The sequence below is a fragment of the Adhaeribacter swui genome, from assembly GCF_014217805.1.
GTDB classification, from domain to species: domain Bacteria; phylum Bacteroidota; class Bacteroidia; order Cytophagales; family Hymenobacteraceae; genus Adhaeribacter; species Adhaeribacter swui.
In genome coordinates this window covers 2,537,541-2,768,226 of sequence record NZ_CP055156.1, presented here as the reverse complement: position 1 = coordinate 2,768,226, position 230,686 = coordinate 2,537,541, and the positions used below count along the sequence as shown (strand labels likewise).

General features: G+C 43.7%; 188 protein-coding genes, 1 tRNA gene and 1 pseudogene (1 of these 190 running past the window's edge). 89 read left to right on the top strand and 101 right to left on the bottom strand.

Annotation, left to right across the window (positions count from 1 at the left end):
- Positions 1 to 104, bottom strand: the beginning of a protein-coding gene (locus tag HUW51_RS11945; protein WP_185274249.1) for a sodium:solute symporter family protein. Its footprint begins 1,777 nt before the window's first position; the window shows 104 of its 1,881 coding nt (coding positions 1-104); it begins with the start codon at positions 102 to 104; its stop codon lies off the left edge, out of view.
- Between the two features lie 676 nt (positions 105 to 780).
- On the opposite strand from HUW51_RS11945, the gene HUW51_RS11940 reads away from it, so the two are divergent.
- The 4 genes from HUW51_RS11940 to HUW51_RS11925 all read left to right on the top strand — a co-directional run bounded on the left by HUW51_RS11940 (position 781) and on the right by HUW51_RS11925 (position 5,735).
- Positions 781 to 1,692 carry an AraC family transcriptional regulator gene (locus HUW51_RS11940; protein WP_228467018.1) on the top strand — a complete coding sequence of 304 codons (912 nt, stop codon included), beginning with the start codon at positions 781 to 783 and terminating at the stop codon, positions 1,690 to 1,692.
- Between the two features lie 102 nt (positions 1,693 to 1,794).
- The gene (locus HUW51_RS11935) at positions 1,795 to 3,375 is read left to right on the top strand and encodes a TolB family protein (protein WP_185274248.1); all 1,581 of its coding nucleotides are present in this window, start codon (positions 1,795 to 1,797) and stop codon (positions 3,373 to 3,375) included.
- A gap of 102 nt (positions 3,376 to 3,477) precedes the next feature.
- Positions 3,478 to 4,020 carry a gluconate 2-dehydrogenase subunit 3 family protein gene (locus HUW51_RS11930; RefSeq protein ID WP_185274247.1) on the top strand — a complete coding sequence of 181 codons (543 nt, stop codon included), beginning with the start codon at positions 3,478 to 3,480 and terminating at the stop codon, positions 4,018 to 4,020.
- Positions 4,020 to 5,735, top strand: coding sequence for a GMC oxidoreductase (locus HUW51_RS11925; RefSeq protein ID WP_185274246.1), 1,716 nt, complete (start codon positions 4,020 to 4,022; stop codon positions 5,733 to 5,735). The genes HUW51_RS11930 and HUW51_RS11925 overlap by 1 nt, the downstream gene beginning before the upstream one ends.
- A gap of 923 nt (positions 5,736 to 6,658) precedes the next feature.
- On the opposite strand, the gene HUW51_RS11920 is transcribed toward HUW51_RS11925, so the two are convergent.
- The 7 genes from HUW51_RS11920 to upp form a co-directional block, all read right to left on the bottom strand.
- The gene (locus tag HUW51_RS11920; protein WP_185274245.1) at positions 6,659 to 7,522 is read right to left on the bottom strand and encodes a sugar phosphate isomerase/epimerase family protein; all 864 of its coding nucleotides are present in this window, start codon (positions 7,520 to 7,522) and stop codon (positions 6,659 to 6,661) included.
- A gap of 132 nt (positions 7,523 to 7,654) precedes the next feature.
- On the bottom strand, positions 7,655 to 9,292 hold the full coding sequence (locus tag HUW51_RS11915; protein ID WP_185274244.1) for an AGE family epimerase/isomerase: 1,638 nt from the start codon (positions 9,290 to 9,292) through the stop codon (positions 7,655 to 7,657).
- 153 nt (positions 9,293 to 9,445) lie between these two features.
- The gene (locus tag HUW51_RS11910) at positions 9,446 to 12,973 is read right to left on the bottom strand and encodes a VCBS repeat-containing protein (RefSeq protein WP_185274243.1); all 3,528 of its coding nucleotides are present in this window, start codon (positions 12,971 to 12,973) and stop codon (positions 9,446 to 9,448) included.
- Positions 12,974 to 13,176: 203 nt separating this feature from the next.
- Positions 13,177 to 14,742, bottom strand: a complete 1,566-nt coding sequence (locus HUW51_RS11905) for a RagB/SusD family nutrient uptake outer membrane protein (protein WP_185274242.1) — start codon at positions 14,740 to 14,742, stop codon at positions 13,177 to 13,179.
- A 23-nt stretch (positions 14,743 to 14,765) separates the two neighbouring features.
- Positions 14,766 to 17,990, bottom strand: coding sequence for a SusC/RagA family TonB-linked outer membrane protein (locus tag HUW51_RS11900; protein ID WP_185274241.1), 3,225 nt, complete (start codon positions 17,988 to 17,990; stop codon positions 14,766 to 14,768).
- A 701-nt stretch (positions 17,991 to 18,691) separates the two neighbouring features.
- Positions 18,692 to 19,150, bottom strand: a complete 459-nt coding sequence (locus HUW51_RS11895) for a hypothetical protein (protein WP_185274240.1) — start codon at positions 19,148 to 19,150, stop codon at positions 18,692 to 18,694.
- A gap of 132 nt (positions 19,151 to 19,282) precedes the next feature.
- Positions 19,283 to 19,939: a uracil phosphoribosyltransferase gene (upp, locus tag HUW51_RS11890; RefSeq protein WP_185274239.1), complete on the bottom strand. Its 657-nt coding sequence runs from the start codon at positions 19,937 to 19,939 to the stop codon at positions 19,283 to 19,285.
- 284 nt (positions 19,940 to 20,223) lie between these two features.
- On the opposite strand from upp, the gene HUW51_RS11885 reads away from it, so the two are divergent.
- The 6 genes from HUW51_RS11885 to HUW51_RS11860 all read left to right on the top strand — a co-directional run bounded on the left by HUW51_RS11885 (position 20,224) and on the right by HUW51_RS11860 (position 27,650).
- Entirely contained in the window at positions 20,224 to 21,900 is a 1,677-nt protein-coding gene (locus tag HUW51_RS11885; protein WP_185274238.1) for a hypothetical protein, read from the top strand.
- A gap of 492 nt (positions 21,901 to 22,392) precedes the next feature.
- A complete protein-coding gene (locus HUW51_RS11880) occupies positions 22,393 to 24,243 on the top strand; it encodes an ABC transporter ATP-binding protein (RefSeq protein ID WP_185274513.1) in 1,851 nt (616 codons plus the stop codon).
- 137 nt (positions 24,244 to 24,380) lie between these two features.
- Positions 24,381 to 24,806: a hypothetical protein gene (locus HUW51_RS11875; protein ID WP_185274237.1), complete on the top strand. Its 426-nt coding sequence runs from the start codon at positions 24,381 to 24,383 to the stop codon at positions 24,804 to 24,806.
- A 3-nt stretch (positions 24,807 to 24,809) separates the two neighbouring features.
- Positions 24,810 to 25,397, top strand: coding sequence for a D-sedoheptulose 7-phosphate isomerase (lpcA, locus tag HUW51_RS11870; protein ID WP_185274236.1), 588 nt, complete (start codon positions 24,810 to 24,812; stop codon positions 25,395 to 25,397).
- Between the two features lie 102 nt (positions 25,398 to 25,499).
- A complete protein-coding gene (locus HUW51_RS11865) occupies positions 25,500 to 25,982 on the top strand; it encodes a hypothetical protein (protein WP_185274235.1) in 483 nt (160 codons plus the stop codon).
- A 129-nt stretch (positions 25,983 to 26,111) separates the two neighbouring features.
- Positions 26,112 to 27,650: a YifB family Mg chelatase-like AAA ATPase gene (locus HUW51_RS11860; RefSeq protein ID WP_185274234.1), complete on the top strand. Its 1,539-nt coding sequence runs from the start codon at positions 26,112 to 26,114 to the stop codon at positions 27,648 to 27,650.
- Positions 27,651 to 27,893: 243 nt separating this feature from the next.
- On the opposite strand, the gene HUW51_RS11855 is transcribed toward HUW51_RS11860, so the two are convergent.
- From HUW51_RS11855 to HUW51_RS11820, 8 genes are all read right to left on the bottom strand, one after another.
- Positions 27,894 to 28,148 carry a hypothetical protein gene (locus HUW51_RS11855; protein ID WP_185274233.1) on the bottom strand — a complete coding sequence of 85 codons (255 nt, stop codon included), beginning with the start codon at positions 28,146 to 28,148 and terminating at the stop codon, positions 27,894 to 27,896.
- Between the two features lie 106 nt (positions 28,149 to 28,254).
- Entirely contained in the window at positions 28,255 to 30,429 is a 2,175-nt protein-coding gene (locus HUW51_RS11850) for a carbohydrate binding family 9 domain-containing protein (RefSeq protein WP_185274232.1), read from the bottom strand.
- Between the two features lie 649 nt (positions 30,430 to 31,078).
- Positions 31,079 to 34,507, bottom strand: coding sequence for a family 16 glycoside hydrolase (locus HUW51_RS11845; protein ID WP_185274231.1), 3,429 nt, complete (start codon positions 34,505 to 34,507; stop codon positions 31,079 to 31,081).
- A 309-nt stretch (positions 34,508 to 34,816) separates the two neighbouring features.
- Positions 34,817 to 36,013 carry a Gfo/Idh/MocA family oxidoreductase gene (locus HUW51_RS11840; RefSeq protein WP_228467017.1) on the bottom strand — a complete coding sequence of 399 codons (1,197 nt, stop codon included), beginning with the start codon at positions 36,011 to 36,013 and terminating at the stop codon, positions 34,817 to 34,819.
- Positions 36,014 to 36,652: 639 nt separating this feature from the next.
- A complete protein-coding gene (locus tag HUW51_RS11835; RefSeq protein ID WP_185274229.1) occupies positions 36,653 to 38,512 on the bottom strand; it encodes a beta-N-acetylhexosaminidase in 1,860 nt (619 codons plus the stop codon).
- Between the two features lie 290 nt (positions 38,513 to 38,802).
- A complete protein-coding gene (locus tag HUW51_RS11830; protein WP_185274228.1) occupies positions 38,803 to 40,467 on the bottom strand; it encodes a RagB/SusD family nutrient uptake outer membrane protein in 1,665 nt (554 codons plus the stop codon).
- A 41-nt stretch (positions 40,468 to 40,508) separates the two neighbouring features.
- Entirely contained in the window at positions 40,509 to 43,739 is a 3,231-nt protein-coding gene (locus tag HUW51_RS11825) for a SusC/RagA family TonB-linked outer membrane protein (protein ID WP_185274227.1), read from the bottom strand.
- Positions 43,740 to 44,107: 368 nt separating this feature from the next.
- A complete protein-coding gene (locus HUW51_RS11820; protein ID WP_185274226.1) occupies positions 44,108 to 45,118 on the bottom strand; it encodes a LacI family DNA-binding transcriptional regulator in 1,011 nt (336 codons plus the stop codon).
- Between the two features lie 155 nt (positions 45,119 to 45,273).
- Here HUW51_RS11820 and HUW51_RS11815 point away from each other — a divergent pair, with 155 nt between their 5' ends.
- The 7 genes from HUW51_RS11815 to HUW51_RS11785 all read left to right on the top strand — a co-directional run bounded on the left by HUW51_RS11815 (position 45,274) and on the right by HUW51_RS11785 (position 51,546).
- Entirely contained in the window at positions 45,274 to 46,152 is an 879-nt protein-coding gene (locus HUW51_RS11815; protein WP_185274225.1) for an inositol oxygenase family protein, read from the top strand.
- 244 nt (positions 46,153 to 46,396) lie between these two features.
- The gene (locus HUW51_RS11810; protein WP_185274224.1) at positions 46,397 to 46,837 is read left to right on the top strand and encodes a hypothetical protein; all 441 of its coding nucleotides are present in this window, start codon (positions 46,397 to 46,399) and stop codon (positions 46,835 to 46,837) included.
- 135 nt (positions 46,838 to 46,972) lie between these two features.
- Positions 46,973 to 47,209: an antitoxin gene (locus HUW51_RS11805; protein WP_185274223.1), complete on the top strand. Its 237-nt coding sequence runs from the start codon at positions 46,973 to 46,975 to the stop codon at positions 47,207 to 47,209.
- 4 nt (positions 47,210 to 47,213) lie between these two features.
- Entirely contained in the window at positions 47,214 to 47,570 is a 357-nt protein-coding gene (locus tag HUW51_RS24915) for a PIN domain-containing protein (RefSeq protein WP_394353949.1), read from the top strand.
- Positions 47,571 to 47,752: 182 nt separating this feature from the next.
- Positions 47,753 to 48,148, top strand: a complete 396-nt coding sequence (locus HUW51_RS11795; protein WP_185274222.1) for a YdeI/OmpD-associated family protein — start codon at positions 47,753 to 47,755, stop codon at positions 48,146 to 48,148.
- A 235-nt stretch (positions 48,149 to 48,383) separates the two neighbouring features.
- The gene (locus tag HUW51_RS11790; RefSeq protein ID WP_228467016.1) at positions 48,384 to 50,411 is read left to right on the top strand and encodes a tetratricopeptide repeat-containing sensor histidine kinase; all 2,028 of its coding nucleotides are present in this window, start codon (positions 48,384 to 48,386) and stop codon (positions 50,409 to 50,411) included.
- Positions 50,412 to 50,595: 184 nt separating this feature from the next.
- Positions 50,596 to 51,546 (top strand): aldo/keto reductase, encoded by a 951-nt coding sequence (locus tag HUW51_RS11785; protein ID WP_185274220.1) that lies wholly within the window; start codon positions 50,596 to 50,598, stop codon positions 51,544 to 51,546.
- 89 nt (positions 51,547 to 51,635) lie between these two features.
- Here HUW51_RS11785 and uvsE read toward each other — a convergent pair whose 3' ends face one another.
- The 4 genes from uvsE to HUW51_RS11765 all read right to left on the bottom strand — a co-directional run bounded on the left by uvsE (position 51,636) and on the right by HUW51_RS11765 (position 55,681).
- Entirely contained in the window at positions 51,636 to 52,496 is an 861-nt protein-coding gene (gene uvsE, locus HUW51_RS11780; protein WP_228467015.1) for a UV DNA damage repair endonuclease UvsE, read from the bottom strand.
- Positions 52,497 to 52,626: 130 nt separating this feature from the next.
- Entirely contained in the window at positions 52,627 to 53,295 is a 669-nt protein-coding gene (locus HUW51_RS11775) for a carboxypeptidase-like regulatory domain-containing protein (RefSeq protein WP_185274218.1), read from the bottom strand.
- Positions 53,296 to 53,646: 351 nt separating this feature from the next.
- Complete coding sequence (locus tag HUW51_RS11770) at positions 53,647 to 54,054, bottom strand: hypothetical protein (protein ID WP_185274217.1); 408 nt, start codon at positions 54,052 to 54,054, stop codon at positions 53,647 to 53,649.
- A 376-nt stretch (positions 54,055 to 54,430) separates the two neighbouring features.
- Positions 54,431 to 55,681 carry a metallophosphoesterase gene (locus HUW51_RS11765; protein ID WP_185274216.1) on the bottom strand — a complete coding sequence of 417 codons (1,251 nt, stop codon included), beginning with the start codon at positions 55,679 to 55,681 and terminating at the stop codon, positions 54,431 to 54,433.
- Positions 55,682 to 55,811: 130 nt separating this feature from the next.
- On the opposite strand from HUW51_RS11765, the gene radC reads away from it, so the two are divergent.
- From radC to HUW51_RS11730, 7 genes are all read left to right on the top strand, one after another.
- Positions 55,812 to 56,537: a RadC family protein gene (radC, locus tag HUW51_RS11760; protein ID WP_185274215.1), complete on the top strand. Its 726-nt coding sequence runs from the start codon at positions 55,812 to 55,814 to the stop codon at positions 56,535 to 56,537.
- Between the two features lie 782 nt (positions 56,538 to 57,319).
- On the top strand, positions 57,320 to 57,937 hold the full coding sequence (locus HUW51_RS11755; RefSeq protein ID WP_185274214.1) for a DUF1684 domain-containing protein: 618 nt from the start codon (positions 57,320 to 57,322) through the stop codon (positions 57,935 to 57,937).
- Between the two features lie 113 nt (positions 57,938 to 58,050).
- Positions 58,051 to 60,465: a phenylalanine--tRNA ligase subunit beta gene (gene pheT / locus HUW51_RS11750; protein WP_185274213.1), complete on the top strand. Its 2,415-nt coding sequence runs from the start codon at positions 58,051 to 58,053 to the stop codon at positions 60,463 to 60,465.
- Positions 60,466 to 60,629: 164 nt separating this feature from the next.
- A complete protein-coding gene (locus HUW51_RS11745) occupies positions 60,630 to 60,926 on the top strand; it encodes a hypothetical protein (RefSeq protein WP_185274212.1) in 297 nt (98 codons plus the stop codon).
- 142 nt (positions 60,927 to 61,068) lie between these two features.
- A complete protein-coding gene (locus tag HUW51_RS11740; protein WP_185274211.1) occupies positions 61,069 to 61,359 on the top strand; it encodes a cell division protein ZapA in 291 nt (96 codons plus the stop codon).
- Between the two features lie 94 nt (positions 61,360 to 61,453).
- A complete protein-coding gene (rny, locus tag HUW51_RS11735) occupies positions 61,454 to 63,019 on the top strand; it encodes a ribonuclease Y (protein WP_185274210.1) in 1,566 nt (521 codons plus the stop codon).
- 283 nt (positions 63,020 to 63,302) lie between these two features.
- A complete protein-coding gene (locus tag HUW51_RS11730; RefSeq protein WP_185274209.1) occupies positions 63,303 to 64,055 on the top strand; it encodes a hypothetical protein in 753 nt (250 codons plus the stop codon).
- 151 nt (positions 64,056 to 64,206) lie between these two features.
- Here HUW51_RS11730 and HUW51_RS11725 read toward each other — a convergent pair whose 3' ends face one another.
- The 3 genes from HUW51_RS11725 to HUW51_RS11715 form a co-directional block, all read right to left on the bottom strand.
- Positions 64,207 to 64,758 (bottom strand): dihydrofolate reductase family protein, encoded by a 552-nt coding sequence (locus HUW51_RS11725; protein WP_185274208.1) that lies wholly within the window; start codon positions 64,756 to 64,758, stop codon positions 64,207 to 64,209.
- Between the two features lie 231 nt (positions 64,759 to 64,989).
- Positions 64,990 to 66,537, bottom strand: a complete 1,548-nt coding sequence (locus tag HUW51_RS11720) for a M61 family metallopeptidase (protein ID WP_185274207.1) — start codon at positions 66,535 to 66,537, stop codon at positions 64,990 to 64,992.
- Between the two features lie 164 nt (positions 66,538 to 66,701).
- Positions 66,702 to 67,568 (bottom strand): DUF7003 family protein, encoded by an 867-nt coding sequence (locus HUW51_RS11715; RefSeq protein WP_185274206.1) that lies wholly within the window; start codon positions 67,566 to 67,568, stop codon positions 66,702 to 66,704.
- 234 nt (positions 67,569 to 67,802) lie between these two features.
- Here HUW51_RS11715 and HUW51_RS11710 point away from each other — a divergent pair, with 234 nt between their 5' ends.
- The 3 genes from HUW51_RS11710 (at position 67,803) to HUW51_RS11700 (ending at position 71,510) form a co-directional block, all read left to right on the top strand.
- Positions 67,803 to 68,666 carry a chromate resistance protein ChrB domain-containing protein gene (locus HUW51_RS11710; RefSeq protein WP_185274205.1) on the top strand — a complete coding sequence of 288 codons (864 nt, stop codon included), beginning with the start codon at positions 67,803 to 67,805 and terminating at the stop codon, positions 68,664 to 68,666.
- A 71-nt stretch (positions 68,667 to 68,737) separates the two neighbouring features.
- On the top strand, positions 68,738 to 70,087 hold the full coding sequence (gene chrA / locus HUW51_RS11705) for a chromate efflux transporter (RefSeq protein ID WP_228467014.1): 1,350 nt from the start codon (positions 68,738 to 68,740) through the stop codon (positions 70,085 to 70,087).
- An 853-nt stretch (positions 70,088 to 70,940) separates the two neighbouring features.
- Positions 70,941 to 71,510: a hypothetical protein gene (locus HUW51_RS11700; RefSeq protein ID WP_228467013.1), complete on the top strand. Its 570-nt coding sequence runs from the start codon at positions 70,941 to 70,943 to the stop codon at positions 71,508 to 71,510.
- A 73-nt stretch (positions 71,511 to 71,583) separates the two neighbouring features.
- Here HUW51_RS11700 and HUW51_RS11695 read toward each other — a convergent pair whose 3' ends face one another.
- The 8 genes from HUW51_RS11695 to HUW51_RS11660 all read right to left on the bottom strand — a co-directional run bounded on the left by HUW51_RS11695 (position 71,584) and on the right by HUW51_RS11660 (position 83,757).
- A complete protein-coding gene (locus HUW51_RS11695; protein ID WP_185274204.1) occupies positions 71,584 to 72,891 on the bottom strand; it encodes a porin in 1,308 nt (435 codons plus the stop codon).
- 535 nt (positions 72,892 to 73,426) lie between these two features.
- Positions 73,427 to 74,329, bottom strand: coding sequence for a TIGR01777 family oxidoreductase (locus tag HUW51_RS11690; protein ID WP_185274203.1), 903 nt, complete (start codon positions 74,327 to 74,329; stop codon positions 73,427 to 73,429).
- A 445-nt stretch (positions 74,330 to 74,774) separates the two neighbouring features.
- The gene (locus tag HUW51_RS11685) at positions 74,775 to 76,292 is read right to left on the bottom strand and encodes a hypothetical protein (RefSeq protein ID WP_185274202.1); all 1,518 of its coding nucleotides are present in this window, start codon (positions 76,290 to 76,292) and stop codon (positions 74,775 to 74,777) included.
- Positions 76,293 to 76,328: 36 nt separating this feature from the next.
- Complete coding sequence (locus tag HUW51_RS11680) at positions 76,329 to 77,744, bottom strand: DoxX family protein (RefSeq protein WP_228467012.1); 1,416 nt, start codon at positions 77,742 to 77,744, stop codon at positions 76,329 to 76,331.
- Between the two features lie 292 nt (positions 77,745 to 78,036).
- Entirely contained in the window at positions 78,037 to 79,350 is a 1,314-nt protein-coding gene (locus HUW51_RS11675; RefSeq protein WP_185274201.1) for a RagB/SusD family nutrient uptake outer membrane protein, read from the bottom strand.
- A gap of 11 nt (positions 79,351 to 79,361) precedes the next feature.
- Positions 79,362 to 82,514 carry a SusC/RagA family TonB-linked outer membrane protein gene (locus tag HUW51_RS11670; RefSeq protein ID WP_185274200.1) on the bottom strand — a complete coding sequence of 1,051 codons (3,153 nt, stop codon included), beginning with the start codon at positions 82,512 to 82,514 and terminating at the stop codon, positions 79,362 to 79,364.
- A 505-nt stretch (positions 82,515 to 83,019) separates the two neighbouring features.
- Positions 83,020 to 83,655 carry a peroxiredoxin gene (locus HUW51_RS11665; RefSeq protein WP_185274199.1) on the bottom strand — a complete coding sequence of 212 codons (636 nt, stop codon included), beginning with the start codon at positions 83,653 to 83,655 and terminating at the stop codon, positions 83,020 to 83,022.
- A 31-nt stretch (positions 83,656 to 83,686) separates the two neighbouring features.
- A tRNA-Gly gene (locus tag HUW51_RS11660) sits at positions 83,687 to 83,757 on the bottom strand.
- A gap of 401 nt (positions 83,758 to 84,158) precedes the next feature.
- Between HUW51_RS11660 and HUW51_RS11655 the strand changes: the two genes are divergently transcribed.
- Entirely contained in the window at positions 84,159 to 84,437 is a 279-nt protein-coding gene (locus HUW51_RS11655) for a c-type cytochrome (RefSeq protein ID WP_185274198.1), read from the top strand.
- Positions 84,438 to 84,807: 370 nt separating this feature from the next.
- Complete coding sequence (locus tag HUW51_RS11650) at positions 84,808 to 85,374, top strand: HD domain-containing protein (RefSeq protein ID WP_185274197.1); 567 nt, start codon at positions 84,808 to 84,810, stop codon at positions 85,372 to 85,374.
- A gap of 302 nt (positions 85,375 to 85,676) precedes the next feature.
- Here HUW51_RS11650 and bshB1 read toward each other — a convergent pair whose 3' ends face one another.
- The 3 genes from bshB1 to HUW51_RS11635 form a co-directional block, all read right to left on the bottom strand.
- Positions 85,677 to 86,396, bottom strand: a complete 720-nt coding sequence (gene bshB1 / locus HUW51_RS11645; protein WP_185274196.1) for a bacillithiol biosynthesis deacetylase BshB1 — start codon at positions 86,394 to 86,396, stop codon at positions 85,677 to 85,679.
- Between the two features lie 39 nt (positions 86,397 to 86,435).
- Positions 86,436 to 87,686 carry a sulfite dehydrogenase gene (gene soxC, locus HUW51_RS11640; protein WP_185274195.1) on the bottom strand — a complete coding sequence of 417 codons (1,251 nt, stop codon included), beginning with the start codon at positions 87,684 to 87,686 and terminating at the stop codon, positions 86,436 to 86,438.
- A gap of 61 nt (positions 87,687 to 87,747) precedes the next feature.
- Positions 87,748 to 88,395 carry a c-type cytochrome gene (locus tag HUW51_RS11635; protein ID WP_185274194.1) on the bottom strand — a complete coding sequence of 216 codons (648 nt, stop codon included), beginning with the start codon at positions 88,393 to 88,395 and terminating at the stop codon, positions 87,748 to 87,750.
- A 264-nt stretch (positions 88,396 to 88,659) separates the two neighbouring features.
- Here HUW51_RS11635 and HUW51_RS11630 point away from each other — a divergent pair, with 264 nt between their 5' ends.
- Entirely contained in the window at positions 88,660 to 88,833 is a 174-nt protein-coding gene (locus HUW51_RS11630) for a hypothetical protein (protein WP_185274193.1), read from the top strand.
- A 265-nt stretch (positions 88,834 to 89,098) separates the two neighbouring features.
- Here HUW51_RS11630 and HUW51_RS11625 read toward each other — a convergent pair whose 3' ends face one another.
- The 8 genes from HUW51_RS11625 to HUW51_RS24755 all read right to left on the bottom strand — a co-directional run bounded on the left by HUW51_RS11625 (position 89,099) and on the right by HUW51_RS24755 (position 100,974).
- Positions 89,099 to 90,388, bottom strand: a complete 1,290-nt coding sequence (locus tag HUW51_RS11625) for a YeiH family protein (protein ID WP_185274192.1) — start codon at positions 90,386 to 90,388, stop codon at positions 89,099 to 89,101.
- Between the two features lie 402 nt (positions 90,389 to 90,790).
- Entirely contained in the window at positions 90,791 to 92,233 is a 1,443-nt protein-coding gene (locus HUW51_RS11620; RefSeq protein ID WP_185274191.1) for a phytoene desaturase family protein, read from the bottom strand.
- A gap of 463 nt (positions 92,234 to 92,696) precedes the next feature.
- Positions 92,697 to 94,355 carry a hypothetical protein gene (locus tag HUW51_RS11615; protein ID WP_228467011.1) on the bottom strand — a complete coding sequence of 553 codons (1,659 nt, stop codon included), beginning with the start codon at positions 94,353 to 94,355 and terminating at the stop codon, positions 92,697 to 92,699.
- 36 nt (positions 94,356 to 94,391) lie between these two features.
- Entirely contained in the window at positions 94,392 to 95,819 is a 1,428-nt protein-coding gene (locus HUW51_RS11610) for a DoxX family protein (protein WP_228467010.1), read from the bottom strand.
- Positions 95,820 to 96,029: 210 nt separating this feature from the next.
- A complete protein-coding gene (locus tag HUW51_RS11605; RefSeq protein ID WP_185274190.1) occupies positions 96,030 to 97,379 on the bottom strand; it encodes a RagB/SusD family nutrient uptake outer membrane protein in 1,350 nt (449 codons plus the stop codon).
- A 12-nt stretch (positions 97,380 to 97,391) separates the two neighbouring features.
- Complete coding sequence (locus tag HUW51_RS11600) at positions 97,392 to 100,502, bottom strand: SusC/RagA family TonB-linked outer membrane protein (RefSeq protein ID WP_185274189.1); 3,111 nt, start codon at positions 100,500 to 100,502, stop codon at positions 97,392 to 97,394.
- A gap of 128 nt (positions 100,503 to 100,630) precedes the next feature.
- Positions 100,631 to 100,792, bottom strand: a complete 162-nt coding sequence (locus tag HUW51_RS11595; protein ID WP_185274188.1) for a hypothetical protein — start codon at positions 100,790 to 100,792, stop codon at positions 100,631 to 100,633.
- A gap of 47 nt (positions 100,793 to 100,839) precedes the next feature.
- Complete coding sequence (locus tag HUW51_RS24755) at positions 100,840 to 100,974, bottom strand: hypothetical protein (protein WP_262891330.1); 135 nt, start codon at positions 100,972 to 100,974, stop codon at positions 100,840 to 100,842.
- 108 nt (positions 100,975 to 101,082) lie between these two features.
- Between HUW51_RS24755 and HUW51_RS11590 the strand changes: the two are divergent.
- From HUW51_RS11590 to HUW51_RS11565, 6 genes and pseudogenes are all read left to right on the top strand, one after another.
- Positions 101,083 to 101,240 (top strand): annotated as a pseudogene (locus HUW51_RS11590) (tyrosine-type recombinase/integrase); the annotation flags it as partial.
- Between the two features lie 149 nt (positions 101,241 to 101,389).
- Positions 101,390 to 101,842 (top strand): hypothetical protein, encoded by a 453-nt coding sequence (locus HUW51_RS11585; RefSeq protein ID WP_185274187.1) that lies wholly within the window; start codon positions 101,390 to 101,392, stop codon positions 101,840 to 101,842.
- 171 nt (positions 101,843 to 102,013) lie between these two features.
- Positions 102,014 to 102,583: a Crp/Fnr family transcriptional regulator gene (locus HUW51_RS11580; protein ID WP_185274186.1), complete on the top strand. Its 570-nt coding sequence runs from the start codon at positions 102,014 to 102,016 to the stop codon at positions 102,581 to 102,583.
- A gap of 15 nt (positions 102,584 to 102,598) precedes the next feature.
- A complete protein-coding gene (locus HUW51_RS11575; protein ID WP_228467009.1) occupies positions 102,599 to 103,435 on the top strand; it encodes an SDR family oxidoreductase in 837 nt (278 codons plus the stop codon).
- Between the two features lie 419 nt (positions 103,436 to 103,854).
- Positions 103,855 to 104,781, top strand: a complete 927-nt coding sequence (locus HUW51_RS11570) for an ABC transporter ATP-binding protein (RefSeq protein WP_185274185.1) — start codon at positions 103,855 to 103,857, stop codon at positions 104,779 to 104,781.
- Positions 104,781 to 106,352 (top strand): ABC transporter permease/substrate-binding protein, encoded by a 1,572-nt coding sequence (locus HUW51_RS11565; RefSeq protein ID WP_185274184.1) that lies wholly within the window; start codon positions 104,781 to 104,783, stop codon positions 106,350 to 106,352. The genes HUW51_RS11570 and HUW51_RS11565 overlap by 1 nt, the downstream gene beginning before the upstream one ends.
- 635 nt (positions 106,353 to 106,987) lie before the next feature.
- Here the strand turns inward: HUW51_RS11565 and HUW51_RS11560 are convergent.
- Together HUW51_RS11560 and HUW51_RS11555 are read right to left on the bottom strand one after the other, a co-directional pair.
- On the bottom strand, positions 106,988 to 107,725 hold the full coding sequence (locus HUW51_RS11560) for a LytR/AlgR family response regulator transcription factor (RefSeq protein WP_185274506.1): 738 nt from the start codon (positions 107,723 to 107,725) through the stop codon (positions 106,988 to 106,990).
- Positions 107,722 to 108,792, bottom strand: coding sequence for a sensor histidine kinase (locus HUW51_RS11555; protein WP_185274183.1), 1,071 nt, complete (start codon positions 108,790 to 108,792; stop codon positions 107,722 to 107,724). Before HUW51_RS11555 ends, HUW51_RS11560 begins: the two co-directional genes overlap by 4 nt.
- Positions 108,793 to 109,135: 343 nt before the next feature.
- On the opposite strand from HUW51_RS11555, the gene HUW51_RS11550 reads away from it, so the two are divergent.
- The 3 genes from HUW51_RS11550 to HUW51_RS11540 all read left to right on the top strand — a co-directional run bounded on the left by HUW51_RS11550 (position 109,136) and on the right by HUW51_RS11540 (position 113,499).
- Entirely contained in the window at positions 109,136 to 111,700 is a 2,565-nt protein-coding gene (locus HUW51_RS11550) for a TonB-dependent receptor domain-containing protein (protein WP_185274182.1), read from the top strand.
- Between the two features lie 411 nt (positions 111,701 to 112,111).
- Positions 112,112 to 112,711, top strand: coding sequence for a dioxygenase family protein (locus HUW51_RS11545; protein ID WP_185274181.1), 600 nt, complete (start codon positions 112,112 to 112,114; stop codon positions 112,709 to 112,711).
- A 119-nt stretch (positions 112,712 to 112,830) separates the two neighbouring features.
- Positions 112,831 to 113,499, top strand: coding sequence for a YceI family protein (locus HUW51_RS11540; protein WP_185274180.1), 669 nt, complete (start codon positions 112,831 to 112,833; stop codon positions 113,497 to 113,499).
- 121 nt (positions 113,500 to 113,620) lie between these two features.
- Here HUW51_RS11540 and HUW51_RS11535 read toward each other — a convergent pair whose 3' ends face one another.
- From HUW51_RS11535 to porX, 4 genes are all read right to left on the bottom strand, one after another.
- A complete protein-coding gene (locus HUW51_RS11535) occupies positions 113,621 to 114,040 on the bottom strand; it encodes an OsmC family protein (RefSeq protein WP_185274179.1) in 420 nt (139 codons plus the stop codon).
- Between the two features lie 346 nt (positions 114,041 to 114,386).
- Positions 114,387 to 115,616, bottom strand: coding sequence for an alanine dehydrogenase (locus tag HUW51_RS11530; protein ID WP_185274178.1), 1,230 nt, complete (start codon positions 115,614 to 115,616; stop codon positions 114,387 to 114,389).
- A gap of 6 nt (positions 115,617 to 115,622) precedes the next feature.
- On the bottom strand, positions 115,623 to 116,063 hold the full coding sequence (gene tsaE / locus HUW51_RS11525; RefSeq protein ID WP_185274177.1) for a tRNA (adenosine(37)-N6)-threonylcarbamoyltransferase complex ATPase subunit type 1 TsaE: 441 nt from the start codon (positions 116,061 to 116,063) through the stop codon (positions 115,623 to 115,625).
- Complete coding sequence (porX, locus tag HUW51_RS11520; RefSeq protein ID WP_185274176.1) at positions 116,056 to 117,618, bottom strand: T9SS response regulator signal transducer PorX; 1,563 nt, start codon at positions 117,616 to 117,618, stop codon at positions 116,056 to 116,058. The genes tsaE and porX overlap by 8 nt, the downstream gene beginning before the upstream one ends.
- A 189-nt stretch (positions 117,619 to 117,807) precedes the next feature.
- Between porX and HUW51_RS11515 the strand changes: the two genes are divergently transcribed.
- A complete protein-coding gene (locus HUW51_RS11515; RefSeq protein WP_185274175.1) occupies positions 117,808 to 119,040 on the top strand; it encodes an HD domain-containing protein in 1,233 nt (410 codons plus the stop codon).
- 37 nt (positions 119,041 to 119,077) lie between these two features.
- On the opposite strand, the gene HUW51_RS11510 is transcribed toward HUW51_RS11515, so the two are convergent.
- Positions 119,078 to 119,602 (bottom strand): hypothetical protein, encoded by a 525-nt coding sequence (locus HUW51_RS11510; RefSeq protein WP_185274174.1) that lies wholly within the window; start codon positions 119,600 to 119,602, stop codon positions 119,078 to 119,080.
- Positions 119,603 to 119,807: 205 nt separating this feature from the next.
- A complete protein-coding gene (gene gldB, locus HUW51_RS11505) occupies positions 119,808 to 120,806 on the bottom strand; it encodes a gliding motility lipoprotein GldB (RefSeq protein WP_185274173.1) in 999 nt (332 codons plus the stop codon).
- 73 nt (positions 120,807 to 120,879) lie between these two features.
- Here gldB and HUW51_RS11500 point away from each other — a divergent pair, with 73 nt between their 5' ends.
- Positions 120,880 to 121,530, top strand: coding sequence for a porin family protein (locus tag HUW51_RS11500; RefSeq protein ID WP_185274172.1), 651 nt, complete (start codon positions 120,880 to 120,882; stop codon positions 121,528 to 121,530).
- An 82-nt stretch (positions 121,531 to 121,612) separates the two neighbouring features.
- Here the strand turns inward: HUW51_RS11500 and HUW51_RS11495 are convergent, their stop codons facing one another.
- The 3 genes from HUW51_RS11495 to HUW51_RS11485 form a co-directional block, all read right to left on the bottom strand.
- Positions 121,613 to 123,226, bottom strand: a complete 1,614-nt coding sequence (locus HUW51_RS11495; protein WP_185274171.1) for an Rne/Rng family ribonuclease — start codon at positions 123,224 to 123,226, stop codon at positions 121,613 to 121,615.
- Between the two features lie 242 nt (positions 123,227 to 123,468).
- Positions 123,469 to 124,365 (bottom strand): tetratricopeptide repeat protein, encoded by an 897-nt coding sequence (locus HUW51_RS11490; protein ID WP_228467008.1) that lies wholly within the window; start codon positions 124,363 to 124,365, stop codon positions 123,469 to 123,471.
- A gap of 48 nt (positions 124,366 to 124,413) precedes the next feature.
- Positions 124,414 to 124,719, bottom strand: coding sequence for an HU family DNA-binding protein (locus tag HUW51_RS11485; RefSeq protein ID WP_185274170.1), 306 nt, complete (start codon positions 124,717 to 124,719; stop codon positions 124,414 to 124,416).
- A gap of 201 nt (positions 124,720 to 124,920) precedes the next feature.
- On the opposite strand from HUW51_RS11485, the gene mutY reads away from it, so the two are divergent.
- The 5 genes from mutY (at position 124,921) to recG (ending at position 130,693) form a co-directional block, all read left to right on the top strand.
- Positions 124,921 to 126,003: an A/G-specific adenine glycosylase gene (gene mutY, locus HUW51_RS11480; RefSeq protein WP_185274169.1), complete on the top strand. Its 1,083-nt coding sequence runs from the start codon at positions 124,921 to 124,923 to the stop codon at positions 126,001 to 126,003.
- 48 nt (positions 126,004 to 126,051) lie between these two features.
- The gene (locus tag HUW51_RS11475) at positions 126,052 to 126,498 is read left to right on the top strand and encodes a single-stranded DNA-binding protein (protein WP_185274168.1); all 447 of its coding nucleotides are present in this window, start codon (positions 126,052 to 126,054) and stop codon (positions 126,496 to 126,498) included.
- Between the two features lie 36 nt (positions 126,499 to 126,534).
- Positions 126,535 to 127,902 carry a gliding motility-associated protein GldE gene (gldE, locus tag HUW51_RS11470; RefSeq protein ID WP_228467045.1) on the top strand — a complete coding sequence of 456 codons (1,368 nt, stop codon included), beginning with the start codon at positions 126,535 to 126,537 and terminating at the stop codon, positions 127,900 to 127,902.
- Positions 127,883 to 128,482 carry a gliding motility lipoprotein GldD gene (gene gldD, locus HUW51_RS11465; protein ID WP_185274503.1) on the top strand — a complete coding sequence of 200 codons (600 nt, stop codon included), beginning with the start codon at positions 127,883 to 127,885 and terminating at the stop codon, positions 128,480 to 128,482. Before gldE ends, gldD begins: the two co-directional genes overlap by 20 nt.
- Before the next feature lie 117 nt (positions 128,483 to 128,599).
- Complete coding sequence (recG, locus tag HUW51_RS11460; RefSeq protein WP_185274167.1) at positions 128,600 to 130,693, top strand: ATP-dependent DNA helicase RecG; 2,094 nt, start codon at positions 128,600 to 128,602, stop codon at positions 130,691 to 130,693.
- Positions 130,694 to 130,703: 10 nt separating this feature from the next.
- Here the strand turns inward: recG and HUW51_RS11455 are convergent, their stop codons facing one another.
- From HUW51_RS11455 to HUW51_RS11425, 7 genes are all read right to left on the bottom strand, one after another.
- Positions 130,704 to 130,889: a hypothetical protein gene (locus HUW51_RS11455; RefSeq protein WP_185274166.1), complete on the bottom strand. Its 186-nt coding sequence runs from the start codon at positions 130,887 to 130,889 to the stop codon at positions 130,704 to 130,706.
- Between the two features lie 659 nt (positions 130,890 to 131,548).
- Positions 131,549 to 133,333, bottom strand: coding sequence for an acyl-CoA dehydrogenase family protein (locus tag HUW51_RS11450; protein ID WP_185274165.1), 1,785 nt, complete (start codon positions 133,331 to 133,333; stop codon positions 131,549 to 131,551).
- A 40-nt stretch (positions 133,334 to 133,373) separates the two neighbouring features.
- Positions 133,374 to 133,736 carry a four helix bundle protein gene (locus tag HUW51_RS11445; protein ID WP_185274164.1) on the bottom strand — a complete coding sequence of 121 codons (363 nt, stop codon included), beginning with the start codon at positions 133,734 to 133,736 and terminating at the stop codon, positions 133,374 to 133,376.
- A gap of 30 nt (positions 133,737 to 133,766) precedes the next feature.
- A complete protein-coding gene (locus tag HUW51_RS11440; RefSeq protein ID WP_185274163.1) occupies positions 133,767 to 134,945 on the bottom strand; it encodes a thiolase family protein in 1,179 nt (392 codons plus the stop codon).
- Between the two features lie 174 nt (positions 134,946 to 135,119).
- Positions 135,120 to 137,522: a 3-hydroxyacyl-CoA dehydrogenase/enoyl-CoA hydratase family protein gene (locus tag HUW51_RS11435; protein WP_185274162.1), complete on the bottom strand. Its 2,403-nt coding sequence runs from the start codon at positions 137,520 to 137,522 to the stop codon at positions 135,120 to 135,122.
- 77 nt (positions 137,523 to 137,599) lie between these two features.
- The gene (locus HUW51_RS11430; protein WP_185274161.1) at positions 137,600 to 138,037 is read right to left on the bottom strand and encodes a MarR family winged helix-turn-helix transcriptional regulator; all 438 of its coding nucleotides are present in this window, start codon (positions 138,035 to 138,037) and stop codon (positions 137,600 to 137,602) included.
- A gap of 1,346 nt (positions 138,038 to 139,383) precedes the next feature.
- Positions 139,384 to 141,144 carry an AMP-dependent synthetase/ligase gene (locus tag HUW51_RS11425; protein ID WP_317175625.1) on the bottom strand — a complete coding sequence of 587 codons (1,761 nt, stop codon included), beginning with the start codon at positions 141,142 to 141,144 and terminating at the stop codon, positions 139,384 to 139,386.
- Positions 141,145 to 141,353: 209 nt separating this feature from the next.
- Here HUW51_RS11425 and HUW51_RS11420 point away from each other — a divergent pair, with 209 nt between their 5' ends.
- A complete protein-coding gene (locus tag HUW51_RS11420) occupies positions 141,354 to 142,505 on the top strand; it encodes a formimidoylglutamase (protein ID WP_185274160.1) in 1,152 nt (383 codons plus the stop codon).
- A gap of 58 nt (positions 142,506 to 142,563) precedes the next feature.
- Here the strand turns inward: HUW51_RS11420 and HUW51_RS11415 are convergent, their stop codons facing one another.
- Positions 142,564 to 143,271 (bottom strand): hypothetical protein, encoded by a 708-nt coding sequence (locus tag HUW51_RS11415; RefSeq protein WP_185274159.1) that lies wholly within the window; start codon positions 143,269 to 143,271, stop codon positions 142,564 to 142,566.
- A 314-nt stretch (positions 143,272 to 143,585) separates the two neighbouring features.
- Here HUW51_RS11415 and HUW51_RS11410 point away from each other — a divergent pair, with 314 nt between their 5' ends.
- The 3 genes from HUW51_RS11410 to HUW51_RS11400 all read left to right on the top strand — a co-directional run bounded on the left by HUW51_RS11410 (position 143,586) and on the right by HUW51_RS11400 (position 145,169).
- Positions 143,586 to 143,831: a cytochrome b5 domain-containing protein gene (locus HUW51_RS11410; RefSeq protein WP_185274158.1), complete on the top strand. Its 246-nt coding sequence runs from the start codon at positions 143,586 to 143,588 to the stop codon at positions 143,829 to 143,831.
- 70 nt (positions 143,832 to 143,901) lie between these two features.
- Positions 143,902 to 144,705 carry an N-acetylmuramic acid 6-phosphate etherase gene (gene murQ, locus HUW51_RS11405; protein ID WP_185274157.1) on the top strand — a complete coding sequence of 268 codons (804 nt, stop codon included), beginning with the start codon at positions 143,902 to 143,904 and terminating at the stop codon, positions 144,703 to 144,705.
- Positions 144,706 to 144,803: 98 nt separating this feature from the next.
- Positions 144,804 to 145,169 (top strand): VOC family protein, encoded by a 366-nt coding sequence (locus HUW51_RS11400; protein ID WP_185274156.1) that lies wholly within the window; start codon positions 144,804 to 144,806, stop codon positions 145,167 to 145,169.
- Between the two features lie 68 nt (positions 145,170 to 145,237).
- On the opposite strand, the gene HUW51_RS24750 is transcribed toward HUW51_RS11400, so the two are convergent.
- Positions 145,238 to 145,363: a hypothetical protein gene (locus HUW51_RS24750; RefSeq protein ID WP_262891329.1), complete on the bottom strand. Its 126-nt coding sequence runs from the start codon at positions 145,361 to 145,363 to the stop codon at positions 145,238 to 145,240.
- A 185-nt stretch (positions 145,364 to 145,548) separates the two neighbouring features.
- On the opposite strand from HUW51_RS24750, the gene HUW51_RS11395 reads away from it, so the two are divergent.
- A complete protein-coding gene (locus tag HUW51_RS11395; RefSeq protein WP_185274155.1) occupies positions 145,549 to 146,115 on the top strand; it encodes a hypothetical protein in 567 nt (188 codons plus the stop codon).
- Between the two features lie 75 nt (positions 146,116 to 146,190).
- Here HUW51_RS11395 and HUW51_RS11390 read toward each other — a convergent pair whose 3' ends face one another.
- The 9 genes from HUW51_RS11390 to HUW51_RS11350 all read right to left on the bottom strand — a co-directional run bounded on the left by HUW51_RS11390 (position 146,191) and on the right by HUW51_RS11350 (position 154,220).
- Positions 146,191 to 146,391: an entericidin gene (locus HUW51_RS11390; RefSeq protein ID WP_185274154.1), complete on the bottom strand. Its 201-nt coding sequence runs from the start codon at positions 146,389 to 146,391 to the stop codon at positions 146,191 to 146,193.
- A 274-nt stretch (positions 146,392 to 146,665) separates the two neighbouring features.
- Positions 146,666 to 147,883, bottom strand: coding sequence for an MFS transporter (locus tag HUW51_RS11385; RefSeq protein ID WP_185274153.1), 1,218 nt, complete (start codon positions 147,881 to 147,883; stop codon positions 146,666 to 146,668).
- 346 nt (positions 147,884 to 148,229) lie between these two features.
- Complete coding sequence (locus HUW51_RS11380) at positions 148,230 to 149,093, bottom strand: alpha/beta hydrolase (protein ID WP_185274152.1); 864 nt, start codon at positions 149,091 to 149,093, stop codon at positions 148,230 to 148,232.
- A 32-nt stretch (positions 149,094 to 149,125) separates the two neighbouring features.
- Positions 149,126 to 149,545 (bottom strand): inner membrane protein YiaA, encoded by a 420-nt coding sequence (gene yiaA, locus HUW51_RS11375; protein WP_185274151.1) that lies wholly within the window; start codon positions 149,543 to 149,545, stop codon positions 149,126 to 149,128.
- An 82-nt stretch (positions 149,546 to 149,627) separates the two neighbouring features.
- Complete coding sequence (locus HUW51_RS11370) at positions 149,628 to 150,191, bottom strand: Crp/Fnr family transcriptional regulator (RefSeq protein ID WP_185274150.1); 564 nt, start codon at positions 150,189 to 150,191, stop codon at positions 149,628 to 149,630.
- A gap of 119 nt (positions 150,192 to 150,310) precedes the next feature.
- Positions 150,311 to 151,069 carry a hypothetical protein gene (locus HUW51_RS11365; protein WP_185274149.1) on the bottom strand — a complete coding sequence of 253 codons (759 nt, stop codon included), beginning with the start codon at positions 151,067 to 151,069 and terminating at the stop codon, positions 150,311 to 150,313.
- An 83-nt stretch (positions 151,070 to 151,152) separates the two neighbouring features.
- A complete protein-coding gene (locus HUW51_RS11360; RefSeq protein WP_185274148.1) occupies positions 151,153 to 151,518 on the bottom strand; it encodes a hypothetical protein in 366 nt (121 codons plus the stop codon).
- 156 nt (positions 151,519 to 151,674) lie between these two features.
- Positions 151,675 to 153,021 (bottom strand): FAD-binding protein, encoded by a 1,347-nt coding sequence (locus HUW51_RS11355; RefSeq protein WP_185274147.1) that lies wholly within the window; start codon positions 153,019 to 153,021, stop codon positions 151,675 to 151,677.
- Between the two features lie 563 nt (positions 153,022 to 153,584).
- Positions 153,585 to 154,220 carry a CGNR zinc finger domain-containing protein gene (locus HUW51_RS11350; protein ID WP_185274146.1) on the bottom strand — a complete coding sequence of 212 codons (636 nt, stop codon included), beginning with the start codon at positions 154,218 to 154,220 and terminating at the stop codon, positions 153,585 to 153,587.
- Positions 154,221 to 154,448: 228 nt separating this feature from the next.
- Here HUW51_RS11350 and HUW51_RS11345 point away from each other — a divergent pair, with 228 nt between their 5' ends.
- The gene (locus HUW51_RS11345) at positions 154,449 to 155,387 is read left to right on the top strand and encodes an EamA family transporter (protein ID WP_185274145.1); all 939 of its coding nucleotides are present in this window, start codon (positions 154,449 to 154,451) and stop codon (positions 155,385 to 155,387) included.
- A 119-nt stretch (positions 155,388 to 155,506) separates the two neighbouring features.
- Positions 155,507 to 156,259 (top strand): Mut7-C RNAse domain-containing protein, encoded by a 753-nt coding sequence (locus HUW51_RS11340; protein WP_185274144.1) that lies wholly within the window; start codon positions 155,507 to 155,509, stop codon positions 156,257 to 156,259.
- A 214-nt stretch (positions 156,260 to 156,473) separates the two neighbouring features.
- Here HUW51_RS11340 and HUW51_RS11335 read toward each other — a convergent pair whose 3' ends face one another.
- Positions 156,474 to 157,355, bottom strand: coding sequence for a glycoside hydrolase family 16 protein (locus HUW51_RS11335; protein WP_185274143.1), 882 nt, complete (start codon positions 157,353 to 157,355; stop codon positions 156,474 to 156,476).
- Between the two features lie 96 nt (positions 157,356 to 157,451).
- On the opposite strand from HUW51_RS11335, the gene HUW51_RS11330 reads away from it, so the two are divergent.
- Positions 157,452 to 157,754 carry a DUF3817 domain-containing protein gene (locus tag HUW51_RS11330; RefSeq protein WP_185274142.1) on the top strand — a complete coding sequence of 101 codons (303 nt, stop codon included), beginning with the start codon at positions 157,452 to 157,454 and terminating at the stop codon, positions 157,752 to 157,754.
- Positions 157,755 to 158,444: 690 nt separating this feature from the next.
- Here HUW51_RS11330 and HUW51_RS11325 read toward each other — a convergent pair.
- The 4 genes from HUW51_RS11325 to HUW51_RS11310 form a co-directional block, all read right to left on the bottom strand.
- Positions 158,445 to 159,074 (bottom strand): nucleotidyltransferase family protein, encoded by a 630-nt coding sequence (locus tag HUW51_RS11325; RefSeq protein ID WP_185274141.1) that lies wholly within the window; start codon positions 159,072 to 159,074, stop codon positions 158,445 to 158,447.
- 13 nt (positions 159,075 to 159,087) lie between these two features.
- Positions 159,088 to 160,272 carry an XdhC family protein gene (locus tag HUW51_RS11320; protein ID WP_185274140.1) on the bottom strand — a complete coding sequence of 395 codons (1,185 nt, stop codon included), beginning with the start codon at positions 160,270 to 160,272 and terminating at the stop codon, positions 159,088 to 159,090.
- A 187-nt stretch (positions 160,273 to 160,459) separates the two neighbouring features.
- Positions 160,460 to 161,248, bottom strand: a complete 789-nt coding sequence (locus HUW51_RS11315) for a metallophosphoesterase family protein (RefSeq protein WP_185274139.1) — start codon at positions 161,246 to 161,248, stop codon at positions 160,460 to 160,462.
- A gap of 2 nt (positions 161,249 to 161,250) precedes the next feature.
- On the bottom strand, positions 161,251 to 161,991 hold the full coding sequence (locus tag HUW51_RS11310; RefSeq protein WP_185274138.1) for a nucleotidyltransferase: 741 nt from the start codon (positions 161,989 to 161,991) through the stop codon (positions 161,251 to 161,253).
- A gap of 299 nt (positions 161,992 to 162,290) precedes the next feature.
- Between HUW51_RS11310 and HUW51_RS11305 the strand changes: the two genes are divergently transcribed.
- On the top strand, positions 162,291 to 162,824 hold the full coding sequence (locus HUW51_RS11305; protein WP_185274137.1) for a 5' nucleotidase, NT5C type: 534 nt from the start codon (positions 162,291 to 162,293) through the stop codon (positions 162,822 to 162,824).
- Between the two features lie 782 nt (positions 162,825 to 163,606).
- On the opposite strand, the gene der is transcribed toward HUW51_RS11305, so the two are convergent.
- Together der and era are read right to left on the bottom strand one after the other, a co-directional pair.
- Positions 163,607 to 164,917 (bottom strand): ribosome biogenesis GTPase Der, encoded by a 1,311-nt coding sequence (gene der / locus HUW51_RS11300; RefSeq protein WP_185274136.1) that lies wholly within the window; start codon positions 164,915 to 164,917, stop codon positions 163,607 to 163,609.
- A 174-nt stretch (positions 164,918 to 165,091) separates the two neighbouring features.
- A complete protein-coding gene (gene era, locus HUW51_RS11295; RefSeq protein ID WP_185274135.1) occupies positions 165,092 to 165,982 on the bottom strand; it encodes a GTPase Era in 891 nt (296 codons plus the stop codon).
- A 367-nt stretch (positions 165,983 to 166,349) separates the two neighbouring features.
- Between era and hemH the strand changes: the two genes are divergently transcribed.
- Positions 166,350 to 167,378, top strand: a complete 1,029-nt coding sequence (hemH, locus tag HUW51_RS11290; RefSeq protein WP_185274134.1) for a ferrochelatase — start codon at positions 166,350 to 166,352, stop codon at positions 167,376 to 167,378.
- Between the two features lie 54 nt (positions 167,379 to 167,432).
- On the opposite strand, the gene HUW51_RS11285 is transcribed toward hemH, so the two are convergent.
- The 4 genes from HUW51_RS11285 to glmM form a co-directional block, all read right to left on the bottom strand.
- Positions 167,433 to 168,014: an LOG family protein gene (locus HUW51_RS11285; RefSeq protein WP_185274133.1), complete on the bottom strand. Its 582-nt coding sequence runs from the start codon at positions 168,012 to 168,014 to the stop codon at positions 167,433 to 167,435.
- Between the two features lie 21 nt (positions 168,015 to 168,035).
- Entirely contained in the window at positions 168,036 to 168,992 is a 957-nt protein-coding gene (locus HUW51_RS11280; protein WP_185274132.1) for an L-threonylcarbamoyladenylate synthase, read from the bottom strand.
- 153 nt (positions 168,993 to 169,145) lie between these two features.
- Entirely contained in the window at positions 169,146 to 170,288 is a 1,143-nt protein-coding gene (locus HUW51_RS11275; protein ID WP_185274131.1) for a cysteine desulfurase family protein, read from the bottom strand.
- Between the two features lie 153 nt (positions 170,289 to 170,441).
- A complete protein-coding gene (gene glmM, locus HUW51_RS11270; protein ID WP_185274130.1) occupies positions 170,442 to 171,833 on the bottom strand; it encodes a phosphoglucosamine mutase in 1,392 nt (463 codons plus the stop codon).
- Between the two features lie 297 nt (positions 171,834 to 172,130).
- Here glmM and mazG point away from each other — a divergent pair, with 297 nt between their 5' ends.
- The 8 genes from mazG (at position 172,131) to HUW51_RS11230 (ending at position 179,594) form a co-directional block, all read left to right on the top strand.
- The gene (gene mazG, locus HUW51_RS11265) at positions 172,131 to 172,931 is read left to right on the top strand and encodes a nucleoside triphosphate pyrophosphohydrolase (protein WP_185274501.1); all 801 of its coding nucleotides are present in this window, start codon (positions 172,131 to 172,133) and stop codon (positions 172,929 to 172,931) included.
- A 614-nt stretch (positions 172,932 to 173,545) separates the two neighbouring features.
- A complete protein-coding gene (locus HUW51_RS11260; RefSeq protein WP_185274129.1) occupies positions 173,546 to 174,463 on the top strand; it encodes a MotA/TolQ/ExbB proton channel family protein in 918 nt (305 codons plus the stop codon).
- A gap of 20 nt (positions 174,464 to 174,483) precedes the next feature.
- Positions 174,484 to 175,089, top strand: a complete 606-nt coding sequence (locus tag HUW51_RS11255) for an ExbD/TolR family protein (RefSeq protein ID WP_185274128.1) — start codon at positions 174,484 to 174,486, stop codon at positions 175,087 to 175,089.
- Positions 175,090 to 175,101: 12 nt separating this feature from the next.
- Positions 175,102 to 175,626: an ExbD/TolR family protein gene (locus HUW51_RS11250; RefSeq protein WP_185274127.1), complete on the top strand. Its 525-nt coding sequence runs from the start codon at positions 175,102 to 175,104 to the stop codon at positions 175,624 to 175,626.
- Positions 175,627 to 175,639: 13 nt separating this feature from the next.
- Entirely contained in the window at positions 175,640 to 176,452 is an 813-nt protein-coding gene (locus HUW51_RS11245) for an energy transducer TonB (RefSeq protein ID WP_185274126.1), read from the top strand.
- A 144-nt stretch (positions 176,453 to 176,596) separates the two neighbouring features.
- Positions 176,597 to 176,842, top strand: a complete 246-nt coding sequence (locus HUW51_RS11240) for a hypothetical protein (protein WP_185274125.1) — start codon at positions 176,597 to 176,599, stop codon at positions 176,840 to 176,842.
- A 119-nt stretch (positions 176,843 to 176,961) separates the two neighbouring features.
- Positions 176,962 to 177,918: a PstS family phosphate ABC transporter substrate-binding protein gene (locus tag HUW51_RS11235; protein ID WP_185274124.1), complete on the top strand. Its 957-nt coding sequence runs from the start codon at positions 176,962 to 176,964 to the stop codon at positions 177,916 to 177,918.
- A 47-nt stretch (positions 177,919 to 177,965) separates the two neighbouring features.
- Complete coding sequence (locus HUW51_RS11230; RefSeq protein WP_185274123.1) at positions 177,966 to 179,594, top strand: tetratricopeptide repeat protein; 1,629 nt, start codon at positions 177,966 to 177,968, stop codon at positions 179,592 to 179,594.
- 337 nt (positions 179,595 to 179,931) lie between these two features.
- On the opposite strand, the gene HUW51_RS11225 is transcribed toward HUW51_RS11230, so the two are convergent.
- The 14 genes from HUW51_RS11225 to HUW51_RS11160 all read right to left on the bottom strand — a co-directional run bounded on the left by HUW51_RS11225 (position 179,932) and on the right by HUW51_RS11160 (position 193,590).
- Positions 179,932 to 180,969, bottom strand: a complete 1,038-nt coding sequence (locus HUW51_RS11225) for an RluA family pseudouridine synthase (protein ID WP_185274122.1) — start codon at positions 180,967 to 180,969, stop codon at positions 179,932 to 179,934.
- Between the two features lie 173 nt (positions 180,970 to 181,142).
- Positions 181,143 to 181,781 carry an OmpH family outer membrane protein gene (locus HUW51_RS11220; protein WP_185274121.1) on the bottom strand — a complete coding sequence of 213 codons (639 nt, stop codon included), beginning with the start codon at positions 181,779 to 181,781 and terminating at the stop codon, positions 181,143 to 181,145.
- A 26-nt stretch (positions 181,782 to 181,807) separates the two neighbouring features.
- Complete coding sequence (locus tag HUW51_RS11215; RefSeq protein WP_185274120.1) at positions 181,808 to 182,512, bottom strand: OmpH family outer membrane protein; 705 nt, start codon at positions 182,510 to 182,512, stop codon at positions 181,808 to 181,810.
- Between the two features lie 133 nt (positions 182,513 to 182,645).
- Positions 182,646 to 185,129 (bottom strand): outer membrane protein assembly factor BamA, encoded by a 2,484-nt coding sequence (gene bamA, locus HUW51_RS11210; RefSeq protein WP_185274119.1) that lies wholly within the window; start codon positions 185,127 to 185,129, stop codon positions 182,646 to 182,648.
- Positions 185,129 to 185,884: an isoprenyl transferase gene (locus tag HUW51_RS11205; RefSeq protein ID WP_185274118.1), complete on the bottom strand. Its 756-nt coding sequence runs from the start codon at positions 185,882 to 185,884 to the stop codon at positions 185,129 to 185,131. The genes bamA and HUW51_RS11205 overlap by 1 nt, the downstream gene beginning before the upstream one ends.
- Before the next feature lie 279 nt (positions 185,885 to 186,163).
- Positions 186,164 to 186,901, bottom strand: a complete 738-nt coding sequence (porG, locus tag HUW51_RS11200; protein ID WP_185274117.1) for a type IX secretion system protein PorG — start codon at positions 186,899 to 186,901, stop codon at positions 186,164 to 186,166.
- A 43-nt stretch (positions 186,902 to 186,944) separates the two neighbouring features.
- Positions 186,945 to 187,985, bottom strand: coding sequence for a DUF6089 family protein (locus tag HUW51_RS11195; protein WP_185274116.1), 1,041 nt, complete (start codon positions 187,983 to 187,985; stop codon positions 186,945 to 186,947).
- 120 nt (positions 187,986 to 188,105) lie between these two features.
- The gene (locus tag HUW51_RS11190; protein ID WP_185274115.1) at positions 188,106 to 188,987 is read right to left on the bottom strand and encodes an NAD kinase; all 882 of its coding nucleotides are present in this window, start codon (positions 188,985 to 188,987) and stop codon (positions 188,106 to 188,108) included.
- Positions 188,988 to 188,995: 8 nt separating this feature from the next.
- Positions 188,996 to 190,441, bottom strand: a complete 1,446-nt coding sequence (locus HUW51_RS11185) for a BamA/TamA family outer membrane protein (RefSeq protein WP_185274114.1) — start codon at positions 190,439 to 190,441, stop codon at positions 188,996 to 188,998.
- A 3-nt stretch (positions 190,442 to 190,444) separates the two neighbouring features.
- Positions 190,445 to 191,110, bottom strand: a complete 666-nt coding sequence (locus HUW51_RS11180) for a CBS domain-containing protein (protein WP_185274113.1) — start codon at positions 191,108 to 191,110, stop codon at positions 190,445 to 190,447.
- Between the two features lie 79 nt (positions 191,111 to 191,189).
- The gene (locus HUW51_RS11175; RefSeq protein ID WP_185274112.1) at positions 191,190 to 191,948 is read right to left on the bottom strand and encodes an alpha/beta fold hydrolase; all 759 of its coding nucleotides are present in this window, start codon (positions 191,946 to 191,948) and stop codon (positions 191,190 to 191,192) included.
- 32 nt (positions 191,949 to 191,980) lie between these two features.
- Positions 191,981 to 192,550, bottom strand: a complete 570-nt coding sequence (locus tag HUW51_RS11170) for an anthranilate synthase component II (RefSeq protein ID WP_185274111.1) — start codon at positions 192,548 to 192,550, stop codon at positions 191,981 to 191,983.
- 50 nt (positions 192,551 to 192,600) lie between these two features.
- The gene (locus HUW51_RS11165; protein WP_185274110.1) at positions 192,601 to 193,119 is read right to left on the bottom strand and encodes a CvpA family protein; all 519 of its coding nucleotides are present in this window, start codon (positions 193,117 to 193,119) and stop codon (positions 192,601 to 192,603) included.
- A 9-nt stretch (positions 193,120 to 193,128) separates the two neighbouring features.
- On the bottom strand, positions 193,129 to 193,590 hold the full coding sequence (locus HUW51_RS11160) for a GatB/YqeY domain-containing protein (RefSeq protein ID WP_185274109.1): 462 nt from the start codon (positions 193,588 to 193,590) through the stop codon (positions 193,129 to 193,131).
- A gap of 262 nt (positions 193,591 to 193,852) precedes the next feature.
- On the opposite strand from HUW51_RS11160, the gene HUW51_RS11155 reads away from it, so the two are divergent.
- From HUW51_RS11155 to HUW51_RS11115, 9 genes are all read left to right on the top strand, one after another.
- Positions 193,853 to 194,566: a pyridoxine 5'-phosphate synthase gene (locus HUW51_RS11155; protein ID WP_185274108.1), complete on the top strand. Its 714-nt coding sequence runs from the start codon at positions 193,853 to 193,855 to the stop codon at positions 194,564 to 194,566.
- 10 nt (positions 194,567 to 194,576) lie between these two features.
- The gene (gene mnmH / locus HUW51_RS11150; protein WP_185274107.1) at positions 194,577 to 195,623 is read left to right on the top strand and encodes a tRNA 2-selenouridine(34) synthase MnmH; all 1,047 of its coding nucleotides are present in this window, start codon (positions 194,577 to 194,579) and stop codon (positions 195,621 to 195,623) included.
- Positions 195,624 to 195,790: 167 nt separating this feature from the next.
- A complete protein-coding gene (gene selD, locus HUW51_RS11145; protein ID WP_185274106.1) occupies positions 195,791 to 196,828 on the top strand; it encodes a selenide, water dikinase SelD in 1,038 nt (345 codons plus the stop codon).
- A gap of 50 nt (positions 196,829 to 196,878) precedes the next feature.
- Entirely contained in the window at positions 196,879 to 197,466 is a 588-nt protein-coding gene (locus HUW51_RS11140; RefSeq protein ID WP_185274105.1) for a hypothetical protein, read from the top strand.
- A gap of 693 nt (positions 197,467 to 198,159) precedes the next feature.
- Positions 198,160 to 198,921 (top strand): alpha/beta fold hydrolase, encoded by a 762-nt coding sequence (locus HUW51_RS11135; protein WP_185274104.1) that lies wholly within the window; start codon positions 198,160 to 198,162, stop codon positions 198,919 to 198,921.
- Between the two features lie 4 nt (positions 198,922 to 198,925).
- Positions 198,926 to 199,639, top strand: coding sequence for an SAM-dependent methyltransferase (locus HUW51_RS11130; protein WP_185274103.1), 714 nt, complete (start codon positions 198,926 to 198,928; stop codon positions 199,637 to 199,639).
- A gap of 16 nt (positions 199,640 to 199,655) precedes the next feature.
- Positions 199,656 to 200,702, top strand: coding sequence for an FAD:protein FMN transferase (locus HUW51_RS11125; RefSeq protein WP_185274102.1), 1,047 nt, complete (start codon positions 199,656 to 199,658; stop codon positions 200,700 to 200,702).
- A gap of 88 nt (positions 200,703 to 200,790) precedes the next feature.
- A complete protein-coding gene (locus HUW51_RS11120; protein WP_185274101.1) occupies positions 200,791 to 202,434 on the top strand; it encodes an ABC-F family ATP-binding cassette domain-containing protein in 1,644 nt (547 codons plus the stop codon).
- Positions 202,435 to 202,867: 433 nt separating this feature from the next.
- Positions 202,868 to 203,824, top strand: a complete 957-nt coding sequence (locus HUW51_RS11115) for an alpha/beta hydrolase (RefSeq protein ID WP_228467006.1) — start codon at positions 202,868 to 202,870, stop codon at positions 203,822 to 203,824.
- A gap of 613 nt (positions 203,825 to 204,437) precedes the next feature.
- Here HUW51_RS11115 and HUW51_RS11110 read toward each other — a convergent pair.
- Together HUW51_RS11110 and HUW51_RS11105 are read right to left on the bottom strand one after the other, a co-directional pair.
- Positions 204,438 to 205,787: a Gfo/Idh/MocA family protein gene (locus HUW51_RS11110; RefSeq protein ID WP_185274100.1), complete on the bottom strand. Its 1,350-nt coding sequence runs from the start codon at positions 205,785 to 205,787 to the stop codon at positions 204,438 to 204,440.
- A gap of 63 nt (positions 205,788 to 205,850) precedes the next feature.
- Complete coding sequence (locus HUW51_RS11105) at positions 205,851 to 206,888, bottom strand: formylglycine-generating enzyme family protein (protein WP_185274099.1); 1,038 nt, start codon at positions 206,886 to 206,888, stop codon at positions 205,851 to 205,853.
- A 423-nt stretch (positions 206,889 to 207,311) separates the two neighbouring features.
- Here HUW51_RS11105 and HUW51_RS11100 point away from each other — a divergent pair, with 423 nt between their 5' ends.
- On the top strand, positions 207,312 to 208,154 hold the full coding sequence (locus HUW51_RS11100; protein WP_185274098.1) for a sugar phosphate isomerase/epimerase family protein: 843 nt from the start codon (positions 207,312 to 207,314) through the stop codon (positions 208,152 to 208,154).
- Between the two features lie 790 nt (positions 208,155 to 208,944).
- Here the strand turns inward: HUW51_RS11100 and HUW51_RS11095 are convergent.
- Both HUW51_RS11095 and HUW51_RS11090 read right to left on the bottom strand, forming a co-directional pair.
- A complete protein-coding gene (locus HUW51_RS11095) occupies positions 208,945 to 212,088 on the bottom strand; it encodes a PQQ-dependent sugar dehydrogenase (protein ID WP_185274097.1) in 3,144 nt (1,047 codons plus the stop codon).
- A 420-nt stretch (positions 212,089 to 212,508) separates the two neighbouring features.
- Positions 212,509 to 212,928, bottom strand: a complete 420-nt coding sequence (locus tag HUW51_RS11090) for a hypothetical protein (protein ID WP_185274096.1) — start codon at positions 212,926 to 212,928, stop codon at positions 212,509 to 212,511.
- Positions 212,929 to 213,243: 315 nt separating this feature from the next.
- Here HUW51_RS11090 and HUW51_RS11085 point away from each other — a divergent pair, with 315 nt between their 5' ends.
- A complete protein-coding gene (locus tag HUW51_RS11085; protein WP_185274095.1) occupies positions 213,244 to 214,305 on the top strand; it encodes an LLM class flavin-dependent oxidoreductase in 1,062 nt (353 codons plus the stop codon).
- 24 nt (positions 214,306 to 214,329) lie between these two features.
- On the opposite strand, the gene HUW51_RS11080 is transcribed toward HUW51_RS11085, so the two are convergent.
- Positions 214,330 to 214,980: a 3-keto-disaccharide hydrolase gene (locus HUW51_RS11080; protein WP_185274094.1), complete on the bottom strand. Its 651-nt coding sequence runs from the start codon at positions 214,978 to 214,980 to the stop codon at positions 214,330 to 214,332.
- A gap of 928 nt (positions 214,981 to 215,908) precedes the next feature.
- Here HUW51_RS11080 and HUW51_RS11075 point away from each other — a divergent pair.
- The 14 genes from HUW51_RS11075 (at position 215,909) to HUW51_RS11010 (ending at position 230,477) form a co-directional block, all read left to right on the top strand.
- Positions 215,909 to 217,378, top strand: coding sequence for a nicotinate phosphoribosyltransferase (locus HUW51_RS11075; protein ID WP_185274093.1), 1,470 nt, complete (start codon positions 215,909 to 215,911; stop codon positions 217,376 to 217,378).
- Positions 217,379 to 217,926: 548 nt separating this feature from the next.
- Positions 217,927 to 218,406: a 2-C-methyl-D-erythritol 2,4-cyclodiphosphate synthase gene (gene ispF / locus HUW51_RS11070; RefSeq protein ID WP_185274092.1), complete on the top strand. Its 480-nt coding sequence runs from the start codon at positions 217,927 to 217,929 to the stop codon at positions 218,404 to 218,406.
- 161 nt (positions 218,407 to 218,567) lie between these two features.
- Positions 218,568 to 220,214 carry a M28 family peptidase gene (locus HUW51_RS11065; RefSeq protein WP_185274091.1) on the top strand — a complete coding sequence of 549 codons (1,647 nt, stop codon included), beginning with the start codon at positions 218,568 to 218,570 and terminating at the stop codon, positions 220,212 to 220,214.
- 140 nt (positions 220,215 to 220,354) lie between these two features.
- Positions 220,355 to 220,699 carry a hypothetical protein gene (locus HUW51_RS11060; protein WP_185274090.1) on the top strand — a complete coding sequence of 115 codons (345 nt, stop codon included), beginning with the start codon at positions 220,355 to 220,357 and terminating at the stop codon, positions 220,697 to 220,699.
- Between the two features lie 106 nt (positions 220,700 to 220,805).
- Positions 220,806 to 221,765, top strand: a complete 960-nt coding sequence (locus tag HUW51_RS11055; protein WP_185274089.1) for a DKNYY domain-containing protein — start codon at positions 220,806 to 220,808, stop codon at positions 221,763 to 221,765.
- A 97-nt stretch (positions 221,766 to 221,862) separates the two neighbouring features.
- Positions 221,863 to 222,216 carry a nuclear transport factor 2 family protein gene (locus HUW51_RS11050; RefSeq protein ID WP_185274088.1) on the top strand — a complete coding sequence of 118 codons (354 nt, stop codon included), beginning with the start codon at positions 221,863 to 221,865 and terminating at the stop codon, positions 222,214 to 222,216.
- A gap of 46 nt (positions 222,217 to 222,262) precedes the next feature.
- Entirely contained in the window at positions 222,263 to 222,793 is a 531-nt protein-coding gene (locus HUW51_RS11045) for a YdcF family protein (RefSeq protein WP_185274087.1), read from the top strand.
- A 168-nt stretch (positions 222,794 to 222,961) separates the two neighbouring features.
- Positions 222,962 to 223,303 (top strand): YciI family protein, encoded by a 342-nt coding sequence (locus HUW51_RS11040; RefSeq protein ID WP_185274086.1) that lies wholly within the window; start codon positions 222,962 to 222,964, stop codon positions 223,301 to 223,303.
- A gap of 39 nt (positions 223,304 to 223,342) precedes the next feature.
- Positions 223,343 to 224,596, top strand: a complete 1,254-nt coding sequence (locus HUW51_RS11035; protein WP_185274085.1) for an RNA polymerase sigma factor — start codon at positions 223,343 to 223,345, stop codon at positions 224,594 to 224,596.
- A gap of 550 nt (positions 224,597 to 225,146) precedes the next feature.
- A complete protein-coding gene (locus HUW51_RS11030) occupies positions 225,147 to 226,526 on the top strand; it encodes a LutB/LldF family L-lactate oxidation iron-sulfur protein (RefSeq protein WP_185274084.1) in 1,380 nt (459 codons plus the stop codon).
- Between the two features lie 408 nt (positions 226,527 to 226,934).
- A complete protein-coding gene (locus HUW51_RS11025) occupies positions 226,935 to 227,669 on the top strand; it encodes a glycerophosphodiester phosphodiesterase (protein WP_185274083.1) in 735 nt (244 codons plus the stop codon).
- Positions 227,670 to 227,775: 106 nt separating this feature from the next.
- Positions 227,776 to 228,720, top strand: coding sequence for a DUF1835 domain-containing protein (locus HUW51_RS11020; RefSeq protein WP_185274082.1), 945 nt, complete (start codon positions 227,776 to 227,778; stop codon positions 228,718 to 228,720).
- A gap of 325 nt (positions 228,721 to 229,045) precedes the next feature.
- Positions 229,046 to 229,831: a hypothetical protein gene (locus tag HUW51_RS11015; protein ID WP_185274081.1), complete on the top strand. Its 786-nt coding sequence runs from the start codon at positions 229,046 to 229,048 to the stop codon at positions 229,829 to 229,831.
- A 43-nt stretch (positions 229,832 to 229,874) separates the two neighbouring features.
- Entirely contained in the window at positions 229,875 to 230,477 is a 603-nt protein-coding gene (locus HUW51_RS11010; RefSeq protein WP_185274080.1) for a hypothetical protein, read from the top strand.
- Positions 230,478 to 230,686 lie beyond the last annotated feature (209 nt).

Here is a 230,686-nt window from a genome sequence, read left to right as displayed (position 1 = left end):
GCTTCTTTGTTTTTAGCTGCTCTTTTCTTCAGTACCAGCCCCAGAACTACTACCGCTAACAGGTAAACCAGAATTATACAAATATCAACAGTAGTTAATTTCATTCAAAAATTGGTATTCCGGGTAATCTGATTTTTAAATAAATCAGGAAAATGGGCTTTGTTTCGTTGTCAGCTTAATTTTAGAAATGGGAAATAACCATAGAATACGGCAAAACTTATGACCTTGCAGTTAGAGCCTACTGGTATAATCCGGCAAAAATAATTACTTAAACGCCAAATCTGGTAAATAGTCGCACAAGTTCTGCATTAAAATAGACACTCCTAAAGTTTGTTGTAACATCCATATTAAACGCTGAGGTAGTAATACCCATTTAGATAACTAACGACTTTAATAAACAAATATGCGGGGGCTGGATAAACAATTTCTTCTTCCGTAATACCCTTCCGCTTTCTCCCCCACTTCTACTGGATTGCCTTATTTTAAGGGTTTGCGGCTACCTAATACAATTTTATCAAAAAATTGCCTGAATCGGCATTAAGCTTGGGAATCTAAAAATTAAGACTTAAATTTTGAGGTAGATTTATTTTTAAATTATACTTAACAGCTTCTTCAGAAAAGGTAATTTAGTTACTTTATGTGATCTGATTGTTTTTAATAATTGTTATTACCCTCTAAGTCTGCCTTATTTTTTAAAAAATCAAAAATTAACGGTGGTTAAGTACAGAATAGAACTACTTACCACTCACTAATATTATTTTAGCAGTTAAAATTTAAAAATTGAAACTGTTTAAAGAATTTAATCTGATTACGCCTTTAATGAATACCATTTACCGGGAAATCACCCCACTTACGCAAAACGATTGTTTTACTATTTTACACCGGGTTAAGTCGGAGTTTGACTTTCCGTTGCATTACCACGACGAATTTGAATTAAACTTTATTGCTAACGGGGCTGGCACCAAGCGCGTTATTGGCGACCACGTAGAAGTAATTGATGATTTAGAATTGGTGTTGGTGGGTAGCAATTTACCGCACGCCTGGTTTACGCACCAATGCCAGAGCAAAGAGATTTTTGAAATTACCCTGCAATTCCACTCCGATTTGTTCGACAACAAATTTTTGCAGCGTAACCAGTTAAGTTTTATTCGCAACTTGCTCGACCGGTCCAGCAAAGGAATTTTGTTTTCGCGTGAAACAACTGAAGCTTTCCGGCCGCGCCTGGAAAAATTAACCCATCAAACAGGATTCGATTCGGTTTTAGAATTACTTTCTTTATTGCACGATTTATCGGTAGCGCCCAATATGCGCACTTTATCGAACACTTCTTTTACCTCCGAGCAGTTTACGTACCACAGCCGCCGCATCGAAAAAGCGTTTGATTTTATGCAGGCCCAGTACAACAAAGATATTTCGCTGGCCGATGTGGCCGGTGTGGTAAACATGCCGGAAGTTTCGTTTAGTCGCTTTATTAAAAAACGAACCGGTAAAACTTTTATCGAAAGTTTAAACCAAATCAGGTTGGGTCATGCATCGCGCTTGTTAATTGACACCACGCAAACCATTGCCGAAATTTCTTACAACTGCGGCTTTAATAACTTGTCTTATTTCAACCGGATTTTCCGCAAGAAAAATAATTGTACGCCCAAAGAATTCCGGCAGAACTACTCGGGCAGCCGCATTTACATTTAAGTTTTCTGCTCCTAAAAAAGTAAAAAATTTAAAAAATTGAAGCTACGCAACGATTAACCGCTTACCAGATAATATTTAAAACTTGTTAATTTAAAAATTACGATGCAAAAGATTTACTCGGTTATTCTGCTTTTACTTTTCCATGCCCCGGCCTGGGCCCAAAACAATCCGGTAGGTATTTTTCAAAACCACACCGATATTGGTAACCCCAAAATGAAAGGCGGCGCTACTTACGACGCGGCTACCCAAACCTACCAGATAAAAGGAGGCGGCAGCAATATTTGGTTTAACCGTGACGAGTTTCACTATTTGTACAATAAAATTCAGGGTGATTTTATCTTAACCGCCAACTTTGCCTTTGTGGGCGAAAAAGGCGATCCGCACCGCAAGATTGGCTGGATGGTGCGGGAATCGGCGGATGAAGCAGCGGCCAGCATGAACGCCGTGGTACACGGCGACGGCTTAACCGTATTGCAATGGCGACCTTTGCGCGGCGCCTACATGCGCGACCCGCAGGACGAAATTTTCTACCCCAAGAAAACCGTTTTTCAAATAGTTCAGTTGGAGCGCAGCGGTAAAAAAATGATTATGCGGGTGGCTAACTGGGGCGAACCACTGCAAGAAGTAGGCTCTCACGACATGCCCGATTTGCCGGATGCGGTGTTGGCCGGTTTATTTATTTCGTCGCATAACCCCGACGATGTGCAGGAAGCCAAAGTCTGGAATGTGCGCATCGATAAACCCGTCGCCAGCATTTACCATCCCAATCCACAAATCCAGAAAACCTTACCCAAAACGCAGGACGTTTTAGGCTGCCGCCTGGAAACCATGACCATTGCGGATGGCAAACGCAAAGTAATTCTGGACTCGCCTACCAAACTGGAGGCCCCCAACTGGATGTTGGACGGCAAAAAATTGTTGTACAATGCCGGCGGGTTTATCTATACCATCCCGGCCAACGGCGGCACTCCGGAAAAACTAAATACCGGTTCGGTTTCCCGGATCAACAACGACCACGGCATTGCCTTCGATAACAAACAACTGGCCATTAGTGGCGGCAAAGAAGGCACTACCGGCGGTTCGTACGTGTACGTTTTGCCTTTAGCCGGGGGCACCCCTAAACTGGTAACTCAGGAATCGCCCTCATATTGGCACGGTTGGGCTACCAACCACAAAGAAGTAGTACTGGTGGGCCAGCGAAATGGGAGCAAAATTTACAACATCTACCGGGCTAACGTAAGCACCGGCAAAGAAGTAGCATTAACCCAAAATACCACCGGACACGTTGACGGGCCGGAGTATTCGCCGGACGGGAAGTATATTTATTACAACGCCAACCCCACGGGCACCATGCAAATCTGGCGCATGAAACCGGATGGTTCGGGTAAAGAACAAATGACCTTCGACGAAAACCACAACTGGTTCCCACACATTTCTCCTGATGGCAAATGGATTGCTTATATTTCTTTCCCGACGGATATTGATCCGAACTCGCACCCCAGTTACCAGCGCGTAACGCTACGCTTGATGCCCACGGCTGGCGGCGCGCCTCGGGTAATAGCCTACCTCTACGGTGGGCAGGGAACCATTAACGTGAACTCCTGGTCGCCAGATAGCAAATCCATTTCGTTCGTGAGTAATTCCGAAAAAGCCGAAGCTCCCGTGGCGGAGAAGTCGAAGTAAGGCAAATTTTTAAAAATTTAGCTTTTCCAGGCTTCCAAAAGGCAGTAAATTAACTTTCAAGAAGATTAATCACCCAACCGCAACAATTTTTAAATTTTATAAATGAAAAGAAGAGTAGCCCTGAAGAACCTGGCCCTGTCATTCGGGGGGCTGATGGCTTTACCGACCTGGGCAGAAAACTGGAGCGAGCAGTCCCTTGTAGCAGTACAAGCATATTTAACGCCGGACCAGGAAGCCTTGCTGGCCGAAATTACTGAAACCATTCTACCCACCACCGATACGCCCGGGGCGAAAGATTTAAAAATTCACCTGTTCGTGCACAAAATGATCTCGGATTGCTACGAGCCTGAGGTGCAGGCCAACGTGGTAAAAGGACTGGAAACCGCCGAACAACTAGCCAAGCAAACCTACGCCAAAACGTTTGCCACCTGCGACACCAAGCAACGGGAAGAAATCTTAACCACTATGGAAATTTCCATCGATCCAAACTGGGCCTCGTTTTACAAACTGGTTAAAGACTTAACCCTGCAAGGCTATCTTACTTCCGAATATTACTTAACCAATCACACCAATTACAAAATGATTCCGGGGCATTTTTACGGCTGCGTGCCAGCACCCACTCCCCAAGCTCAGCTACAGAAATAATGGCAAACTTAACGATAGACGCAGTAAAAGAAATGACCTTCGACGCCATTGTAATTGGCTCGGGCATTAGCGGCGGTTGGGCCGCCAAAGAATTAACCGGCAAAGGTTTAAGAACCCTGGTGCTGGAACGTGGGCGCGACGTAAAACACGTAGTGGATTACCCTACGGCCAATTTAAACCCCTGGGAGTTTGAGCACCGCGGCCAGGTGCCCTTGGAAATCCGGAAGCAAAACCCAATCGAAAGCCAGAAACGCGGTTTGTTTAACGAAGCCACCATGCATTTTGTGGTGAAAGATGGCGAACAACCTTACATTGAAGATAAACCGTTTAATTGGACGCGCGGCTACCACGTGGGCGGCAAATCATTGCTCTGGGCGCGCCAAACCCAGCGCTGGAGCGATTTCGACTTTGAAGGCCCCGCTCGCGACGGCTTTGCCGTAGACTGGCCCATCCGCTACAAAGACCTAGCTCCTTGGTACAGCTACGTCGAGAAATTTGCCGGTATCTCGGGCAACAAAGATGGCTTGCCGCACTTACCCGATGGCGAGTTTTTACCGGCTACCGAAATGAGTTGCGTGGATGCTTACTTTAAAGACCAAATCGCGAAGCATTACCAAGACCGGCAAATGATTCAGGGCCGTTGCGCCCACTTAACTCAACCGAAAGAAGTGCATTACCAGCAAGGCCGGGCCAAGTGCCAGCACCGGGCTTTGTGCGTGCGGGGTTGTCCGTTTGGCGGTTATTTCAGCAGCAACGCCTCTACTTTGCCCTGGGCGGCTAAAACTGGCAAAATGACGTTACGGCCGCACTCCGTGGTACACTCTATTATTTACGACGATAAAAAAGGCCGGGCCACGGGTGTGCGGGTAGTAGATGCCAACACCAAAGAAATGCTGGAGTACTACGCCAAAATCATTTTCGTGAATGCTTCGGCCTTAAATACCAATTTAATTTTGCTAAACTCTACTTCGTCCCGCTTTGAAAACGGTTTAGGTAACGACAGCGGTGTGTTGGGCAAATACGTGGCGTTCCATAATTACCGGGCCCGCATTTCGGCGCAGTTTGAAAGCTTAATGGACAAAACTACCGACGGTAAAACGCCAAACCATTCCTACATTCCCCGTTTCCGGAATGTACACAAACAGGAAACAGATTTTCTGCGGGGTTACGCGGCCGGATTTGGCGGCGGCCGTGGTATGATTAAAAACAAAGAAGGTATTGGCGCTACCTTAAAAGAGCAATTGTTGAACCCGGTTTTAGGTCCCTGGAATGTTAGCTCCTGGATGATGGGCGAGACCATTCCGAAGGAAAGCAATTTTGTGACCCTGGATAAAACTCTAAAAGATCCGTATGGCATTCCGCAAATGCGCTTCTCGGTCGCCTTTGATGACAACGACGAAAAAATGATACAGGATTACCTGGAACAATTCACTGAAATGTTTACCAAAGCCGGTTTTACCAACATTAAACCGGTAGATTCCAAAAGTGCCCCTGGCTCCGATATTCACGAAATGGGTGGCGTGCGCATGGGCAAAGACCCGAAAACGTCTATCCTGAACAAATGGAACCAGATGCACGCCTGTAAAAATGTATTCGTAACCGATGGCGCCTGTATGACGTCTACGGCCACCCAGAATCCATCGCTGACGTACATGGCTTTTACGGCTCGCGCTGCGGATTTTGCCGTGAAGGAAATGAAGAAGGGGAATATTTAAAATGGTAGATGCCTCTAGGTATTTTAGATAGTAGGAGTAGTTCTTTGGAGCCGGTTCCTGTCTCCATGCCAAGGTTCCATCGTATTTGAAATAGCTGAGTTTGCCTCATGGCCGGCGGGCCTCGTTTGGCTCTTTCGGGCGGTTTAGCGAATCTTTCCTCGCTCCGCTGCGGAATGTGGCTGCGCCACACCGAATCGCTAAAAGGCTCTCAATAGCCAAACTGGTGTCAGTCGCGTTTAGCACACTGCTCCACAGAATTAAAGGTAATAGAGCTTATTGATTCGTTTTATCCATTCCATGATGGCACAAAAAGCCTTCTCTTTTCAGAGAAGGCTTTTTTATAATTTTTAATTTCTGAGGTCATCCCGAGCCTGTCGAGGGAACCATTACTTACCGATTCGGTAAACTTTAGATCCTTCGCCAAGCTCAGGATGACGTTATGCAATACGCACTTTTCTAATTCGAAACATTTTAGTTCGTATTCACAATTTTCGCTTCGCATAAATACTTATTGGCTATTGGTTGAGAATAACAGAACGTTATAAAAAGGTCCCTATTACTGAATCTGTTCTGCTACGTAGCCAAATAGGTTCCTCCTGAATGACTCTCTTTTTTACCTAAGCTTTAGCATTTTTAATTTTTTAATATTTTGCTTGCCAGCTATGCAACAGATAGCCGTTCCAGGTGCAAGAGATGACGCTAAACTGTTCGAGCGTTCAGCGAGTTTTTAGCGTCTTGACTTTCGTTGGTTCTTTTTGTGTCAAGACAAAAAGAACAAATACCTAAACTATAAAACAGCTCCACTTAGAAACAAAAGCTACAACAGTAGCTATGCGAACGAGAATTTTTAGCAGTAAGGCACGGAAGTAAATCCGCGCCATAGTAATGATATTAAGAAATAATCGTCGCTATTCCTTTAAAAACTATTCTTTCAAACTCTTCAAATACGCCATAGTCTTCGGAACTTGCTTGCTCCAGCGGGGGCTTTCGTCTTCGATGAAGTAATGTTTGATTCCTACTTTTTTGGCAGCTAACAAAATGGCGGGTACATCTAACTGGCCGGTGCCCAGAACTACATCGTTTTCGGTGGAGGTATTACCAGTTAAATCGCCTTTTACGCCTTTGCGCAAATCTTTTAAGTGCATCAGTTTCCAGCGGCTGCCGTACTTGTTTAGCAATTTAACCGGGTCCTGGCCGCCGTGGTAAGCCCACAACATGTCCATTTCAAACGAAACGTATTTGGGATCAGTGTTTTCGGCCAGGTAATCGAACAAGGTGCCGTTTTGGTACGGTTGAAACTCGTAGCCGTGATTGTGGTAACACAAGGTAACGCCTTGTTCCTGCAATACTTTACCGGCCTGGTTAAAATCGGCCGCAGCTTTTTTGGCATCTTCCAGGGTAAATTCTTTTTTATGCGGAATCCAGGCTACCATCACGTATTTGGCACCCAAAACCTTAGCTTTACGCGCCACTTCGGCAGGGTCTTTTACTAAATCTTCGTAGCCGGCGCCAATGGCCGGCACAGTTAAGCCGCGTTCGTCGAGCATTTTGCGGAAAGCTTCCGGGGTTAAGCCATTCGGATTAGGGCTGCTTTCCAGTTCGGTAATGCCTAAGGCTTTGATAGAATCCAGGGTAGCAGGGATGTCTTTCTTAAAACTTTCGCGGTAGGTGTAAGCTTCCATACCGGGTGCCTGCGGGAAAATGGGCGTGCCTTTTTGAGCAAAAGTGTCGGTAGCGCCTAAACCTAGCAGCGCCGCGAAACTCAATGAGCAAATAATTTTCTTCATAATTAGGTAATTGGATTTAAAGTAATTTTTAAATTTTCTAAAAATGGCCGGTCTAAAGAGAGTAGTTTAGTTATTTCTCCTCTCCTTACTCCTCCAAAGGGGAACATTTTGCAAGGTTTTGCGAAATCCTGCTTAAAGTGTAATAGCCGTACTATTCGCTGATTGGTTGCCTTGGTAATCAATGGCTTTAATCGTGATTTTACTGCCTTTTAATTTGGCGGCATTGGCCAAAGCAAAGCTGGTGAGTGGCGTAAAACCAATGCGTTTGTTGTTTTGGTACAGATTGTAACCGATCACCCGCCGGTTATCAGTGGCTTTATCCCAGTTTAAAACCAACGTACCGGTGCCACTCTTTTTTAAATTTTTAGGTGCCGCAGGAGCGGTTTTATCAGGGCGCAAGCGTTGCACAATGTTGGATAAGGCCCGGAACTGGTGGTAAGAAGCTTTCCAGATCTGGCCTTTTTGGGCCGTTTTCATATCCGGTTCTTTATCGATGCCGCCCATGTACCATTCGCCGTGCTCGTGATCAATAATATACGTATTTATGTATTTCCACTCTTTCTGAAACAAGCTGAAGTAGTTCAGCGAATCTTTCGGGAAATGATCGGCCATGAGCAACAAGGTATTTAAACCTTCGGCCTGGGCCCACCAGTTTTTGGTGTCTTTAATTATGGTAATATCCGTTTTATCTTTAAAATAATACCCGGCATCGTAGAACCCACCCACTTTGTTATCAAACCCGTTACGGATGGTATGATCAGTTAATTTTTTGGCGACGGCCATGGTTTTGGTGTCGTTGTGCAAGCCTAAAATGTGCGAAGCTTCCAGTAACAAATAAGCCGTTTCAATGTCGTGGCCGAAAGAAACCTCGTCCAGGGTATGGTGTTTATCAATATCGGCTTCGGAAGAATCCCGGAAGCTGATGGGCTTCCAATCCGGTGTAAAAAATAAGGTTAAATAGCCTTTCTCATTTACCAAAGTATCGCGGATAAGAACCAGCATTTCCTGCAAACGCTCGCGCACCAAAGGATCGGGCCACACCAAATACAATTCCGATAAAGCTTCGAGTAAGTGAATGGAACTGTTCTGGTCTTTGTAACCCACATCAGATGTAGAAGGAACATCGCTGGTGCGCTGGATGGGCGTACCATCATCGGCCAGGGTTTGGTAGTAGCCTTTATTTACCGGGTCGTGGCTGTGTTTTTCGAGCCAGCGAAACGTTTTCTTAGCTAAGTTTAACGCGCTGGTATCGCCGGAAGCCTGGTAGTAAGCCGCTAAAGCGTAAATGGCAAAAGCATTGCCGTAAGCATTTTTACCGCCACCCGCGTAGCCACCTTCTTGTTTTTTTACGTTGCCCTGGCGGTCTACTAAAGTAAAAAAGCCGCCGTTGGTTTTGTCCCACATTTTGTCGCGCAGAAAAGCTACGCCGTGTTTCGCGCTGGGTAAATAATAATCTGCTTCGGGGTAAAGCTGCGAGGCTTTAGAATTAGACCAAATGTGCCGGGCCTGGGTTACAATCATCTTGTCCTGCTCGCCCACGGGTTTCCAGTCGTAAGAAAACGTACTCAGAAATCCACCTGCTTCTTTATCTACCGCCTGCGGATACCACTTATTCAGCATCTCGGTTTTAATGGATTTTTCGATTACCGTGGCTAACCGGGCTCTTTCGGTAGGGTCATCGGCGGGTTTAAAGGAGGTTAGGTAAAAGCCAACCAAACCCAATACAGTAATGGCCAACGGCAGTTTAAAGCATTGTTTTTTAAAAATCATATCGAAATCAAACAATAGTAAACGAAGTAATTTAGCGTATTTTGGTTTTAAAACCGTGCACTCTATTTAATAATTACCTAATTTTCTGATAAGTCTAAAGTTGAGAACTAATTAGACGAAGCAGCAACGGTGTTTTTTTAAATTTTTAAAATTCTATTTCCTGGTTTGGAGCGTTAGTTCTTTCGGATCAAAGTTAATTTGCCGCTGCTTGCCCTTAAAATCCGTAATTGTAACTTTTGATAAATCCTGGCTGATTAACGTCCGGCTGGATTGGGATAAATAGCCCGTACCGTAATTAAATTCTTCCCGCCGTTTTTTCCCATTTTTGAAATATAAATCGGCATAGGCATCGGTGGGCTGCAGTTTAATGATTTGATTATTTTGTATTTGAGTTGGCCTAAATGCTTTTAAACTATCGGCATTTTGGCTTACCAGCATTAAAGGTGTATCGCCGGTAGTTAGTAACTGAGCCATAGCTTTGGCATCACCGCTCACGTTAAAACCCGTTGTTTTCGGCGCAATCATTTTAAAAGTACCTTTCCCCGTTCCGGCCAATGCAGTACCCACCGAAGCATCGTAATACCCCACGGCGGTTTCGGTGGCGTAAGAATTACCCACTAAAAGCAAATCCAGGTTGCCGTCGTGATTGAAATCGGTAGCTAACATGCCATACACCGGCGCAACCTGGGCTGGCATGGGTAAGGGTTTGATCGTGAATTTGCCATTGCCTTGGTTTTGAATGTAGCTGCTGCTGAAGGTATAGCTTTTCGCCTGGTAAGCACCTTGTAATTCCTCGGGCGTGAACAATTGATCAAAGGTAGCATCACCGTAATCGGAGTAGCGCGGAAACTTCTTGCGCATCGAAACTAATTGGTCCGTCAGCGCATCACGGGGTGAGGTTGGGTAATTTTTTCCTTGGATATAATAACCCATCACGGGATCGATGTTGCCGTTTTTATCGAAATCTTTGGCTATCAAACTTACCGGCTGATTTACCGAGGCTTTGTACCGGGAGTTTAAGCCCAGGTTACCGGCCACGTAATCCAGGTCGCCGTCGTTGTCAAAATCACCGGCCGTTAAGCTATTCCACCAGCCTTCGGTGTGGGTTAAACCGGTTTGATTCGTCACGTTTTTAAAAATTCCTTGCTCATTTTTAAAAAAAAGCAAAGGCATCCATTCGCCCGTAACAATTAAGTCAATCTGGTTATCCTGGTCAAAGTCCGTCCAGAGGGCGGCCGTAACCATACCAACTGATTCCAGTTCTTTACACAAGCTGGAAGTTACATTCCGGAAAGTACCTTTATTGTTTTGCAACAAGCAACTTTGGCCCGGCATGGGGTATTTTTTAGGGCTGTTGCGGCCACCCACAAATAAGTCTAAATCGCCGTCCCGGTCATAATCAGCGGCCGTTACAACGGAGCCACTCACCATAATTTGCGGTAGCGCCTGTGGTTCTAAATTAAAATTGCCTTTCCCGTCGTTTTTGTACAAGCGGTGCAAATAAGCTTCTGGGTCCAGGTTTTCGTTGCCGCCGGTAGCCACGTATAAATCCAAATCGTTATCGTTATCGGCATCAAAAAGCAAAGCGCCGGTATCGTCTTCGGTATTGGGAGTAGTACTTAAAGGTTTACTTGTGAATTTGCCGTTTTTATCCTGGTAGAAGATGGTCCCGGTTTTTCGGGCGGAGCCGCCCACAAAAAAATCATCCAGCCCGTCGTTATTTACATCGCCTACCGCCAAACCCGGTCCGTTTTGCGATAGTTTGTGCGGCATCAAGGGCTGATTTTTAAAATCAATGTAATCTTCTTCGGTGTGTTTAAATGCAATGGTGTGTTCCGCAGCAACTTCCTGAAACAATGGTTCCGGACTGGGTTTAACCATTGGTTTTTCTGAAGTGGCATTTTGGTAAGAGACCGTTAAAATTTGGTTGGCTTTTACTTTCGTGAGGAGCTGATACTTCCCGTCGGGCCAGGTAATTTCCAGGCTATCAATTACCAGAGCTTTGCCTAAACCAAAATGAGCCACCGGATCCACAGACGACTTAAAACCCCGCGTGAGATAATGCTCGTAGTATTGTTGCTGGCCTTTTGTTTTTAACCGGATAGTTGTGCCAATACCTTCCTGGTTGGGAGCAGCGCCATTTAGCTTAATTTTTAAAAAATTATTTTTTTCCAGCTTCTCGGCGTTGTTCTGGTAAATAAAAGCTTCGGCGTTGATGTTATTGACCACCAAGTCTAAGTCGCCATCATTATCCAGGTCGGCGTAAACGGCTCCGTTGGAGTTAGAAGCTTCTTCTAAGCCCCAGGCTTTGGTTTTGTCGGCAAAGGTTAAATTGCGGCGGTTCTTGTAGATGTAATTCGGGATTTTAACTTTGGGTACCTGGCTAAAAGCTTCTTTTTCTTTTTCGGCCACTGCATTTTCGTCGCCAAACTGCAAAGAAGTCTGGCGGTAATGGATGTAATCTAAATCGGTAATATCGCGCACGTACCCGTTCGTCACAAATAAATCTCGCCAGCCATCGTTGTCGTAATCAGCCAGCAAAGGTCCCCAGCTCCAATCAGTAGCGTACACGCCGGCTAGCTGGCCCACTTCGCTGAAAGTGTTGTTGCCGTTATTGAGTTGCAAACTGTTGCGCACGTACTGGATTTCGTAACCCATGCGCTTGTTTATCTCGAAGCGGTCGTAGTTTTGCACGTCCATGGTGGTTTTCTGGCGCTTGTTATCTTCGGGTAGCATGTCCAGAACCATAATATCCACCAAGCCGTCGTTGTTGTAGTCGGCAATATCGGTACCCATGGCGTTGTAGCTCTGGTGCTTTAAATATTCGCCGATTTTGTTCGTGAAGGTGCCGTTTTTATTGTTAATCCAGAGTAAATCGTTGCTGATAAAGTCGTTGGCTACGTAAATATCGGGCCAGCCGTCCTGGTTAATATCACTGATTCCTACCCCCAGGCCCCAGCCTTCTATCTGAATGCCAGCTTCTTGAGATACATTGGTAAAAGTGTTATTGCCGTTGTTGCGATATAACCGGTCGGTGTTGGGGTTCTGGCCCTTGGTAAGTTTGTAATTTGGGTTGTTGCGGTTGGTTTTATCGGAGGCGTTGGTGAGCAAATACATATCCAGGTCGCCGTCGCGGTCGTAATCAAAAAATGCCGATTGGGTGCTATAACCCGTATCGGCTAAGCCGTAAGCCTGAGCTTCTTCTTTAAAAATGGGTTTACCATTGGCATCCTGGCCTTGGTTAATAAACAATAAATTAGGTACTCCCTTAGTAGAAAGAGGTTTAACCGTGCACAGGTAAATATCCAGGCGACCATCCTGGTTAATATCAATCATGCTGACTCCGGTGGCCCACAGTTTAGTGGTCACACCCGCCGGCAGGGTTATATCTTCAAATTTAAAATTTCCTTTGTTTAAGTACAGTTTACTCGAAACTATGTTGCCGCCAAAATACAGGTCAGGGAGGCCATCCTGGTTTACATCGCCGGCCGCTACGCCCGCACCATTGTAGAGGTACACAAAATTTAAAATATTCAGGGAATCATCTTCGGTAATGGTGTTGGCAAAAGTTACCCCGGTGGCGGAGGGTTTAAGTAAGGTGTACAGCGTAGGCTGCTGAAAAAAGTGGCACTGCGTCAGGAGGAAGCAACTTAGTAAAAAAACAAAAATTTTAAATTTCATTAATGGCAAGATATTGAAAAAGCTAAGGTAACAGCTCTTTTTGTAAATGAATGGTTAGGCGTAAGGTAGAGAAAGAACGTATTGGAGTAAAAGTAATTACAAATTTACTTTCTATAATAGAACGAATAGTTGTGGGTAGTTATATAACAAAGGCTTTGTATTGCTACAAAGCCTTTGAGTTAATTAAATTTACAAATCAAAGATTATAAATAACCCGGATTTTGTACGATGGTAGAGTTATTCAGAATGGCTTCCTGCGGAATAGGCAGCAAATCTTTACCGGTTGGAATGGTAATGCCAAATTCTTTTTTCACGTAGTTAATGTGCTCCCCATTTCTTCTTAACAAATACCACAACGACATTTCGCCGGTTAATTCATGACGGTATTCGTTAATAATGACATCATTAAATGATAACGATGGGTCTACTGGTCCTAAACCAGCCCGTTTCCGGATGATGTTGTTTACGATATCCCGCGCGGCAGCTTCGTTGCCGGATTTAGCCAAGGCTTCAGCTTTGCTCAGTAACACTTCGCCTAAACGCATCATGATTACGTTCTGGCCATTAAAGATATACTCTTTGCCGCCTGGTTCGCTGGTGCTACCGGTCACGTTCGGGTCGCGCCAGGTTTTTACGCTGTAATAACCGGAACGCAGCGTATCGGAACCGCGCCACCAGCCGCTCTTATCTCTTGGGTTATTCGGGTTAAGCGTACCTAAAGTGTTAATGCCCTTAAACTGCGCTTTAACTTTCGGGTAATTTTTAATTTCAATGGCCGGACTCGCGTGCTCATCGCCAGGTCCAATTACTGTAGCCGCTTTCCGTTTATCGCCGGGCTCAAATGAATTATATAATTTTTGATCGGCGTATGAGTAACCGAAGTTAGAGGCTTCCTCGGGCATGTGGAACGACGTAAACCAAATGGTTTCGTTCGCGTGCCCCCAGGACTGATCCGCGCCAGCTAAAAACTGCACTTCAAAGATCGACTCCTGGTTGTTTTGCTTATCAAACTCGTGGATATCAATAAAATTTTCCATTAACTGGTAACGGCCATCGAGTAAATTAAAAGTAGCCACCGCTTCGTCGTACTTCTTAATCCACATCAGCGCGGAGCCTTTGTAGGCGATCGCCGCGCCTTTAGTTGCCCGACCTAAATCGTCGTTCGAAAGCTCTTCTTTCCAAGGCAACAAATCAGCAGCCGTTTGCATATCCGCGGCAACGGATGCAAAAACTTCGTCCTGGGTATTTCTTGGGTGACGGCCTTCGTCGGTAACGGTTTGTAACTCTAATGGTACGCCGCCAAAGCTCGATGCTAGGTAATAATAAAATACACCTCTTAAAAAGTAAGCTTCCCCAGTTAAACGGTTTGCCAATTCTTGACTCAAAACGCCATCTTCTTTCATTTTGGCAATAATCGGAATAGCCGAGTTTGCCCGGGCAATGCCTTGGTAAGAACGACGCCAGGCAATATTCAAAGGCTGGAAAGTAGAAGGGATCTCGTAAGTTTCAAAAAAAGAGTCCGCCCCGTAGTTATGAAAATCCTGCGACAAAAAGTTAGCGCCGTACCATAACGATTTGTTCATAAAGTCACCGTCGTGGAAAGTATCGTAAATGGCGTTTACCAGGTTAATACCATCGGCTGGTTTTTTAAATAATGATTCTTCCGAAATTCTCCGAGTATCGGTTTCATTTAAAAAATCCTTACAACTAAGCGGCAATAAGCTGGCTAGTCCTAAGGTAAGCAAGTATATATTCTTATTAAATTTCATAAATTTTAAAATTGATACTTTAATTAAAATGTCACGTTTAAGCCTGCGCCAAAGAATTTAGAGTTAGGGTAAGTTCCCACATCAATACCAGATCTTGTAACATTTCGGGTTCCGCCATTATCCGGATCGCCCACCTGGCCAATTTCTGGATCTAAACCGGAGTATTTTGTAATGGTGAACAAGTTTTGCGCACTTACAAATACCCGTACTTTATTCATGGCAATTTTTTGCAGCAGCGCTGATGGGAAGGTATAGCCGATTTGCAAGTTTCTTAACCGTAAGTAGCTACCATCTTCAATGTAAGCATCCGATGGGCGGTTATTGCCATTTAAATCAGCGCGGGTTACGCGGGGATATTCGTTCGAGGGATTGGTTGGAGTCCAACGATTGTTGTAGTAATCTACCCCAATGTTTTTAATTCCTAACCCACCCGGATTACCGAAGGTTTCGAGTAATCTTTTAGAATAATTAAAAATTTCGTTACCCACAGAAGCATACAAAAATAAGTTAATGTCGAAGTTTTTGTAGCTGGCATCCAGGTTTAAACCGGCAAAATAATCCGGAATCGGGCTACCCAGTACTTCCCGGTCTCCGGCATCCGTAATACGACCATCGCCATTTAAATCTTTAAATTTACGATCTCCGGGTACGGTGGTAGATTGCTGATAGGCGTTACCCGGACCATATTTCTCAGCCGCAATGCGGTTTAAGGCATCAATTTCGGTTTGGGTTTGAAAAATTCCTTCGCTTCTGAAGCCGTAAAAAGCACCGGCTTCGCCACCTACTTGTGATAAACCAAACTGCACCCAGTTATTACCGCCAATGCTCGGGAAACCTAAACCACCAATGTTACCAATAGCATCCAGACCGTCGTACAGGCTTAACACCTTGTTATTAACGGTAGTAATATTAAATCCTATACCGTATTTAAAAGCATTAGCCGATTCGCGGTATTCAATGCCTAATTCTAAACCGCTATTACGGATACTACCTACGTTACGGGCGGCAGTACTAAAACCAGTTTGCGAAGGAACCGGAATATCTAATAAAAAGTCACGGGATTCTTTAATGTAGTAATCAGCCGTTAAGGTTAAGCGGTTGTTTAGGAAAGCCGCATCTAAACCAAAATCTGATTGCACCGAGGTTTCCCATTTCAGATTTGGGTTAGGCAACGCCGTTAAAACCAAACCTTCCTGGTATTTTTTGTTGAATGGGTAACCGTTGTTGTTTATAGACAAGGAGTTACCACCAGTACCGTATAAACCTAAGTAGCTAAAAGGCTGAATACCAAACTGATTACCTACCCGGCCATAACTAGCCCGTAATTTTAAATCAGCGATGGCATTTACATCAGCCAAGAAAGGCTCATTTTTAATTCTCCAGGCTACGGAACCCGATGGAAATACCCCGTACTGGTTGTCTTTAGCGAATTTAGAAGAACCATCGCGCCGTACGGTAGCTGTAAATAAGTACTTATCCTGGAAATTATAACTTACTCTACCAAACTGCGAAGCTAAAGAATTTGAAACCTGGTCGCCGTAGATACTGGTAATGGTTTGCACGTTTCCTAAATTCCGCAGGCGATCACTGATCAGGCCGTTACCACCGCCGCCAATAGAACGAACGGTGTTATCCTGGAAAGAAATACCACCTACAAAATCAACCGTGTGGTCGCCAAAGGTTTTGTTGTAAGCAATAGTGTTTTCCCACAAATATTCCGAAGAGTTGGTTGCGCTTTGCGAGTAGTTAGCGGGAATTTCGGTTAAACGACGCGTGTTAACCGGCGTAAAATAATAACCGGAATAATCGCTGATGTTTACCCCCAGGTTCGTTTTTAAGCGTAAACCTTTGGCAATAGTAGCCTCCAAAGACCCTGACGCTAACAAAAAGTTATTTTGATTTTTCTGGTCTTGGGTTTCAATTACCGCCCGTAAGTTATCCTGGTAACTAACGGCATTATTAACCTTATCGTAATAACCGTAATTACCATTGGCATCTTTTACTTCGTCCGTAACCGGGTTACCGGTCATGGTAGGAATTTGATTAGATAAGGAGGCAATACCAGTACCGGCATTCTGTCCGCCTGTACCTAAAGCCGTCTTGTTATCGCTGCGGCTGTATTTAATACTGGTAGATGCTTTTAACCATTTTGTAGCATTGTAATCTACGTTAACGCTGGCGTTGTAACGGCGGTAGTTAGAACCCAATACCACCCCTTTTTGGTCAACCATACCTAACGAAAAAGCCGATTGCACCTTTTCGCTACCACCCCGCAGGGCTACGTTGTAATTCTGGCGCAAGCCGGTGCGGTAAATTTCGTCCTGCCAGTCAATGGTGCGTAAAGAAGAAGGATCGTTCCACTCGGGCAAAGGGTTAATACCATCTTCGGCGGCTCTTTCCTTGGCCAGGGTGGCAAATTGCTGCGCGTTTAACACGTCAAACATTTTGGGCTGCGTCTGAAAAGAAGTTAATGCATCGAAGGAAATCTGCATTTCGCCGGCTTTACCGCGCTTGGTGGTAATAATTACTACCCCGTTAGCCGCCCGGTTACCGTAAATAGCCGTAGCCGAAGCATCTTTTAAAATGTCCATGGAAGCAATATCCGATGGGTTTAAGGTATTGATCCCCCCGGTAATCGGATAGCCGTCCACTACGTACAAAGGATCGTTGTTACCAAAACCGCCCACACCTCTAATTTGCACCTGAATTCCGGCGCCGGGTGCGGCATCGTTATTGGTAACCTGTACCCCGGCTGAACGGCCTTGTAAAGCTTGGTCTAAGGTAGTAACAGGTGTTTTTTCGATTTGAGCTGCACTTACCGAGCTGATAGCACCGGTTACGTCCTCCCGCTTCTGGGTACCATAACCCACTACCACTACTTCCTGCAGAGCTTTGGTATCGTCGGATAAAGTAATGTTTAAAGTGCCTGGTCCGGAATAAGGTTGTTCTTTGGTAGTATAACCAATATACGATGCCACTAAAGTACCCGCTGCTTCGGGCACGTTAATTGAAAAGGTACCATCTAATCCAGTAGTAGTTCCATTGGTAGTACCTTTTACTAAGATAGTTACACCCGGTAAGGCTTCGCCAGCGGGCGATACAACTTTACCACTGATGGGCCACTCCACGGTCCGGATCACCGCTTTATGGTAGGCTAGTGCTGCTTTGGTTTCAATCGCCCCGCTAAAGGCGAGCAGCATTAGTAAAACGCAACTTTTACGTTGCCAGGAATGAGTAGATTTTTTCATGGGCACTGTTAAATTGGGTGATAGTAGTAATGTGGAATAACTCTAAATTCAATCGCCCAAGATAACCCAAAGCACCGCTTCAGAAGTAATACTATTTTATCATTTTATTAATCAAATTTTCCTTTATCGGGTTAAATAAGTCTTTAAAGGACTATAACTATAGGGCCAATTTTATCTTTCTTTATTGGCTTTGTAAGGTATTTTTTAAATTTTTATCAAAATCAGGCTACAAACCTGGGATTAAACATTTAAAGTAATAAAAACCTATGCCATTGAAAAAGCGGCATACTTCCGGTACTTTATTAGCAGTAATTTAAAACATTAATCAAGAAGTTGAAATTTAATCAACATACCAGCTATATTCTTTTAAAATAATTAATTTAACTGGTCAGTTTGTTATTAAAAAAAATTTAATGAAGCACAATTACACGCCTTTTCATTCCCAATAGCCCTAGTTGAAAAAAGTCAAAATTTTAAGGAATTGATTTCCTAAGAAAAGAGTAATCTTTGAATTATTATAAAAAGTAAAGTAACATCAACCAAGGAAACACCTTTAAACCGGAAAGCCTCTTAGATGTTCTCCAAGAGGCTTTCTAGTTTAAAAATATGTTAGGTTAACCTAGTTAGGTATTAAAGATTTTTGAATGGTAATTACATTATCCATACTCTTTAGAAGCTTAATAGTACTCCTAAACTTATAGCTACTTATGAAAAATGGCCAGATCTAAATGACGTAATTCGTGTAGGGCGAAAGTAAAAGCTATGCCCCAGAAAATAGCGCTCCATAGCATATGAAATAAGATGTGGCGCTGACTGGCTCCCAACACCGTAGCCATTATAGTACCGATTACCGGGCTAAATAGTACTGGTGTTAAAAACGCAATTCCTTTTATACCAAACCTTTGCCAGATCTTTACGATTTTCCGGCTTTTTTTACTGAAGATTGGTTTATTCTGCGCCCGGTGCCGGGCAACATACCACCGCGAAACCATCATCCCTACCTGCGAAAAGATGAATACACTAGTCATCATACCGGTAACACTTAGCAATAAAGTCATCCCGAAAGACAAGCCCATGGAGATTCCGGCCAGCGGTCCGCCAAAAAATTTTACCATGCTGAGCAGGTAAACAGAAAGGTATTTTACTATTTCGGATGCCACGGTATGCACTGTTTTTTACTGAAATTAAAAGTTGGTTTTTATATAACGTATGAGATACGGGTAAAAATTGCGGTTTGGTTTTAAATACAAGAAAAGTACCAGAGTTTTTAAAAAATAAAAATATTCCAATTTTTAAATTTTAGTCCCATAAGCTAAATCCCCGGCATCGCCTAAACCCGGCACAATGTAAGCCCGCTCGTTTAAGTGGTCGTCCAGGGCACCCAGCCAAATAATGGCCTGCGGCAACTGCTCCTGAATGTGCTTTAATCCTTCGGGGCTGGCAATAGCTGCGGCAATATGTACCTCCCGTGGGTTTCCGAACCGCAGCATGGCTTTATAAGTAAGCGCCAACGAAGAACCAGTAGCCAGCATGGGATCTACCAGCAATAACACCCGACCTTCCAGCGATGGCCCGGTGAGGTAATCTACGTTTACGGAAATTTCGGAGGTAGCTTCCCGGCGGTAAGCCGCTACAAACGCACTCGGCGACTGATCGAAATAATTTAAAAAACCTTGATGAAACGGTAAGCCGGCCCGTAATACGGTAGCCAGCACCGGGTATTCCATAAGTTGCTGTTGTTCGCAAATAGCCAATGGCGTTTGAATTTGCTGCGGCGCGTAAGTTAAACGGGTAGATATTTTATACGCCAGCACTTCGCCTAAACGTTCCAGGTTGCGCCGGAAACGCATACTATCGCGCTGCACCTGCACGTTACGCAATTCAGAAATAAACTGGCTGGCAATCGATGGCTCTTCGGTAAGAATATAAACCGGGTTAGATCGTGTCATAAACTTTAAGGTTAGAAGCTCTCATGAGAAATTTTTAAAAAATTAATTTTGCGGCCGCAAGTTACTAGCTTTAGGGCGGCTACCCTAATGCCCGCCCGCGGACTTTAACCCAGTAGCGCTTTTAACAGTATATTTAAACTTTAGTTACAAACCTGGCTTTTACTTAATTTATTGTAAATAAACCAGATAGCCATTGCAGGCACAATACGTAGTTACTCTTATTCGTAACTAAAACCTTCGCTCAGAGCCAGGTTGTTTAAACATTCACCTTTTTTACCGTTTTTATGCGTTTATTATTTACGGCAGTTTTTTTAAATTTTTTCGTTTTTACCGCCCTGGCCCAAAGTACGTACGTGCCACTCGACCCGGATACGTATCATAAAATAGAACGTTTTCAGATTAAATTTCCGGACCGGGCCCCCAACCTGCATACCGGCATTAAACCTTACTTCCGGAAAGAAGTAGCCGAACTGGCCCAGGAAGTGTTTCGCGACAGCGACTCGCTTTCGCCCGCCGATCAGTTTAACGCGGCTTATTTATTAAACGACAACTGGAATTACACCGACCGCGTGAACCAAACCCATTACTCCAAACCTTTTCTGAAATACTTTTTCCGGGAGCCCGCTGATTTTTACTCCGTAGATATTCCGGATTTTACGTTGCGCGTAAACCCGATTTTTCATTTCGAAGCCGGCCACGACACCCGGGTAGATGGTTTGCGCTACGTTAATACTCGCGGCATTCAGGTAGAAGGGCAACTAGATAAAAAATTAGGTTTTTACACGTTTATCGCCGAAAACCAGGCCCGGTTTCCGGATTACGTGAACGATCGCATTGTGCGCGATACCATTCTGCCCCACGAAGGCTATTTTAAACCTTTCCGGAGTGTAGGTTACAACCCGGAGGCCGGTTACGATTTTACCACTGCCCGCGGTTATATCAACTACGCTGCCTCTAAACACCTGAGTCTGCAATTAGGCCACGACCGCAATTTTATTGGTAACGGTTACCGCTCTTTGGTGCTCTCGGATTACGCGCCGGCTTACTTTTTTTTAAAATTTAACGTGAATGTCTGGAAGCTGCAGTACACCAACCTGTTTACCGAAATGAACGCCGATTACGAGTTCCGGGACCAGCTACTGCCGAAAAAGTATTTTGCCTACCACCACCTGGGTGTTAATATTACCCCTAACATAAACGTAGGCGTTTTTGAATCGGTGATTTACGCCCGCGACAAAGGTCATTTTGAACTGGAATACCTTAACCCGATTATTTTTTACCGTAGCATCGAGCTAATGCTGGGCAGCAACGACAACGCTCTGCTGGGCCTGGATTTTAAAGCTAATGTTTTCGGAACGGCCCAGGTATATGGCCAATTAATGCTGGATGAATTTTCGTTGCCGAACGTACGCGCCCGTAACGGTTGGTGGGGTAACAAACAATCTTTCCAGCTTGGAGCTAAGTACATCGATGTGGCCCGAATCAATAACCTCGATGCGCAGGTGGAATTTAATTTTATCCGGCCTTATACCTACCAGCACGAAAATAAATTTACCAATTACCAGCATTATCAGCAACCCCTCGCCCACCCCATGGGCGCTAACCTCTACGAGTGGATTGGCATTGTGCGTTATCAACCTATCGGCCGCTTAAATTTAACTGCTAAAGCTTTTTACACCCATTACGGCACCGATACCGACACTATTAATTACGGCAACAACGTGTTACTTTCTTACAACACCCGGGCGCAGGAGTACAACAACAAAGTAGGGCAAGGCATTACCACCGACCAACTGCACGTAGATTTAACCGCGTCGTGGCAATTGCGGCACAACATGTTTCTGGATGTAAAGCAAATTTTAAGGAAAGTAGATAGCCAGGTAGCGGCACGTTCTTATAATTCGGCCTACACTACCGTTGCCTTCCGCTGGAACATTCCGCAACGGCTCCACGAATTTTAAATTTTTAAAAATTTTTGTTACCAACTTCTGTAGGGCTGCCGCAAAAAGTGGAAAGTTGTTTGTGCAGACACAAACAATGGCAACAACACAACAACATCCGCCCATAAGCACTGCTCTTATAACATCGCAGGATTAACCCGCACCAGAAACTTTTTCGCACGTCCTGCTTCAAGATTAACGCAGTGTATCTTGGAGCTACTGATGGCAGCCAGTTTTCAACTGGCAGGAAGTTGAAAACTTCCTCTTATAATTACCCACCAGCTACAAGCTGGCGGGAGATACTGGGTCAAAGCTGGTATTTACGCTAATAATACCAAACTTTCACAAGCTTCTGCTAAAGCAAAAATTTAAAAATTTTAAATTTCTTCTAATCGTCAATGTAATTTTGATAAGGTAGTATTATATGCCATCTATCTTAACCTACCGTTCATCAACTGGGGCCTATCGACTATGGTCCGTGGACTATCGACTAAATCTATTACCTTTGCGGGCATGAAAACTTATTGGCGCATATTGCAGTTTGCCCGGCCTTTTGGCGGGTTTGTGCCGCAGTATTTTATTTTTACCTTTCTGGGCATTGTTTTCGGCTTGTTTAACTTTGCCTTACTCATTCCTTTACTCGAAGTTCTTTTTGGTACCGTTGATACTTCCAAAGCCCAGGCTGTTATTCAAAAACCTGAGTTTAGCTTAAGCCTCGATTTCGCGAAGGAATACTTTAATTATTACTTCGGACAGATTATTTCGGAAAACGGCAAAAGCGGCGCGCTGCAGTTTGTTTGTATCTTAATTCTGGTTTCGAACTTACTGGCCAATTTATTCCGGTACTTAAGTTTGCGGCTCGACGGGGCTATTAGGGCCAAAGTAGTGCGCAATTTACGTTTGGCGGTTTACGAACGCATTACGCAATTGCAACTCGGCTTTTTTTCAAATGAGCGCAAAGGCGACATCATGACCCGCCTGACTACCGACGTGCAAGAAATTGAAAATTCGGTAATTAGTACCTTAAACGTAGTATCACGCGAGCCGCTGACCATTGTGGGTTTGTTTGTGATGCTTTTTACCATGTCGGTTAAGTTGACGCTTTTTACAGTGTTGGTGATGCCTATTTCGGGTTACATTATCTCTACCATTTCTAAAAAATTAAAACAACGCGCTGTTGAAGGGCACGAATCCCTAGGTACTATCCTGAGCATTATCGACGAGACTTTGGGCGGCATGCGGGTAATTAAAGCATTTAATGCCCAGGAATACGTAATTAATAAATTTGGCCAGCAGAACAACCGTTACGCGCGCATTATTACTTCTATTACTAACAAGCGCAGCTTGGCTTCCCCTATTTCGGAATTTATGGGCGTAGCCGCCGTAGCAGGCATTTTATTTTACGGCGGCACGCTGGTGCTTAATAAACAATCTGATTTATCGGCGAGTGAGTTTATTACCTACATTGTGCTTTTCTCGCAGGTGTTGGTACCGGCCAAAGCTATTTCAACGGCGTTCAGCAACATTCAACGAGGTTTGGTTTCGGGCGATAAAATTCTGGCGATTATTGACACCCAGCCGCAAATCCGGGATTTACCTACCGCTAAAACGTTGCCCGCTTTTTCGGATTCTATTACTTTTAACGATGTATCTTTTGCTTACGGCAGCGAACCAGTTTTGCAGCACATTGATCTAACCATCCCGAAAGGAAAAACTATTGCCTTGGTTGGTCCATCGGGGGGTGGCAAATCTACGCTGGCCGATTTGCTTCCTCGGTTTTACGACCCAACCAGCGGCGTAATTACCATTGATGGCATCGATATTAAAACCTGCACCTTGCACTCGCTGCGCGAACAAATGGGCGTAGTAACCCAGGAATCTATTTTATTCAACGATACCATTTTTAACAACATCGCCTTTAACAAAACTAACGCTACCGAAGCCGAAGTTATAGCGGCCGCTAAAATTGCCAATGCCCACGATTTTATCATGCAAACCCCCGACGGGTATCAAACCACCATTGGCGACCGGGGCGGCAAATTATCGGGTGGGCAGCGCCAGCGCATCAGCATTGCCCGAGCCATTTTAAAAAATCCGCCTATTTTAATTATGGACGAAGCTACATCGGCGCTGGATACCGAATCGGAAAAATTAGTGCAGGAAGCTTTAATCAACCTCATGCGCAACCGCACGTCGCTGGTTATTGCCCACCGCCTGAGCACCATTCAGCACGCCGACGAGATTATTGTGCTGCAAAAAGGCACCATCCGGGAACGCGGCACCCACGAAGAATTGCTACGGCAAAATGGCTTGTACGCCCGGCTTAATCAAATGCAAATTACTACAGGCGTGGCTTCTTTGTAGCTCATTTTCAGGAACTCGGGTTAAAGCAAACGTCAATTTGTATCACCTAGAGGTTTATTTTTCTTTAAAGCCCAAAGGATTATCTAAGACAGCGCATTTACGTACTATTAACAAATCGCACTTTTAAATCTATACCTATGGAAGCTATAAAGAAATTTGTAAATGTAGTCGTGTTATTGTACCTGGTGGCGGCTACCCTCATTTACCTGGATGTTTTAAAAGTAGGCCAGGATACCAACCCGAACTTTAACACTACTTTTTATATTATCGGCGGCGTAGTTTTACTGCTCGAACTGCTGGTAGAAAACTTGTATATTGCCACCTTAAAACGCGAACATACGCATAAGGACCGCAAAGTAAATGAGCTAAAAGCGTTGTTGTACGACCAGAAACAAGAAATGCAGCAATATAAAAGCAGCGCTGCTTCTACTGTTTCTCCGGGAACTACACCTTTAAACTCAACGGTGCCGTATTACGATCGCAACACCATTATTGTAAAACCCGGTTTTTCATCGGGCCAGGACTCCAACCAGTCTGCGCCCCGAAATTCTGATTCTATCTAAAGCATGTCTAGTACTTCTGATCTTATTCTGGCCGAACTAACCGAGGCCCAAACTGTATTAACTAATTTTTTAAAAAATCCGGAAAATATAGCTCAAATAGAGGCTGCCGCCGAGCTCATGAGCAATGCCCTAAAAAACGGCAGTAAAATACTATCCTGCGGCAACGGTGGCTCTATGTGCGATGCTATGCATTTCGCCGAAGAATTATCGGGCCGGTACCGCCACGATCGCCGGGCTTTACCGGCCATTTCTATTTCGGACCCCAGTCATTTAAGCTGCGTGAGCAACGATTACGGCTACGAATTTGTTTTTTCGCGCTACCTCGAAGCTTTAGGAAATCCCGGTGATGTTTTATTAGCCATCAGTACCAGCGGCAACTCTGGCAATGTTTTAAAAGCCGCTGAAACTGCGCGCGAAAAAGGCATGAAAATAGTGAGCCTCACGGGCAAAGACGGTGGTAAACTAGCCGCCCTCAGCGACGTCGAAATTCGGGTGCCCCACTTTGGCTACGCCGACCGTATCCAGGAAATTCACATTAAGGTTATCCATATCCTGATTTTGCTGATTGAGCAAAAGGTAGTTGGTGCTTAGTTCAATTGGATATTAGATGTTGGATGTTAAATAGAAATTTTTAAAATTTAATATTTTTAGTTTTTGTCCACCAATAGGCTCCTTGGATATAAAAGAATGGTATTGAAAGAGAATTTATCCAATCATTTTAAAGCCTTACTTTCCTTTTTCATTATAACGGCTTTAAGCTTTATTATTCTTGTTTGGGCAAATTTTGATGAAGATTTTGTATTTATTTTTTCTATTGGCTACTGTATTGATGTTTTACCTGCCTTATACTTACATATTGAGTATTATATTCGAAATCTAGGTGAAGAATATAGAGTAAGCGAGAATGAATTAGTACACTATAAAGATTCTACAGCAAAGCGATGCAAAAACAGCGATATAGAACGAATAATAGTGTATATGTCACCAAGCATTTATAAAGGAAGTAATCTTCACTTTTTAGCCATTGAAAGCTATTATTATGCAAGAATACTTACTAAAGCAGGAGAAGAACTCATTATTACTTGTTTATTAACTCCAAATCTAGAATTAGCCTTAAAACGATTACAGGGTGTTCAATTTGAAAGAAGAAAAGGGCTCTTTAATTCAATTGCTTAGAACATTTTGTAAAAGTTAAAACTGAAAACTTCTTCTCTTAATTTAAAAATCTGGAATTTATTTCGGCCGGTTCCTGTTGCGCTTCCAACTATACCTAATTCTCTATATTTAAATTTACGGACAGAATTCATGCTCATAAAAACGTTCGGCAGCGCGGTGCAAGGCGTAAACGCTTATACCATTACCATGGAAGTAAATGTAACGCCGGGTACCAAATATTACATGGTGGGTTTACCCGATAACGCCATTAAAGAAAGTGAGCAACGCATCGAATCGGCTTTAAAATACAATGGCTACCGCATGCCCCGGCAAAAAGTAGTCATTAACATGGCGCCCGCGGGCATTCGCAAAGAAGGCTCGGCCTACGATTTACCCATTGCTTTAGGTATTTTGGCGGCTTCCGATCAAATGCGCGGCGAACGCTTGGGTGAGTACATTATAATGGGCGAACTTTCTCTGGATGGCACCTTGCGCCCGGTAAAAGGTATTTTGCCCATTGCCATACAAGCCCGCAAAGAAGGTTTTAAAGGATTTGTTTTGCCAATACAAAACGCCAACGAAGCCGCTATCGTGAATAAACTCGATATTATTGGGGTTGAAAATATAAAACAAGCCATTGATTTCTTTGATGGTAAAACAGACATTGCGCCTCTGGTAATCGATACCCGTGATATTTTTCAGGCTACAGTTAACCAGTACGAAGCCGATTTTGCCCACGTACAAGGCCAAGAAAATATAAAACGCGCCCTGGAAATTGCGGCGGCTGGCGGGCATAATGCGATCATGATTGGGCCTCCGGGGGCGGGTAAAACCATGCTGGCGAAACGCTTACCGTCTATTTTACCCCCGCTTACCATGCAGGAAGCCTTGGAAACTACCAAAATTCATTCAGTAGCAGGTAAACTCGGCGAGTCGGCTTCTTTGCTTTCCACCAGGCCGTTCCGGGCGCCGCATCATACCATTTCGGATGTAGCTTTGGTGGGTGGCGGTGGCGTACCGCAGCCCGGCGAAATATCCCTCTCGCACAACGGCGTGTTGTTCATGGACGAATTACCTGAGTTTAAACGTACCGTACTGGAAGTAATGCGCCAACCGCTCGAAGAACGACGTGTGTCGATTTCCCGGGCCAAAATGACCATTGATTTTCCGGCTAATTTTATGCTGATCGCTAGCATGAACCCGTGCCCCTGTGGCTACTACAACCACCCCGAGAAAGATTGTGTGTGCGGGCCAGGAGTAGTGCAACGGTATTTAAATAAAGTAAGCGGGCCGTTGCTGGACCGCATTGATTTGCACGTGGAAGTAACGCCGGTAACTTTTGACCAAATGACTGAGTCGCGGAAAACGGAGAGTAGCGAGGCTATCCGGGAACGGGTGGTAAAAGCGCGGCAAATTCAGGAAGAACGGTTTAAAGATTTTCCCAATATTCATTCCAATGCCATGATGCCCTCGCAGATGGTGAAAGAAGTTTGCGAGATAAACGCCGGTGGCAAAGCATTGCTCAAAACTGCCATGGAACGTTTGGGCTTGTCGGCTCGCGCTTACGACCGCATTTTAAAAGTAAGCCGCACCATTGCCGATTTGGCGGGAACCAATGAAATTAGAATTGAGCATTTAGCCGAAGCCATCCAGTACCGCAGCCTCGACCGCGAAGGCTGGGCCGGTTAGTTTTAACCTTACGGTTTACCAGATTGTAATTTTTAAATTTTTCTAATTTTCGGGAATTCAAACTACCTGCTGTTATGCGTAGAGTTAGCCTAGCGCTCTAAGTACAACTTCAGAAAAAATAAATTTTTAAAATCTTCTGATTTCATCAGCCTTAAAATCAAGATAAATAAAAAGTGCCGGCTACTCTTAATTAAGAATAGCCGGCACTTTTTATTTTATAAACTATCCAGAAACTGGTTTAGCTTACCACAATTCCGTACTTAATGAGTAAGGAGAATTACCTTGATTTAAAGTATCGGTAATTATGTTCGCAATTGAAACCGCTACTGTACCAGTAAATTTATCGGCTTCTACGCCATTGGAATAATGAATGTGCAGGGATTTTACGTCGCCGTTTTGCTCAAACAAAATCCGGGAAATCGCATTTAAGTTTATTAAATAAGTTTGTTTTCTATCTAGCTCGTGGTAAGTAAAAACAAGCACGTTTGGTTTTTCCATAGTAAATGTAAGTTCGGTTAGTTCGTGAAGTAGTCTGTACGAAGTTGCATGGTTCTCCGTTCGGCAATTCCGAAACATCCTGCTTATATCTCCAAAATTTTAAAATTTACAGATTCCACCAATAGGTAAACTTCACCACCAAAGCTCGGCTTTTTACTGTTAAGTGCGTGGGCAAGTAATTATCGGTGTACACGATAAACAAATCCGAAGCGGGTTTGTAGCGCCATTGCAGACGGGCATTTAAATTTACGTTTTTAATTTGCTCGTTGTACTGCACAAAAGTGGTTAAATACAAGGTGTTGGTCATGGTTACATCCAGACGCGGACCAATCAGCCAGAACTTATTTCTTCCCCAAGGTTCGGGTAATTTAATGTCGTTGTAATTAGCCGCCACGGCTAAACTCACGAACGGTTGAAAACGATACCCTAAGCTACCAGTCAGGTTCAGGCGCGTGCCATCAGCGTAATAGCCACCGTAGCGGGTAGTAAACGAATATGTAAAAATACTCTGCGGTTTAGACACAAACTCCGTTCCCCAGGATTTCCAGGAATGGTTAGAGCGGCGCGCCAGCGTATCGCCCTGGAAGTTGGTTGGGTCGAAAGGTGATAGTAATTTAACAAAATCGTAAGCGGTCCAGATGTTAAAAGTACTTCGGCTCCGGAAAGTGAACCCGTACGAAACCAGACTGGTATTGTCGGTAGTTTTTATTTTTTCGTCGGTAATGTGGTTGGTACTTACGGTTGGTCCGTGGTTTAAGATGGGACCTTTCTTCGGGAAGAACGAGTAACTTACCTTGGGGCTAGCCTGAATAAAGCCTTGACGCGGCACGTATCCTACTTCGGCGGTATAATTCTGGCCGACGTACTGGTGTTGCCAGTTAATCAGCCAGGCCCGGCTGGCGTACTGCAAATTAGCGGCGTGTACCCAATCACGACCCGATTTGCCTGGGCTAAACGATTTTAAAACCATGGCTTTCCCGGTCCAGACGTTGTTTGCCGAAGCCAGATTGTACTCAAACCCGATGTTCCGGTTATAGCGCGAGTAAACGGGTTTGGTGGGTTCCGCACCCGGATTGTAGTTTAAAGATTCCTTATTAATAAACAGCACGCCAATATACGAACGGGCAAAAACCCGTCTTTGCAACGAAGCCACCGCAAAATTCTGAGCCGGTAACCCGAGCTCGTCTACTTCGCCGGTTTGCATATCCATTACGCCTAAGCGCCAATTTTTACTTAATCGGCCGCTCAACCGGGCGCCAAATTTAATGGGCACGCCTAAGCCAATGCGGCGGGAGAAAAAAGGTCGGATGTTAGTATAGCCATAGTTGGTAAATAAATCGCCGTTTTCAAGGAAAAACTGCCGCCTTTCCGGGAAAAATAATTCAAAACGGTCCAGGTTAGTTACCTGCTGGTCTACATCTACCTGCGAAAAATCGGGGTTTACGGTTAAATCTAAGTTGAGCGAAGAGGTAATGGCCACTTTAGCATCGATACCTACTTCTTTGCGGTACTCCGTTTTTTGCCCGCCGGCAATATTCCGGAATAGCCCACCTAAGGCGTAAGGAATTAATGAAATGTTGGTACCGGCTTCGGGTGGTGGTTGGTCCCAGGCCAGGGTACCGGTATATGCCAAAGCCGCGCTCGGAAACTGCCGGGGCACCGGCGCCCACGCCGACTTTTCGGTACTTTTTAAATCTTGCCGGCCAAAGTTAATGCCCCAGTTGGTAATGCCTTTTTTGTACCGGATGGTTTTAAAAGGAATAGCGGCTTCAAAAATCCATTTATCGTCGTAATTTTTTACCGCTGACACCCACTTATTATCCCAGCTTAAATCTACTTTACTGCCTTCGTACATAATGCCATCCCACTGCGCTCCGGCGGCATTGGCACCAAAAGCAAAACCATTGGTTTGGTCGTCGAAAGGATCGATAAAGAAAATAAAATTATCATTTTTTAAAAAAGACCAATCCCGGCGCAACGACTCTACCATGTACGGACCGGGTATTGTAACATAGTTGGTTGCTATGATGTAGATGTTGTTTTTATCGTAGGTCATGCGTACTTCCGTAGGCACCTGGGCATAGCTGGTGTCCATGGGCAGCATCATGTAAAAATCTTTGGCTACGGCGGCTTCCTGCCAGGCTAGTTCATCTAGCACGCCATCAATTTTAATTTCACTAGAAGCCTCTTTTATGGGTAACTGGTAAGCGGCGTTCTTTTTTTGGGCGAATAATGGTAAACTAAGTAAAAGCGAGAAAAGCGCGAGTAAAGGTATTCTCATACAGGATTATTGTGATTCCGGTTTAAGGAATTTTTTAAAAATTTGCTATTGGTAATTAATTTTAATCAAGAAGTATTCGTTTATAATAAACTCTACATTGGCCAAATTATTAGGTATTTCTCTTTGGATGCAACTGCCCTGCCCAAGACATTTACTAGCTCAACTTCTGGCGCAAGTTTCCAAAACTTGTGCCTTCTTATAAAGTAAAGTCTGTGACTTTACTCCGGCAAAAGCCGGAACCCTGATCTGCTTTGGCAAGCTGCTAAAATATGGGTTTAGTAGTTTCATCCTTTAGCCAAAGCGTATTCTTCTGTACTTCCTTGGAGCCTTTTCAAGTCTCCAGGCTGCGGTGCTATCTAGTTTGACAAGGCTGAGTTTGCCTCATGGCCGGCAGGCCTCGTTTGGCTTTTTCGGGCTGGTCTAAGCTTCCTTTCCTCCTGCGTCGGAATTCTGCTTCGCAGAACCTGAACCTTAGAAGGCCCTCAATAGCCAAACTGGTGTCAGTCGCGCTTAGCTGCTGCTTTTGGGGCTCCTAAGAATACCTTATATAAAATTTTAAAATAAATAAAAAATCCTTCAGGCAGAATCTTTGGCTGGATGGCGCTTTTTAGTTTCTACCTGAAGGATGATTTTTTAAATTTTCAATTTTTTACTTAGCGGCTACTTTCTTGCTTAAATCTTTAATCCGGATGTTGCGGAAAGCTAGCGTTGAACCGTGGCCCAGGAAACCGATATAACCGGAGTTGCGGTGAATGCCCGGGTGATCTTTATGATCCAGGGTGCCGTTTTTTCGGGCTTCAGTTAAGTCGCCGTCCAGGATGGTAGTACCGTTTAGGATTACTTTGATTTTAGGACCTTGTACGATTACTTCCTGGTAGTTCCATTCGCCAACTGGTTTCAAGTAACCGCGTTTAGCTGGTAAAATGCCGTAAGCCGAGCCGTGATACTGGTATTTTTCCAGCGATTTGTAAATATCAGCGCCGTCATCCAGAATTTGTAACTCAATGCCGTTATAAGCGTTATCGCCTTCCATAGGAGCCCGGATGCCCAAGCCATTGTTCGCACCGGGCGTTAATTGAAACTCGAAACGGAAGATAAAATCGCTGTACTGGTCTTTGGTGTATAAATTACCGCGGCTACCAGGCTTCGGCGAAACGGCCAAAGTACCTTTCTCGATGGTGTAATCGGTGGTATTTCCTTGCCATTCGTGCATGTTGGTACCATCAAACAACACTTTAAAACCGGCTTTCTTTTCGGCGGCGCTTAGTTCAAAAGGCTTCGGACGGGGAATTTCGCGGATGTACAGGTTGCGGTAACCTACCGGCGAACCATGGGCCTGCAGTTCTATTTGTTCTTCGGGGAAGATTGGTAATTTAGAATCCCAGTAGTTTTCCAGGATGACGTTATCGGTTACCAGTTCGCCGTTCAGGTACACGGTTACGCGGTCGCCTTTCATTAAAATCCGAAAGTTATTCCACTCGCCCAATTTGTTATCCGCTACTTTTAAAGGCTTGCTGGGGTTTACTCTGTTGTTGTACAAACCACCAGAACCAACCTGGGCGCCATCTTTCACGCGGGCAGTATCCCACATTTGTACTTGCGGCGTGCCACGTAAATAAATACCGGCGTCGCCTTCTTTTTTACCATCGTCGTAGATTTTCCAATCTACCAGCATTTCAAAATCGCCGTATTTTTTAACGGTAGTCAGGTTATCGTAGCCTTTACCCACAAAAACGATTTCGCCGTTTTTCACTTGCCAGTCCTGACGCATTTGCTCGTCAGCTTTTTGCTGGGCAGCGGCTAACGTTTTCGCATCCATTTTTGATCGTTTAATCGGGTCAGCCACTAAGCCTTTCCAGCCGGTTAAATCTTTGCCGTTAAACATCGAAACAAAGCCTGCTTCTTTCGGCATCTCGTCGATTAACTTGCGGACGTTGGCTTTGGTATATTCTACTTCGGCACCTTGCATGGCACCCATGGCTTTGTTCAACAAATCGCGTACATCTTGTCCGTAAATATCTTTATTACCCAAAGCAATGCTGGTAACGGCATCAGCGGCTACTTGTTTTAAAGCGGCATCGTCGAGGTATTTACCGGCAAGTTGTAAGGCCAGATAGGTTGGGCTTTTGCCTACTTCATGCAGAATAACGCTTTTTTGTTCGGTAGTTTTGGCAATGTCCATCACTTTGGTTAAAAGCAACAGCTTTTGCTCCGCCGGGAATTTAGCGCTACTTACCTGCTTCACATAACCGCGCAAAGCCTGGTCGAAGTAAGGTGAATTTGGATCGGCTTGGGCAATATTAAATAATTCGTTCGCTGCACTGAAATCGGACCAGGTACCTAAAGCCGCAAAAGCTGCTTTCTTGGTTGCTTCATCGCCGGATTTAAAATCAGCCACTACGGTTTGTAAAGCTTTTTTATCACCAATTTTAGCCAGCACCGCATAGTACAATGGTTTTTTATCCGCGGGAGCCTGCGCCATTTGCTGCAAAATGGTTTCGGTTTGCTTGGCTTTTTCGCTTTCTCCTTTTACGGCGTTGTAGATCGCCTCTTGCATGACCGTTACTTCTTCCGGGCGATCAGCGGCTAATAATAAGGGATACAAAGAAGAAAGATTCTCCTGAGTCGCCATGTCTTTTAAAGCGGTTAAAGCAGCCAACTCCACTTTCGGATTTTTGCTTTTGGCTTCATCCAACACCACGTTAATTTGCTCGTTCGCTTTGCGGGCACCCAGTACTTCGAGCAAAGCGGCTTGGGCCGTTTCGTTCATTTTGGGTAATGCCTGGCTTACCTGCGGAACTACGTTGGTACCTTTCATGGTAAGGATAGCCGTTTGAGCAGCTTTTACCACAGTAGAATCGCCTTTGCGGGTAGCTTTTAAAATAGCGGGCAAAGCGCCATCCTGCCCGATTTTACCAGCGGCGGTAATGGCGGCTACTTTAATGCCTTCGTTTTTATTTTTAGTAGCTTTTAAAATAGCCGGTAAAGCTGCCGCATCGCCTTTCCGGCCCAACATGTTAATAATATCGGCTTTGGCAGCCGGATCAGCTTTTTTCAAAGCAGTTAACCATTGTGCGGTACCAGCATTTTTAAATTCTACAGCCCGGGTTAATGCGGCTACCCGGTAAGCTTGGTTTTTATCTTTTACCGCGTCTAACAAAGTAGGTAAACTTTGCTCGCCCTGCACATCCACTAAATAATTTAAAGCGGCAATACGGGTGGGTACCTGGCTTTCCTGAGTGGCTTTGCTGATTAAGGTTTGTGCCATTTTTTCTACCGGTGCTTTGTTACCGGCAGCCAGCATGGATTTAGCCCAGCGCAGGTAAGCGGCGGTAGCATTGGCATTCTGGTAAGCATAACCTGCTTTTTCGGCTTCGGCAGCTAACACGGGTTCAGCAGCGGGGTCGCCAATGTTTGCCAAAGCAAACAGCGCTACTTTCTTCGTTTTGGGGTCGCTGGCGCTACTGGCTATTTTACTGATGGCTGATACGGCGGCGGCATCTTTCGAATCGCCTAAGGCTTCTACCAACGATAATTGGCAGGTACCTTGGGCTTGGGATAAAGCCGTTAATAATGCCGACTTAGCACTGGCGGTATTGATTTTAACTAAAGCCCGCGCAGCCGGTCCGCAAACTTGGTCGTTGCTCAAATTTTTAACTAAAGCTGCCACTGCTTCGTCTTTGCCGACCATTTGCAACTGAAAAATTAAAAAAGTTTTGTTTACCGGATCAGTTACCTGATCCAAGGCTTTCACGTAGGCATTAGCCGCCATGGTGCGCAGATTTTCGCGGTTACCCTGGGCTACATAATACGAAAAACCGCCTAAAGCATATTGCACTTTGGTATTGTCGCCTTTTCCGGGGGGCACCAGCATTTTGGCCAAATCTACTAAGCCAGCTTCGCCCAAAGCGCCTACCTCGTTCATGTTGGTAGCTAGCTGCTGGGCATCCTGCGCCGGAAACATAGCCAGCACATCGGCAATCCGGGTAGAAGTTGTCCGGTTATCGACCTTAGTCTGAGCCTGGACACTGCCCGTTAATAGCAGGGAGGAAAGTAATAATACGGGTAATTTTTTCATGAATAACGGTATATTGATTCAAGGATGAGTCTTATAGTTAGCTAAATAGCTCCAAAATCTATTTGAGTTGTTTCATTGCTCAAGTCTTTTACCCTTCCGCCCTCCGGCCACCTTCCCTAAAAACAGGGAAGGAGATGGGGCTATTCCGTAAAACGAAATCAGCAGGTTTTGCACTTGGCCGAGGCTACTTATTCCATAGCTCTAGAAACAAATAAAAACTTAACTCAAAAACTCCCCTCCTAAGCTTAGGAGGGGTAGAGGTGGTTGAATTTTTAAATTTTCAGTAAAATGAATTCGTAAAACAATCAACTATATCACAAACGGGGCGCGCATGGGTTGATCTATGAGGCGGTTGGCAGCATCGTCGTCGATGAAAACTTGTTTTACCGGATCGAACTTAAGCGATCGCCCTAATTTTAGAGCGGCTAATCCCATGTTTACAATGGTGCAAGACCGGTGGCCGTTTTCTTCGTTCAAGGCAAACTTTTTGCGGTTTTTAACAGCATCCACAAAGTCGGTAACCTGAGGCTCCGGATCCGGGAAAGCGGCTAATTTTTTCTCTAAGTCCGGAATGTCGGATTTAAAACCAGGATATAATTTACCTTTTGGTCCTTCGATGTAAGCGGCATTCGTGTCTTTGCCTTCGCCATCCAGAATAATCTGACAACCATCGGCGTAAGTGTAAGTAATCCGGCGCCAGGTACCCACGGCCTCGGGGTGTTGCTGCGGCGCATCTACCTCCACGGAAACCGGGCTGGTATCGTCTTTACCCAGGAAATACTGTACCGGGTCTAAATAATGCTGGCCCATGTCGCCCAAGCCGCCACCATCGTAATCCCAGTAACCCCGGAAAGTTTGGTGCACCCGGTGCGGGTTGTATGGTTTATAAGGAGCAGGCCCTAACCAGGCATCGTAATCCAGGGTAGCTGGTACTGGCATGGGGTCGAGGTTGGTTTTACCTACCCAGTAGAATTTCCAGTCGTAGCCGGTAGTAGCGCCTACGGTTACTTTTAACGGCCAACCTAATAAGCCACTTTCTACTAATTTTTTAATGGGTTTAACCGGCGTACGCATGCCGTAGAACATATCTTCGAAGCGGAACCAGGTGTTTAACCGGAAAATACGGCCATGTTGCTGTACCGCTTCTACTACGCGTTTACCTTCGCCAATGGTACGGGTCATGGGTTTTTCGCACCAAACATCTTTACCAGCCCGGGCGGCATCGGCCGCCATAATGCCGTGCCAATGCGGCGGAGTAGCCACGTGCACAATATCTACTTCGGGTAACTGAATCAGTTCGCGGTAATCCGAAAAAGTTTTAACGGTGCTGCCAATTTTATCCAGCGCCAATTTTATATGGTTTTGTTCTACATCGCAAATAGCTACTACCTTGGTACCCGCGTAAGGAATGTGGCCCCTACCCATGGAACCAACGCCAATGATACCTTTGGTTAAGTGATCGCTGGGGGCCAGGTAACCTTTGCCGCCTAAAACGTGGCGTGGCACAATGGTAATTCCCGCGAGAGCCGCGATTGAAGTTTTAAGGAACTTCCTCCTTCCATTTGCATTGTCTAGAGTCATGATTAGATTAGGATTACTATTATATTTTTAAAATACTTAAATTCTACTCAATTTAACTAACTAAATAATACCTACTTAGATAAAAATCATCTATCCTGCTTCAGCTTAGCGCCCACCACCAGCAGTTTATCATTTTTAAAGCGATTGGCCGATGCAGGAAACCAAGGCAAGCTTAGTTTTATGAAGCTTATCTAAATTCTCCAATTAATTTTTCATTTCCTATAAAGACACCTTCATCCATGAAGTTGGTGACATTCATTTTTTAAATTTTTGCTTTGCGCCAATTAGCTTGTTTTATTACCGCTAATTTTTCTGCTTACTCCTCTCCTATCTGCTTTTACCTTTGCTCCAAAATTGGCTGTGAAGACACAGCCAAAGGCAGAGGATTTAAAAGCTAAAGTGTCGCTACTTATTTTGGTAGCCCCTTCCCCAGTGCCATTGGTTGTGTCTCCACAAACGATTTTCCGTTTATCTGTAAGCAGATTTCTTTTTTAAAATTATCTTAAAAAACTCTGGTCACTTCCGGAGTGCGCTAGTATTTGCACTGATTCCCAATATCCTGTTTTAAGGAATAACAACCTCAGCCGGCACACTCAAGCGGCCTTTTGGCGTAACCGTAATCGCCCGGATTTTTAAGTTACGATTAACCGGTAGAGCCAAAGGTTTGGTGTACAAGTCGGCGGTTTCGTTGGGCATGGTACCATCCAAGGTGTAGCGGATTTGTGCATCCGGTACAATAGAGGTTAGCGTAAGTGTGGCTTTATCACCTTGTTTTACAATTTTAGTAGAATCTAATCCGGCGGGTTCCGGCACCCGGTACTTAATGTTTTTGGCATCGAGGCGCGGGAATTGTTGGCCTAAGCGCTGCTGGAAATCTGCATAATTTTTCTTGGCGGAAGGCGTCCAGGCTACTTCTGCTAAAGCCATAATCCGGGGAAACAACATGTACTCCACTTTTTCGGGAGTCGGGATGTACTCGGTCCACAAATTAGCCTGCACGCCCAGAATATATTTATGCTGAGCCGGCGTTAACTCACTCGAAAGCGGATTGTAGCTATACACTTTTTCGAGGGGCAAATAACCACCAATCATTAAAGGTTCAACGGGACTGTGCGGCACCGGATTTTGACCGTAGTCCAGGTACAAATGCGAAGCCGGCGACATGACTACTTCGTTGCCGTGACGGGCTGCTTCAATGCCACCTTTTTCGCCGCGCCAGCTCATGATCGTAGATTTCGGCGAAATACCGCCTTCCAGAATTTCGTCCCAGCCGATTAGTTTTTTGCCTTTGGCCAGTAAAAACTTCTCGATGCGGTTGTTAAACCAACCCTGCACTTTTTCTACATCTTTGATTTTTTCCTTTTTCATGATGCCTTTTACCAAATTGCTTTCGCGCCAGCGGTCTTTAGGAGCTTCGTCGCCGCCAATGTGCACGTATTTACCCGGGAATAAAGGAATCACTTCGGCTAACACGTTTTCAAAAAACTGAAAGGTTTCTTCGGAAGGGCAAACAATATCATCAGAAATCCCCCATAAAGTGCGGGTTTGGTACGGACCGGGTTTGCAAGCTAATTCGGGGTAAGCCGCCAGAATGGCTACGGAGTGGCCAGGCATTTCAATTTCCGGCACAACGGTAATATAGCGTTTTTGGGCGTAGGCTACCACGTCTTTAATTTCTTCCTGGGTGTAAAAGCCACCATGAGGGATGCCGTCGTATTTATAATCTTCGGGCTTTTTCATGAGCTGCTGCGCGCCTACTAAACTTTCGTTCCGGAAAGCACTAATTTGCGTAAGTTTGGGATATTTTTTAATTTCTACGCGCCAGCCCTGGTCGTCGGTGAGGTGCCAGTGAAAAGTATTTATCTTATAAGCGGCTAAGTAATCGATGTATTTTTTAACGAAGGCTACCGGAAAGAAATGCCGGGCTACATCCAACATATTGCCGCGCCATTTAAAAGCGGGCTCATCGGTAATACGCACGTACGGCACCGCAATGGTTTCCTGAGCTGTGGGCGGTAAAAGCTGCATCAAGGTTTGGGCGCCGTAAAATAAACCAGGTCCAGCGGAGGCAGTTATACTGGCTCCGGATTGGTCTACAGTGAGCTGATACGCTTCGGGATTTTTACTGGTAAGAGCACCGATTTTTAATTTTACCGTTGCCTGGTTGGCATCCGGGGTTACTGTGGCTACTTTGCCCAATACGGTAAAATAATCTTTTAAAAAGCCCGCTACGTTTTGTTCGTCGGCGGTTTTAGCAGCAATTACTATTTTGGCAGGTAAGGTAAATTTTCCGTCGTAAGCTTTTACTTCTAAAGGCAACGGAACTAAGCCAAGATTACTGGCCGGAATTTCTTGGGTTTGTGCACGCGTGGGTAATAAACTGATCCAGGAAAGAACCAGCAACAGGTAAGCTTTTTTTCTCATGAATAAGGTAAAATAAATAAATGCAGTGCTCCTGGCACCCAACAAATTTAATGATACTTTGATGGAATTAAAATTTAATAAGCCGAAGTTTAAACAACTTTTTTTAAATTTTTCATAAATGTTAACGAACACACTATTTTAAAAAAGCAAAAAATTTAAAATTCGGGCGTTTTTGCTAATTAGCTTTGGAAACCGGAACAGGTTAAAACGAAAGAGCAAGCCCACCAGGTGGGCTTGCTCTTTCGGATTTAAATAGGTGGCTGCTTGTAAAACAAAAGCAACCCTAGTTTTTAAAGCGGATTTTGTTTTAACAGGTTAGCACCTACAATATCAATCTGCGTTTGCGGAATCGGGAAATATTCATCTTTGCCTTTTTCGAAAGTGGCGCCGTTTAAGTAAGTTCTTTTCTGGCTTTCTTTGGCTAAGTAAGCATTCAGCACTTCGGCGGCATTGCCCCAACGTACCAAATCAAAGAAGCGGTGGCCTTCCATCGCAAATTCCAGACGGCGCTCAAACTGTACCGCTTTGCGGGCGTATTCCTGGCTCGGGAAAGAAGGATATAAACCTACTTTGTAATTAGCCGCCGGCGAACCATCGGGCATGGTTACGACCACATTATCGGCCCGGTCCCGGATTTGATTCACAATGGTTAAAGCCGTAGCTAAATCATTTTCTTCCACGGCTACTTCGGCGCGCATTAACAAAACATCGGCAAACCGTACTGCCCGGTAATTGTTGGCGTTGGCCGTATTAGATTCTGCACCGGCATTTTCGCCTTGGTAAAAGGTATACTTTTTAGAGGTATAAGGTCCGGCAAAAGCCTGGTCACGAATCCAGGTACGACCGGGATGCAAGCCCCAGTTTAAAAATGGAATACCTCGACGGCCAACGGTCCAATCTAAACGCGGATCAAGACTACCAGCGTAGGGGGTAAAAGGATCGGTAGCCGCCAAGCCTTGATCGCTGGTTACATCGGTTTCGTTAAACGTATCTAATAAAGGCAAACCGTTTTCGTCGGTTTTAAAGGCGTTCACTAAATTCTGCGACGGCTGAAAGAAACCGCAGCAGCCCCCGGGGCCCGCATTATACGGGAAGTTTAAGTTATCGCCATTGTTTCCATTCTGGCCGCTACCGCCATCGGCTACAGAGTTCTGTACTTCCAGAATCGACTCGCTGTTGTTTTCAGTAGCAATTCTAAAATTATCGTGGTAGCTGTTTACTAAGGCAAAAGGACCATTATCAATAATATCGTCCAGCAACGGTTTAGCAGCAGTGTAATCTTGCTGAAACATGTGCGCTTTGGCCAGTACGGCTTTGGCGGTCCAGCTGCTGGCCCGGCCAGGTTGCGATTTTACGGCGGCTAAGTTAGCGGCAGCAAATTCTAAATCGGCTTCGATCATGGGCCAGATGTCCTTATCGTTCGCTACATTATAATCTGTAACTGTTTCGTCTACGTAAGGCACCATGTTCCACATTTTTTTAGCCTCCAGGTGGTACCAGCCTCTTAAGAAACGGGCTTCCGCAGTAATCTGCGTTTTTTCGGCATCTTTTACATCCGTGGCTTTAGCTAATAATTTTAACACGTCGTTAGACCGCGACACGCCATCGTACAAAGCTACCCAACGGTCGTTAAAAGCGCCGATATCGGCCTGCCCCTGGTAACGCTCAATGGTGGTAATTTGCGCCTGATCTCCTACGTCGCTGCCTTTGTAAGCATTATCAGAAGCTACTTCGCCGTAAATCCAGTTACTACCCGCTGAGGTAAAATTAGGTCCGGAGCCCACGCCATCCAGCAAACTGTAAGCGGCAATTAAGGCGGCATTTACTCCGGCCGCATTGCTCAAAGTAGCCTCATTGGCAACTCCTAGGGGGGTTCTTTCCAGAAAATCATCGCCGCAGGAACTGGTAAGTCCCAAAGAAACAAAGGCGGCTACTATTACTATTTTATTTTTCATGTGTTGATGCTTGCTAAAATTTAAAAATTTTAAAAAATCCCTTACAAACCGATGTTAATACCAATCTGGTACATTTTGGATTGCGGATAAGTACCTTGATCCACGCCCAGAATGGTAGAACCTGGCGTAGAACCAACCGATGTAATTTCCGGATCGATGCCGCTGTATTTGGTAATGGTGAATAGGTTTTGCGCTTGCAGGTAAACGCGTACGCTTTCTAAACCAATTTTGCTTAAGGTAGTAGTTGGTAAAGTATAACCTAAGGTCAGGTTTTTCATTCTCAGGTAAGAGCCATCTTCTACGAAGTAGCTCGATGGTTGCTGGCTCCGGCTATCGGTAGAGTTTAAGATAGGCAATACGGCATTCGGATTTTGCGGCGTCCAGGACTCGTTGAGCATACGCAAGCTGCGGTTACCAGCCTGGTTATTAAAATCAGTCCAGCGTTTTACCATGTTTAATACTTCATTGCCTTGTACCCCCTGGAAGAAAGCCGATAAATCGAAATTCTTATAGCCTACATTCAAATTCACGCCATAAGTAAAGTCCGGATGCGGATTACCGATAAAAGTACGGTCGTTGTCGTTAATAATACCGTTGCCATCTACATCGCGGTATTTAAATTTACCTACTGCCGAGTAACCCGGATAATTAGGGCTGCTGTTAACTTCGGCTTCGTTTTGGTAAATGCCATCAATTACATGGCCGTAGAAAGAATACAAAGGTTGACCAACTACGGAACGGGTCCAGGTGTAGCTACGGATGGATGGGCCAAGTAATACGGCGGTGGCGCTGTTATTTAATTTTAAAACTTCGTTGCGGTACGTCGAAAAGTTAACGCTTACACCGTAGGTTAAGTCACCATTCAGAGCCTGGTTATTAAAGTCCAAACCTAAATCTACGCCGCGGTTACGCATTTCGCCTACGTTTACAAACGGTATGGTGGCCGTTCCCTGGGTAGCAGGCAAACTAACCTGATACAGCATATCGGAGGTTAAGCGGTTATACCAATCGAAGGTAATCCCAAATTTGCCTTTCAGAATGGTAGCATCTAAACCCACGTTGGTTTGGGTGGTAGTTTCCCATTTGGCATCGGGGTTACCAAACGCTTGGGTATCAAAACCCGCTACTACCGCATTGTTAGAACCGGTAATGGCGTAAGACGATTGGTTTAGGGTAGAACGATACGTGTTGAAGCCGTTGTAGTTACCAATTTCCTGGTTACCGGTTTGGCCCCAGCCGGCGCGTAATTTTAAATCATCAAAGAAATTTAAACCCGACAGGAATTCTTCTTCGGATAAACGCCAGCCCGCACTAAACGCCGGGAACGTACCATAACGGTTGTTGGCTCCAAACCGCGAAGAACCATCGCGACGTACGGTAGCTTCTAATAAATAGCGATCTTTTAAGGCATAGTTTACTTTTCCGAATAAAGAGAATAAAGCCCATTCGTAACCACCACCGGCATTGTTAATTCCCGAGGCTCCGGCACTTAAAAACATGTACTGGGGATCTTCGGAGAAAAAAGTAGTGCGGTTCGCCGAAAAATCACGGCCGGTTCCTTCAATGGCTTCGGCTCCTACTAAAACGCCCAGGCTGTGAATATCATTAAAGGTTTTCTTATAATTTAAGGTGTTCGACCAGGTCCAGGTGATATCGTAGGCGTTGGCGTTAGTTAAAGCATTTGCGGTTTCAATTTCGGCTTCTTCTAAATCCAGCAGGTTGTAGTCCTGGCGGTAAGCGTTGATGTAGTCGATGCCAATGCTGGTTTTGGCGGTTAAATCCTTTAAAATATCTAACTCGGCATAGGCATTACCAAATGTCCGGAACTGGGTAGTTTTATCGTTTTTGTTACGATCCAGCTGCGCTACGGGGTTAGTAGCGGGTCCTAAACCGGCCGCCCGGGTAGCCGCATACCGGCCATTGATGTCGTAGATGGGGATGATGGAAGGAATCCGGTAAGCATTACCTACGGGGTTACCGTCCTGGTTGTTGGCGCCACTGGCCGTGCCGTTGTTGTTGTAATAGCCTTTATTTTGGGCATAACTTACTTCCAGGTTTTGACCTATCCGGAACCGGTTTTTTAAACTAAATTCGGTATTGGAACGCACCGAATACCGGTCGAAGGAAGTGTTTAACAACACCCCATCTTGTTTAAAATAGTTTAAAGAAAGCGCGTAGCGGCCATTTTCGCTACCACCCGAAGCACCCAGGTTATACTCCTGAATAGCTGCCGGACGTAAAATTTCGTTTAACCAATCGGTACCTTCTTTATTAGCTTTTACAATTTGGTAATAGCCGTTGCGGTTGTAATTCACCAACGAAGGATCTACCCGTGGGTCGCCTTCAAACAAACCGTAGCTGCTACCGGCTAAGATATAATCCGGTACTACCGGCGTAGGACCGTTGCCGAACTGCGGATGCGAGGGATTGCCATTGGTTAAAATACCGGCATTGCGCAACTGCTGCCACAATAATTCGCCGTGCTGCTGCGGGTTCACGATCATGCCCAGTTCTATTTTACCGTATTGTACGCCGGCCCGGCTGTTAAAAGAAAATTTAGGTACGCCCGCTTTGCCTTTTTTAGTGGTAATAATAATTACCCCGTTAGCTGCCCGCGAACCGTAAACAGAAGCGGCCGATGCATCTTTTAACACCTGCATCGACTCAATGTTGTTCGGGTTAATGTTGTTCAGGCCGCCTTTGGTAGGTACACCATCAATCACGTAAAGTGGGTCGTTGTTGTTAATGGTACCAAATCCCCGGATACGCACGGTAGCTTCGCCGCCGGGCGTGTTGTTGGTAGTTACCGTAACGCCGGGTGCCCGGCCTTGTAACTGCTGGGCCACGTTGGGAGCCGCTACTTTGGTTAGCTCTTCCGCATCCACAACCGCTACGGAACCGGTAATATCCCGCTTAGATTGCGTAGAATAACCCGTTACCACTACTTCCTGCAACGCTTTGGCATCGGTGCCCAAACTCACATTAATGGTAGCCTGGTTACCTACCGTTACTTCTTTGGAAGCATAACCAATAAAAGAAAACACCAAAACGCTTTGGCTGTTGGGCACCGAAATTTTAAAATTTCCATCGGTATCGGTTACGGTACCTTGGGAAGTTCCTTTTACCACTATACTAACTCCGGGTAAAGATTCGCCCGTGTCGGCCCCGGTTACTTTTCCGGTTATACTTACTCCCTGGGCAAAGCTGCTGCTCCAGGTAATAATGCACAGCGCAAGTACAAAAATGTACCTGAATGTTGTAGAATTTTGCATGCAATAAATTTTAAAAGTTAGTAGATGATTTTTGCGGCCTAAGCCAGACTGTTTTTACGGCTGCCAAGATTAGAATTACATGTTTTAATTCCAAGAAATTAAAGAATGAATTTTTTAAAATTTTTGCTTAATTTTTAATAAAATAAGGTAAAACCATTAAAAATTTTTCATTTTATATAAACAATCCAATAAATTTTAAAATTTTTTGGTTAGCCGATTTTTTGCGTTCCTGTTACCTTAAGCATAAATTTAAAAATGTAGGTTTTTAAAGTCGGTTGATTTTAGTTTACCCGAAGGTGTATGACAAGGATAAAATAAAGGCCGGAATAAGAATGTGAACAGACCTGCCAAATTAGGTAAATGACCAGTTAGCAGGTAGATTTACGAACATGTAAAACCGAAGGTAAAACCTGGGTATCGTGGCTGATTGGTTGGTTTTTTCTTTTTAGCGCTTTGCACAAACTAGTAGCGGCGGCTTTGCCCATATCAAAAGCGGGCTGGGTAATGGTGGTAAGGGATGGATTAAGGAAAGAAGCCGATTGCAAATTAGAAAAGGCAAGCACTTTAACTTCTTGAGGTATATTTAAATGTAATTCCTGGCAAACCTGGTAAACAGTGGTAGCTTGCTTTTCGACGGTGGCAATAATTCCATCGGGCCGCTGCGGGTCGCTTAGTAAGTTTTTAATTAAAAAATAAGTATCCGCTTCTGACTGGGCGCAGGTAATTACAGTAGCCCCCTGGAAACTACTCTCTTGCTCCTCCAGTGCTTTTTTATATCCTTCTAAGCGGTTCGCGCTCATTACTAAGCTGCTGGAAGCAGATAACAAAGCAATCTGCTTACAGCCGCCATCTATTAAATGCCGGGTTGCCCAATAGCTGCTTTCATAATCGTTGGTGGTAATTTTAGGGGCGGCAATATCATTGCAAACCCGGTCGAACAGAACCAAGGGCATGCCCCGGCCTAGTAACTCCCGGATGTGCTGGTTATGCGCAGTTTCGGCGGTAATGGAAAGTAAAACCCCATCTACCCGGCCATTTTGAAATTCTTTTAAAATAGCCTGTTCTTTTAAAAAACTTTCGTGGGTTAAATAAATGAGCACGTGCAATCCGTGTTCCTGCGCTACTGCTTCAATGCCGTTAATGGCTTGGGCAAAATAACTGTCGGCCACTTCCGGAATTACCACCGCAATGGTTTTACTCGTTTTTTTGCGGAGGCCGCTGGCATGGTAGTTTGGCACAAAGTTACGTACCGTGGCCAGTTCCAGTACTTTTTGTTTGGTTTCCGGGCTTATCTGGTGGCTATCCTGCAAAGCCCGCGAAATAGTAGAAGCCGAAAGGTTAAGTTCTTTCGCTAATTGCTTAATGGTTACTTTCTCCATCTTATTCCAAAACTCAGCCGGGTTGCTGCTTTTGATTTAGGCAAACGATTGCGTAAATAATCCCGGTTTTACATAACATAGAGGCCGCATTTTTTAGTAAATTAGTAAAATCAAGAAGACGCACGCTTATTTTTTGAAAATATACTATTAAAAATATGAACGCAACGGAAAAAACAACTTTAAACCCGCTGGAAAGCCTGGAAGAGTGGGAAGAAAACTTACTCGAACGTTACCCCGACCCGGAAGATATTGCCCAAGGCAAAGCCACCGAAGCTTATCGTAATTACGACACCCCGGTGCGGGACACCGTACGCGAGTTTTACCGGCTCAACCACCGCTACCAATCGTATGATTTTGTGCTGGAAAAAGAAAAAGACTTCCTGAAGTTCGACAAAAAAGAAATGCCCGTGTGGGATGCGTTTCAGTTTCTGAACCAGTTGGTAGATGATTCGGACCCCGACACCGACCTGGACCAGATGCAACACTTACTGCAAACTTCCGAAGCTATCCGCGCCGACGGTCACCCGGACTGGATGGTAATGGTAGGCCTGATGCACGACATGGGCAAGGTGCTTTGCTTATTCGGTGAACCGCAATGGGCTGTAGTGGGCGATACGTTTCCGGTAGGTTGCGCTTTCTCGGATAAAATTGTGTACCCCGAGTATTTTAAAGATAACCCCGACATGAACGACCCGCGGTTTAATACTAAATATGGTGTTTACGAACCTAACTGCGGTTTGCGCAACGTGCACTTATCCTGGGGCCACGACGAATACGTGTACCACATGATGAAAGATTATTTGCCTGAACCGGCTTTATACATGCTGCGCTACCACTCGTTTTACCCACAACATCGCGAAAACGCCTACGACCATTTAATGGATGCGCATGACCACGAAATGTTTAAATGGGTAAAACTGTTTAACCCTTACGATTTATATTCTAAAAACCCAACGCCTCCCAACTGGACCGAGTTACGGCCTTATTACGAAGATTTAGTAGCCAAATATTTACCCGCTACACTCAAGTTTTAAGTAGCATTTTTAACAAAAAGCCCCTTCTTTCAGCAGAGAAGGGGCTTTTCTGTTTTATAATATTTATTAAATTTAAAAAATGCATATATTACTTACCTGTAGCTGAACTGGAACAGAGTAACAGCACACAAATAGTTAACTTTCAAATAATTACCTTGATTATTTAAAACAACTGAATACTTTATTCCATCCATTATGCCGATACGCGTATGTTGTTCCTTTTTAGTAGTTAGCCAAAACTTTAATGATAAGAATAAAAGCATTTTGGGTTACAAGCATTCTGCTGCTACTTAGTTTAACATTATTTGGTCAAGCCACAAGGAAAAACCTTGTTGGTGAATGGACGACTAATAACAAGGATAGCTTATATTTTAAAAATGACACTGTTCAGTTGTACCAGGATGTTAACTACCGGTACGGTTTGGAAACGTGCAGTTTGATTGAATGGAAATTTGAGCCCAAAAAGTTTAGAGTACTACATCTCTTTACCTGTAGCGAACCAGGTACAGTGAACTATTCTTCTCCTAGAGAAAAGTTAAAATTAAAAAAAAGGGGCAGGCAGCAGATTCTGGAGATTAAGAAAGGCGGACTTGTACTTGATACTTTTCTGATTTTAGAATTTAAAGAATACAAAGTTCAGAGATATCCGCATGAAATAAAGGCGTTAAAACTAAAAAGAATTTAAAAACAGTAATGGCTAACGGACTTGGATTCAAGGTAGCTACGCCACCGCATAGCCAATACCGTTAGCGCCCATTGATAAAAACGAGAAATTAAAATAATTCGTTAATTTTAAGAATAAACCCAAAGAAGTAACAAAATGGCCTTCGAGACAATCACTATACAGAACGAATCAGGCGCACAGGCAATACGGATTCCCGAAAGCCACAAGATAAACGACGACAAAGTTTATGTTAAAAAGCTTGGGAACGCCCTTTACCTTATCCCATACCATAACCCATGGCAGAACCTCTTTGAAAGCCTTGGCAAGTTCACACCCGACTTCATGGAGGAGAGAAGCCAGCCGACGGAGCAGAAAAGAGAGGCGTTTGACTAATGGAATGCCTTCTGGACACAAACATCTGCATCTACATTATAAAAAGGAAACCAGAGATAATGTTAGAGAGGTTCAGAGAACTAACACTTGGGAACGTGGGAATTTCAGCAATAACCCGGATAGAAACACGGAGGCCCTGAACCAATTCCTTGTACCGCTGGATGTAAAAGACTTTGATTATAATGCTACTGTAGAATACGGTAGAATCAGAGCTAGCCTAGAAAGATCTGGAACCCCAATAGGACCACTAGATACCCTAATTGCCGCACATGCCCTTAGCTTAAATTCCACACTAGTAACAAATAACGAGAAAGAATTCAATAGAGTGGCCGGTTTAAAGATTGAGAACTGGACAAAGTAAAAAACGTGCGCCAACAATGAGCCTAAGCCATGCTACCGCCAACAGCCTCGGACGCCTCATGTACGAGGGCATTATTCGAAATAATTAAAAAAATTATAGAAGATTGTTGTAATTCTGACCACTAAGTGCTTATATCATTCTAGAAGCCGGCAAAAAAGAAAAAATTTAAAAAATTGCGCGATATGGAAACGAACAAAGGTGTAGCAACTTTTTACGCCCCTACCAGGCAGCAATGGCGCGCGTGGCTGGCCCAGAATTATCAAACTGCAAAAGAAATTTACCTGATTATTTACCATATAAAAAGTCCAACCCCATGCCTTACCTATAGCGAAGCAGTAGAAGAAGCGCTTTGTTATGGCTGGATTGATTCTGTTAAAAATAAACGTGACCCCGAGAGTGCGTATCAACGGTTCTCGCCCCGCAAACCCAAAAGCACCTGGAGCAAACTAAACCGCGAACGGGTAGAAAAATTAGTAAATGCCGGTTTAATGACCGAAGCCGGTCAAAAAATGGTTGATCTGGCGAAACAAACCGGTACCTGGGAGCCGGTGGCTGTTCCCCTTTCGCAAAACAGCTAAATAAAACCAAGCTGTTAAAGCTATCGCCAATACGCCATCTTAAAATTTCGGCATTTGAGCAAAATTTAAAAACGGCAAAACGGGAATAATACTTTTTAAGATGAGTGCTTATCTGCTTCGGGTAAATTAACCCTGGCTTGGTTAAGGATGTTTGGGCATAGCAACTAGTAAGGTATAACCTAAATTGGCGTATTATTTGGTATTCTGTAACCCAGGTTTTGTACTTAGCCGCCGTATGTTGGTATCTTCTGGCAGCATGCAACATTGGTCTTACTTTTACAGTATCAGCATGAAAAATTTTTTACTTTTATTAATACCCTTATTTCTCATTCTTCAGATTCCTGTTTTTGCCCAAAATGCCGAATTAGCCAAGCTACTTGCGCTGCCCAATGATACCCTAAAAGTGCAGGAGTTGGCGGGCTTTGCTAAAAAAATGGTGCACCAAGATAAGGCGGCATCAAAACAAGCATCATCGGCCTTGTTGCAGGTCAGCCAGAAAATAAATTATGTAAAAGGCATGGCTATCGGCTATTCTTATCTGGCCTTTATCGACCTGGAATCGGGCAAGCACGCAGTGGCGGCTGATTTGTATAACAAAGCCATTACCTATTACCGCCAAGCCCATGATGAGCGAGGCGTAGCCAAATGCCTCGGCAATATGGCTGATATTTACGAATCCACGGGGCAAGGCGACCGGGCCGTAGATGCCCGACTGGCGGCTGTTGCTATTCTGGAGAAGTTGCTACCCACCTCTAAAGCCCCCGAAGATGTGATGCATTCCTTAGCCATTCAATACAACAACTTTGCTACCACCTACGCCGATTTATTTTTAAATAACGAGAAGGCTTACACCTATTTAAAAAAAGCCGAAGCTATTTGCCGGCAGGCCCAAGACACGTCCCAACTCATTGATGTTTTAGGTAATCTCACCTCTTTATTAACCGAAGAAGGCCGGGTAAAAGAAGCTTTAACCACGGGGAAAGAGGTATTTCGTTTAAGTAAAGCCACCCAGGATAATTTTCATTTGGCTACCGGCTACTATAGCTACGGGTTTGTGCTAAATGCCATGGGCCAGGTAGACTCGGCCGTTACAGTGCTGCGGCAAGGATTACAATACGCCAACCAGGCCAAAAGTGATTACCGCATTTTTAAAGCAACGCACTTGCTAGCCCTGGCCCTAAAAAAACAAGGCAAATATCCCGAAGTTATTTCTATTCTGGAACAAGCTTATAACGGCGTAGCCGAAGATGGGGCTCTGAAATATAAAAGCGAAATTGCCGCGGAACTAGGCCATGCTTACTTTAAAATTGGCAATTACAAGGCCGCATATCAGCAACTAGAGCAGCGATTTTTATTAAATGATTCGGTTATTCAATTGGCCAACAACCAGCTTATTGCCGAAAAAGAAACAAAATACCAAACTGCCCAAAAAGAAAAACAACTCGCGCAAAAAGAACTTTTATTGCAAAAAAGCCGGCAGCAAGTAATTTACGCCATTATTTTTTCAATTTTTGCCTTGCTCGTTACTGCTTTTATTTGGGTACAGTACCGGAACAAACGCCGGTTACACAAAACCCAATTGCAAACGCTACAGCAAGAAAAAGAAATACAATTACTGCAGGCGCTCATGCAGGGTGAGGAAAAAGAACGCAGCCGCATCGCTAAAGATTTGCACGATGGCGTGGCCGGCATGTTGGCGGCCGTTAAAATGCATTTATCGGTAAGCAAGTTTGAAAAACAACCGGAAGGCTATACCAAAGCCCTGGAACTTTTAAACGAGGCCACCACCGAGGTGCGTAAAACTTCGCACAACTTAATGCCGGAAGTTTTGCTGCAATATGGCCTGGATGCCGCCTTAAACCGGTATTGCACCAACATTAACAGTGCAGCACTTCAGGTAAATTATTACTTTATCGGCGAGGAGCAACGCTTTATCTCCAGCTTTGAACTTTCGGTTTACCGCATTGTGCAGGAATTATTGAATAATATTTTTAAACATTCCCGCGCTACCGAAGCCACCGTGCAATTAAGCGTGCGCGAAGGAGTGCTCTCGCTTTCTATCGAAGACAATGGCGTTGGGTTTGCCAAACAACCGGGACAATCAGGTGGTATGGGACTCGAATCGCTGAAACGCCGTATTCGTACCTTAAACGGCAACATGGAACTGAGTACCGAAGACGGCGGAGGGGTGAGCGCCTATCTGGAATTCAGTACCGCAGGTTTGCAACTCAAAAGCCCGGAACCAAAAACCCAATTCGTTTAAAATCTTAACGCTGGATGTTAGATGCTGGCAATACAGGGAAATTTTTAAATTTTTCGTTTTTTATCAAACGCAACTTCGCTAACTATTAAGTTCTTCGGGATTAAAAACCTGCTATAACCAACTAGCTCCTATACCCCTCTTTCTATTTTCTGCGTAAACAGAAGCCAATTTTAAAACAGAACTTATGGAAAAAAGAAAGATAGGAAACTCCGGGATAGAAGTAGCGCCGCTGGCATTTGGCGGTAACGTGTTTGGCTGGACCATCGACCAGGCCACGTCTTTTACTTTGTTAGATGCTTTTACCGGTGCCGGATTTAATTTAATTGATACCGCCGATGTGTACTCGAACTGGGTGCCGGGCAACCAGGGCGGCGAATCCGAAACCATTATTGGTAATTGGCTGAAACAATCGGGTAAACGCGACCAGGTGATTATTGCTACTAAAGTGGGTGGTGAAATGAGTCCGGGCAAAAAAGGCTTATCGCGCAACCACATCCGGCAATCCGTAGAAGATTCGCTGCGCCGGCTGCAAACCGATTACATTGATTTGTACCAATCGCACTACGACGACCCAGCTACGCCCTTAGAAGATACTTTAGCCACTTACGGCGAACTCATAAAAGAAGGTAAAATCCGGGCCATTGGTGCCTCTAATTACACCGCCGAAAGGCTCGCGGAAGCCTTGCGGGTAAGTGAGCAAAACAACCTACCGCGCTACGATAGCCTGCAACCCGAATACAACCTGTACGAACGCAATAGTTTTGAAAAAGAACTCGAACCGCTCTGCCAGCAGCACAACATTGGGGTAATCAATTACTTTGCCCTAGCTAGTGGCTTTTTAACCGGCAAGTACCGCTCCGAAGCCGATTTAGCGAAGAGCAAACGCGGCCAAGGCAACAAAAAATATTTGAACGAACGCGGTTTCCGGATACTGGATGGTTTGGACCAGGTAGCCCAACAATATCAAACCGACCCAGCCAGCATTGCCATTGCCTGGCTCATTGCCCGGCCCAGTATTACCGCACCTATTGCCAGCGCTACCAACCCGGAACAGTTACAAGCGCTTACTAAAGCCGCTACCTTGCAGTTAGATCAATCGGCTATAGAATTATTAAATAAGGCCAGCGCAGAATAAATACTTCTAAAATTTACCTGTTGTTAATAGCTAGTTTATAACATCCTGGCGTTGGTGCAGCAACAGGTAAATTTTTAAATTTTAAAATTTTACACTTTCAGCATTCCCATTTCTTCCAGAATTTCCACAGCCCGCAAAGCGCTTAGCTCTTTGTCTTTAATTTCCAGCATAATATCCACGTCTAAGCCGTCGAGTTGCTGCAAGAAGTCCCGGAATAAATCATCCACAATGCTGGCGGTGTGTTTACCCTTGCGCTCCCCTAAAGACTGCGACGAGTAATCCATCATCATAATGCCGTCTTTTTCCTGCCAGGTACCGGCGGCCAAGTGTAAGGCTTCGGTCATGGTTTCGCCGTTATTCAAACACTCGTGATGGAAGTTATCAAACAAAATCGGGATACCGGTTTGCTCGTGTATTTCCAAACAATCGCTTAAGCTGTAAGAGCGGTCATCGTTTTCAATTACCAGGCGTTTGCGCACGTTTTCGGGCAACAAAAAATAACTTTCCACAAAACGTTTTATAGCTTCTGGTTTATCGCCGTATACCCCACCCCCGTGAATCTGGAGTTTAGCCGTTTCGTCGAGTTCCATAATATCCATAATGGCGCACTGGTACTCCAATTCGGCAAAGCTGTTTTTCAAAGTGTTTTGGTTGGGCGAGTTGAGCACCACAAACTGGTCGGGGTGCATGCTGATGCGCACGTTATGATTTTTGATGTAGCGCCCCAAGGCCCGTAACGTACCCTGAAAATGATTTTGCCAGTTATAGGTATTTACCGGGTGCGAGGCAAAAGGTACCATGTCGGAGCTCATGCGCAAAAAAAGCAAGTTGTGCTGCACGTTGTACTCCAGTATTTTTTTGAGGCAAGTAAAATTATTGGCGGTAGTTGCAATTAGGCGCTCTTCGGAATAAGATGCCAGCCGGAAAGTAGTGGCTGGTGTACAGTCCATTCCATTATTTATGCACGGATACCCAATCTTCATAAAGTAAATTTTTAAAAAAAGTAAACTCAACTTCTTTACAAACGCACTTTATGGGTTTTGGTTAGTTTATCTGAATACCTTGGAATAAGACTGGTTGTTACGGCCTCCGGAACCCCTCATTTCGGTCCAGGAAAAGGCTATCGTATTTTTGGCGGGCGGCTTGTTCGCGCTTAAACTTTTCAGCAGCGGCTTGCTCGTCCAGAATAGCTTGTAATTTCCGGCGGTCGCGGCCTTCTTTGGAGAGTTGGTCGTAAATAAAACTGATGGGGTTGGCAATTGAAGCCGGGGGTGGGGTAAATACTTTTTCTTCGTAGAGCGGTTTAGGTTCAGCGGGTTTAACCACGGCACGCGGTTCCGGTTTTTTCTTTTGGTTACGTAAATACCGGTTTACTTTTTCGTAGTCGGGCCCCATAGTTACCTGAACTTCTTCCAGCACCACATTGCCTTCCTCTAAACTAATCTGGATGTTGGCTTCGTTGGGCACATCAGCCGTAATCGGGAAAAGCTTGGTTTTGTAACCCACCGACCGGAAGTAAATGGTATCGCCTACCTGGGTAGTAATCCGAAACCGGCCTACCTCGTTGGTTACCGTGCCGCGCCAGAGTCGTTTGCTGATAACGGTTATATTGGCCAGTGGTTTTTTAGTAACCGCATCTATCACCGACCCATTCATTTGAATAACGGTACTTTGTTGCGCCCACGTTTCTTTGGTACAGAATAACCACAAAATCGGAATTACCAGTAAAAAGATAAGTTTACGCTGCATACAAAGTACAAAATAACCAATGTTAGTGCTTAGACGCAAAAAGGATCGGTTATGTCACTTATAAAATTAAATATTTTTAAATATCTCACTTTACCAGAATAAAACCAAAACTATCCGGGGCTTTGTACCGCCCCGTACCCCAGCTACCGGGCTTAGGCAACATCCTGCTTGCATTCTAACGAATAAACTTATTTTAACGGATAATTTTAAAAAATAAAATTTTTAATTGTTACGGAAACCCGTTTTGGTTTAAACAAATCCTGGGAAATAAGAATTTTAAAAAACCGGATTAAAGCAAAAAAGGCTTGTACAGGATTAGTACAAGCCTTTTTTGCTTTGTTAAATTTATATCTAGTGCGAACCGGTTGTGCCACCAGTAGTTCCGCCAGTTGAACCGCCGGAAGTAGTACCACCCGTAGAGCCGCCAGCCGTAGTACCGCTGCCGGTGGTGCCGGTAGTAGTGCCTGCGGTAGTACCGCTCGTGGTGCCGCTGGTAGATCCGCTGCCGGTAGTACCGCTGGTAGAGCCCGCCGTAGAATTACCAGAAGTGGTAGATACATCACCCGCAGTAGATGTGCCTGGGTCGGTGCCCATATCGGCGCCAGCGCCCATGCTGGAGTCAGCACTCATGGTTCCGCTTTCGGTATTTTCGGTATTACTTGTTCCGGAACCGCCGCTTTCCTGCCCCGATCCGGAACCGCCGCATGATGTAAACGTTAAAACGCCTGCACAGCACAATAACATCATTGCCTTTTTCATAGCTTTCAATTTTTTAGTTTAGTATTTAATTTAGAAGTAATCTAGTTTTAAGTTCTAGGCTTCTTACGGGAATTATAATTCGAGGTAAATAAAAACAATAAAAAAATATAATTTTTGCGTATTAATACGGATGTAATTATTAAAAGATGAGCATTTCTACTAGCTGATTATTAGACTAATAAACAATTTTTAAACGCGATTATTAAATACTTTTTAGATAAACCAGAAATAATTTTTAAAATATTACAATTCACCTTATTGAGGGGCTACCAGCATCATCTATTATAAATACAAAAAGCAAACCCAACTTAACTTATTAAACTAAAACAGATTTACTTCTTTTATTAAAACAGAAAATTGCATAAAAGCAATGTACCTAAGCCCGACGCAGCTCGAATACGGTAATTTCTGGTAAAAATCCAACGCGCCCCGGATAGCCCAGAAAACCCAAACCGGTGTTCACATATAAATACTGCTTGCCTTTTTGGTATAAACCGGCCCATTGCTTGTAAACATATTGCACCGGACTCCATTTAAAACCGGGCAAGTTTACCCCAAACTGCATGCCGTGGGTATGGCCAGCTAACATTAAGTCAATATCGGGGTACTTTTGATTTACCTCGCCATCCCAGTGCGAAGGATCGTGCGATAATAAAACTTTAAACGGCACTTGTTCGGTGCCGGCGTATGCCTTGGCCAAATTACCGTACCGCGGAAAATTCATGCGGGTACTCCAGTTTTCTACGCCCAGAACCGCAATTTGGGCCCCATCGCGCTGAATAGTTACGTTTTCGTTTAAGAGCAAGCGCCAGCCTATTTCGGCATGGTGCTTCGCCAGATTTTTTAAATTTTGAACTTTAGCCTCCCGGCTTTCCCAGTTCACATAATCGCCGTAATCGTGGTTCCCGAAAATAGAAAATTTACCGTCTTTGGCCGTAATCTTTTGCAGCGCCGGAATATGCGGTACTACTTCGGTGGCAATGTTGTTTACCAAATCGCCGGTAAAAAATACCAGGTCGGCGTTTTGCTTGTTCATTAAATCCACGGCTTTTTCCAGGGGGTGCGTAGAATTAAAGCTGCCCGTGTGCAAATCCGAAATCTGCAAAATTTTGTAGCCGTTAAAGGCGGCAGGCAAATTGGAAAAACGCAGCGTAACGCGTTTAACCTGGTACTGGTAAGCCCCTCGCACCATGCCGTAAATAAAGGCGGTTAATGGAATAGACCCGGCAAATAAAGCGAGTTTGTTGATAAACTCATTCCGGGTAATTTTAACAGCTTCGCTGGTGGCATCGGGTTGCTTATACAAATACGTTACAATCAGGTATTTTAATAAGCGGAGCACATCATCCAGCACTAAAAACAAAACTACCGCTAACTTACTGGCAAATAAAATAAATAAGGTGCTTACCAGGTACGTGCGAAATGGAGTAGGCGGCGTGCCCCGGGTAAGACTAAACATAATAATGGTGGCCGAAGTAATAAAGAACAAAGCCCAATAAATAATGGAAATAATGCGCTGCGACCGCGGCGATATATGTTGCGTAACCGTGCGAATTGCCTGAAACACATACCAATCTACTACAAAAACCAGGAGAATAGCGGTAGCTATAAATAAGAAACGTTGCATTGTTTATGAGATAATAAATGTAAGTGTATGATTTAACTAAGTACCAACCGAAAAGTTGAGAATTACTAATATAATATTTCGAAGGAGCGCTTCGGAAGACGTAAATTTGATATTCTATTTTATACAAAATATGCTCATTACGGAAACAGCTTCCCGCAACTACGGCCAGGTACCCAACCTGGTTATCAAAAGCTGGGCCGAAGAAGACCGGCCCCGCGAAAAATTGCTTCTGAAAGGAAAAGCCGCGCTAAGCGACGCAGAATTGATTGCTATTTTAATTGGTTCGGGCACCCCCAAGCTCACGGCGGTAGATGTTGCTAAACTAATTCTGACAGCGGTGGGTAACGACCTGAACGAACTAGCCAAATTGTCGGTAAAAGATTTGATGAAGCACAAAGGCATCGGCGAAGCCAAAGCCATTACCATTGTAAGTGCCCTCGAATTAGGCCGTAGGCGAAAAGGAACGGCCGCCGCCGCCCGCACCACCATTACCTGCTCCACCGACATTTACAATTACATGAAACCGCATTTGCTCGATTTACCCCACGAAGAATTTTGGGTTATATTACTGAACCGAGCCAATGTTATCATGAAAAAAATACCAGTAAGCATTGGCGGAGTAGCGGGTACTGTGGCCGATCCTAAAATTATTTTTAAGCACGCCATCGAAAACCTGGCTAGCGCTATTATTCTGGTGCACAACCATCCGTCAGGTAATTTAAAGCCCAGCACCGCCGATATTGCCCTCACCCGCAAAGTAAAAGAAGCCGGCGCCCTCCTCGACTTACCCGTACTGGATCATTTAATTTTTGCCGACCAATCGTACTACAGCTTTGCTGACGAAGGTGTTTTGTAGCGGTTGCAGGTTGAAAAGTTGGAAAGTTGGAAGGTTTAAAATTTAAAATTTTGTATTAGCTCCTTATGCTGGCGCGAGCGTCCTCGCTCGTGTCTACTATTGAGTAGGCCTCCGGCCGGGCAAATAGATTAACAGTAATAAAAAGCAAATCAATATAAAGTTCCTACCGGCCAGAGGCCGGACGATGGGCATCATGAGCGGGGACGCTCGTGATAGTATGTACTTATACCATAATTTTAAATTTAACCTTACTTATTCCGTTTTATTCAGAAGGAAATTATATAACTCCGTAGCTAAATAAGTTCCTCCTGAATGACACCGTAAGTAGAATTTTAAATTTTAAAAATTTAATTTTTTTGCCAACCTACTATGCAACAAATAGCTGTTCCAGGTGCAAAGAATGACGCTAAACTGTTCCGTTGTTCAGCGAGTTTTTAGCGTCTTGATTTTTTTGGTTCTTTTTGTATCAAGACAAAAAGAACCAGAAGCGAGCAATGAAACAACTGCACTCTGAAACTAATACTAAGACTGCAGCTATGCGAACGAGAACTTATTCAAAAATCGCCTGCCTTAATCTGTAAGGCACGGAAGTAAATCTGCGCCATAGGGCAACTATACGAACAAAAGTCTTTTTAAAGGTCAAGGTAAGCCTCTTTCCACCCCTAAGTTCATTCAAAACACAATAACAACATCTTCTTCCTGGTTTTTAGGAGAGATACCCTTTCGGGCAAAAGGGTTTACCAGATTCTGCTTATATTTGTAAGCTGCAAAATGGAATTACTATGTCTAAACCACTCCGCCTTATAATTTTAGTTGGAATAGTTGTAATTGTTGGGTATTTTTTAAAAGAAGCGGTATTTAGCGACGATGCCTACATAGCAACCATTAAAAAAGAACGGCAGGAGAAAAACCAATCCTTTAAAAGCTCGTCTTCGCCGCTCGCCGAGACCGAGCGCAGAACGTTCGACAGCCTTTCTTACTTTGCCATTAACCGGAAATTTCAGGTAGATGCGGATTATGAATTGTTACCTAACCCCGATACGCTGAAACTGCCCATGACCACCGGCAGCACCGAACCTTATTTGCGTTTCGCCAAAGCCACTTTTAACCTGGAAGGGCAACGGGTTGGCCTTACTTTGTTTTTAAAAGTAGGGGCTGCCGATTCTACTTTTTTTGTACCTTTTACGGATAAAACCAACGGTACCGAAACCTACGAAGGAGGCCGTTTCCTGGATATTCCAAAGCCAGAACCAGGCGAAAAAGTGATTACCATCGACTTTAACAAGGCTTATAATCCTTTTTGCGTGTTCAACTACGATTATAGCTGCCCCATTCCGCCCGCCGAAAACCGGTTGCCCGTAGAGGTGCCCGCCGGCGAAAAATCGTACGCGAAAAAATAAAGTACACGTAGCTAAATCTAATTTCCCTAAATTTGTTCTTTTCGTTGGCTTTAGAATAAAATTATTTTATATCTGACAACCATCGACTATGGACTGTTGACTAATTAAAAAAAATGCTGATTTCATATAACTGGTTAAAAGACCTGATTGCCATAGATAAACCGGCAGCCGAAGTAGCTGCTTTACTAACCGGTTCTGGCCTGGAAGTAGAAGGCCTGGAAACCTACGATTTAGTAAAAGGAGGCCTGCAAGGTTTAGTTATTGGCGAGGTGCTAACTTGCGAGAAACACCCGGATGCCGATAAACTACGCCTCACCACCGTAGATGTTGGCACTGAAGCGCTAAAACAAATTGTGTGCGGGGCACCCAACGTAGCTGCCGGCCAAAAAGTAATAGTGGCCACCGAAGGGGCAATTTTATATCCATCAACCGGGGAACCGTTTCAGATTAAAAAATCAAAAATCCGGGGCGCTGCTTCTGAAGGCATGATTTGCGCCGAAGATGAAATAGGTCTGGGCAGCTCGCACGCGGGTATTATGGTACTCGATACCGATTTGCCCAACGGCACGCCGGCCGCCCAATATTTTAATTTGCAATCCGATGAAGTGCTGGAAATAGGCTTAACCCCTAACCGCGCCGATGCGGCTTCGCATTTAGGAGTAGCCCGCGATTTACAGGCACTTTTAAAAACCCCTTACCTACTACCAAATGTCGAAAATTTTAAAATTTCGAATAACAACCGGTACATTGCGGTAGAAGTACAGGATAGCGAAGCTTGCCCGCGGTACGCCGGTTTAACAATATCGGGCGTAAAAGTAGCGAATTCACCGGATTGGCTCCAGCACCGGTTACGGGCCATTGGCTTGTCGCCGATTAACAACGTGGTAGATATAACCAACTATGTGCTGCACGAGCTAGGTCAGCCCATGCACGCTTTTGATGCCGATAAAATAACCGGTGATAAAATTATTGTAAAAAAGGCCCACGAAGGTACCAAGTTCATCACCCTGGATGGCGTAGAACGTACTTTGCGGGCTACCGACCTGATGATTTGCAACACCCAGGAACCTATGGTTATTGCCGGGGTTTTTGGCGGTAAAAATTCGGGCGTAACTACCGAAACAACTACTATTTTCCTGGAGTCGGCTTACTTCCAACCGGCTTCTATCCGCAAATCGTCACAGGTACACGGCATTAAAACCGATTCGTCGTTCCGGTTTGAGCGGGGTACCGACCCAAACATGGTATTGCTGGCCTTAAAACGCGCTGCCTTGTTAATTCAGGAAATCGCCGGCGGCGAAGTGAGTTCCGAAATTGTGGATGTATATCCGCAGCCAGTTGCGTCTTATTCCATTAAAATTAATATTGCCCGGGTTAACCGTTTAATTGGGCAAACCATTGAAACTGCCCGCATTAAAGAAATTTTAACCGATTTAGGCATTCGGATTACCGAAGAATCGGAAACAGACCTGGTGTTGGAGGTGCCGCCGTTTAAAGTAGATGTGCAGCGCGAAGCCGATATTGTGGAAGAAATTCTTCGGATTTATGGCTACAACAACATTGCTTTGAACGAGAACCTGGCTACCAGCTACCTGGCTAAGTTCCCGAAACCAGATCCGGAAGTAATTAAGCAAAATATCGGGCAAATGCTGGCTGGGACGGGTTACAGCGAAATTATCACGAATTCCCTTACTAATTCGCAGTACTACGAAGCGGCAGCTACCGAGCCAGATGCTTCGTTGGTGCGCATCGTTAATTACAACAGCGCCGATTTAGATGTGATGCGCCAAACGCTGGTATTTTCGGGATTAGAGGTTTTGCGGCACAACATTAACCGGCGCCAGAAAGATTTAAAATTATATGAACTGGGCAAGGTATATACCAAAGCTGGAGATAAGTACCAGGAACAAACGCAGTTGGCCTTGTTTGTAACGGGCAATGCCCTTGCCGAAACCTGGCAGCAACCTTCGCAAAAAGCCACTTACCACCAGTTAGCCGGCGTAGTGCAAACTATTTTAATGAAACTTACCCGGGTAAGTTTGAACGTACAGCCCGTACAGCATCGTTATATTAAAAATGGCGTAGCTTACGTCCTTAATAATGTGCCAGTAGCGCAAGTGGGTCTGTTAAACGAAACAGTAACTAAGAAGTTGGACGTGAAAGAACCGGTTTGGTTTGCTGAATTAAACTGGGATTATTTAATTAAAAATTACACCAACCAGCTGGTAGCCGAAGAGTTAGCTAAGTTCCCGGAAGTGCGCCGCGATTTATCGTTGGTAATTGATAAGACTGTTACCTTCGATCAGATTAAAACCATTGCGTGGCGTACCGAGCGCAAATTGTTGCAGCAGTTAAATGTGTTTGACGTGTACGAAGGCGATAAGATTGATACTGGTAAAAAGGCCTATGCGCTTAGCTTTATTTTGCAGGACAAACAGCAAACCCTGACCGATAAAGTAATTGACAGTACCATGAACCGGCTAATGCAGCAATTTGAACGACAATTAGGAGCAGTTATCCGGAAATAAGTAAGTAAAAAGTTTTACGTTAAAGGTTGTAAGTATATGCGTATTCTTCAATCAATTATTTACACAAAGTTTAGTTCTGAAGTAAGAACGCTAATAACCTTTTAATTTATCGTATATATAAACAAACTTGTAACTTATTACATAAAACCTAATACTTATTAAATATGAGTACCGGCCGCGAGTTAGAACAAATGGCAATTTTAGAAAAGCGGGTAACGCAACTAATTGCCAGTTACCATGAAGTACGGGAAAGCCTGGACCAGGCCCGGTACATTATTCATAATTTACAAGCCGTAATCGACGCCAAAGACGAGGAAATAAAAAATTTTCAAAATAGAGATAATATTTCTAAAATTGTAAACACGATAGCAGCAGAGCCTGCCAATTCAACAGAATTAAAACTGAAAATAAACGAGTATATTAGAGAGATTGATAAGTGTATTGCTTATCTACGAGATTAAAACTGGTTGTTTAACCGGAATATTGTAATTGTTTGTTGTTAAATATAAGAAAGTATTGTTCCTCTTTTAACTAAACCTTTGCCCTGATCAGCGGGCAAAAAAAGAACAGGCAACCAAAAAACAACCAGAAATACGCAACGGAATGAGTGAATTATCTATAAAAATCAGGATAGCTGATCGCGATTATCCGATGCGGGTAAATGAGGAAGAAGAAGAAAGGCTGCGGGCGGCCGGGCGCATGTTAAACGAACGCCTGAAAGCCTTCCGGGAACAGTTTGGTACGGCAGATAAACAGGATCTTTTGGCTATGGTGGCTTTAGAGACCTTGGCCGACAAATTGTTAACAGCCCAAAGCAAAGCGGAAAGTGAAAATACCTTAGCCGATAAACTCACTCATTTAAATAAAATTTTAGCCTCTCTTAAATTAGAATAGCGGTTTACCCGCTAGTTCTATGTTTGTATTTGGTTGTGTTCTGTTGTAGCGGCCTATTGCTATAGTTTTTACCTAAAACCTAAAAATTATAGTTATGTCTACCACTCTTTATATTATCATCACGGCTTTAATAGCGCTCGGGGTGGGCGTCTACATTGGCCGGGTGTTATTGAACCAGGTGTTCCGGAAACACCAAGATGCCGCTCGCGAAAAAGCAAAACTCATTATTAAAGAAGCGGAACTCGATGCCGAAAGCATCAAGAAAAACCGAATTCACGAAGCCAGAGAAAAATTCTTAAGCCTGAAAGCTGAATTTGAAGAAGATTCGAACAAAAAGAAACAAATCATTATTCAGAACGAAGCCAAAGTAAAGCAGCGCGAACAACAAGTAAATGCGCAACTAGAACAGGTAAAACGCAAAGAAAACGAGCTCAATACTTTAAAAGAACAATTAGCCGTTCAGGCCGAAAATTTAAAAAAACGCAAGGAAGAAGTAGAAAAAGAACACCAGTCCATTATTGGGCAGCTGGAACACATTGCTAATTTATCAGCTTCTGAAGCCCGCGAGCAACTCGTAGACACCTTAAAAAACGAAGCTCAGATTCAGGCTTCTTCTTACATTAAAGACGTGGTGGCCCAAGCCAAATTAACGGCTACCAAAGACGCCAAAAAAGTAGTGCTGGAAACCATTCAGCGTACGGCGGCCGAGCACGCCATCGAGAACTGCGTTTCGGTGTTTAACATCGAGTCAGATGATATTAAAGGAAAAATTATTGGTCGCGAAGGCCGGAATATCCGCGCTTTAGAAGCCGCTACCGGCGTGGAGATTATTGTGGACGATACCCCGGAAGCCATTATTATTTCGGGGTTTGATCCGGTTCGCCGAGAAATTGCTCGTTTGGCTTTGCACCGCTTAGTAGCCGATGGCCGCATTCACCCGGCCCGCATTGAAGAAGTAGTAGCCAAAACCAAGAAAAGCATTGAAGAAGAAATTGTAGAAATTGGCGAACGCACCGTTATTGACCTAGGTATTCACGGTTTACATCCCGAACTGATTAAAATGGTGGGTCGTATGCGTTTCCGGTCGTCGTATGGCCAAAACTTGCTGCAACACTCTCGCGAAGTAGCTAACCTGTGCGCCACCATGGCCGCCGAATTAGGCTTAAACGTGAAACACGCGAAACGCGCCGGCTTGCTCCACGATATTGGTAAAGTAACCCCTGACGAACCCGAGTTACCGCACGCGATCCTGGGGATGGAACTGGCCAAGAAATACAAAGAACATCCGGATGTGGTAAACGCCATTGGTGCCCACCACGACGAAATGGAAATGACCGCCATGATTTCGCCGATTGTACAGGCCTGCGACGCCATTTCGGGATCGCGTCCGGGTGCCCGCCGCGAGATAATGGAATCGTACATCAAACGTTTGAAAGAACTCGAAGAAACTGCCGTGAGTTTTGAAGGCGTAAACCAGTGCTACGCCATCCAGGCCGGTCGCGAGTTGCGCGTAATGGTAGATGCCGACAATGTAACCGACGAACGCGCCCAGCAATTATCGTTTGATATTTCACAGAAAATAGAAAAAGAAATGCAGTACCCCGGCCAGATTAAAATTACCGTTATCCGGGAAATGCGCTCCGTTAGCTACGCCAAGTAAATCAAATATAAATTTTTTAAAAAGTCCTGCTTTCTACCCAGTGAGCAGGACTTTTTATTTATAAGAATTCAGGGTTTCTTTTCAGTAAAAGCACCTTGTGCCAAAAGTACTTGAATGATAAATACTTGTTTTCAGAATAAAAATATTTTAAAAAATTAATGTTTGTAAACCGGTGGATAACGGTTGTATAAAAATTGTATAAATAGCCGGGGCCAGATAGGGGCTGGTTGCAATTAAAGTTGCAGTTTCGCATAGTGATAGAACCGTTTAATCGTTTCCAGCTATGAGAAATTATGCTCGTTTTTTCGGCTTTTTAGTAATAAGTACCTGGTTGCTTTCGGGTTGTTCTTCGGTGTATATGCCCAATGTGCCTAATACGCCTATGTTTACCCAGCAAGGCGAAATAAGCGCCGGGGGGCACGTTACCTTAAAAGGTAATTTTAGCGTGAATGGCGCCTACGCCGTTTCGGACCATTTTGGAGTAATGATGAACGCCTCGCATTTAAATAACCAGCGTAAGAAAGAAGATTTTCAGCACAAATTATTTGAAGTAGGCGGCGGTTACTTTACTACTTTTGGCGCTAATAAAGAGCGGGTGTTAGAAGCTTACGCCGGCATTGGCCGCGGCAGCAGCGACCGCACGAAAAGAGATGTTAGCACCGAAACCACTGTTATCACGGATCAGTTATCAGGTAATTTCGATAAGTATTTTCTGCAGGTTAACTTTACTTCTAAACGCAAAAAAGACTTACGGCTGTTTGGCAGCCACTTTCCTTTAAATTATGGCACAGCCCTGCGGATGAGTTACGTAGATATGTTCCGTTACGTGCGCAACGGGGAAGTAGCGCCTACCGAAGACAATATTTTTCTGGAGCCTATTTTTTATACCCGCTTAGCCATTAGTCCGGCGGTACAGTTGCAATATACCAGCGGCGGTAATATTGGCCTGAAAAACCGGAAAGCCTTAACGGCGGGTTATTCGGTATTTAGTTTGGGCTTGGTGGTAAACATTGGCGGCCGAAATTTAGGCAGATAAGACTTCGGGGGAGTTTTAGATGTTATCAGAAATTTTAAAATTTTAAAATTTCCACCCGGCACGAACAGTATGGCCCAAGTTGCTTAAAGCGAGAACTTATGAATTACTCTCCCTTTTGGCAGCTCCATACAAATTAAACAACAACATATGGTTATTCATTTACTGGCTCATAGTAAAGGATAATGGCGCTCGAACGAAAGGTTTTTATCTTTAAAAGTTTAAGATTAACCTTACTGCTTAGGTTTTTAAATAAAGGTAGTCCCTCGCGGGCTATTACCGGGTGAACACAGATTTGGTATTCGTTAATTAAGCCCAGTTGCGTTAAAGCTACAATTAAACCCGGACTGCCCACAAAAATAGGTTCGCCCATTTGTTGTTTTAAGTCGAGCACTTCCGTTTTCAGATCTTTATTTGCCAATCGGGCACTCTCCCAACCGGTATTTTGCAGCGTACGCGAAAAAACTATTTTCGGAACCCGGTCTATAGACCTCGCAAAGTCATCCATTACTTTTTCGCCAGAAGGATTTTGGATAAGCGTTTGCCAGTATTGCATCAATTGATACGTAACCCTCCCGTACAGAATAGCGCCGGCACTATCTAGCAATTCCGTATAATGGTCATGGATTTCTTCATCCGGGTCGACAGCGGTATGGTCGCAAAATCCATCCAGGGTCATGTTGATGGTGGCAATTACTTTTCTCATCTTATTTAACTTCGTGTTTCGTATTGTTTGCTACTGGCTAACAACTTTTAACTATTTGGGTCTGCGTCTAATTTTCCCACAAAGAATTAATCAGGATGCGGAATAATGGTTCGTATAAGAATAGCAGCCCCTGGTGGCCTTCATACCAGTCAAGCTACTAAAAAGCGGGTTAAAACCCTTGCAATCACAACTATCCCGGCTATTATTTTAATATAATGTTGTAGGTAGTCCTTATTGATTTATCCATTGCTTTCGCAATTTAATTTGGTTTGCAGACATAGGCGTTATTTCCGATATTTTTCCGGTTTCAACATCAAGGTGTAAACCTACTTGTTGTAATGCCTCTTTTAGCGGCAACGCTTGTGTTCCTTCCACATATTTTTCTATGAAAGTTTTTACTTCTGAATATCCTGTAATTTCATATATGTCATTAAATAAGTCATCATCATTAAATGGCTTATCCTTCCCGTATTTTTTTATAAGGTCTGCAACCAAATTTTGAACGCCGTATGCGCCATTACTTAACTTTCTTAGCTCGATATCGAGGCACAGGTTTATAAGTGCGCCTTTGGCATACACATTCATATATTCATCGGGCATGCGCATTACATTTTTACTTAGTTCAGTAAACGAAACGGATGTATCAAACTTTTTCATTCCCAAAATTTTGCTTTCTATCGTATGCGTAAACTGCTCCATCGTCACCATTTTTTGTTTTATCGGCATATGAATGGTAAAATATTCTGTCGTGCCTTCGTATAGCCACAAGTGTTTGGAGAATTTGGGATGATTAAAATCAAATTTGGCAATTTCGTGAGAATGAAGCCCTAATGGCATTTGGATGTGAAAAAATTCATGGCTTGCCAAATTAAAAATGTTACTTTTCAAAATCGCCATATCCAATGGGGCATACATCAGAACAAGCGTTGACTGATTGTGTTCTAATCCATCTGCGAAATACCTATTATCTTCTAGATTCTGATTGTGGCAAATAAGAAAAGTGTATTTGTCGGTAGCCAGCTTGCCACCTAGATATTCGGTCTGATTTTTTACAAGGGGTGCGATGTACTGCGCCAGCTCCTGGGCAATCTTTTCTTTTGAGTTTGAATAACAAGCCACATTAACCGAAATATTAGGTAACTTAATGGTGGCTGTATCGGGTTGGGCATACATAATTGGGTTATCCACTAAAGTCCGGTAATTCTGGGCCATATATTCATCCTCCTTTTTTGCGGATCTGGTTTTAGTTAAACTTGCTGCCCCGTATAAACTTTCGGGCTTTTTCATGCTTACCCGGAAAGGCAGGTTTTGATGTTGTGAAAAATATCCAAATACGGCATTTGCATTAAGAACAACAACAGAACTATCGAAATGGCTCTCCGAAGAGCGATAGGGTCTGATTCCTTGAAAATCGAAATTTTCCCAGCCATCGTTTACGGTATATTTAATAGTGGCGCTATTTTTTGTTCCAATAATTTCCCAGCAATTGGTATCGACTTGATTTACTCTAAGGTCTTGTCCATTTTTGTCGATGGCTTTAAAGTTATTTATAAATTTTCCATAGTCTAAAGCATCGTAAATTCCAGGTACTATCTTGGGTAAATAAAAGTAACTGGTGTCGGTTAAATTGCCACGGAAATTAAGCTCTACTGGCAATTCATCGCCTGTAATTTTATCAAGGTCGAGTTTATAATGATACTCTGACTTTGGAATATTGGATTTGGAGCATCCCCAAAGTAAAATCAATATGGAACAAAAAGTAATAACTGTTTTATGCATAACAGGGTATTTCTTCCAAACTCATTTTATTTACAAGATTTGTTATGGGCAAAGCGAAGCCTTAGCAAATACTAAACCTTGTGGCTATCGTAATTTTAATAGTAATCTTCCAGGAGTATGTATTTTTTATACATTGTCACCTGCCTGTTGCCTTTGTTTTTTCCTCACATACTACCAGAGTCCGGCCAATTGGTCCAATGAGTATTTGGTTGTAAAATCGGCTTATATTGGTCAGGATCTTTTGTTACAATGACTTTAGCAATTAATCGCCAAGTTTCATAGGAGCTTGGTCGGTTGTTCTCCCAATTGTCTCTGTTCCAGTCATCTTTTAATATTGCTTGGCAGCGATATGATTGTGCGAAACTCTCAAAGGTCATTTCAGCAAGTCCAGTTAAGTTTTTGTTAAACTCATACGTTTGCCGCAGATGTTCATCGGTCATTATCGGTGAAAATTGCAATTGAAAATCTTTATGAAACCACTCGTCAACCACTAATATTTTTTTTAGATCTGCCGGAATGGACTTATACAATTCATTGTCTGTGGCACGAAATAAGTCTTGATATTGCGGAACAACAAGCCTTCCTATTTCTTCCGCACTAATTTCATCTGGCTCATACTCCTTTAATTCAATTCCTGCGTCAACATATTCTTGTTTGTTGTGACTTAATGAAATTCGTTGTCCTCGTACCAACCAAAATTTAGCGTCTGGTCTTAAACTTTCCCCGTCAATTGTTTTGTTGAAGCTATCTGCATCAATTGGGTAAATACTGTAATAACTGGTTGGACGTCCGTTATAACTTTCCAGGTTATTAAGGCAATTACCATAGTAATTAATGTCAAGGATTATGGCTCCTGCTCTCGGATTATAGCCTAGCCTTTCGATTGCAATTGCCCAACGGCCATCATTGGCACAAAATACATTTAATCTACAGTCAATAAGGTATGAATAAACATGTCCTAATTCAACGAATGAACAATAGTATCCATCATTGGAATGGTTAAGGGTATTAAGTATTTCCTCTTCAGTCATGTGATATTCTATGTTTTCTCATTCGCAGGTAAATTGTAGCTAAACAGAGTTGCTCCAGTTATTTGCATTATGGTTTATCCGCCTAAAAACAACCGATAACCGGAACTGCTTCACCAAATATATTATATATTTAATAGATTTTAGTTTTATCTGTTCACCTTAATTAACAAAAAGGATAAAAAGGATAAAGCATTATCTTAACTACCTTTTGGGAAATTTAGTAATTTACTCCCAATGAAATGGATTACGCGGGAACGCCCTAAAATAGACCGGATTGCCTGTCCCTGGCTGATAAGGCGGTTTATCGATCCGGAAGCCGAAATTATCTTTGCTCCTGTTGCGGATATTCCCCGGTTAGCCGTGGAACTGGAAGCTACACCTTTTGACATTCCGGATACAGAGTTTACGCATTACGAAGACCGTTGCACCTTCGATTTTTTTCTGGAGAAATACCGCCTCACCGACCCGGCACTGCAACGCCTGGCCCTAATCGTGCGCGGCGCCGACACCGACGACCACTCCGTAGCTCCGGAGGCGGCCGGTTTATGGGCTATCTCGGCTGGTTTGGCTTTTAACACCCCCAACGACTACGAACTGCTCGAAAAAGGCATGCTAATTTATGATAGCTTATACAGTTGGGCCCGGCACTTATACAAAGAAAAACACACCCAAAACCCCACCGAGAAACTGCTTTTAGAGATATTCCACAAGTACCTGCATCAGAAGAAAATTGAAAAAAAGAAAATACCAGCCTGGGCAGTGGAGCTGAAAGACATTATTCAGGACCAGATGGATACCAACCTGAGCTTAAGTTTAAAAGAAATTTCGGAAGGTTTACAAGTAAACCCAACCTATTTATCCCGCGAATTTTCGAAATATTTTGATAACCTAACCTTCGGCGAATACATCCGGAAGCTGCGCATCGAAAAAGCTATGCAGTTGCTAAACTCTTCGCAGCATTCGCTTTCCGAAATTGCGTACCTCACCGGCTTTTCGGACCAAAGCCATTTTACCCGGATTTTTAAAAAATATACCGGACAAAACCCATCATACTACCGAAAAAACTTTGGAAAAAGTAAAGAAGATACAAAAGGTTAATTCTGTGCTATTTTACCAGTTCAAAAGTTTGTAGCCTTGTTAGAATCAAAGCGATTTATTAAACCAGATTAATGATGCGTACTTCTATTACCGACACTCCTACTAGCAGCATAGTGAAACCCAGTTTTAAAGAAGCTTTTTTATTCTGGCTGAAACTAGGTTTTATTAGTTTCGGCGGACCGGCCGGGCAAATAGGCATTATGCACGAGTTTTTGGTAGACCAGAAAAAATGGATCTCGGACAGAAAATTTTTGCACGCGCTTAATTACTGCATGTTGTTGCCGGGTCCGGAAGCCCAACAGTTAGCTACCTATATTGGCTGGTTGTTGCACGGCACGGCAGGCGGTTTAGTAGCCGGAATTTTCTTTGTGCTGCCTTCGGTTTTTATCTTACTGGGCCTGAGTATTGCCTACGTTTTATTCGGAAAGATTGCCTGGGTAGCAGCATTGTTTTACGGCTTAAAACCGGCCGTCGTAGCCATTGTTATTCTGGCTTTAATTAAAATCGGCAAAAAATCGCTTATTAGTATATTTCACTACGTTATTGCGGCACTCAGTTTTATTGGCATTTTTTTCTTCGACATTCCTTTTCCGTATTTAATTGTTGGAGCGGTATTATTGGGTTGGCTGGGCAAAAAAATACTTCCAAATTTATTTAACCAGAAACAAGGCGGAGCACAAAAGCTAGCCGACGAAAGCGGATATTATTTACACTCGGGCAGTGATATACCCGGCACTGGTTTTTCTACTAAAAGGCTGGTGATGCAAGTAATGGTGGCCTTGCTATTATGGGTGGCTCCTTTTGCTTTGTTTTACACCGGCACCAGCCAGGCTTTCTGGCAGCAACTATCCTTATTTTTTACTAAAGCTGCCTTAGTAACTTTTGGTGGCGCTTACGCCGTGTTGCCCTACGTAGCGCAGGTAACCGTAGAAAAATTTAATTGGCTGAGTAATCTGCAAATGATTGATGGTTTAGCCCTGGGCGAAACCACTCCCGGGCCTTTGATTATGGTTCTGGCTTTTGTGGGTTTTATGGCGGGCTATAATCATTTTCAGAGTTCTATTGTTATGGGTAGCCTGGGCCTTTTCCTCACCACGTATTACACCTTTTTGCCTTGCTTTTTATTTATTCTAGCCGGCGCCCCCATTATTGAAAAAACCCAGGACAATCCGCAAGTAAAAGCTTTATTGAGTATTGTAACGGCTGCGGTGGTGGGAGTAATTTTAAATTTAACGATTTACTTCGCACTTGCGGTAGTAGCTCCTCAGAAAATCATTAGCAGCCTCGACTATTTTAGTCTGACCTGGATTATAGTTTCGTTCTTGGCTATGTACCGTTTTAGGGTGGGTATGATTACCTGGATTTGCGTGAGTGCTTTAGCCGGTTTACTTTATTATTTGGGTAATGAGTTTGTTTTATAAGTAATTTTAAAGGCTCAACGGTTGTTCTTTGGAGCCTTTTCAAGTCTCCATTCTTAGGTGCTATCTTATTGGATAGGGCTGAGTTTGCCTCATGGCCGGCGGGCCTCGTTTTACCCCTCCGCCCTCCGGGCACCTCCCCTAAAAACAGGGGAGGAGATGCAGCTATTACCTCTCCTCAATTCCATTTACGCAAAACTACCACCTTAGAAGGCCCTCCACAGTCAAGCTGGTGTCAGTTGCTGTTCGCTACTGCTTGGAAGTTTGGTGAAGAGTGATCCTTTCTCTCTCCCCTCTGAAGGTGGCTTTTTACCTGCTATAACGCAGATAAAATATCGTAATACATAAAAGACTATTACTAAATGAAACAATTATGCTTCATAGCTAAATAGGTTCCACCTGAATGACAAAAATTTAGAATTTTTAAAATTCTGCTAACCTACTATGCAACAAACAGCTTCAGCCAGGTGCAAGCAATGACGCTAAACTGTTTGAGCGGTCAGCGAGTTTTTAGCGTCTTGACTTTTTTGGTTCTTTTTGTGTCATGACAAAAAGAACAAATACACAAGCAATGAAACACCTTCACTAAGAAACTAATGCAATACCACTAGCTATGTGAACGAGAACTTTTCACTGTTTTTCATTAATTAGCAAGTCACGGAAGTAAATCCGCGCCATAGTTATGCGAGCATACTTTATGGCGTCCCATTATAGAATAAGTGTTGAACATGCATAAAATCGATTAACTGATATTCTTTTACCAAAAAAGTAAAAAATATACAAAAGGTTAATTGTGTTCTATCTTTCCAGAGGTGGTCTGCTTAGCATTGCAACATACAATTCTAATTTAAATCGTATGTTTCTGGAACACGCTTTTATTACGAACCTACCATTTTTAAATTTTTTAAAAAATACTGCCAAGCTACTTACTTTAATTGTAGTAGTACTGATTTTTAAATCCAATATAAGCCAGGCGCAGGCACCACCACCGGTTGCCTACCCTAAAGTTGCCGGGTACGTGGGGATTATTCATCCGTTGGTAACTTTTAGTAAAGATGAGACAACCACCAATTTTGATGGGTATTATGTAGTGGGTATGCCCACCGGGATTAACATCTGGAAAAGCGCAAAGATTGGATTTTCAGCGGAGTTTGTTCCTTTTATCAGAGCGGAAAACGGAACGAGCCGCATGAGTAATTTTTTATTTCACCCGGGGGTATTGGTAGCTTTGGGGCATGGTTTCACCTTTGCCGGACGTGCTGCTTTCGAAACCTCGGGGCGATACGGGTTTACGCCGGTGTTAAATTATGCCGTGAAGAAAAATAAGAACAGTAATTACTTTGTAGCGGTGCCCATACCGGTGCGGTTTGGCAATGACCACCCTACAAGTTTAACGTTGGGCTTTCAATTTGGCTTAGCTTTTTAGGTTGTTTTAAAATTAGCGGGCAATGAGCAGCTTTTAACGAGTAACCATTTAGTTAATATTATCCACACTAGCGCTAAAAATTAAATTGGGCTTGAACGCGTAGCAGGTTACCGAACTGCCGGTTATATAAAGTTTTACCATCTTTCGTTGTCCGGTCGGTAATTGTATACTGGGTAGCCAGTTCGAAAGCTGCATTAGGTTGCCACTCCAGACCAAATTCTGTTTCGTAAACTTTACTAAAGCGGGCATCTAATTCCACTTTGCGGCCTCCTTCAAAGTATTGCGCTTTCACAAATGGAGTTAGGTTCTGATGATTAAACTTAATCTGGTACATAGCCTGGGCGTATCCCCCTTTCAGAGATTTTACCAGGATGGAATTAGTTTCCCGGTTGAACTGAGGTCCTTTCCCAATATTATATTCCATCTGAAACCCGAACGGTTTGGGATAGAGAACAAAGGAGCCCGCTACTCTTTGATCGTTGAAATTTCCGCCTTTTACTTCGGCGCTGCTGAGCTGGTCGGTAGTAACCGTGTATTTGCCAGTATACCCCTGAATTCCCGGTTCTATAATTTGTCCGTTAGGCAAAGCGATGGGGTAAGATATCCGGGCTACCACATGCAGGTTATTATTGGCTTCAGCCCGGTTAGCTACCTGCCCATTGTAAATTCCTAAACCAAATACCCCGTAATCCCCAGATCCTTTCATGGAAGAATTGGCTAATTCGCTGAAGCGTTTTCTTATTTTATTTGGTGTCCAGTAAAAAATCATTCCTAAATCACGTTCATTCGGAACGGCCGTGTTCAAAGCATCATTCCGATCCAATGTAACCCGGTTCTGGCTCGATTGCATGTTTTCAAAACCATAAGGAATTTTACTTTGACCAATTCGTAAGCGATATTCTTTCTTTTTGTCCAAAGCCAAATCAAAATAAGCATCGCGGATTTGGGCAAAGTGAATGGTAGAACTGCCGGAGGGAGTAGAAGCTAAATCTGGTTGAATATAAATAAAAACCCGGTCGTGCACATTACCACTAAATACCAGACGCGCCCGGCGAATTAAAAAGCCACCATTAGCCCCAATAGACGCATCATGGCTGCTTTTTAAACTAGGGTTCGATTCCAACAGGCGATTATATCTTATCTGCACATAGCCCCTTAAAGCAATTTTATCGTACCAATGGGATTTTGTCGCGGTGGCAGGCTTTGATACATCACCAGATAGAGGCGCATTCAGTAAAGGCCTAGATGGAGGTTTTATCGTATCTTGTAGTACCGTATTGGCGGTTTGGGCTTGTACCGGGGATGTTAAAAATACAAAAGCAGCCAGCCAACTACAATTAAAAGCACAGAATATTACTCTTTGTTTTATGGATGAGAACATAAACAAAAGTTAAAGTAAAAATAAAAACACAAAGGGGTAAAGGCGATGCGTTGATTTAGTCAGAATCACGACCATCCGGATTAATTTTACTGGTTAGTCACGCCAGCTAAATTTATCCCGTACAAAATTACTGCGGCAATATTACCCTTGTGTTACCAAACACCTCAACAATGTTAAGGAATTGTTAACTATTACACTGAAAGGCAAGTTTAACCGGAACTATCATGGTATCAGTTAATATTTCGATTAAAGTAAAATAATCAATACAAACAGTTGATATCGCATTTTTTGCAGAGCACTGGTAAAAAGCTATTTAACTTAGATAATGGATTTAATTTAAAATGATTATTCTATAGTAGTTTATACCTTGGATATTTTACCCCTGCGGTTAGAGAACTAACATATCATGATTTAAAGTTAAGATCTCTATTCGGTCTTGCTTTTTAAAATAAAAGAGCGTACCACTCACACCTTCCGGTTAAGTAGTACGCGTTTTTGACTTGTATCCAGTATGCTCGAACAGATGTTGCCCAGCTTATAATAACTGTTTTAGGGAATTACCAATATGCGGAAATTTAAAAATAAACTGTTCCTGAGCCAGAACTTTAGAAACTACCCGCCTGCCTGACAGCACTAGCTCCGCCTCCGTGCCGATGAATAAAGCGCCGAAACGGGTCAGAAAAGCCGGATTAGGGAAACCAATAGGTACTTTCAGAGCCGTTCGGATTTCCCGCATAAATTCTTTGTTCTTCACGGGAAAAGGACTGACGGCATGAATAATACCGCTTACCTCCTTGTTAATTACCCAATCAATTAAATTAACAAAATCTTCTTCGTGGATCCAGGTCATGTACTGTTCGCCGGAGCCAATGCGGCCACCAAAGCCGGTTTTAGCTAAATTTGCAAAAGGTTTTAATACGCCTTTACCAGATTGCAAAACCAAGCCAATCCGCAAGAAAACCTTGCGCGTACCGGGAGTAGCAACGCTCGCAAAAGCCCGCTCCCACGCTTTACAAACATTTGGCGAAAAACCTACTCCCGTAGGGGAACCCTCCTGTTTTATTTCTTCGCCCGAATTCCCAAAAATAGCGGCGGAACCAGCGTTAATCCATACGACTGGTTTCTGCTGTAACCCTTGAATCGCTTGCCCGATTACTAGCGTAGAATCCACCCGGGAACGAATAATTTCTTTTTTATTCTGCTCCGTGTACCGGCAATTCACGGATTTACCTACCAGATTAATCACAGCGGTACTCTCTTCCAGTTCTTTCGTCCATGGGCCAAGTGTTTTTGCATCCCAGGCTATATACCGGATGTTGTTGTCCGTTGGCTTAGCGGTACGGCTTAATATTACTAATTTGGTTTCGGTGTTGTAATAGCGCTGGATGATGGCACTCCCTAAAGCGCCGGTGCCGCCGGCAATTACTAATTTTTGCATGGTATTCTATTAAATCGGCGAGATTTTAAAACTACTAAGAAAGATATGAAAACACGTTGGCGTTCAATCAACTAGTTACTTTTAATAATCTTAAATATTAATAATTTGGGCTGTGCGGAGAGTTAACGAAGCGCTCTCCGCATTGATGCAAAGTCAATCTCTGATTGGCGTTACCCAAAACTTTTAAATTTTCAGGAAAGCTTCTCCATTAAAGCACATCCGTATTAGCAGATATTAAAAGAAACGCTTTACTTCAATACGCCAATCAGAGATTGGCTTTCCCATCCTGCGGAGAGCGCTTCGCTAACTCTCCGCAGAACGGCAAAACTATTTAGCTACGCAGCTTTATAGTTTCCTCCTGAAACAAAATTTTAAAAAATTACTTTTCTAACTGTCCTACTTACAATGGAAGCCAGTAAAATTATTCTTTCATGTTCGCTTTCATCTAAAAAGCACTTAAAGTAGTCTGCCGGCCTTCTACCAACGGATACTTTTTGTCTAATTTATCCAGCACCACATAAATCGAATCATTAAATTCGTTACGGCCACTCAGGATTATGCGCGAGGCGCTGGGCCGCTGGTAATGTAGGACCTGGGTTTCTTCGGCGTGGTTTTTATTTTTATTTTGCAGGTACAACACCTGTTTTTTCGTATCAGCCTCGTAGAAGAAATACCGCCGCTCCCCGGCCATACCGCCTACCTCCCATCGGGTTACTCCCAAATCGCGATTCAGTTTCTTTTTGGCTAGTTGGTCGGAATCCTGGGTATTTACCTGGTTAAGCTTGTTATTTTTCTTACCATTTTTTACCCGTAGCGGCGAGTAGCCAATCATGCGGTCGGCAATGGCGCCGCGGTTAGTACGGTAACTCAACGAGGACCAATTTTCGAAAATAGCATCCTGCCACCGGATTGAATCAGTGGGAGAATACGGTATTACCTGGTTATTTAACCGAAACTCGGTTACGTTATAAAGTCCTTTGGTATCGGGCAAACCCGGGGTACTCGGAATATTATAATTGTTGCCATTGAAAAAACCATAAGCCCACATACCTGCTGCTACCGGAACAAATAAAATATTAAAACTCCATTTCACCCCGTTTACCGCATACTTTTGCCATTTCTCTTTAAAAACCGGATTAAAACGGTAGGGCTGCAAAATATCTTTTTCGTTTACCAGTAAGTTCCAGATTTTAGGCAAATCGTACCAGGCAATAAAAATCCCGATAATGGCAAAATAAGCAGCGGGTACGGCAACCCCGGCATCGTAGGCATGGTTGGCAATACAGATATTAAAAGTGACTACCGCCGCCAAAGCAGCCCCGAGTACCGCTGTTTTTCGGTACAATAAAAGCAGGCCGGGTAATATTTCGGCAAAACCCAGAAACACGGTGTATTCAAAAGAAATACCTACGTGCGACCAGTATAACTTCTTTTCGGCAAAATCAATAAATGGCGTATTCAGCATACCCACAGTAGGGTAAACCATTTGCATCGGAAAGGCCTTTTTTAAACCCCAGCCTACCATTCCATAAGCCAGACGATAACGAGCCAGCACCCGAATCCAGTAGTATAGTTTGCTGTATTGGGTAGATTTTTTATCCAACAGTGTCCAGATAGTGCCTCCAATTACCGCCCCTACAAATACTAAAATCAGGTTAATGTAGTTGAGAATACCAAATACCCCTTCTTCCGACTCAATTAAAATAATTTGCGGAGGCCAAAAAGCTACTACCGATTGAAAATCGTGGTAGGTGATCTTGGAAAATTCTAAATTCCATAAATCTGTATAAAATTTAGAATACGTAGGAATGCACAAAAATAAAATATACAAAAAAGCAATCCGGAAAGCTATTTTCTGCAGGTTCGTCCACTTCTTGGGCTTTGTTATTTCTTCCACTGGCTTGGCCGCTGGTGGCACTTCGGCTACATAAGGAACCTCCAGACTTAATTCGTTTACTGCCATAATTTCTATTTTTAAATTATCAGATGAATGGCTTACTTAAATTTTGACTGGTTTGCGCCGGCCCTCGAATAGCATGTATTTTTTATTTATTTTTTCTAACACTACCCGGATAGAATCCTGCTTTTCGTTGATTCCAGCCAGTACCAGGGTGTTGGGATTAGGTCTTTGGTAAGTAAGAAAAAGCTTTTCGCTGCGGTGATTTCTGTTTTTATTCTGGAGGTACAAGGTATGATTTATCGTATCGGCTTCGTAATAGAAATAATGGCGACCCGCATGACCGGCCAGTTCGTAGTTGCGGTCAATGTCTTTTTCGTGCACCGCTTCGGCACTGGTGAAATCAATTTTTACCGGCTGGTTACTTTTTATAGTCAGGGTAGACCATTTTTCGAAAATAACATCCTGCCAGCGGTTCGGGTCAGTTTTTGAATACGGAATTGTTTTATTGTTTAAGATAAATTCTTTTACCCGGTAATAGCCAAAAGCATTGCTCAAGCCAGGAGTATGCGGGATTTTGTACGGGTCGGTGGTATAATTTTCGAAGGTTTTATAAGCAAAAAGAAAGACGAACAACAGGAAAGCACCTCTTAACCCAAACCGCAAATTCCTCAATACTTTATCCGAAAAATCCGGAATAATTTTGTTGGCGTAGGTAGGGCCTTCCTGAATGAGTAAACGATACAACCGGGGCACATCGTTGGCCAGTAAAAAAGCTGCCAGTAGCACGATAAAATTACTTAATACCTGCTCCCCGACATCGTACAAGCCATTTACCACGGCCACGTTGCCAATAAAACCAAAAATTAAACCTACGCCAAAGGTGGTGGTGCGCCGGTTAAATAATAAAAAGGCCGCCAGTATTTCCACAAAGCCCAGAAAAGATTGGTACTTGGGCGCAATTCCTACGGTTTGGAAGTAAATTTTCCATGCAAAAAAATCGCCGTAATTAGTAAATAGATTACTCAGCGACGGATACGGCATTTGTAACGGAAATACCTTGATAAAGCCGTAGGTAATTAAAACAAACGCTAAGCGGTAGCGCACCATTACCCGCAACCAGTAATACAAAACCGTATATTCTTTCTGGTTGGTATCTAATCTGCCCCATACTACCGCTCCACCTAATGCCAGTACCAAGGCAATGGTCCAGTTCGCAAATTGACCAATCCCCCATTGGGGTAAATTCTCCGCCGGAATAAATTGGTTTTGGTAGCGAGACAAACGGAATAAATCGTGAAAGTGCAGGTGCGCCCAGTCTATAGCGAAAAAGTCGCGGTAAATTTTCAAGTCAATCGGGAGAATTAACAAGCTGAGGAAAAGAAAAAAGAACCGGAACAGATGTTTTTCCCAGGGCTGCCATTCGGCATGTAGCTGGCTGGGTTTTACGACGCTACCAAAATGGCGCCGCACTTTCTCCCAAACCGAAGAGGTTGTTTTTGTTTGTATGCTGCTCATAAACCAGTAATCAATTTTATGTTTTAGATATTTTTTAAATTTTTAGCAAAATGAGCTATGCTCCTGGCGCGAATGCCTTCCTTACCACGCTGGCGCGAGCGTCCTCGCTCGTGTCTAACCATGTGGGAGGCCTTTGGCCGGGCGAACCGATAGACAGTAATTTCAAGCAAATCAACCGGCAAATTCCATCCGGCCAGAGACCGGACGATAAGCATCACGAGCGTGGACGCTCGCAATAGAAATAGTAATTAACACCCTTACCTCCATCTCTAATAGGTGAAAGCTCCAGGAGTTAATTGCCGTAGCCGGGATTTTGAGCCAAAGTAGGGTCAGCTAAAATTTCGCCGGCCGGAATCGGGAAAATGTATTTATTAGGGTCGTTCAGGTTAAAAACTGCCGGTGCCCGGCCGGTTCTTACAATATCAAACCAGCGGTGCGGTTCCAGGGCAAATTCTACGCGGCGCTCGTTTTCAATGGCCAAAATAATTTCTTCTGGGTTAGCGACCGTGCTATTGGGCACATTGGCCCGCGCACGTATGGCATTTAAATCGCTGAGAGCGCCGGTTAAATCCGGGTCTAATTTCTTCGCGCGGGCTTCAGCCCGGATTAAGTACAATTCAGCCGTACGAATGCCATAAGCCGCTGAGGTATTAGTAGGATAAATACCGCCAATAAACTGCCCCGCTGCATTGGGTACCGAAAGAATCTTGCGGTCGCCGCCTACGGTTGGGTCATTTAGTAAATTATGAATAACCGCTTTAGGTTCTAATTGCCGGTTACTGGTATTCCATAAGCCGTAACCGGTATTTAAATCGGTTACACTGTACGAAAATTCCAGTACTGATTCCGGCGTACCGGCCGCCAGGCTAAAAGGTTTAACAAGCTGATAGCTGGTATTCGCTAAAACACTGTTGGCATCATTCTCCGCCTGCTCATAGTTATTCAGGTAAAGATTTAACCTAGCCCGGAGCGCGTAAACCGTGAATTTAGTTGCCCGGTGCCGGACTACGGTGGCGGGTAATAAGGTTTCGGCTTTATTTAAATCAGCTAAGGCCTGGGCGTACACTTCAGCTTGCGAGCTTTTCGGTACACCCAGTTTATCGGCTACTACTTTGGTAGGAGTCAGGTAGATAGGTACATTACCAAATATCCGGCCCAGGTCGAAATATGAGTACGCCCGGATAAAATAAGCTTCGCCCAGAAGCTGATTTTTTAAATCGGCGGTTAGTTTTACATCCGTTACGGCCGGCACTTTATCAATGACGTGGTTGGCTCGGTTAATGGTGTTGTAAAAATTGGCCCAATACGTAGATAAAAAACCAATATCCGAACGGAGGCTGTAATTTATAATATTCAGGTCGGTTTGGGCATTGTTTAACGACCGCACGTCGCCGCCTGCTTGTAGAATGGTGTTTTGGAAACCGCTGCTGTAGTTTAAGCTGGCCAAAGACCGGTATGCTCCTCGTACGGCGGTTTCGGCGGAGGATTTATCAAAAATGGTATTTTCATCCGAAACCCGGTCGAAAGATTCTACTTCCAGGAAATTTTCGCAGGAGAATAGAAGCATGCTTAATAGAAGCGCTGGATAGATAAGTATCTTCTTCATGATTGTAAATTTTAAAAAGAGAGGTTAGCGCCGAATTGTAAACCTCGGGGTTGCGGCGGAGTAGCGGTATCTAAGCCGTCGAGGTTTTGCCCTGCGCTACCCGACGATTCTGGGTCGGCTCCGGTGTATTTGGTGGCAATCCAGAGGTTGGTGCCTAAGGCGTACAAGCGTACTTTGTTTAATTTTAACCGGGAAGTGAAACTAGTGGGCAAGGTATACCCCACCGAAACAGATTTTAGCCGGATAAAAGAGCCATCTTCCAGGTAACGGCTGTTTTGCTCGATGTTGTAATTATTACCCACGCTGGTAACCCGGGGAGTATTGGTTTTATCGCCGGGCTTTTGCCAACGGTCCAGCTGGCTTTTCAGGATAGCCCGGGAAGCATCGCGGGTGCCGCCGCCTTCCAGAATATACTTGTTAAAGTTAAATACCGAGTTACCGTATTGGTAAGTGAATAAAACGTTTACATCAAACCCTTTGTAAGAAAAATTATTAGTAAATCCGCCGTAGAATTTCGGAATTAGATTGCCCAGTAATTGCCGGTCGGCTTGGGTTAATTTGCCATCTTTATCTACATCATCAAAAACAGCATTACCAGTTTCGGGGTCCACGTAAAGTTGTTTGTACAACCAGAAACTACCCAAAGCAGCGCCTTCCTGGGTTCTGCGGTATTCACGGGCTTCAAAAGTAATCGGACTTACTAATTTTTCGGCGCGGTTTACATTGCGGGCGAAATTAAAATTGGAGGTCCAGCTAAAACCATCGCCTTTTCCTTGAATATTTACCGTTGAAATGCCCAATTCAATACCTTTATTGCTCACTTCGCCGGCATTGGCCAAAGTACTGCCATAACCCGTAGCTGAAGGAACCGGCAAATACAATAGCGCATCGGTAGTGTATTTGTAATAAGCATCTACATTCACGAACAACCGGTTATCGAATAATCCTAAATCTAGCCCGACGTTATACGTAGTGGTTTTTTCCCATTTTAAATCCGGGTTTTCGAGTTGCGAGGGGGTAATGCCCGCTTTTGGTCCACTGGTTAAATTATCCGGGTACGAGGCATTTCCGGCCCATAAGCCGCGAGCGGCATAATCGTTAATCCCGTTTTGGTTACCGGCTGCCCCGGCGCTAACGCGCAGCTTTAATTCGGAAAGTTGGTTTATTCCTTGCAGAAAATCTTCTTGTTTCAGGCGCCACGAAGCGCCTATTCCGGGGAAGTAGCCCCAGCGGTTATTTACCCCGAATTTCGAAGAACCATCGGCGCGCAAAGAGCCTTCCAGGAAGTATTTATCGTCGTAGCTATAATTAATTCGGCCGAAGAAAGAAGCAATGGTAGACTGCGATTTCCGTTGCTCCGAGGTACGAATAGAGGCCGCGGATATTTGCTGAAAAGAGTTGTTCGGGAAACCCGAGCCGGTTTGGGCTGCTACCTGTTGCGTGCTGCTTTGAATACTATTCCCAAGCAGGGCGGTAATGGCGTGCTTGGGGCCTAAATCTAAATTATAGGTTAATGTCTGCTCATTTTGCAGTAAAGTTAGATTCGTAAAAACCTCGTTTACGTAGCCGGGTGGGTTTGGTGCTCCCCCGATAATGGTTTGGTCGTTAAAAAATTCGCGCTCGTTGTAATGGTTATAATCCAGGCCTACCGACGTTCTAAAGCGCAGGTTTGGTAGAATAGATACTTCTACGTACTGGTTACCAATGTACCGCAAACTGCGGGTAGAAATATTGGTGATATCGGTATTGGTTAAGTTATCGATGTTTTCGTAAATGGAGCCGCGGGCGGGGGTGCCATCCGGATTGGTTAAGGGCAGGTAAGTGGGATGATGCAAGGCCGCTAGTAAATGCCCGGCCTGTTGTCCAGCGCCACCTCTTACTTGTTGTCGGAACGAGCGGTAAGCCCCATTGCTGGAACTAAAAGTTATTTTGCGGCTAAGTTTGGTATCGAAATTTAATTTAAAGCTGGCCCGTTCGAATTTAGCCGGTTTTAAAATTCCTTCCTGGTTGGTGTAACCAGCGCCCAGGTTGTACCGGATATTTTCGCTGCCGCCCTGAACATTTAAATCGTAATTCCGGGTTTGAGCCGTCCGGAAAACCCGGCTCAGCCGATCGTAGGTTTGCTGCTCTTCGGGCGTGCCCCGACCAGGCACTCCGTTAATTACTTCATCTTTAGGCCGGAAAGGCCGGTTAGCAAACGTCTGATTTAAAGCCGGATTATCAATCCCGGAGTTTATCCATTGTTCATTCACAAGTAGAGCATGTTCCGGACCGGTAGTTAATTCCCAAATTCGGCTTTTATCGGCTTGTTGCCAGCCCTGCGAAACATCCAGGTTGTAGCGGGTTTTGCTGGCGTTGTATTCGCCGCGTTTGGTAGTAACCAAAATAACCCCGTTAGCTCCCCGTGACCCGTAAATAGCAATGGCGCTGGCATCTTTTAGCACTTCGATGCTTTCAATATCGGCGGGGTTGATGTCGGCTAAGGGAGAAGTTTTTTTATTACCTAAATCAATAGAAGCCAGCGAATTATTATTTACCAGTACCCCATCAATGACATACAAAGGGTCGTTGCTAGCATTAATAGAAGCGGTACCTCTTATTTGCACTTTTACGCCTTCGCCGGGCGTACCAGAAAACGTATTTACCTGTATACCGGGTGCCCGTCCCTGCAACTGCGCATCGAAACTGGCCACCGGAATTTGCTTGGTCTCCTGGGCATTAATCGTAGCAATAGAACCCACCAGACTTTTCCGGCTTTGGGTGCCATAACCTACCACTACCACCTCGTTTAAAGCTTTGGCATCTTCCTGCAAGGTTACCTGTAACGTTTTCTGATTTTTTAACGGAATTTCTTTGGTTACGTAGCCGATAAAAGAGAAAACCAACACATCGGTAGAATTCGGAACGGCTAATTGAAAAGTGCCATCTGCAGCAGTAGTAGTACCCATATTGGTATTTTTAACCAACACCGAAACCCCAATTAAAGGCTCCCCGGAATCCGTTACAACTTTCCCGGAAATGTTTTCAGAAACTAAACTTTTCGGTTTTACTAAAATTTTACTAATACGCGGAGGAGAATGAAAATCAGCCGTATGGGCTAAAGAAGATTCGGAAAGAACAAGCAATAGCAATAACTTACTACTCTTTTGTAGCAGTTTTTTCATAAAATACGTAAATTTGGGTGAACAATTTATTACCGGCTTTCCCGATTCTTGACCTGTTCCAGAGGTCTTGTGATCGGGAAAGCTATTTTTTAAATTTTTACCGGCAAACCACTTCTCGCGGGTAAAATGTACTTCTTAACTATACTGTTTTAAGCATAGGCATCTTTCCATTATTTTTTAAAAAATTAATTTACTGACTTTAATTTGCCGGCTTATATATTTTTTGTGATTGTATTAATTGTATCTACACTAAATAAATCAGACGCTGAATAAGTAAGCTTCAGAGTATAGAATAACTAAGTAGTAGAAATACAAAAACCAGTTGGTTAATAGGTTAATGTTTTTTAACAAAGAACAATTTTAAATTTTACGCTGGTCTTGTCGATTAGCAGGAACTCGAATGTAAACGTTTTTACAGTTACCATATCGTTATAAAATTTATGGTGATGGTATTTTTTCAGGTTTTAAACCCTGGTACTTTATTAACCTAAGTCCCGACCTTCTGCTATAAATTAGGCTGGGGCGTAGTACGTAGGTAAGGCTTTAATATTTTAAATCCTCTGGGGAAAGTAGTAGCCAATTCTTCGTCTTTTACCGCGGGTAAAATAAAACAGTCTTTACCGTACTCCCAGTTGGCCGGAGTAGCTACTTTAAAACTTTCCGTTAGCTGCAGGGAATCTATCATGCGCAGAATTTCGTGGAAATTACGTCCGGTATTAGCCGGGTAAATTAAAATGCTCTTAATGCGTTTACCCGGGTCAATGATAAACACCGAGCGGATGGTTTCGGAATGACTGAAAAAAGGGTGAATCATGTCGTACAGGTGTACCACCTTTTTGTGCGGATCGGCAATAACCGGAAAATCCACGATAGTTTCCTGCGTTTCCTCAATGTCAATAATCCAGCGTTTGTGCGATTCTAAAGTGCCCGCGCTGATGCCCAAAACTTTGGTATTCCGCTTTTCAAATTCAACTTTTAGTTTGGCCACCATGCCTAACTCAGAAGTACAAACCGGGGTAAAATCGCTGGGATGCGAAAATAAAATGGCCCAATGGTCCTGAATATACCGGTGGAAAGAAATAATTCCTTGGGTAGACTCGGCTTTAAAGTCGGGTGCAATTTCGCCGATGCGTAGTGCCATAACTATTAGTTTAAGATGAGAAATAGTTTTGCGTCGCGGAACGGACTCGAACCGTTGTATAAGATTTGGCGAACCTTTGCCTAGCCACTCAGCCACTGCGACGGATTTTTTAAGCTTATAAATAGCTTCTACCTCAAATTCCTGCCCTTCTGCGACAAATATATAAGTTGATCTTGTAAAAACAAATAATCCCTATAGATTTAGTAGAGATTATTTTAAATTAATATTCGCTCTTCTATTTCCCGGTAAAAAGTTATAATGCTGTTATTTACAAGCCGAATTGCTTAATTTAACTTTTACCAACACCAACAGATTACACGCGGGTAAAAATACTTGTGCATGATAGATTAATGAAGGTTCCTAAACTACTAAAGTATTGCTGGTATTTTTTCAGCTTGTGTTGTTGGATTGCCTGTAATAAACCGAATAAACCGGAGGTTGACCACCATCGCCGAAGAATAGACTATATCCGGAAAATTCCCGGAGAAAGTAGTCCGATATCTGTGGAGGCAGCCCAGCAAGGAGAAGTACTAATTGCATACTGCGACTGCTATACTTGCCATAAAGAAGACAAAGATTCGGTAGGTCCGGCGTTTAAGGCTATTGCGGAAAGATATCCGGTACAACAGGTTTATATAGATCTACTGGCGCAAAAAGTAATCAGCGGTGGCAAAGGTTCCTGGGGAAGTGCTACCATGAGCCCGCACCCCAAAGTTTCTCTGGAAGAAGCTAAATTGATGGTTACTTATATTCTTTCTTTTAAACAAAATTCAATAAAATGATTTTTGGGTATATCTGGTATTTGTAAAATATTCATTTTTGAAGTTAAATGGTGCAACTTTAAAATTTTAAAAAATTAACTAACATCTGGTAACAACCATAATTTTTTAAAAGGCCTATGCAATTTTGCTGTTATCATCATTTATGGTCAGAATTTAAGCTATTTGTAATATAGCATATGCGAAAAGACTTTAAAGCCGTTTGTGAAGACAGAAACGGCGGCATTGTGGTAGCATTACGGTGTAACAGTGCAATGTGGTGGCATTAAGTCTACCTACTAGTATTGTCCAGTATTGCCTATTATCCGTGTTTGCTAGTGCGATTCTAGCGTAAACCCTAATAAATTTAAAAAACTAAACTACAAGCAGCAACATGGAGGCAGCCGCGTTCAATGATAACTTTACCGAAACAGAGTTAAAGGTGCTTGCCTTTGTCACCGAAAAGCACGGCCAACAAAAACGAAAATATACCCATGAGCCTTATGTAAATCATTTGGTTCGGGTGGCATTAAAGGTTAAAGAGTATACCCAAGATAGCCGCATGGTAATGGCGGCTTTATGCCATGATGTACTGGAAGACACCGAATGTACCGTAGCGGAGCTTTATCAATTTTTAATCGGCATTAACTTAACCGATGCCGACAGCGATTATATCTGCTTTTTGGTGAAAGAATTAACCGATGTGTTCACCTCCGACGCCTATCCTCAATTTAACCGAAAAGCCAGAAAAGAATTAGAAGCAAACCGACTTTGGGAAATCTCGCCGGAAGCCCAAACCATTAAATACGCTGATTTGATTGATAATACCACCTCCATTGTTCAGCACGGGGGTGGATTTGCTAAAGTGTATCTGAAAGAAAAGAAACGAATATTAACTAAAATGGATAAAGGCAATCTGGAACTTTATCAAATAGTCAGTTCCATTATAGAAATAGTTTAAGGATTATGGAATAAAAGGTTTTGTTGAATATACAGGTGTCATTCAGGGGGAACCAATTGAACTACATAGCTAAATAGTTTCCTTCTGAAGAATAAGATTTTTTAAATTTTCAATCGCAAGCAGCCCCATACAACCAGCTCATTTTTAAATTTGGTAACCGGACAAAAATGCAGATTCCTGCTTTCTAGCGCTTATCTAAAACAACCACCCCTGCCCCTCCTAAACTTAGGAGGGGAGCTTTTTTTGCCCTTACTTAATAAGTATTTTTAAATTTTCTTCTTGCTTCAAATTAATTATTTCTCCTACCGCAGGTGCTGTAAATTATCTACTCCCAAGAAACGTTGGCAGGTGAAGCCTTCGGCGAAGGGGGCGTTAATGTATTTGCCAAATTCCCGGGCCCGGCCTTCGTGAATGAGGAAAAAATCGGGGGCGGATATATAGGTCACGGCGGGCTCATTGTAATCCGGGTGGTAAAACTGGCTGCGATAGGCTTGAATGGCGGCTAATTTTAAATCCCAGTAATTGGTAATATCCACCAGAATATCCGGTTTAATGTAAGTATTCTGAATGTATTGCAACACCAGTTCGGGGCGCCAAGCTTCCTGGGGTTCGCCGTCCAGTTCAGTTTTAATTTGGGGTAAGCCGGCAATAAAAGCGGCTTCGGTCACTAATTTACACGCCCGGCCATGATCCGGGTGCCGGTCGTGGGGGGCGTTGGCCAGCACAATTCGGGGGCGGTATTTGCGCACCGCCCGGATGATCTGCATGGTATGGGCTTCGTCGATCACGAAAAAACAATCCCGCATCCATAGGTTTTCGCGCACTTGCAGGCCCAGCAGCCTTTTCGCTTCTAAAGCCTCCTGCGCCCGGATTTCGGCGGAGCCCCGGGTTCCTAATTCGCCGCGGGTCAAATCTATCATGCCTACCTTATCGCCGAGTGCTACTTGTTTTAAAATAGTACCGCCACACCCTACTTCCGCATCGTCGGGATGCGCCGAAAAAACCAAAATATCTAACTTCATAATTCACGCTGCCCTATAGTACCGGCAAGATACTCTTTTTTATTTATCCGGTTTGTTTAAAACCTGTCCGTCCCATTGGATCAGCCAGGTAGTAATGGGGTTAAAATGGTAACCGCCCTTATTGTCGCCCCGTGCGGCAACTAATTGGTTAAAGGTAGGTTGCGTATAACCCGTTTCGTCAACGGCCCGGCTCATAATTTCGGTTTCGGTGCCGTTCCATTGCCACAAGTGCCGGAAATAAGTATGCGCTTTATCCAGCACGGGATCCTGCAAACGGGCGAGTTGCCAAGTTTTACCGGCATCGGTACTTACTTCTACTTTCGTAATTTTGCCCCGGCCACTCCAGGCAATCCCACGAATTTCAATCCAGCCTTTTTCTACCTGCACCGGGTAAGTCGGGAAAGTAATAATCGAGCGGGCATCCATATCGAAACTAAATTGCCGGATTTTGCCGTCTTTTACGGGTTCGGTGTATTTAGAGGTTTCTTCGCGGGTCATAAACGGCGCATCCGAAAACTCGATGCGGCGCAACCATTTTACGCTGGTATTGCCTTCCCAACCGGGCAAAAATAAGCGAGCCGGATACCCTTGCTCCGGACGAATAGCTTCGCCGTTTTGGGCGTAAGCAATCATGCCGTCTTGTAAGCCTTTTTTTACCGGAATACTGCGGGTCATAACGGCGGCATCGGAACCTTCGGCCAGAAACCAGGTGGCATTTGGTTTTATGCCTACTTCCCGGAATAACGTAGAAAGCAACACGCCGGTCCATTCGCTTTGGCTGGTTAAACCGGCAATTTCCTGGGGCGTAATTTTACCGGCAGGGTTACTCCGGAAATTACCCGAACACTCTAAAAAGCAAATCCGGGAAAAAGCCGGAAAGCGTTTCAAATCCGATAAAGTAAATTTCATGGGCTTTTCTACCAGACCATGAATGTATAATTCGTATTCTTCGGGGTTAATGGTAGGCACACCGCCGTGGTGCCGTTCGTAATGCAAATCGGCGGGCGTAATGGTGCCGTACAAATCCTGCAAAGGCGTGCGCGACGAAGTATCGGAAGGTTTCCGAACTGGTTTCTCGTACGCCGATCGGGTACCTAATTCACTGGGTAAAGGCCCTTGTTTTTTGGTGGGATCGTCCGGTATTACGGCGGCTTCGGGTATGGCCGCCTGCACCGTTTTACCAACCGCAGTTTGTACCAATACTACCGCCGCGGTTGCCGCTCCGCCCAGCAATTTCCGGCGACTCAGCGGTTTATGAAACAAAGGCGTATCTTCCGTTTCCGACTTCACTTTGATAGTTTTTTAAATTTATAGAATTTTCAGCTTGCTTTAGACTTTGTGAGTGCCTGATTTAACGAATTTCCGGGCCACCTTTGCGGTCGTCGGGCACAAAAAGCTTTTGCGCCGGCATCACAACTTTGGGCAAGGTTTCGGCATTTATACTGGCCTCGGCAGGTATAATTTTATTGGCATTTAACAGAAAAGCGGTTAAGGCATACACTTCTTCGTTGGTTAAAGAACCAGGGGCGTTAAAGGGCATGGCCCGCCGGATGTAGTCGAACAAGGTGGTGGCGTAAGGCCAGTAATTGCCAATGGTTTTTTCTTTGTTGCTTTCGGTTCCCGCCGCCTCGTTTTCCGCAACCGAAACCAAACGGTTATTTGGTCCTTCCACGCCGGTTTTGCCGTGGCAAGCCGCACACTTTACGGCGTAAACCGCCTTACCGGCCAGTACTGTTCCCGACCCACTGGGTAAGCCTTTGCCATCGGGGCGTACGTCAATGTCCAGTAAAGCAATTTCCTGGGGAGTAGCCGGTTTTCCAAAGCCGAAAGTAGAAGGCCATTCTGGGGAATCTGCCTTTGTAACTGGCGCCGCTGAAATGAGCGAACTTGCCGAAGATTTGCTGGTAGTTTGGGAAGCCGTACAAGCTCCTGTTAACAGAAGTACTCCGGCTAAAAACCAGCTTAAGTTAGTAATTTTTAAAAATTTTAAATTTTCCATTCTAATTATTCCAATAGCCCGCTCCAACGTACAGGCTATTTATAGAAATTTGATTTATTGCTACTCGGATTTATTTACCTGATTATAAGATATTTAGACTTATATCCAGGTAGCTATAACCTTATTGTTTTAACATCATCTGCTGCTCTATTTCTATTTATTCCTTTAAATCCTGTTAATAAGTAAGGTTTAGATAAACACAACCGGATAGCAGCCGTAACAGGAAGTGTGAATCATTTATTTTCCACTTAAAAGCTATTTGCCATGACCAAAGGACATAATAAAGACATGCACGAAGATGAAAATACCGCTCCGACCAACAAGGACAAAGGCCAAAGCACCAAGCTGAAACATTCTAAAAAAGACGACAGCCCGAACCAAGGCCGTCATGCCAACCCCGACCAAAGCGGCGGTACCAAAGGAGCCAACAGTATTTAATTTTTTAAAAATTTTATTTACGGCCTAAGAATCTAATGATAGTTCTTAGGCCTTTTTTCTGAACTATGGTTAAATACTTTACAATCTAGGTGGTAGTCCCCCTTTGGAGGGGGTAGGGAGAGGATTTTTAATGCTTAAACTTCCTCCAAATACATAGTTGGTAGTTCCTCTTTCTAAAATCTATTATTTATCGAAAGTTACCTGTCCTCCCCCTACCCCCTCCAAAGGGGGACTTTTCTCCTATATCAAGAGTAAGAATTTAATGTTACTTACCTCCAAATAAAACAAAGGCAATTACTAGTGTAATAAAGATGTTAAAGGTTTGCGCTATTAGGAAAGCGTACAGTGGTTTTTTGCTTTGTTTGTTAAATAAATCGGCAAAGTTCGTTTCCAGACCAATACTGGTGAAAGCCAAAGCAAACCACAAGCCTTGTAGGTTTTTTAAACTGTCTTTTACCTGGGCAGTAGTTTCGGGCGAAATGAAAAATGAAAAAAGCAACGAAGCGCCGATAAAGCCCAACACAAACTTGGGAAAACGTTCCCAGATAACGCCCAGAGTTGGTTTGTTGTTTTGATCTTGCGATGAAGGATGTTTAGTATAAGTCCAGTAAACCGAAATAGCAAAAGCCGCTAAACCGAGCAACACGTTCTGCGAAAATTTAACAATGGTACTAATTTTTAAAGCGGTTTCGCCCACCAAAGTACCCGAGGCTACTACTGCCCCCGTGGTATCAATGCTGCCACCTAACCAGGCACCGGTAACTTCCTGCGGAAAGTTAAAATACTGCGCCACGTACGGCATAAAAACCATCATGGGGATGGCCGTAATTAATACCATCGAAATGACGTAAGACAGTTTTTTGGAATCGCCTTTAATCGCGCCGGATGTTGCAATAGCCGCCGAAACCCCGCAAATAGAAACTGCACTGGAAATCATCATGGTGAGCTCATCGTCTACTTTTAATTTTTTACAAGTCCAGTAGGCCAGGTACCACACCGACACCACCACTACCAAAGCCTGAATTAAACCCAACGAACCGGCTTTTAAGATGTCTGAGAAAATAACGGTAGTACCCAACAGCACCAAACCAATTTTAACGAACAACTCTGTGGTAAGCGTGGAGCGGAACCAATTCGGCAACTTAAAAAAGTTGCCAATTACTAAACCAATCGATAAACTGAAAATAACAGCTTCCAGGTTTAAAGCTTTTACTTGTTTGTTACCCGCTAAAATTAAAGCCAGAATAGTCAGGATATATACGACCGGAAAAACAAGCAAATACGATTTTACCGGTTTACCAACCAAGCTGGCGCCCAAACCGCCGATGGTAAAAACGAGTAAAAATTGTAAAGCAATAATACCCAGGTTCTCCGGAGTAAAAACTTTAGAAATTAAATCGGAAGTATTGCTCCAGCCAAATACCGGTACCGGCAATAAAAATCCAACAATAGCTAATAAAATGATTAATCCCCCTAATAGTACCACCGTCCAGTCTTCGGATACAGCAAATCTGGTATTGGGCGGCGAGGAGATTGTTGCTTGGGTTGATGACATAATTTTTAATTTACTTTATTATATAGATTTAGTAGACTTATAGGTTATTTAGAGCTGGTTATTGCCATATTTTCTTACAAGTTAATTATTGTTCGCATAGCTATTTTATAGCTGTGATTTCAAATTGAAGTTGTTTCATTGCTTGGGTCTTGTTCTTTTTGTCTTGACACAAAAAGAACCAAAAAAGTCAAGACGCTAAAAACTCGCTGAACGCTCAAACAGTTTAGCATCAACTTTTGCACCTGGAAAAGCTACTTGTTGCATAGCGAGCAATATTTTTAAATTTTCAAAAATTATTAAATCATTTACGTACATCAATAATGATTCACACATGATCATTGTTTTCCGAAGAAGTTCCCCTCCTTAGATAAGGAGGGGCAGGGGTGGTTGACCATCTACACATTATCTTTTCTTACCACTTATTTTAAAAACGTCCTTCAAAGCCCGGTTAGCCGCGTGAAAACCACACATGCCATGTACCCCGCCCCCCGGTGGGGTAGACGATGAGCAGATATAAATGCCTTTAGCCGATGTCCGGTAAGGCGAAAGGCTGATCACCGGACGGGTATATAATTGCTGCACGTCAATAATACCCCCGTTTATGTCGCCGCCAATGTAGTTCGGGTTATAAGCTTCAATTTGAGACGTGTTCATCGTGCTGCGGCCAATAATTAAATCGCGGAAGCCGGGAGCAAATCGCTCTACTTGTTTTTCGATTATTTCCGTCCGGTCGAGAGTAGAGCCGTTAGGTACGTGGCAATACGCCCAGGCTACATGTTTGCCAGCGGGAGCTCGGGTGGCATCAAATAAACTTTGCTGCGCTAGTAATACAAAAGGCTTATCCGGGTGCTGACCGTTGGCACTTTGCTGTTCCGTGGTCGCAATTTCTTCGAAGGTATTCCCGATGTGCACCGTTCCGGCACTGCGACATTCGGGTGCAGTAAACGGAATCGGACCATCCAGCGCCCAGTCAATTTTAAATACGCCCATGCCGTAGCGGTAGCGGTTGAGCTGCCATTTGTAAATAGAAGAAAACCGGTAACCCGCTATTTCTAATAACTGCTTCGGCGTTACATCGAACAAAACCGCCTTCGCCGAAGGGAGTTGCTTTAAAGATTTTACGTAATAGTTGGTTTCTATCTTTCCTCCCAGCGAAACAAAATACGAAGCCATGGCATTAGCTATTTGTTGCGAACCGCCCTTGGGAACAGGCCAGCCACGTAAATGCCCCACCGCCATTAGCACCAGACCAATAGCCGAAGTAGCCAGATTGTTTAATGGTTGAATATTATGCGCAGCCATACCTCCCCAAAGCCCTCTGGCTTCCATCGTCCGGAAACGTTTTGCCAGGAAAGTAGACGGCGGCAGCGCTTTTAACCCGAAACCTGCCATAGCAATCGGATACTTGGGAATAGGTAAAGGCCCGAGAACATCCGGCGCTAACTTGGGCCAATCGCGCACAATGGGCTGCATTAAGTTGAGGTAAGTATCTTTATCGCTGCCTAGTAACTGAGCCGTTTCCTCCAATGATTTTTTTAAAACGGCTGCCGTACCGTTATCAAAAGGATGGGCCGCTGCCACTTCGGGATAAATAAATTCTAAACCGTGCTCGTGCAGCGGTAAGGTACTCATGTAAGGCGACCCCGCCGCCATCGGGTGAATGGCCGAGCACACATCATGTACAAAGCCGGGCAAGGTTAATTCTTTCGACCGTAAACCGCCGCCAATCGTCTCATTTCCTTCCAGGAGCAACACCGACAATCCGGCTTGTTGCAACCGAATAGCCGCTGCTAATCCGTTCGGGCCGGAACCCACTACTATGGCATCATAATCTGTTTTCGTCACAAGTAATTTTTTGTTTGAATAGGTGTAGTAATGTAAAAGTACTTACCCTATTCTCTTAATCTGGTTTAGATTAATATTATTTAAGTAATTTCTTTTCTGTTCTATCGAGATAAACTGTTTACATTTCTTTACCTGATAAATCGACCACCCCTGCCCCTCCTTAGCCAAGGAGGGGAGTTTAAAATCAATTTATGTAAAGAATTTTATACATGGCTCGGAAGTTACTTCCGTGCCTTGCCCTTCCTTATCTATCTTGCTCGGAAAACGAAATAGGAGCTCCTAATTCTAGCAATTCAGGTTGATTCAGGTTACTTGTTTTAATCTGGAAAGCTCGGAAGGAAATCCGGGCCATATTAAATTAAAAAAATTTTAAAATTTTCTCTTCTACGACTTTTCAAAAACTCCCCTCCTTGGCTAAGGAGGGGTTGGGGGTGGTTGAAATTTCTGCTAAGTCTACCACCTTTTAATACTTACCCGCTTCTAAAGTACTTTCGGAGAGCGCGTATTGCTTCGGAGCTTTATTCAGTACGATGTAAATAGAATTCTTCTTTTCGTCAGTGCCGGTTAAAATTACCCGGGAGCCATCGGTAGTAGAATATTTCAGAATCATCCGGTTGCGCTTTTCGTTTTTGGGTGCTTCGGCAAGCTCGCGGTCGCGGCGGGTAGAAGCAGCTCTTTTATCAATTTTTAAATTTTCGTCGCCAATGTTGGCCAAAGCTTCTTTCGGAATCCAGTTATCATCGTACGCGGCTACTTCCTCTTTTTTCTTTTGCTGCGTGTTCGAGTTATTTTGTCCGCCGTCGCCACCTACCCCAGCCACTTTGTTGCGTCGGGCTTGGAAAGGAAAGTATTTATCTTGCAGATATAAAACTTGGTTCACCGTGTCGGCCTGGTAGTGGAAAACCCGTCTTCCGCCACCTACGCCGGAAATCTCGAAGGTGCGGTTAATATCCCGCATGGGGTCGCCGCCGCCGTTGGATAAATCCAGAGGCAATGGCCGATTTACTTTGTAGGTCAGGGTAGTCCATTTCTCGAAAGTAACATCTTGCCACCGCACCGAGTCTTCCGGAGAAAACGGCAGCGTTTGATTGTTAATCCGGAACTCGGTTACGTGATACGTACCGCGCAATTTCTTCACGCCGGCCGTAGATGGTTGCTTATACGGGTCGTACAAAAAGTTTATGAGTTGCAGATAGAACAGCACGCCCAGAAACAAGACGATTACGCCGGCTTTTAAACCAATGCGGGCGTATTTCTGCCAGACTTTCGCAAAGGCTGGATAATAATTAACCGGTACGGTAAAGCGTTCCTGAATAAGCAAACGGTATATTTTCGGGATATCGTGCACCATCAGGAAGGCCGCCAACAATACAAAATAAGAACTGTACACGTGCACGCCACCGTCGTAAGCAAAGTTCACGTACACAATATCACCCAAAGCGCCGAATAACAAAATAGCACCCAAAGTGGTAGTTTTCCGGAAAAACAACAAGGTACCAGCGGCTACCTCCACCACGCCCGCAAAAATCTGGTACCACGGCACAATACCGATAGATAACCAGTATATTTTTTGAGCGGTAAAATCCCCCAGATTGGTTTCTAATAACCCCAATGAAGGATATGGCATTTGCACCGGCAATAATTTAGTAAATCCAAACCCGATAATACCAATACCTGCCCGGTAGCGCACAATTACCCGCAACCAGTAATATAACACATTGTAATTTTTAGGAGTCGGATTTTTTTTAGCGTCTACCCACGTCCAGATGAACCCGCCCACTACGGCTACCAGAAAAGTAACAATCCAGTTGGCATAGCCATTAAGTTTACTCCCGAAGAAGGTATTTCCGAACAAATCTATGCCAGAGCCAAAGCGGGCAATGTCGTATAAGTCGCGGTAATGTAAATTAGTCCAGTCGATGTTAGCCACGTGCTTGTACCACTCCACTCCGTTCGGAATAGAAAGGCAAACAAAAAAGATAAAAGCAATCCGGAACGCTACTTTCTGGTAGGTTTTCCATTCCGGTGTAGCGGTAATATTGGCGGGAGTACCAATCTCGTTCCCCGCAGCCACACGGGCTTTCTGATCGGTGGTAGGTTCGATGGTTTCTAAGGTAGCCATATCTGTTTTTTAAAATTGTAATAAGAATTTATCTACTTATAACTTCATCGGTTTCTGGCGACCTTCGCGAGCCACTTCGTCCAACAGGTATTTCTTGTTTATTTTTTCCAGCACTACGTACACAGGTTCTTGCCTTTCGTTATGGCCAGACAGAATAATCTGATTACCATTGGGCCGTTCGTACTTCAGGGTTAATTTATCGTTCGGCCGGTTTTTGTTTTTGTTCTGCAGGATTAAGGTTTGGTTAGCGGCATTAACCTGGTAAGAATAATACTGACGGCCACCGGAGCCGGCTTCTTCGTAGTTGCGGTCCTGGTCGTTCAGGAATATTTCTTCGGTTTTGGCTTCTTCCAGAGGAGCTTTTTGGTTCGAGCGAATGCTGATGGTTGCCCATTTTTCAAAAACCACGTCCTGCCAGCGAATAGGGTCGGTAACCGAATAAGGCAGAACCTGGTTGTTCAAGCGAAATTCTTTTACATTATACAAGCCTGTGGCACCCGGTAAGCCAGCGGTTTTCGGGAAGTGGTATGAGCCTTCTTTGTGATAAACAGCGTAGGTTTTGTACCCGTACAGCAATACAAATACGAATACAAAAGCACTTTTTAATACTAGCCGCGCACTTTTTTGCTGATCGGTAAATTTCGGATGAAAACGGTTCGGCAAGGTTGGTTGTTCCAGCGTAAGTAAGGTAAAGAGCCGTTTGCCATCGTAAGCAAACAAAAACAAAGCAATGGTAATCAGGCAAAAACTGTACACGTACTCGCCGCCTTCGTAAGCCAAATTCGACATAAACACGTTACCGGTAAACGGCAACACCAGGAAAGCACCAATAGTAGCCGTTTTCCGGAAAAACAGCAATACCGCGGCCAGTAACTCTACCAAGCCCAGAAACGATTGGTAATTGGGTACAATACCTAAAGTCAAAGAAAAAATTTTCCAGGCGTTAAAATCACCGTAGTGGGTGTTCAGGTTACTGATGGAAGGTAGCGGCGACTGCATCGGGTAAATTTTAATAAAAGCATAGGCAATTAACCCGATGACCAACCGGTAGCGCAGAATTACTCGTAGCCAGTAATAAAGCTGATTGTATTCTTTGCGGTTACGATCCGTGGCCGACCAAATGGCAGTTCCTAATACCGCAATTACCAAAACTACTCCCCAATCGGCAAAAGAATTTATACCCCAGCCCGTGGCATTTTCGGGAGTAGAAAAGAACTGCGGCGTGTACCGACTCAGGTAAAAAATATCCCGGAAATGTAAATCGAGCCAGTTAATGGAAAACAGATTCCGGAAGTACTTCCAGTCGAGCGGTACGGCCTGAATAAAAAAGTAAATAAAGAAAAAACGGAAAGTTGTTTTCTCCAGCCCGTTCCAATCAGACGTAGGAACCAGCGGCTCTGGTACATTTACCTTTTCGGGGGCTTTCTTTTTAGAAGCAGGTAAGGAGATTTCTGCAATAGCCATATTTTTAAATTTTTATTGTATCAGGTATTAAGAATCAGGTATCAAGAATCAAGTATCAGGACTTTCTATTGTATTGACTACTTGTTCTGTCGCAAACACGCCACGTTTGTGGCGAGAATGGGTAGGCGTCCCGCCTACGCTGGCCAGAGGCCAACCCATGGGAACCACGAGCGTGGACGCTCGCAGTTTATATAGACCATAATCTATTGACTAATATCCCGGATTTTGCTCTAAAGCTTTGTCAGCGTTTAACTGATCAATTGGTATGGGCAGCACGTATTTATTGGCATCGGTTACACCTAAAACTTCGGCTACCCGGCCAGTCCGGATTAAATCATACCAACGGTGTGGTTCAAAGGCAAATTCTACCCGGCGTTCGTTTTCAATGGCCAGCAATATTTCGGGTTGAGTTACCGCCGGGCTAGGCGTTAAATCGGCCCGCTGGCGGACGGCATTTAAATCTGCTAAAGCTTCTGGTAACTTATTCAGCTGGGCGCGGGCTTCGGCGCGGATTAAAAACAACTCGGCAATCCGGATCACAAAAGTGGGATCGGTAGCGGGGCTGCGGTAATACATGTTACCGTACCACAATCCTTGGGTAGTTTTCGCTACTAACGCGTTGCGATTCCCGCCTACCGTGGGGTCATTTACCAAATTTACAAAAGCTTCGTTGGGCGCCCATTGCCGGGTGCCGCCATTGGCCGGTGGTTGCCAGCTGTTGCGGTGTCCGTTAGTCGAAGTCGGGCTGTAATAAATTTCAAAAATAGATTCTTCGGTGCCGCGGGCATTGTTGGCGAAGAAAGCGCTGTAAGGTTTTACCAGTTTGTAATTGGCCACGTCATCCACCAGTTTACTGGCGTACGTTTCGGCTTGCGCCCAGTCTTTTTGGTATAGGTAGTACCGAGCCATTAAAGCCCAGGCCGTTTTCTTAGTAGCCCGGTAACGGTTGGTTGTTTCGGGTAATAATTTTTCGGCTTCGGTTAAATCTTTTAAAACCTGCGCGTAGGTCTCGGTTACCGAACTGCGACGGATACCTTCGTTATCGGTAAGTTCTTTGGTAGGTGTGAGTACTAATTGTACGCCACCCCAGGTACGCGCCAGATCAAAGTAAGCTAAGGCCCGCACAAAGTAAGCTTCGCCTAATAATTGGTTCTTTTTCTCCTGCGTAAACGAGGCATCGGTAACGGCTGGCACCTTCTCGATTATCTGGTTGGCCCGGTTAATGGTCTGGTAAATAGCCGCCCAGGTACTGGCCACCGTAGCATTATCGGCGGTTACGTTGTGGTTAATAAACTGCGCCACGATAGATTGCGAACCGGTCCATTGAATATTATCGCCCTGAAAATAACCGATGGACTGAAAGTTAGTGCCGTAATAATTAGCCCCCGCCAGCGCTCCGTACAAACCCCGTACGGCGGTTTCGGCCGTTACCCCATCCACAATGGTTTGGTCATCTACAATGGCTTGCCGCGGCTTTACTTCCAGGAAATTATCGCAGGAAGCTAAACTCAGGGTCAGCACAAAGGGCAGTATATATCTGGTATTTTTAGAAAATTTCATTGCTGTAGAAACTTAAATGGTAATGTTAATTCCGAATTGAATGGTGCGCGGCTGCGGCGGCGTTCCGAGGTCAAGTCCTTGCGTATTCTGGTCGGTGTTGGATACGTTCGACTCAGGGTCCGGACCAGTGTATTTGGTGAGCAGGAATAAATTGGTTCCCACCACGTACAGGCGCAGATTTTCGACCTTAACCCGGGATAAAAGATTTTTAGGAAGTGAATACCCTACGGTAAGCGAACGCAGGCGCAGGAACGAGCCATCTTCTAAAAAGCGGCTGTTTTGCTCTAAGCGGTAGTTGTTTCCGATGCCGGTTAAGCGCGGAACATCCGTCTCGTCGCCGGGCTTTTGCCAGCGATCTAACTGGCTCGCGAAAATTACCCGGTTGGCATCGCGGGTACCACCGCCTTCGCCGAAGAACCGGTTGTGGTTCCAGACTTTATTGCCGTATTGGAAGGATATGAGTACGCCGGCATCAAAACCTTTGTAAGTGAAATTGTTAGTTAAGCCCCCGAAGAATTTCGGCGAAGCGGTGCCTAAAATTTGCCGGTCAGCGGCGGTAATTTGTCCGTCTTTATTTACGTCTTCAAAAACGGCATTACCGGTTTGCGGGTCTACGTAACTTTGCTTGTAAGCCCAGAACGAATACATCGGGTAACCTTCCTGCGCCCGCAGTAAATCGCGGCTGCCGTAAACGGTGGGAATAGGCAGTTTTTCAATTTTATTGATGTTTCGGGAGATGTTGAAATTCGTATTCCAGGTAAAATCGCCGGCTTGAACGTTAACCGTGTTGATACCCAACTCAAATCCTTTGTTGCTGATTTCACCGGCATTAGTAATATAGGTCGCAAAACCGGTGCGGGCCGGTACGGGTAATTGCAGCAAAGCATCGGTGGTGTATTTAGAGTAATAATTAAACTCCAGACCAATGCGGCCATCAAATAAACCAACATCTACCCCGGCGTTTACCTGGCGGGTACGCTCCCATTTTAAGTTAGGATTAGCCACTTGTTGCGGCGCAATACCCGGTTTATCGCCACTAGTAGCATTATCCACGTAACTTACGCCACCGGCCCAGAGACCTAAAGGCGCAAAATCGTTGATGCCGTTTTGGTTACCGGTTACCCCAAAACTACCCCGTAATTTTAAATCGCTTAGGGCCGTTACATTTTTTAAAAATTCTTCTTCTTTTAAGCGCCACGCACCACCAATCGACGGGAAATAGCCCCATTTGTTATTGCCCCCGAAGCGGGAAGAACCATCGGCCCGAATGGTAAACTCCAGCAAATATTTATCATCGAAATTATAATCTAACCGGGAGAAGAAAGAAGCCAAAGAATTTTTCGTCCAGGTTTGGGTAGAGGTACGGGTAGCGGCATCGGAGATTAGGGTAAAGGAATTACTAGCGAAGTTGCTGCCCTGGGCCGAAGTGTTGTTTAGTACGTCGCTTTGCAAAGTATTCCCCACTAAAGCCCCAATGGTATGTTTGCCGCCGAAATTCTTGCGGTACGTCAAGGTTTGCTCGTTTAACCAGGAAGTTTTTTGGGTTAAGCCCGAAGTAGCTAAACCATTGGTAGGAGCCGCGCCGAGCTGCGTTTTATCGTTCCAGTATTCCGATTCGTCGTAATTATTATAATCGACGCCCCAGCTGCTCCGGAATTTTAAGCCCGGTATAATCTCGGCATCCACGAACAAATTACCGATGTAGCGCAAGCTGGTGGAGTTAACTTCGTAGTTATTTAGCAATACATCCAGGTTATCGAAACCGGCCCAACGGGCCGGGCTACCATCCGGGTTGGTTTTAGGCAGGTAAGTGGGGGTATGCAGCGCCGATTGCAACAAGCCCCCCTGCGGGCCATCGCCGGCGCGGGCCTGGTTGCGGTACGTGCGCGATACGGTATTGCTGACGCCTACCTGCACTTTGTCGCTTACTTGCTGGTCGAGGTTTACTTTAAAATTAGCCCGTTGCAGGTAGACCGGTTTAATGATAGCTTCTTGTTTGGTATAGCCCCCTCCAATGTAGTAGCGGGTATTCGCGTTACCGCCCTGCAAAGATAAATCGTAATTCGTCAGGCGGGCTGTCCGGAACACATCGCCCAACCGGTCGTAGGTTTGTTGCTCCTCGGGTAGACCGCGTCCGCCTTCCGAAACAGGCCGGAAAGGACGGTTTTCAAAGGTTTGATTTAAAGCCGGATTATCAATACCCGAGTTAATCCAGTATTCATTAATTAAAGCCGCGTGCTCCGGACCGGTGGTTAAATCCCAAAGTTTGGCTGCTTTGGCCCAACCTTGGGAGGTATTGAAGGTAACTTTCGGTTTAGTGTTGTAGCTCCCGCGTTTAGTGGTAACAATTACTACCCCGTTGGCTCCCCTGGAACCATAAATGGCCGTAGCGTTGGCATCTTTTAAAACTTCAATACTCTCAATATCAGCCGGGTTAATATCAGCAATGGGCGAGGTAGCTTTACCGCCGGTATTTACGGTTTGTAAGCTGTTATTATTCACAAATACGCCGTCTACCACGTACAGTGGGTCGTTGCTGGCGTTGATAGAAGTAGCGCCCCGCACCCGGATAAAAATACCTTCGCCGGGCACCCCGGTGCTCGACGAAATTTGTACGCCCGAGGCTTTGCCTTGTAACTGCGCCGCGAAATTACCGCCCGGAATGTCTTTGGTTTCGGAGGGGTTTACTTTACTTACTGACCCCACCAAATTCTTGCGTTCCTGGCTGCCATATCCTACCACCACCACTTCTTTTAAAGCTTTGGTATCTTCGGCCAGGGTAACCTGCACCGGATTTTGCCCATTTACCGGAATTTCTTTGGTAGCAAACCCAATAAAGGAAGCTACGAGAGTACCAGTACCATTGGGTACGGTTAACTGAAAAGTACCGTCGGTGCTGGTAGTAGTACCGATGGTGGTGTTTTTTAACACGATGGTTACGCCGGGCAACGGTTCGCCGCTGGGGCCGGTTACTTTGCCGGTTACCGGCACATCCGGATTAATCCGGTTCCGGGTGGTAGTATTAGAAGTTAAAGAAGCAGAAAAAGAATGGGCTAGTAAAGGTGTTCCATAAAGTATAAGCAAAAAGAATACTTTACTGCTTCGGGAGAGCAGCTTTTTCATAAGTTTCGTATATTTGATTTAACAATTAATTCCTGGACTTTCCCGATAATGCCTGGACCAGAGGCGTTGCCATCGGGAGAGTCCTTTTTTATTTTTAGCTATTCTGAGTGGGTACTTCCCATTATATTTTAAAAATCCAGCATCGGCTTTTTCTTAAAATCTACCTTCTGGTTAGAAAAAGATGGCTTTAATGGTACTGGTTCTAATCGGGCAGCTAAGCCAAACATGCTGGCTTTTTTGTGTAATAGCACCAGGAACAATACAAATAAGGTAAGGCTGATAAACTCCATTAGGACAAGTTTTAAAAAAGAAATTTAAAAATTTTAGAATAAACCGCTTAGCCGCAACAACAACAGGAACGCATGGGGGCGCAACCACCTACCGCGTAGTTAAAACCTGCTTTGTTTTTGGCAAAGGCCAAACGCAATGCAAGTAGCGGAGAAGCGGCTTTAATTTTTAAAGTTTTATACATTGTCTATAGAATTGATAGACAAATAAAGAAAAGCTTTTTTTTACATCCAAATTTTATTTTGATTTATTTTTAAAAAAAGAACTTTAGCTCTAAACACAACAATCTGTTATACGCCATAGCTTTGCTACCCACTTATTAGAACAAGGTACGGATCTGCGTTACTTCCAGGCTTTACTGGGGCATCGTAACAGCGAAACTACAGAGATATACCCCACGTTACTACTCATGCCCTGGATAAAATAGTTAGCCCCTTGGATAATCTGTAATTTTCTTATATATTAGCCAACCGATATAACATCATAAAAGGGCAAACAGGCACAAAATTTAAATTTGAAATAAGCCCTTTCGCCTCCGTACATAGTGCAGATAAGCGTAGGTTATGTTGTTTATCTAATAGTTGTGAGTTATAAAAACTATGAAGAAATGCCTTCTTACACTATTATATATTCAACTCTTAGCTGTAGCCTGTATTAGCCAAAAAAAGATTAAAAAGTATGACTTCTCACTAACAATTGGAAGCTGCTTTGAGTCTGACACTGTAGATGTAAGAATAAATGGGCAGGAAGTTGTAAGTAATGCAATTGTTCAGTCAGATTTTTCTACTGGTATTACGCAATTAACCATTTATCAAGATGATAAAGGTCTTTGGATTTTATATAAAAATAAGAGAACCAATCTGAATAAAATTGCCCCCATACAAATAGTTGATTTAGACATAAGGATAAATGGTATGCTGACCTCAAAGAAAATAGACTTAAGAAAGGGATGGAATCTTATGCTTGAAAATTGTTATGTTACCTCTAAAACAGGTCAGCCAGCAAGAACGGTAACTGTAAACCAGTACAAAAAAACCTTAGTACTTGAGTAACATTACATCTCACAACACAAGCTAAAGCACATTAAAACGTGCCTTAGCAGAAACGTTACATGCAATGTTAGACGCCGGCACAACTTCACGCCGACTGTTACTGCTTGCCAAAAAGACACTTTTCATTAAACGACACATACCATACAAACAACTAGTGCTAACTTTAGCGCAATGGAAGAATTGATTGCCTATATTTTACAGTTTGGCACCTTAAACAAACAGCAAATCGAGCTTATCACAAGCAAAGCAACAGCACTGGAACTTAAAAAAAACGAGTACTTTTCGGAAGCGGGCAAAATCCCAAAACAAGTTGGTTTTGTGGTGCAAGGTGTTCTTCGCATGTTCTCTTACGATAACAAGGGCGAAGAAATTACTACCTATTTTATTGACGAAAACCGGTTAGTTGTCGATTACGAGAATTTTGTAGCCTGCCTTGTATCTTCGGACTATTTGCAGGCCGTTACCGACTGTAAGTTTATTGTGTTTTCGAAGCAGGATTGGGAAGAACTTTACCAAACCATTATCGATTGGGATAAAATAGTAAACAAAGCCGTTCAAAAAGCATTTCAGATACACTTAGAACGAAGAACCGCCTTAGTTTCGAAAGATACGGTTACACGCTACTTGTCATTTTTAGAACAATTCCCCACCCTTGCCAATCGTGTTCCACAAGCGCATATTGCTTCTTACTTAGGCGTTACCAGATTTTCGTTAAGCCGGATAAGAAAAAATATTCGCTAATGCATTTGTTGCCAAATGGCAACCAGTATCGTTTTTAAACCGACCACCTTTGCCGTTCATTTTAACACAAGTATTATTATGAACATTTCATTAAAAGGACAGGTTGCCCTGGTAACAGGCGGGACAAAAGGAATTGGCAAAGCTATAGCCAGCAAATTAAGTAATGTCGGGGCGCAAGTAGTTGTTACTGCCCGCCATGAACCAAAAGACCAAACCAGTGAACATCATTTCATTACAGCAGATCTTGTGCAGCCCGAGGCTGCGGAAATTATTGCGAAAGAAATATTAGAAAAGTATGGCAGGATAGACATTATCGTCAATAATGCGGGTGCAAATCTAAGCCCTGGAGGTGGTTTCAGCTCACTTTCGGACGAACATTGGCATAACGATTGGCAAATCAATTTTTTATCTGTCGTTCGCATCAACAAAGCGTTACTTCCTTCCATGATTACACAAAAACACGGGGTAATCATCAACATCTCTACGGGCGCTGCTAAACAACCCATTTGGGAATTGACAATGTCGTATTCCTCAGCCAAGGCAGCATTAAATGTTTACAGCAAAGCATTGGCAAACGAAGTTGGCTCCAAAGAAATACGGGTAAACGTAGTTTCACCGGGAGTGGTAAAAACACCGCTCATGATGGAGTTTATCGAGGACATAGCAAAGTCTTCCAATACGTCGGTTGACGAGGCATTTAAAACAGTAATGAACAAAGTGGGGGTGCCATTAGGCAGAATGGCTGAACCCGAAGAAATTGCTAACCTGGTAGCATTTCTTGTTTCTTCGGAAGCAAAATATATTACTGGTACTAATTATTCTGTAGACGGGGGCGCGTTACCTATTGTTTGATAGTTGACAAACACCCAGCCTGTTAATCCAGGAGGCGCTCCCCACCCGCAATCGCTGCTGTAGAGCGCCTCTCACAGCGCTAACTCTACAGCAGCCAGGCCAGCCAAAAATAAAAGGCACCTATAAAGTTGTTCTTGATAAAGGATTCTCTAGTGCTGTTATTAATTCCGATTACTTGATAACTTTTAATAACTGTAAATCAAGGAAAGCTTATTAAAGTAAAATAAAAGATGTTTGCAGTAAATAATAGCTAAAATCATTACTGCATTAAGTAAACCGATAACCTACCCGCCTTCTGAATTTTAATCAATAAGTGCAATTCCGTGGCTTAATTTTCTAAATTGCTTTCCCGAAGCAGGTGGTAATAGGCTGGTGTATTGTGTACCGAAGAAGAAGCTTCGCGCCTACTTTTTTAAAAAATGATTGAGCTGAAACACGTTTCTAAAACTTACGGGCCGGTAAAAGCAGTGCAGGATATTTCGTTTACCGTGGACGAGGGCGAAACGCTTATTTTGTTGGGCACCAGCGGTTGCGGTAAAACCACGGTTCTGCGCATGTTAAATAAGTTAATTGAACCTACCACCGGGGCTATCTTTTTAAAAAATCAGCCGATAAGTGCTATTCCTGCCGAGCAATTGCGCCGCAGCATGGGTTACGTACTGCAGCATACTGGTTTGTTTCCGCATTATACCGTAGCCGAAAACATGGCCATTGTACCCCGCCAGCTGAAGTGGGATACCCACCGAATTAAAAGCCGGGCAGTTGAATTAATTGAGAAATTACACCTTTCCGAAGAACACCTGCACTTGTACCCCGACCAGCTCAGTGGAGGCCAGCAGCAACGCGTGGGAATTGCGCGGGCCTTAATGGCCGACCCACCGGTATTATTACTGGATGAACCCTTCGGCGCCCTCGACCCCATTACCCGCACCCACATCCGGCAAGAATTTCTACAACTCGACGAACTGAAGCGCAAAACCGTAATTATGGTTACCCACGACATTACCGAAGCGTTTGAACTCGGCGACCGCATTTGCCTGATGCAACAAGGCCAAATAGAACAACTAGGTACCCCCGAAGAGCTGATTTTTAATCCTCAAAGCAACTTTGTAGCTTCGTTTTTACAAGAACAGCAACTGCCTTTAGAGCTAAAAACCCTTACCCTCACCGAAATTGGTTTAACCGAAATTGGCCAATTACCCGCCAGCATGAGTATTTGGGAGGCACTTACTCATTTGCTACCCCCAAGCAAGGCTGTCACTCCCCTGCCCAACTCCAAGGTAACAGAAAACTCAGCGGAGGTTAGTCAAATAATGCAAGCCCTACATAACCACCGGAAAAGCTGATGGCCGCTGATACTCCTACTTTATTCTCGTTTATGCAGGAACAGTCCGGCAAATTGCTGGAACAAACCGTGACGCATACCGGACTCACATTTTTATCTTTGCTGCTGGCCGTAAGCATTGGTTTGCCCCTGGGCATTTTAATTGCAGATAAAAAGAAACTGGCCGGTTTGGTACTAGGCATGGCTGGCATGTTGCAAACCATACCCAGTATTGCCTTACTGGGTTTTCTTATTCCGGTGCTGGGTATTGGGGCAAAACCGGCCATTGCAGCTTTGTTTTTGTACGCCTTATTACCCATTATCCGCAACACGTACACGGGTATCACCGCCGTAGATGCCACCGTTAAAGATGCCGCTCAGGGTATGGGCATGACCAAATTTCAAATTTTATTACAAGTGGAGCTGCCTTTGGCTTGTCCGGTTATTCTGGCGGGTATCCGTACGGCTACGGTTATTAACGTGGGCGTGGCTACGCTGGCAGCTTACATTGCCGCTGGTGGGCTGGGCGAATTTATTTTTGGCGGCATTGCTTTAAACAATTCCAATATGATTCTGGCTGGCGCTTTACCCGCTGCAGGATTGGCGATTTTGTTTGATTTTTTACTCGGCCGTTTGCAAAATTTTAAATTTAGAAGTGTGAAGCGGATATTGGGTTTGCTTCCAATTGTTTTTGTACTCCTGGCCGCTTTTTACCTGGTTCCGCCCGCTTTTGGCACCCGCTTACTCGCCGGGTTTACCCCCGAATTTATGGGTCGGCAGGATGGTTTTTTAGGTTTGCAACAAAAATACGGGCTAAACATTCGTAACGTAGTTATTAGCGACGCGGTAATGTACCAGGCTGCTTTCGAGAAAGAGCTCGACGTAATCAGTGGCTACTCTACCGACGGCCGGTTAAAAGCTTTTGACCTGGTTATTCTGGAAGACGATAAAGCTATTTTCCCACCTTATTATGCCGCTCCTATTGTCCGGAATGCGGCTTTAAAACAATTTCCGGAATTGGCAGGCATTTTAAATAAGTTGGTCGGCCAGATTAATGATTCTATCATGACGGAATTAAACTACCGGGTAGATTATTTAAAACAAAGTCCGGAGCAGGTTGCCCTGGATTTTTTAAAATTTAAAAAATTATGGCAACCCGCCCGTCAGGGTAATAAAGGCACCATCCGGATAGGTTCTAAGATTTTCGGGGAACAATATATTTTGGCCAGCATGTACCGCCAACTCATTCAAGGATACTCCGATTACCAAGTAGAAACGAAAACTGGTTTGGGCGGCACTAAAATTTGCTTTGATGCCTTAACGAATAATCAGATTGATTTGTATCCGGAATATACCGGCACCGGTTTGCTGGTTATTTTACAGCCTACTCCTGCTCAATTAGAGCAACTTGGCACTAACAAAGAAAAGGTGTATAAGTTTGTGCAAACCGCCTTTCAAAAACAGTATCAGATTACCTGGTTGCCGCCCATTGGGTTTAATAATGCTTACGCTTTAATGATGCGGCGCGAGCAAACGCAGCGATTTGGGATTAAAAGCATTTCGGAATTAAAAGAATATTTAGATAAAGAATAATTTTAAAATTTGTTCTTTGATTGAGTATTACTTGGAGCCTTTTCAAGTCTCCAGGCACAGGTTCCATCTTGTTTGAACAGGCTGAGTTTGCCTCATGGCCGGCGGGCCTCGTTTGGCTCTTCCGCACTCGCCAGCTTTCCTTTCCTCGCTCCGCTGCGGAATGTGGCTATGCCACACCGGAACCCTGGCAGGTGCTCCACAGCCAAACTGGTGTCTTTATACTTAGCTACGGCTTTTACCTTTTTTAGAGTAGTAATACGAAATTGTTTGACTTCACTATCATTAAGTTATAGAAAATCGAATCAGAACTAAATGGTTTTTCCTTAAATTTTTGTCGTTAATTGCAACCCAAGAATTTAGTTTCATTACATATCTTATTTACTAGGTGCGTCCGAAAAGCCGCACCTAAAAAAGAATGACATCAGTTTGGCTGTGGTGGGCCTTCTAAGGTTGTGGTGCCGCAGGCATTCCGACGTAAGGAGGAAAACAAGCTTAGACAGCCCGGAAGAGCCAAACGAGGCCTGCCGGCCATGAGGCAGAACTTGTAGCCCGCAAGTTAGTTAGCACTGCAGTTTGGAGACTTGAAAAGGCTCCAAGTAAAAACAAGTAATACAAAAATTTAAAAAATCAACCTCTCACACCCACTTACTTAAAAACTGATTAAAGTTTTCTTTGTACTGGTCACTCACGGCAATGGTAATTTCGCCGATTTGCACGGTGTTGCGGGTAATGGCTTTAATCTTATCCAGGGCCACAATATACGACCGGTGAATGCGCATAAATCGTCCGGAAGGCAGTTTTTCTTCTAAGTTCTTCAGGCTGGTTAAAGATAACAAAGGCTTTGCTTCGTTTTGCAGATGCACCTTCACGTAATCTTTTAAACCCTCGATGTACAAAATATCTTTGTAAGCAATGCGCACCAATTGATACTCAATTTTTAAAAAAAGATACTCATCTTCGGGCACGAGGCTGGCCAATACCGGTTTAGGATCTGGTTGAATTAAATCAAAATACGCCTTGGCTTTAGTAGCGGCGCGCAAAAATTCTTCGTAATTAAAGGGCTTTACCAAATAATCCAAGGCATCTACGCGGTAACCTTCCAGGGCAAACTGGTTAAAAGCGGTGGTGAAAATTACCCGCGGACTTTTACCCTGACCTTTATCCAATACCCGGGCTAGTTCAATGCCGGTTAAATCAGGCATTTGAATATCCAGAAAAATCAAATCTACCGGCTGCGCATGCAAACCTTTTAAAGCCTCGATGGCGCTGGAATAACGGCCCACCAGGTTTAAAAAAGGCGTTTGTTGAATAAAAGCACAGACCAGGCCTAGAGCCAGCGGTTCATCGTCGACGGCAATACAAGTCAGCATCAGGTTAGTTGTAAGGTTAAGTTTACCTGGTATTCATTGGCGAGGGTATCTTCCTGGGTAACTAATTGATAATTGTTCGGGTACAGTAAATCCAGGCGTCGGCGAGTGTTTACCAGGCCAATCCCGTTGCTTTCTTCCAGCACCAGTTTTTTTTCATTTACGATGGTATTGGTTACTTGTACGTTTAATTCGGTGCCCTGCTGCTCTACTTTTATCAAAATCGAACAAGGCAAAACCGTACTCACACCGTGTTTAAACGCATTCTCTACGAAGGGCAACAACAGCATGGGGGCAATCATTAAATCATTAATCGGGTTAGGTTTTTGGAAAATTACTTTTACATTCTCGGTAAGTCGCAATTGCATTAGCTGGATGTAATCTTCAATAAACAACAATTCTTTACTGAGCAAGGTGGTGCCATGGGTAGTTTCGTAGAGCACGTAGCGCATCATGCGCGATAAGGTATGCAAAGCTTGCCGCGACGAATCAATGTTAATCATCGTGAGGGCGTAAATGTTGTTGAGCGTATTAAAAAAGAAATGCGGATTAATCTGCGCTTTTAAAAACGAAAGCTCCGTACTGGTTTTTTCTTGTTCGAGCAGTTGGCGTAACTGGGCATCTTTCTGCCACTTTTGCACGGTAGTAATGCTGGTACCAATGGCCAATACCACCACGGTAACAAAAAAGCTACCGATTAAAGAATACCACAGCGGTCCGTTCCCTTCGCGCCGGGGCCGCCCCGGATGTAAAGCCTGGTGCATGAGTTCGGGTAAGTTCAAGCTTATTTCTACCAGGTAAATAATAGCTACAACCCCAATAGCCGTACCAAGCGCAGCCAGCACAAACCAGCCTATTTTATTCGGAAGCAACAATTTTGGTACCCAAACCCAGGCATTTAAGTAAAAAGCGCCTAACCATAAACCAAACTGCACCGCTTGTTTTACCCACAATTGCACCGGCAGTTTAACTTCGGAGGTAAGCGGTTGAAACAACAACAGTAAAAAGGCTACCAGTAACCAGATTAAAACCTGGATTAGCAGGGAAATATTACGTCGGATTAGTAAAGCCATTCCGTTAAAGATACCATTATAAAAATAATTCTATTGTCAAAACTACAGATAATGCTACACACGCCTTAATGGCATCGACCGGCAACCCAATCACACCGACCAACGCGCGGTATTGATCTACAAACGGGTAATTTTTAAAATTTTTACGTTTCAGCCGGCATTGATAGACTTCTTTTTGGTTTTGGTCGGTGTTTTTGGGGCTTCTATCTATTCCTTTTTTTAATCTGAGTTTGCCACTATTGTTTTGTATCGTTCATCCGCACCAGTTGTTCCGGTTTAGTAACAAAACAATAACGCGGGCTAATTAAGCAAATACCTAAAGCAGTTAAAGTTTACATACGTCATGAAAAAATTAGTTTACTCTTTCTTTTTAATAATGGGGAGTAGTGTTTTTGCCCAGGCCCAGATACCGGGCGGCGCTCCCGCTGGTGGTCCGCCCGCCAGTAAACCCGAACTTATTACCGATGTACCTCGCGGCAATGCCAGTATCAGCGGCTCCATTATGGATTCTACCCAAAACAAAGCCGTGGAATTTGCTAACGTAGTGTTGTATAACAAAGCTACCAACAAAATTCTGGACGGGGTAATGGCCGACGATAAAGGTAAGTTTACCTTAAGCAAAATTGCACCCGGCGATTACAAATTGCAGATTTCCTTTATTGGCTACACCGACAAAGTAATTAACACCATCCAGATCCAGAAAGGCCAGGAATTAAACTTAGGCGCCATTAAGATCCGGCCCAGTGTGCAAACTTTAAAAGAAGTAACCATTACGGCTCAAAAAGCCATGATTGAGGAAAAAGTAGACCGCTTGGTGTACAACGCCGAAAAAGACATAGCCGCGAAAGGGGGCGATGCCAGCGACGTGCTTAAAAAAGTACCCATGCTCACCGTAGACTTAGATGGGAACGTATCGTTGCGGGGAAGCCAGAACATCCGGGTACTCATCAACAATAAGCCTTCTACCATTATGGCCAGCAGCGTGGCCGATGCCTTAAAGCAAATTCCGGCCGATATGATTAAAACCGTAGAAGTAATTACCTCACCATCGGCTAAGTACGACGCCGAAGGTTCCGGCGGTATTATTAACATCATCACCAAGAAAAATAACCTGGAAGGCTTAACCCTGAACATTGATTCGGGCGTGGGTAACCGTGCTTCTAACCTGGGGTTAAACGGCAGCTACCGCCGGGGCAAAATTGGGTTTAACCTGGGTGGTTTTGGCCGGGCGTTTTACAACAAAGCCGTTTCGGACTTAAACCAGAGTACTTTTTCTAACGGCACCGCTTTACGAACCAATCAATCCAGTAATGCTTTTGACAATGGCTTATTCGGGCAATATTCTTTGGGCTTTGACTACGACATTTCTAAAACGCAATCTTTAACGGCTGGTATCCGCTATGGGGTGCGCAACTTAACCCGCGACCAGGACATGACTACTAATTTATTCACGAACGATAACCTGACTTCTACCCTGTTCCGGAACGTGGATAATAAAGATTTATCGAATACCGTAGACGTGAACCTGGATTATCTGCGCACCTTTAAACCGCAGCAAGAATGGAGCATTTCTACGCAGTACAGCCGCAACAACCTGACCAATAACTTTGACGCGGATATATTAGATGGCAGCAACAGCGAAATTACCAACCGCGAGAAAAACCTGAACCACAACATTAACCAGGAAGTAACCCTGCAAACCGATTACACCAATCCTATTGGCAAAAACCAAATGGTAGAAGTAGGCGCCAAAACTATTTTCCGGAGTGTAACCAGCGATTATTCTTATTTGGTAGCAGGCTCCACTGGCGACTTTACCTTCGACCCGAACCGCCTGGCCGGTTCTCTGGATTACAACCAGAATGTGGGTGCGGGTTATTTATCGTACACCTATACAACCGCTAATAAGTATTCGGTAAAAGTAGGTGCCCGTTACGAGCATACCGCCATCGATGCCCAAACTCAGAATTACGGAGAATTAAATAAAGCTATTATAATACCCAATTACGGCAACCTGGTACCCAGCTTAAATATTTCAAAAACTTTAAAAAACGGTACTACTTTAAAAGCTGCTTACAACCGCCGCATTCAACGGCCGGGTTTGCAGCAGTTAAATCCGAATTTTAACACCGCCAACACCCAAAACATCACCATTGGTAATCCGAGTTTGCACCCTGAACTTACCGACAACTTTGAATTAGGCATTAGCACCAACATTAAAAAAGCTTACCTGAACGTGGCCGTATTTTCGCGCCTGACCGATAATGCTATTTCAAGAGTGATTATGCCGTACGATTCTATTACCGGCGCAGTAATTACAACTTACGAAAACATTGGCTCGCAGCGGGCTTACGGCACCAACTTTTTCGGAAACATCAACATTACCCCTACCTGGAGCGTGAATGGTGGCATCGACTTGTTTTACTCTTTCCTGGAAGGACAAACTGCTGGCCTGGATGGCACTTCCGTAACCGTGCGCAATTCCGGATTAAACACCAGTGGCCGTTTAATGACGCAAATTTCACTACCCAAGGGCTGGGGCATTCAAGGCTTTAGTTTCTTCCGGGGCTCAATGGTGCAGTTGCAGGGCACGCAAAGCGGTTTTAAAATGTACTCGCTGGGCGTAAAAAAAGATTTTGCCGATAAAAAAGGCAGCATTGGCATCGCCGCCGAAAACTTTGTTACGCGGGGCATGCTGATTAAATCAGAATCTACGTCGCCGCTGTTTAACCAGACCAGCAACATGCGTTTACTCAACCAAGGCGTGAAAGTAACTTTCAGTTATAAAATCGGCAAAATGAGCTTTGATGCACCGCGCCGCAAAACCCGCTCGGTAAGCAACGACGACGTGAAAGGCGGCGATGATAGCGGCAACAACGGCAGTGGCCAACAAGCGCCGCGAAAATAAACCTGATTCTAAATCCGGGAACTGTTTTATTAGTGGCGAATGGAAGGTTGAAAAATTTAAAAAAAGCAAAAGTTTAACTGACGTTACAAAATAAAATATCACCCACTTTTATTCGGGAAATCTGACTCTAGCCTGTAAATCCAAAAGCCAACCTGATAGCACTGGCTCCAGAAAATACAGGTGGGTTAGATTTTCCCGATGAAAGTCTCCTGGAAAAGTAAAAATTTAAAAAATCTTGCCCTCGAGTGTTCGTACGCTCCCAAAATTTAAAATGAATAGCTGCATTGGTACGATACCTAAAGGAAGGCAACATTTAAGTTTATTGCAGCAATCCAGATTATCAGGTTTTTAGATTACTAGTTTGTATATTTAATTTCCCAAGGTTCTCCAGCTTACGTTATATTTAGAAGCATGCCATTAGTAGAAACATCGCGGCGTAAATTTCTGGCTTTGGTAGCTACTACCTTACCAATTATCGGACTTTGGGCGTTTTATCCCAAAAGCAAACCCGTAACACTAGAGCCAACGCCGGCCTGCGATGACCACGACGAACCGACGCCCCCGCAAACCGAAGGTCCGTATTTTAAACCCCAGTCGCCGGAACGCAGCACTTTACTGGAAACTGGTGTTGCGGGCACTAAACTTATTTTAACTGGTCAGGTTTTAAATACCAATTGCCAACCCGTAGCCAAAGCCTTACTGGACTGGTGGCACGCCGATGATGCTGGCCAATACGATAACAACGGCTTTAAACTCCGGGGCCATCAGTATACCGATAAACAAGGTAATTTTCGTTTAGAAACCATTGTGCCGGGTTTGTATCCGGGTCGTACGCGGCATTTGCACGTGAAAGTTCAGGCTCCGGGTCAGACCGTTTTAACCACTCAACTCTACTTCCCGGGCGAAGCTAAAAACAACCGCGACGGCATTTTTAATCAGGCGCTGCTGATGAACATCAAGCTCACTCCGGATCAGCTAAAGGCCAATTTTAATTTTGTGCTAAGGGCTTAAAAACAAAGCTAATTTTTAAAAATCTGGAATTATTTACGTTTAAGCCTTGCAATTACCAGTAAAAACCTATATTAGATACTTTATTGATTTTAAACCGTTTAATTATAAATAATCCCTTTATGAGAAAGATTAAATTTTCTGTTTCGGCTTTAGCTTTTGCTTTGTTATTAGGCGGCACTTCTGGTTTTATCGCCCCAAAAAATCCGATTAAAAAAGATACAAAAGTAGCCGCCGTTACTACCCTGGAGGTTGACCCGGCCGCCAGTACTTTAGGTTGGTCTGCTAAAAAAGTAGGTGGCCAGCACAATGGCACCGTTAAAATTTCCAAAGGCAGCTTACAGGTAAACGGTAAAAAACTGGTGGGCGGTAGCTTTGTTATGGACATGACTTCCATTACCGACCTGGACATTACCAACGAAGAATTTAATAAAAAGCTAACCGGCCACTTAAAATCCGATGACTTTTTCTCCGTAGAAAAAAATCCGACTTCTACTTTTAAAATTACCAAAGTAGCGCCTATCTCGGGCGCGAAAGCCGGCGACCCAAATTATACCGTTACCGGCGATTTAACCATTAAAGGCATTACCAATCCGGTAACTTTCCCGGCCACGGTTAAAACCGACGGTGCCAACGCCGAAGCTACCGCCAAAATAGAAATCGACCGGATTAAATACGATATTAAATTCCGCTCTAGCATGTTGGGTACAGCCGCCGATAAAATTATTGATGATATATTTGTGATGGATGTAAAATTGGTAGCGGGTAAGTCTAAAACCGCCAAGTTGTAAACAAACAAGCTAGATTAAACAATAGCACGCACAGAAAGGAAAATTTTAAAAATTTCCTTTTTCGTGGCATGATAAAAAGGTTAGTTGGTTCGGTAATACCGGAGAACCAGCTAACCTTTTCTTATATTAAAGTAGTTTGTACCACCACCCCGGCTTCTAAGGTTTTTTGAATGGGGCAGCGAGACGAAATGTCTTTTAAGCGGGCAATTTGCTCCGCAGTAAGATCGCCGGTAAGTTGCAGCGTTTTACTGATTAAGGTGCGTTTATCGCCAGCGGCCAAAGCGCTTTCCGTAGTAGATAATGTTCGTTGTTCCAGAGTTACTTCGGCCCGTTCTAAAGGCCAGTTTTTGCGCTGGGCGTACATGTGCAGGGTAATTACGGTGCAAGAACCCAAGGCGCTCATAATATAATCCATGGGCGTAGGTCCGGTATCTTCGCCGGTTATTGCTCCTGATTCATCAATTAAATTAACCTGATTCCCCATTTTAACCGTGGCCACCATGCCGGAACTGCGATCTGCACTAACTACTACACCGCTCATTTTTAAAAATTTAAATTACAACGGTTTTAGTACGGACTTTCGGGTTACAAGTTCTTGCAAGGTAAGTTGATGACAGTATTATGCCTAGACGGCTTTTGTGCTTTTTGGGAGACTGTTATGGGTAGAGTTCACGCAAGTGGTCTCTACCCATTTTATGTACTGCCAATCTCTGAGTAGCGTAACTCAAATATCTAGTAAACGCCAATCAGAGATTGGCTATCCGGAAAGCATTTAGAGCGCTGCGCTAACTCTAAGCGCAACTAGATGCAGCTATAGTTTGCTTTTAGAAAAACGGCTATACTCCAAGTTATAACCGTAGACTATCGACCATGGACTATCGACTATTTTAATTCCGCACGGCAATCATTAAGCTGAGTTCTTTATAGCGCATGTTAAATTTCTTGGCGATCATGGCGTTGGTGAGGCTGCCTTTGTAGATGTATACGCCGCTGCGGTAGTATTCGTGGGTAAAAAGCGTTTCGTTTACGCCCCCATATTTTGAAATTTCGATGAAAATGGGAGTAAAAATATTACTTAAGGCATTAGTGGCGGTGCGGGGTACCCGCGAGGCAATGTTCGGGACGCAGTAGTGAATAATATCGTATTTCCGGAAAATAGGTCGGGTGTGGGTGGTTAATTCAGAAGTTTCGAAACAACCACCCTGGTCGATACACACGTCAATAATAATTGAGCCCGGAATCATTTGCGACACCACCGATTCGCTGATAATGAGCGAAGGGCGGCCATCTTTCACGGAAAAAGCGCCAATCACCACATCGGCCTGCTTCAAAGCATTGTTTAGGATTACGCCGTCCAGGGTAGAAGTAAATAAATGGGCCCCGATGTTTTGCTTTAAGCGCCGCAGTTTATAAATATGATCGTCGAAAACTTTTACATCGGCACCCAAGCCCAACGAAGCCCGGGTAGCATATTCGGCCACGGTACCAGCGCCCAGAATCACCACCTGAGTGGGCGGTACGCCGGTAATACCACCCAGAATTACGCCTTTGCCATCGTTGCTGGAGCTTAAATATTCGGCGGCTACCTGCATCACGGTGCTGCCGGCAATTTCGCTCATGGCTCGTACTACGGGCCGGGTATCGGATTTATCTTTTAAAAATTCAAAAGCAATGGCGTTAATTTTTTTGCGGCACAAAGCATTGATGTATTCCCCCGTCAGGTTGCCTTGCTGCAATGCCGAGATTAAGGTTTGGCCCGGCCGGAAAGATTCAATTTCGTCGTAGGTAGGTGGAGCAATTTTTAAAATTATGTCGGCTTCGTAGATTTCGCTGGTGGCGTATACTACCCGGGCTCCGGCTTCCGAAAACTCGTGATCGGAATATTTAGAAGGACTGCCGGCTCCGCTTTCCACCCAGATTTCATGACCTTGGTCCGTTAACTGCCGCACGGCTTCCGGGGTAAGCCCCAGGCGATTTTCCTGTAACGAGGTTTCTTTGGGTAAACCAATAAATAACCGCTTGCGCTTGGTTTCTACCGCCAGCATCGATTCTTTCGGATAAAGCGCCCGACTGGCGGCATTTATAGCTTCAAAACCCGAAGGAATATGTTCCATCATAATAGATTAGTGTTTCAACGTAATAGTACGCGCCTCCCCGGCACCAACTTCCAAATTTACGAGCAAATACGTTTCCGGCAATAACGATTTTATCCGAGAGGGCCATTCTATCAAACATAAGTTACCAGAATCCAAATAATCCAGTGCTCCCATCTCCATGGCTTCCTCTTCGCTGTTGATCCGGTAAAAATCAAAGTGGTACAACCGCTCTCCTGTATCTGTTTCGTACTCATTTACCAGGCTGTAGGTAGGGCTGCTTACAGCATCGGTTACACCTTTTACTTCGCAGATGGCTTTAATAAAAGTAGTTTTACCTGCGGCCATATCTCCTTCGAACAACCAGATTTTCTGATCCGCGGCAAACCGGATAAGTTCAGCCGCGGCCCAGGGTAAATCGTCTTTAGCGTTTACGTGCAACACGTAACTATCCGTTTCTTGGTTAAGCATTTTTCGGCGAAAGGGTCACGAACGGAATAATTACTTCTTCCAGCGATACGCCGCCGTGCTGAAACGTGTCCTTGTAATAATTTACGTAGTAATTAAAGTTATTGGGGTAAGCAAAAAAGTAATCTTCCAGGGCAAATACGTAAGCCGTAGAAATGTTTTCTTTCGGCAAAAAGATGCGTTCCGGTTTGCGCACTACGTACACGTCTTTATCGGTAAAGCCCAGGTTCTTGCCGTGTTTGTAGCGCAAGTTGGTATTGGTATTGCGGTCGCCGATAATTTTAAATGGCCGTTTGCAGCGGATGGTGCCGTGGTCGGTGGTAATAATGAGTTTGCCTTTTTTATCCGCAATCATTTTTAAAGTTTCGAACAAAGGCGAGTGCAAAAACCACGAGCGGGTAAGCGAGCGGTACGCCGATTCGTCGGGAGCCAGTTCGCGTACCATGGTGCTGTCGGTGCGGGCATGCGATAGCATATCCACGAAATTGTACACGATAACGTTGAGTTTATTTTTATCCAGATTACTAAACTTACTCACCAGGTCTTTGCCCGCCTGAATGTTGGTAATTTTGTTATAGCTAAACTTGTCCTGGATGCGGTTCTGCTGAAATAAAATTTCTAAAAATTGCGGTTCCTGCAAGTTTTTGCCTTCTTCATCGTCGTCGTTTACCCACAAGTTCGGGTATTTTTTCTGAATTTCGGAAGGCATCATGCCGGCAAATATAGAATTACGCGCGTAAGCGGTGGTAGTGGGCAAAATGGAGTAATACATTTCTTCGTTGTCCACGGTAAAATAATCCGCAATAATCGGTTCCAGTACTTTCCACTGGTCGTAGCGCAAATTATCAATCAACACAAAATACACGTTCTGCTGACTTTCTTTCAGCATCGGGAAAACGCGCTCTTTAAAAATTTCATGCGACATGAGTGGGCGTTCGTCGGCTTCGTCGTTAATCCATTCTTCGTAATTATCAATTACAAACTTGGCGAAGTTAGAATTGGCCTCGTCTTTTTGCATACTAATTACGTCGGCCATGCTTTTGCCTTCGGTCTCGTCAATCTCTAATTCCCAACGTACCAGTTTTTTATAATTTTCGGCCCATTCTTCGTGGCTCAAACGCTCGCCGAAAGCCATGCCCAAGGTACGGAAATCGCGCTGGTAGCTGCTGTTGGTTTTTTCGGAAACCAGTCGTTTGTTATCGAGTATTTTTTTAACCGACAATAAAATTTGATTTGGGTTCAGCGGTTTAATGAGGTAATCGGCAATTTTGGCCCCGATGGCCTCTTCCATAATATGCTCTTCTTCGCTTTTGGTAATCATTACCACCGGAATAGTGGGTTTCAGGGCTTTTATTTCCGAGAGCGTTTCCAGGCCAGAAATACCGGGCATGTTTTCGTCCAGAAAAACCACATCGTAATTATTTTCGGAACATTTTTCAATGGCATCAGCCCCGCTGGGAACGGGCGTAATGTCGTAGCCTTTATCTTCCAGGAAAAGAATGTGTGGCTTCAGTAAGTCTATTTCGTCATCGGCCCATAAAATATTATATCTTTGCATAGTTTTATTTTTAAAACAATCGTGCTTTTTACTGGTTAATGCGATTGTTGGTTTTTCACAAGAAGCATTCGTTGCTTCTATTAATAAACAGCGAATACGAATAAACGGTTATTATTTCTGTAAAGTAAGACGAATTTTACGCTTCACTTTTTTAAAATTGCCGGCAACCAACTGAACCGCCCTATTCCCTTGAATAAGAAAAAAATTTTTAATGACCCAGTATACGGATTTATTACTGTTCCGTCGGAGCTTTTATTTGATATTATTGAACATCCGTACTTTCAGCGGCTGCGGCGCATTAAACAACTTGGCTTAACCGACTTTGTTTATCCGGGAGCTTTACATACGCGTTTCCATCATGCAATAGGCGCCATGCACCTCATGAACAATGCGTTACAAACTTTAAGCAGCAAAAATAACGAAATTTCGGAGAAAGAATGCGAAGCTTCGCTGATTGCTATTTTGCTGCATGATATCGGCCACGGTCCGTTTTCGCATGCGCTGGAAACTTCTATTTTTAAAAATGTATCGCACGAACAATTGTCGGTGCACATCATGCACCAGTTAAACGAAGTGTTCGACGGAAGATTGAGTTTGGCCATTAATATTTTCAACAACAGTTACCCGCGCCGCTTTTTTCACCAGTTAGTTTCGAGCCAGCTCGATGTAGACCGTCTGGATTATTTGAACCGCGATTCGTTTTATACCGGCGTGCTGGAAGGTAAAATTGGCGCCGACCGCATTATTAAAATGCTGAACGTACACGAAGATAAGCTGGTAGTGGAAGAAAAAGCGATTTACTCCATCGAGAATTTTCTGGTGAGCCGGCGGCTGATGTACTGGCAGGTGTATTTGCACAAAACCGTATTAAGCGCCGAACACATGCTTATTAAACTAGTGCAGCGGGCCCGTTTCTTGTTACAATCCGGGGTGGATGTGCCGGCAAGTGCCGCCCTGCATTTTTTTCTGGCCGAGAATATTATGCTGGCCGATTTTGAAGCCGAAAACACTATTTTAAAAAAATTTACTTCCCTGGACGATTACGACATCTGGCAAGGCATTAAAACCTGGTGTGCCCACTCGGATAAAATACTAGCTTTTCTGGCGACCAGTCTGCTCGAACGTAAATTATTTAAAATTTTAATTTCTAGTAAACCTTTCGACGAAGACATGCTGCTGGGGATTGCCGAACTGGTACAAGAGCAATTTCGGGTAAATGAGTTTGAAGTACCGTACCTAATGATTTCGGGAAAAATCAGCAACAACGCTTACGAAGGCCACGGCAAATCCATTGATGTGCTTACTAAACTGGGCCACGTAGTAGACGTAGCCGACGCCTCGGATTTACCGAACATTCATGCTTTAAGCACTACTGTAGAAAAGTACTACGTGTGCTACCCGAAGGAAATTGCATTATATTAAATTTTAAAAAATAAACTTTACAGCCTTTGCACCTACTTTATTCAACCTGGTAAAGTTCTATCTGGTACCAAGGCATGCTATTACCTGCTTCTTCATTTACAGCTACATCAGCGGTAAAGATGCTGTTTACTTTTAAACCGGGCAATGCAGGTTGCAGGTTTGGTAGTAACTGGGCAGTAGGCTTGAGAGAATATTTAAAATAAGCATTTATCTCCTGATTTACCGCAAGAGGTTGATTGAACGATTGTCCGTAATCTACAATTTTTAAAATTTTTACTTTTGCCCGGCAAGGCGCTTGGGCACAGATCCCGGTAGCTTCTGCTTCGGGTTGCGGCGAAATAGCCGTTACCATACCCTGTATACGGCAATGCCCCGGGGCAATTTCCGAAGTTGCTTTTTGCTGTTGTTCGGGTAAAGGTTTCGCATCTTTTTCAAAGGCTGCGGTGGTTGCGGCAGCCGTGCTTGTTTGCTTACCGCTATAACGGTCCGTCGTGGATTTACAACTTAATAAACCAAAGCAAAGCCCAAAACTTCCGATTTTTATTAGCGTTATTCTTTTCATCGGCCACTTTCTTCTTTTATGCAGGTTATTAACAACCCCAACCACTACCTACGTTACTTGATTTTTTAAATTTTAGTAATTTACCAACTGCACCGGAATTACTAAAACGTGATATTTGCCTCGGCGCTGGTTTATCTGATGGCATAACCGGTAGATTTTTTAAATTTAAGCTAAAAACCACTCTAGGGCATCAGCATACTACAATTTAGCTGCGCCGTTTAGGTTTGTAATGCGAGTTGTTAAAAATCTTTTGCGCATCTTTTTCGGCCATGAGTTGCGGCAAAGTAACATCCGGGTTTTCCTCCATGTACTTACGCACAATTTGCCAACCTACCCACCTCCCAATTCGGCCGGGGCAGTTGGCATCTATTTCGGGTACGGTAGGCCGTTCTTCCAGGTATTTGCCGGTTTTAAAATGATTGGTTTCAAAGAGTAAATTTTTCTCTACTAAATGCGCCCATATTTTTCCTTCGTTGTAGCGCACGTCGGCTATTTGCTGGTCCGTAAACCCAATAATTAAAGAATCGGGGGTGCAGGGCAGCATGCTTTTGGTAAAGTAATACGATTTACCGTAATAAACCATTTGCGCCATCATGCGCTTATCCTGCTCATCTGTGTGGTTATACTTAGCCGATTGTTGCAGCACTACCGTCGGGATTAAATTAGCCGGTTCGTACCGTTGTAAAATGTAATTAGGCTGCTTGGGCCGATAGCTCCCCTTTGGTCCCACAAAATAATCTAAACCCAACACAATTACACTATCGCTCACCAATAAATCCGGCCCGAGTAAGCCGGAGATGTAGGTTTGCACCAGGGGAATTTGAGTTTGGGGATAATAATGTTTTATGTGCTGAAAGGCGCTTTTTAAATCGCGTTGTTGTGGTTCCAGATTACCAAAGGTTTGCTCGGTTTCGGTCACAAATTTGTTTAGTTGTGAATTAGTAACCAGATCGTACAACGAAGCTACAAAGTTAGCATCTAATTGATCCGGATTAAGTTGCAAGTATTTTTGGGTAAACAAGCGGTTTGTTTGCAAGAACCGCAGCACATCTTCTTTCGACTTACTGGCGTATAAAGCTTTTTCCAGACGCTGTATTTTTAAATCAACTGGTATTTTGGTAATGTTGGGATCTATTTCACAAGATTTGTTCTGACAACCAACCAATAAAAATAGAGCAAGTAAAACAATTATATGATTGCGCATTATTACATACTTTTGGTACAAAATTAGAACATTATCCTAATTGGCTAAGATCCCGTTTAATTATTCAACAACTATGAAAAAAATTTTCATTCTCTCGCTCTTATTGGCGTTAACTTCCACTGCTTTTGCTCAGGAATTAGAACTAGGTATTAAAATTACCCCTTCCATTGCCGGTCACCGTGTAATTGCTCCGTCTGATATAGACTTTGATAAAGATGGTGCTAATTTCCGGTTCGGATTTGGCGTAATAGCTGATTTATATTTTACCGAAAATGCGGCGTTCTCCACTGGCTTATCTTTTACTGGTAAAGGCGGGCAAATTGCATATTCTACTGTTGCTGGTCGCCAAACAGACGACATATCGCTGCAGTACCTGGAAATTCCGCTCACGGTAAAATTATTTACCAACGAAGTGGCTCCCGATATGCGCGTTTACTTCCAAACTGGTTTTTCTTTAAATCCGCGCATGGGTGCTAAGGTAAACGGCGATAAATTAGATCCGGTTGATGACAAAAAATATTCTAAACGATTTAACGTAATAGATGGCGATGTTATTTTGGCTAGTGGTTTAGAGTACCAGGTAGGCGAAACTACTAAATTGTTTGGCGGACTTTCGTATCATCGTGGCTTAATCAGCATTGATGACTATTATGAAAAAAATATCAATAAAAAAATAGAACTCCGGAACAACGTTTTTTCGCTTGACTTAGGCGTGAAATTCTGATTTTTAAAAATTTTAAATTTCAGGTAAAATAAAAAACCCGCCTTTAAAAAGGGCGGGTTTTTGTGTATACATCAAATACAAATTAAACTACTTCATCAACAGCTTCAAATTTATCTTGTACACTGTTTACCATGGCGGCATTAGAGTGTACCTCAATTTCTTCGTTACGTTCGTCCATTATCTTGTATTCCGTTAGGCCCAGCGATGTGTCTTTCATTACTCCAATCCATTTATAATAATGGAAAAACCACTTCAACTGTTTCGAAATTAGGCCTTTGGTGTAATACGCGTGTAAAAACGGATGCACGTAAAGCGTAATGTTCTTCTGATTTTGGTTAGTTAACAAATCGTCAATGGTATTTTCGATTTCGTCGGTAACCAAAATGCTGGCCGATATTTTACCAGTGCCGTTACAAGTCGGACAAACTTCGCCGGTTACAATATTCTGCTCCGGTCTTACGCGCTGGCGGGTAATCTGCATTAACCCAAATTTAGAGATAGGCAAAACCGTTGATTTAGACCGGTCTTTTTTCATCTCTTCTTTAACTACATCAAATACTTTCTGGCGGTTTTCCGCTGATTTCATATCAATAAAATCAGTAACAATAATGCCGCCTAAATCGCGGAGCCGTAACTGCCTTACTACTTCGCGGGCCGCCGTCAGGTTTACGTTTAAAGCCGTGGCTTCCTGGTCGGTTTCGGTATTTGATTTATTGCCACTATTCACGTCGATTACGTGAAGGGCTTCGGTGTGTTCGATTACAAGGTAACCGCCTCCCGGTATACTTACGGTTTTACCGAACAGCGATTTTAACTGTTTTTCGATTCCGTATTGTTCAAATGTTTTTACTTTGCCGGAATAATGTTTTAAAATCCGGGCTTTATCTGGGGCTATTTTCTCGATATAGGTTTTGATTTCTTCGTGTAGTCGGTCGTTATCCACTACAATGCTGTCAAAACTTTCGTTTAAAATATCCCGCAGGATGGACGACGATCTTCCTAGTTCGCCGAGAACTTTATCGCGCTCTTTGGCCGTACGCAGTACATTAAAACCTTCTTCCCAATTAGCTACCATGCTGCGCAGATCTTTATCTAGTTCTGCTACATCGCGCCCTTCGGCTACCGTCCGGATAATAACCCCGAAGTTTTCGGGTTTAATGGACATAATGAGTCTTTTCAGGCGCTGGCGTTCGTCTTTGCTCACAATTTTCTTAGATACGCTTACCGTATTTGAAAACGGAACCAACACCAGGTACCTGCCCGCCAGCGACAACTCACAGGAGAGCCGCGGGCCTTTGGTAGAAATAGGTTCTTTTACAATTTGCACCAGCAACTGCTGCCCTTTTTTCAGCACCTCGCCGATTTTTCCGAGCTTATCAATTTCTGGTTCAAATTTATACTGGCTTAAACGAGCCGTAGCGTTTTTTTGCGTTTGGGCTACTTTTACGAATTTGCTTAACGACCGGAAGTTAACTCCCAGGTCGTGGTAGTGGAGAAAGGCATCTTTCTCGTAGCCAATATCGATAAAAGCAGCGTTTAATCCGGGCATTACTTTTTTAACCGTACCCAGAAAAATATCTCCTACGGTGTAGTTGGTATCATTTCTTTCGAAATGATATTCGACCAACCTTTTATCTTGTAGAAGCGCGATTCGTTCCCCATCCTGAGTAGAATTTATAATTAATTCATTACTCACTATTTTAAGGATTAGGTGTTAATTAAAATACCAAAACCCACGATTGCGCGCTGCAACGTGGGCCTGCAAAAAAATAACTAAAAATTATTTTTTCTTGTGTCTGTTTTTACGAAGACGCTTTTTTCTTTTGTGGGTAGAGATTTTATGTCTTTTTCTTTTTTTACCGCAAGGCATACCTTTAATTTTTTTTGTTTAAAATTGTTTTAATTTCTTTTTTAATATTTAGCTTCTGCTAAATAAACTTACTGTAATTTACTTAATTCATTATCTACTGATGCCTGAAAACCAGGATCATCACTTAATGATTTAGCCTTTTTGAAAGCTGCTGCTGCTTCTTGTTTTTTACCCGACTCGGCCAAGGCTACCCCTAAATAAAAGTTGCCTTGTACGTGTTTGGGGTTAATGCTTACCAGTTTCTCAAATCGCTCTACGGCTTTATCGTACTGCGTAGATTGAATCGAGAGAATGCCTAAGTTAAACAAAGCTTTTTCGTTATTCGGGTCAGTAGCAATTACTTCCCGTAACAACGTTATTCCTTGCATCGGCGATTCGCTGGCAATATACGTCATAGCAATGTTAGTTTTAGCATCCAGGTTAGCCGGGTTGTTTTTTAATACTTTTTCGTATAACCCCCGGGCCTTTTCGCCGAGCACTTTCGAGCGATCTTCGGTAGCAGCAAAACTAAACGCTTCAAAATACTGGTCAGCAGCTTTTTGGTAAGCCGTTTCGCCGGGTCTTATTTCGGCGGCTTGCTCATAAAAGTAACCGGCACTGTCGTATTTGCTGATAGCGGCGTACTTTTCGCCTAATTGCGAAGCCAATTTTAAGCGGTTACCGTTGTTTTGCTCCGAGGTAAATTGCCGGCGGAGCAATTGAATTTCGCCGAGTTGCTGGGGAGTGGCTTCTACGTGGGCTACTTCTTCGGCATCATGCCCTTCGCCGGGAGCGTGGGCATGCCCTTCATGGCTTTCTTCTCCGGCAGCAGGTGCGGCCCCTTTATCGCGGGCCGCACCTGCCTTAGAGAGTGCACCTTGCTTATCTTTGTTTATAATAACTCGCGGCAGAAAAAACATACCGATAATCAGCGCCAAAGCGGCGGTTACTACTAAAATCTGAGGTCGGAGCGTTTTGAGTTGCAATCTGGGTATTACGTTAAAGATTAAGTTAGATGCAGATTTAAATATTTATTAAGAAACAGCAGCTACGTTTAGTTTTTTACTGTTTTTTATTTTCTGAATAAATGATTTAGAAGGTTTAAAAGAAGGGATGAAGTGTTCATCAATAATAATAGCCGTATTTTTAGAAATGTTACGGGCTACTTTCTTTGCTCTTTTTTTATTGACAAAGCTACCGAAACCTCTCACATAAATGTTGTTGCCATTAGACATGGAATCCTTTACTACTTTGAAAAACGCTTCAACTGTAGCCGCTACATCCGTTTTCTCGATACCTGTCTTGTCTGCAATTTCTGATATTACTTCTGCTTTAGTCACTGTGGTAAAATTGGTTTGTTAGTTAGAAAAAATAATAAATTATATTGTTGCATTTAAAGCTAACTCCGTCTATTGCTTAGCTTTAAATCGGGGCACAAAGGTACTTCCACTTTTCGATAAGTAAAAACTATTTGCTTAAAAAATCATTAACTACCGCACTTTGTTATTTATCTTGCAATTTTAAATTTTAATAATACCAGAATGGTAACCCCTGATTCTGATGCTTTTGCGAATACTTTATTAAACTGGTATAACCGCCACCAACGCACATTGCCCTGGCGCGAAACCAAAGATCCGTATGCTATTTGGCTGTCCGAAGTTATTTTACAGCAAACCCGGGTAAGCCAGGGACTGCCTTATTATCTGGACTTTATCGCTACTTACCCAACGGTGCAGGACTTAGCCCATGCCCCCATCGACGACGTATTGCGCCACTGGCAAGGACTCGGTTATTATTCCCGGGCCCGCAACATGCATCAAACAGCTAAGTACATAACGCACGAATGCCACGGAATATTTCCTAACACCTATAAAGGTTTACTGCAACTAAAAGGAATTGGCCCGTATACTGCGGCGGCGATCGCCTCTTTTGCTTTTAAAGAAAAAGTGGCCGTAGTAGATGGCAATGTTTACCGGGTATTGGCGCGGGTGTTTGGCTTAGCCGAAGATACCGCCAGTGGTGCGGGTAAAAAAGCATTTCAGCTATTAGCCGATTCTTTAATTTCGGCGGAACATCCGGATACGTACAACCAGGCCATTATGGAGTTCGGGGCTATTCAATGTACACCCCTTATGCCCGATTGTTTGTTTTGTCCGTTGCAGCAGGTTTGCTACGCTTTTCAGCACGGTTTGGTGCAGGTATTACCCCACAAAACTAAAGCGAAAGCCAGCCGTTTGCGGCATTTTCATTACCTTGTTTTTAGGCACGAAAACACATTTTTTTTAAAAAGACGCGCTGAAAACGATATCTGGCAAGGTTTATACGATTTTTATTTATTGCCCAACGAAGAAGAACCAACCCTAAACCTAGAGGTTATTAAGCAACATATTGCTCAGTTAAACGCCCCAGTTGAATATGCTTTTATTCAAGAGCCTGTAAAAACGTATAAACGTATTCTGAGTCATCAGAAAATCTTGGCCAAATTTTATCTTATTCCGCTTGAATCTCGTTTAAGGGAGGAAGTACTTTTAAATACTGGTTTAGCAGCTTATTCTAAAGCAGAAATCGAGCAATTACCAAAAGCCGTATTGATTAGTGACTATTTGCACGACATTAAAATTTAGTTATCTTTAATTTTACGTTGTAACCTTAAATCCATAAACCGAAACCCTATGGCAAGTGTTAATAAAGTAATTTTGGTGGGTAATCTGGGTAAAGATCCGGAAGTACGTCATTTAGAAGGCGGCGTAGCCGTTGCCCGTTTCCCGATTGCCACCTCCGAAACTTTTAAAGATAAAAATGGCGAAAAGCAGGAACGCACCGAGTGGCACAACATTGTGGTATGGCGCGGTTTAGCCGACGTAGCAGAAAAATATTTAAAAAAAGGACAGTCGGTATACATTGAAGGTAAAATCCGAACCAGCAATTACCAGGATAAAGAAGGTATTCAGCGCTACTCCACCGAAATTGTAGCCGATAACATGACTATGCTGGGTGGCCGGAGCGATGCCGGCAATGGCAATCAAAACCAATATTCGGGCGGAACCTCTGCTGGCAACAACCGGACAGAAACGCCGGCCCCGGCTTTTGAAGGTGAACCCGATGATTTACCTTTTTAACCCGATGTTTCACTAAATAATTTTATTTTGGAAAACGTGGATTCGGGCGGCGACCCGGCGAGTAGTAGTTCCTGGTTGCTCTCCTTATGGCTTTTTATATCCGATTTGTCGGGTGGACTGCCGTATACTCCGGTTATATGTATTTTGTTATTATTAATAGCCTCAGCCCTGGTTTCCGGAGCTGAGGTTGCTTTTTTTTCCCTTTCCAATAACGATTTAATTTACTGTCGGCAAAGCGCTAAGCGTTCGGAGCAACTTATTCCTGTTTTACTGGAAAATCCACGCCGGCTGCTTACCACCTTATTGGTGCTCGATAATCTAATAAACTTGAGCATTATAGTAATTACTCTGCACCTGTATTGGGCCTTTATTACCTCCAGCACCTTTACCGCAGGCATACTGTTGGTGATTACCTTATTACTTACCTTTGTTATCGTATTTTTTGGCGAAGTTTTGCCTAAAGTTTACGCTAACCAAAAAAGCTTAACTACTGCCCGCCGGATGGCTGGCTTTTTACAAGGTTCTCAAAAAATATTAGCACCCTTAATTAATCTGCTGTTATACATCACGCACCTGGTCGAAAACCGCTACCGTAACCGGCCAACTACGCATAAAATTGAGGAACTGCAACACGCCATCGATGAAGCCAGCATTCCCGATTCTACCCACGAAGAAAAAGAAATTTTAAAGGGCATTGTCAATTTTGGGTCGCTCACGGTAAAGCAGATTATGTGCTCCCGCATGGATATTGCCGCTTTTGATATTACCCAAAAGCTCGACGAACTTATTCCGTTAATAAACCAGTGGGAGTACTCGCGCATTCCGGTTTACGCCGGCAGCATCGACCAGATTGAAGGTATTTTATATGTAAAAGATTTACTGCCCCACTTAGATGCTCCCGCCGATTTTGCCTGGCAAAACTTACTCCGGCCACCGTATTTTGTACCCGAAATTAAAAAAGTAGACGATTTGCTGCGCGATTTTCAGGAACGCCACGTGCACATGGCCATTGTGGTGGACGAATACGGCGGCACCTCCGGTTTACTTACCTTTGAAGACGTGATTGAAGAAATTGTAGGCGAAATAAAAGATGAGTTTGACGAAGAAGATGAAATAGTTTACTCCCAGATCGATGAAAATACCTATATCTTTGAGGGTAAAACCTCGCTGGCCGATTTCTGCCGGGTAATTGGGTGCACTTCGGATATATTTGAACCAGTACGGGGCAAAAACGAATCGGTAGGTGGTTTAATGATTGAACTGTTCTCTAAAATACCGCAGAACGGCGAAGATGTGGAATTTGAAAAATTTAAATTTGTTATAGAAGAAGCCGATAACAAACACGTTAAAAGAGTAAAAGTACATGTGGGAGAAAGCAAAGAAAATGTATCGTCGGTTGTTTAGGCAGCCATTTTTATTGTTGTGTCTTGTTTCTCTTTGCTTTTATTCTTGTTCCGAAGAATTTACGCCTAAGCCCAAAGGCTACAACCGCATTGATTTACCCGTACCAAAGTATCAGCCATTACAGGAAAAGCACCCCTTTTATTTTGAGTACTCGGTATATAGTAAAATCCGACCCGATTCTTCGCGGCTCGCCGAACCGCATTGGTTAAACGTATATTATCCCCGGTTTAATGCCAACGTGCAATTAACTTACCGCACCATTAATCATAACCAAAAAACGTTTAATACCCTGATTGAAGATGCCCGGCGGCTTACGTCTAAACACCAGATTAAAGCCGAAGGTATTACCGAGGCTCTGATAAAAACGCCGAGCGGCAAAACGGCCAATTTATTTGAACTCAGCGGCGAAGTACCCAGCCAGTTTCAGTTCTACGTAACCGATTCTACGCAGCATTTTTTCCGGGGTGCCTTGTACTTCCGTACCGCTACCGCCAACGATTCCCTGGCTCCCGTAATCGAGTATATCAAGAAAGACGTTATTCACCTACTGAATACTTTGGAGTGGAGAAAAGCTAATTAGAAATTGAAGTAAAATTTAATATTGATTGAAAACGAAAGAAGCAAACCCCATAAAATTAAGAAATGAAATCCTTCCAAATTAAACTCATTTCTAATTTCTAATTCATAGTTCAAAAGAGTGTCTAACTTTTTCCGTACTAAAATAGAGTTTCTGAAAGGAATAGGGCCACAAAGAGCCACGTTGCTGCAAACAGAGCTTAATATCTTTACTTACGGCGATCTTATTCAACATTACCCATTTCGCTACTTAGACCGCACCCAATTTTATAAAATTGCGGAGCTCGACGAAGGTTTGCCTTTTGTGCAGGTTAAAGGTTTTGTGAAAGCCAAAGAATTACTGGGCGAAGGCCGGAAGCAACGCTTATCGGTTATTCTGCAAGATAATACCGGCGAACTGGAGTTGGTTTGGTTTAAGGGCGTTAAATGGATGCAGACCCAACTGCAGAAAAACTTAGAATATGTAGTTTTCGGGAAGCCAACGCTGTTTAATAGCCGGTTAAATATGGCCCACCCGGAAGTAGAAGCCGTTAGCGAACTTAAAGCCGATCAAAGTTTCCTGCAGCCGGTTTACAATACCACCGAAAAATTAAAAAATCACCGCATCGATAGCAAAGCCATTAGCCGTATGATGGCCGAATTGCTAAAGTTGGCTCAACCGCAGGTTAAAGAAACGTTGCCCTTTAATCTCCTGGACCACTACCGCATGATTTCTAAAGGGGATGCTTTACAAAACATTCATTTCCCGGCATCCGCAGAAAAGCTAACGGCGGCCCGGTTCCGGCTAAAGTTTGAAGAGTTGTTTTACGTGCAGCTTAAATTATTACGTCAGAAAACCGTTCGTAAAGCCGACTTAAAAGGTCAAATTTTTAAAAACGTATCCACCCTAACCGAGTTTTATAATCACCATTTAGGCTTTGATTTAACCAACGCACAAAAACGGGTAATCAAAGAAATTTACAAAGATTTAGGAGCCGGCAAACAAATGAACCGCTTACTGCAAGGCGATGTAGGGAGCGGCAAGACCATTGTGGCATTTATTTCCATGCTTATTGCGCACGATAATGGCGCACAAGCTTGTTTGATGGCCCCCACCGAAATCCTGGCGGATCAGCACTACGTAGGTTTAAAGCAATACGCCGATAAACTGGGCATTCTGATTGGCAAACTTACCGGTTCAACTAAACAAAGCGAACGCCGGATTTTACACGAACAACTCCAATCCGGGGAGATGAGCATGATCGTGGGCACGCATGCTTTACTGGAAGATGTCGTAAAATTTAAAAATTTGGGGCTTTGCATCATCGATGAGCAACACCGGTTTGGGGTAGCCCAACGCTCTAAACTTTGGCAGAAAAATCCGCGCGTTATTCCGCACGTGCTCGTCATGACGGCCACTCCTATTCCCCGTACCTTAGCCATGACTTTGTACGGCGACTTAGATGTATCGGTAATTGACGAATTACCAGCTGGCCGCAAAGAAATAATTACGGTGCACCGTTACGATGCGCACCGGTTGAGGGTGTTTGGCTTTTTGCGCGAGCAAATAAAATTAGGCCGCCAGGTGTATATCGTGTACCCGCTCATCGAAGAATCAGAAACGATGGACTACAAAGATTTGATGGATGGTTACGAAAGCGTGACGCGGGCCTTTCCGGAATACCAGATTAGCATGGTACACGGCAAAATGAAACCCCAGGACAAAGATTTTGAAATGCAGCGCTTTGTAAAAAACGAAACCCAGATTATGGTAGCCACTACCGTAATCGAAGTAGGCGTAAACGTACCCAATGCATCGGTTATGATTATAGAAAGTGCGGAAAGGTTTGGACTCTCGCAACTGCACCAATTACGCGGACGGGTTGGCCGGGGTGCGGAGCAAAGTTATTGCATTCTGATGACCAGCTACAAATTAAGCAAGGAAAGTAAAATTCGTATTGAAACAATGGTTCGTACGAACAACGGCTTTGAAATTGCCGATATAGACTTAAAACTGCGTGGGCCCGGCGACTTAATGGGCACCCAGCAAAGTGGGGTATTAGATTTATTAATTGCCGATTTGGCTAAAGACGCAAAAATACTACAAGAGTCCCGGGCGGCTGCTCAGGAGATTCTGGCCCACGACCCGGAATTAGTTTTACCTGAACACGAAAATATCCGGCAGCATATTCAATCGCTGCAGGCAAATACTGTAAACTGGAGCAGAATAAGCTAAAAAGAAAGTATTATTTCTGGCTGATATAAAATTGCTGAATAGGTGAATTTACCAATTTCGTATAATTATTATTAACCGTATAAGGGGTTGGCGTAACTTCTTTATCTGATTTAGCGGTAAGCTGCCCGTTTTCTTTATTTAAACGACTAATCACCATTAAACTTCCTAATAACAACAACTTAAGTATAGATTTCATATAAGCATTTAATCTGTTTACAACTAGAACTTTACTAATACTACTAAGAACTAAGCTTATAATAAATTAGCTAGCTAAATGTAAAAGCTTTCTTTTTTTTATCTAAAAAGATGTTTCGTTGTTAAAGAGCATTTTTTAAAATTCCCTGAATTATATAACTTACTTAACAACCTTTTAGGTATACAATAAATAAAATAAAAGTAAGAGATACTTTTACTTACTTCAGACTATAAAGGTAATAAGGTTAATTGATACAATTTTAACCAAATTAGAATAATCCTATCATATTCTTTAAATTTTCATTTAAAATCTGTTTTAACAATACTGTTCAACCATCCGCTTGTATTCCATCCAATTTTCAGGTAATAGTTTGTTAACACAGAAGCTTTAAAATCAGGAACAGAAATATTAAAATTTTAAAATATTTTACTTTGTACACGCTACAAAACGCTTTACTTATTTGATTTAGAAATAGGATATTAGCTTATCTTGTAATAAACAGAACACCTAAACTTATCATGAATCATTCATGACTTAACCGTTAAACATGTTGCCAGAGTAAACACTCTTGCGCGTAAATGAATAGTAAATTTTAAATAATTAAAAAAGCCAGCCCCTGTTAACAAGGAGCCGGCTTTTACAGCATTTAATCCGTACGCTTAGTAAATAAATTGGTTTTGCTGAATCATGTCGGCGGCAATGCGCCGGCGGGCTTCTTTCGTATTAAATGGTTCGGCTTTGGTAAACCGTTTAATCCCGATAAATAGCAATTTATATTCGTCGCCTTCGGCCATGGCCGCAATAGCGTCTTTACCGGCTAAGTAAATTGCATCTAAGGCTTCGTACAAATACACCAGAGCCATATCTTTCTGGCGAGCGGTAGCCTCTTCTCCTTTCAGGTTAATGAGTTTTTCTACCCGCAAAAGTGCAGACTCTGCAGTATAGGTTTTTATGGCCATATCGGCAATGTTCATGAGTATTTCCTGTTCTTTTTCCAGGGTCATCATAAACTTTTGTACTGCCGTACCTGCAACGAGTAGAATAGCTTTTTTCATGTTCCGGATAATGTTCTTTTCGGCTACAAAAAGGCCTTCTTCCTCTTCGCCAAAATCTGGAATACTCATGAGCTCTTCCTGAATGGCTTTAGCGGGACTCATTAAATCCAGTTCTCCTTTTAAAGCTTTCTTCAGGAGCATATCCACGGTAAGCATGCGGTTAATTTCGTTGGTGCCTTCGAAAATGCGGTTAATGCGGGCATCGCGGTAAGCGCGGTCCATGGGGTAATCCGCAGAATATCCGTAGCCCCCGTAAATTTGCACGCCTTCATCTACTACATAATCCAGGGTTTCAGAACCGTCTACTTTTAACATGGCAGCCTCCACGGCAAATTCTTTGGCCGCGCCTAATAAGGCTTCAGAAAATGGTTTTCCGGCAGCCAGTAATTCTTGTTCTTTCAGGTAAATAGCATTGCCGGTGCGGTACAAGGCCGATTCGCTGGCAAATATCCGGGTAGCCATTTGGCCTAATTTGTGGCGGATAGCCCCAAACTTGGAAATCGGAATTTTAAATTGAGAACGTTCATTGGCGTATTTCACGGCCAGATTAATTACTTTTTTGGAAGCTCCCAAGGTAGCGGCCGCTAATTTAATCCGGCCTAAGTTTAAAATGTTAAAAGCAATTAAATGGCCTTTACCAATTTGCCCGAGCACGTTTTCTTTGGGCACCACGCAATCGGTTAAGAAAACCTGGCGCGTAGAAGAGCCTTTAATCCCCATTTTATGCTCTTCGTTTCCCAAACTAAATCCGGGAAAATCTTTTTCCACAATAAAGCCGGTAAATTTATCGCCATCTACCTGGGCAAAAACAATAAACACCTGCGCAAAACCAGCATTAGTAATCCACATTTTTTGGCCATTCAGAACGTAGTTTTCCCCGCTGGCATCCAACACCGCTTTAGTTTTAGCGGCTAGTGCATCGGAACCGGAACCAGGTTCGGTAAGACAATAAGCCGCAGTCCACTCGCCACTGGCTAGTTTAGGTAAGTATTTTTGCTTTTGTTCTTCCGTACCGAAATACAAGATAGGCAGCATGCCAATACCGGTATGCGCCGCAAAAGCCACCGGAAACGAGTGCCCTCCTCCTACCGATTCCGTAACCAGCAAAGACGTGTTGAAGTCTTTATCAAAGCCACCGAATTCTTCGGGTAAACTCAAAGCGAACAAACCTAAATCGCCGGCTTGTTGCATTAAACCTTCCATTAGCCCTTCTTCGTGGTTATCGAGTCTATCTAGCAGGGGTTCTACTTGCGTTTGTACAAATTCCTTGGCCGTATCGGCCATCATGCGCTGCTCTTCGTTAAATTCCTCCGGAATAAATACATCGGCCGCGGGTGTTTCTTTTATCAGAAACTCGCCGCCTTTTAGGGTTTTATTAGCTACTTCCATTTTAGTATCAGGTATCAAGTATTAGGTATAAAGACAAATTTTAAGATGACTTTTCAATAATTCTTTTCTTTAACACAGATAGCATTCTCTGAATTTTTGAAACTTTTTGAATGAGATAATCAGATTTTTCTTTAGGCAAAAAGTTGAGGTTACGAGCAAGTAAAAGCTGTGTTTCCAATTCAAAAGCAGACCCAATTGATATACTTAAAAATTGAGACAATTCCTTATTGGAACTGCGGCCAGCTCCTTCGGCAATGTTAGATGGGATAGAAACGACAGAACGGTTGATTTGAGAAACTAAACCAAACTTTTCTCCAGCAGGAAAAGTGGCTGTAGTTAAATAAACCTCTTTTGCTAACTCCATTGCTTCTTGCCAGACTTTCAGTTCTTTGAAATTATGCATCTTATCCTGATACTTGCTACCTAATACCTACTACTTTAATAATTCATAAATCCCCGCTACGCCTTGGCCGCCACCGACGCAAGCAGTTACCAGGCCGTACTTTTGCTTGCGGCGACGGAGTTCGTGCCATTGTTGGATGCTGAGTTTAGCACCCGAGCACCCTAATGGGTGACCGGTAGCAATAGCGCCACCACTCACGTTTAGTTTTTCTTCCGGAATATCTAAATGCCGGACTACGGCTAAGGTTTGGGCGGCAAAAGCTTCGTTTATTTCGAATAGGTCAATATCGTTCAGGTGCATGCCAGCTTGTTTAATAGCTTTAGGTACGGCGGCAATCGGCCCCATACCCATTATGCGCGGGTCTACCCCGCCGGTAGCGTAAGTAACCATACGGGAAATCGGTTCCAGGTTTAATTCTTTCACTAGGCGCTCGCTCATAACCAGTACAAAAGCAGCACCATCTGAGGTTTGGGAAGCGTTACCGGCGGTTACAGTACCATTTTGCGCAAATACCGGTTTTAGCTTGGCCAATTTCTCTAAAGAAGTATCGGCTCGAGGACCTTCGTCGGTATCTACCACGTAGGAGCGGGTTTTCTTTTTGTTGTTCTCGTCAACGTAAGTTTCTTCGATGGTAATGGGTACAATCTGCTCCTGGAACAAACCGGCCTCCATGGCTTTTATCGCTTTTTGGTGCGAGTTATAAGAGAATTCGTCCTGATCTTCGCGGGAAACATTATAATCTTTAGCTACGGCTTCAGCGGTTAAGCCCATACTCAAAAAATACTCCGGATGCTTTACCGCCAAGTTATAATTGGGAGCCGTTTTAAAACCCACCGTTGGTACCAGCGACATAGACTCGGTACCTCCGGCAATAATGCAGTCCGAAATACCGGCGGCAATTTTACTACAGGCAATCGCAATGGTTTCGATCCCGGAGCCGCAGTAACGGTTTACCGTCATCCCAGAAACACTGGTTGGCAGCGAAAGTAAAGCAATCATCCGGCCCATTTGTAAGCCTTGTTCTGCTTCTGGAACGGCATTTCCTACAATTAGATCATCTACCCGCTCCGGATCTAACTGGGGCACCGAAGCCAGCAAATGCTTGATCACATCGGCGGCTAAGTCGTCGGGGCGGGTAAACCGGAAGCCGCCCCGGTTTGCTTTGGTAATAGCCGAACGATAACCGGCTACGATATAGGCATTTTGCATATTTTTAGATGTTAGATATTCGATATTGGAGATTAGATTTTTAATTTATCACGCCTTCTGTCATCCTGAAAGGATCTAACCGGCTACACCAAATAGCTAGCCTGACGGAAGAATGGGCGTTGTTCGATAAAAAGCAAACCAGTTCTAATCCATTTTTTAAATTTTTAAAATTTTCTAATTCCGCAACGGCTTACCTGAAGTTAAAATGCTTTTAATGCGCTCCAGAGTTTTGCGCTCACCGGTTAAAGACAAAAATGCTTCGCGTTCCAGATCTAACAAGTACTGCTCAGAAACTAAAGTAGGAGCGGATAAATCGCCACCCGACATAACATAGGCCAGTTTGCGGGCGATTTTCTGGTCGTGCTCTGAGATATAACTTCCTTCGTACATGGCGTACACGCCCGAAATAAACATTCCTAAAGCACCACGCCCTAGTACTTTAATATCCTTGCGCGGTACAGGTTGTACGTAACCTGCTTCCGCCAATTCTATAGCAGCCAGTTTAGCCTCGGCGAGTAAGCGGTTGTTGTTAATGGTAATGGCATCGCCCCGGCGCATAAAACCTAGATCAAAGGCTTCTTCGGCGGAAGTGGATACTTTGGCCATAGCAATGGTGGTGAAGGTATTGCGCAAACTATTAAACTCCGGATCGCCTTCTTCGAATGAATCTGCGGTGCGAAGCGTCATTTCTTTGGTGCCGCCGCCTCCTGGAATTAATCCTACCCCAAATTCTACTAAACCAATGTACGTTTCAGCGGCCGCTTGAATTTTATCGGCGTGCAAGCTTAGCTCGCAACCGCCGCCTAAAGCTAAACCATGCGGGGCAGCTACTACCGGAATAGCGCTGTAGCGCATGCGCATCATGGTATTTTGGAACTGCCGGATCATGATGTTGAGTTCATCATAATCCTGATCGAGCGCATACATGTATACCAAAGCCAAATTTGCTCCCGCCGAAAAGTTGGGCGCATCGTTGCCCACTACTAAACCCCGAAAATCTTTTTCGCCAATTTCTATGGCTTTGTTTAAACCCTGAATAATTTCGGAGCCCAGCGTATTCATTTTGGTATGAAACTCCAGGTTTAAAATGCCATCGCCAATATCAAACAAGGTAGCGCCCGCATTTTTCCAGACCACGTTGGTTTCCCGGAAATTATCCAGAATAATAAAGCTTTCGGTACCCGGAATATTTTGGTAAGTTTTACTGGGAATGTCATAATAAAGGCGCGTACCCTGGTTGGTTTTATAAAACGAAGTGTTACCAGCGGCCAGAAAATCGTACACCCAGGCGGCCGGCTTACGCTCTTCGGCTTCCATGGCTTTTATGGTTTCTGCTACGCCTAAGGCATCCCACAGCTCAAACGGACCAATTTCCCACCCAAAACCAGCGCGCATGGCATCATCAATGCGGTATAATTCATCGGATATTTCCGGAATGCGGTGCGAGATGTAACTAAATAAACCATGCGAAGTAGCTTTAAAAAACGCGGCGGCTTTATCGTCGGCGTTATACAACGCTTTAAGGCGAAGTTTTAAGTTATCTTGGGTTTTGAGCGGCTCCAGACTGGCAAATTTTACTTTTTGCTTGGGAGCGTACTCCAGCGAATTTAAATCTAAAGTTAAGATCTCCGTTTCGCCCTGCGCATTTTTAGTTTTTTTGTAAAATCCTTGGCCAGTTTTATCGCCTAACCAGTTTTTTTCGAGCATTTGCTGTACGTAAGCCGGTAACTGAAATAACTCCCGGGCTTCGTCTTGCTCGCCGGTTTGGTACAAACCCTGCGCTACTTTGGCCAGAGTGTCCAGGCCTACTACATCTAAAGTGCGAAAAGTAGCTGATTTTGGACGGCCGGTTACAGGACCCGTAATCTGATCGACCTCGTCGATGTTTAAGCCCAGCTTTTGCATTTGACTGAACGTATCCATAATACCGAAAATACCGATACGATTGGCAATAAAGGCCGGTGTATCTTTGGCCAGTACGGTAGTTTTGCCCAAATACAAGTCGCCGTAATGCAACAGAAAATCTATTACACTTTTATCGGTTTCGGGGGTCGGAATAATTTCGAGCAGTTTTAAGTAGCGCGGCGGATTAAAAAAATGCGTTCCGCAAAAGTGTTTCCGGAAATCTTCGGAACGGCCGGCAGCCATTAAATGAATAGGAATACCCGACGTATTTGAGGTAATAGGTGTACCTGGTTTGCGGTAGTGTTCTACTTTTTCGTAAAGACTTTGCTTAATTTTTAAATTTTCGACTACTACCTCAATTACCCAGTCGCAGGAAGCAATATCTTTTAAATTATCGTCAAAGTTTCCGGTAGTAATGTACTTGGCATCGGCTTTCCGGTAAAGTGGGGCCGGATTAGAACCAATAGCCGTTTGCAAGGCGCTGTTCACAATCCGGTTCTTGACTGCAGGATGATCCAGGGTTAAACCACGTTGCGCTTCTTCGGGAGCAAGTTCTTGCGGAGCAATATCAAGCAGTAAAACCGGTACCCCAATGTTCGCAAAATGACAGGCAATACGCGAGCCCATGATGCCCGAACCTAAAACCGCAACTTTTTTAATAATTCTTTTCATTTGATAGACACAAGTATCAGGATGTTAGACACTAGACTTCTTTTTCTTTGAATATTATTTATACCTACAACCAGGCTTTATTTGTAAATTTCTTTACTCTCAATTAAGCCGTTGATTTGGTTGATTACTTTAAAAAAAATCGACAGATCAGCTTCAGGTACATGCTCCCGCACTTTCTGGTTAAAGGTTCTTACCGTTTGCCGGGCCAGTTCTTTCTTTTCTAAGCCTTTCTCGGTTAAGAATATGCGCACCGACCGTTTATCCACCGCATCGCCTACTTTGTAAATCAAGCCATCTTCTTCCATGCTTTTTAAGATGCGGGTTAAGCTGCGGGCTTCCAGGCCCATTTTGGGCGCAATTTTGGTAGCCGGAGTACCTTCCTGCGGATGAATGTTTAAAAGCACGAAACCTATGGAAGTGGTAATATCAAACTTAGCCGCTTGCAGGTTATACATTCGGGCAATGGCATGCCAGCACACTTTTACATTATAATCAACAGTTTCTTCGGGCTTCATAGATTAAGGCGGTGTTACCAAATATACGAATTTTTTAAAAATTTATTATGCTTGCATACTATATTTTTAAAGTTTTTGCTTCCTTTATCAAGAGTAGACTACTTAAGATTTTACGGGAAAATTTAAGTTGTGGCGTGAATTAGGAAACAACAGATTGTTAAGTATATAATACCGAATTGAAGAACTCAATTTTATAGAAGCTGGGGAATTAGTTGGGTATTCTACTTTATTTCTTGGAGTCTTTGCAAGCCTCCATTTACTGGTTCCATCTTATTGGAACGGGTTGCGTTTGCCTCATGGCCGGCGGGCCTCGTTTGGCTCTCTCGCACGGGCTAGCCTTCCTTTCCTCCTTACGTCGGAATTCTGCTGCGCAGAACCGAAAACTTTGAAGGCCCTCAACAGCCAAACTGGTGTCGGTTGCGTTTAGCTACTTAGCATCAGGCATTAGGGAATCAGAATTATTTTTCAGTTTAGAACTTCTTGACAATTACTTTTACAACTACCAAAAATAAGAAGTTGGACAGAAAAAAATATTCATTTCCTTGGTAGCTTTAATAAGAAACAACCACCCCTACCCCTCCTAAACCTAATCTTGTATGGTTATTTGATAAGAAGCTGGTAACCAAATATTTATACCAATAATTTTATTAATACAACTATTTAAATATCAATTGTTTGCATAGTTTGCCTACAAGATTAGCTTCTAAACTTAGGAGGGGAGCTTTTACCCTCAACCTTTCAATTATATTTTAATTTATCCAGTTACTTAAAGTACAAACATTATCTATTCTAATTTATTTATTTTTATTTATTCTAAATGCCTAAAATCAGAATAGCCGTTGCTAAGCGTAACTGACACCAGTTTGGCTGTGGAGCACCTGCTAGGGTTCCGGTTTTGCGCAGCAAAATTCCGCAGACGGAGTCGAGGAAAGGAAGGATAGCGAGTGCGGAAGAGCCAAACGAGGCCCGCCGGCCACGAGGCAAAACTTGAAATATCAAACTAGATAGCACCATAGCCTGGAGCCTTGAAAAGGCTCCAAGTAAGTACAGTAAATTACTAAATTTTTAAAATTTTACTTTTTAGCAGCTTGCTTCAGCCGATGCGGGTTCCGGCTGAAAGCCGGAGTAAAGTCAGAGGCTTTACCTTATAGATAGGCACAAGTTTGAAAACTTGCGCCAGAGAAAGAGCCTGGAGGCTTGCAAAGACGCCAAAGAACAACCCGTTATTCCACTTTATACTGTGCAGTCCTACTTGGTAACGGCTCTTGAAAATGAAAAAAATTAAAAATTTGCTAAAACGTAAGGTGCAACATGTCAAACAAATTTAAACCTATGGCAAGTAGCCACTAATAAATTTTTTCGATGAGCGCCTGGTTATTTTGCAAGATCACTTTCCGCTTTAAACTTAATTTAGCCGTTAATTCGCCGGTTTCAATGCTCCACAATTTCGGAAGTAGTTCGTGGCGTTTAATTTGCTCCCATTGCGCAAAATGCTGGTTATATTTTCGCACTTCCTGATCATACAACGATTGCACTTCGGGGGTATTGATCATTTCGGCATCGGTAGTGTAAGCAATGTTATTTTGCCGGCACCACTCGCGCAAATCCGGGAAAGAAGGCACGATTAAAGCTGAAGCAAACTTCCGGCCATCGCCGATGACCATTACTTGCTCAATCAAAACCGATTCTTTTAGTTTATTTTCGATGAGCTGCGGTGCAATGTATTTTCCCCCGGAGGTTTTAAACATTTCTTTTTTGCGGTCGGTAATTTTTAAATATTTACCTTCTACCATCTCGCCAATATCGCCGGTATGAAACCAGCCTTCCGGGCTAATAACTTCAGCGGTGAGTTCCGGGTGTTTGTAGTAACCTTTCATGACGCTGGCGCTACGCGTTAAAATTTCGCCGTCGGTTTCCGCAATTTTTACTTCAATAGCATCTACCGGCGGACCAACCGTGCCAATCATGTGGTCTTCGGGATTATGCCGGTTAACCGCAATTACCGGCGAGGTTTCGGTGAGACCGTACCCTTCCATCACCCGGATATTGGCCGCTCCGAACACCCGGGCCAAACGTGGTTGCAAGGCAGCTCCCCCCGATACAATAGCAATAACGTTGCCGCCCAAAGCTTCGCGCCATTTATTAAAAATTAACTTATTAGCTATAGCTAGTTGCGTACTGTACCAGGCGCTCATACCGCGCACATCGTACTGCAAGCCTAACTCTAAAGCCCAGAAAAATAAAGATTTTTTAACGCCGGTTAGTTCTTTGCCTTTCGCTACAATTTTATCGTACACTTTTTCCAGTAAACGCGGCACGGTGGCAAATACATGCGGTTTTACTTCGCGCAGATTTTCAGCTACTTTTTCAATACTTTCGGCGTAATAAATACTCACACCCTCGGCTATGTACAGCACCGATAGCATGCGCTCGTAAATGTGGCACAGCGGTAAAAAACTTAAGGCGCGGTGTTGGTTATTTACCGGCACGTAGGGCTTGCAAGATTTATAATTACTCACAATGTTGTTATGGGTAAGCATTACCCCTTTAGGGTTGCCGGTAGTGCCCGAGGTATAAATAATCGTAAATAAATCTTCGGGGGTAACCGCAGCTTTCATGACTTTTAAACGGTCCAGATCTGCTTCTTGGGCCTGGTTGGTAATTTCGGACCAATGCTTAACCCCGGTAAGGCGATCGAAAGAATAAATACCCTGGATTCCGCCAATTTCAGCGGTAGCGGCACTTACCCGGTTGTATAATTTTTCTTCCGAAACCAGGATTAATTTAACTTCGGCTTCTTTAAAAATATAGCGGTAATCGTCTTCGGTAATGGTGGGGTACAAAGGCACGCTTACGGCGCCAATCTGCTGAATGCCTAAATCCGCAATAATCCACTCGGGACGGTTAAAAGAAACTAAAGCAATTTTATCGTCTTTTTTAAAACCCAGGGCCAGCAAACCCAAGCTAAACTGGTTCACGGCATCGAGTACTTCCTGGGTGCTTTGTTTTTGCCAGGTATCGTTAATTTTAGCCGTTAAACAATCGGTTTGCGGATACTTTTGTAATTGATAAGCTAAAATATCAAAGGCTCGGGTTATTTGCAGCATGGTGTTAAAACGCAGACGCGGTACTTTTTTAAGAACTAAAACCTGTAACAAGATACCAGCTATACGCTAGCTAAAAAAAAGGCATCTCCGAAATATAATACTTTCCGGGGGAAAACGGCTGTTTTTTTAAAATTTTACGTACGGAAGCGCCATTAGTCCGGAGCAGTCTGCACATTTTTAGTAATTTTGGTATTCTTTAACGTTCCTGCATGAATTTAGCTATTTTCTTTGAGCCGCTCGCCGAAGAACTTTACCTGCCCCACAGCAATCCGAAGAGTTTCGGCGCCAGCATTGATCCTTTTGTGCATAAGTTTCCGGATTGGCGCCAGGCCGATATTGCGATATTGGGCATAAACGAAACCCGGGGAACTGGCCAGGAAAATAACACCGAACTTCGTCCGGCTAACGAGGTAAGACGCCAATTGTACGCACTTAAAAAAGGTACCGGACGCTATAAAATTGTGGATTTAGGCGATCTACTGCCCGGTATTACCTTAGAAGATACCTACCTGCGGATTAAAGAAATAGTCGAAAGCTTGATTACCCACAACACCTTGCCGCTTATTATCGGTGGGAGCCACGACCTGGATTATGGTCAGTTTTTAGCTTACGAAAACCTGGACAAAGCCGTGAACCTGGTTACCATTGATTCGCACATTGATATGAGCGAAGAACTGGGTATACCGCCGCACCAGCAACACTTGCAACGGATTTTACTACACGAGCCCAACTACTTGTTTAGTTTAAGCCAGATTGCGTACCAATCGTATTTTGTGGAACAGGAAGTGGCTGTGGTTCTGGAAAAATTGCATTTCGAAACGGTACGGCTGGGCCAGGTGCACACCAATATTCAGGAAGTAGAGCCCGTGGTACGCAACGCCGATTTAATTAGTTTTGATATCCGGGCAATTAAACACCACGATGCGCCAGGCTACGAACCCGCTAACCCGTATGGCTTAACGGGCGAGGAAGCCTGCCAACTGTGCTGGTACGCCGGCTTAAACGATTCGCTGAGTTCTTTCGGCATTTATGAATACAATCCGGCTTTAGACGTACGTCAGGTAACGGCCACTACCCTTGCGGTAATGCTTTGGTATTTTGTGGAAGGCTTTTACCACCGCAAAAACGAAACAGACTTTACCAGCAACAAATTTTTAAAATACGCCATTGGCTTCCACGATAACCCGAACAAAATGGTGTTTTATAAAAGTAAGGTGAGCGATAAATGGTGGATGGAAGTAGAACCCTTGCGCCCCGAAAAGCAAGCCAAGATAATACCCTGCTCCTACGAAGATTACCTGCTCGCCGCCAAAGGCGAAATACCGAATCGCTGGATTTTAACGCAATCACGGCTGGCTTAGAGATTGTACGTTGCAAATTACAGGTTACAGGTTGTGGGTTGCAGGTTGTAAGTTTTGATTAGTTGAAGCGGTATATGACTCCCAGGCGCGTGATGCGGGCATAAGTTTTAAAATTTGCTCCTTCCAGGTTGCTTTGGTAGTTACTTAAGCCGTGCGCGTAACCTAAACTTAAACCAATTTTCCGGTAATAAGCAGCTACCTGCAGGCGGGCTCGCCAATCAGTTTTCAGATGCGTTCGGTCTAAGTTGGAAATATATTTATTGCCATTGTTTTCGGTTGCAAATCCATTTTCGTGGCTGTTTTGTCCCAAACCCATTTCTGGCCCGGCGGTTACATCTATATCCCAATTACCTCTGTGTAAGCGGCGGCCAAAAAATACATGGGTATTTATAAAAGTGTTTCGCAAAACAGTTTGCCCTTCTGTAATAGTAATTACTCTGGCAGCAAAGCTACTGATTTCGTTTACTTTAAGTTTACTTCTTAAAACTTCGTAGCCTGCTTGGGCGCCAAACAACCAATTTTTAGAAGTAATTTTCTGCACCTGCGCCGAAACACCATAAGAAACTCCTGGCATTTTGCCGTAAGGATGATTCGTATAATTAGCGCTATTTGCTACATCGCTCACAATGATGAAAGAACGGCTGGCCGCTGACCCGCCCCCAAACCAGGACAAGCCCGAATTTACCTGGGCAGAAAACTCCAGACTTTGCCCGAAAGCTACCGATGTGGAGGTAAATAAAATAATCAAGAAGAGATACTTTCGCATATAAGTAAAAGGAAAAATTAAATGATATAGGATAAGTTGGGGGTAAAAGCTCCCCTCCTAAGTTTAGGAGGGGTAGGGGTGGTTGTTTTTTTTATTAAAGTTACCAAAGAAAGTGAATATTTACTTTTGGTCAGTTACTTAATACTGATGGTTTTAGCTCGGAGCGTAAGTTTTTTAAAAATTTATCCTGCTCGTACATTACTATGACCCAAAAGAACCATTGGGAGTTGCCTGTAAATTATTATGCTATAATTAAAATAAAAATTTTTGCGGCTCGTCGTGTAACTGTGCTGTTTTTATAATTGCTTTGCTTCATGGAAGAACAAGTACTCCCGGAATATACCAAACACCAATTAGCTTTGCGCAACGGGCAAGATCGCGATGAGATTTGGATTGCGTACGAGGGCAACATCTACGACGTAAAAAAATCGCGGCTGTGGCGGAACGGCAACCATTACGAACACTGGGCCGGCCAGGACTTAACCGAAGAGCTGCAAGATGCCCCGCACGCCGACTACGTGTTCGATAAATTTCAAATAATCGGCCGACTTAAAAAGTAGCTTATGCTTAAATTGTAATTTTCAGCCAGTAAAATTTCTAATTCATAATTTTTAATTTCTAATAAAAAAAATGAGCACCACCGAAACTGCATCGAACTTTAATCACCTGGAAAAAATGTCGGTAAACGAATTGCTGACCAACATCAACCAGGAAGATAAAACCGTACCGCTGGCCGTAGAAAAAGCCATTCCGCAAATAGAAGCTTTAGTAAAAGCCGTGGTCGAGAAAATGCGCGTTGGGGGGCGTTTGTTTTACATTGGCGCGGGCACCAGCGGCCGGTTGGGTATTGTGGACGCCTCGGAATGCCCGCCTACTTATGGCGTACCGCACGGTTTAGTAGTAGGTATTATTGCGGGCGGCGACACGGCCATCCGGAAAGCCGTGGAATTTGCCGAAGATGATTTTAACCAGGCCTGGCAGGATTTACAAGCCCACGCTATTACCGATAAAGATGTGCTGGTTGGCATTGCCGCTTCCGGAAGAACGCCTTATGTAATCGGGGGCCTGGAAGCCGCCCGGCAACACGGGTTAGTTACGGGTTGTATTGTGTGTAACGCAGGGTCTAAAGTGGCCGCCGTAGCGGAGTATCCCGTGGAAATTATTACGGGTCCGGAGTTTGTAACCGGCAGCACCCGCATGAAAGCTGGTACCGCCCAAAAATTGGCCTTAAACATGCTCACCACCGCCACCATGATTCAGTTGGGCCACGTGAAAGGCAACAAAATGGTAGATATGCAGCTCTCGAACCATAAATTAGTAAACCGGGCTATTCGGATGGTAATGGACGAATTGCAGGTTGACGAAACCCAAGCCACTGCTTTAATTGAGCAACACGGCAACGTACGCGCCGCCATTGAAAACTACCAAAAGTAGATCACGGATTTTCGCGGATTACCCGGATTTCACGGATTATATATTGATTTTTAAAAAAATTAAATAATGATTAAGTTAATCAAATAATCAACGAAGCCATGCTGGGACTCCGGACAACCATTTACAAAGTAGGCGATATAACCAAAGCAAAAGCCTGGTACGCCCAAGTTTTCCAAACTGCTCCTTATTTTGACGAGCCTTTTTACGTGGGTTTTGATATTAAGGGCTACGAACTCGGCCTGCAACCCGAAGAGGAACCTACCACCAGCAAACCCGAAAGCGTAGTTGCTTACTGGGGTGTAAACCAAATTACGGCAGAGTATGATCGCCTGCTGGCCTTGGGAGCTACCGAAAACGAAAAACCCATGAACGTGGGCGGCGAAATTGTTACCGCTACAGTCAAAGATCCCTGGGGCAATGTTATTGGCTTGATCTATAATCCGGAATTTAAATTAAAAGAATAAACTAATCCCATTGCTTAAACTGAATGAGCGCAATCTGTAATGTTTAAAAATTGGCGAGCAGTTACTAGCTAGCTGCTCGCACCCGCTAAAATTTCAATCAAAAATAGCACTACTTCATTGCTGCAATCCAACTCAGGAACTCCGCCATATTTATCCATGGCAATTACTTTATCTTCTATCCCGGCAGTAGGCAAAAGCAAAAATTTTAAAAATAGCCTTTTACCCAGGATCCTCTATTCACTTCGTAAACAAAACCTTACTTTCCAAATCTGCGAAATCCGGTAAATCCGTAAAAATCGGCGTCTTCAAATAGCAACCTGGTTTTTGGTTTTGAGTAACATTGAGTAAATTGAATTATCTTAATTGTTACTCATACCTTATGCATACCATCGAGCCTTTTTATAACTGGATCGAGGCCTACAGTGCTTCTGAAGACCCGCGCTCGCCGTTGTACGGCGCGGAAAATAATTTAATGGCATATACCAACACCATTTATGGCTACTACATACACCCGCAGTGGGACGATATCGAATCGGAAACGCTGTTTTTAAAAATACTTTTCGTGGACTACGATCTGGGCTTTTGCATTATCGAGTTTATCGGCGAGTGGAACGATACCCTACACAACGACATAATGCAGCTCAAACGCAACATCATCGATCCCATGGTGCAGGAAGGCATTCAGCGGTTTATTTTAATCGGCGAAAACGTCTTTAACTTTCACGGGTCCGATGATTGCTACTACGAAGAATGGTTCGAAGACGTAGAAGACGGCTGGATTGTAGCCATTAATTTCCAGGATTTTGTGTTGGAAGAAATGAAAAAATTTAACCTGGATTATTACATCAACTTTGGCGGCAACCTCGAAGAAATCCATTGGCGTACGCTGGAACCCCGGCGTTTATACCAGCTAATCAGCTCTTTAATTCAGAAAAGATTAGGGTAAAATTTAAAAATTTAAAAAATAAGAAAGGCTGCCGGTATCGGCAGCCTTTTTTTGTGTAGTTGTTTGTTAAGTTAATTACTGTGGGTCAACGGCATCCACGCTATCTTTGGTGGCTTCGGCCGCGTCTTCCGCAGCATCTTTTTGAGCATCAGCCGCATCTTCTGCAGCTTCTTCTTTCATTTCTGCGTTTTCTTCCACGGCATTTTCTTTTTTAGAATCGCAGGAAGCAAACGTAAATGCGGTGGCCGCAACAAACATAAAGAGTAGTTTTTTCATAGTTTTATAGGCTAAATGGCGGATTAATCAAAAGGGCAGTTGGTTGGTTAAAAGCCCTTTGATTGATATTTTTGGTATTTATACTGATACTTTTTAAAAAAGTTTTGCCATAAATACGGATAAAGCTACTTTGTTATATTTTTTTTAAAATAATTACTCAACAGCAGGGTTTATTAATTTTTCCGTTGAGAAATTTTAAAAATAAAGACGCAGGCTGCCGTCATTACTATTTAAAATTAAAACAGTTACTAACCCCTACTGTTATACCTGTTTTTTAAAGCGCGGATTGATTCTTAGCTAACCGGAAGAACAAGCGCGAAACCGGAATGAGCATAATGCCGGCAAAAGCAAAGGCGATAAACGAAATTTTTAAATTAAAAGCGTGCGCCAAATAACCAATTAAAGGTGGCCCCAGCAACATGCCCACAATACCAAATGAAGCAATCAAGGAAATAGCCACTCCCGCCGAGTACTTCTCAGAAGCCCCGGCCAACGTGTAGGTCATGGGAATAACGGCGGCGGTACCAAAACCCACGAACGAAAATCCAACCATGGCCGGCCAGAAACTCGGAAAAACAATGGCCAACGTTACCCCGAAGAAAATGCAAAGCGAACTCATCAGGTAAGTACGCGCCATACCAATCCGCTCCACAATGCGGTCCGATACAAACCGGGAGAACGCCATAAACGACATAAAAATTAAATAACCGGCCGTAAACACTTCTTCCTGCACTACTTTCTGAAAGTAAATACCGCTCCAGTCAAACATGCCGCCTTCGCAGATAGCGGCAAAAAACACCAGTAAACCTAAATACAGAATATAGGAATCGGGCTTCGGCAAAGCTTGCTTGTTGCGGGTTTCGGCCCGGTCGTGGCGCAGTAAAAACCGCGACGCAAACAAAGTAATAAGTATGGTAACTACTGCTACCGTAGCTAAATGCGGCACAATAGAAATACCTAAGCTAATTACCAAAGTAGTAACACCCACGCCCACAATGCCGCCGGTGCTCCACAGCCCATGAAAAGAACCATTAATCTTCCGGTCGAATAACTTCTGCAGCGTAATGGCTTGCGTATTCATGGAAATATTAAAAATGCGGGTACTCAACGAGAATAAAAACAGCGCTACTATTAAACTTAAAGTAGAAGTAGCCGTGCCGATTAAAGCCAAACTAACCGCGTTTAAAAGAAAGGCCACGGTTAAGGGTACTCTCGTATCAAAGCGCGTAACCAACCACCCCGACAGCGGCAAACCAATCATGGAGCTGATGGGCATGGTAAGCAACACCGATCCTAACTCGGCTTCGTTTAAATCTAAGGCGGCTTTGATGGTTGGTATGCGGGAAGCCCAACTGGCAAAATTAAACCCCGACAAAAAGAAAAATACACTCAGAAAAAACCGCTGTTTGTGAATTTGCTCCGCTACAGCATTGGTGGAAATCTTAAAACGGTTATTTTCTTCTGCTAAACGAACTTCGGCTGCTTGTTCCATGTAATTGCTATCCCGCGGTGCCTCCTGGTAAACTATTTGTTCCGGGTATTTACTTTTTTGGCGGTAACTGGGTTGGTAAAATGTAGCGCAAAGGTAGTTATTTTAAACTTCACCCATATTACCCTATTAACCCAGCTTTTGCTACCCGAAGCATCTTACTGCCTGGTTGGCTTATAAGTTACTGTAATTTTTAAATTTTAAAAGATTTTAAATTTTGAAACAGCTTGATGGCAAAGCCCAGTAGTTACCCCAATACAATAAACTGACTTCAACACCCTAGTTATGCGGTGCATAAAATGTAGGCTAATGGTGGCTTGAGGTTTTAAAAATAATTCTCCGGTACTTTTTACGCGCTGCCTGTTTGCGCTATCTTATTTAAAAATTTAAAAATTTTACTGTAAATATAATCCCGTTCGGCAGCATGGGGGAAATGATTACTCTCGGGCGAAAATACAACCACGTTCTTGTCATTACCTTCCTGAAGTAATTTAACAAACGCTGCAAACGTGGCCGGCGGAATTTGATCGTCTTTACCCCCATACCACAAAAAGTAAGGCGGGTCTTGTTGATCAAAGTATTTTATAGGTTCAAACACAGAAATAATCTCCTGGGGCGTGTACCCGGCAATGTCCGGAAACAAGGCGTTGCCAATCGCTTGCATCAGATAAGATTCGTTCTCTATAAATTGTTTTTCTACCAGGCCTAAGCCATCTACCACACCCGAAAAATTAATGATTGCGGCAATGGCAATTCCTTTATTCAACTTAAAGCAATACTCTGGGTTATTGGCCGCTAAACCTACCAGGCTGACAATGTGAGCCCCAGCGGAAAAACCCGCCAGAACTATTTGGCTCAAATTTAAAGGGTACGTTACTCTATTAGCTTCTAAGAAATTCAGGGCAGTTGTTAAATCTTGGGTGGCCAGGGGTATGCCGCGTTTAAGCCTATAATTCAGGTTAACCACCGGCATCCCTTTATGTAAGTACGGCTGAATGTATTTTTCCTCCTGCGATTTATCACTCAGGTAAAAAGCGCCTCCGTGCAGAAATACAATGGTAAAGTTATTAGTGGCCAATTCCGGAGTGTGATCGGCTATGTAAATATCCATTACTTGTTCCGGATCGGAGCCATAGCCGATATTTTTTAAAATTTTATAAGTTGGCAGCATAATCACACCCATTCTGGTAAGGTTGCCGGGTAGTCGTACCATTTTTAAAATTAAGCCCAAAGCCTGTTACGCCATTAAGGTATCTGTGGGTTATTTTTAAGGGGCAGTTCTCTGGCTAAACCATCGCGGGTATTTTTCTGTACCGCAATGGCCGCAAAAAGGCTGAGCAAAAACGACATGGCGTAAAAACCTTTTTCGCTTAAAAGTAAATCGGCATTCCATAGTCCCACGGTGAGAAGCACGATGGCCAGAATAGTAGAAAACCAGCTCAGACCGGAGTAAATACTGGTAACCGGAATTCCGTCCAGTTGGTCGCGCACACTTTTTTGGAGCGAGATGGCCGAGAACAAACCGTACATGAGCACGGTAAAATAATAACCCTTTTCGTTAAGTAACATGTCGGCATTCCAGAGCCCGATAACGTAGGCGGTAATGCCTGTAAGTAAAGTAGCCCAAGAGGCGGTAATAAAAGCAGCAGATGGTTTCTGATTCATTTTTGTTATTGTTTAAATGATGAATCAAAGGTATAGTGGTGCCCGTTTTTATCTTTTGACAAATATCAAAAAAGGAAAATATTTAAACTTGGCTTCTGATGCGGCTCAGTGTTTCCTGACTAATACCCAGGTAAGAAGCTATTTGCCCGAGGGAGACTCTTTGCAAGATGTGGGGCGCAGTTTCCAGTAGCTGTTCATACCGCTCCCGGGCCGTTTTAAATTGCATGCCCATTAACCGCTCTTCCAGCCGGATGTAATATTGCTCATTTATAATCCGCACCAGTCGTTCCAGGTCCGGATAAAAATCGAATAACTGGTTTAAAGCTTGGTAGCTGATTCCCCATAAGGTGGCATCTTCTAAAATCTGGATGTTTTCTACGCCCGGCTTGCGGGAAATAAAGCTATAAAAAGAAGTAATAAAATTATTCTCGAAGCCAAACCAATAGGTAATTTCCTTGCCATCCAGGTTGTAATAACCCCGCAAGCACCCTTGTTCCAGAAAGTACAAATTATGGCACACCATCCCTTCTTGGATTAAAAAGGCATTCCGGGGCAACTCCACCCGTGTTAATGCTTTGGCTAGTGCCTCCCACGCATCTATAGAAATAGGATGGTATTGCGATATGCAGTTATACAAAGCATGCATGTTAGAACTTTTTAATTGTAAGTATGAGACTTTAGTGCTGTTTTAACTGATTCTCAGCCTAACGGTCTCGTGCATGAGGCGTGCAAGGCCGTCGGCCGTAGCATGGCTTATGCACCTTGTTAGCCAAAGTTTTTCTGTATTTTTAGCCTTATGTAGGTATAATCTTCTTGCTTGGGAATGCCATTTATTTCTAGCACTCTCTCCACAGGCAGAATCTGGATTACAATCGAACTTGGCGATTCCCAGTAGAAATCACAAGGTGACCATTCTTGCTGATTTATCTCAATGAACTTTGCTAGGTTCTGTCCATTGCCCTCTATCTTGAATATCTGAATTCCAAGTGGCGGCCCTTCTAGTCCGTATGGCATGGAAAGACTGGCGAGCAACTTCTTATCGGGTGAGATATAAGGCTTAGTCCAAGTCGTATCTATTCTGCCTGTTGCTTTGTCAACCAGATAGCATTCATAATGCTCCCAGAAGTAACCTTCTACAAGAAATTTATTGATTGACTTTATCTGCCCCGCATACTTATATTCCCTGATTTCATCATCATCGGATTCGGGGCTGTTCAATGTGTCTTTGAACGCGGTTAGAGGTTTCCAGTTTCCGTTTGTCAAGACTTCTATCACACCGTTTTTCTTTCGTGAATTAAGAGTGTCTGGCGTCAGCAGGTTTGAACTTGCCTTTTTAGCCCTATCAAAATCTGCTTTTGTCGCCTTTGCAATCGAGTACTTAACACCCGCTATTTCCTTTTCTTCAGTTGGTTTTTCAGTTTGGCTGCTTACTTGAATATTTTCTTCAGCCAATGCAGTCTCATCTGGTTTGCTGCTGCAGCTAAATATGAATGTCAGTAACAGCAAAGGCAGGATTTTCTTCATGTTTTAAATTTTGGCTAATGGTTAAGCTAAACGGCGGCGACAGCCATCGGCTGGAGATGATGTTTAGGTGATGTTATGTGCTGTTATTTTTCTAAGTCTTCAAGTTCTTCTTCTGTCATCCAATCTCTAGTATCAGGAATTGCAACTTCATTTAAACAATTCAGTAAGTCGGTTGAATTTTTAGTCCTTGGCCAGCCTTCTCTTTCCCGTTTTCCTGTCCACGGTAAATGAACTGTTATCACTTTGCTTTGAACAACAGAATCAATTATCTCAAACCCAGCCAAGTCGTCATTATCCTGTCTTCTTGCGAAAGGCAGAATATCTTTTCCTGTTTCACTTTTATATTCCTGCCTTAAACCATCTGAATCCATTGGGTCAATCAAACACCAGGGAGTGAATAATTTGAAATCATGGGCTTTGAGCCATCTATATTCTAATGGTAATTTCATTTTTTATATTAATGGCACATAACAAGCAGATAAACAGAACCACTCCAGTTATCCGCACTATATATTATTCCTTACTCCACATATCTGCTATTATAATACTGTATAAACGGAATAGTTCTTCTATCTACCTGCTACCTCTGCTACCTCCACTTCCCCCTAACTCCCAAAAATGGTAGAATTTAAAAATTGATTGCGGAACTTGCCTTGCGGATCGTATTGAGCGACTAGTTTTTTAAATTCGGGCAGTTTTTCGTACTGCGCAGCTAGGGCTTGCGGGGTCATGGTAAATAACTTACCCCAGTGCGGACGGGCGTTGAAAGGCGCTAATTCTTTCTCAATAATGGGCAACAGTTTGCTCACGGCGGGCCAATCTTGTTTCCAGGTAAAATGCAGGGCTACGCTGGGCCGTTGGTAACAGGGGCTGAGCCATAAGTTGTCGGCCGCGATGGTGCGGATTTCCGAGATAAACAGGTGCGGACTGATTTGTTTATTTAACCGGGCAATGGCCTGGATGGCTTCGACGGCCTGGTTCATGGGTACGAAGTATTCGGATTGTAATTCTACGCCGGTGCTGGGCGTAAAACCCATTTTAAAATGCGGCAAGCGGTCATACCACGGGCCGGGCACCCCCAGTTGCTCGGTGCAGTTTTCGGCGGAAACTTCCACAATGGGGTGCAGGTTTTTGGTGGCCGCTACCGCGCCATAAAATTCGGAGTTATTGGTGGCAGAATCAGTACCATCGAGCCGGCTTTTTACCCATACTTCATTAATGCTGTCGTTCACCCAATCGGTAAATAAACTTACGCTGTAACCCGCCGAAACAATCTGCTCGAAATTAGCTTTCAGTTGCGCCATGGGTAGCCGTTCGTACACGCGTTGCTGCATGGTAAAAGCCGGTTCCAGGGCCAGCGTAACTTGCGTTATCAGGCCCAAAGCGCCCAGGTTCACTACCGCGCCGTTAAACAAGTCCGGATTTTTTTCTTTGGTTATAGCATGAAGCTTGCCCGCTGCATCCATTATCTCCAGACCCACAACGGCCGTAGCCAGGTTGCCGTTTTTTACTCCGGAGCCGTGCGTAGCCGTAATAATAGACCCTGCCACCGAAATGTGCGGCAGCGAAGCCAGGTTGTGCAGCGCATAGCCTTTTTGTTGCAGGTAAGGCGCCAATTCGCCGTATTTAATGCCGCCTTCCACGGTTACGGTGCGGGCTTGGGTATCCAGGGAAATTACTTTATTCAGTTCTTTCGTGGAAAGTAAATAATGTTCGCTGTCGGCAATGCGGTTAAAACAATGGCGGGTACCCAACACTTTCAGGCGCGCGTTTTTCTTTACCAGGGCTTGTATTTCTTCGGTGGTTTTGGGGTACACTACTTTGTTGGTGCTGTACTCAATGTTACCGGCCCAGTTTTTTAACGGATCAGCCGGAAACCATTCCGTGAAAGGTAAAATGGCGCTGCCGGCCGTTACAGTAGAAGATAGTTTGCTAAAAGTTCTTCTTTTCATGGGAATAAAGTTAAAAAGCTTGCCAGCCGAGGTTTTAGACTTAGGCACTAAGGTAAATATAGGGTTTTTACAGGTACCCTGTACTACCTACTGATTACCATTTATCAATATACCGTTGTATAAATTACGAATTGCCTTACCGGCTGGCGATAGCAGCGCCTTGGAATTCTGTTTTAACCAAATTCTATTGCGAGCGTCCACGTTCGTGATGCTTATCACCCAGCTTCTAGCCGGTTGGAAATTATTTGTAGCACCTTTACCATATAAGTTTATCGGTTCGCCCGGCCAGAGGGCTACCCGATGTTTAGACATGAGCGAGATACTTGTGCCAGCACAGGAATGTGTAGTCAAAATTTAAATTTTTAAAATTTAAAAATTCAGGACAAATACTGTAACCAGATGCAAGCAACTACCAAAACAATTATCAATCAACAAGTAACAAACATTTCGATATTCTTAAATTACCAAGATACCCGCATCTCCTTCCCTGTTTTTAGGGAAGGTGCCGCAGGCGGAAGGGTAAACACTCCCACCATTACTTAAACAAATTAATTTTTAAGCCTTTAAGCTTCGCCGGAATTTTGTTCTTTTTCTTTTTGCCGGTGGTAATACCGGCGCGATTTAGACGTGCTGCCGCAGTAAATGGGATTGCACCATTGGCGTTTACCGTTCTTGGTTTTGTCTAAAAACAACCACCCACATTCGGCACATTCTTTTATTCTTCTCCGGTCTTCGCGTAATAAGGTTTGGTAGGCCGAGTACAGAATTAACTTTACCGGACCGGTAAGTTCTTTTTCTTTTGCCTGCAATTGAAAGCTAAAAATAGTGTTCTGCCAAGCCAGAAAGACCTGCCCCATGGCATTCGATAAATTCTGGTTAAAAGTAGCGGTAACCGCATTAGTCGGCACCCGCTCGGCGGCAATAGCCGAAAAAAGCAGGTACAAATTCTCCCGAACTGCTACAATCTGCTGCAAAGCTGCTTCTGCTTCTACAGGGTTTTGAGAACTATATTCCTGCAAATCATCTAATACGCTTACAGGCAAAATAGCTACCCGACGGCACCAAATTAAAAAATTAGCATAGCTCGCAAAGTAATTATGCACGCGCGGTACTTTCCGGTTTCGCACAGTATTTACAAAATCCAGGCAGAGTACTCCCCCATCAAACGGTATGGTTTCTATGGTATTTTGGTGCGCCATTCTAACGAATAAAATTTATTTAGCTAGTAACAATTCAAATATTATTACGTTCAAACCAATTTTAAGTAGTAAAAACAAGATCAAAAAATTAAAATTTTAAAAAATTAAAATTTACCAGTGATCACAGTTTCAAAAGCCAGTTTGCCGGTAAGATGCAACCCGAAACGTATCACGGGAGTCATTCATTTTTCAAATTAATAAAACAACTCACCCTAAATAAATAATACCATGCATAAAACTGCTGAAGCGCCGCGTTGGCTGGTATGGCTGGCTTTCGCGAATATTTACCTGGTGTGGGGGTCTACGTACCTGGCCATTGTTTTCGGACTGGATGGCATTCCGCCGTTTATTTTGTCGTTTATGCGCTTTTTAACGGCTGGCGTTATTTTGTTTATCTGGTGTTTGCTTAAAGGCGAATCGGTACCATCCGTCCGTAATTTAAGCTTAAATGCCGTTTGCGGCACTTTAATGCTGGTGGGAGGCTCGGGCTTAGTAACCTGGGCCGAACAATATATTAGTTCGGGCAGCGCGGCTATTTTAATTGCGACGGAGCCATTCTGGTTTGTTTTGTTAGATAAAAAATGCTGGTCTACTTACTTTTCGCACAAGCTTATTATTGGCGGATTAGTTATTGGGTTTACGGGCGTAATTTTGTTTTTTGTTTTACCGGGTAAAGCCAGTGGCATGCCGGCTTCGGAAGAACACGTATTGGCTTACCTGGTTTTATTGGGCAGTTCGGTTTTATGGGTGGTGGGCTCTTTGCTTTCCAAAAGAACCGATAACCAGCAAGACTCTACCGTAATGACCACGGCCGAGCAGTTAATGGCCGCCGGGGTAGTTAGTTTTATCATTAGTTTATTTACTGCGGAATGGTCGGGCTTTTCGGTAGCTACCGTTTCTGTTAAAGCCTGGGGCGGCCTTGCTTTTTTAATTGTAATGGGCTCCTTAGTAGCTTACCTGTCGTTTGTTTGGCTTATTTCGGTGCGGCCGCCGGCTTTGGTAAGTACCCATACGTACATTAACCCGGTGGTAGCGGTGTTGCTGGGTGGCTTATTTGCTGCCGAAAGCATTACGCCGGGACAAGTGGCCGCTTTAGTTATTATTTTAATCGGGGTGCTGCTCACCAATATTCCCAATTATAAAAAGCAATTGGTTACTACCGCATAGCTATTTTTTAAATTTTTAAAATTCTACTGCGGGTCAAGCCTTAAGTTAAAATATACCGGCGGGCAAATCGGCCATGGTGTAATTGGCTACCAAACTAGGAACCTGCCGTAATAAGCTTTATGGATAAAACAGCCCGGTTCCGGTTTTTTAGTGCGCTCCGCGATTTTTTATGGAAGGCGCAGAAAGAAAAAGAAATTTTGTATTGCTTCACCGGTAATCCGGCCATTAAAGATGCCATAGAAGCTTTAGGCGTACCTCACCCCGAAGTGGCGGTTATTCTGGTAAACGAGCAACCTGTAGCTTTTAATTACTTGTTGCAAGCTGCAGATGAGGTAGTGATTTATCCGCAAGAAAATTTAAAAAACTGGCCATACGCGCCCGAATTACGAAAAGCTTTGCCCGAACCAATTCGATTTATCCTGGATGTTCACCTGGGCAAATTAGCTAAAAGTTTGCGTTTACTGGGCTTCGATACGATTTACGAAAATAACTACGATGACCAAACCATTGCCGACAGGGCCGCCGCTGAAAACCGCGTTATTCTTACCCGCGACTTAGGACTGCTCAAGTTAAAAACCGTGCAATGGGGGTATTGGTTGCGTTCGCAAAACTCCGAAAAGCAACTCGCCGAAGTATTGGCTTATTATAACTTATTACCTCACCTGCAACCGTTTACCCGTTGTTTGGTGTGCAATGGTTTATTACAAACCGTACCGAAAGAAGTTGTACTGGCGCAATTGCCGCCCAAAACTAAATTGTACTTTCAAGAATTTCATCAGTGCCAGAGTTGTCTACGGGTATTCTGGAAAGGTTCGCACTACGAGCGCATGGTAACCTTTGTGCAGCAGTTGGTTTTGCCCGACGGAGAATAGAGAAATTTAAAAATTATACGCTCAAACGTTAAAAGGATTGATTAGGCAAATTTTTAAAATTTGTCGCTGCCGCCAATCTTCTTGGTTAATAAAACCGATAATACCAACTGCTATGTCCGGGTAATAAGAGACGAACCAATTACGGCTGGCTCATTATCTTTTAATTCGGGCAACTCCGTTGTTAAACTATCCATTTAAATAATTTTTAAAATTTTTACGGTTTTACCTTCTGGTATACCCGCACGTAGTCTACTTCGAACCGCGTGGGAAAAGTAGTTTTTGCAGGATCTCCACCGTTTTCTCCGCCAATAGCTAAGTTCAGCAACATATAATGCGGTTGGTGAAATGGGTTTATGTTAGTACCGTCCTGGTTAATGGTTTTGGAAAGATCTACCTGGTTTAATAACAATCCATCCACGTACAGGCGAATATATTTTTCGTCCCAGTCCATGCGCCACACGTGGAACTTGCTAGCCCAGTTAGGATCCCGGAAAGATGTAATGGCTTTTTTGGTGGTGCTCCATTTGGCCTGGTATTGTTTAGCCGTACCCCAGGCCACGTTGGCCAGCAACGAATCGCGGTAATATTCCATAATGTCTATTTCGCCGTTTTTTGGCCACTCTCCCGCTGTGCCTAAAGTCCAGAAAGCGGGCCACATGCCGGGGCTGATGTTTATTTTACCGCGCATTTCCCAACGGCCGTACTGCCATTGGTGTAAGCCCTGGGTGGTTAAACTCGCCGACGTATAAGCGGCTGTCTGGCGGTTCCGGCGCCAATCCGGGCTGTTGGGTTGGTAGTTGGAGTTGGCTTTTTGTTCGGGCCGGCCTTCGATAATTAAAAAACCGTTTTCGCAGCGGGCATTTTCGGGTTGGTACCATTGCGCTTCGTGGTTCCGGACAAAACCTTTCTCGAAAGTCCAGTTTTTCGGGTTAGGCTTACCGGACGTATTAAATTCATCGGCCCAAAGGAGTTGCCATTTATCTGTTTTTTTAAATTTTTTCGTTTTAGCAACCAGATAGGGTTGTTGTTGTGCCCGCAATTGTTCGGGCACGAATAAGCCAATAAGCGATAAGATAAAAATCCAGGATAGTTTCATAACAACAGCGCGTGAACTTTAAAAGTAAGACTTTTGGCGGAATTTTTCTTTTGGTTAACCGTGCCTACCTTTGTAACGGTAATAATTTTTTAAAATATGCAAACACCACTGAAGCGGTTTCGAATAATAGGTATTATAGAAGGCATTTCGTATTTAATTTTGTTGGGCATTGCCATGCCTTTAAAATATTTAGCGGGTATTCCGGAAATGGTAAAAGTTGTAGGTTGGGCGCACGGCGTGCTTTTTGTGTTATTTGGGCTGGCTTTGCTGCACGTGTGGGTTAACCGGCGCTGGAGTTTCGGGCGGGCTTTGTTGGCTTTCCTGGCTTCGCTGGTACCATTCGGCACATTTATTTTTGACAAAAGCCTGAAACGCGAAGAAAAGCTGGCGGGTAGTTAAACCGAATAGTAAATGTTAGTTTCCTTTGCAGGAGTTGTTCTTTGGAGCCTTTTCAAGTCTCCATGCCATGGTTCCATCGCGTTTGATATTTCAAGTTTTGCCTCCTGGCCGGCGAGCCCCGTTTGGCTCTGCCGCACTTGCTAGACTCTCTTTCCTCGACTGCGTCTGCGGAATTTTGCTGCGCAAAACCGGAACCCTAGCAGGTGCTCCACAGCCAAACTGATGCCAGTTACGCTTAGCTATTGCTACTACCACTTTTGGAGTAGTGCTACTCAATTGTTTTAGCTAACTTTCATTAACATTTATTGCGAAGAAAACAGAACTAGAAAGCTCATTCTCGTTGCTTCTAGTATTTAATGAAGATAGTAAATATAATTTCTACATTTCCCCATCTAAACTATACGAGTCAGAAAAGCCGCGGCTAAGAAAAGCTGACATCAGTTTGGCTGTGAAGGGCCTTCTAAGGTTGTGGTGCCGAGGTACGAGGGCATTGTGAGGCACGAACAAAACAAGCTTAGACCAGCCCGGAAGAGCCAAACGGGGCCCGCCGGCCAGGAGGCAAACTCAGCCCGTTCAAACGCGATGGAACCATGGCATGGAGGCTTGCAAAGACTCCAAAGAATAGCTCCTACACAGAATACTACTATTTTCAGGTACTCTATAAAACTACCGGAAGTTGTTCTGGTTTAACTACTCCTGGTTCTTAGTAGAATCATCCGCCAGTTTAGCTACATAATGCTGCAGCGTTTGGTAATCCGTGGGAGTATCGATATCAAAACCGCCTAACTCAAACGGAATGCTACCCACTTGCTCGGGATATTTAAAAAGTAACTTTTTCGCGCCATGTGCGCCTTGCAGATTCAGTAAGTCCGGGAAGAATTGCTTATCGAACAGCACGGGCGTGCCAAGGGTATCCTGGTAAGCGCAAGCAATTATTTTTTTTAAATTTTTCTGTTTTTCCGCGATTAATTGCTGCAATAATTTACCCGAAACAAAAGGTTGGTCGCAGGTCATGAGCAATATACTTTCCAGATCGGGCGCGGATTGCAGTAAGTTCTGTACTCCGTTACGCACGGAGGCTCCCATTCCTTCTTCCCAATCCGGATTTTTAAAAATTTTAATTTCCGGAAAGTTTAACTGCGGGAGTAATGCCTCGGCGTTCGCGCCCAGTACCACCACAACCGGGGAACAACCGGATTGGCGGGCGGCCTGTACAGCGTGCTGCAGTAAGGTTTGCCCTTGAAATGCTAAGTTTTGTTTAGGGCTACCCAAACGCACCGACGCACCCGCTGCTAATAATACCAAGCCGGTTTTTTCCATAAAATTTAAAAATTTACGCTACGGCATCCGAAACGGGTTGCGGCGTGGTAACCCGCACCGGCGTATCAATGGTCGTGCGGTCGTGAATGGCTTCGGGTTTGTGGCGCAGCGAGGTTCCGGGTTTATTCGTTAATACGGCCTTAATTTCAGAGATTACCGATAAAGCAATTTCTTCGGGGGTTTCGGCACCGATATCTAGACCTAAAGGTCCGTACACTTTCTGCATCTGGTCGGGGGTAAATGCCAGGCCTTCTTCTTGTAACTCCGATAGCATTTGGTTTAATTTCTTTTTCGGACCCAACACGCCCACGTACGGCACTGCGAGCGGAATTAACTGGCGCAGCATGGCGATGTCGTAATTGTAATTATGCGTCATGAGCAGGAAAACGGTTTGCCCATCTACCGAAATTAAATCCAGAACCTGCGGCGGTTTAGCCAAAATAACTTGGTTAGCCAACGGGAAACGGGATTTTACCGCGTAATTGGTGCGGCCATCGATTACGGTAACTAACCAACCCAGAATACTAGCCATTTGCACTAGTGGCTGAATATCGTTGCCGGCGCCCAGAACCACTACCGAAACCGGCGGGTGCAAATACTCCACAAAAGCGCTGATAACCTTATCTTCCAGTTGGTAATTGCGGATAACCGATTTTTGATTTTTTAAAACCTGTACGGCCTCCTGGGCCAATAACTCTTGTAATGCGGCCGGTTGCACATTACCTTGTGCTTCGGCTTTTTCGGGGAGCAGCAAGCACGTGCCGGGCTGCACGCCCTTGCGGTTTTGCAGCGAAAACAAAGTAACTACCACGGCTTGTTGGCGCTGACTTAAAACTGCGCTGAGCAAAGCAATCGGATTAGCCGGGTTTTCGGCCACGATGGGCTCAATTAAAATCTGAATAACCCCGTTGCAACCCAAACCCACACCCAGCTTAGAATCATCGTCGTCGGTGGTATCGTAGGTAACTAACATGGCTTTTTGCTGGGCCATAACCAACCGGGCTTTGCGAAGGGCATCGCCTTCCAGGCAGCCGCCACTAATAGCGCCCGTTAATTCGCCGTCTTCGGTTACCAACATGCGGGCACCGGGCCGCCGGTACGCCGATCCTTCTACCTGCACCACCGTAGCCAGGGCAGTACGCTTGTTTTGCTGACAGGCTACCCCATAAGCCCGTACTATATCTTGTATTTCTTTCATGGTAAATTATACTTAAATATAAGCGAATACCCCGGTATAAGGCAAGCACCAATATTTAAACAAGAGAAAAACAACCGCATTTAGTTGATTGTTTTGAGTACGTACGCGGTAATTTAGTTCCTGGTAAAACAGCAAAGGCAAGTGAAGTAACTTGCCTTTGCTGTTTTGTTAAAATTTAAAAAATTTCTTATCCTTCCACTTCCTGGGCTTCCGTTACCGCTTTTGGTTGTACTTCATAGAGGTAAAAAGGCACTTCGTAGCCTTCGCGCTGTAAAATGGGTTTGGCTACATTAAATACCGGTACCCCCGCCGAGGTTTGGCCTTCCAGGGTACCTACGTGGGCGTGCCCGTGAAATGCTGCCAAAACCCGGCGTCGGTTAATAGGTTCTACCAGGCGCGAGCAGCCCAAGAATGGAAAAATTTCGGGGGGTTCGCCCACTACGGTTTCTTTGATGGGTGAAAAATGCAGCACCACAATTTTTGGTAAATCATCGGTATAATCTACGTCCAGGTGGGCTAAGGCCCGATCCAGGCGCAAGGCATCATCCACGGCTTCCTGCACAAAGCTTTTGATCATGGGTTCGCCAAACATCGATAGCATGTACTTATCGAAACCACCGCCAAAGCCTTTTACCCCGGCAAAGCCAATGCCTTGTAATACTATCGATTGCCCGTCCAGAATATGTACGTTATCGTTTTCCAGCATTTTTTTTATGGTTTTCTGCTGGTCGCGCTCGTAATCGTGGTTGCCCAGTACGGCTACAATGGGAATGGTGCAAGCTTTTAATTCCTGAGCCAATACTTCGGCTTCGGCCAGGTGGCCGGTATCTGTCAGGTCGCCGCAAATCAGTAAAATATCGGCTTGGGCCGAAATCGTTCGAAAATACTCTACCCACTTTCCCTGGTCCGTTTCTTTCACGTGAATATCGCCCACGGCGGCAATCCGGACGGCGCTGCGCTGTTTGTTATCTTCCATGGTTAAACAGTTTTGATGGTAACTACCTTATACTCGGCATCCACAATATCGGTTCGGTATTGGGTCTGGTCGATGATGGGCCCCAGGCAAACTTTTTCGACGGGCAAGGGCATATCGTACTGCACCTTAGCTCTATCTATTAAGGTATCGAACAGCCAACGCGGAATTAAATCGCGTTCGGTGGGGTACACAAACTGAAAAAGTAACACCTGCGCCAGCAGTAAATGCCAGTGTTGCTCCAAACGGGTCCAAATGCGGTTCCAGTCCAGTCGGTGACCGTATTTTACGATAATGTGGTTTACATCGGCGCCATCGTAACGTTCGCGGTTTTGCACGTAAACTTTACACCATAACAGTTCTTCGGCCGGAATAAATTTAACGGGTACGCCGTACGCTTCGCCCACTACCGCGTTCTCAAACCACGACTCATCTACAGTGCAAATGTTGTTAACCGTATTAAAAATAATATCGATGTAATAATTATTTTTAAAAACTTTGGCCAGCCAGCGCACATCGGTTAGTTCAGTGGCAAAGCCCTGATCCGAGAAAAATTTTAAAATTTTGGGATAATCGCCGGCTTTACAAAACAAATCCAGGTCTTTTAAATCGCGGATAATACCGGTGTATTGGCGTAAGGCCAAGCCCCCGCCCACTAAAAATGGAATCTCACTTTCGGAGAGTAAGCGTAACGCATCGGCGAAAAAATTGTGCGCCGCCGTCTGTAATTCGTCTTCTTGTATCATGTAAGTTGTGTTCGCTTAAACGTAAACAGATTTGCCTTAAACGGGCTTTTTGCAATTCTTTGCCAGCTCGTTAAAACAGCTTTTTTGCGGTATACTGTGGCAAAGTAGTACGTTTACTTATTTCCGAAAGATTTGTTATCCGGATAGGCTTCCGAAACCATCTTTTTTGTATTTATCTTTGGTCGGCAGGAAAATTTTACCTTATTAAGTTTAAAAATTTAACTTATTCGCTTTTGCTAAGTTTAAATACCTTTACCACATTACACTAAGTACACCTTACTTATCCTGCTTTTTGCCCTATGAATAAAAAACGCATTGCCATTGATATGGACGAAGTCATGACCGATTCCATTGGTCGATTTATTGAAATATATCAACAGGAATTTAACGAGGATCTTTCGGCTATCCGGCAGCCCGGTAATAATTTAGAAAAAGTAGTGCCGTCAGAGCGTTTGGCTACGGTAAAATCGTGGCCGCACCGGCCGGATTTTTTTAAAGATTTAGCCGCGATTGACGGTGCCCTGCAAGCCGTAGAGCAATTGCACCAACACCACGAAGTTTTTATTACCACCGCCGCTCAGGAATTTGAACACTCGTTTACGCCCAAATACAACTGGATTAAACAGCACCTGCCCTTTATCACCTGGAAAAACATTGTTTTTTGCGGCGACAAAAGCATTATTCACGCGGATTACTTAATCGATGACCTGGAACGAAATTTAAAAACGTTTAGCGGCACCGGTTTGCTTTTTACCGCGCCGCATAATGCGCACGTGGAAGGGTATACTCGGTTGAATAATTGGCAGGAAGTAGTGGATTATTTTATAAAATAAGCTTTTAGGAAATAAAAAACAATTTTATCAGATACATAAGGTTGTTCTTTGGAGCCTTTTTAAGTCTCCATTCACAGGTTCCATCTTATTTGAACAGGCTGAGTTTGCCTCGTGGCCGGCGGGCCTCGTTTGGCTCTTTCGGACTGTTTAGCGAACCTTGGCTCGTTACACTGCGCCATGCCTCCTGCGTCGGCACCGGAACGCTAAAAGGTCCTCTAGAGCCAAACTGGTATCAGTTGCGCTTGGCTCCGGTTTAATCGGAAAGAGAACACAGAATTAGGAAGTATAGTATCATGTAGTAGGCTACAATACTTGTAGCCTACTACATGATATTTTTTACAATCTATTTATATTCTCAAACTAAATAAATCAGAAAAGCCGTAGTAGGAGCTACAAGTAAACGACATCAGTTTGGCTGTGAAGGGCCTTCTAAGGTTGTGGTGCCGAGGCACGAGGCATTGTGAGGCACGAACAAAACAAGCTTAGACCAGCCCGGAAGAGCCAAACGGGGCCTGCCGGCCATGAGGCAAACGGGTTACTCATCAAATTAGATAGCACCAGTAAATGGAGCCGGTCCCCGGCTCCAAAGAACTACCATTAAAGCAATTAGTTTTTTTCGTTAGCAGGTTTAAGAGATCTATTAAATGCTATTAACAAAATTTAAAACATAAAAAAGAGCAGTTACAACTAATCTCAATTGTAACTGCTCTTTAGCCTCCAGAATCAACAAACTTTATTTAAAACGCGGCTAACTCCGCTGCAATTCCAGTATTTTAAAATTTTTACTTTTTCCGGAACACCAGATTAATCGGTACCCCTTCAAAACCAAAATTCTTGCGGAGTTTATTTTCCAGGAAACGGGTATAGCTTTCTTTGATGTACTGCGGCAAATTACAGAAAAACGCAAACGTGGGGTTATGGGTAGGTAATTGCGTCACGTATTTAATTTTCACGAATTTACCTTTAATGGCCGGCGGCGGATAGGCTTCAATTTCTTTTAGCATCACGTCGTTGAGCTTGGAAGTAGATATTTTCTGTGTTTTGTTTTTATACACCTGGTAAGCCGTTTCAATGGCTTTGTGTACCCGTTGTTTGGTTATTACCGAAGTAAAAATGATGGGCATGTACGTGAGCGGCGCCAGTTTTTCGCGGAGCTGTTCTTCGTATTCTTTCATGGTGTTGGTCTCTTTTTCTACCAAGTCCCATTTGTTTACCAGTATTACAATGCCTTTGCGGTTTTTATCGGCGAGGCTAATAATGTTCATGTCCTGAGCTTCCAGGCCGCGGGTAGCATCCAGAATTACAATGCACACATCCGATTCTTCGATGGCTTTAATGGACCGCAGCACCGAGTAAAACTCAACATCTTCGTGCACTTTAGTTTTACGGCGCAACCCGGCAGTATCGGTGATAATAAACTCCATTCCGAAGGAATTGTAGCGCGAGTTAATGGAATCGCGGGTAGTGCCGGCAATATCGGTAACAATGTTGCGCTCTTCGCCGAGCAGCAAGTTTACGAACGACGATTTACCTACGTTAGGCCGGCCTACCACCGCTAACCGGGGAATACCTTCATCAGGATTCTCAGCATCTTCCGTTTGAAAATGTTTTACTACTTCGTCGAGCAAATCGCCAGTGCCGGAACCACTCGCCGATGATACCGGAAATATTTCTTCGCCTAAACCTAAAGCATAAAAATCACCGATAAACTGCGCTTTTAAGTTGGTATCGGCTTTATTGGCCACAATGTAAATGGGCTTATCGGAGCGGCGCAGCACGTTGGCAAATTCTTCGTCGAGGCTGTGCACGCCTTCTTCTACATCCACCATAAACAAAATAACGGTAGCTTCTTTAATAGCCAGTTCTACTTGCTTCCGGATTTCGCCTTCGAATATATCGGCGGAGCCGTGCACGTAACCGCCGGTATCAATCACGGTAAAGTTTTTACCGATCCATTCGCCGTAGCCGTAATGACGGTCGCGGGTAACGCCGCTTTGGTTATCCATAATGGCTTTACGCTCGCCTACCAGGCGGTTAAAAAGGGTGGATTTGCCCACGTTGGGGCGTCCCACAATTGCAACAATATTTGACATCAGTCTTTGTTTTGTGGTTTCAGCCCGAGCCGGAGCGGACGGGTAACCGAAACCGATTTAGAAAAAAATATTAGTCGATGGACCATAGTCGATGGTCCACAGACCATAGAAAAATGTAAAAATTTCCGTGGACTATGGACTGTGGTCTATGGACCATCGGCTATCGTCTATCAACTATAAATCGTTATACCCAAATTTATTAAGCGCTTTGGGGTTCGAGCGCCAATCTTCCTGCACGCGCACGTACAACTCTAAATGCACTTGTTTGGCAAAAAATTGTTCCATTTCCTGCCGGGCCTGGGTGCCTACTTTTTTCAGCATTTTACCTTCGTGGCCAATCACAATGCCTTTTTGGCTTTTGCGTTCCACCATAATTTCAGCCCGCATCCGGATAATAGTATCGTCTTCTTTAAACGCCTCTATTACCACTTCGCAACTGTACGGAATCTCTTTTTTATAATTTAAAAAAATCTTCTCGCGGATGATCTCAGCCGCAAAGAAACGTTCCGGCTTGTCGGTTAGTTCATCTTTGTCGTAATACGGCGGATGCACCGGTAAATATTCCAGAATAAAATTAAAAACCTGGTCGGTATTAAACTTTTCCAGTGCCGATATTGGTAAGATCCGATCGGCTTTAATTTTATCTTGCCAGTAAGCTACTTTTTCTTCCACTTCCGGCTCCGTAGACTGGTCTATCTTATTAATCAGCAATAGAATTTTAGCATCTACATTTTGTAAACGCTTGATAATTTCTTCTTCGTCGTGCTTTTCGTAAATGTCCGTCATAAATAAAATAACGTCGGCATCTTCCAGAGAAGCACTCACAAACCGCATCATAGATTGGTGCAACTCGTACTTGGGTTGAATAATGCCGGGCGTATCGGAGTACACGATCTGGAAATCGTCGCCGTTGAGAATGCCCATTATCCGGTGACGCGTGGTTTGCGCTTTAGAAGTAATAATAGATAACCGCTCGCCAACCATTACGTTCATGAGCGTAGATTTGCCTACGTTAGGTTTGCCAATAATACTGACAAAGCCGGCTTTATGTGGTTTTTCGCTCATTTTTGGTTGCAGGTTTGAAGGTTAAAAAGTTGGAAAGTTGGAAAGTTGAAAGGTTAGAAGGTTAACAGTTTCAATCTCCGGAAAAAGTGAATAGCATTTTTTACTACTATGTTTTACTTCCGGTAATTGGCTATTGTTTAATTTTTTAAAAATTTTCGTTTATCCCGATCAACTTTGGCAACGAGGGCGCAAATTTACGGCTTTTTCTTGATTTTTCGTTATAACTCTTTATATAAGCCCGTTGCCCAACAAATTTTAGAACAAAGCACCATTGCGTTATGTTAACTTTTCAACTTTCTAACCTTTCAATTTTTTAACCGACAAATTAAAACCTGTAACTTGCAACCTGTAACCTGTAACTTTAAAGATGAGTGACACCAATAACCGGAAAACCGGGGTTTTATTAGTAAATTTAGGTACGCCCGATACACCCGAAACCGGTGATGTGCGGAAGTACTTGCGGGAATTTTTAATGGATAAGCGGGTAATTGATATTCCGGCTCCGCAACGATTTGTTTTAATTAATGGCATTATCGCGCCTTTTCGGGCCCCGAAATCGGCGAAAGTATATAAAGAACTTTGGGAAGAACGCGGCTCACCCTTGTTGTACCACAGCGTAGATTTAAAAAATAAGCTGCAGGAACAACTGGGTTCTAAATACCATGTGGCTTTGGGCATGCGTTACCAAAGCCCCAGCATTCAGGGTGCTTTGGAAGAACTGCGTAATAAATTTGTAGACCGGATTATTGTATTGCCTTTGTTTCCGCAGTATGCTTCGGCCTCTACCGGATCGGTGCAGGATAAAGTAATGGAAATTGTAAAGGATTGGTGGATTGTACCGGATATTACTTTTATCAGTTCGTTCTGCGACGATCCTTTGTTTATCCAGGCTTTTGCCGTTTTGGGCCGCAAATATTTAGAGAAAGAACCATACGACCACGTCGTATTTAGTTACCACGGTATTCCGGAACGACACGTTTTAAAAGGCAGCGTAAACAATTATTGTAAACTAGGTTCCTGCTGCGATACTTACCATAAAATGAACCGTTACTGCTACCGGGCGCAGTGTTTTTCAACCTCGCGGTTGCTGGCCAAAGAATTAAACTTAACCGAAGACCAATACAGCGTTACGTTTCAATCGCGGCTGGGCAAAGACCCATGGCTGAAACCCTATACCGATATGCTACTGCAAGACTTACCGGCCCAGGGTAAAAAACGGGTACTGGCGTTTAGTCCAGCTTTCGTAGCTGATTGCCTCGAAACTACCATTGAGGTTGGCAGCGAGTTTAAGGAAATGTTTGAAAAAGCCGGCGGCGAACACTGGCAATTAGTAGAAAGTTTAAACTCCAGCCCATTGTGGGTAGAAGCCGTGAAGCAGATGGTTTTACGTAATTAAAAAATTAAAAAATAGATATTAAAAAGAAGACAGCCCGTAAAGCTGTCTTCTTTTTTAAATTTTATTCAAATCTATCCATTTACTAACACTTACTGGGGTATACCCTTGTAGCTTTTGCAGTAACTTTTCCGGCTCCTCTTCTATAACCAGGTTCGTACGGTGTTCTTCCCGGATAAACCCTTCGGCTACTCCTTCATCAATGAACTGTAAAAACCTTTCGAAATAATTATTTACATTGTAAAAGGCTACGGGTTTGGTTATGATGCTTAACTGGTTCCAGGTAATAATTTCGCAAACTTCGTCTAGGGTGCCAAAGCCGCCGGGCATGGCAATAAATGCATCCGCTAAACTGGCCATTAAAGCTTTGCGCTCGTGCATGGTTTGAACCACGTGCAATTCCGTGAGGGTAGCATGCGCTACTTCACGATCTACTAAACTCTGCGGAATCACTCCAACCGCTTTTCCGCCGTGTTGCAGTACACTATCGGCGATAGCACCCATCAACCCCACTCTACCCCCGCCAAAAACCAGTTGCATGTTTTGTTCGGCTAATAATTTCCCTAATTCTTGCGCCTTGGAAGTATAAATGGGATTATTGCCAAAATTGGCGCCGCAAAAAACAGCTACACTTTTCATTTTTTAAAATTTTTAAATTTTTTAAAAAGACGCCCGGGTCAGGCGATCATTAATGGCTTTACCCAATCCGGTTTCCGGTACGGCTTCCGCTAATATTACCTCAATGGGCAGCGCATCTAAGTACCGCAACGCCAAAAACAACTGACGCGCAGCTTCACTGGTATCTCCGGTGGGCGATAAAACAAACTGCTGCGTAGGCGGCACCAATTCGTAGTTATTTTGAAAAGACAAGATGCCTACGCTTTGCGGATCGTATTTTTTTAAATTTTCGCTGATGTTACCCAATACAACTTTTTTGCGTGGTGCGTAATGGCTGCTCAGCATACCCGGGGCTTTGGGGTTAGAACTGCTGGTTCTAATATAATTGATGGGTTTGTTGATAACCGTCTCTATTTGATCCAAGGCTAAACCACCCAACCGCAATATTTCCACCTCTTCGTTAATTACCTGAATAATGGTAGACTCAATGCCTACCTGGCAAGGGCCGCCATCCAGAATGTACGGAATACGCTCGCCGAGTTGTTGATCTACGTGCTGGGCTGTAGTAGGGCTTACGTAACCAAACGGGTTGGCGCTGGGAGCCGCCAAAGGAAAATCGAGTTGTTGCAACAAATTTAACGTAAGCGGATGATCTGGAATACGCACACCCACCGATTCATTGCCCGAAGTTACCAGTAACGGAACCCGCGGATTCCGGGGTAAAATTAAGGTCATCGGTCCCGGCATAAAAGCTTCGGCCAATTTATAAGCCAGGTCCGGAATGTTTACCGCAATTTGCTCGAACTGGTTAATACTGTGCGTATGCACAATTAACGGATCAAAAGCCGGCCGTTGTTTCGCTTCAAAAATGGAAATTACCGCTGGTTCCTGAAAAGCGTTGGCGGCCAAACCATAAACGGTTTCGGTGGGGATTGCTACTAATTTACCGGTACGCAATAGAGTGGCTGCTTGCCCTACATCCGTTCCTATTATTGCCATAATCTTTTAAAATTCAGCCGCAAAGGTAAAGTAATTCTTTTGTTTTTGAATCACCAAAGCAACTTTAGTAACATATATCATCCATCCGTATAAACCACAAGAGCTGCTAATAGGTTAGCAGCTCTTGTGGTAAAATTTTAAAAAATTCAATTTTTAGGCCGGTACTTTGGCGTATAACCCAGCCAGCTTTTCGGCTACGTAATCTATTTCGTCTGCGGTATTGTATTTACTAAACGAAAACCGGATGGCACCCCGATCGGGATCGCAGTTTAAGGCATTTAACACGTGCGAACCAGCATTAGCACCACTGGTACAGGCACTGCCGCCCGATGCCGAGATTTTATTGATATCCAAATTAAACAACAACATCTCAGTAATCTCGGAAGGCGGCAAGCTCACGTTTAACACGGTATACAAGCTTTTATCCGCCATGGCCGAATTTCCGTTAAATTCCACGCCTGGTATTTGCTCGGTTAAACGGGCAATCATGCGATTTTTTAAATTTTGAATGTGCTGCTGGTGCGCATCCATGTCGCGGTAAGCTATTTCTAAAGCTTTAGCTAAACCAATAATGCCGTACACGTTCTCCGTTCCACCGCGCATATTCCGCTCCTGCGAACCACCGTGAATAAGTGGTGGAATTTTTACGGCGCCATTAGTATAAATAAAGCCCACCCCTTTCGGCCCATGAAACTTGTGCGCGGAACCCACAATAAAGTGGGCTTTAAGTTTTTGCAGATCGTGGCGGTAATGCCCCATAGTCTGCACCGTATCGGAGTGCTGAATGGCATTGTATTTAGCGCAAATCTCGCTAATGGTTTGGATATCGTTTAAGTTACCAATTTCGTTATTGGCGTGCATGATGGAAACCAACGTTTGCTCGTGCGTAGCCAATAATTCTTCCAGATGATTTAAATCCAGGTTACCGCGTTCGTCGTGCCCCACGTAACTCAACTGAATTTCTCCGGATTTTTCCAGCGCCTCCAGCGTATGCAGTACTGCGTGATGCTCTAGTTTAGACGTAATCGCGTGTTTTAAACCCAGTGCCTGGATGGTAGAACAAATCGCCATATTATCGGCCTCGGTGCCGCCCGAGGTAAAAAATATTTCGGCGGGAGCTACATTTAATAAAGTCGCAATGGTTTTCCGGGATTTTTCGATGGCCGCTCGTACCTGCCGCCCGTGCGCGTGAATAGAAGATGGATTGCCAAAATATTCTAACATATAGGGCGCCATGGCATCAAAAACTTCTTTATCCAAAGGCGTAGTGGCAGCATTATCCAGATAGACTATCATTGTAATTATTAATTAAAAAATTATGAATTAGAAATTACCCTAATTCCCGCAAAACTCAATGAGCAAAAATAGAACATAAAAAAATGGATGGAAAGTTTAAAAGCTAAACTTTCCATCCATTGCTAATTTTTTATTTTTTTAGCTGATTTAATTTCAGGCTTTTACCGTAATAATTTCTTTGATATCGGCAATTATTTTGTTGGCCAGATGTTCAGCAGTCGCGTTGGTTTCAGATTCAGCGTAAATCCGGATAATTGGTTCGGTGTTCGAGCGCCGAAGGTGTACCCATTCTTTGTTAAACTCGATTTTTACCCCATCAATGGTATTTACCGGTTGTTTGGCGTAACGTTTCTGCATTTGCACCAACACATCGCCCACATCAATGTCCGGCGTTAATTCAATTTTATTTTTTGAAATGTAATAGTTGGGGTAAGCAGCCCGTAAACGCGACATGCGCAAACCACTCTTGGCTAAATGACTTAAAAACAAAGCAATACCTACCAATGCATCACGACCGTAGTGCAGCTCCGGGTAAATAATACCGCCGTTACCTTCACCGCCAATTACGGCGTTTTGCTCCTTCATCAGGTTAACTACGTTTACCTCGCCTACCGCCGAAGCAAAATACTCACCTCCAGCTTTCTCGGTTACATCGCGTAAAGCCCGGGTCGATGATAGGTTTGAAACTGTATTGCCTTTGGTATGTTGCAATACGTAATCGGCAACGGCAACCAAAGTGTATTCCTCGCCAAACATGCTGCCATCTTCGTTTACTAAAGCCAGCCGGTCTACGTCCGGGTCCACTACAATGCCTAAATCAAAATTGCCTTTTTCTAAAACTTTCGAAATTTCTCGTAAGTTCTCGGGCAGTGGTTCCGGGTTGTGCGCAAAATTGCCATCAGGCTCGCAGTACAGTTTTTCAATTTGTGTTACGCCCAAAGCTTCCAGTAACATTGGTACCGCAAAGCCGCCGCTGGAATTTACCGCATCCACTACTACCCGGAAATTTTTAGCCTTAATAGCTTCTACATCTACCAAAGGTAAATCCACAATGGCTTTTATGTGCTTGCGCAAAGCCGTATCGCTCTGAATGTATTTGCCGAGTTTCGTAACCTGGGCAAATTCAAAAGCTTCTTTTTCGGCCAGCTCTAATACTAGCTGCCCTTCTTTATCCGAAATAAACTCTCCTTTATCGTTCAGTAATTTTAAAGCGTTCCATTGTTTTGGGTTATGGCTGGCCGTTAAAATAATACCGCCGCCGGCTTTTTTAGCGGGCACGGCCATTTCAACGGTGGGCGTAGTAGATAAACCTACGTCAATTACATTAATTCCCATGCCCTGTAAGGTAGCAGCTACTAACTTATTTACCATATCGCCGGACAAACGCGCATCCCGGCCAACTACAATGGTATTGTTCTGCGTAGTTTGTAATACCCAGTCGCCAAAGGCAGCGGTAAACTTTACTACGTCCAGAGGCGTTAAGGCCTCACCTGCTTTTCCCCCAATGGTTCCCCGGATTCCAGAAATAGATTTTATTAAAGCCACGTGTATTGTGTTATGATTTTTTAAAATAATATTGGTTGTACTGTTTATTAACAAATAGTTAATCAACCAAAATATTGCCAGATGCTAATATTTTTAAAATTTAATGGCATTTTCGGTGCAATATACAATACAGTTGCACGTATTACCAACCATTAACCAACATAAGTCACCCTGAAGAAACTATTTCGGGTAGAAATACGAATATTAATTCTGTATTTTGTATAAAAAATTCTATAAAACTCTTGGTAGTTGTTTTATAAGAGTAACTTAACTCTAATACTTGTAGAAACCTAAATGATGAATAAAGAAGAAAACCGGCAAAATCAGTTACAGGCTTTTAACCGTCTCTTAGATATAATGGATGAACTGCGGGAAAAATGCCCCTGGGACCGGAAACAAACCATAGCCAGCCTGCGCCACTTAACTATTGAAGAAACCTACGAACTATCGGATGCTATTTTGCGCAACGATTTAAATGAAGTAAAAAAAGAAATTGGCGATTTAATGCTGCATCTGGTGTTTTACGCCAAAATTGCTTCCGAAACCAACACCTTTGATTTAGCCGATGTTTTAAATACCTTATGCGATAAGTTAATTTTCCGGCACCCGCACATTTATGGCAACACCGAGGCCAATACCGAAGAAGACGTGAAAAAAAATTGGGAACAGCTAAAGATTAAAGAAGGCAATAAATCGGTGCTAGGGGGCGTTCCTGTTTCATTGCCAGCTTTAGTAAAAGCCATGCGCATCCAAGAAAAGGCCCGCGGAGCAGGATTTGACTGGGAAAACAAAGCCCAAGTTTGGGATAAAGTAGAAGAAGAGTTAGGAGAATTTAAAGCAGAATACCAGTTAACAGACAATCAGGAAATAAATCAGGAAAAAGCCACGGCAGAATTTGGCGATTTACTGTTTTCGCTCATCAACTTTGCGCGTTTTATAGATGTAAACCCCGAAGAAGCGCTGGAGAAAACAAATTTAAAATTTATTAAACGTTTTAAATACCTCGAAAAAGAAGCCGGCAAGGCCGGAAAATCACTAGCTCAAATGTCACTGGCTGAGATGGATGTATACTGGGAGCAAGCTAAAAAAGACATCTAGTTTCTATCGCATTCCGGAGCCACGGCAATCAAAAATTTACATTTTTTTAATTTTTTTTGTTCTAAACTAGAATTAAACGGGCTTTTATCACTACATTAGGTCAACTTTAGATATATAGCAAGAATATGATACACATATACACTTGCCGTTAACCTAGTTAAAAAAAAAAAAAAATCTAAGATTAAAATATTGTAAATTTTTAGGTTTGATAAATTAAATATTTTAAAAAAAATTAATTGTCTTCTTTACATATTTAATCGATAAAGCAGTTAATTTATTAAATTCTTAAAATAAGCTATAGATTACAATAAAATTAATAAGGTAATAAATATCTAAATTTTGCGATAAGGGTTAATTTTATTTAGGTTTGTAATAAATGTTGCTAGAATTTTATGGAAAATTCCTCTTATTTACATCCTTAAATAAGGTAGCTCATAAAAAAAACAAAGTTGTTCTGGAATACTGGTAAACTTAGTTTTAAATGAATTTTAACTTATGCGGTTCCTTTTAAAAGGCTGGACCGTTTATTTCAGGAATAAGCCTTAAAAACAAAAACAACAAAAAATTATTTTTTAACCCAACCCAAAAAACTAAACTTTTAAATCTTAACAACAATGGAAAAAAAGAATGCCGTAAGTACGAATGCGCCAAAACCAGCAACTTCAAAACCAGCAGCTACCGCCAAACAAGAAGGAGGCGCCGCCGGTTCTATTTTTGCCAGCATCGTTATCCCTGTAGCAATTGTGGTTTCAGTCCTGATATATATGTTTATCCTGGGTAACCCGGCAAACTTTGAAGGTGGAAATCCGGAAAATCACCCACTACCAGGTAATTACCTTGGCGTAGTTTACAAAGGTGGCATTATTGTGCCTATGTTGATTTCCTTAAACTTAATGATTTTAACTTTTGCCATTGAGCGTTTCTTAACCATTAACAAAGCAAGAGGTAGCAAGGGAATTGAGCAGTTTGTAAGAACTATCCGTCAAAGATTAAACGTTAATGACATTAACGGTGCCATGGCAGCCTGCGATTCACAAAAAGGTTCAGTAGCTAACGTGGTAAAAGCTGGATTAGGCAAATACAAAGAAATGGAAACTGATCGCACTTTAGCGAAAGATCAAAAAATCTTAGCTATTCAAAAAGAGATCGAAGAATCTACCGCTTTGGAATTACCGATGTTAGAGAAAAACTTAGTAATTATCTCAACAATTGCTTCTATCTCTACCCTGGTAGGTTTGATCGGAACAGTATTGGGTATGATTAAAGCGTTCTCGGCTCTTGCAACTGCGGGTAGCCCGGATGCAGTAGCCCTCGCAAACGGTATCTCTGAGGCTTTGATTAATACTGCCTTAGGTATTATTGGTTCTACTATCGCCATTATTGCTTACAACTTTTTCACAAGCAAAATTGATGCGCTTACTTACAGCATCGACGAAGCTGGCTTTAGTATCATCCAAACGTTTGCTGCACAGCACGATAACGCTGGCCAAACTAGCACTGCGCCAACAACACATTCATCTGTTAACATTTAATAATTAGTACTTAAAATACTATGCCAAAAGTAAAACCTCATAGAGCTCGACCCTCCCTGGACATGACGCCCATGGTGGACTTGGCCTTCTTGCTGGTTACCTTCTTCATGCTGATTTCTAAATTTGCACCGGAAGAAGTAGTGGTTGTAGATACCCCGTCATCAACCTCGGACATTAAACTACCCGAATCGGATATTATCACGATTACGGTAGATAAAACCGGACGAGCTTTTTACGCGGTAGGCGGCCAGCAAACCAGACTAGCACTATTAGATAAAATGGCAGCCAAATACAAATTAAACTTTACTGCGGCGCAGAAACAACAATTCGCCACAATGGAGAGCTTTGGCGTGCCAATCGAACAATTACAATCTTTACTTGACCTGAGTCCGGAAGAACGGAAAAGAGCGCAACAACCCGGTGTACCTTACGATTCTGTAAATAATCAATTAGGTGACTGGATTATGCAAACCCGTTATTCTAACCCGAAGGTAAAGATTGCGATTAAAGGTGATAATGACGCGGATGTACCGGCTATTAAAGGAGTAATTAAAACCCTGCAAGACAGAAAGGTAAACCGTTTTAACCTGATCACCGATATGGAAGTTAAACCTAGAAACCTCTAAGCAAAAACAGAAATGGCTGAAATACAAGAGAAAGGCGGCGGAGGCGGGAAAGGCGGTAAGAAAAGATCCAAGAAGCAATCTACCAAGATTGACATGACCCCCATGGTGGACCTTGGTTTCCTTTTGTTAACGTTCTTTATTCTCACAACTACCTTCGCCAAACCGCAGACGATGGAAATTAACATGCCGGTAAAACCAGACAAGGAGGAGGAACAACAAGCGTTAAAGGCTTCTAATGCGTTAACCTTAATTGCTGACGAAAATGATCAGTTATTCTGGTACGCTGGCTTACCTGATGCTCCTACTGCTCCTGGTATGCAATTAACCGATTATTCTGCTAATGGCCTCCGTAAGATATTACTGGAAAAACGCTCTAACCCAAACTTAACCGTTTTGTTAAAGCAAACTGATAAATCGCGTTACAAAAACATGGTAGATATGCTGGATGAAATGAATATCACAGGCATCCGGAAATACGCGATTGTTGATGTGGACCCCCGGGATACAAAAATGATAACGGAAGCGAAAGCTAAATAAATTGTAGTAGAAAATGGAAAAACAACTGAATTATTCAACCGCGTCGCTCGACGACATTGTTTTCGAGTACCGCAATAAAGCTTACGGAGCATTTTTCCTTCGTAAGATTTATAATAAGCACGTTACCATTGCTACTATTATTGCTATTGCCCTTTTTATTTTGTTTCTAAGTGCCCCGCTAATTGCTAAATTAATTGGCGGCGAAGACGAATCAAATAAAGTGGTTAAAATAGAGAAAGTAGTAGAACTGGCTGAACCACCATCATTAGAGAATAAACCACCACCACCCCCACCAGATTTACCGCCACCGCCACCACCAGTGGTATCAACGGTTAAATTTACTCCTCCGGTAATTAAAAAAGACGAAGAAGTACGGGAAGAGGAAGAAATTCCGGATCAGAAGGAACTGGAAGATGTGGTTATCGCTACTGAAACTGTAGTGGGTAACACCAACCAGGAAATTTTAACCGAAGTGGAAGCTCCTTCGGAAGTAGGTGAAGTTGTATCGGAAGAGATTTTTACTTTCGTAGAGCAGAACCCAACTTTCCCGGGTGGTTTAGAGGCGATGTACAAATACTTGGGTAAAAACATTAAATATCCGGCAGTTGCATCCCGTAACGGTTTAGAAGGTAACGTAATCTTACAGTTTGTGGTAAACAAAGAAGGCGCTATCTCTGATATTACCGTTGTAAAATCACTGGGTGGAGGTACCGACGAAGAAGCGATCCGGGTAGTTAAAACCATGCCTAACTGGACTCCAGGTAAGCAAAATGGTCGTCCGGTAAACGTTCGTTATACTTTACCAGTTCGGTTTAAATTGCAATAAAATACGAGTAGTATAGAATAAAAAAACTCTGGATTCTTTATGGAATCCAGAGTTTTTTTATTCTATATAATAGTAAGGGATTATTTGTTTTTATAATTCAGAAGAACAAATAACTTAAAATTCAAAAATTTAAAATTATTTATCATGCAGCCTAATACAAACCGCTCCGGAAGTAACCCCGAAAAATATTTAAAGTATTTTACTTTATTTATGTGTTTGGTATATCCCATGCTGGGTTTGTTTATCATGCTTTCGGATGAAACTCAGATAGCATTACCGCAAAACTATAAGACCATCTTGGGTATTATGCTTATGGCTTACGGAGCCCTTCGATTTTACCGGGCATACAAAAAATATTTTCCAAAAGATTATCCGGATGAAAATAGATAAAGTATAAAACCGTTAGGTAAAAACTTCTATTTAAATCAAATTTTTAAAAATTTAGCGCGGTAATTATAATCAAGATATTATCTAACTCTGAATATTGCATAAAATCAGTTTTATTAAATATGAAAAGTAAAATATTATTTCTATACCAAAGATTATGGCTCTACTTGGTTTTAGGTACCAGCTTTTTAATTGCTTGTAACCGCGAAGGTAAAATCGAGGACACTCCTACTTCCGGTACAATTAAAATTAGTGTCGACGAAGCATTTGAGCCAATTATTGATTCTCATGTTTATGCTTTTCAAAAATTGTATAAATATGCCAAAGTAAACCCCTCCTACAAATCGGAAGCCGAAACAGTGAAAGACTTGTTACAGGATAGCGCCCGTTTAGTAGTTATTTCGCGACCGCTTACCAATGAAGAGAAAGAAGTATTTGTGCAACAAAAAATAACGCCCCGGGTAACTAAAATTGCGATTGACGGGGTTGCGCTTATTACACATCCGAGTAATACCGATACCACTTTTTCTATGGATGAGCTAAAAGACATATTTACTGGCAAAACCAACTCCTGGAAACAATTAAACCCTGCCTCTAAATTGTCCGATATAACTATTGTTTTTGATAATACAGGCTCTAGCACGGCCCGTTACATTACCGATTCGGTAACTAATAAACAGCCTTTGCCTAAAAACACTTTTGCTGCCAAAACAAACAAAGCACTTATAGATTATGTGGCTCAAACGCCCAATGCACTGGGTGTTATTGGCGTAAACTGGATTAGTGATTTTGATGATACTACGGCCATTAGTTTTTTACGTAAGATAAAAGTAGCAGCGGTAAGTAATAATCCGGATAAAACAGTAACTGATTCGTACGTTCAACCGTTTCAGGGATATTTGGCGCAAGAGTCTTATCCTTTACGCAGAAATGTGTATATTGTCAGCCGGGAGGCTCGGGCAGGGCTTGGCACAGGTTTTGCATCTTTTGTAGCTGGTGATAAAGGCCAGCGCATAATACTTAAATCTGGATTGGTACCTGCCACTATGCCAGTACGTATAGTATCTATTAAAGAATAAACTTTAACCAACTACCAATTTTTTAATTTTAATTAACCTTTTTAACCATGATCAAGAACTGGAAGTATATTCTAGCGTTTTCTGCTTCATTTGTTGCTACTACCAGCTTTGCCCAATCGGTGCAAGATGTGCAGCAATTGATTAATGTAGAACGTTACACCGAAGCCAAATCAACTTTACGTCGCCTAAATACATCAAATCCAAACGAAGAAGTTAGCTATTACTTAGGCGATGTTTATTTAAAGGAAGGTAAACTGGACTCTGCCAATGTTATATTTAGTCAGGCATTAGCTAAAGACGACAAATCGGCTCTTAGCATGATTGGTTTAGGCAAAGTAGCTTTAATGAAAGGCAATACAGCCGAAGCAGAACGTCAGTTTGATGCCGCAGTAAAACGCACCAAAGGAAAAGACGCCAACATCTTTAAACAAATCGGCCGCGCCTACGCTGACGCTGATGTAAAAGATATTACAAAGGCGTTGAGCTATATTGGTGAAGCTAATAAAATCACGAAGAATAATGATGCCATGGCTTACATTATCTTGGGTGATATTCACCAAAAAAACCCGAATGGTGGTGGCGATGCCATGAACGCTTATGACCGGGCTATACAAATTGATCCAAACAATGCAACTGCTTTCATGAAAAAAGGACAGTTATTCGTAAGATCTAAAAACTACAACGAAGCCCAAGCAGCTTTTGAGAAAGTAATTGCTTTAAACCCGAATTATGCCCCAGCATACCGGGAATTAGGCGAGATGAATTATTTTGTGGGTAAATACGACAGAGCGGTAGAAAATTTTAAAAAATACCGTTCGATGGCGGAGAACTCCATTGATACTCAAATTAAATATGCATCTTTCTTATTCTTAACCGAAGATTATGCAGGTACATTAGCTGAAGCGCAACAAGTTTTGCAGCAAGATCCCAATAATTTAGTGATGAACCGCTTAATGGCTTACTCACTTTATAAAACCAATAAAGTTCCGGAAGCTTTACAAGCCATGGAAAAATACTTTCAATTAGCCCAAGCAGATCCAACTAAAATAATTGCGTCTGATTATGCTTATTATGGTCGGATGTTAGCTGACACTGGTAAAGGAGCTGAAGCTACCGCTAATTTAGAAAAAGCTTTAGCAATGGACCCTAACAACCTAGATGTACAAAATGAAGCTGCTGCTGCTTATGTAAAAGCTAAGCAGTATGATAAAGCAATTACCATGTACAAAACTAAAATTGCCGCCAAACCAAGTTTAGTTGATAATTTTAAATTAGCTGACGTTTATTTAGCAGCAGAAAAGTTTGATTCCGCTGATTCTTTATATGCTGGAATTATTCAAGCCAGACCAGAGTATGCTACAGCTTATTTACGCCGGGCTCAGGTAGCTGAAGCCAAAGATAAAGGACAAACCGGAGCTGCTAAAACCGCTTATGAAGAATACATTAAAGTAGCTAATCAGGATCCTTCGAAAGCTGCTTCTAATAAACAAGGTTTATTTGTTGCTAACTATTACTTAGGCTTCCAAGCTTACAAAGCCAAAGATTTTGCCACAGCAAAAACTTACTGGACTGCCGCTAAAAGCTTAGATCCATCTAACAAAGATGTAGAAGTAGCTTTAAAGAACATTGAAGCTGCGCAGAAAAGACCTGCTGCTACAACAAAAAGAAAATCTTAATTGATTTTAACATACAAAAAAAACCTGCTTCCTTAAGCAGGTTTTTTTTGCCCTAGCCATACTCAAAAACAAATTCCTTATTGCTTAACGCGAATTCTACACAAACCTATAAGAACCTAAAGTACAAACTTGTAATCCATTCCAGTCATTCCTAGGAATCTAACCAGTAGGTAACCCATTGGATATCTTCTGAAATTCTATTAATTCTGCAGAATCATGTACTTGGAGTGGAATAAAGCCGTACGCTCCTCTTATCTCCAACTCAGGTTATTCAAGTTTATTAAAATCGAGCATTATAGTTACAGACAAGCTAATACTTATAATAAACTTATGCTTTTCATTCGCTTTTAAATCTCTCCCATTTCTCTAGTAAATTTTTAAAATCCAAGGGTAAATCCGAATCAAACTGCATCAATTGTTTAGAGGAAGGATGGCGGAACCCGAGTGATTTAGCGTGCAGGGCTTGCCGGGGCATTAACTCCAGAGCATTTTCTATAAAAGCTTTTAAAGTTCCGGTTCTTTGCCCGTAAACTTGCTTATCGCCACCGTAAGTAGCATCACCAAAAAGAGGATGACCTATGTGCTTAAAATGTGCTCTGATTTGATGCGTACGTCCCGTTTCTAGATTACACTTTACCAGACTAACGTATTGAAATGTTTGTAAAACCTGGTAATGGGTAACAGCGGGTTTTCCTTGCTCACCGTTCGGATAAACAGCCATAATCTTACGATCTTTCAGGCTTCGCCCGATATGTCCCCGGATGGTTCCAGTTGCCTCTTTAAGAATACCCCAAATTAACGCGTAATATGTCCGCTCAATAGAATGATCGAAAAACTGCCGGGCTAAATAAGACATTGCATACTCGGTTTTAGCAATAACAAGTAAACCCGAAGTATCTTTATCTATGCGGTGAACCAAACCTGGCCGGCCTTCGCCGTTTTTACCGGTTGGCAAATTTTGCAAATGGTAAGTAAGCGCGTTTACTAAGGTGCCGGTCCAATTACTATAAGCCGGATGCACCACCATACCGGGTTCTTTATTTACCAGTAATAAATCATCATCTTCGTAAATTATAGTTAACGGAATGTCTTCCGCAACAATATCAGTGTCTCGTGGCGGATCAGGTAAGGTAACCGTAATAACATCGCCAGGTTTTACTTTGTAACTTACTTTAGCCGGCTCATTGTTCACCCGTATAGATTCGGCCCGGATTGCGTTCTGCAGTTTGTTACGGGTAACGTTGGGTAACCGGTCCATTAAAAACTTATCTAACCGCAACAATGCTTGCCCTTTATCCGCTACAATCCGGACATGCTCATACAAATCATCGAGGTCGGTAAGTGCTTCTTCGGGCAGTTGATCTTCCAATAACATTTTTGATAATAGATAAATTTTAAAATTTAGGAGTATCATTCACAGCAATAATCCCCAAAATAGGTTTCTGCTATCACAGCTTTATTAATCCTCTAATTTTAATTAAACAACAGAAAAGGAAAATAAAAAAGCCGGTATATTGCTACACCGGCTCTTTCATGAAGGTATTTAAATTACTTATTTTTCTTACCAGTAGCAGGAGTAGTAGCTTTAACCGGAGTAGTATTGCTCGCTGCGGGAGCTTGTACAGCTGGAGCCGGAGCACCTTTAGCTGGAGGTGTAATACCCATTTGCTTTAAAACTAAATCAGAAATATTACCATCTTCCGGAGCGTGTAACAAAATAGCGGCAGTACCAGCGCCGGCATCAGAGTTAAATACATAAGTATAACCGTTACTTTTAGCTACATCATCAATGGCTTTCTGCATTTTTTTGTAAGCCGGCTCTAATAAAGATTGCTGCTTTTTCTGTAAAGAAATTTCAGCATTACGTTGAAACTCCTCGATAGAAGAACGCAAGTTCATAAGCTCTTTTTCTTTGTCTTTACGGATAACGTCCGTCATGGTAGTAGCGCCTTTTTGGTAAGCTTCGCCTTTGGTTTCAAACTCTTTTACTTTTGTTTGCAACTGAGTTTCTAACTGAGTACTATATGTTTTTAAATCTGATTCAATTTGTTTACTCTCTGGCATTAAGCTTAATACATAATCAACATTTGTATAGCCAATTTTAGGAGTAGCAGTCTGCGCCTGAGTGGAAATTTGCGCAGTTACAATTAATAAAGCAGTGGCAACAAAAATTTTAATTTTATTCATTTTAATCAATTAATTGGTTTACTTGTTTACTTTTTCTTTGCTTGAGATTTTTTTACTGGAGTTTTACTGCTAGTTGGTTTACGGGCAGCAGGAGTCTGCTTAGTGGTAGTTGCAGGTTCTTCTGAAGCGCCCACCTCATCCTCCTGAGATTGTACCTGGTTGCCGGGAGTTTCTACATTTGCATTGGTTGGTCTTGCTCCAGGAGTATTCTTTTCGGGCGAAGCCAAACCTAACTCTTCCAAAACATACTCGGTATAATCATGTACCGGATTCGTATATAACATTACTAAATCGCTCGATTTATCAAAAACAATTTGTAACTGACGTTTTTTAGCTACCTTCTCGATAGCATCATATACATCGTCCTGTACGGGCTTAATCAGTTCCTGACGCTTTTTAAAAACAGCACCTTCAAAACCAAAAATTTTCTTCTGGTACTCTTTTACTTCTTTTTCCTTCTCTACAATCTCATCCTGCCGCTTCTTTTTCATCTCTTCGGTGAGCAGAACTTCTTCGGCCTGATAAGATTTGTACATCTTATCTATGTTTTGATACATGCCTTCAATGTCTTTCTGCCAATTAGCCGACAGCTTATCAATTTCTTTTTGGGCATTATTATAAGCCGGAACTTTGCTTAATATAAACTCCGAGTCTACGTAACCAAACTTCTGCGCGAATGAAGCATTAGTTAAAAGAAGGAGTAAGATAACGAAAAACCAATATTTTTTCATCTTTTAATTATTTTATTCGCATAACTTTAATCTGGTTCAATTTATAAACTTGATTAATTAACACGTTTTCCTGAGATAAAACACACATTATACACTTTAAATTTCGTGCCACAAAAATTTTATTCTGAGTGGCTTAACGAATCTGCTGACCGATAATAAAGTGGAACATACCGCCTGGCTTCGTACTTGGCACATTAGGCACCGCCGGTACTTTATCGAAGCCCCAACCATAGTCAAAGCCCAGCAAACCAAATGCCGCCATAAAAATACGGGCACCTACCCCCGCGGAGCGGTACAATTTAAACGGATTGTATTGTTGATAAGATCCCACGTTGTTACCTGCCTCAGCAAAACCTAACACAAAAACCGTTGCTTGCGGGTTAGGCGATACCAAGTAACGTAGCTCTGTTACAAACTTGTTATAAGCTACCCCACCCTGTGGCGATGGGCTAACTGATTCGTCTTCGTAACCACGTAAACCAATATACTCCGTACCCACTAGGATATTACCGCCACCTAAACCGGAACCACCCAGTTTAAAGCGTTCTACTGGTCCTACGGGTTGATCTCTCCGGTAACTACCCAGGAAACCAAAGTGCGCGCGGGTGTTTAATACTAATTTGCCTTTCCGGGAAAGAGCAGTAAAGAATGAGGCATCAAACATCCATTTATTAAACTCGATCCACCTTTGAGCATCCCGGTTTGCATCAAATAAAGAATATGGTGGCGTTAAGTTTACGCTTAAGCTTAAAGTAGAACCACTTCTCGGGAAAGTTAACTGATCAATACTGCTCCGCGATAAGGTGTTAATAAATGAAATACTATTAAATGTACCATCCTGATAGCTTCCGAAAATCGGATAATTTTTGGATATATACTGGTTGTATGATAACGAGTGCGATAAACTAAAGTAGTTATCCGGCCAGCTTAAACGACGGCCTAAACTCACCGAACCACCATTTATCCGAATTCCCTGGGTTTCTTCGCCATTACTGATAATCCGGGAAACGGTACGGTTAATACCTACACTAAAGGAGTTCCGCTTACGGCCACCTAGCCAAGGCTCGGTAAACGATAAAGAGTAAGATTGATAACGTAAGCCGTTAGCCTGAATATTTAACGCTAATCGTTGCCCATCGCCACCCGGAATAGGCCGCCAGTTACGCAAATCACCAGCTTTTCGGAGAGAGAAGTTATTAAGCACCAAACCTACAGTTCCTACTATACCATACGGACCACCCCAACCACCGGATAAGGTAATCTGGTCGCTTGGTTTTTCGGTTACGGTGTACTTAATATCCACGGTACCATCTTCCTGATTCGGAATAGGGTTCATGCCAATTTGTTCCGGGTCGAAATAACCCAACGTAGCAATTTCACGCTGCGACCGGATCAGATCCGAGCGGCTAAATTTCTGACCAGGAATCGTATACAGTTCCCGTAAAATTACGTGGTCGCTGGTTTTAGTATTACCAGAAACAGTTACTTCTTTAATCCGGGCCTGGGCACCTTCCCGCACCCGCATTTCAATATCAATAGAATCGCCTTCTACCAATACTTCTACGGGGTCTATCTGGAAGAACAAATAACCATCATCCATGTACAGTGATGACACGTCGCTGCCATTCGGGTTGTATTGCAAGCGTTTATTTAATTCTTCTTTATTATAAACATCGCCTTTTTTCAGACCTAGAACACTTCCTAACTGCTTGGCATCATAAATGTAATTACCAGTCCAGGTAATATCCCGGAAGAAATATTTACGGCCTTCGTCTACTGTAATCTGAATGGCTAACTTGCCGTTGGGGCGCATGTACACTGAATCGGAAACAATAGTAGCGTCGCGGTACCCTTGCGAATTGTAGTATTCAATTACGCTGTTTTTATCGGTTTCGTAAAGAGGACGGTTAAATTTAGAAGCGGTAAACAACTTGTAAGGCCGTTTTTCTTTTGTTTTTTTCATTTTACGGCGCAGCTTCTTATCCGAAATAGCTTCGTTTCCTTCAAAAGCTATTTCTTCAATTTTAACTTTATTGCCTTTATCTACCGCAATATTTAAAACTACGCTGTTGGGTAAAACAGAATCCGGTTTTTGAAATACATTTACTTTAGCGTTCATGTATCCTTTCTCTAAATAATAATTCCGGACAGTGTTTTTAGTAGTGCTTAATAAAGCATCTGTAACTACTTTACCCCGAATCAGTTTTATTTTATCCCGCAAAGCATCGGCCTGACCTTTTTTGATGCCCGAAAAATCAAACCGCGATAAACGGGGGCGCTCAGTTAAAAAGAAATCCAGAAATACCTGGTCACCTTCGATTTTAGTAATAGAAACTTCTACGTTACCCAAAATTCCTTGCTCCCACAATTTGTGAATGGCTTTACCCAGGTCTTCGCCGGGGAGTTTAATGCGGTCGCCTACCCGTAAACCTGTTATAGAGATAAGCGTGTTAGGGTCTAGAAATTTAGCACCACTTACGGTAACGGCGCCAATACGGTATTCTTTGGGATTGTTGTAATCCAGTTCCCCGATGGTACTTTGGTTACCTAGATTTACTTGTGCAGATGCAGCGGTTGTTATAAAAACAAACAAAAACAACCAGAAATATTTAATCATTAAGTAATACTTTTATTCGTTAATTGTTCACTGGTTTTGCCAAACCGACGTTCGCGGCTCTGATAAGATAAAATAGCTTCGTGTAAATGCTGTTTTCTAAAATCCGGCCAGAGCAAATTAGTAATATAAATTTCGGTATAAGCTAGTTGCCAAAGCAAGAAATTACTGATGCGCATTTCGCCGCTCGTCCGGATAAGCAGTTCCGGGTCAGGCATTCCGGTGGTGGCTATATGTTCCGAAATAAGTTGTTCATTTACATCGTTTGGTTGCAATTCGCCTGCCGCTACCAAGCCGGCAATCTGGCGCATCGCCTGGGTTAAATCCCAACGACCACTGTAGCTCAAAGCTACATTTAAGGTCATGCGGGTGTTATGGGCCGTTATCTCCATGGCTTCCAGTAATTCCCGGCGGCAGGTACTTGGTAAGCTATCGGTATCGCCAATGGTTTGTAACCGAATATTATTTTTATTTAAAGTAGCGGTTTCTTTCCGGATAGTAGAAACCAGTAACTCCATTAATGCATTTACTTCGTATTGCGGACGCGACCAATTTTCAGTGGAAAAAGCATATAAGGTTAAATACGCAATACCCAACTCTGCGGCTCCTTCTACCGTATCCCGTACGGCTGCAATAGCATTCTGATGCCCGAATATACGGACACCCCCTTTTTGCTTTGCCCAACGTCCGTTTCCGTCCATAATAACGGCCACGTGTTTTGGCAAATTGTTTAAATCAATTTTTTCCTGAAGATTCATTCAACCCAAATTTCCGCGCAAGTTACAAAAACCCTGACAATTATGCGTTATGAATCCGCAATAAACAAATATTTCCTGTGCATTTAAGTAAATTATAAAAATTTAAAAAATATTGATTTTCAGGGCTTATTATTAACTAAAGCTACAATTTCTGATGGCTGTGCCAATCATTTTATAAAGAAACACGCTGGCAATACCTGATTGGTTATAGTATGCTGGCCTGGTATTTTTTAGATGCAAAACAGGTTGGGTAGGTTGCCTGAAAATAAAATTTTTAAATTATTTGTATGATGCGGGCGGGCAAAGCAGCTTATAGAAAGTATAGGAAATACTTAGTCCGTTATAAAAATACCAATCTTTATCGTAAGGGTCGGTATGCGGCAGTTCGCGGTAAGGCAGTTGGGCGTAATCCTGGGTTTGCAGGTAGTCTAACCGGTCGCCGTTTTTAGCAAAGGTTTTGCGGGCACCAACTTCAAGGCCTAAGTTCCAGTGATAAGATAAGGCGTACTTAAAACCAATGCCGGTTGGTATAGAAAGCACAATGCCACTTTCTGCTGGTTTTTCATGTCCTTGTAATTCGGCTTTGTTGCGAAAGCTGGCCGCCGCAAAACTAATGAAGTAATAAGGAGTCCAGCGGGTACGCCGCCGCTGATTGTAGTAGTCCAGGAAATTGTATTCTAATCCGGCCGATAATTCTACCAGATTGGTTTTGACAATGGCCTGCCGGAAACTATTAACGGGAAGTTCGGCATTTTCATCATTGGCCCGTAAAAAGCCGGCCATTAAATTAGCTTTTAAAGTAACCGGTTTGGAAATATCTTTTTTATAAAAAATAACAGCTCCCGGACGATTATTTAAAAACCGGTAATTAGGCGCTACTTCGCCTTTGTAAACTAAGCCGCCTATTCCTCCGCCTATTTCACTGGTATTTTGCGCAAATAATTCATTACCAAAAAAAAGACTCCTTACGGCCCATAGGGTTATAAGGAGTGTAAGGCGTACACTGGTTTTAAACATGTAATAAACTAAATAATTTAAAGTAAAAATTTACTTCATAAGGTTACTTTATTTTAGGGTTTTTCACTTGTTTAGGCAAAATATAGTACAAAGAAATACCAGTAGTAATGTACCAATCTTTATCACTCACATCGCCCCGCTGGTCGCCCTTCAAGCCAAAGCCATTAATGTGCTTGTAGCCATACGGATCGGTTAACACCGGGGTAAAACCAGAATCGCCGCTACGATCGGACAGCAACGCCGCCCGGGTGCCGGAAGCCGCGGCCAATTCCCCTTTATCGGCGTAATTACTGCTTACATCGTCCAGGTAATCGGTAAAGGTTTTGCGCCAGCAAATTTCAAAGCCTATGTCAAAGTTAGCGTCGAGTTTATATTTAGCCCCAATACCCACCGGTATAGCCAATTGAATTTTGCGGTAAGGCTTCGGGTAATTTTTGCTTTCCCGGTCCGGCACATACTGGCCCTCGGTGCCTAATGGTTGTAAAGCATACCAACCTTTTGCCATGCCTTCGCCATCAAAATACGCTTTGGGATTATGATGAAAAACACCAATACCGGCAAAAACATAAGGCATAAAATCAGGCCGGCGACGGTACGGAAAGCGGTTTTCGTAAATTTCGTAAACGGCCACTCCGTTAAATTCTACAATATCATTCCGAAAATTTAAATTCCGTTGAAACCGCGGCATGTTATCGAGTTCGTTTTCAGAAGCGCTCTTTTTATCATCGCCGTATAAACGCCCCCACGATAAATTACCGCGTGCCGAAATGCGGGGCGTAAATTTATAAGTATAATTAGCGCCTACGTTTAACCGGGTAGATAAAAACCGAAAACTGGCAATATTGGCATCCGGAGCCATTTCGCCAAAATAGTTGATGGCATTCAGGTTAATACCTACTGTGGCGTAACGCCGCTTTTTCATCCAGCGCTGGCCGTAAGCATCGTATACGTGCAAGTTAATACCTGTTTTTCGGTAACGCCTTTGCTTTGCCCAACTCTGACTGTAAGCGTTATCAACTGTTAAGGCTAACAAAATAATTAAAATAACAACCGAAGAACTAGCATTTCTTAGTTTCAATTCCATCACAAGTATACTATGCTGTAGAGAACGTTACTTTGCTGAATATGTGTATTGCGGTAACCTGTCCAAAATTAGAAATTTAATATAGATTAAAAAACATTTTTAATCTATTACCCTTATTCTTTATAGGTCATTTCGTTTATCAAACCCCCAATTTAGCTTAGTCCGCAGCGTATTTAAGAAATTTACCCCGGCAATTTTTACTAACCGGGCGTTAAAGCTTTCTCGTTTTACGGCAATTTTTATGGTAGCATCTACTGGTTTAGACCTGGAATCGAGCGAAACTAAAAAATTGTTACTCCGCCCTTCAATCTCAAACGATAAAACACTCTTATCCGATACAATTAACGGCCGAACATTTAGATTATGCGGACATACGGGAGAAATAACAAAATTGTTAGTTTGGGGTAAAACTACGGGTCCGCCACAACTTAAAGAATAACCCGTAGAGCCGGTTGGCGTAGCAACAATTAAGCCGTCGGCCCAATACGAGTTCAGGTATTCCCCATCAATGTAGGTATGCACCACAATCATGGTGGAGGTATCGGTTTTTAAAATAGAAAACTCATTTAAGCCAAAATTTATTCCATCAAATATCTCGGAATCGGTTTCGGCCCGGATCAGCGACCGTTCATCCAGGGTATACTGGCCTTGGTAAAGCGCTTCGATGGCCTGGCTGGTTTGCTCAAAAGGCACGGTGGCTAAAAAACCCAAACGACCGGTGTTAATGCCCATAATCGGAATTTGTTTTGCCCCCACATAGGTAATGGTATCAAGCAGCGTACCATCACCGCCAATACTCAGCACAAAATCTACTCCCAGCAAAGGGTCGCCGCGCCGGAAAGTTTCTACGCCGCTTGGTAGCTGAATGTGGTTTTGCAGATAAATTTTAAAATATTCTACAATGGTAATTTGGGTGTGGCGCGCAGCTAATTCGTCAAAAAGTTTTTGAATATAAGGCAACAGCGCTTCCGTAAAAGGCTTCCCGAGGATGGCTACTTTCATGTAAAATTTTAAAATGGAATGCCCGTGTTTACAAAAAATCCGGCTTGTCCGGTATTGGTTAAAGTATACTCCAAAGTAACAACTTTATCGTAATACGTAACAAGGTGCAAGCCGATTCCTGCAGATAGCAACAAGCGATTAGCAAAACTGTTTTCGGCCGAATAATATTTATCGTGCGCATAACCCGCATCGGTAAACCCATTCAGGTACATACTTAGAGGTATTCTATTAAATTTTGGGCTTTTTAAAAAACTTAGTACAATCTCGCGTTGCGGCAAAATATTGCGCGATAAGCCTTGTTTAAATAAACCAAACTGCTCCCCGTTTACTACATACAATTGGTAGCCGCGAACCAATACGGTGCCGTAGCCCAACACCTGGTTATCGGCAAAGGCGAGTCGCTGCGACAGCATGGATTTCCCTTCCAGGCCAAAACTGTAAAACCATTTGGCCGCTAAAGGCACATACCGGCTGTATTTGGCGCGTAACGAGGTACTGGCATTGCCGCTGTTGTTGCTGTACAAACGCTGCGCAAAGGCTACCTGAAAATAACTCCCCGATAAAGGATAAGAAAATGTATTCCGGAAATTACGGGTATGCACTAGGTTTAATTCCGCGAACTGGCGTTTTTGCCGGCCTAGAAAATACGCTGGATTTAAAGAAAACGCCGCATTGGAGAGGCGCTGCCAATTATAGGTAAAAGTAAGCGCCGTTTGGCGTTGTACATCGGCCCGGTAGAGCAATCCCGGCGACACGTAAACCCGTTGCACTGCAAAATCATTATTTTGGTGCAAAGTAAGTAAGCGGTTATCTTCAATGGTATAATCTAAGGCGTGGCTCCGGTATAGCGAAACTGCCAGCGTAGCCCCCATTTTGGAACGGCCCACATTGGGTTTGCGGTAAAACACTTCTAATTTGCGGTTGTAGCCGTGCTGCACATTAGCCCGCAACGTTTCGTTTAAACCCCGGAAATTTTTAACGTCCAGGTGCAAACCGTAATCAATGCGGCGCCAATCGTTGTGCTGCAGCCAGGCATTAAAATTGCGGTCGGCGAGCGAAAAGATAGGAACCGGCCAAATATACCAACGTTCCTGCACCGAAAAAATAAGATTTAATTCACCGTTATCGCAGAGCGCTATGTAGCGCACCCAATGAAAAAGCTGGAGGTTATACAACTGCAATTGGTTTTCGGCCAGGCGTTGGCGCAAATCTGCCGCGTTTACCCGGTCACCTTCTTTTAAGTTAAGCTCTGCCCGTAATATTTTTTCCTGGGTAATTTTATTGCCTTCGAACTGAATGCTACGGATAAAAACCTGGCCGGAATCGGTGGGACAGCTCAAAATATTTTGCGCCGAATCTACAGAAATACCGGTTACGGGCTCCGAAGTAGTTTGCGCAGAACCAGAAAGCCAGATAAAAAAGAAAAAAATTAAAAAAAACGGAAAGCTCCGCACCCGCTAAATATTAATATACCGCAGCAGCAAATCTAAACGGTCCTGATCATCTTTCTCGTCCGTTGCATCCTGGAATTGCGCGGTAATGCGGTAATCAAAACGCTCGAAAGTAGCAATAATGCGCTTCAGGTCGCTGGTATTCATTTTAAGGGTTAATCTTATTTTATAGGGATCGGCTTCGTCCGGCGACACGTAGGCGCTTAAAATCTTGGCATTATTGCTTTCTACTAACCGGCTGATTTCGGTAAGCGAATAATCGCGCTCGTTCATGCTTAGTACCAAAATACCGCCCTGTCCCTGCAAAGCCGACATTTGCCCAAAGGCCGAAATGGTATCGTTTACCGTAATAACTCCTAAAAACTCGCGTTGCTCATCGAGCACTGGCACTACCTGAATTTTATTTTTAATGGCGGTTTCCATTACATTGTAAAAATGCTGGTTATACAACACAAAAACATCTTCGTAACCAAATGGTACGGTTTGCAAAGATTCGTGCGCTACTTTAGCTTCCAGAATATCTTCTTCAGTAATTAAACCCAAATACTGACGCAGCTTTACTACCGGTAATTGATTTACCCGGAATTCTTCCATCCAGCGAACAGCCTTAGCGGGCGTGTCCGACAGCTTTAAAGGTGGAATCATTTGATTTATTAGTTCTTCTGCAATCATGGGGTACCTCCGGTTTTCCGTCTTTCTCAGGTAAAACGGAAAACAATTATATTAGATTCACTTACGTATTCTGCAGCTATCAGGGATTTAACTCCAGAAATTTATTTAAATATTTATTAAAAACTTCGGGCTGCTCCATCATGGGCGCGTGCGAGCATTTATCAACAAAATGCAAAACCGAACCTTTAATTAACCGGTTAAACTCGTGCGCTACGTGCGGTGGGGTAATGGTATCGTTTAATCCCCAAATTAAACACGTAGGCACCGTTATGCGGGTAATATCTTTGGTCATGTTATGGCGCTGCGCCGATTTGGCCATGGCAATAATCCGGAGCACTTTAGAATTACTGTTGGTAATCGAGAAAACCTCGTCTACCAACTCCTTGGTGGCCGTTTCGGGTTGATAAAAAGTAAACTCTACCCGTTCTTTAATGTAGGCATAATTCCCGCGTTTCGGGAAAGTGCTGCCCATAGAATCTTCGAACAAACCCGAGCTACCCGTTAGTACTAACCTTTTTACCCGCGAAATATTGTTGAGGGTATACACCAAAGCAATGTGCCCGCCCAGCGAGTTGCCCAACAACGTAAAGTTATTCAGTTGTTTTAAAGCCACAAATTTTTCTACGTAAGCCGTAAGCCCAGGCACTCCGGCTTCGCGCAACGGCAAATCGTAAATGGGCATTAACGGAATTACAATCCGGTACCGGTCTTTAAAGCCATTAATCACGTCGGCCCAGTTACTCAGGGCTCCAAACAACCCATGCAGCAACAGCAAAACCTCGCCTTCGCCTTCGTCAATATACTTAAAATCCCCTTCTTCTTTAATATTAAAATCCATTCGTTTGGATAAATCTTAATTTTTTAAATTTTTTAATTTCTGATACCAGCAATAGTAAGCCAATTACGCAGGATATCCAAGCCGTAAGTAGTTAAAGCCGCTTCCGGATGGAACTGCAATGCGTATAAAGGCAACAACTCGTGCCGGAAAGCCATTAACTCGCCAGCGGCCGTATAAGCCAGGGGCACCATGTATTTACCGGGTTCTTGCAATACCAGCGAATGATACCGGACAACCGGCATTTTTGTTGGTAAACCGGCAAAAACCGGGTCGGGTACGCAGGTAATTTCGGAAACTTTGCCGTGCATGGGTTTAATGCCTTTTACCAGGGTAGCCCCAAAAAACTCGCCCAAAGCCTGGTGCCCCAGGCAAATCCCCAGGATCGGCAATTTATCATGATAATACGCAATTACCTCCATCAGCACCCCGGCTTCGCGCGGTTTACCAGGCCCCGGCGACAAGACTATGGCTTCAAAATCCAAGGCCTGGATCTCAGCTAAAGCAACATTATTCCGGACTACCTGCGCCGATACGCTTAACTGCCCAAAATAATCGAGCAGGTTATACGTAAAGGAATCAAACGAATCTAAGAGCAAAATCAAAACCTAACCTATAAATTATAATTGCTCTGGGTTACCAACTCGCAATAATTTTAAAATATTCCTCTCAGGGTACTTAATAAATACTTCGCAAAAGGCAGAAAAAAGCCTACTACCTGCAAGGCATACGGGGTTGCTTTGGCAATTACCGGGTAAACCTCCGATTTCTTTAGGACTTCATGCGTGAACGAAATACCCGTTAAATTTAATACGTACAGAAAAAGACTTACGCCTAAACACCAGGTAAGTGCCCCGAGCAATCCGCCGCCTAAGCTATCGAGCATGCCCAGGGGCGTTAAATGAATTACTTTTTTGGCTACGGTGCCTACTAATCTTACAGCAGCAATAATTAACATAAAAACCACCAGAAAAGTAATAAAAGGTAAAAAGCCGAAAGCCTCGCCTACTACGCCCCGCATTACCGGAATAGCGGCATTTAAGAACTGCAACCCAAAAACTACCGCAATAACCCACGCTACCAGCGATACTATTTCGAGTAGCAGTCCTTGACGGAAACCACTAAAAGCACCGTAAGCAATAGGTGCCAGTAAGAAAAAATCAAACGTGGTCAAAGCAAAAAATTAAGCGTTGGTGTTATTTAATAACTGACTTACCGCTGCCGAAATCGCTTTACCATCGGCCTGGCCGCTGAGTTCGCGCGCTGCTACGCCCATCACTTTGCCTAAGTCCGACGGACCGGTTGCACCTACCCGCTGAATTATTTCTACTAAGCGAGCCCGTAAATCGCCTTCATCCAGCTGCGCGGGTAAAAATTCCTCGATTACTGCTAGTTGGGCCAACTCTACTTCTTCCAGGTCGGTCCGGTTTTGTTTGGCAAAAACCTCCGCTGACTCCCGGCGTTGCTTGGCCGCTTTGGTTAATAATTTTAATTCTGCATCGGTAGTTAAGGTTTGGGCAGCGCCTTTTTCGGTTTCGGCCAACAGTATCTGCGATTTAATGCTGCGTAAAGCATCTAACCGTACTTTGTTTTTAGCCAGCATGGCTTTTTTAATGTCAGCTTCTATTTTTTCTTTTAAACTCATCGTTTTAGATTTTTTGTTTTTCGGATGAATACAGATATTTGACTTTCTGGCAAACAATTTCGACCGGTTAATGAATATCATCTGACTGGTGCTTGTCCGCAGGGTTGAAATTACTAAATAAATTTGTATTTAGCCGAAGCCAACCAGCAACAGCGGCCAGAGACCGGTAAAAAGCCAGAAGGAAAAAGTAGAATTAGTATGGCCAAAATTAGTTCTACCAGAAAGTCCAACGTCTAACATCCAATACCTAACAGCTATAAGAATGACTAAACTCAGCGTAAATATAAACAAGATTGCTACGCTCCGGAATGCCCGGGGCGGTAACCGGCCCAACCTGGTACAAAGCGCTTTAGATTGCGAGCGTTTCGGGGCGCAAGGCATTACGGTACACCCCCGGCCTGACGAGCGCCACATTCGGTACCAGGACGTACTGGATTTAAAAAAAGTAGTAACCACCGAGTTTAACATTGAAGGCAACCCGACGCCGGAATTTCTGGAGCTGGTAAAAAAAGTGGTGCCGGAACAAGTAACCCTGGTACCCGATGCGCCGGACGCGATTACCTCTAATGCCGGCTGGGACACCCTGCGCCACCAGGACTTTTTAAAAAAAACTATTGCTGACCTAAAAAGTATTGGTACCCGGGTGTCGATTTTTGTGGACCCGGTAATAGAAATGGTAGAAGGCGCCGCTGAAACCGGCACCGACCGCATTGAATTGTACACCGAGGCTTACGCCAGCCATTACCACCAAAACCGCGAACAAGCCATTGCCCCGTACGCGCAAGCCGCCGAACGGGCCGTAGCTTTAGGCTTGGGTATTAATGCCGGGCACGATCTGGATCTGGATAATTTAAAATACCTGCAGCAAAACATTCCTGGCTTGCTGGAAGTATCTATTGGCCACGCCCTTATCTGCGACGCGCTTTATTTAGGTTTGGAGAATACCATTCAGCTTTATTTACGTCAGCTTTCTTAAACTTGGCCCTTTGATTCAGCCGCTCGAAATTCATGATTTTTTAAAATATTTGGCGCAGCACCGTATTCCGGTATTGGATGTGCGGGCACCCAAAGAATTTACCGAAGGCCATATTCCGGGCGCGCAAAGTTTGCCCCTTTTCACCGACGACGAACGCCGGCAAGTAGGAACGGCCTACAAGCAAATTAGTAAAGACCAGGCAGTGTTACTGGGGCTGGACTTATTTGGTCCTAAAATGTCCGCGATGGTACGCGAAGCCGAAAAGCTGGCTCCGGGCAAAGAAGTAATGCTGCATTGCTGGCGCGGCGGTATGCGCAGTTCCGGCGTAGCCTGGCTCCTAGACCTGGCTGGGTTTAAAGTAAACCTACTGCAAGATGGTTATAAGGCTTTCCGGCGCTTAGTGCATCAAACTTTTGAGCAACCTTATCCATTGCTGGTACTGGGCGGCATGTCGGGCAGCGGTAAAACCGAGATTCTGCTGGAACTGCAAAAACTCGGCGAACAAGCCATCGACCTGGAACACCTGGCCAACCACTGCGGATCAGCTTTCGGCGGAATCGGCAAAGAGCCGCAGCCTTCCATTGAGCAATTCGAAAACAACCTGGGCGCTGCTTTACTAGCTATTAATCCGCTGCAAGCGCTTTGGCTCGAAGACGAGAACATTACCATTGGCCGCATTAATCTGCCCAAGCCACTCTACGACCAAATGCAGCAAGCCTTCTTAATCAAACTGGAAGTACCCAAAGCTATCCGAATCCAAAAATTAGCCCAAGAGTACCAAACCGCTGATAAAGGAAAGTTGCAGAAAGCAGTGGAACGCATTAAGAAACGTTTAGGTGGTTTAGCTTACAAAGAAGCTATGCAGGCTATTGAAACCGATGACATTGAAAAAATGGTAGAACTCGCACTCGCTTACTACGACAAAGCTTATACCTACCAATTAGCAAACAAGTCCGCAGATAAAATCATAAGTATTTCCTTAAATAGCATAGATGCGCCGGAAAATGCGCGAAAAATTTTAGAAGTGGTAAATGAGAAAAAGTTGATACTTAATTAAGACGTAGAGAAACCATGGTATTTATACTACGACTGATTTTTTAAATTTTGTCATTCCAGCAAAATCTATTTAGCTCCGTAGTTTTTAAATTTAATCTTCTACTTTCTGCATCTAACTCTTCCGTTACCTAATCGGCAACGACAAAAATTTAAAAAATCTGCTAAACCATGACCGACTATAAACTTACCCAATACAGCCACGGCGCCGGGTGCGGATGTAAGATTGCACCGAAAGTGCTGGATGCTATTTTGCATACCACCTTTAAAGCGCCCGAAGACAAGAATTTACTGGTAGGCAACAGTTCCCGCGACGATGCCGCCGTGTATGCCTTGGGTGATGGGACAGCCATAATCAGTACCACCGATTTCTTTATGCCCATTGTGGACGATGCCTTTGATTTCGGGAAAATCGCCTCGGCCAATGCAATTAGCGATGTGTACGCCATGGGCGGCAAACCTTTAATGGCGATTGCCGTGCTGGGCTGGCCCGTAAATACCTTACCCGCCGAAGTGGCGCAACGGGTAATTGAAGGAAGTCGGGCTATTTGCCACGAAGCGGGCATTCCGCTGGCGGGCGGTCACAGCATTGATAGTCCGGAGCCGATATTTGGTTTGGCGGTAACCGGTCTGGTAAACATTGCGCATTTAAAACAAAACAATACCGCTACTGCCGGCTGCGAATTATACCTCACCAAACCGTTAGGAGTAGGCATCTTAACCACCGCCCAGAAAAAAAATATTTTAAAAATGGAACATGCTGCCTTGGCTCCGCAGCAAATGATGCAGTTAAATAAAATCGGCGCGGAGTTAGGGAAAATGGCTGCCGTAAAAGCCTTAACCGATGTAACTGGTTTCGGCTTACTAGGCCACCTTTCCGAAGTGTGTGAAGGCAGCAATTTACAAGCTGTTATTGATTTTGCGGCCGTTCCTCGCTTACCCGAACTGAATGAATACCTGGCTCAAAAATCAATACCCGGCGGCACCACCCGCAATTGGGATAGCTACGGCCATAAAATCAGCGAACTTACCGACTACCAACGCGCCATTCTCTGCGATCCGCAAACAAGCGGCGGCTTGTTAGTAGCCGTAGACCCCACCGGCCGGGAAGAAGTATTATCGCTTTTTCAAGAGTTTCATTTAACTTTAAAGCCGTTTGGGGTTTTACAAGAGCCGGATAGCACGAAAAGTTTAATTACAGTAAATTAATTTTTTAAAATTACTGCATTCCTTTACGCGCTGGTTCAAACAAAAATTACATGTCGTTATACTTAAATCTGATTAAAACGCTGGGTTTGCTGGTGGGTGGTTTATATGCCCTGCGGTTTTTAATCGGGCTTTTTTCGCGCCGGCGCAGTACGTTTACTCTTGATTTTCACCGGCAGTTTTCGCTGCTGTTCTGGTCTATTTTGTGTGTATTGGTTTTAATTCCGCTTTTAGGAGCGCTTATTAACTCCGCCGCGAGCCTTTTACCCATCGAAACCATATTCCTGATTATCGCCTCGGCTCTGCTGCTCTCGTTTTCGTTACCTACTTTTTTTCTGCATAGCCAGTACTGGCGCCAAAGCCGCTCGCTGTTAGTAGAAGTAGATAAACGCAACGAATCTTTTAAAATTTACAATCTGCAGCACAAACACTTTTACCCCAAAGAAAAAATAATCCGGACTACCTATACCCGCTGCCGATCGCGACAATACTTCTGGAGTCAATACGAGTATCTCACCTTCGAAATGACCAACGGTGATAAAGTGACCGTTACCTCCCTCCTGTTGCCTTTAAACCAACTCACCAAATTTCTGCCTGCCAAAACCATCCAGACCCAAACCAAAACCATCTGCTGGTTATAAATAATGCAAATGATAATTTTCATTTTAGTACTTTTAAAAATCCGTATTTCTTTGACTTAGAAAAGAAAATTTTTCTATAAAAACCCCTTTCATCAAAAAAGCAACCGGACACTACTAAAAGCAACTGACACCAGTTTGGCTGTTGAGGGCCTTCTAAGGTTCTGGTTCTGCGCAGCAGAATTCCGACAATAGGAGTAAAGGAAGCTTAGACCGCCCGAAAGAGCCAAACGAGGCCCGTCGGCCATGAGGCAAAACTTGAAGCAAGCAAGCTAGATAGCACCTAAGCCTGGAGGCTTGAAAAGACTCCAAGTAAGTACGGAAACATATTAAATTTTAAAAATTTTCTTTTTAGCAGCTTGGCAAAGCAGATCAAGGTTCCGGCTAAAGCCGGAGTAAAGTCGGAGACTTTACCTTGTCAGTAGGCCCAAGTTTGAAAACTTGCGCCAGATGATGGAGGAAGGGTGGATAAAAACTTGAGCCAGAGAAGGGCCATATGAAGGCCAGTTTCATGATTTACAAACCAGATAGCACCGCAATATGGAGACGGGAACCGGCTCCAAATAATACGAGTAGTAATCCTAAGCTTATGAAAAGATAAACATTGCTTACTCCTGATTGTACTATTACGTAAGTAAAAGCTATTACCTTTACCCTTGTTTCCGGACAAGATTTTTAAAAATTTAAAATTCTCTTATGAAACTACACTACCGCGACTTAGGCCAGGGCACCCCGTTTGTAATACTTCACGGCTTGTTTGGCCTTTCGGATAACTGGCAAACTTTAGCGAAATACTGGAGCCAAAACTACCACGTGTACCTGGTAGATTTACGCAACCACGGCCGCTCGCCGCACAGCACCGATTTTAACTACGATTTAATGGTGGAGGACTTAGCGGAGTTTTTAACCGAGCATCAACTGGAAAACCCGGTAATTATGGGCCACTCCATGGGCGGTAAAGTAGCCATGAATTTTGCTTTAAAACACCCGGAAAAGCTAAGTAAACTTATTGTGGCAGATATTGCGCCTCGGCCTTACCCGGTACACCACCAGGATATTATTGATGGTTTAAACGCCATTGATATTTCCACGATGACCAGCCGCACCGAAGCCGAAGCCGCTTTAGCGCCTTATATTCCGGAAGCAGAAACCCGTTTATTTTTACTGAAGAACTTGTACCGCCGCGAAGATAATTCGTTTGGCTGGCGCATGAACCTGGCTACTATCGAAAAAAACATTGAAGAAGTTGGCCGCGAAACCACCTCCGATACGCCGTTTACCAAACCTACGTTATTTATAAAAGGCGAGAAATCCCGGTACATTCAGGATAAAGATATGCCTTCTATCCAGCGCTTATTTCCGCAGGCTAAACTAGAAACCGTAGCCAATGCCGGCCACTGGGTGCACGCCGAAGCGCCCGAAAAGTTTTACCAACTGGTTGTTGATTTTATAAAGTAATTTTATGCCCGATTCCGGTACTATTTATTTAATTCCGACGGTACTCGCGGAAGAAACAGCGCCAGCAGTTATTCCGGCGCAGGTAGCGCAATGCATTGCCGGGTTAAATTACTTTATCGTGGAAAATGCCCGCACGGCTCGCCGCTACATTAAAACCATGGCTCCCGAAAAAGTAATTGAAAGCCTGCAAATTGTAGTAATTGATAAAAATTCGTCGGAAGCGGAAGTAAAAAAAGCCCTGGAACCCGTTACAAAAGGGAAAAATGCCGGCATTATTTCGGAGGCCGGTTGCCCCGGCGTGGCCGATCCGGGTGCCGAAGTAGTAAAATGGGCCCATCGGGCCGGAGTAAAAGTGGTTCCTTTGGTGGGGCCATCGGCTATTCTCCTGGCGTTGATGGGTTCGGGTTTTAACGGCCAGTCGTTTGCGTTTCACGGGTATCTGCCCATCGAGAAAAAAGACCGGGTGCAAGCCATTCGCAATTTAGAAAAAGACATGCTGCAGCGCGACCAAACGCAAATTTTTATGGAAACGCCTTACCGCAACAACCAACTACTCTCGGATTTGCTACAGCAACTAAACCCTACTACGCAGTTGTGCATTGCCGCCAATATTTCTGGTTCCAACGAGTTTATTAAAACGACTACCGTAGCCAAGTGGCAAGGCAAATTACCCGATATTCATAAACAACCCGCCGTTTTTTTAATTTATCGCTCCTAGCTAGCATCGTTTTTTTATGCTTTTGTTATTGCGTGGCCTGCTTTTTTTAAATTTTTGCTTTTTTACCTTTAACGGTTTCGCGCAACCAAGCCCGGCAGCAACTAAAACCCAGCTGCAACGCTACGAATTCAGCCATCCGCAAATGGGTACTATTTTCCGGATAGTGCTTTACGCTATTTCCCCGGAACAAGCCCAAGATGCCGCAAACGCTGCTTTTGCCCGGATAGATACATTAAATCAGATCATGAGTGATTATGTGCCCGATAGCGAATTAAACCAATTGGCGGCTACAGCGGGCACTGGAAAAGCCATCAAGCTAAGTCCGGATTTATGGAAAATTTTAAAAATTTCCCAAACCGTTTCCCGTGAAACGCAGGGCGCATTTGATATAACCATTGGCCCCTTGGTGCAACTCTGGCGCCGCACCCGCCGGCAACACCAACTCCCTGCCCCGGAAGCGCTCGCTAAGGCCAAATCGAAAGTCGGTTATCAGCATATAATTTTAAAAAAATTTAAAAAAACCGCCGCACTAGGGGTACCCGGCATGCAACTGGATTTAGGCGCCATTGGCAAAGGTTATGCCGTAGACGAAGCCATGCGCGTATTGCAACAAAAAAACATCAGAATAGCTTTGGTAGATGGCGGAGGTAATATTCGGGTAAGTCAGGCGCCACCGGGCACCCAAGGTTGGGAAATTGATTTAAGCACCAGCAACGATACCGACCATATTGGCGGGCAAAAAATTTACCTGCAAAATGCCGGCGTAGCTACCTCCGGCGATTTATACCAGTTCGTCGAAATTAACGGGCAGCGCTACTCCCACATTATTAATCCGTTTACCGGCTTAGGCCTTACCGATCAGCGGCGGGTAACCATTGTGGCCAAAAACGGCACCGCTGCCGATTGGCTTTCGACGGCTTCAAGCGTTTTACCCGTGGAACAAGGATTAAAGCTGATCAATCGCACGCCCAAAGCAGCTGCGCATATCGTCTGGAACCAGAATAACCAACTATACCAAAAGCAATCCAGGCGTTTTTTAAAATTACCTTTCGTAAAAGAATAACTTCCAAATTATTACCTGAAGCCCGCGATAAAGCAAATTTTAATTTCCTGCCTTCTTTCGTATCTTTGCGGCCTTATATAGCAATTTTATGATTTCAGTAGATTCGGTTAGTGTAGAGTTTAACGGGGCGGCCCTTTTTAGCAATGTTGGTTTTAATATAAACGAAACCGACCGCATAGCCTTAATGGGTAAAAATGGGGCAGGAAAATCGACCTTACTTAAAATTATTGCCGGCGTAAACAAACCTAGCCGGGGCAAAGTATCGGCGCCCAAAGATGCCGTTATTGCTTATTTACCACAGCATTTACTCACCGAAGACAACGCTACCGTTTTCGAAGAAACTTCTAAGGCTTTCGGTAAAATTCTGGCTATGAAAGCCCAAATGGACGAACTGAATGCCCAATTGGAAGTCCGCACCGATTACGAATCCGAAGAATATTACGCCATTATCGAACAAGTATCGGAGCTCAGCGAAAAATACTACTCCGTCGAAGAAATTAATTTTGATGCCGAAGTAGAGAAAACGCTCAAAGGCTTAGGCTTTTCCCGGGAAGATTTTTCGCGGCCAACTAAAGAGTTTAGCGGGGGCTGGCGCATGCGCATTGAGCTGGCCAAAATACTTTTGCAGCAACCCGATTTAATTTTGCTCGATGAGCCTACCAACCACCTGGATATAGAATCGATTCAGTGGCTCGAAGAATTTCTGGTAAATAATGCCAAGGCTGTTATTGTTATTTCGCACGATAAAACCTTTGTGGATAACATTACCAACCGCACCATTGAGGTAACCATGGGCCGTATTTACGATTACAAAGTAAATTACAGCCAGTACCTGCAATTGCGTCAGGAGCGCCGCGAGCAGCAACAGCGCCAGTACGAAGACCAGCAAAAAGAAATTGCCGAAATCCAGGGCTTTATCGACCGCTTTAAAGGCACTTACTCTAAAACCTTGCAGGTGCAATCGCGGGTAAAAATGCTGGAAAAGATTGAGTTGATTGAGGTGGATGAAGTAGATACTTCGCATTTAAATTTAAAATTTCCGCCTGCACCGCGTTCCGGCAACTACCCCGTTATCGTGGACCACTTAACCAAAAAATACGGCGACCATACCGTGTTTCAGGATGCTTCGCTTACCATTGAGCGGGGCCAGAAAGTAGCTTTTGTGGGCAAAAACGGCGAAGGTAAATCTACGCTGGTAAAAGCCATTATGGGCGAAATAGATTATGAGGGCTCCTTGCAACTGGGCCATAATTCGTTGATTGGCTATTTTGCCCAGAACCAGGCCGCCTTGCTCGACGTAGAATTAACTGTGTTTCAAACCATCGACCAGATTGCCGTGGGCGATGTGCGTACCAACATTAAAAATATTCTGGGCGCTTTTATGTTCAGCGGCGATACCATCGAGAAGAAGGTAAAAGTATTGTCGGGCGGCGAGAAAACCCGTTTGGCCATGATTAAATTATTGTTGCAACCGGTAAACCTGTTAATTCTGGATGAGCCGACGAACCACCTGGACATTAAAACCAAAGACATCCTGAAAGACGCCCTTAAAGCTTTTGATGGCACCCTGATTCTGGTATCGCACGACCGCGATTTTCTGGATGGCCTGGCTACCAAAGTATTTGAATTTGGCAACAAACGCATTAGAGAGCACTTCGAAGACATTAACGGTTTCCTGCGCAACAAAAAAATGGAAAACCTGCGCGAAATAGAGCGCACCGCGAAAAAGTAAATTCCTAACGGCTTAGATTAACATCGTTTATTCGGCAGGAGTTTGCCCGGATTACGCTAGACTCTATTCCTTCTTAAATTTAAAACGTAGCGGCGCGCAAGTGGATTTAATTCACTTGCGCGTCGCTTATTCTTAACTAACCTTCGCCAAACTGCCCTTAAATTTTTAAATTTTTACCTTTCCCTTACGCGCATGAATTGGTGTAGCTGTGCCTGGTGGTGTGTGTGAGAGTTGTTATCTAAGCCAAGGAATGAGCGGCTACCATTAAGCTTTATTTAAACAGCAAGCGCCGCATAAACCCACCATACTTGCCTAAAATTCAGGTCTGATTAAAATAAACTTTTAAGTTTAACTTTGCTGACTTATTTTTAAACTCCATTCGAATCATAGATAAAGCTTATTCTGTTATCGGCAATTTTTAAAATTTTAACCCATGACTTCTATTTATTGCTTTATTTTTTCGATTGTAGTTAGCTTGATGGGATATCCCTTGTTTGCCCAAGCACCAGCTACGCGTTTAACCGGACGACAAATGCCACCGGTTAATACCAAAAACATTAAGAATAAATTTTTAAATATTGCTTATGCCAGCGAGTCGCCGGCCCAGAAACTAGATATTTATTTACCCGATGCCAGCAATGCCCCTTTCCCGGTTATTGTGGCTATCCATGGGGGTGCTTTTAAAATGGGCGACAAAGCAGATCCGCAGGTAAACGCGGCCCTAAATGGCCTGGAACGAGGTTATGCCGTCATTAGCATTAATTACCGGCTGAGCAGCGAAGCTATTTTCCCGGCGCAAATTCAGGATGTAAAAGCGGCCATTCGCTGGGTGCGGGCCAACGCTAAAACGTACAAACTTAACCCGGAAAAATTAGCTACCTGGGGAAATTCGGCAGGAGGACATCTTGCAGCCATGGCCGGCACCACCGGCGACGATGATGCATTTAACGAAGCAGGTTTAGTTAATGCCGGCCAAAGCAGCCTGGTACAAGCCGTAGTAGATTGGTACGGCCCCATTCAGTTCGACCAAATGGACTCGCAATTTAAGCTTAGCAACAAAGGCCGAGCTGACCATGATACCGCCCAGTCCCCGGAATCCGAATTAATCGGCAAACAAATAACTCAGGCTCCGGATTTAGTACAAGCCGCCAACCCAGCCACCTATATTTCGGAAGCGGATCCACCTTTTTTTATTCAGCACGGTACCCACGATAACCTGGTACCCACTGAACAATCAGAAAACTTTTACGCCGATCTGGTAAAAACTTTAGGTCCAGACAAGGTAACGCTGGAATTACTCCCCGGAGTAGGCCATTGTGGCCCCCAATTTGAAACCCCGGAAAACCTGAACAAAGTTTTTGACTTCCTGGATAAGTACCTGAAAAACTAAACCACGCTCATCCTTCTTTCGTTGTTGCGCCGGTTGGTTTTGCTGTTTTTTAAATTAAAAAACGTGAGTTCGAGATTAGCCATTCAGCCTTATCTCCATCATCCTGCAAAATTCAAAGAATTCCAGAAGGATCTAATCGGCTACCTACTAGTTAAATTCTTCTGGAATTCTTTCAGGATTACTTAAATGGAAAGAAAAAAACTGACCCTAAATACAAGTCACGGAAGTAACTTCCGCGCCATAATGAAAATGTAATTGAGTACTTATCTCGAACTCACATTTTTTAAATTTTTTAATTTCTGGAAAGCTACATCTGGGCAAGGTTTCGCGTTGCAACCAATTGATATACAAGCTTTATCCTGATCTAAGCTTTTGATAAACCGGAAATGCTAATCTGCGCTAAAAAGAAGCAAATTTTACCTGGCTTCTTATACCCAAGAGTATTTAAAGGTTCTTACCAAAATTAAGGTTAAACAATAGCGGTATAAACCCGGCAGGTTTTAAAAACCTGCCGGGTTTGAACAATACGAGGTTCTTTTCACCCGGCTTCCTGTTAATAAAAAAGGCCTTCCGGATAATGGAAGGCCTTTCTATTTTAAAAAATTAGTCTGAATTAAATTACGCGGGTTACGCCTGGCGTCGGGATTGGGTAAAATCCGTTGGCATCGGGTTTTGTAGGGGTTGGCGCATCCCAGGCAAATTTTTCCGGCATAATGCTTAACTGGGTATTCAGGGCATCATCCCATTTAATTACCTGACCCGAGTAAGTAGCGTTGCGGCCCAGAATGGCGGTCATGGTGCTTTTGGCACCGTATTCCGCATCATTTACCGGAGTGTTGTTGCGAATAGCGGCAAACAAGCGGTCGTGTTCGGTTTGATACGGATCCGGATCGTTTTTAGAGCGGTGATTATAAATAGAGTTACCTTTTAAGTCGGTAACAATACCTTTGCCATCGCCGGAAAGCGTTACGCGGCCTTTGGTACCTACCAGCACTTCTTCTACCCGGTTCATGGTGCCGGGCTGGTGACGGCACTGGCTGTTAAAGATCGTACCATCGGCGTAGGTAAATTCTACGTAGTGATGGTCGTAAATTTCGCCGTGGTCTTTACCATTACGTACCTGACGGCCACCCATGCCTTGCGCCGATACCGGATACGCATTCTTAGCCCAGTTAATTACGTCGATGTTATGAATGTGCTGCTCCAGGATATGATCGCCGCACAACCAGTTAAAGTAATACCAGTTACGCATCTGGTATTCCATTTCAGTTTGGCCGGGTTTACGCGGACGAACCCACACCCCAGCGTTATGCCAGTAGGCTTGCGCGCTTACTATATCGCCAATAGAGCCATCGTTTACGCGTTTTAAAGTTTCCAGGTAAGCGTTCTGGTAACGGCGTTGCAAACCCACTACTACTTTTAAGTTTTTCTTTTTCGCTACTTCGGCGGCAGCTAACACGCGGCGTACGCCGGGCGCATCGGTAGCCATTGGCTTTTCAGCGAAGATGTGTTTACCGGCATTAACCGCTTCTTCAAAATGAATTGGGCGGAAACCCGGAGGCGTTGCCAAAATAACGACATCGGCTAATTGAATAGCTTTTTTATAAGCATCAAAGCCCACAAACTTGTTTTTTTCTGGTACATCAAACCGGTTTTTATCCGGAAATTTAGTACCGATAGCCGTAGCGCTTTCGTCTAACCGGTCGCGGAAAGCATCAGCCATAGCTACCAACTTTACTTTCCCCTGGGTGCTTAGTGCCTGAATAGCTGCCCCAGTTCCCCGACCACCGCAACCAATTAAAGCTACTTTCAGGGTATCATCGGCGCCATAGCGGGCGTAAGCATTGGTTTCGAACGGAATCTGGCTAATAAGGGCACCTCCCAAAAGGGCCGCTGAACCTTTAAAGAAACCCCGCCGCGACAGATGGGGAAATGAACTTTGATTGTCTTTTTCTTCGCTCATGATGGTAGCTATTTTGAGTTAATAATTATTTACATTTTTTAAATTTTTACTTTACCAGAGACCTCAAGAACCATAATCTTTAATCGGCTCGGACCAGTATTTCGCAATTTCTTCGGCGGATGGTTGTTTTAAAGGCCGCACCACCCGGAAACCAATAAAAGGCGCATCGGTAAACCACCACTGGCTTTTCGGAATTTGCGGGTCACGCTGCTTCCAAACTGGTTTAGAAAACTGGCGGGCGGCACTGCGCAAAGCATCCGGATCATCGTCCCAGGAGCCGCCGCGTAAAGTGTGGGCGTAGAGTTTAGTGGGTTTTAACCAAGGGTTGGTAGCGGTATTTTTAGCGAACTGCGCGTAAAAGTTAGGATCGTACTGGTCCAGGGTCCATTCGGCCACGTTGCCGTGCATGTCGTACAAGCCCCAAGCGTTTGGTTTTTTACTGCCTACTTTTTTAGTACCGGCGTTGCTGTTGTTGTAGTTCCAACCATATTCGTCCAGCTTAGCCGGGTCATCGCCGAAAGAATAGGCGGTGGTGGCGCCGGCGCGGCAAGCGTATTCCCACTCGGCCTCGGTAGGCAAGCGGTAAAAATGCCCGGTTTTAGCAGTAAGCCACTTGCAATAGGTAAGCGCGCCAAACTGCGTCATGTTAATGGCCGGGAAACTGCTTTTTCCCATGCCAAAAGTCATATCCAGGTACGGCGGACTAGGCCGCGAAACGGCATCGGAAGGGCCAGTGGCCGCCATCGACGAAGCGTTCATGGATTGCTTTTCTATTTCTTTATAAACGAAAATCTCAAATTCGTCCCAGGTAACTTCGTACTTACCCATCCAGAAAGGTTCAATCTTCACTTTGTGTTGGGGTCCTTCATCGGATTTACGTTTGGCTTCAGTAGCCGGGCTGCCCATCATAAACTCGCCACCTTTTATGGGTACCAGCTCAAAAGAAACTTTAGTACCCGGAATAACTTCTTTATAAGCATCAAACTTTTCTTCTTGTAAAGGAGCAGATGCAGATGAATGATTTGGTTGAGGTTTGTTGATAAATCCGGCAGTAAACAGAGAAAGTAACGCGCCAGATACTATAATTTTGTTTAAATTCATTGGTAATTAAGGTCTTGTAGAACCTGCCAGTTGCTGACAAAATCTACCGAAGTTACTTTATTTTTATTGTAAATTAAACAGTTATTACTGGCACTAAAACAATATTTTTAAAATTTTGAATATTTTGCTTAAACCTTTAAACAAAAATCAATGAGCTATTACTTTCTGTTAGTAATATTGCAGCAACTATCCGGCGTACCTACGCATTTAATGCCTCCTATTTCGTACCTGGCAAATCTGTCAGCAGTGGCTTTCCTTTTTAATGATGCTTTATTAGTATATTGCCTTTGGTGAGCAAAATGGTGGAGCTATTTAGGTCGTATACGCGCGTTATTTTTACAGTAAATACTTAGATAGGACTTATCGTTATAATTGAACCCAGTGCTGGTAACTAAAAAATCAAAAAATCTTTACACTTTATTTATGATAAATCGTCGCAACTTTTTAAAACAAGCGGGTGCTTTAACTTTGGGCGCCGCTGCTCTGCCTTATTTAACTCACGCCACTGTTGCTAAACCCAAAGCAGCGGGCATTCAGTTATATACCGTCCGGAAAGAACTGGAAGCTAGTGTGCCCAATACTTTAAAAAAATTAGCCGCCTTAGGCTATAAAGAACTCGAATCGGCGCGAAGCGCGAAGGGCAATTACTACGGCTATACGCCCAAAGATTTTAAAAAATTGGTGCACGACCTCGGCATGAACCTGCGGAGCGGCCACGTACACCTCGATAAAGACTGGCAGAAAACCGTAGCCGATGCCGCCGAAACCGGTCAGCAATATTTGGTGTGCTCCTCGCTGCCAAGTTCAGGACAAACCATTAGCAATTACCAGAAAGTAGCCGAACAGTTTAACAAAGCCGGCGAAGAATGTAAAAAAGCCGGGTTAGTATTTGGTTACCACAACCACGAATATGAATTTGAGAAAGTAGAAGGCAAAGTTTTATACGATTTATTACTAGCCGAAACGGACCCGAACCTGGTAAAATGGGAACTGGACCTGGGCTGGGTAGTTGCGTCCGGCTTCGACCCCATCGATTATTTTACCCGCTACCCCAACCGTTTTCCGTTGTGGCATTTAAAAGACATGAAGAAAGAAGAACCGGTTAGTACCGAGTTTGGCAAAGGCAACTTAAACATTGCCCGCTTGTTCCAGAATGCCGAAAAATCGGGTTTGAAATACTACTTTGTAGAGCAGGAAGAATACGCCGGCAACCCTATGGATAGCGTAAAACATAACATTGAGTATTTGAACAAGTTGAAGGTCTGAATTTTTTAAATTTTTTCAGAGAGTTGTAATTACAAAAAGGCCCATCTGTTTGCATCAGGTGGGCTTTTTGCTGTTTTTAATAAAATTTTATGGCTGATATTTGAAGCCTTTTCAAGCCTCCAGGCTCTGGTGCTATCTAGTTTGAGATTTCAAGTTTTGCCTCCTGGCCGGCGGGCCTCGTTTACCCCTCCCCCTGCGGGACCTCCCCTAAAAACAGGGGAGGAGATGCGGTAATTACTTTTTTCCCTTTCCTCGACTCCGTCTGCGGAATTCTGCTGTGCAGAACCGAGACCCTGGCAGGTGCTCCACAGCCAAACTGGCGTCAGTTGCATTTAGCTACCGTTTGGTTTAGAAGACAGAAACAAAATCAACAATATAAATCCTGTTAATCATATTAGCTGGATGCAGCTAATATGATTAATTTCCTACTCTACACAAGATGCGGTATGAGCTCGAAAAACAGTAGCTAAAAGCATACGACATCAGTTTGGCTGTGGAGGACCTTCTAAGGTTGTGGTGCCGAGGCACGAGGCATTGTGAGGCACGAACAAAACAAGCTTAGACAGCCCGGAAGAGCCAAACGGGGCCTGCCAGCCAGGAGGCAAACGGGTTACTGTTCAAACTAGATAGCACCAGAGCATGGAGGCTTGAAAAGGCTTCAAAGAACTGGTCCTGCTAAGGAAACTAACGTTTAGTATAGTTTTTTAATAATTGATTTGAGACTTTTCTAAATGCAAAAAGCCATTGCCTAACATTAGACAATGGCTTTTTGTTGTTTAAACTAATTTTTCTAAGACCGAGGATTTTTCTTGTTAAAGTTAATCCAATCCAGTAAGAACAAGTCGCGGTTAGTAACTTCTTTGTTTTGGAACACCACGTACAAATCTTGCGGTTTAGTACCGGCGTTGGTAACCGAAGCCGCTACCTCAGTCCAGCGAGGGTCGTTGGACATTAACTGGCCTTTAGCTTCTACGTTGGTATTTTTAATTACCGCCGTAGCCACTACCGGGCCATTTACCGAGCCGCTGTGCACCTCAATAGTACCACCGGGGTAGCGATTACCATTAGCATTAACCCGGAAAACTAAACTTTCAATACCCGTCAGGTCAATGTTTTTGAAGGAAATCCAGGAATTGTTCCGGATATTATCTACGTAACCTAAACCACCCGTATTAGGCGGACGCTGCGTGTTTATTTGCTGGTAGCCGTCGTAATCTTCGGCTTGTACTTTGGGGTGGCGCAACACTAAGGTTTTACGATCGGTTAATGGGCCGGTAAACTCACTGCCTTTATCGCGGTAGCTGGCCGTAATGATATACGAACCTTCTTCGCCGGTACCTATGTGCTCTATGGTGGTAAATTTACCTTGCAATGGCATGCTGCCTCCGGCAGTGTTGGTAGCCGATAACGATAAAATATAACGAACCATATCCGAAGTTTCGGCTTTGCTGTGCTGCGGGTGCGCCGCCATTAAGCTATGCCCCCAGTTGCCGTTACCACCTTTAATAATCTTATCGGCCAGAAAACCTACCGAATTTTCGCCGGCGGCAGCGTAACGATCCGCCACCATTTTGTAGCTCGGCCCAATGGATTTTTTCTCGATGTCGTGGCACGATTTACAATCGCTGCCATCAATTAAGGCTTTGCCTTTTAAAAATTTGGTAGCCACATTCCCCGACTTAGAAGCTGCCGAAATGAGCGCGTAATCTTTACCTTGCGCTAAATAATCAAAAGACAATAATACCTGGCTGGCATCTATTCCCTGGCCTACGCTGCCTTCTTCTTTGTCGCTAACCTTTACATTATAGTTAAAAGTGTTGTTATCGAAGAAAAACGAACGGTTGCCGGTAATATCCACTACTACCTGCGGCGGCTCGTTACCTACTTTTATTTCAGTTTGAGTAGTGGTGGTTTCGCCTTTGTCGTCTTTTACGGTCAATTCCGGCTTGTAAACCCCGGGTTTATCCAAAGTAAAGGTAGCTTCGGCTTCGCGGGAAGTTACTTCGCCGCCAGAAGTTAAGCGCCACTCGTACGTTAATTTATCAGTTTTATCGTAGTCGTAAGATTCTTTGGCCGATAGTTTTACCTGCAGCGGTGCGGCTCCTACTTGTTTATCTGCTACAATGGTAGCCACTGGAGCGCGGTTACCTTCGGTATACTCAATGCGTACCAAACGGGCATCGGGGTTACGGGCAAAGTAATTAGCGCCGTATTGCAGTAAATACATGGCACCGTCCGGACCAAACTGCATGTCAATGGGTTTAAATACTTCGGTGTTGGGCAGGAACGGTTCTATTTTCTTTAAAGTACCGTCTTCGTTGAAGCTTACTACTTTTACCCAGCTGCGGGCCCATTCGTAGATAAACAATTTGCCGTCGTAATACGCCGGGAATTTCTTTTTACTATCGCCGTACATCTCGGAATAATAAACCGGACCGGCCATAGCGCTGCGCGAGCCTTTGCCTAACTCCGGAAACTCTTTCGATTCGTCGTATGGGTACCAGATCATGGGTAATTGCGCCGGGGGTAATACTTCCATACCGGTATTGTTCGGTGATTTGTTTACTGGGCGAGCCGGGTCGAACAATGGACCAGGTTTGTTAGTGGCAAAATCCCAGTCGGAGTACGGTTTGTTATCGCCCACAAAATACGGCCAGCCGTGGTTACCGGCTTTGCGGGCCTGATTCCACTCGTCGTAACTGCGGGGGCCTTGCGGACCGTCTTTACCACCGTCCGGGCCTACGTCGCCCCAGTACAAGTATTTGGTTTTAGCATCGATGGAGAACCGGAAAGCGTTGCGGGTACCCATTACGTAAATTTCGGGACGGGTTTTTGGGGTGCCTTTCGGGAACAAGTTGCCTTCCGGAATATCGTAACCGCCTTCGGCTTTCGGGATGATGCGTAAGATTTTACCACGTAAATCGTTGGTGTTACCGGATGATTTCTGCGAATCGAAAGGTCCACGGCCCGGACGCTCATCCAGCGGCGAGAAACCGTCGGATTCTTTAGAGCTGGTGTTATCGCCAGTAGATATGTACAAATAACCTTCCGGACCAAATACTAAACCGCCCGCCGAGTGGCAGCAGGTTTCGCGTTGCACCGGCACCTCCATAATCAAGGTTTCGGATTTCATGTCCAGGCTGTCGCCGATCATGGTAAACCGCGATAAGTTTTGCTTAGATTCTTTTACTTCCGGGGAGTAGTAAATGTAAATCCAGTGATTTTTTGAAAAATTCGGGTCTTTGGTTACGCCCAGCAAGCCATCTTCGTAATTACCTTCGGTGTGCACGTTAAATTTAGAAATAACCCGGGTTGCTTTTTTTGCGGGGTCATACAGTTTCACGTTACCACGACGCTCGATAAACAATACTTTGCCTTCGTCCAGCACGGTCATTTGCATGGGTTCGTCGAGGTTTTGGTCGAGTACTTGCTGCACAAAACGGCTTTCTTCGGGCACGCGGGCAACGGTAGCTTTGCTGTAATCGAGTTTTTCGGTTTTCGCAATTTCAGTTTCAATGTTGGCACCTAGTTGTTTCTGGTAGGCCGCATCGTTAAATTTTTCAGGAGTAGTTACCGGCTCGGGTTTAATTACTTTACCGCCCGCCTGTACAAACCGCTCTAAATCTATTTGTTGACTATGGCCCAGCGCTTCGGGGCTCGAATTTAAAAATACCACCGCCGCGTAGTTTTTCAAGGAATCTTCGGTTATCCGGGAAGCGGAAAACGCTGTATCCACTTTAAATTGGTGATCAGGCGCTAATTTTTGCAGTGCCGTAATCCCAGCCGTAGCTGCTTCGGGGCTGGTTTTAGGCTGTGTAAAAACCAGTACTTTTTTCTCGTGCCCCAGGTTGGTACACGCGTAAAAAGCCAGGAGCAATAAACTCCACCAGGAGCGTTTTAAGATTTGTTTTTGTAAGGTGATTTTGTTTGACATGTAAGAAATAAATTAACAAATATTCCCCTGATTTAAAGCTGATTTAAGTTAATCCGGGTTCATCTAATGGGCTTGTAATTTAATCAGATTTCTTAAGAAAATATTGGGGCTTTAAAAACTTAACGTGCAAATATCAGGAACAAATTTATTTTGGTGCATTTCCGCAGCTATTTTTGATAAAGTTGTATTAGTATTTGATGTACTTGTATTAGTATAGATACAAAACAATACTAATGTTATTCTTTGGAGACGTAAAAAGGTTAAAAAACTAACGCTGTAAGCGCTTCCTAATCGACTTAGCTACGATATAGCAGGTTATTAATCAAAGCTGATATAAAAACAAACCTAACAATAAAAAAGGCTACCCTTAAGGCAGCCTTTCTTATGACATTTTTTTATTTTTTAAATTTTACAGCTGCTTTAACCCGGAATACCGGCCACGCCGGTGTTGCTGCCCGTAGTGGTGCCGCCGATTTCGCTGCTGCCGGTTCCTCCGGCAATACCCGCGCCGGCGGCTAAGTTCCCCCCGATTTCTCCGTTGGTGGCTAACTGGTCGTCGGTGGCAGAATCGCCGGTAGGCGAATCGGTCTGGGTATTTTCTTCGCTGTGTTCGGCGGCTTCGGGGTCTTCGTTGTTTTGCCAGCTAGAATCATCGGCTTCCGGGTTGTCTTCGCCGGCTACATCCATTACCGAACCCGAACAGCCAAATACTTCGGCCATCATGTTTTTAAAAGTAATATCATACTCGGTGGGCAAACGGCCGGGATTTATCTTTTGTCTTACCATGCCCGGTATATCTTTCTGTCCGGCCCAACCGGATAAACTGTTAAATCTTTCCATGCTGCATTTACTGTAGTTCTAACTTCTTCTACGCATATAATTACATCAGGGTGAAGTAAATAGCTTACTGTTTTTTTAAGAATATACTTATTTAGCTCCGTATAAAACCGGATTTATTAAAAAAAGAGTTGGCAGCCACTAGCGGTTTACAGAAAGAAGCGGTAAAATAAATTTTAAAATAGTTACGCTGTATGCAATCCAGTGGCTTTTCGGCGTTAGGACTATAATATTCTCGGATTCAGCAGCTTACTTAAAAACATTTTACTTTATCTGATTGGGGCTAAAACATTAGTCCGTTAAATAAGTTTGATGACCATGAAAGAGACAAAAATTCGCTTGAGTGTGCTCGACCAGTCGCCGGTAAGGAAAGGCGGCACTGCCCGCCAGGCGCTGCTGGAAACAGTACAACTCGCCAAAACTGCCGATAAGTTAGGCTTTCATCGTTTCTGGGTAGCGGAGCACCACAACACCCGCGGTTTGGCCGGTTCGTCGCCGGAAGTGCTGGTGGCCCATTTAGCCGGTAAAACCCAGTACATTCGGGTGGGTTCCGGGGGCGTGATGTTGCCGCACTACAGCGCTTTAAAAGTAGCCGAAAATTTCCGCTTGCTCGAAAGCCTTTTTCCGGGCCGAATAGATTTAGGGATTGGCCGGGCACCCGGCAGCGACCGGCTTACCGCAAATGCTTTAAACCCTTACAATACGTTTAACGAACAGGATTTCATCCAGCAACTCACTGACCTGAACCATTACCTGAACGATACATTTGAAGCGGGCACCGATTTAGTGCATATCCGGGCTACGCCTAATGCCGAAACCGTACCGGCGGTTTGGTTACTAAGTTCGAGTGGGCAAAGCGGTAGTTTTGCGGCTCATTTTGGTTTTGGGTTTTCGTTTGCGCATTTTATTAACCCCATCGGAGGCCCACAAACGGTAAAGGCGTACCGCAAGCATTTTCAGCCCCAGGAGAATATGCCGACGCCCGAAGCCAATGCCAGTGTTTTTGTGTTATGCGCCGACACCGACCAAAAAGCCCAGGAGTTGCAAGCCGTGATGGACTTAATGCTGTTACGAATAGAAAAAGGAATCCGGGCCGGGGTGCCGCCTTACGAAGATGCCGCCGCCCAGCAATACTCCGAAGCCGAACTGGCCCGCATTCAATATAACCGCCAGCGCATGGTAGTGGGTACGCCGGAGCAGGTAAAAGCCAAACTAACCGATATGGCCGCGGCCTATAACGTAGACGAGCTGATTGTTGTAACCATAACCCACGATTTTGCCGATCGGCTGCGCAGTTACGAGTTACTGGCTCAGGCTTTTGAATTGCCCAGTCCTACCGCCACCCTAAACTGGAAACCCGAACCTGGTTTTTACGCTTAGAAAATAATTTTTTTTTTAAAAATCTTATTCTTCCGCAATCTGGATATCCTTGAACAGCACGTCCATATCCTGGCCGCCGTGCAGTTGCAAGGCCAGGTGGCCCTCTGTACGCCCCGGATCATTACTGACCGCGGCAGTTTTATAGCCATTAATAAATACTACCACGTTGCCGCCGCGGGCAATAATGGTCATATCGTTCCATAAACCAGGCTTGAGCCAGCGTTTCACGTCTTCGGGTTTGGGTTGCACCACCCACTCGCGCCCGCCGGTTTCGTACAAGCCCCCGGCATCTTTCTCCGGATCAATTTCGGCCTGAAAGCCATGTACCCCTACCTCGTCATTAGTTTCTTCGCAACGAAAGTAAAAGCCGCTGTTACCGGTTATGGGTCTAAATTTTAACTTAACCGTGAAATCTTTGTAAACCTTGTCGCTCACGAGTAAACCGTGCCGTTTTTCGTCTTTGGTGCTGGTACCCACAATGGCGCCATTTACCACTTGCCAATTACCGCCCGGTATTTGGTGCCAGCCCCGTAAACTGTGCCCATCGAATAAACTGGTAAACGTTTGTTTATCTTTTTTATTGGCGTTGGGATTTTGGGCAAATACATCAGGTTTACCCCAGTAAAACAGCCAGATTAACAGGCTGAAGCAGTATATAATTTTTCTAGTTTTCATGACACTGGTCAAAAATTCATAAGCAGGATAGCAATTAAAAACCACTGCCTTAAATTAAAAAAACCAGCGCTATTTACCCGTCAAAAATTTAAAAATCTAAGAACAAACCCGCCTGCTCGTAGGCTCTCATTTTTAATTAGTTAATTGCGTAGATTAGTATAAGAATCAACCACCCCCAACCCCTCCTTAGCCAAGGCGGGGAGCTTTTTTTACATTTACCAAAGAGTATTTATCAGGTAGAATTTGTCAGAATATGTTTGAGAGCATAAATCCTCCCCCTACCCCCTCCAAAGGGGGACTTTTATGTTCTTAATCCATCACATACTATCGCGAGCGTCCACGCTCGTGATGCTTATCGTCCGGCCTCTAGCCGGTTGGGGTTTTGTAGCTGATTGAATTTTAACTACTGCTTATCGGTTCGCCCGGCCAGAGGCCTACCACATTTTAGACACGAGCGAGACGCTCGCGCCAGCGAGGGTATCGAATTTTAAATTTTTAAAATTTTACTTGCCAGCAATGCAACAAGTAGCCGTTCCTGGTGCAAGCATTAACGCTAAACTGTTCCGTTGTTCAGCGAATTTTTAGCGTTAGGATATTTCATGTATTCCAGAATACCCGCATCTCCTTCCCTGTTTTTAGGGAAGGTGCCGTAGGCGGAAGGGTATTTATAGACAAAAAGAATAAATACCTCAGCAATGAAACAACTTCACAAAGCAATTAAAGCAATAGCCGCAGCTATGCGAACGAGAATTAACTTGCAATACAAACAATAACCGCTGTTATACTAACGAATTTAATTTATAAATAACAGAGGTAAATCCGCGCCATAGATTAAAAATAAAAACAAGAAATCCCTCTACTTTACGAATTCATTAACCAAACTACCTTTACCCCCGTACGAACCTGCAACAAAAAATCAAACGATCTTATGCATATCTCCGACCGTTTTCGTCCATCTTTAGCCCTTCTCACCGATTTGTATCAACTCACCATGGCGCAGGGCTACTGGAAAAAAAAACTGGCCGAACAAGAAGCCGTGTTTCATCTGTATTTCCGGAAGAACCCGTTTAATGGCGGTTATACGGTGGCGGCGGGGTTAGCCGATGCCATTGATTTTTTGCAGCATTTACAATTTACCCCAGAAGATACGGCTTACCTGGGCAGTTTACGCGGCAGTAAAAACCAGCCCTTGTTCGAAGCCGGTTTTTTAGCGTATCTCGAACAAATGCGCTTTACCTGCGACGTGGCTGCCATTCCGGAAGGTACCGTGGTTTTCCCAAACGAACCTTTGCTGCGCATTTCCGGACCTATCTTGCAATGCCAACTCGTAGAAACGCCTTTGCTGAATATTATAAATTTCCAGACTTTGGTAGCCACCAAAGCTACCCGTATTGTAGAAGCTGCGCAGGGCGACCCCGTAATGGAATTTGGCATGCGCCGGGCACAAGGGCCAGATGGTTCTTTGTCGGCCAGCCGGGCAGCATTTATTGGAGGCGTGGGAGCTACCTCTAACTTATTGGCCGGTCAAATTTTTAACATTCCGGTAAAAGGAACACACGCGCACAGTTGGGTCATGAGTTTTGATGAAGAACAAGATGCCTTTGCTGCTTATGCCGACGTTTTTCCGGATGATTCGGTATTTTTGGTGGATACGTACAATACCATTGCCGGCATTAAAAAAGCGGTAAAAGTAGCAAAAAAATTGCGCGAACAAGGCCATGAGTTGGTTGGTATCCGGCTCGATTCCGGCGACTTGGCTTATTTAAGTAAAGAAGGCCGCCGGCTTTTTGATGAAGCAGGTTTAAGCAATGTTTCGATTGTGGCCAGCAACGACCTCGATGAATATCTGATCCAGAGTTTAAAACTGCAAGGTGCCCGCATTGATACCTGGGGCATTGGCACCAAACTGGTTACTGCCTACGACCAGCCGGCGCTGGGTGGCGTTTACAAGTTAGCGGCTCTGCGCAATTTAACAACCGGCCAATGGGAGTACAAATTAAAACTATCGGAACAACTCGCTAAAATATCCACGCCAGGCATTCAGCAGGTACGCCGGTTTTACAACGAACAAGGCTTTTTAGCCGACATGATCTATTCCGAAGAAACAGAACCTTCCAGTACCCTCATCGACCCGAACGATGTTACCCGGCGCAAAACTTTAGCGAATAATACTATTTTTCAGGATTTACTGGTACCTATTTTTAAACAAGGCAAGCAGGTTTACCAAAACCCCGATCTCCGCAGCATACAGCAATATGCCCGCCATCAGGTTCAGCAATTGCACGAAACCATTCGCCGTTTCTTAAATCCGCACGTGTACCCGGTCGGCCTGGAAAGCAACTTATTCAATCAAAAATTAGAAATCATTTTAAAATTACGCCAAGGCGAAAAAGCATAACTTTTGTACAGTTCAGCCTTACTTTTAGGTAGCAAGAGGTAGTAAGTAGTAAGTAGTAGGTGTTAGGTATTAACTGGTAATTTGTAAAACGTCAGTCGGGAGACTGACTGATGTCTTTGGGCACAAGTGACGCTTTGCTTAACACTTGCGCCAGGTGGTTTCATACTTACGTTAGTTGGTGGTATCAGGCAATTTTTTAAATTTTTAAAATTTTACTCCTTTTAAAAGAAAAGCTGTAGCTAAGTACGACTGACACCAGTTTAGCCATGAGGACCTTTTAGCGTTCCGGTGCCGACGCAGGAGGCATGGCGCAGTGCAACGAGCCAAGGTTCGCTAAACCGTCCGAACTGGCTAAACGAGGCCCGCCGGCCACGAGGCAAACTCAGCCTGCTCAAACAAGATAGCACCGCAGCATGAAGACGGGAACCGGCTCCAAAGAACAACCTGACATTACATATTCCTATACTATACCAAGATTTAGTAAAATATTACCATACATCCCCGGAACAATCCGTATTTTTGCTTTTCAATAAATTTTTAAAATTTTCATGAAAATACGAACCGGCTTCGGCTACGATGTGCACCAGTTACGCGAAGGACTCGATTTCTGGCTCGGAGGCATTAAAATCCCGCATACGCATGGCGCGTTGGGCCACTCCGATGCCGATGTACTCATTCACGTAATCTGCGATGCCTTACTGGGCGCCGCCAATATGCGCGACATTGGCTACCATTTTGCCGACACCGACCCGCAGTACAAAGGCATCGATAGCAAAATTTTACTGCGCGAAGTATTAAAATTAATCCGGAATGCCGGCTACGAAGTGAGCAACATCGACTCGACCGTTTGCTTGCAGGAACCCAAAGTAAACCCGCATATTCCGGCCATGAAAACTTGCCTGGCCGAAGTAATGCAACTGCCCGAAGAAGATATTTCGATTAAAGCCACTACCACCGAAAAACTGGGCTTTGTGGGTAAAAAAGAAGGAGTGGCCGCTTATGCCACCGTTTTAATTTATAAACCGTAGTATAATCTAAAGCTTACTTATTTCGTTTAAGCAAATAACTAATCTGTAAATCAGGTAGTAATCATTTTAAACCGAGTACCATTTTTCAAATTTTTCTATTTCTCACCGTTAAAATTTATTTCTAGAGTACCCATTATTATTGTCCACCAGAAAGTAACCCAATGAATAAACACTTTTATGCCCTTGCTTTAGCCGCAGCTTTATTTACCGCAAGTTGTTCCAAGCCAAAGGCAACCAGCAGCGCAACCGAAGAGAAAGCCATTACCGACGTAACCAAACTGCGGGCTGCTGCTCCTACTTATGCCGCTACCATTACGGCGGCCGACTTATCGAAACACTTAAACATTATTGCTTCCGACGAATACGAAGGCCGCGATACCGGGGAAAAAGGCCAGAAAATGGCCGCCGAATACATCTCGAAACAATTTAAAGAAGATGGCTTAATTGGGCCGGTAAAAGACGGCGATAACCCGTATTACCAAACTTTTAACCTCGAAAAAACGTCCTGGGACGAAGGGTACGTAACCATCGACGGGAAACGCTATACTTTTCTGGACGATTTTTACGTGCAGGGCGACCCGACTTTTGCCACCGAGCAAAACCTGGAAACCGTGTTTGTGGGTTACGGCATCGAAGACTCGGCCTATACCGATTATAACAATGTAGATGTAACCGGCAAAGTAGCCCTCATGTTCGTGGGCGAGCCTACCAACCGCCAGGGTAAATCCATTATTACGCAAACCAGCAAACCTTCGGCCTGGTCTACAGATTGGAAAAAGAAAAGCACCGTAGCGGCGCAAAAAGGCGCGGTAGCCGTAGTTTTAATCAGTAGCCGTACCTCGCAGGACGAATTTAACCAATACGTAGCCCGCATTAAAGCCGTAGCCGGACACGCCTCCGTCAAGTTTCCGAAAGAACAAGCCGAAGCGCCCGAAGTACCCGGTATTTTTATCGGCCCCGAAATGGGTGGCCGCTTATTAAACGCCACGGCCCGTAATTTAATGGCCTACCATGGTCAGGTAAGTAAAGCCAGCCAGGCCATTGCTTCGCCATTTAAACCGATTAAAACCATCCAGGTAAAACTAGCCCGCAAGCGCGAGCCGCTGCCCACCGAGAACGTACTGGGTCTGGTAGAAGGCACCGATAAAAAAGACGAAATTGTAGTGGTAACCGCGCACTACGACCACGTAGGCGTGCAGGATGGCAAAGTATACAACGGCGCCGACGATGATGGTTCCGGCACCGTAGCGGTAATGGAACTGGCCCAAGCTTTTGCCCAAGCTAAAAAAGACGGCTTTGGTCCGCGCCGCAGCGTATTGTTTATGACTGTAACCGGCGAAGAAAAAGGCTTATTAGGTTCGGAGTACTACACCGATCATCCGGTGTTCCCGCTGGAAAACACCGTGGTGGATTTAAACATCGACATGATTGGCCGTTTGGATAAAGAACACGAAAACGATAAAAACTACGTGTACGTGATTGGTTCTGATAAATTATCGTCGGAGTTACACGCCATCAGCGAAGCGGCTAACAAACAATACACGCAATTAAAACTAGATTACCGCTTTAACGACCCCGAAGACCCGAACCGGTTTTACTACCGATCCGACCACTATAACTTTGCCAAACACAAAATTCCGGTAGCGTTTTATTTTAACGGCGTGCACGACGATTACCACCAGGAAACCGACGAAGTAGATAAGATTGAATTCGATAAAATTGAAAAAATCGGCCGTTTAATTTTCTACACCGCCTGGGAACTCGCCAACCGCGACGACCGCATCAAAGTAGATAGTAACAAGAAATAAACTTCATTTTTTTAAATAAAAGGCCATTACCTAAGTGCGGGTAATGGCCTTTTGCTTTTGTCCTATTCCAGTTATCTGGTTATATTAGATGGGTATATGGAGTAACTCCGTTTATCTGGTAGTTGTGGGGCATTAAAAATATGAAGAACAGATCAAAAGAAATAAACGAACAGATTGAATTTGGCTTAGATTCGATTGACCCTAAAGCAAAAATTGAGATAAAGTTGAAAGACTTCATGCTCATCTACAAAACAATGGAAGAATTTAATAGATTTTTTCAGCAAAGAATGAATTACCCTACGATTAAGGACATTGAAACTTATATGGGTAATAGAGATACTGGAGCTTATTCAGTCATCCACAACCTTTATTACAATGTACTGGAAAAGTATATACCAAAAGAGATTTCAGAAAAATTTGGAGAGGAAAACGACCCTTTTGATAACCCTCGGTTTCCTTATTACTATAACATAAACAGAAAATAAAGAAAAACGCCCCACGACAACGCATAAACGCCAGCTTCGATCGCCAGCCTCGCCGTTGTTTACACAAGTACTTTGAGCGTGATTAAATAAAACAACCAATCAATCAATGATATTAAGATATTTAGTATTAACAATTTTGACAATTCTGTTATTAACTAGCTGTAAACAGGGTTACAAAGTTGAGGATGAAAAGGTATATTATGAATATTGGAATGAAGGAAGTGGTCAAAATAAGCGTTTACTTGAGCACGCAGACGCAAAAACTTTCCAAATATTAAGCTTTGATTGCGATTGTTCTTTCAAGTTTGGCAAAGACAAAAATCACTTATATATAGATGGTGAGCTAATTAAAAATATAGATCCTCATACCTTCCAATTTATTGGAAATTATATTTTCAGAGATAAAGATTCAGCTTACTTTTTTGGTTTCTATAACAATTTAAATAACTGTGCAATAAAAGGAATAAGGCCTGATGATATAGAGTTAATTGAATATCCCTGGGCAAAGGCAGGTAACATATTAATTCATGGTGGAGACACACTATTTCTGGATGACATTAACGATTTTGTTCCCATCGATCGTGATTGGGGTAAAACAAAACAATATGTTATAAACGGAAGTCAAATAATTTATGGAGCTGATGTAAAAACATTTAAAGTGATCAATGGCTACAGCGGAGAAGATAAAGAATATAAATACGAATTCGGGGTTATTGCAGATGAAGACTTAAATAAAGAAAGCTACAAGGAATTTAATTTTGATAAAACAAACTTTTGTGAGCTTGAACCAACAGAATTTTCAGACATTTATAGTAAGTTAGTGCCTTATGACTTAGAACAAAGTAAACAAATAATGATTGTGGAAAAATTAAAGTCTAAGGGCTTTTCAATACAAAGCTCTAGACAAAGAAATTCAGGCGAATCCAAAATCATAAGTGTCACTTTAATCAATGACAAATGCAATTGCTACGTAAACAAATATTATCATTACGACTATTCAAGGCCGTCTGAATTAGAAAAGTTATTCAAGGTAACTGAAAGAATACACTGTCGGACAATTAAATAAAAAACCACCAACGGTTTAGTGCATACCTTTTGAGATAAGCACCATACACAAGCCGTTAATTACTGCCCTCATCAAACACAAATTTTAAAAAATCTTGATGGCTACAGTCAACGAAAACTTAATTCAGAAAGCTTACGCGGCTTTTAACGCTAGGGACATTGATACGGCGCTTTCGACCATGCACCCGGATGTGCAATGGCCCAAGGCCTTTGAAGGCGGATACGTGAGCGGGCACCAAGCCATACGAGAATACTGGACCAGACAATGGACCGAGATAAACCCGAACGTGCAGCCCGTCGGCTTTAAAGAAAGACAAGATGGCACTTTAGAAATTACGGTGCATCAAAAAGTAAAAGACCTACAAGATAATCTGCTTTTTGATGGAACAGTTAAACACATTTACACGCTGCAGGATGGCTTGTTACGGCGGATGGAAATTGAACCGGAATAAACGTAAACCCGCCTCTTTTTCAGACATATAAAATAAGTCTTATTAAATGGAAGAAATTACTGTTCCGGGCTGCATTATGATTTTGGGTGCGCCTAACGATGCGGCGGGTAATCTGTCCGAGATAGCTACATCCAGACTAAGAAAAGGTTATCAGGAACTGAGCCAACATCCCAATTTTAAAATTTTGTTAACCGGCGGCTTTGGGCCGCATTTTAACGAAACCAATTTACCGCATTATACTTACGCCAAAAATTATTTGATTAAAGAGCTGGGAGTTTCGCCGGAAGCTTTTTTAACCGAAGCTATTACCAGCGCCAACACCGTAGAAGATTTGGAGCAAGCGCGGCTTGTATTTCAGAAATACGCGATTAATCAGATTATTATTGTTACCTCAGAGTTTCACGTGCCAAGAGTACAGTATATTGCCGGAAAAGCGCTGGCCCAATTTTCTAACAGTATTACCTATTCTTCTGCACCAGATAAAGACCTGGATGAGGATTTACTCCCCAAACTGCACGAACACGAAAGCCGGGCTATAACCTATTTGCAATTAAACTATCATCCTGCGGTTCTCTAATTCCGGTTTTATTTCTAACTCCTAAACGGATGCTACTTTACAATTAACCAGAAACTTACCAGCTACGAATTAAAATTTTTAAATATTTTCGTTTCAGTGTCCCTTTCGCCCGAATTCGATTGTCAGGAGGGTGTAGTTCAACATGCTCTAACAATTTAATTTAAAAAAATGAAAGAATTTATTTTAATTTTTCGTCACGAAAACGCCACCGGGAAAGTGTCGCCGGAACAAATGCAACAATGGATGCAGCAACAAATGGATTGGGTGGGCAGCATTGCGGCCCAAAATAAATTTGTAAGCGGCACCGGTTTGCTATTTGACGATGCCAAAGTGGTAAATCACCACGGCGTAGTTACCAATGGGCCATTCGGCGATATTAAAGAAACCTTGGGCGGCTACATTATTGTAAAGGCGGCTTCGGCCGATGAAGCCGCTGAGTTTGCCAAAGGTGCTCCCATTTTACAAGGCGAAGGCAACACCGTGGAAGTGCGCCAAATTTTAACTTCTTAAATTAAACTAATTGCCCCGCTTGGCCGGGGCTTTTTTATAATGGCCTCTGATACCTTACTGCCGCATCTGTTCCGGACGGAGTTTAGTAAACTGGTAGCCGTGCTCACCAAAACCTTTGGTCTGGCGCACGTAGAAACCGCCGAAGATATTGCCAGCGACACCTTTTTGCAGGCCGCCGATACCTGGCCCTACAATGGGATTCCTGCAAACCCCACTGCCTGGTTATATGCCGTAGCCAAAAACAAAGCAAAAAATTACTTCACCCGCGATAAAATTTTAAAAAATAAGTTTACCGCCGAGATTTCAGCCACTACTTCTGCAACCCCCGATTTGCTGCTGGATTTGTCGGAACAAAACATTCAGGACAGCCAATTACGGATGCTGTTTGCTATTTGCCATCCCGTGCTTTCGCCGGAAGCCCAGATATGTTTGGCCCTCCGGATTTTAGGTGGATTTGGTTTAAACGAAATTGCAACTGCTTTTTTAACTAACAAAGAAACTATACATAAACGGCTGCAACGGGCCAAAGAAAAACTACGCTCTGCTAACGTGGTCCTGGAAATGCCCGCCACCAGCCAAATACCGGAACGGCTCCAAACCGTGTTGCACACCATTTATTTACTCTTCAGCGAGGGTTATTATTCCGAAAACCGCCCCACTGTTATTCAAAAAGAACTTTGCCTGGAAGCGGTGCAACTGGCTTACCTGCTTTTGCAAAACCCACTTACCAATACGCACGCCACCAATGCCCTAATGGCCTTAATGTGTTTGCAAGCTTCGCGCTTAGAAGCCCGGCAAGCTGCCAACGGCCAGCTTATTTTATACGCCAACCAAGACCGGCAACGTTGGAACTCCGAACTCATGGAAAAAGGCTTTTACTACTTAATGCAAGCCTCTAAATGGCCAGCCCGGTCCACGTATTACCTGGAGGCCAGCATTGCTTACTGGCATACCGTAAATAATCACCCCGAAAAATGGCCTGGTATTTTAAAATTGTACGATGCTTTGCTGGCCGTAGCACCTTCGCCCGTAGTAGCTTTAAACCGGGTGTATGCCTTTGCCCAGGTGCACGGCCACCCCGCCGCAATTAAAGAAACCGAAAAATTAAAATTAGAGACGACGCATTTTTATTGGATATTGCTCGCGGAGCTATACCAAACAATAAATCCTGAGCAAAGCAAAATGTACTTGCAACGAGCCATTGCGCTTTGCCAAACCACCACCGAAAAAGAACAGCTTACCCAGCAATTACAAAATTTAAATAAAACACGAGTGCAAGAGAAACCCGAGTAAATGTCTGCTTTAAGTATTTTTTAATTTGCCCGTAAAAGCAGCAAAAATTTTAAGAAACCGGAGATGGCGCGATAATTCGTTTATTTCCCGTTATGATAATGGAATTGAAAGAAAATTTGTGGCAGCAATTTACGTTCGGTATAAGATTCGATCTAAGCCTTGGTAAAACCTTACACGTTACTTTCAACTTCGATTTGCAGCTTTATCCGTAATACAATAAGGCGAAAAAAATTCAAAGAATTGCTTCGTTTAAAATACCGCGAATTTAAAATTTACTAGGCAACTATATTATTGCACCTAACCCCTGCCAGGCAAAACACTAGGTTTGTTTCTTGCTTTAAACACCGGAAGACATCCGGAGTTTTATTTTTAACTGATAAAGATGATTTCCTTTTTTTTAAATTTTTGCCTTTCGCGCAAACATACCGGCGCTTAAAATTAATTGCAAATGCATCCTGGCTTGTTTAATTTAGCTTTTCTTTCGTATAATAAATTAATAGATTTATTATATTACTAATCAGCTATTTCACTTTTATAGATAAAAAGCATTTTGACAAAGGTAAAACAGTTTTTGTTGGATTCGGAGAATAAGTCGTTTGACCTGAACCATCGCAAAATTATAAAATACAATATTGGCAAGTATAACCTGGCCGTAAAAAATGGTTTGCAGCAATACAGCAACCACGAACTGGCCCGCGACCGGGCTTCATTTATTAAAACCAACGTTATTAATAACCTCGATAAATACCTGATTGAGTTCGAAAATAACTTTACGCAACGCGGCGGCAAAGTAATCTGGGCGCAGAACAAAGAAGAAGCGCTGCGCGAAATCGGGCAGATTATGAAGCGTAAACGCGCCAAATCGGTGGTAAAATCCAAATCCATGACTACCGAGGAGATTCACCTGAACGAGTTTCTGGAGAAAAATGGCATTGAAACCGTAGAAACCGACTTGGGCGAATACATTGTGCAACTCGCCGAGCAGCGCCCGTACCACATTGTTACACCGGCCATGCACATGTCGAAGAAGGATATTGCGGACTTATTCGTAAAAAAATTAAAAATTCAGCCCACTGACGATGCCCAGCAACTGGTATTAACGGCCCGCCGTTTGTTGCGCGATAAATACACTACCGCCGAAATTGGCATTACCGGCGGCAATTACCTGATTGCCGATATTGGCGGCGTAGCCGTAACCGAAAACGAGGGCAACGCCCGTTTATCAACGGCTTTCCCGAAAACCCACATTGCTGTGGTGGGCATCGAAAAGATGATCCCGAGTATCATGGACCTGGATTTGTTCTGGCCTTTGCTGGCCACCAGCGGTACCGGTCAGAATGTAACTATTTACAACACCATTTTTACGGGTCCCCGGCAACCACACGAAAAAGACGGCCCCGAAGAAATGTATGTGATTTTGCTCGATAACGGCCGCAGCGATTTGCTGGCCCTACCCGATAAACGAGAAGCGCTCAACTGCATCCGGTGCGGAGCTTGTTTAAACGTGTGCCCGGTGTATCGCAACATTGGCGGCCACACCTACGAAACCACTTACAGCGGCCCGATTGGCTCCGTTATTTCGCCGCATTACAACGGCATGGCCGAACACAAACATTTAAGTTACGCTAGTTCCTTGTGCGGGGCTTGTACCTCGGTGTGCCCGGTTAAAATAAACATCCACGAGTTGTTGTTGCTAAACCGGCAGCAAAGCGTAGCCGAAGGATTAGCTGACAGCCAGGAAAAATTCACTTTTAAAATGTGGACCCGCGCCATGAAAAACCGGCGCATGATGGATCTGGTGCCCACCAGTTTAAAAAACATGGCCTTGCGCTACGTTTTAAAAGATACCTGGAGCCGCAAACGCGAACCTTTGCAAGTGGCTCCCAAATCGTTTGGTAAACTGTACAAAGAATACCAGAAGAAAAAATAAGCGCTGCCGGATTATATAAATCATCTTTAAAGCCTCCTTTTTGCGGAGGCTTTTTTTGTGTTCCGGAAAGTACAAATTTTTAAAAAATACTGGCCTTGGTCCTACTTGAACAAATGGTAAAATTTTCTACCTTAAGTTTTAAAATTTAAGAAATCCGAGCATCTGTTTATGGCACTTTTTTGTTTCCGGTTACGGCGTAAAAACGCAATTTTTTCCTTACAAACAGATCCAGCGCAACATTTTTTTAAATTTTACCCATACGCTAACTTTGGTGTAAACGCGAACACCCGGGAACGGCTATTTTTTAACAAATTTCTTTTTCTGTTAAGTTTAATAAGCTGGGCGCTTAGCAGTTGTTCGCCGGATACGCCCGAAAAAATAAGGTTGGTAAATCAAAAACGAAAAGTTATGCTGGTGGCCCACCGGGGAGCATCCAATACAGCACCCGAAAACACCCTAGCGGCGGTTCAAAAAGCTTTGGACTCTCCGGCTGATTTTATCGAAATTGATGTGCACCAAACCCGCGACTCGCAGTTGGTAGTAATGCACGATGCCACCCTCGATCGCACCACCAACGGCGAAGGCGCCATTGCCGAACATACTTTAGCTGAAATTAAAAAATTGGATGCCGGCAATTGGTTTAAGCCCGAATTTAAAAACGAACGCGTACCTACCCTGGAGGAAGTACTGCAACTGGTAAAAGGCCGCAAAAAACTCTTAATTGAATTGAAAAAAGGCAAGGACTTTTATCCGGGTCTGGCAAATCAAACTATTGGCTTGCTCCGGAAGTACCGGGTCCGGGAATGGTGCGTGCTGCAATCTTTTCACGACGAAATCCTGCAACAAATCTGGCAAAACGAGTACCAGGTACCCACGCATAAATTGATGGTGGGCAAATTGCCCTTGGTACCCGTTTACTTTGATACCAGCCTGCGCTTTGGCTCGTTTGATAAATACTACCGGGCTTCGGCCATTAACGTGCACCGATATTTTGCCAGCCGCCGCTTTGTAAAAATGGTGCACAACGCCGGCTTTAAAACCTTCGTCTGGACCGTAGACGACCCCGCCGAAATCAATAAACTGGTAAACCGCGGCGTAGACGGTGTTTTAAGTGATGCCGCCGCTACGCTGGCAGTAGAATAATTTTAAAAAATCCTTTTTTCTTGCTTCTAAAACAGGTATTTCTTCCCCCCGAAAATTCGTAAATTACTCAGCTCAACCGGCAACCTGAAAAATTTAATTATACCTTATGCTGCACATCTTAAACGGCGATGCTACGGCAACCATTTTCAAGCAAACCGATTTACCCGGTAAAAACATCCTGGTATGGCGCGAAATTCTGTCGGAAGGCCCCATTGTGGATCATACTTTACCCGCCGATTTCTGGCAAACCCGCCAGCATTATCTTACCCAAACCTACCAGGAAGATGCCGTAACCTACGTACTTAAAGTTACCGCCGAGGTAAAATTACTCGAAACCTACCCGCAGCACGAGGAGGTAGTACTTTGGTTCGAGCACGATTTACTTTGCCAAGTTAATTTATTGTACCTCCTGCATTGGTTTGCCCAACGCGATTTAGGTAACACTAAAATTAGCTTGGTGTGCATTGGCGAACATCCCGATTTACCAACCTTTAAAGGATTGGGAGAATTAAGCCCCGTTCAGTTAGCCGCCTTGTTCCCGAAACGGCAAGTTCTTTTGCCGGATGATTTAGCCTTGGGGCATCGGGGCTGGGAAGCTTACGCCGCCTTAACTCCCGAAGATTTAATTAAATTTTTAAAAAACGAAGATTTTAGCCACTTACCGCTATTACCCGCTGCTTTGCAGGCGCATATTACCCGTTTTCCGTCGGTGCAAAACGGTTTAAATGCCATTGAACAAATTTTGCTGGAGCTAGCGGCAAATCATCAGCTCTCGCCTACCGGGCTCATGGGAAAATTCTGGCAGCAAACCAGTTTGTTTGGCATTGGCGATGCGCAGATTGTAAACTATTTGCGCGGTTTCGAACAAACCGGGCTGCTGCTCTTGAGTGATAAAATAGTGATAACGGATTTAGGTTCTAAAATTCTACGCGATGAAGCGGATTACGTACAATTACAACCTTATGAACGTTGGCTGGGCGGCGTACACCTGCATTCTGCTTCTTCTTTGTGGCGTTGGGACAGGGTTCAGGGAAAAATAGTAAAAATTTAAAAATTCGCCCAGGCTGGTAATACTAAAGGCAATATGCCTTACACCACATTAACTAATAAGCTATTACCTACAATCAGCCAGGATATAGATAAACCTTAGCGTACCCATCAGACTTATCCCCGTTGTATTTCTAGCAGGTTGGTTTTTATCTAGTTATAACATTTATTAACAACTACTTACAACTTCTGTTTAGTCTTACCTTTATAAATTTCAGAATTGCTTGTAATTTAAAATTACGAATATACACGTATTACTATTCACATAAAAATTAGTAATTTGCATAGGCATTACGGGTTAACCCTTTCATCCACAATTAATCACGCATATGAAAATTATCTACGCATCCGTCCTTTTAACCGGGATGTGCCTGTTCCAGCACCAAGCCTCCGGTCAGTTACTCAACAAAATGCGGCAAAAACTCGAAAATGCTGCCGAGCAATCCGTTAACCGAGCTTTAGGCACCGATAAAAATGCCAACAACACCTCCACGTCTACCTCCACGGGTTCTTCGTCGGGGAGCCGGGCCCGAAACAAAGGTGGCGCGGGCTTAGTAACTACGCCGCCGGATGTAAAAGAAAACCTAACCGATGCCGAAAGCAAATACAAAGCCGGCCAATACGCGCAGAGCCGCTCGGCTTTGCAGCAAGCCATGTTGGGCGTAGAAATGGAAATCGGGCAGAAAATTTTAAAATCGTTGCCAGAATCTATTTCGGGCTTAAAGAAAAATGCCGAAGCTGACCAGGTTACCAGCACCGGCTGGGGTTGGGTTGGCCTAACCATTCAACGCCAATACACCGACGGCAACGAAAAAGAATTAACTACCACTATCGCTAACAATGCGGCTATGCTTTCGGCAGTAAACCTGTATTTAGCCAATGGCGGCTACAGCCAAACAACCGGCGGCAAGCAAGATTGGAAGCAAACCAAAGTAAAAGGCAACAAAGCCGTAATTGAGTACGACGAAAGTACCGGCTACAAGCTTACCGTACCGTTGGGTCAATCGTCGATGCTGGTGTACGAAGGCGTAAATTTTAAAGATGAAGCCGAATTAATGGCCGCCGCTAATGCCGTAGATATTGCGGGCATTAAAAAAATGCTGGGCGAAAAATAAGCTATTGGTTTAATTCATTCTTCTCTAATCCTTTTGATCAATCATGAAAAAGATACTTACTTTACTCGTTATAAGTGCTTGTGCCCACGTTTCGCTGGCCCAGGATTTTAATAAAAACTTAGCCGATGCCCGTTCGTCTTATGCGGCTGGAAACTTAAGCAATTCGCGGTTTGCCATGGAGCAAATGCTGCACACCCTCGATGCCGCCATCGGGAAAGATATTTTAAAATTGTTGCCTCCCAAAATGGATGCTTTAGCGGCAAACGTAAAAGACGATAATACCACCGGCACGGGCACCAACGCCGGTTTAGGTCTTTTTGTACAACGCACCTACGGCACCGGCGCCAAAACAGCAACGGTAGATATTATCAATAACTCGCCTTTAATTACCTCCTTAAACGCGCTGCTGGCTCTGCCTTTTATTGGCCGGGGCGGCGATGGCAACCAGAAAGTAGTAAAAGTGCAAGGCTATAAAGCCGTTTTAACCAAAACCGAAAATACCGACACTAAAAAGTTAGATTACGACCTACAGGTGCCGTTGCAGAATACCTTAGTTACTTTTAAAGTTACCGAGGCACAAGAAGCCGATGTGCTGCGGATGGCGAATACCATACCGTTGGAGAAGATTGCGCAAATGGCGCAGTAGGGGAAATTTTAAAATTTGGCTGGATTTACGGCCGAGTAATTGGCAAAATTGTCTGTTTTTAAACACTTGTGACTTATAGACAAGAGCCAGTCTCCTGACTGGCGTATTCTTGTTTTTCTTTAGAGCCTTTTCAAGCCTCTAGGCTCAGGTGCTATCTAGTTTGAACGGGCTGCGTTTGCCTCATGGCCGACGGACCTCGTTTGGCTCTT

Bases quoted from the DNA above. Each gene is read 5' to 3' on its own strand.
- der (WP_185274136.1), bottom strand. From the start codon at position 164,917: ATGTCAAATATTGTTGCAATTGTGGGACGCCCCAACGTGGGCAAATCC.
- HUW51_RS11385 (WP_185274153.1), bottom strand. From the start codon at position 147,883: ATGGAACAAGCAGCCGAAGTTCGTTTAGCAGAAGAAAATAACCGTTTT.
- HUW51_RS11315 (WP_185274139.1), bottom strand. From the start codon at position 161,248: ATGGAAGATAACAAACAGCGCAGCGCCGTCCGGATTGCCGCCGTGGGC.
- HUW51_RS11245 (WP_185274126.1), top strand. From the start codon at position 175,640: ATGGAAAAACAACTGAATTATTCAACCGCGTCGCTCGACGACATTGTT.
- HUW51_RS11720 (WP_185274207.1), bottom strand. From the start codon at position 66,537: ATGCATAAAACAGTTATTACTTTTTGTTCCATATTGATTTTACTTTGG.
- HUW51_RS11935 (WP_185274248.1), top strand. From the start codon at position 1,795: ATGCAAAAGATTTACTCGGTTATTCTGCTTTTACTTTTCCATGCCCCG.
- hemH (WP_185274134.1), top strand. From the start codon at position 166,350: ATGAGTGACACCAATAACCGGAAAACCGGGGTTTTATTAGTAAATTTA.
- HUW51_RS11050 (WP_185274088.1), top strand. From the start codon at position 221,863: ATGGCTACAGTCAACGAAAACTTAATTCAGAAAGCTTACGCGGCTTTT.
- lpcA (WP_185274236.1), top strand. From the start codon at position 24,810: ATGTCTAGTACTTCTGATCTTATTCTGGCCGAACTAACCGAGGCCCAA.
- HUW51_RS11240 (WP_185274125.1), top strand. From the start codon at position 176,597: ATGCAGCCTAATACAAACCGCTCCGGAAGTAACCCCGAAAAATATTTA.
- HUW51_RS11425 (WP_317175625.1), bottom strand. From the start codon at position 141,144: ATGCTGCAAATAACCCGAGCCTTTGATATTTTAGCTTATCAATTACAA.
- HUW51_RS11600 (WP_185274189.1), bottom strand. From the start codon at position 100,502: ATGAAAAAGCTGCTCTCCCGAAGCAGTAAAGTATTCTTTTTGCTTATA.
- bshB1 (WP_185274196.1), bottom strand. From the start codon at position 86,396: ATGAAGTTAGATATTTTGGTTTTTTCGGCGCATCCCGACGATGCGGAA.
- HUW51_RS24915 (WP_394353949.1), top strand. From the start codon at position 47,214: ATGCCTTCTGGACACAAACATCTGCATCTACATTATAAAAAGGAAACC.
- HUW51_RS11205 (WP_185274118.1), bottom strand. From the start codon at position 185,884: ATGAATCTTCAGGAAAAAATTGATTTAAACAATTTGCCAAAACACGTG.
- HUW51_RS11785 (WP_185274220.1), top strand. From the start codon at position 50,596: ATGGAAAAAAGAAAGATAGGAAACTCCGGGATAGAAGTAGCGCCGCTG.
- HUW51_RS11540 (WP_185274180.1), top strand. From the start codon at position 112,831: ATGAGAAAGATTAAATTTTCTGTTTCGGCTTTAGCTTTTGCTTTGTTA.
- HUW51_RS11305 (WP_185274137.1), top strand. From the start codon at position 162,291: ATGAATAAAAAACGCATTGCCATTGATATGGACGAAGTCATGACCGAT.
- mazG (WP_185274501.1), top strand. From the start codon at position 172,131: ATGAATAAAGAAGAAAACCGGCAAAATCAGTTACAGGCTTTTAACCGT.
- HUW51_RS11105 (WP_185274099.1), bottom strand. From the start codon at position 206,888: ATGAATTTAAACAAAATTATAGTATCTGGCGCGTTACTTTCTCTGTTT.
- HUW51_RS11060 (WP_185274090.1), top strand. From the start codon at position 220,355: ATGAAGAACAGATCAAAAGAAATAAACGAACAGATTGAATTTGGCTTA.
- HUW51_RS11115 (WP_228467006.1), top strand. From the start codon at position 202,868: ATGACTTCTATTTATTGCTTTATTTTTTCGATTGTAGTTAGCTTGATG.
- HUW51_RS11820 (WP_185274226.1), bottom strand. From the start codon at position 45,118: ATGGAGAAAGTAACCATTAAGCAATTAGCGAAAGAACTTAACCTTTCG.
- HUW51_RS11595 (WP_185274188.1), bottom strand. From the start codon at position 100,792: ATGGAGTTTATCAGCCTTACCTTATTTGTATTGTTCCTGGTGCTATTA.
- HUW51_RS11260 (WP_185274129.1), top strand. From the start codon at position 173,546: ATGGAAAAAAAGAATGCCGTAAGTACGAATGCGCCAAAACCAGCAACT.
- HUW51_RS11160 (WP_185274109.1), bottom strand. From the start codon at position 193,590: ATGAGTTTAAAAGAAAAAATAGAAGCTGACATTAAAAAAGCCATGCTG.
- HUW51_RS11915 (WP_185274244.1), bottom strand. From the start codon at position 9,292: ATGATTTTTAAAAAACAATGCTTTAAACTGCCGTTGGCCATTACTGTA.
- HUW51_RS11830 (WP_185274228.1), bottom strand. From the start codon at position 40,467: ATGAAAAATAAAATAGTAATAGTAGCCGCCTTTGTTTCTTTGGGACTT.
- HUW51_RS11430 (WP_185274161.1), bottom strand. From the start codon at position 138,037: ATGAAGCCCGAAGAAACTGTTGATTATAATGTAAAAGTGTGCTGGCAT.
- gldD (WP_185274503.1), top strand. From the start codon at position 127,883: ATGTATCGTCGGTTGTTTAGGCAGCCATTTTTATTGTTGTGTCTTGTT.
- HUW51_RS11180 (WP_185274113.1), bottom strand. From the start codon at position 191,110: ATGATTGCAGAAGAACTAATAAATCAAATGATTCCACCTTTAAAGCTG.
- HUW51_RS11310 (WP_185274138.1), bottom strand. From the start codon at position 161,991: ATGATACAAGAAGACGAATTACAGACGGCGGCGCACAATTTTTTCGCC.
- HUW51_RS11920 (WP_185274245.1), bottom strand. From the start codon at position 7,522: ATGAAGAAAATTATTTGCTCATTGAGTTTCGCGGCGCTGCTAGGTTTA.
- mutY (WP_185274169.1), top strand. From the start codon at position 124,921: ATGGTAACCCCTGATTCTGATGCTTTTGCGAATACTTTATTAAACTGG.
- HUW51_RS11420 (WP_185274160.1), top strand. From the start codon at position 141,354: ATGAATTTAGCTATTTTCTTTGAGCCGCTCGCCGAAGAACTTTACCTG.
- HUW51_RS11045 (WP_185274087.1), top strand. From the start codon at position 222,263: ATGGAAGAAATTACTGTTCCGGGCTGCATTATGATTTTGGGTGCGCCT.
- HUW51_RS11445 (WP_185274164.1), bottom strand. From the start codon at position 133,736: ATGCATAATTTCAAAGAACTGAAAGTCTGGCAAGAAGCAATGGAGTTA.
- HUW51_RS11055 (WP_185274089.1), top strand. From the start codon at position 220,806: ATGATATTAAGATATTTAGTATTAACAATTTTGACAATTCTGTTATTA.
- HUW51_RS11380 (WP_185274152.1), bottom strand. From the start codon at position 149,093: ATGGTACGACTACCCGGCAACCTTACCAGAATGGGTGTGATTATGCTG.
- HUW51_RS11925 (WP_185274246.1), top strand. From the start codon at position 4,020: ATGGCAAACTTAACGATAGACGCAGTAAAAGAAATGACCTTCGACGCC.
- HUW51_RS11215 (WP_185274120.1), bottom strand. From the start codon at position 182,512: ATGAAAAAATATTGGTTTTTCGTTATCTTACTCCTTCTTTTAACTAAT.
- ispF (WP_185274092.1), top strand. From the start codon at position 217,927: ATGAAAATACGAACCGGCTTCGGCTACGATGTGCACCAGTTACGCGAA.
- tsaE (WP_185274177.1), bottom strand. From the start codon at position 116,063: ATGCTTAACCAAGAAACGGATAGTTACGTGTTGCACGTAAACGCTAAA.
- HUW51_RS11900 (WP_185274241.1), bottom strand. From the start codon at position 17,990: ATGAAAAAATCTACTCATTCCTGGCAACGTAAAAGTTGCGTTTTACTA.
- HUW51_RS11850 (WP_185274232.1), bottom strand. From the start codon at position 30,429: ATGAGAATACCTTTACTCGCGCTTTTCTCGCTTTTACTTAGTTTACCA.
- HUW51_RS11010 (WP_185274080.1), top strand. From the start codon at position 229,875: ATGAAAAAGATACTTACTTTACTCGTTATAAGTGCTTGTGCCCACGTT.
- HUW51_RS11765 (WP_185274216.1), bottom strand. From the start codon at position 55,681: ATGCAACGTTTCTTATTTATAGCTACCGCTATTCTCCTGGTTTTTGTA.
- HUW51_RS11530 (WP_185274178.1), bottom strand. From the start codon at position 115,616: ATGATGGAACATATTCCTTCGGGTTTTGAAGCTATAAATGCCGCCAGT.
- HUW51_RS11090 (WP_185274096.1), bottom strand. From the start codon at position 212,928: ATGGAAAGATTTAACAGTTTATCCGGTTGGGCCGGACAGAAAGATATA.
- HUW51_RS11710 (WP_185274205.1), top strand. From the start codon at position 67,803: ATGAAATGGATTACGCGGGAACGCCCTAAAATAGACCGGATTGCCTGT.
- HUW51_RS11905 (WP_185274242.1), bottom strand. From the start codon at position 14,742: ATGAAATTTAATAAGAATATATACTTGCTTACCTTAGGACTAGCCAGC.
- HUW51_RS11875 (WP_185274237.1), top strand. From the start codon at position 24,381: ATGGAAGCTATAAAGAAATTTGTAAATGTAGTCGTGTTATTGTACCTG.
- HUW51_RS11535 (WP_185274179.1), bottom strand. From the start codon at position 114,040: ATGAGCGGTGTAGTAGTTAGTGCAGATCGCAGTTCCGGCATGGTGGCC.
- HUW51_RS11625 (WP_185274192.1), bottom strand. From the start codon at position 90,388: ATGTCATCAACCCAAGCAACAATCTCCTCGCCGCCCAATACCAGATTT.
- porX (WP_185274176.1), bottom strand. From the start codon at position 117,618: ATGCAAAGATATAATATTTTATGGGCCGATGACGAAATAGACTTACTG.
- HUW51_RS11835 (WP_185274229.1), bottom strand. From the start codon at position 38,512: ATGAGAAAAAAAGCTTACCTGTTGCTGGTTCTTTCCTGGATCAGTTTA.
- HUW51_RS11255 (WP_185274128.1), top strand. From the start codon at position 174,484: ATGCCAAAAGTAAAACCTCATAGAGCTCGACCCTCCCTGGACATGACG.
- HUW51_RS11605 (WP_185274190.1), bottom strand. From the start codon at position 97,379: ATGAAATTTTCTAAAAATACCAGATATATACTGCCCTTTGTGCTGACC.
- HUW51_RS11690 (WP_185274203.1), bottom strand. From the start codon at position 74,329: ATGCAAAAATTAGTAATTGCCGGCGGCACCGGCGCTTTAGGGAGTGCC.
- HUW51_RS11775 (WP_185274218.1), bottom strand. From the start codon at position 53,295: ATGCAGCGTAAACTTATCTTTTTACTGGTAATTCCGATTTTGTGGTTA.
- HUW51_RS11910 (WP_185274243.1), bottom strand. From the start codon at position 12,973: ATGAAATTTAAAATTTTTGTTTTTTTACTAAGTTGCTTCCTCCTGACG.
- HUW51_RS11500 (WP_185274172.1), top strand. From the start codon at position 120,880: ATGAAAAAAATTTTCATTCTCTCGCTCTTATTGGCGTTAACTTCCACT.
- HUW51_RS11845 (WP_185274231.1), bottom strand. From the start codon at position 34,507: ATGAAAAAATTACCCGTATTATTACTTTCCTCCCTGCTATTAACGGGC.
- HUW51_RS11825 (WP_185274227.1), bottom strand. From the start codon at position 43,739: ATGCAAAATTCTACAACATTCAGGTACATTTTTGTACTTGCGCTGTGC.
- HUW51_RS11350 (WP_185274146.1), bottom strand. From the start codon at position 154,220: ATGGCGCACCAAAATACCATAGAAACCATACCGTTTGATGGGGGAGTA.
- HUW51_RS11100 (WP_185274098.1), top strand. From the start codon at position 207,312: ATGATAAATCGTCGCAACTTTTTAAAACAAGCGGGTGCTTTAACTTTG.
- murQ (WP_185274157.1), top strand. From the start codon at position 143,902: ATGAGCACCACCGAAACTGCATCGAACTTTAATCACCTGGAAAAAATG.
- HUW51_RS11635 (WP_185274194.1), bottom strand. From the start codon at position 88,395: ATGGAAAATTTAAAATTTTTAAAAATTACTAACTTAAGCTGGTTTTTA.
- HUW51_RS11410 (WP_185274158.1), top strand. From the start codon at position 143,586: ATGGAAGAACAAGTACTCCCGGAATATACCAAACACCAATTAGCTTTG.
- HUW51_RS11440 (WP_185274163.1), bottom strand. From the start codon at position 134,945: ATGCAAAATGCCTATATCGTAGCCGGTTATCGTTCGGCTATTACCAAA.
- HUW51_RS11700 (WP_228467013.1), top strand. From the start codon at position 70,941: ATGTTTCTGGAACACGCTTTTATTACGAACCTACCATTTTTAAATTTT.
- bamA (WP_185274119.1), bottom strand. From the start codon at position 185,129: ATGATTAAATATTTCTGGTTGTTTTTGTTTGTTTTTATAACAACCGCT.
- HUW51_RS11280 (WP_185274132.1), bottom strand. From the start codon at position 168,992: ATGGCAATAATAGGAACGGATGTAGGGCAAGCAGCCACTCTATTGCGT.
- HUW51_RS11110 (WP_185274100.1), bottom strand. From the start codon at position 205,787: ATGAGCGAAGAAAAAGACAATCAAAGTTCATTTCCCCATCTGTCGCGG.
- HUW51_RS11610 (WP_228467010.1), bottom strand. From the start codon at position 95,819: ATGGCTATTGCAGAAATCTCCTTACCTGCTTCTAAAAAGAAAGCCCCC.
- HUW51_RS11345 (WP_185274145.1), top strand. From the start codon at position 154,449: ATGCATAAAACTGCTGAAGCGCCGCGTTGGCTGGTATGGCTGGCTTTC.
- pheT (WP_185274213.1), top strand. From the start codon at position 58,051: ATGCTGATTTCATATAACTGGTTAAAAGACCTGATTGCCATAGATAAA.
- HUW51_RS11585 (WP_185274187.1), top strand. From the start codon at position 101,390: ATGAAGAAATGCCTTCTTACACTATTATATATTCAACTCTTAGCTGTA.
- HUW51_RS11095 (WP_185274097.1), bottom strand. From the start codon at position 212,088: ATGTCAAACAAAATCACCTTACAAAAACAAATCTTAAAACGCTCCTGG.
- porG (WP_185274117.1), bottom strand. From the start codon at position 186,901: ATGTTTAAAACCAGTGTACGCCTTACACTCCTTATAACCCTATGGGCC.
- HUW51_RS11175 (WP_185274112.1), bottom strand. From the start codon at position 191,948: ATGGATTTTAATATTAAAGAAGAAGGGGATTTTAAGTATATTGACGAA.
- HUW51_RS11860 (WP_185274234.1), top strand. From the start codon at position 26,112: ATGCTCATAAAAACGTTCGGCAGCGCGGTGCAAGGCGTAAACGCTTAT.
- yiaA (WP_185274151.1), bottom strand. From the start codon at position 149,545: ATGAATCAGAAACCATCTGCTGCTTTTATTACCGCCTCTTGGGCTACT.
- HUW51_RS11930 (WP_185274247.1), top strand. From the start codon at position 3,478: ATGAAAAGAAGAGTAGCCCTGAAGAACCTGGCCCTGTCATTCGGGGGG.
- upp (WP_185274239.1), bottom strand. From the start codon at position 19,939: ATGACACGATCTAACCCGGTTTATATTCTTACCGAAGAGCCATCGATT.
- HUW51_RS11370 (WP_185274150.1), bottom strand. From the start codon at position 150,191: ATGCATGCTTTGTATAACTGCATATCGCAATACCATCCTATTTCTATA.
- HUW51_RS11415 (WP_185274159.1), bottom strand. From the start codon at position 143,271: ATGCGAAAGTATCTCTTCTTGATTATTTTATTTACCTCCACATCGGTA.
- HUW51_RS11320 (WP_185274140.1), bottom strand. From the start codon at position 160,272: ATGAAAGAAATACAAGATATAGTACGGGCTTATGGGGTAGCCTGTCAG.
- HUW51_RS11565 (WP_185274184.1), top strand. From the start codon at position 104,781: ATGGCCGCTGATACTCCTACTTTATTCTCGTTTATGCAGGAACAGTCC.
- radC (WP_185274215.1), top strand. From the start codon at position 55,812: ATGCTCATTACGGAAACAGCTTCCCGCAACTACGGCCAGGTACCCAAC.
- HUW51_RS11805 (WP_185274223.1), top strand. From the start codon at position 46,973: ATGGCCTTCGAGACAATCACTATACAGAACGAATCAGGCGCACAGGCA.
- HUW51_RS11725 (WP_185274208.1), bottom strand. From the start codon at position 64,758: ATGAGAAAAGTAATTGCCACCATCAACATGACCCTGGATGGATTTTGC.
- HUW51_RS11715 (WP_185274206.1), bottom strand. From the start codon at position 67,568: ATGACTGAAGAGGAAATACTTAATACCCTTAACCATTCCAATGATGGA.
- HUW51_RS11120 (WP_185274101.1), top strand. From the start codon at position 200,791: ATGATTTCAGTAGATTCGGTTAGTGTAGAGTTTAACGGGGCGGCCCTT.
- HUW51_RS11680 (WP_228467012.1), bottom strand. From the start codon at position 77,744: ATGAGCAGCATACAAACAAAAACAACCTCTTCGGTTTGGGAGAAAGTG.
- HUW51_RS11330 (WP_185274142.1), top strand. From the start codon at position 157,452: ATGCAAACACCACTGAAGCGGTTTCGAATAATAGGTATTATAGAAGGC.
- HUW51_RS11390 (WP_185274154.1), bottom strand. From the start codon at position 146,391: ATGAAAAAACTACTCTTTATGTTTGTTGCGGCCACCGCATTTACGTTT.
- HUW51_RS11250 (WP_185274127.1), top strand. From the start codon at position 175,102: ATGGCTGAAATACAAGAGAAAGGCGGCGGAGGCGGGAAAGGCGGTAAG.
- HUW51_RS11130 (WP_185274103.1), top strand. From the start codon at position 198,926: ATGCCCGATTCCGGTACTATTTATTTAATTCCGACGGTACTCGCGGAA.
- HUW51_RS11675 (WP_185274201.1), bottom strand. From the start codon at position 79,350: ATGAAGAAGATACTTATCTATCCAGCGCTTCTATTAAGCATGCTTCTA.
- rny (WP_185274210.1), top strand. From the start codon at position 61,454: ATGTCTACCACTCTTTATATTATCATCACGGCTTTAATAGCGCTCGGG.
- HUW51_RS11615 (WP_228467011.1), bottom strand. From the start codon at position 94,355: ATGGCTACCTTAGAAACCATCGAACCTACCACCGATCAGAAAGCCCGT.
- HUW51_RS11225 (WP_185274122.1), bottom strand. From the start codon at position 180,969: ATGTTATTGGAAGATCAACTGCCCGAAGAAGCACTTACCGACCTCGAT.
- HUW51_RS11555 (WP_185274183.1), bottom strand. From the start codon at position 108,792: ATGGCTTTACTAATCCGACGTAATATTTCCCTGCTAATCCAGGTTTTA.
- HUW51_RS11580 (WP_185274186.1), top strand. From the start codon at position 102,014: ATGGAAGAATTGATTGCCTATATTTTACAGTTTGGCACCTTAAACAAA.
- HUW51_RS11365 (WP_185274149.1), bottom strand. From the start codon at position 151,069: ATGAAGAAAATCCTGCCTTTGCTGTTACTGACATTCATATTTAGCTGC.
- HUW51_RS11570 (WP_185274185.1), top strand. From the start codon at position 103,855: ATGATTGAGCTGAAACACGTTTCTAAAACTTACGGGCCGGTAAAAGCA.
- HUW51_RS11285 (WP_185274133.1), bottom strand. From the start codon at position 168,014: ATGAAAAGTGTAGCTGTTTTTTGCGGCGCCAATTTTGGCAATAATCCC.
- gldB (WP_185274173.1), bottom strand. From the start codon at position 120,806: ATGCGCAATCATATAATTGTTTTACTTGCTCTATTTTTATTGGTTGGT.
- HUW51_RS11080 (WP_185274094.1), bottom strand. From the start codon at position 214,980: ATGAAAACTAGAAAAATTATATACTGCTTCAGCCTGTTAATCTGGCTG.
- HUW51_RS11235 (WP_185274124.1), top strand. From the start codon at position 176,962: ATGAAAAGTAAAATATTATTTCTATACCAAAGATTATGGCTCTACTTG.
- HUW51_RS11075 (WP_185274093.1), top strand. From the start codon at position 215,909: ATGCATATCTCCGACCGTTTTCGTCCATCTTTAGCCCTTCTCACCGAT.
- HUW51_RS11125 (WP_185274102.1), top strand. From the start codon at position 199,656: ATGCTTTTGTTATTGCGTGGCCTGCTTTTTTTAAATTTTTGCTTTTTT.
- HUW51_RS11435 (WP_185274162.1), bottom strand. From the start codon at position 137,522: ATGAAAAGAATTATTAAAAAAGTTGCGGTTTTAGGTTCGGGCATCATG.
- HUW51_RS11670 (WP_185274200.1), bottom strand. From the start codon at position 82,514: ATGAAAAAACTGCTACAAAAGAGTAGTAAGTTATTGCTATTGCTTGTT.
- HUW51_RS11510 (WP_185274174.1), bottom strand. From the start codon at position 119,602: ATGAAAAGAATAACGCTAATAAAAATCGGAAGTTTTGGGCTTTGCTTT.
- HUW51_RS11220 (WP_185274121.1), bottom strand. From the start codon at position 181,781: ATGAATAAAATTAAAATTTTTGTTGCCACTGCTTTATTAATTGTAACT.
- HUW51_RS11275 (WP_185274131.1), bottom strand. From the start codon at position 170,288: ATGATAGTCTATCTGGATAATGCTGCCACTACGCCTTTGGATAAAGAA.
- HUW51_RS11455 (WP_185274166.1), bottom strand. From the start codon at position 130,889: ATGAAATCTATACTTAAGTTGTTGTTATTAGGAAGTTTAATGGTGATT.
- HUW51_RS11475 (WP_185274168.1), top strand. From the start codon at position 126,052: ATGGCAAGTGTTAATAAAGTAATTTTGGTGGGTAATCTGGGTAAAGAT.
- HUW51_RS11730 (WP_185274209.1), top strand. From the start codon at position 63,303: ATGAGAAATTATGCTCGTTTTTTCGGCTTTTTAGTAATAAGTACCTGG.
- HUW51_RS11575 (WP_228467009.1), top strand. From the start codon at position 102,599: ATGGCAACCAGTATCGTTTTTAAACCGACCACCTTTGCCGTTCATTTT.
- HUW51_RS11740 (WP_185274211.1), top strand. From the start codon at position 61,069: ATGAGTGAATTATCTATAAAAATCAGGATAGCTGATCGCGATTATCCG.
- HUW51_RS11040 (WP_185274086.1), top strand. From the start codon at position 222,962: ATGAAAGAATTTATTTTAATTTTTCGTCACGAAAACGCCACCGGGAAA.
- HUW51_RS11065 (WP_185274091.1), top strand. From the start codon at position 218,568: ATGAATAAACACTTTTATGCCCTTGCTTTAGCCGCAGCTTTATTTACC.
- HUW51_RS11885 (WP_185274238.1), top strand. From the start codon at position 20,224: ATGCGTTTATTATTTACGGCAGTTTTTTTAAATTTTTTCGTTTTTACC.
- HUW51_RS11335 (WP_185274143.1), bottom strand. From the start codon at position 157,355: ATGAAACTATCCTGGATTTTTATCTTATCGCTTATTGGCTTATTCGTG.
- HUW51_RS11025 (WP_185274083.1), top strand. From the start codon at position 226,935: ATGCTGGTGGCCCACCGGGGAGCATCCAATACAGCACCCGAAAACACC.
- HUW51_RS11325 (WP_185274141.1), bottom strand. From the start codon at position 159,074: ATGGAAAAAACCGGCTTGGTATTATTAGCAGCGGGTGCGTCGGTGCGT.
- HUW51_RS24755 (WP_262891330.1), bottom strand. From the start codon at position 100,974: ATGTATAAAACTTTAAAAATTAAAGCCGCTTCTCCGCTACTTGCATTG.
- HUW51_RS11630 (WP_185274193.1), top strand. From the start codon at position 88,660: ATGACCAAAGGACATAATAAAGACATGCACGAAGATGAAAATACCGCT.
- HUW51_RS11770 (WP_185274217.1), bottom strand. From the start codon at position 54,054: ATGAAAAAGGCAATGATGTTATTGTGCTGTGCAGGCGTTTTAACGTTT.
- HUW51_RS11650 (WP_185274197.1), top strand. From the start codon at position 84,808: ATGGAGGCAGCCGCGTTCAATGATAACTTTACCGAAACAGAGTTAAAG.
- HUW51_RS11395 (WP_185274155.1), top strand. From the start codon at position 145,549: ATGCATACCATCGAGCCTTTTTATAACTGGATCGAGGCCTACAGTGCT.
- HUW51_RS11545 (WP_185274181.1), top strand. From the start codon at position 112,112: ATGCCATTAGTAGAAACATCGCGGCGTAAATTTCTGGCTTTGGTAGCT.
- uvsE (WP_228467015.1), bottom strand. From the start codon at position 52,496: ATGGACTGTACACCAGCCACTACTTTCCGGCTGGCATCTTATTCCGAA.
- HUW51_RS11085 (WP_185274095.1), top strand. From the start codon at position 213,244: ATGAAAGAGACAAAAATTCGCTTGAGTGTGCTCGACCAGTCGCCGGTA.
- HUW51_RS11745 (WP_185274212.1), top strand. From the start codon at position 60,630: ATGAGTACCGGCCGCGAGTTAGAACAAATGGCAATTTTAGAAAAGCGG.
- chrA (WP_228467014.1), top strand. From the start codon at position 68,738: ATGATGCGTACTTCTATTACCGACACTCCTACTAGCAGCATAGTGAAA.
- HUW51_RS11855 (WP_185274233.1), bottom strand. From the start codon at position 28,148: ATGGAAAAACCAAACGTGCTTGTTTTTACTTACCACGAGCTAGATAGA.
- HUW51_RS11400 (WP_185274156.1), top strand. From the start codon at position 144,804: ATGCTGGGACTCCGGACAACCATTTACAAAGTAGGCGATATAACCAAA.
- HUW51_RS11355 (WP_185274147.1), bottom strand. From the start codon at position 153,021: ATGAAAAGAAGAACTTTTAGCAAACTATCTTCTACTGTAACGGCCGGC.
- HUW51_RS11230 (WP_185274123.1), top strand. From the start codon at position 177,966: ATGATCAAGAACTGGAAGTATATTCTAGCGTTTTCTGCTTCATTTGTT.
- HUW51_RS11015 (WP_185274081.1), top strand. From the start codon at position 229,046: ATGAAAATTATCTACGCATCCGTCCTTTTAACCGGGATGTGCCTGTTC.
- HUW51_RS11155 (WP_185274108.1), top strand. From the start codon at position 193,853: ATGACTAAACTCAGCGTAAATATAAACAAGATTGCTACGCTCCGGAAT.
- HUW51_RS11810 (WP_185274224.1), top strand. From the start codon at position 46,397: ATGATAAGAATAAAAGCATTTTGGGTTACAAGCATTCTGCTGCTACTT.
- HUW51_RS11340 (WP_185274144.1), top strand. From the start codon at position 155,507: ATGGATAAAACAGCCCGGTTCCGGTTTTTTAGTGCGCTCCGCGATTTT.
- HUW51_RS11190 (WP_185274115.1), bottom strand. From the start codon at position 188,987: ATGAAAGTAGCCATCCTCGGGAAGCCTTTTACGGAAGCGCTGTTGCCT.
- HUW51_RS11815 (WP_185274225.1), top strand. From the start codon at position 45,274: ATGAACGCAACGGAAAAAACAACTTTAAACCCGCTGGAAAGCCTGGAA.
- selD (WP_185274106.1), top strand. From the start codon at position 195,791: ATGACCGACTATAAACTTACCCAATACAGCCACGGCGCCGGGTGCGGA.
- HUW51_RS11035 (WP_185274085.1), top strand. From the start codon at position 223,343: ATGGCCTCTGATACCTTACTGCCGCATCTGTTCCGGACGGAGTTTAGT.
- HUW51_RS11695 (WP_185274204.1), bottom strand. From the start codon at position 72,891: ATGTTCTCATCCATAAAACAAAGAGTAATATTCTGTGCTTTTAATTGT.
- HUW51_RS11140 (WP_185274105.1), top strand. From the start codon at position 196,879: ATGTCGTTATACTTAAATCTGATTAAAACGCTGGGTTTGCTGGTGGGT.
- HUW51_RS11020 (WP_185274082.1), top strand. From the start codon at position 227,776: ATGCTGCACATCTTAAACGGCGATGCTACGGCAACCATTTTCAAGCAA.
- HUW51_RS11550 (WP_185274182.1), top strand. From the start codon at position 109,136: ATGAAAAAATTAGTTTACTCTTTCTTTTTAATAATGGGGAGTAGTGTT.
- HUW51_RS11790 (WP_228467016.1), top strand. From the start codon at position 48,384: ATGTTGGTATCTTCTGGCAGCATGCAACATTGGTCTTACTTTTACAGT.
- HUW51_RS11685 (WP_185274202.1), bottom strand. From the start codon at position 76,292: ATGGCAGTAAACGAATTAAGTCTGGAGGTTCCTTATGTAGCCGAAGTG.
- HUW51_RS11755 (WP_185274214.1), top strand. From the start codon at position 57,320: ATGTCTAAACCACTCCGCCTTATAATTTTAGTTGGAATAGTTGTAATT.
- HUW51_RS11880 (WP_185274513.1), top strand. From the start codon at position 22,393: ATGAAAACTTATTGGCGCATATTGCAGTTTGCCCGGCCTTTTGGCGGG.
- HUW51_RS11450 (WP_185274165.1), bottom strand. From the start codon at position 133,333: ATGGAAGTAGCTAATAAAACCCTAAAAGGCGGCGAGTTTCTGATAAAA.
- HUW51_RS11665 (WP_185274199.1), bottom strand. From the start codon at position 83,655: ATGGCACTACGCATCGGCGAAATTGCACCCGACTTTAAAGCCGAGTCT.
- HUW51_RS11135 (WP_185274104.1), top strand. From the start codon at position 198,160: ATGAAACTACACTACCGCGACTTAGGCCAGGGCACCCCGTTTGTAATA.
- era (WP_185274135.1), bottom strand. From the start codon at position 165,982: ATGAGCGAAAAACCACATAAAGCCGGCTTTGTCAGTATTATTGGCAAA.
- HUW51_RS11795 (WP_185274222.1), top strand. From the start codon at position 47,753: ATGGAAACGAACAAAGGTGTAGCAACTTTTTACGCCCCTACCAGGCAG.
- HUW51_RS11360 (WP_185274148.1), bottom strand. From the start codon at position 151,518: ATGAAATTACCATTAGAATATAGATGGCTCAAAGCCCATGATTTCAAA.
- HUW51_RS11195 (WP_185274116.1), bottom strand. From the start codon at position 187,985: ATGGAATTGAAACTAAGAAATGCTAGTTCTTCGGTTGTTATTTTAATT.